The sequence below is a fragment of the Curtobacterium sp. USHLN213 genome (assembly GCF_037144815.1).
GTDB lineage: Bacteria > Actinomycetota > Actinomycetes > Actinomycetales > Microbacteriaceae > Curtobacterium.
Window position 1 is genome coordinate 1 of sequence record NZ_JBBCYQ010000006.1, and the last position, 225928, is coordinate 225928.

General features: G+C 72.0%; 222 protein-coding genes and 1 riboswitch (1 of these 223 cut by a window edge). Of the genes, 113 read left to right on the forward strand and 109 right to left on the reverse strand.

Annotated features, from left to right (window positions below):
• Positions 1 to 533: 533 nt before the first annotated feature.
• From WFH25_RS09465 to WFH25_RS09480, 4 genes are all read left to right on the forward strand, one after another.
• Positions 534 to 1304: a winged helix-turn-helix domain-containing protein gene (locus WFH25_RS09465; RefSeq protein ID WP_070418345.1), complete on the forward strand. Its 771-nt coding sequence runs from the start codon at positions 534 to 536 to the stop codon at positions 1302 to 1304.
• A 282-nt stretch (positions 1305 to 1586) separates the two neighbouring features.
• The gene (locus WFH25_RS09470; protein WP_229086351.1) at positions 1587 to 2099 is read left to right on the forward strand and encodes a MarR family winged helix-turn-helix transcriptional regulator; all 513 of its coding nucleotides are present in this window, start codon (positions 1587 to 1589) and stop codon (positions 2097 to 2099) included.
• Positions 2096 to 3445: a cryptochrome/photolyase family protein gene (locus tag WFH25_RS09475; RefSeq protein ID WP_229086349.1), complete on the forward strand. Its 1350-nt coding sequence runs from the start codon at positions 2096 to 2098 to the stop codon at positions 3443 to 3445. Before WFH25_RS09470 ends, WFH25_RS09475 begins: the two co-directional genes overlap by 4 nt.
• Positions 3442 to 4929 carry a serine hydrolase domain-containing protein gene (locus WFH25_RS09480; protein WP_336697504.1) on the forward strand — a complete coding sequence of 496 codons (1488 nt, stop codon included), beginning with the start codon at positions 3442 to 3444 and terminating at the stop codon, positions 4927 to 4929. Before WFH25_RS09475 ends, WFH25_RS09480 begins: the two co-directional genes overlap by 4 nt.
• Positions 4930 to 4980: 51 nt before the next feature.
• Here the strand turns inward: WFH25_RS09480 and WFH25_RS09485 are convergent, their stop codons facing one another.
• The gene (locus tag WFH25_RS09485; RefSeq protein WP_139202090.1) at positions 4981 to 5955 is read right to left on the reverse strand and encodes a carbohydrate kinase family protein; all 975 of its coding nucleotides are present in this window, start codon (positions 5953 to 5955) and stop codon (positions 4981 to 4983) included.
• A 160-nt stretch (positions 5956 to 6115) separates the two neighbouring features.
• Here WFH25_RS09485 and WFH25_RS09490 point away from each other — a divergent pair, with 160 nt between their 5' ends.
• The gene (locus tag WFH25_RS09490) at positions 6116 to 6691 is read left to right on the forward strand and encodes a TetR/AcrR family transcriptional regulator (RefSeq protein ID WP_336697505.1); all 576 of its coding nucleotides are present in this window, start codon (positions 6116 to 6118) and stop codon (positions 6689 to 6691) included.
• Between the two features lie 100 nt (positions 6692 to 6791).
• On the opposite strand, the gene WFH25_RS09495 is transcribed toward WFH25_RS09490, so the two are convergent.
• The 5 genes from WFH25_RS09495 to WFH25_RS09515 all read right to left on the reverse strand — a co-directional run bounded on the left by WFH25_RS09495 (position 6792) and on the right by WFH25_RS09515 (position 13016).
• The gene (locus WFH25_RS09495; RefSeq protein WP_070418340.1) at positions 6792 to 7406 is read right to left on the reverse strand and encodes a superoxide dismutase; all 615 of its coding nucleotides are present in this window, start codon (positions 7404 to 7406) and stop codon (positions 6792 to 6794) included.
• Positions 7407 to 7450: 44 nt separating this feature from the next.
• Positions 7451 to 7960 (reverse strand): flavin reductase family protein, encoded by a 510-nt coding sequence (locus tag WFH25_RS09500; protein ID WP_070418339.1) that lies wholly within the window; start codon positions 7958 to 7960, stop codon positions 7451 to 7453.
• A 250-nt stretch (positions 7961 to 8210) separates the two neighbouring features.
• Positions 8211 to 9734 (reverse strand): MFS transporter, encoded by a 1524-nt coding sequence (locus WFH25_RS09505; RefSeq protein WP_336697506.1) that lies wholly within the window; start codon positions 9732 to 9734, stop codon positions 8211 to 8213.
• A gap of 220 nt (positions 9735 to 9954) precedes the next feature.
• Positions 9955 to 10977 carry a LacI family DNA-binding transcriptional regulator gene (locus tag WFH25_RS09510; RefSeq protein WP_071296384.1) on the reverse strand — a complete coding sequence of 341 codons (1023 nt, stop codon included), beginning with the start codon at positions 10975 to 10977 and terminating at the stop codon, positions 9955 to 9957.
• Positions 10956 to 13016 (reverse strand): aldo/keto reductase, encoded by a 2061-nt coding sequence (locus tag WFH25_RS09515; protein ID WP_336697507.1) that lies wholly within the window; start codon positions 13014 to 13016, stop codon positions 10956 to 10958. The genes WFH25_RS09510 and WFH25_RS09515 overlap by 22 nt, the downstream gene beginning before the upstream one ends.
• A gap of 183 nt (positions 13017 to 13199) precedes the next feature.
• Here WFH25_RS09515 and WFH25_RS09520 point away from each other — a divergent pair, with 183 nt between their 5' ends.
• The 5 genes from WFH25_RS09520 to WFH25_RS09540 all read left to right on the forward strand — a co-directional run bounded on the left by WFH25_RS09520 (position 13200) and on the right by WFH25_RS09540 (position 17392).
• Entirely contained in the window at positions 13200 to 14501 is a 1302-nt protein-coding gene (locus WFH25_RS09520; RefSeq protein WP_336697508.1) for an ABC transporter substrate-binding protein, read from the forward strand.
• A complete protein-coding gene (locus WFH25_RS09525) occupies positions 14498 to 15538 on the forward strand; it encodes a carbohydrate ABC transporter permease (protein ID WP_336697509.1) in 1041 nt (346 codons plus the stop codon). The genes WFH25_RS09520 and WFH25_RS09525 overlap by 4 nt, the downstream gene beginning before the upstream one ends.
• Positions 15535 to 16458, forward strand: a complete 924-nt coding sequence (locus WFH25_RS09530) for a carbohydrate ABC transporter permease (protein ID WP_083295259.1) — start codon at positions 15535 to 15537, stop codon at positions 16456 to 16458. The genes WFH25_RS09525 and WFH25_RS09530 overlap by 4 nt, the downstream gene beginning before the upstream one ends.
• Positions 16459 to 16606: 148 nt before the next feature.
• The gene (locus tag WFH25_RS09535; protein WP_070418334.1) at positions 16607 to 17155 is read left to right on the forward strand and encodes a TetR/AcrR family transcriptional regulator; all 549 of its coding nucleotides are present in this window, start codon (positions 16607 to 16609) and stop codon (positions 17153 to 17155) included.
• A gap of 66 nt (positions 17156 to 17221) precedes the next feature.
• Complete coding sequence (locus WFH25_RS09540) at positions 17222 to 17392, forward strand: hypothetical protein (protein WP_156794867.1); 171 nt, start codon at positions 17222 to 17224, stop codon at positions 17390 to 17392.
• Positions 17393 to 17565: 173 nt separating this feature from the next.
• Here the strand turns inward: WFH25_RS09540 and ribH are convergent, their stop codons facing one another.
• The 7 genes from ribH to WFH25_RS09575 form a co-directional block, all read right to left on the reverse strand.
• Complete coding sequence (gene ribH / locus WFH25_RS09545; RefSeq protein WP_070418333.1) at positions 17566 to 18045, reverse strand: 6,7-dimethyl-8-ribityllumazine synthase; 480 nt, start codon at positions 18043 to 18045, stop codon at positions 17566 to 17568.
• On the reverse strand, positions 18042 to 18758 hold the full coding sequence (ribB, locus tag WFH25_RS09550) for a 3,4-dihydroxy-2-butanone-4-phosphate synthase (protein WP_092386299.1): 717 nt from the start codon (positions 18756 to 18758) through the stop codon (positions 18042 to 18044). Before ribB ends, ribH begins: the two co-directional genes overlap by 4 nt.
• Complete coding sequence (locus WFH25_RS09555) at positions 18758 to 19438, reverse strand: riboflavin synthase (RefSeq protein ID WP_336697510.1); 681 nt, start codon at positions 19436 to 19438, stop codon at positions 18758 to 18760. The genes ribB and WFH25_RS09555 overlap by 1 nt, the downstream gene beginning before the upstream one ends.
• Positions 19439 to 19529: 91 nt before the next feature.
• Positions 19530 to 19664, reverse strand: a riboswitch (FMN riboswitch).
• Positions 19665 to 19861: 197 nt separating this feature from the next.
• The gene (locus WFH25_RS09560) at positions 19862 to 22285 is read right to left on the reverse strand and encodes a bifunctional lysylphosphatidylglycerol flippase/synthetase MprF (protein ID WP_336697511.1); all 2424 of its coding nucleotides are present in this window, start codon (positions 22283 to 22285) and stop codon (positions 19862 to 19864) included.
• Positions 22282 to 23595: an alpha/beta hydrolase gene (locus WFH25_RS09565; protein WP_336697512.1), complete on the reverse strand. Its 1314-nt coding sequence runs from the start codon at positions 23593 to 23595 to the stop codon at positions 22282 to 22284. The genes WFH25_RS09560 and WFH25_RS09565 overlap by 4 nt, the downstream gene beginning before the upstream one ends.
• A gap of 180 nt (positions 23596 to 23775) precedes the next feature.
• Positions 23776 to 25572, reverse strand: a complete 1797-nt coding sequence (locus WFH25_RS09570; RefSeq protein ID WP_336697513.1) for a beta strand repeat-containing protein — start codon at positions 25570 to 25572, stop codon at positions 23776 to 23778.
• Between the two features lie 90 nt (positions 25573 to 25662).
• Positions 25663 to 26997, reverse strand: coding sequence for a hypothetical protein (locus tag WFH25_RS09575; protein ID WP_336697514.1), 1335 nt, complete (start codon positions 26995 to 26997; stop codon positions 25663 to 25665).
• A 111-nt stretch (positions 26998 to 27108) separates the two neighbouring features.
• Between WFH25_RS09575 and WFH25_RS09580 the strand changes: the two genes are divergently transcribed.
• Complete coding sequence (locus WFH25_RS09580; protein ID WP_070418328.1) at positions 27109 to 27540, forward strand: GNAT family N-acetyltransferase; 432 nt, start codon at positions 27109 to 27111, stop codon at positions 27538 to 27540.
• A gap of 1 nt (position 27541) precedes the next feature.
• Here the strand turns inward: WFH25_RS09580 and WFH25_RS09585 are convergent, their stop codons facing one another.
• Positions 27542 to 28069: an Lrp/AsnC family transcriptional regulator gene (locus WFH25_RS09585; protein ID WP_336697515.1), complete on the reverse strand. Its 528-nt coding sequence runs from the start codon at positions 28067 to 28069 to the stop codon at positions 27542 to 27544.
• A 9-nt stretch (positions 28070 to 28078) separates the two neighbouring features.
• Positions 28079 to 28645: a TetR/AcrR family transcriptional regulator gene (locus tag WFH25_RS09590; protein WP_071296392.1), complete on the reverse strand. Its 567-nt coding sequence runs from the start codon at positions 28643 to 28645 to the stop codon at positions 28079 to 28081.
• A 110-nt stretch (positions 28646 to 28755) separates the two neighbouring features.
• On the opposite strand from WFH25_RS09590, the gene WFH25_RS09595 reads away from it, so the two are divergent.
• On the forward strand, positions 28756 to 30231 hold the full coding sequence (locus WFH25_RS09595; RefSeq protein ID WP_336697516.1) for an MFS transporter: 1476 nt from the start codon (positions 28756 to 28758) through the stop codon (positions 30229 to 30231).
• Between the two features lie 316 nt (positions 30232 to 30547).
• Complete coding sequence (locus WFH25_RS09600; protein ID WP_336697517.1) at positions 30548 to 30958, forward strand: phage holin family protein; 411 nt, start codon at positions 30548 to 30550, stop codon at positions 30956 to 30958.
• Here WFH25_RS09600 and WFH25_RS09605 read toward each other — a convergent pair whose 3' ends face one another.
• Positions 30959 to 31465: a hypothetical protein gene (locus WFH25_RS09605; protein WP_071296394.1), complete on the reverse strand. Its 507-nt coding sequence runs from the start codon at positions 31463 to 31465 to the stop codon at positions 30959 to 30961.
• A gap of 37 nt (positions 31466 to 31502) precedes the next feature.
• Positions 31503 to 31892, reverse strand: coding sequence for a DUF5997 family protein (locus WFH25_RS09610; RefSeq protein ID WP_070418322.1), 390 nt, complete (start codon positions 31890 to 31892; stop codon positions 31503 to 31505).
• Positions 31893 to 31925: 33 nt separating this feature from the next.
• On the opposite strand from WFH25_RS09610, the gene WFH25_RS09615 reads away from it, so the two are divergent.
• Complete coding sequence (locus WFH25_RS09615; RefSeq protein WP_181015095.1) at positions 31926 to 32687, forward strand: LysR family transcriptional regulator substrate-binding protein; 762 nt, start codon at positions 31926 to 31928, stop codon at positions 32685 to 32687.
• On the forward strand, positions 32684 to 33154 hold the full coding sequence (locus tag WFH25_RS09620; RefSeq protein WP_083413920.1) for a GNAT family N-acetyltransferase: 471 nt from the start codon (positions 32684 to 32686) through the stop codon (positions 33152 to 33154). The genes WFH25_RS09615 and WFH25_RS09620 overlap by 4 nt, the downstream gene beginning before the upstream one ends.
• Position 33155: 1 nt before the next feature.
• On the opposite strand, the gene WFH25_RS09625 is transcribed toward WFH25_RS09620, so the two are convergent.
• Genes WFH25_RS09625 through WFH25_RS09635 form a run of 3 tightly spaced genes read right to left on the reverse strand, consistent with a single transcriptional unit; the run spans position 33156 to position 35090 of the window.
• A complete protein-coding gene (locus tag WFH25_RS09625) occupies positions 33156 to 33965 on the reverse strand; it encodes a DJ-1/PfpI family protein (RefSeq protein ID WP_336697518.1) in 810 nt (269 codons plus the stop codon).
• 38 nt (positions 33966 to 34003) lie between these two features.
• Complete coding sequence (locus tag WFH25_RS09630; protein ID WP_336697519.1) at positions 34004 to 34621, reverse strand: DNA-3-methyladenine glycosylase I; 618 nt, start codon at positions 34619 to 34621, stop codon at positions 34004 to 34006.
• A 52-nt stretch (positions 34622 to 34673) separates the two neighbouring features.
• Entirely contained in the window at positions 34674 to 35090 is a 417-nt protein-coding gene (locus WFH25_RS09635; RefSeq protein ID WP_336697520.1) for a VOC family protein, read from the reverse strand.
• 18 nt (positions 35091 to 35108) lie between these two features.
• Between WFH25_RS09635 and WFH25_RS09640 the strand changes: the two genes are divergently transcribed.
• Complete coding sequence (locus tag WFH25_RS09640; protein WP_336697521.1) at positions 35109 to 35717, forward strand: DUF3800 domain-containing protein; 609 nt, start codon at positions 35109 to 35111, stop codon at positions 35715 to 35717.
• Positions 35718 to 35913: 196 nt separating this feature from the next.
• On the opposite strand, the gene WFH25_RS09645 is transcribed toward WFH25_RS09640, so the two are convergent.
• The gene (locus tag WFH25_RS09645) at positions 35914 to 36243 is read right to left on the reverse strand and encodes a hypothetical protein (RefSeq protein WP_071294543.1); all 330 of its coding nucleotides are present in this window, start codon (positions 36241 to 36243) and stop codon (positions 35914 to 35916) included.
• 30 nt (positions 36244 to 36273) lie between these two features.
• Positions 36274 to 37944 carry a sodium:solute symporter family protein gene (locus WFH25_RS09650; RefSeq protein WP_071294544.1) on the reverse strand — a complete coding sequence of 557 codons (1671 nt, stop codon included), beginning with the start codon at positions 37942 to 37944 and terminating at the stop codon, positions 36274 to 36276.
• Between the two features lie 139 nt (positions 37945 to 38083).
• Here WFH25_RS09650 and aroQ point away from each other — a divergent pair, with 139 nt between their 5' ends.
• Both aroQ and WFH25_RS09660 read left to right on the forward strand, forming a co-directional pair.
• A complete protein-coding gene (aroQ, locus tag WFH25_RS09655; protein ID WP_336697522.1) occupies positions 38084 to 38527 on the forward strand; it encodes a type II 3-dehydroquinate dehydratase in 444 nt (147 codons plus the stop codon).
• A 95-nt stretch (positions 38528 to 38622) separates the two neighbouring features.
• Entirely contained in the window at positions 38623 to 39675 is a 1053-nt protein-coding gene (locus tag WFH25_RS09660; protein ID WP_336697523.1) for a Gfo/Idh/MocA family oxidoreductase, read from the forward strand.
• Between the two features lie 35 nt (positions 39676 to 39710).
• On the opposite strand, the gene WFH25_RS09665 is transcribed toward WFH25_RS09660, so the two are convergent.
• Positions 39711 to 40307: an NAD(P)H-dependent oxidoreductase gene (locus WFH25_RS09665; protein WP_309886340.1), complete on the reverse strand. Its 597-nt coding sequence runs from the start codon at positions 40305 to 40307 to the stop codon at positions 39711 to 39713.
• An 88-nt stretch (positions 40308 to 40395) separates the two neighbouring features.
• Here WFH25_RS09665 and WFH25_RS09670 point away from each other — a divergent pair, with 88 nt between their 5' ends.
• Positions 40396 to 40857, forward strand: a complete 462-nt coding sequence (locus WFH25_RS09670; protein WP_336697524.1) for an MSMEG_6728 family protein — start codon at positions 40396 to 40398, stop codon at positions 40855 to 40857.
• Positions 40858 to 40878: 21 nt separating this feature from the next.
• Here WFH25_RS09670 and WFH25_RS09675 read toward each other — a convergent pair whose 3' ends face one another.
• From WFH25_RS09675 to WFH25_RS09705, 7 genes are all read right to left on the reverse strand, one after another.
• Positions 40879 to 41169, reverse strand: coding sequence for a hypothetical protein (locus WFH25_RS09675; RefSeq protein WP_336697525.1), 291 nt, complete (start codon positions 41167 to 41169; stop codon positions 40879 to 40881).
• 263 nt (positions 41170 to 41432) lie between these two features.
• Positions 41433 to 41699: a hypothetical protein gene (locus WFH25_RS09680; RefSeq protein ID WP_070418313.1), complete on the reverse strand. Its 267-nt coding sequence runs from the start codon at positions 41697 to 41699 to the stop codon at positions 41433 to 41435.
• A 90-nt stretch (positions 41700 to 41789) separates the two neighbouring features.
• A complete protein-coding gene (locus WFH25_RS09685; RefSeq protein ID WP_336697526.1) occupies positions 41790 to 42929 on the reverse strand; it encodes a cysteine desulfurase family protein in 1140 nt (379 codons plus the stop codon).
• 1 nt (position 42930) lies between these two features.
• Entirely contained in the window at positions 42931 to 43815 is an 885-nt protein-coding gene (nadC, locus tag WFH25_RS09690; RefSeq protein WP_309780079.1) for a carboxylating nicotinate-nucleotide diphosphorylase, read from the reverse strand.
• Positions 43812 to 45431, reverse strand: coding sequence for an L-aspartate oxidase (gene nadB / locus WFH25_RS09695; RefSeq protein WP_071294551.1), 1620 nt, complete (start codon positions 45429 to 45431; stop codon positions 43812 to 43814). The genes nadC and nadB overlap by 4 nt, the downstream gene beginning before the upstream one ends.
• A gap of 2 nt (positions 45432 to 45433) precedes the next feature.
• Entirely contained in the window at positions 45434 to 46705 is a 1272-nt protein-coding gene (gene nadA, locus WFH25_RS09700) for a quinolinate synthase NadA (protein WP_071294552.1), read from the reverse strand.
• Between the two features lie 16 nt (positions 46706 to 46721).
• Positions 46722 to 47420, reverse strand: coding sequence for an NUDIX hydrolase (locus WFH25_RS09705; protein WP_070418308.1), 699 nt, complete (start codon positions 47418 to 47420; stop codon positions 46722 to 46724).
• A 122-nt stretch (positions 47421 to 47542) separates the two neighbouring features.
• On the opposite strand from WFH25_RS09705, the gene WFH25_RS09710 reads away from it, so the two are divergent.
• The 3 genes from WFH25_RS09710 to WFH25_RS09720 all read left to right on the forward strand — a co-directional run bounded on the left by WFH25_RS09710 (position 47543) and on the right by WFH25_RS09720 (position 50704).
• The gene (locus tag WFH25_RS09710; protein WP_083403155.1) at positions 47543 to 47806 is read left to right on the forward strand and encodes an acylphosphatase; all 264 of its coding nucleotides are present in this window, start codon (positions 47543 to 47545) and stop codon (positions 47804 to 47806) included.
• Between the two features lie 128 nt (positions 47807 to 47934).
• A complete protein-coding gene (locus WFH25_RS09715; protein ID WP_336697527.1) occupies positions 47935 to 49413 on the forward strand; it encodes an MDR family MFS transporter in 1479 nt (492 codons plus the stop codon).
• A gap of 43 nt (positions 49414 to 49456) precedes the next feature.
• A complete protein-coding gene (locus WFH25_RS09720; RefSeq protein ID WP_336697528.1) occupies positions 49457 to 50704 on the forward strand; it encodes a D-arabinono-1,4-lactone oxidase in 1248 nt (415 codons plus the stop codon).
• Between the two features lie 50 nt (positions 50705 to 50754).
• Here the strand turns inward: WFH25_RS09720 and WFH25_RS09725 are convergent, their stop codons facing one another.
• A complete protein-coding gene (locus tag WFH25_RS09725; RefSeq protein WP_336697529.1) occupies positions 50755 to 51243 on the reverse strand; it encodes a 2'-5' RNA ligase family protein in 489 nt (162 codons plus the stop codon).
• A 143-nt stretch (positions 51244 to 51386) separates the two neighbouring features.
• Between WFH25_RS09725 and WFH25_RS09730 the strand changes: the two genes are divergently transcribed.
• Genes WFH25_RS09730 through WFH25_RS09740 form a run of 3 tightly spaced genes read left to right on the forward strand, consistent with a single transcriptional unit; the run spans position 51387 to position 54045 of the window.
• Positions 51387 to 52337, forward strand: a complete 951-nt coding sequence (locus WFH25_RS09730; protein ID WP_071294556.1) for a MetQ/NlpA family ABC transporter substrate-binding protein — start codon at positions 51387 to 51389, stop codon at positions 52335 to 52337.
• Positions 52337 to 53377 carry a methionine ABC transporter ATP-binding protein gene (locus WFH25_RS09735; protein WP_071302673.1) on the forward strand — a complete coding sequence of 347 codons (1041 nt, stop codon included), beginning with the start codon at positions 52337 to 52339 and terminating at the stop codon, positions 53375 to 53377. Before WFH25_RS09730 ends, WFH25_RS09735 begins: the two co-directional genes overlap by 1 nt.
• Positions 53374 to 54045: a methionine ABC transporter permease gene (locus WFH25_RS09740; protein ID WP_217642545.1), complete on the forward strand. Its 672-nt coding sequence runs from the start codon at positions 53374 to 53376 to the stop codon at positions 54043 to 54045. The genes WFH25_RS09735 and WFH25_RS09740 overlap by 4 nt, the downstream gene beginning before the upstream one ends.
• 373 nt (positions 54046 to 54418) lie before the next feature.
• Here the strand turns inward: WFH25_RS09740 and WFH25_RS09745 are convergent, their stop codons facing one another.
• Both WFH25_RS09745 and WFH25_RS09750 read right to left on the reverse strand, forming a co-directional pair.
• A complete protein-coding gene (locus WFH25_RS09745) occupies positions 54419 to 55195 on the reverse strand; it encodes an endonuclease/exonuclease/phosphatase family protein (RefSeq protein ID WP_336697530.1) in 777 nt (258 codons plus the stop codon).
• A gap of 134 nt (positions 55196 to 55329) precedes the next feature.
• Positions 55330 to 56733 carry an MFS transporter gene (locus tag WFH25_RS09750; protein WP_071294558.1) on the reverse strand — a complete coding sequence of 468 codons (1404 nt, stop codon included), beginning with the start codon at positions 56731 to 56733 and terminating at the stop codon, positions 55330 to 55332.
• A gap of 156 nt (positions 56734 to 56889) precedes the next feature.
• Between WFH25_RS09750 and WFH25_RS09755 the strand changes: the two genes are divergently transcribed.
• From WFH25_RS09755 to WFH25_RS09775, 5 genes are read left to right on the forward strand one after another with little or no spacing between them, the layout of a single operon-like run.
• Positions 56890 to 58113 (forward strand): alanine racemase, encoded by a 1224-nt coding sequence (locus WFH25_RS09755; RefSeq protein WP_336697531.1) that lies wholly within the window; start codon positions 56890 to 56892, stop codon positions 58111 to 58113.
• Positions 58113 to 58955, forward strand: coding sequence for an IclR family transcriptional regulator (locus tag WFH25_RS09760; protein ID WP_071294560.1), 843 nt, complete (start codon positions 58113 to 58115; stop codon positions 58953 to 58955). The genes WFH25_RS09755 and WFH25_RS09760 overlap by 1 nt, the downstream gene beginning before the upstream one ends.
• Positions 58952 to 59929, forward strand: coding sequence for a sugar kinase (locus WFH25_RS09765; protein WP_336697532.1), 978 nt, complete (start codon positions 58952 to 58954; stop codon positions 59927 to 59929). The genes WFH25_RS09760 and WFH25_RS09765 overlap by 4 nt, the downstream gene beginning before the upstream one ends.
• A gap of 17 nt (positions 59930 to 59946) precedes the next feature.
• The gene (locus WFH25_RS09770; RefSeq protein WP_336697533.1) at positions 59947 to 60609 is read left to right on the forward strand and encodes a bifunctional 4-hydroxy-2-oxoglutarate aldolase/2-dehydro-3-deoxy-phosphogluconate aldolase; all 663 of its coding nucleotides are present in this window, start codon (positions 59947 to 59949) and stop codon (positions 60607 to 60609) included.
• Complete coding sequence (locus WFH25_RS09775; protein WP_336697534.1) at positions 60606 to 62219, forward strand: N-acyl-D-amino-acid deacylase family protein; 1614 nt, start codon at positions 60606 to 60608, stop codon at positions 62217 to 62219. The genes WFH25_RS09770 and WFH25_RS09775 overlap by 4 nt, the downstream gene beginning before the upstream one ends.
• A gap of 60 nt (positions 62220 to 62279) precedes the next feature.
• Here the strand turns inward: WFH25_RS09775 and WFH25_RS09780 are convergent, their stop codons facing one another.
• Complete coding sequence (locus WFH25_RS09780; protein ID WP_070418297.1) at positions 62280 to 62669, reverse strand: RidA family protein; 390 nt, start codon at positions 62667 to 62669, stop codon at positions 62280 to 62282.
• 249 nt (positions 62670 to 62918) lie between these two features.
• Between WFH25_RS09780 and WFH25_RS09785 the strand changes: the two genes are divergently transcribed.
• Positions 62919 to 64163 carry a hypothetical protein gene (locus tag WFH25_RS09785; RefSeq protein ID WP_336697535.1) on the forward strand — a complete coding sequence of 415 codons (1245 nt, stop codon included), beginning with the start codon at positions 62919 to 62921 and terminating at the stop codon, positions 64161 to 64163.
• A gap of 70 nt (positions 64164 to 64233) precedes the next feature.
• Here WFH25_RS09785 and WFH25_RS09790 read toward each other — a convergent pair whose 3' ends face one another.
• The 3 genes from WFH25_RS09790 to WFH25_RS09800 all read right to left on the reverse strand — a co-directional run bounded on the left by WFH25_RS09790 (position 64234) and on the right by WFH25_RS09800 (position 66882).
• On the reverse strand, positions 64234 to 64725 hold the full coding sequence (locus WFH25_RS09790; protein ID WP_070418296.1) for a pyridoxamine 5'-phosphate oxidase family protein: 492 nt from the start codon (positions 64723 to 64725) through the stop codon (positions 64234 to 64236).
• 290 nt (positions 64726 to 65015) lie between these two features.
• The gene (locus WFH25_RS09795; RefSeq protein WP_070418295.1) at positions 65016 to 65639 is read right to left on the reverse strand and encodes a hypothetical protein; all 624 of its coding nucleotides are present in this window, start codon (positions 65637 to 65639) and stop codon (positions 65016 to 65018) included.
• A gap of 133 nt (positions 65640 to 65772) precedes the next feature.
• Positions 65773 to 66882: an LLM class flavin-dependent oxidoreductase gene (locus WFH25_RS09800; RefSeq protein ID WP_336697536.1), complete on the reverse strand. Its 1110-nt coding sequence runs from the start codon at positions 66880 to 66882 to the stop codon at positions 65773 to 65775.
• 110 nt (positions 66883 to 66992) lie between these two features.
• Between WFH25_RS09800 and WFH25_RS09805 the strand changes: the two genes are divergently transcribed.
• Entirely contained in the window at positions 66993 to 67901 is a 909-nt protein-coding gene (locus WFH25_RS09805; protein ID WP_070418294.1) for an SDR family oxidoreductase, read from the forward strand.
• A gap of 48 nt (positions 67902 to 67949) precedes the next feature.
• Here WFH25_RS09805 and WFH25_RS09810 read toward each other — a convergent pair whose 3' ends face one another.
• Both WFH25_RS09810 and WFH25_RS09815 read right to left on the reverse strand, forming a co-directional pair.
• Positions 67950 to 68660, reverse strand: coding sequence for an SGNH/GDSL hydrolase family protein (locus tag WFH25_RS09810; protein ID WP_336697537.1), 711 nt, complete (start codon positions 68658 to 68660; stop codon positions 67950 to 67952).
• Positions 68661 to 68719: 59 nt separating this feature from the next.
• A complete protein-coding gene (locus WFH25_RS09815) occupies positions 68720 to 69508 on the reverse strand; it encodes an NRDE family protein (protein WP_336697538.1) in 789 nt (262 codons plus the stop codon).
• 65 nt (positions 69509 to 69573) lie between these two features.
• Between WFH25_RS09815 and WFH25_RS09820 the strand changes: the two genes are divergently transcribed.
• The 8 genes from WFH25_RS09820 (at position 69574) to WFH25_RS09855 (ending at position 76453) form a co-directional block, all read left to right on the forward strand.
• Positions 69574 to 70920 carry a bifunctional phosphopantothenoylcysteine decarboxylase/phosphopantothenate synthase gene (locus WFH25_RS09820; RefSeq protein WP_336697644.1) on the forward strand — a complete coding sequence of 449 codons (1347 nt, stop codon included), beginning with the start codon at positions 69574 to 69576 and terminating at the stop codon, positions 70918 to 70920.
• 64 nt (positions 70921 to 70984) lie between these two features.
• Complete coding sequence (locus WFH25_RS09825) at positions 70985 to 71383, forward strand: DoxX family protein (protein ID WP_071294565.1); 399 nt, start codon at positions 70985 to 70987, stop codon at positions 71381 to 71383.
• A complete protein-coding gene (locus WFH25_RS09830) occupies positions 71380 to 72225 on the forward strand; it encodes a DUF2071 domain-containing protein (protein ID WP_336697539.1) in 846 nt (281 codons plus the stop codon). Before WFH25_RS09825 ends, WFH25_RS09830 begins: the two co-directional genes overlap by 4 nt.
• Positions 72222 to 72686, forward strand: coding sequence for a DUF1810 domain-containing protein (locus WFH25_RS09835; protein ID WP_336697540.1), 465 nt, complete (start codon positions 72222 to 72224; stop codon positions 72684 to 72686). The genes WFH25_RS09830 and WFH25_RS09835 overlap by 4 nt, the downstream gene beginning before the upstream one ends.
• A 108-nt stretch (positions 72687 to 72794) precedes the next feature.
• Positions 72795 to 73445 carry a GntR family transcriptional regulator gene (locus tag WFH25_RS09840; protein WP_071294568.1) on the forward strand — a complete coding sequence of 217 codons (651 nt, stop codon included), beginning with the start codon at positions 72795 to 72797 and terminating at the stop codon, positions 73443 to 73445.
• A gap of 175 nt (positions 73446 to 73620) precedes the next feature.
• Positions 73621 to 74082, forward strand: a complete 462-nt coding sequence (locus tag WFH25_RS09845) for a MarR family winged helix-turn-helix transcriptional regulator (protein ID WP_070418288.1) — start codon at positions 73621 to 73623, stop codon at positions 74080 to 74082.
• A 284-nt stretch (positions 74083 to 74366) separates the two neighbouring features.
• Complete coding sequence (locus WFH25_RS09850; protein WP_336697541.1) at positions 74367 to 75230, forward strand: phospholipase; 864 nt, start codon at positions 74367 to 74369, stop codon at positions 75228 to 75230.
• A 74-nt stretch (positions 75231 to 75304) separates the two neighbouring features.
• Entirely contained in the window at positions 75305 to 76453 is a 1149-nt protein-coding gene (locus WFH25_RS09855; protein ID WP_229086900.1) for a low temperature requirement protein A, read from the forward strand.
• A gap of 101 nt (positions 76454 to 76554) precedes the next feature.
• On the opposite strand, the gene WFH25_RS09860 is transcribed toward WFH25_RS09855, so the two are convergent.
• From WFH25_RS09860 to WFH25_RS09875, 4 genes are read right to left on the reverse strand one after another with little or no spacing between them, the layout of a single operon-like run.
• Positions 76555 to 76863: a hypothetical protein gene (locus tag WFH25_RS09860; protein WP_336697542.1), complete on the reverse strand. Its 309-nt coding sequence runs from the start codon at positions 76861 to 76863 to the stop codon at positions 76555 to 76557.
• Positions 76860 to 77492 (reverse strand): hypothetical protein, encoded by a 633-nt coding sequence (locus tag WFH25_RS09865; RefSeq protein ID WP_071302884.1) that lies wholly within the window; start codon positions 77490 to 77492, stop codon positions 76860 to 76862. Before WFH25_RS09865 ends, WFH25_RS09860 begins: the two co-directional genes overlap by 4 nt.
• Positions 77489 to 78043 carry an RNA polymerase sigma factor gene (locus WFH25_RS09870; protein WP_070418286.1) on the reverse strand — a complete coding sequence of 185 codons (555 nt, stop codon included), beginning with the start codon at positions 78041 to 78043 and terminating at the stop codon, positions 77489 to 77491. The genes WFH25_RS09865 and WFH25_RS09870 overlap by 4 nt, the downstream gene beginning before the upstream one ends.
• A 56-nt stretch (positions 78044 to 78099) precedes the next feature.
• Complete coding sequence (locus WFH25_RS09875; RefSeq protein WP_336697543.1) at positions 78100 to 78261, reverse strand: hypothetical protein; 162 nt, start codon at positions 78259 to 78261, stop codon at positions 78100 to 78102.
• 96 nt (positions 78262 to 78357) lie between these two features.
• On the opposite strand from WFH25_RS09875, the gene WFH25_RS09880 reads away from it, so the two are divergent.
• Positions 78358 to 79023, forward strand: coding sequence for an MOSC domain-containing protein (locus WFH25_RS09880; RefSeq protein WP_083403161.1), 666 nt, complete (start codon positions 78358 to 78360; stop codon positions 79021 to 79023).
• A 25-nt stretch (positions 79024 to 79048) separates the two neighbouring features.
• Here the strand turns inward: WFH25_RS09880 and WFH25_RS09885 are convergent, their stop codons facing one another.
• A complete protein-coding gene (locus WFH25_RS09885) occupies positions 79049 to 79432 on the reverse strand; it encodes an MmcQ/YjbR family DNA-binding protein (RefSeq protein ID WP_071294602.1) in 384 nt (127 codons plus the stop codon).
• An 83-nt stretch (positions 79433 to 79515) separates the two neighbouring features.
• On the opposite strand from WFH25_RS09885, the gene WFH25_RS09890 reads away from it, so the two are divergent.
• Positions 79516 to 79815 (forward strand): excalibur calcium-binding domain-containing protein, encoded by a 300-nt coding sequence (locus WFH25_RS09890; RefSeq protein WP_139201839.1) that lies wholly within the window; start codon positions 79516 to 79518, stop codon positions 79813 to 79815.
• Between the two features lie 10 nt (positions 79816 to 79825).
• Here the strand turns inward: WFH25_RS09890 and epsC are convergent, their stop codons facing one another.
• Both epsC and cysK read right to left on the reverse strand, forming a co-directional pair.
• Positions 79826 to 80410, reverse strand: coding sequence for a serine O-acetyltransferase EpsC (gene epsC / locus WFH25_RS09895; RefSeq protein WP_229086908.1), 585 nt, complete (start codon positions 80408 to 80410; stop codon positions 79826 to 79828).
• Positions 80407 to 81345 carry a cysteine synthase A gene (gene cysK / locus WFH25_RS09900; RefSeq protein ID WP_071294571.1) on the reverse strand — a complete coding sequence of 313 codons (939 nt, stop codon included), beginning with the start codon at positions 81343 to 81345 and terminating at the stop codon, positions 80407 to 80409. Before cysK ends, epsC begins: the two co-directional genes overlap by 4 nt.
• A 194-nt stretch (positions 81346 to 81539) precedes the next feature.
• Between cysK and WFH25_RS09905 the strand changes: the two genes are divergently transcribed.
• Positions 81540 to 82211, forward strand: a complete 672-nt coding sequence (locus WFH25_RS09905) for a DUF899 family protein (protein WP_070419454.1) — start codon at positions 81540 to 81542, stop codon at positions 82209 to 82211.
• Between the two features lie 12 nt (positions 82212 to 82223).
• On the opposite strand, the gene WFH25_RS09910 is transcribed toward WFH25_RS09905, so the two are convergent.
• The gene (locus WFH25_RS09910) at positions 82224 to 83261 is read right to left on the reverse strand and encodes a dipeptidase (RefSeq protein ID WP_336697544.1); all 1038 of its coding nucleotides are present in this window, start codon (positions 83259 to 83261) and stop codon (positions 82224 to 82226) included.
• A 44-nt stretch (positions 83262 to 83305) separates the two neighbouring features.
• Here WFH25_RS09910 and WFH25_RS09915 point away from each other — a divergent pair, with 44 nt between their 5' ends.
• On the forward strand, positions 83306 to 83881 hold the full coding sequence (locus WFH25_RS09915) for a GNAT family N-acetyltransferase (protein ID WP_336697545.1): 576 nt from the start codon (positions 83306 to 83308) through the stop codon (positions 83879 to 83881).
• A complete protein-coding gene (locus WFH25_RS09920) occupies positions 83878 to 84405 on the forward strand; it encodes an SRPBCC family protein (RefSeq protein ID WP_336697546.1) in 528 nt (175 codons plus the stop codon). The genes WFH25_RS09915 and WFH25_RS09920 overlap by 4 nt, the downstream gene beginning before the upstream one ends.
• On the opposite strand, the gene WFH25_RS09925 is transcribed toward WFH25_RS09920, so the two are convergent.
• The 7 genes from WFH25_RS09925 to WFH25_RS09955 all read right to left on the reverse strand — a co-directional run bounded on the left by WFH25_RS09925 (position 84372) and on the right by WFH25_RS09955 (position 92408).
• Entirely contained in the window at positions 84372 to 85205 is an 834-nt protein-coding gene (locus tag WFH25_RS09925; RefSeq protein WP_071302686.1) for a MurR/RpiR family transcriptional regulator, read from the reverse strand. The two genes, WFH25_RS09920 and WFH25_RS09925, sit on opposite strands and share 34 nt — an antisense overlap.
• Positions 85202 to 86461, reverse strand: coding sequence for an allantoate amidohydrolase (locus tag WFH25_RS09930; protein WP_336697547.1), 1260 nt, complete (start codon positions 86459 to 86461; stop codon positions 85202 to 85204). The genes WFH25_RS09925 and WFH25_RS09930 overlap by 4 nt, the downstream gene beginning before the upstream one ends.
• Positions 86458 to 87711 (reverse strand): pyridoxal-phosphate-dependent aminotransferase family protein, encoded by a 1254-nt coding sequence (locus WFH25_RS09935; RefSeq protein ID WP_336697548.1) that lies wholly within the window; start codon positions 87709 to 87711, stop codon positions 86458 to 86460. The genes WFH25_RS09930 and WFH25_RS09935 overlap by 4 nt, the downstream gene beginning before the upstream one ends.
• Positions 87712 to 87754: 43 nt before the next feature.
• The gene (gene allB, locus WFH25_RS09940; RefSeq protein ID WP_336697549.1) at positions 87755 to 89152 is read right to left on the reverse strand and encodes an allantoinase AllB; all 1398 of its coding nucleotides are present in this window, start codon (positions 89150 to 89152) and stop codon (positions 87755 to 87757) included.
• Positions 89149 to 89913: an aspartate/glutamate racemase family protein gene (locus WFH25_RS09945; RefSeq protein WP_071294579.1), complete on the reverse strand. Its 765-nt coding sequence runs from the start codon at positions 89911 to 89913 to the stop codon at positions 89149 to 89151. Before WFH25_RS09945 ends, allB begins: the two co-directional genes overlap by 4 nt.
• 48 nt (positions 89914 to 89961) lie before the next feature.
• A complete protein-coding gene (locus tag WFH25_RS09950; RefSeq protein WP_336697550.1) occupies positions 89962 to 91521 on the reverse strand; it encodes an NCS1 family nucleobase:cation symporter-1 in 1560 nt (519 codons plus the stop codon).
• Positions 91522 to 91688: 167 nt separating this feature from the next.
• Positions 91689 to 92408 carry a VIT1/CCC1 transporter family protein gene (locus WFH25_RS09955; RefSeq protein WP_092386212.1) on the reverse strand — a complete coding sequence of 240 codons (720 nt, stop codon included), beginning with the start codon at positions 92406 to 92408 and terminating at the stop codon, positions 91689 to 91691.
• Positions 92409 to 92587: 179 nt separating this feature from the next.
• Between WFH25_RS09955 and WFH25_RS09960 the strand changes: the two genes are divergently transcribed.
• A complete protein-coding gene (locus WFH25_RS09960) occupies positions 92588 to 93163 on the forward strand; it encodes a VOC family protein (RefSeq protein ID WP_092386210.1) in 576 nt (191 codons plus the stop codon).
• A gap of 4 nt (positions 93164 to 93167) precedes the next feature.
• Here WFH25_RS09960 and WFH25_RS09965 read toward each other — a convergent pair whose 3' ends face one another.
• From WFH25_RS09965 to WFH25_RS10000, 8 genes are all read right to left on the reverse strand, one after another.
• Positions 93168 to 93686 (reverse strand): GNAT family N-acetyltransferase, encoded by a 519-nt coding sequence (locus tag WFH25_RS09965; RefSeq protein ID WP_175496040.1) that lies wholly within the window; start codon positions 93684 to 93686, stop codon positions 93168 to 93170.
• 4 nt (positions 93687 to 93690) lie between these two features.
• Positions 93691 to 95094 (reverse strand): LLM class flavin-dependent oxidoreductase, encoded by a 1404-nt coding sequence (locus WFH25_RS09970; protein WP_071302694.1) that lies wholly within the window; start codon positions 95092 to 95094, stop codon positions 93691 to 93693.
• 124 nt (positions 95095 to 95218) lie between these two features.
• Positions 95219 to 95668: a Fe-S cluster assembly sulfur transfer protein SufU gene (sufU, locus tag WFH25_RS09975; protein ID WP_336697551.1), complete on the reverse strand. Its 450-nt coding sequence runs from the start codon at positions 95666 to 95668 to the stop codon at positions 95219 to 95221.
• Positions 95665 to 96957 (reverse strand): SufS family cysteine desulfurase, encoded by a 1293-nt coding sequence (locus tag WFH25_RS09980; RefSeq protein ID WP_336697645.1) that lies wholly within the window; start codon positions 96955 to 96957, stop codon positions 95665 to 95667. Before WFH25_RS09980 ends, sufU begins: the two co-directional genes overlap by 4 nt.
• A 121-nt stretch (positions 96958 to 97078) precedes the next feature.
• The gene (locus WFH25_RS09985) at positions 97079 to 97291 is read right to left on the reverse strand and encodes an antitoxin (RefSeq protein WP_070418268.1); all 213 of its coding nucleotides are present in this window, start codon (positions 97289 to 97291) and stop codon (positions 97079 to 97081) included.
• A 97-nt stretch (positions 97292 to 97388) separates the two neighbouring features.
• Positions 97389 to 98681, reverse strand: a complete 1293-nt coding sequence (locus WFH25_RS09990; protein ID WP_336697552.1) for a chloride channel protein — start codon at positions 98679 to 98681, stop codon at positions 97389 to 97391.
• A 98-nt stretch (positions 98682 to 98779) separates the two neighbouring features.
• Positions 98780 to 100966 carry an alpha-galactosidase gene (locus WFH25_RS09995; RefSeq protein ID WP_336697553.1) on the reverse strand — a complete coding sequence of 729 codons (2187 nt, stop codon included), beginning with the start codon at positions 100964 to 100966 and terminating at the stop codon, positions 98780 to 98782.
• A 106-nt stretch (positions 100967 to 101072) separates the two neighbouring features.
• Positions 101073 to 102056, reverse strand: coding sequence for a magnesium and cobalt transport protein CorA (locus WFH25_RS10000; RefSeq protein ID WP_070418265.1), 984 nt, complete (start codon positions 102054 to 102056; stop codon positions 101073 to 101075).
• A 189-nt stretch (positions 102057 to 102245) separates the two neighbouring features.
• Here WFH25_RS10000 and WFH25_RS10005 point away from each other — a divergent pair, with 189 nt between their 5' ends.
• Positions 102246 to 103049, forward strand: coding sequence for a tryptophan-rich sensory protein (locus WFH25_RS10005; protein ID WP_070418264.1), 804 nt, complete (start codon positions 102246 to 102248; stop codon positions 103047 to 103049).
• A 206-nt stretch (positions 103050 to 103255) separates the two neighbouring features.
• Here the strand turns inward: WFH25_RS10005 and ald are convergent, their stop codons facing one another.
• From ald to WFH25_RS10025, 4 genes are all read right to left on the reverse strand, one after another.
• The gene (gene ald, locus WFH25_RS10010; protein WP_336697554.1) at positions 103256 to 104356 is read right to left on the reverse strand and encodes an alanine dehydrogenase; all 1101 of its coding nucleotides are present in this window, start codon (positions 104354 to 104356) and stop codon (positions 103256 to 103258) included.
• A gap of 120 nt (positions 104357 to 104476) precedes the next feature.
• Positions 104477 to 105865, reverse strand: a complete 1389-nt coding sequence (locus tag WFH25_RS10015; RefSeq protein ID WP_309780129.1) for an FAD-binding oxidoreductase — start codon at positions 105863 to 105865, stop codon at positions 104477 to 104479.
• Between the two features lie 9 nt (positions 105866 to 105874).
• The gene (locus tag WFH25_RS10020) at positions 105875 to 106861 is read right to left on the reverse strand and encodes an AraC family transcriptional regulator (protein WP_336697555.1); all 987 of its coding nucleotides are present in this window, start codon (positions 106859 to 106861) and stop codon (positions 105875 to 105877) included.
• A gap of 49 nt (positions 106862 to 106910) precedes the next feature.
• Complete coding sequence (locus tag WFH25_RS10025) at positions 106911 to 107873, reverse strand: sugar-binding transcriptional regulator (protein ID WP_022905765.1); 963 nt, start codon at positions 107871 to 107873, stop codon at positions 106911 to 106913.
• A 180-nt stretch (positions 107874 to 108053) separates the two neighbouring features.
• On the opposite strand from WFH25_RS10025, the gene WFH25_RS10030 reads away from it, so the two are divergent.
• Entirely contained in the window at positions 108054 to 109796 is a 1743-nt protein-coding gene (locus WFH25_RS10030; RefSeq protein WP_071294593.1) for a glycerol-3-phosphate dehydrogenase/oxidase, read from the forward strand.
• Between the two features lie 162 nt (positions 109797 to 109958).
• On the opposite strand, the gene WFH25_RS10035 is transcribed toward WFH25_RS10030, so the two are convergent.
• Positions 109959 to 110615: a histidine phosphatase family protein gene (locus WFH25_RS10035; protein WP_071302701.1), complete on the reverse strand. Its 657-nt coding sequence runs from the start codon at positions 110613 to 110615 to the stop codon at positions 109959 to 109961.
• A 28-nt stretch (positions 110616 to 110643) separates the two neighbouring features.
• Positions 110644 to 110766, reverse strand: a complete 123-nt coding sequence (gene ykgO, locus WFH25_RS10040) for a type B 50S ribosomal protein L36 (protein WP_022905672.1) — start codon at positions 110764 to 110766, stop codon at positions 110644 to 110646.
• A gap of 61 nt (positions 110767 to 110827) precedes the next feature.
• On the opposite strand from ykgO, the gene WFH25_RS10045 reads away from it, so the two are divergent.
• Positions 110828 to 111850, forward strand: coding sequence for a GTP-binding protein (locus WFH25_RS10045; protein WP_336697556.1), 1023 nt, complete (start codon positions 110828 to 110830; stop codon positions 111848 to 111850).
• 249 nt (positions 111851 to 112099) lie between these two features.
• Here WFH25_RS10045 and WFH25_RS10050 read toward each other — a convergent pair whose 3' ends face one another.
• Positions 112100 to 113620 (reverse strand): MFS transporter, encoded by a 1521-nt coding sequence (locus WFH25_RS10050; RefSeq protein WP_336697557.1) that lies wholly within the window; start codon positions 113618 to 113620, stop codon positions 112100 to 112102.
• Between the two features lie 189 nt (positions 113621 to 113809).
• Between WFH25_RS10050 and WFH25_RS10055 the strand changes: the two genes are divergently transcribed.
• A complete protein-coding gene (locus tag WFH25_RS10055; protein ID WP_336697558.1) occupies positions 113810 to 114334 on the forward strand; it encodes a DinB family protein in 525 nt (174 codons plus the stop codon).
• 72 nt (positions 114335 to 114406) lie between these two features.
• Here the strand turns inward: WFH25_RS10055 and WFH25_RS10060 are convergent, their stop codons facing one another.
• Both WFH25_RS10060 and WFH25_RS10065 read right to left on the reverse strand, forming a co-directional pair.
• The gene (locus tag WFH25_RS10060) at positions 114407 to 115369 is read right to left on the reverse strand and encodes a sugar-binding transcriptional regulator (protein WP_070418254.1); all 963 of its coding nucleotides are present in this window, start codon (positions 115367 to 115369) and stop codon (positions 114407 to 114409) included.
• A 25-nt stretch (positions 115370 to 115394) separates the two neighbouring features.
• Positions 115395 to 116201: a GolD/DthD family dehydrogenase gene (locus WFH25_RS10065; protein WP_336697559.1), complete on the reverse strand. Its 807-nt coding sequence runs from the start codon at positions 116199 to 116201 to the stop codon at positions 115395 to 115397.
• Between the two features lie 105 nt (positions 116202 to 116306).
• Here WFH25_RS10065 and WFH25_RS10070 point away from each other — a divergent pair, with 105 nt between their 5' ends.
• The 4 genes from WFH25_RS10070 (at position 116307) to WFH25_RS10085 (ending at position 121090) form a co-directional block, all read left to right on the forward strand.
• Complete coding sequence (locus tag WFH25_RS10070) at positions 116307 to 117443, forward strand: zinc-binding dehydrogenase (protein ID WP_336697560.1); 1137 nt, start codon at positions 116307 to 116309, stop codon at positions 117441 to 117443.
• A 28-nt stretch (positions 117444 to 117471) separates the two neighbouring features.
• Positions 117472 to 118785, forward strand: coding sequence for an RbtT/DalT/CsbX family MFS transporter (locus WFH25_RS10075; protein WP_336697561.1), 1314 nt, complete (start codon positions 117472 to 117474; stop codon positions 118783 to 118785).
• Between the two features lie 71 nt (positions 118786 to 118856).
• Positions 118857 to 120599: a dihydroxyacetone kinase family protein gene (locus WFH25_RS10080; protein WP_336697562.1), complete on the forward strand. Its 1743-nt coding sequence runs from the start codon at positions 118857 to 118859 to the stop codon at positions 120597 to 120599.
• Positions 120596 to 121090, forward strand: a complete 495-nt coding sequence (locus tag WFH25_RS10085) for a ribose-5-phosphate isomerase (protein WP_336697563.1) — start codon at positions 120596 to 120598, stop codon at positions 121088 to 121090. The genes WFH25_RS10080 and WFH25_RS10085 overlap by 4 nt, the downstream gene beginning before the upstream one ends.
• Before the next feature lie 83 nt (positions 121091 to 121173).
• Here the strand turns inward: WFH25_RS10085 and WFH25_RS10090 are convergent, their stop codons facing one another.
• On the reverse strand, positions 121174 to 122652 hold the full coding sequence (locus WFH25_RS10090) for an FGGY-family carbohydrate kinase (protein ID WP_336697564.1): 1479 nt from the start codon (positions 122650 to 122652) through the stop codon (positions 121174 to 121176).
• 122 nt (positions 122653 to 122774) lie between these two features.
• Here WFH25_RS10090 and WFH25_RS10095 point away from each other — a divergent pair, with 122 nt between their 5' ends.
• The 3 genes from WFH25_RS10095 to WFH25_RS10105 are packed head-to-tail and all read left to right on the forward strand — an operon-like array spanning position 122775 to position 125669.
• Entirely contained in the window at positions 122775 to 123845 is a 1071-nt protein-coding gene (locus WFH25_RS10095; protein WP_336697565.1) for a LolA family protein, read from the forward strand.
• Positions 123842 to 124792: an ABC transporter ATP-binding protein gene (locus tag WFH25_RS10100; protein ID WP_071295618.1), complete on the forward strand. Its 951-nt coding sequence runs from the start codon at positions 123842 to 123844 to the stop codon at positions 124790 to 124792. The genes WFH25_RS10095 and WFH25_RS10100 overlap by 4 nt, the downstream gene beginning before the upstream one ends.
• Entirely contained in the window at positions 124779 to 125669 is an 891-nt protein-coding gene (locus WFH25_RS10105; RefSeq protein ID WP_336697566.1) for an ABC transporter permease, read from the forward strand. Before WFH25_RS10100 ends, WFH25_RS10105 begins: the two co-directional genes overlap by 14 nt.
• Here WFH25_RS10105 and WFH25_RS10110 read toward each other — a convergent pair.
• From WFH25_RS10110 to WFH25_RS10125, 4 genes are all read right to left on the reverse strand, one after another.
• Positions 125666 to 126727, reverse strand: a complete 1062-nt coding sequence (locus WFH25_RS10110; protein ID WP_336697567.1) for an NADP-dependent oxidoreductase — start codon at positions 126725 to 126727, stop codon at positions 125666 to 125668. The two genes, WFH25_RS10105 and WFH25_RS10110, sit on opposite strands and share 4 nt — an antisense overlap.
• A 147-nt stretch (positions 126728 to 126874) precedes the next feature.
• On the reverse strand, positions 126875 to 127789 hold the full coding sequence (locus WFH25_RS10115; protein WP_336697568.1) for a metallophosphoesterase: 915 nt from the start codon (positions 127787 to 127789) through the stop codon (positions 126875 to 126877).
• 103 nt (positions 127790 to 127892) lie between these two features.
• A complete protein-coding gene (locus tag WFH25_RS10120) occupies positions 127893 to 128234 on the reverse strand; it encodes an L-rhamnose mutarotase (RefSeq protein ID WP_071295614.1) in 342 nt (113 codons plus the stop codon).
• A gap of 56 nt (positions 128235 to 128290) precedes the next feature.
• Complete coding sequence (locus WFH25_RS10125; RefSeq protein ID WP_309886291.1) at positions 128291 to 129652, reverse strand: MFS transporter; 1362 nt, start codon at positions 129650 to 129652, stop codon at positions 128291 to 128293.
• Between the two features lie 123 nt (positions 129653 to 129775).
• Here WFH25_RS10125 and WFH25_RS10130 point away from each other — a divergent pair, with 123 nt between their 5' ends.
• From WFH25_RS10130 to WFH25_RS10175, 10 genes are all read left to right on the forward strand, one after another.
• Positions 129776 to 130786, forward strand: a complete 1011-nt coding sequence (locus tag WFH25_RS10130; RefSeq protein ID WP_229087147.1) for a LacI family DNA-binding transcriptional regulator — start codon at positions 129776 to 129778, stop codon at positions 130784 to 130786.
• A 341-nt stretch (positions 130787 to 131127) separates the two neighbouring features.
• A complete protein-coding gene (locus WFH25_RS10135; protein ID WP_336697569.1) occupies positions 131128 to 132222 on the forward strand; it encodes a LacI family DNA-binding transcriptional regulator in 1095 nt (364 codons plus the stop codon).
• A 507-nt stretch (positions 132223 to 132729) separates the two neighbouring features.
• Complete coding sequence (locus WFH25_RS10140) at positions 132730 to 134052, forward strand: ABC transporter substrate-binding protein (RefSeq protein WP_336697570.1); 1323 nt, start codon at positions 132730 to 132732, stop codon at positions 134050 to 134052.
• 79 nt (positions 134053 to 134131) lie between these two features.
• Complete coding sequence (locus WFH25_RS10145; RefSeq protein ID WP_083295454.1) at positions 134132 to 134986, forward strand: carbohydrate ABC transporter permease; 855 nt, start codon at positions 134132 to 134134, stop codon at positions 134984 to 134986.
• An 86-nt stretch (positions 134987 to 135072) separates the two neighbouring features.
• Positions 135073 to 135876 (forward strand): carbohydrate ABC transporter permease, encoded by an 804-nt coding sequence (locus tag WFH25_RS10150; protein WP_071295632.1) that lies wholly within the window; start codon positions 135073 to 135075, stop codon positions 135874 to 135876.
• A 122-nt stretch (positions 135877 to 135998) separates the two neighbouring features.
• On the forward strand, positions 135999 to 138314 hold the full coding sequence (locus tag WFH25_RS10155; protein WP_336697571.1) for a family 78 glycoside hydrolase catalytic domain: 2316 nt from the start codon (positions 135999 to 136001) through the stop codon (positions 138312 to 138314).
• Between the two features lie 263 nt (positions 138315 to 138577).
• Positions 138578 to 139747 (forward strand): L-rhamnose isomerase, encoded by a 1170-nt coding sequence (gene rhaI, locus WFH25_RS10160; protein ID WP_336697572.1) that lies wholly within the window; start codon positions 138578 to 138580, stop codon positions 139745 to 139747.
• A gap of 32 nt (positions 139748 to 139779) precedes the next feature.
• Entirely contained in the window at positions 139780 to 141840 is a 2061-nt protein-coding gene (locus WFH25_RS10165; protein WP_336697573.1) for a bifunctional aldolase/short-chain dehydrogenase, read from the forward strand.
• A gap of 22 nt (positions 141841 to 141862) precedes the next feature.
• On the forward strand, positions 141863 to 143338 hold the full coding sequence (locus tag WFH25_RS10170; protein WP_336697574.1) for a rhamnulokinase: 1476 nt from the start codon (positions 141863 to 141865) through the stop codon (positions 143336 to 143338).
• A gap of 128 nt (positions 143339 to 143466) precedes the next feature.
• On the forward strand, positions 143467 to 144660 hold the full coding sequence (locus WFH25_RS10175; protein ID WP_336697646.1) for an alpha-hydroxy acid oxidase: 1194 nt from the start codon (positions 143467 to 143469) through the stop codon (positions 144658 to 144660).
• Between the two features lie 163 nt (positions 144661 to 144823).
• On the opposite strand, the gene WFH25_RS10180 is transcribed toward WFH25_RS10175, so the two are convergent.
• A complete protein-coding gene (locus WFH25_RS10180) occupies positions 144824 to 145357 on the reverse strand; it encodes a hypothetical protein (protein WP_336697575.1) in 534 nt (177 codons plus the stop codon).
• 57 nt (positions 145358 to 145414) lie between these two features.
• On the opposite strand from WFH25_RS10180, the gene WFH25_RS10185 reads away from it, so the two are divergent.
• A complete protein-coding gene (locus WFH25_RS10185; RefSeq protein WP_336697576.1) occupies positions 145415 to 145774 on the forward strand; it encodes a hypothetical protein in 360 nt (119 codons plus the stop codon).
• A gap of 56 nt (positions 145775 to 145830) precedes the next feature.
• Here the strand turns inward: WFH25_RS10185 and WFH25_RS10190 are convergent, their stop codons facing one another.
• From WFH25_RS10190 to WFH25_RS10200, 3 genes are read right to left on the reverse strand one after another with little or no spacing between them, the layout of a single operon-like run.
• Complete coding sequence (locus WFH25_RS10190) at positions 145831 to 146619, reverse strand: hypothetical protein (RefSeq protein WP_336697577.1); 789 nt, start codon at positions 146617 to 146619, stop codon at positions 145831 to 145833.
• On the reverse strand, positions 146609 to 147148 hold the full coding sequence (locus WFH25_RS10195) for an RNA polymerase sigma factor (RefSeq protein ID WP_083295452.1): 540 nt from the start codon (positions 147146 to 147148) through the stop codon (positions 146609 to 146611). Before WFH25_RS10195 ends, WFH25_RS10190 begins: the two co-directional genes overlap by 11 nt.
• 43 nt (positions 147149 to 147191) lie before the next feature.
• Entirely contained in the window at positions 147192 to 148367 is a 1176-nt protein-coding gene (locus tag WFH25_RS10200; RefSeq protein ID WP_336697578.1) for an ROK family protein, read from the reverse strand.
• A 133-nt stretch (positions 148368 to 148500) separates the two neighbouring features.
• On the opposite strand from WFH25_RS10200, the gene WFH25_RS10205 reads away from it, so the two are divergent.
• The 6 genes from WFH25_RS10205 (at position 148501) to WFH25_RS10230 (ending at position 155681) form a co-directional block, all read left to right on the forward strand.
• Positions 148501 to 149799, forward strand: coding sequence for an ABC transporter substrate-binding protein (locus WFH25_RS10205; protein ID WP_336697579.1), 1299 nt, complete (start codon positions 148501 to 148503; stop codon positions 149797 to 149799).
• A gap of 10 nt (positions 149800 to 149809) precedes the next feature.
• A complete protein-coding gene (locus WFH25_RS10210) occupies positions 149810 to 150778 on the forward strand; it encodes a carbohydrate ABC transporter permease (RefSeq protein ID WP_442892407.1) in 969 nt (322 codons plus the stop codon).
• On the forward strand, positions 150778 to 151683 hold the full coding sequence (locus WFH25_RS10215; RefSeq protein WP_070418228.1) for a carbohydrate ABC transporter permease: 906 nt from the start codon (positions 150778 to 150780) through the stop codon (positions 151681 to 151683). The genes WFH25_RS10210 and WFH25_RS10215 overlap by 1 nt, the downstream gene beginning before the upstream one ends.
• A gap of 35 nt (positions 151684 to 151718) precedes the next feature.
• Complete coding sequence (locus tag WFH25_RS10220; protein ID WP_336697580.1) at positions 151719 to 153389, forward strand: glycoside hydrolase family 13 protein; 1671 nt, start codon at positions 151719 to 151721, stop codon at positions 153387 to 153389.
• Positions 153390 to 153516: 127 nt separating this feature from the next.
• A complete protein-coding gene (locus tag WFH25_RS10225) occupies positions 153517 to 154464 on the forward strand; it encodes an ABC transporter ATP-binding protein (protein ID WP_070418226.1) in 948 nt (315 codons plus the stop codon).
• Positions 154461 to 155681, forward strand: a complete 1221-nt coding sequence (locus WFH25_RS10230; protein WP_070418225.1) for an ABC transporter permease — start codon at positions 154461 to 154463, stop codon at positions 155679 to 155681. The genes WFH25_RS10225 and WFH25_RS10230 overlap by 4 nt, the downstream gene beginning before the upstream one ends.
• Before the next feature lie 22 nt (positions 155682 to 155703).
• Here the strand turns inward: WFH25_RS10230 and WFH25_RS10235 are convergent, their stop codons facing one another.
• Together WFH25_RS10235 and pnuC are read right to left on the reverse strand one after the other, a co-directional pair.
• Positions 155704 to 156336: a TetR/AcrR family transcriptional regulator gene (locus tag WFH25_RS10235; RefSeq protein WP_070418224.1), complete on the reverse strand. Its 633-nt coding sequence runs from the start codon at positions 156334 to 156336 to the stop codon at positions 155704 to 155706.
• 56 nt (positions 156337 to 156392) lie between these two features.
• On the reverse strand, positions 156393 to 157058 hold the full coding sequence (pnuC, locus tag WFH25_RS10240; protein ID WP_070418223.1) for a nicotinamide riboside transporter PnuC: 666 nt from the start codon (positions 157056 to 157058) through the stop codon (positions 156393 to 156395).
• A 345-nt stretch (positions 157059 to 157403) separates the two neighbouring features.
• Between pnuC and WFH25_RS10245 the strand changes: the two genes are divergently transcribed.
• From WFH25_RS10245 to WFH25_RS10265, 5 genes are all read left to right on the forward strand, one after another.
• On the forward strand, positions 157404 to 157958 hold the full coding sequence (locus WFH25_RS10245; protein WP_070419449.1) for an alternate-type signal peptide domain-containing protein: 555 nt from the start codon (positions 157404 to 157406) through the stop codon (positions 157956 to 157958).
• A gap of 135 nt (positions 157959 to 158093) precedes the next feature.
• Positions 158094 to 158690 (forward strand): TasA family protein, encoded by a 597-nt coding sequence (locus WFH25_RS10250; RefSeq protein WP_092386151.1) that lies wholly within the window; start codon positions 158094 to 158096, stop codon positions 158688 to 158690.
• Complete coding sequence (locus WFH25_RS10255) at positions 158687 to 159580, forward strand: hypothetical protein (protein ID WP_071295597.1); 894 nt, start codon at positions 158687 to 158689, stop codon at positions 159578 to 159580. Before WFH25_RS10250 ends, WFH25_RS10255 begins: the two co-directional genes overlap by 4 nt.
• Positions 159577 to 160221, forward strand: coding sequence for a signal peptidase I (locus WFH25_RS10260; protein ID WP_092386607.1), 645 nt, complete (start codon positions 159577 to 159579; stop codon positions 160219 to 160221). The genes WFH25_RS10255 and WFH25_RS10260 overlap by 4 nt, the downstream gene beginning before the upstream one ends.
• A 1-nt stretch (position 160222) precedes the next feature.
• Positions 160223 to 160750 carry a hypothetical protein gene (locus tag WFH25_RS10265; RefSeq protein ID WP_336697581.1) on the forward strand — a complete coding sequence of 176 codons (528 nt, stop codon included), beginning with the start codon at positions 160223 to 160225 and terminating at the stop codon, positions 160748 to 160750.
• 159 nt (positions 160751 to 160909) lie between these two features.
• Here the strand turns inward: WFH25_RS10265 and WFH25_RS10270 are convergent, their stop codons facing one another.
• The gene (locus WFH25_RS10270) at positions 160910 to 161779 is read right to left on the reverse strand and encodes an SDR family oxidoreductase (protein WP_336697582.1); all 870 of its coding nucleotides are present in this window, start codon (positions 161777 to 161779) and stop codon (positions 160910 to 160912) included.
• Between the two features lie 164 nt (positions 161780 to 161943).
• On the opposite strand from WFH25_RS10270, the gene WFH25_RS10275 reads away from it, so the two are divergent.
• Entirely contained in the window at positions 161944 to 163467 is a 1524-nt protein-coding gene (locus WFH25_RS10275; protein ID WP_336697583.1) for a cryptochrome/photolyase family protein, read from the forward strand.
• A 51-nt stretch (positions 163468 to 163518) separates the two neighbouring features.
• Here the strand turns inward: WFH25_RS10275 and WFH25_RS10280 are convergent, their stop codons facing one another.
• On the reverse strand, positions 163519 to 164448 hold the full coding sequence (locus WFH25_RS10280; protein WP_336697584.1) for an NADP-dependent oxidoreductase: 930 nt from the start codon (positions 164446 to 164448) through the stop codon (positions 163519 to 163521).
• Between the two features lie 90 nt (positions 164449 to 164538).
• Here WFH25_RS10280 and WFH25_RS10285 point away from each other — a divergent pair, with 90 nt between their 5' ends.
• The 10 genes from WFH25_RS10285 (at position 164539) to WFH25_RS10330 (ending at position 172652) form a co-directional block, all read left to right on the forward strand.
• Entirely contained in the window at positions 164539 to 165033 is a 495-nt protein-coding gene (locus WFH25_RS10285) for a MarR family winged helix-turn-helix transcriptional regulator (RefSeq protein ID WP_336697585.1), read from the forward strand.
• Between the two features lie 119 nt (positions 165034 to 165152).
• Positions 165153 to 166472, forward strand: coding sequence for a GNAT family N-acetyltransferase (locus tag WFH25_RS10290; protein WP_336697586.1), 1320 nt, complete (start codon positions 165153 to 165155; stop codon positions 166470 to 166472).
• Positions 166472 to 166927: a DUF2087 domain-containing protein gene (locus WFH25_RS10295; RefSeq protein ID WP_336697587.1), complete on the forward strand. Its 456-nt coding sequence runs from the start codon at positions 166472 to 166474 to the stop codon at positions 166925 to 166927. The genes WFH25_RS10290 and WFH25_RS10295 overlap by 1 nt, the downstream gene beginning before the upstream one ends.
• A gap of 183 nt (positions 166928 to 167110) precedes the next feature.
• Positions 167111 to 168070 (forward strand): prenyltransferase/squalene oxidase repeat-containing protein, encoded by a 960-nt coding sequence (locus WFH25_RS10300; RefSeq protein ID WP_336697588.1) that lies wholly within the window; start codon positions 167111 to 167113, stop codon positions 168068 to 168070.
• A gap of 99 nt (positions 168071 to 168169) precedes the next feature.
• Positions 168170 to 168418, forward strand: coding sequence for a hypothetical protein (locus WFH25_RS10305; RefSeq protein WP_336697589.1), 249 nt, complete (start codon positions 168170 to 168172; stop codon positions 168416 to 168418).
• A gap of 29 nt (positions 168419 to 168447) precedes the next feature.
• Positions 168448 to 169236 (forward strand): DUF4129 domain-containing protein, encoded by a 789-nt coding sequence (locus WFH25_RS10310; protein ID WP_336697590.1) that lies wholly within the window; start codon positions 168448 to 168450, stop codon positions 169234 to 169236.
• On the forward strand, positions 169233 to 169769 hold the full coding sequence (locus WFH25_RS10315; protein WP_336697591.1) for a hypothetical protein: 537 nt from the start codon (positions 169233 to 169235) through the stop codon (positions 169767 to 169769). The genes WFH25_RS10310 and WFH25_RS10315 overlap by 4 nt, the downstream gene beginning before the upstream one ends.
• Positions 169766 to 170797, forward strand: a complete 1032-nt coding sequence (locus WFH25_RS10320) for an AAA family ATPase (protein ID WP_336697592.1) — start codon at positions 169766 to 169768, stop codon at positions 170795 to 170797. Before WFH25_RS10315 ends, WFH25_RS10320 begins: the two co-directional genes overlap by 4 nt.
• Positions 170794 to 172122, forward strand: coding sequence for a DUF58 domain-containing protein (locus WFH25_RS10325; protein ID WP_336697593.1), 1329 nt, complete (start codon positions 170794 to 170796; stop codon positions 172120 to 172122). The genes WFH25_RS10320 and WFH25_RS10325 overlap by 4 nt, the downstream gene beginning before the upstream one ends.
• Complete coding sequence (locus tag WFH25_RS10330; RefSeq protein ID WP_336697594.1) at positions 172119 to 172652, forward strand: hypothetical protein; 534 nt, start codon at positions 172119 to 172121, stop codon at positions 172650 to 172652. Before WFH25_RS10325 ends, WFH25_RS10330 begins: the two co-directional genes overlap by 4 nt.
• On the opposite strand, the gene WFH25_RS10335 is transcribed toward WFH25_RS10330, so the two are convergent.
• The 10 genes from WFH25_RS10335 to WFH25_RS10380 form a co-directional block, all read right to left on the reverse strand.
• Complete coding sequence (locus tag WFH25_RS10335) at positions 172649 to 173647, reverse strand: ABC transporter permease (RefSeq protein WP_071295586.1); 999 nt, start codon at positions 173645 to 173647, stop codon at positions 172649 to 172651. The two genes, WFH25_RS10330 and WFH25_RS10335, sit on opposite strands and share 4 nt — an antisense overlap.
• Complete coding sequence (locus WFH25_RS10340) at positions 173644 to 174582, reverse strand: ABC transporter permease (protein ID WP_229086871.1); 939 nt, start codon at positions 174580 to 174582, stop codon at positions 173644 to 173646. Before WFH25_RS10340 ends, WFH25_RS10335 begins: the two co-directional genes overlap by 4 nt.
• On the reverse strand, positions 174579 to 176267 hold the full coding sequence (locus tag WFH25_RS10345; protein ID WP_336697595.1) for an ABC transporter ATP-binding protein: 1689 nt from the start codon (positions 176265 to 176267) through the stop codon (positions 174579 to 174581). Before WFH25_RS10345 ends, WFH25_RS10340 begins: the two co-directional genes overlap by 4 nt.
• Entirely contained in the window at positions 176264 to 177931 is a 1668-nt protein-coding gene (locus WFH25_RS10350) for an ABC transporter substrate-binding protein (RefSeq protein ID WP_070418206.1), read from the reverse strand. Before WFH25_RS10350 ends, WFH25_RS10345 begins: the two co-directional genes overlap by 4 nt.
• A gap of 381 nt (positions 177932 to 178312) precedes the next feature.
• Positions 178313 to 179161, reverse strand: a complete 849-nt coding sequence (locus WFH25_RS10355) for a cation-transporting ATPase (RefSeq protein WP_336697596.1) — start codon at positions 179159 to 179161, stop codon at positions 178313 to 178315.
• A gap of 97 nt (positions 179162 to 179258) precedes the next feature.
• Positions 179259 to 180518 carry a D-arabinono-1,4-lactone oxidase gene (locus WFH25_RS10360; protein ID WP_336697597.1) on the reverse strand — a complete coding sequence of 420 codons (1260 nt, stop codon included), beginning with the start codon at positions 180516 to 180518 and terminating at the stop codon, positions 179259 to 179261.
• Between the two features lie 10 nt (positions 180519 to 180528).
• On the reverse strand, positions 180529 to 182070 hold the full coding sequence (gene araA / locus WFH25_RS10365) for an L-arabinose isomerase (protein WP_336697598.1): 1542 nt from the start codon (positions 182068 to 182070) through the stop codon (positions 180529 to 180531).
• Positions 182067 to 182765 (reverse strand): L-ribulose-5-phosphate 4-epimerase, encoded by a 699-nt coding sequence (locus WFH25_RS10370; RefSeq protein WP_071295581.1) that lies wholly within the window; start codon positions 182763 to 182765, stop codon positions 182067 to 182069. The genes araA and WFH25_RS10370 overlap by 4 nt, the downstream gene beginning before the upstream one ends.
• Positions 182762 to 184501 (reverse strand): xylulokinase, encoded by a 1740-nt coding sequence (locus WFH25_RS10375; RefSeq protein WP_336697599.1) that lies wholly within the window; start codon positions 184499 to 184501, stop codon positions 182762 to 182764. Before WFH25_RS10375 ends, WFH25_RS10370 begins: the two co-directional genes overlap by 4 nt.
• A gap of 268 nt (positions 184502 to 184769) precedes the next feature.
• Entirely contained in the window at positions 184770 to 185831 is a 1062-nt protein-coding gene (locus WFH25_RS10380; protein ID WP_336697600.1) for a LacI family DNA-binding transcriptional regulator, read from the reverse strand.
• A 165-nt stretch (positions 185832 to 185996) separates the two neighbouring features.
• On the opposite strand from WFH25_RS10380, the gene WFH25_RS10385 reads away from it, so the two are divergent.
• The 4 genes from WFH25_RS10385 (at position 185997) to WFH25_RS10400 (ending at position 191291) form a co-directional block, all read left to right on the forward strand.
• Positions 185997 to 187988 (forward strand): glycoside hydrolase family 127 protein, encoded by a 1992-nt coding sequence (locus WFH25_RS10385; RefSeq protein WP_336697601.1) that lies wholly within the window; start codon positions 185997 to 185999, stop codon positions 187986 to 187988.
• A gap of 4 nt (positions 187989 to 187992) precedes the next feature.
• Positions 187993 to 189300, forward strand: a complete 1308-nt coding sequence (locus WFH25_RS10390; protein ID WP_336697602.1) for an ABC transporter substrate-binding protein — start codon at positions 187993 to 187995, stop codon at positions 189298 to 189300.
• 83 nt (positions 189301 to 189383) lie between these two features.
• Positions 189384 to 190334, forward strand: a complete 951-nt coding sequence (locus tag WFH25_RS10395; RefSeq protein WP_070418198.1) for a carbohydrate ABC transporter permease — start codon at positions 189384 to 189386, stop codon at positions 190332 to 190334.
• Positions 190335 to 190337: 3 nt separating this feature from the next.
• Positions 190338 to 191291, forward strand: a complete 954-nt coding sequence (locus tag WFH25_RS10400; protein ID WP_071295577.1) for a carbohydrate ABC transporter permease — start codon at positions 190338 to 190340, stop codon at positions 191289 to 191291.
• A gap of 114 nt (positions 191292 to 191405) precedes the next feature.
• Here WFH25_RS10400 and WFH25_RS10405 read toward each other — a convergent pair whose 3' ends face one another.
• Positions 191406 to 192455, reverse strand: coding sequence for a LacI family DNA-binding transcriptional regulator (locus tag WFH25_RS10405; RefSeq protein ID WP_070418196.1), 1050 nt, complete (start codon positions 192453 to 192455; stop codon positions 191406 to 191408).
• Between the two features lie 179 nt (positions 192456 to 192634).
• On the opposite strand from WFH25_RS10405, the gene chvE reads away from it, so the two are divergent.
• The 3 genes from chvE (at position 192635) to mmsB (ending at position 196593) form a co-directional block, all read left to right on the forward strand.
• On the forward strand, positions 192635 to 193765 hold the full coding sequence (gene chvE, locus WFH25_RS10410; protein ID WP_083295236.1) for a multiple monosaccharide ABC transporter substrate-binding protein: 1131 nt from the start codon (positions 192635 to 192637) through the stop codon (positions 193763 to 193765).
• Positions 193766 to 193871: 106 nt separating this feature from the next.
• Entirely contained in the window at positions 193872 to 195425 is a 1554-nt protein-coding gene (gene mmsA, locus WFH25_RS10415; protein WP_336697603.1) for a multiple monosaccharide ABC transporter ATP-binding protein, read from the forward strand.
• A complete protein-coding gene (gene mmsB / locus WFH25_RS10420; protein WP_071295576.1) occupies positions 195412 to 196593 on the forward strand; it encodes a multiple monosaccharide ABC transporter permease in 1182 nt (393 codons plus the stop codon). Before mmsA ends, mmsB begins: the two co-directional genes overlap by 14 nt.
• Positions 196594 to 196672: 79 nt before the next feature.
• On the opposite strand, the gene WFH25_RS10425 is transcribed toward mmsB, so the two are convergent.
• Positions 196673 to 198013, reverse strand: a complete 1341-nt coding sequence (locus tag WFH25_RS10425) for an alpha-amylase family glycosyl hydrolase (RefSeq protein WP_336697604.1) — start codon at positions 198011 to 198013, stop codon at positions 196673 to 196675.
• Between the two features lie 66 nt (positions 198014 to 198079).
• On the opposite strand from WFH25_RS10425, the gene WFH25_RS10430 reads away from it, so the two are divergent.
• The 4 genes from WFH25_RS10430 (at position 198080) to WFH25_RS10445 (ending at position 200487) form a co-directional block, all read left to right on the forward strand.
• The gene (locus tag WFH25_RS10430) at positions 198080 to 198478 is read left to right on the forward strand and encodes a DUF3253 domain-containing protein (RefSeq protein WP_070418193.1); all 399 of its coding nucleotides are present in this window, start codon (positions 198080 to 198082) and stop codon (positions 198476 to 198478) included.
• Between the two features lies 1 nt (position 198479).
• Positions 198480 to 199070 carry a hypothetical protein gene (locus WFH25_RS10435; RefSeq protein WP_336697605.1) on the forward strand — a complete coding sequence of 197 codons (591 nt, stop codon included), beginning with the start codon at positions 198480 to 198482 and terminating at the stop codon, positions 199068 to 199070.
• Between the two features lie 8 nt (positions 199071 to 199078).
• Positions 199079 to 200179 (forward strand): SDR family oxidoreductase, encoded by a 1101-nt coding sequence (locus WFH25_RS10440; RefSeq protein WP_336697606.1) that lies wholly within the window; start codon positions 199079 to 199081, stop codon positions 200177 to 200179.
• A gap of 131 nt (positions 200180 to 200310) precedes the next feature.
• Positions 200311 to 200487 carry a CsbD family protein gene (locus WFH25_RS10445; protein WP_139199296.1) on the forward strand — a complete coding sequence of 59 codons (177 nt, stop codon included), beginning with the start codon at positions 200311 to 200313 and terminating at the stop codon, positions 200485 to 200487.
• 51 nt (positions 200488 to 200538) lie between these two features.
• Here WFH25_RS10445 and WFH25_RS10450 read toward each other — a convergent pair whose 3' ends face one another.
• Positions 200539 to 201612, reverse strand: a complete 1074-nt coding sequence (locus WFH25_RS10450) for a spore photoproduct lyase family protein (RefSeq protein ID WP_336697607.1) — start codon at positions 201610 to 201612, stop codon at positions 200539 to 200541.
• A gap of 140 nt (positions 201613 to 201752) precedes the next feature.
• On the opposite strand from WFH25_RS10450, the gene WFH25_RS10455 reads away from it, so the two are divergent.
• The gene (locus tag WFH25_RS10455) at positions 201753 to 202064 is read left to right on the forward strand and encodes a biopolymer transporter Tol (RefSeq protein WP_336697608.1); all 312 of its coding nucleotides are present in this window, start codon (positions 201753 to 201755) and stop codon (positions 202062 to 202064) included.
• A complete protein-coding gene (locus WFH25_RS10460) occupies positions 202061 to 202501 on the forward strand; it encodes a hypothetical protein (protein ID WP_336697609.1) in 441 nt (146 codons plus the stop codon). The genes WFH25_RS10455 and WFH25_RS10460 overlap by 4 nt, the downstream gene beginning before the upstream one ends.
• Before the next feature lie 12 nt (positions 202502 to 202513).
• Here the strand turns inward: WFH25_RS10460 and WFH25_RS10465 are convergent, their stop codons facing one another.
• From WFH25_RS10465 to WFH25_RS10485, 5 genes are all read right to left on the reverse strand, one after another.
• Positions 202514 to 202666, reverse strand: coding sequence for a hypothetical protein (locus WFH25_RS10465; protein WP_336697610.1), 153 nt, complete (start codon positions 202664 to 202666; stop codon positions 202514 to 202516).
• Positions 202667 to 202710: 44 nt separating this feature from the next.
• The gene (locus tag WFH25_RS10470; RefSeq protein WP_336697611.1) at positions 202711 to 204573 is read right to left on the reverse strand and encodes a glycoside hydrolase family 35 protein; all 1863 of its coding nucleotides are present in this window, start codon (positions 204571 to 204573) and stop codon (positions 202711 to 202713) included.
• 71 nt (positions 204574 to 204644) lie between these two features.
• On the reverse strand, positions 204645 to 205979 hold the full coding sequence (locus tag WFH25_RS10475) for an ABC transporter substrate-binding protein (protein WP_336697612.1): 1335 nt from the start codon (positions 205977 to 205979) through the stop codon (positions 204645 to 204647).
• A gap of 99 nt (positions 205980 to 206078) precedes the next feature.
• The gene (locus WFH25_RS10480) at positions 206079 to 207068 is read right to left on the reverse strand and encodes a carbohydrate ABC transporter permease (protein ID WP_175473685.1); all 990 of its coding nucleotides are present in this window, start codon (positions 207066 to 207068) and stop codon (positions 206079 to 206081) included.
• On the reverse strand, positions 207065 to 208000 hold the full coding sequence (locus tag WFH25_RS10485) for a carbohydrate ABC transporter permease (RefSeq protein WP_070418185.1): 936 nt from the start codon (positions 207998 to 208000) through the stop codon (positions 207065 to 207067). Before WFH25_RS10485 ends, WFH25_RS10480 begins: the two co-directional genes overlap by 4 nt.
• Before the next feature lie 185 nt (positions 208001 to 208185).
• Between WFH25_RS10485 and WFH25_RS10490 the strand changes: the two genes are divergently transcribed.
• Both WFH25_RS10490 and WFH25_RS10495 read left to right on the forward strand, forming a co-directional pair.
• Positions 208186 to 209172 carry a LacI family DNA-binding transcriptional regulator gene (locus WFH25_RS10490; RefSeq protein WP_442892408.1) on the forward strand — a complete coding sequence of 329 codons (987 nt, stop codon included), beginning with the start codon at positions 208186 to 208188 and terminating at the stop codon, positions 209170 to 209172.
• Between the two features lie 163 nt (positions 209173 to 209335).
• Positions 209336 to 209629 (forward strand): hypothetical protein, encoded by a 294-nt coding sequence (locus WFH25_RS10495; RefSeq protein ID WP_071295568.1) that lies wholly within the window; start codon positions 209336 to 209338, stop codon positions 209627 to 209629.
• 582 nt (positions 209630 to 210211) lie between these two features.
• On the opposite strand, the gene arfA is transcribed toward WFH25_RS10495, so the two are convergent.
• Positions 210212 to 211714, reverse strand: coding sequence for an arabinosylfuranosidase ArfA (gene arfA, locus WFH25_RS10500; RefSeq protein ID WP_336697614.1), 1503 nt, complete (start codon positions 211712 to 211714; stop codon positions 210212 to 210214).
• Between the two features lie 226 nt (positions 211715 to 211940).
• Between arfA and WFH25_RS10505 the strand changes: the two genes are divergently transcribed.
• The 4 genes from WFH25_RS10505 (at position 211941) to WFH25_RS10520 (ending at position 215853) form a co-directional block, all read left to right on the forward strand.
• A complete protein-coding gene (locus WFH25_RS10505; protein ID WP_070418181.1) occupies positions 211941 to 213308 on the forward strand; it encodes an extracellular solute-binding protein in 1368 nt (455 codons plus the stop codon).
• Between the two features lie 23 nt (positions 213309 to 213331).
• Positions 213332 to 214303 carry a carbohydrate ABC transporter permease gene (locus WFH25_RS10510; protein ID WP_070418180.1) on the forward strand — a complete coding sequence of 324 codons (972 nt, stop codon included), beginning with the start codon at positions 213332 to 213334 and terminating at the stop codon, positions 214301 to 214303.
• A gap of 1 nt (position 214304) precedes the next feature.
• The gene (locus tag WFH25_RS10515) at positions 214305 to 215219 is read left to right on the forward strand and encodes a carbohydrate ABC transporter permease (RefSeq protein ID WP_083295235.1); all 915 of its coding nucleotides are present in this window, start codon (positions 214305 to 214307) and stop codon (positions 215217 to 215219) included.
• A gap of 118 nt (positions 215220 to 215337) precedes the next feature.
• Positions 215338 to 215853, forward strand: a complete 516-nt coding sequence (locus WFH25_RS10520) for a hypothetical protein (protein WP_336697615.1) — start codon at positions 215338 to 215340, stop codon at positions 215851 to 215853.
• A gap of 16 nt (positions 215854 to 215869) precedes the next feature.
• Here the strand turns inward: WFH25_RS10520 and WFH25_RS10525 are convergent, their stop codons facing one another.
• On the reverse strand, positions 215870 to 216709 hold the full coding sequence (locus WFH25_RS10525) for a siderophore-interacting protein (protein WP_336697616.1): 840 nt from the start codon (positions 216707 to 216709) through the stop codon (positions 215870 to 215872).
• A 28-nt stretch (positions 216710 to 216737) separates the two neighbouring features.
• On the opposite strand from WFH25_RS10525, the gene WFH25_RS10530 reads away from it, so the two are divergent.
• Genes WFH25_RS10530 through WFH25_RS10545 form a run of 4 tightly spaced genes read left to right on the forward strand, consistent with a single transcriptional unit; the run spans position 216738 to position 220847 of the window.
• Positions 216738 to 217817, forward strand: coding sequence for a FecCD family ABC transporter permease (locus WFH25_RS10530; protein WP_336697617.1), 1080 nt, complete (start codon positions 216738 to 216740; stop codon positions 217815 to 217817).
• On the forward strand, positions 217814 to 218950 hold the full coding sequence (locus WFH25_RS10535) for a FecCD family ABC transporter permease (protein ID WP_336697618.1): 1137 nt from the start codon (positions 217814 to 217816) through the stop codon (positions 218948 to 218950). The genes WFH25_RS10530 and WFH25_RS10535 overlap by 4 nt, the downstream gene beginning before the upstream one ends.
• Complete coding sequence (locus tag WFH25_RS10540) at positions 218947 to 219813, forward strand: ABC transporter ATP-binding protein (protein ID WP_336697619.1); 867 nt, start codon at positions 218947 to 218949, stop codon at positions 219811 to 219813. The genes WFH25_RS10535 and WFH25_RS10540 overlap by 4 nt, the downstream gene beginning before the upstream one ends.
• A gap of 11 nt (positions 219814 to 219824) precedes the next feature.
• Entirely contained in the window at positions 219825 to 220847 is a 1023-nt protein-coding gene (locus WFH25_RS10545; RefSeq protein WP_336697620.1) for an ABC transporter substrate-binding protein, read from the forward strand.
• Positions 220848 to 220905: 58 nt separating this feature from the next.
• Here the strand turns inward: WFH25_RS10545 and WFH25_RS10550 are convergent, their stop codons facing one another.
• The 5 genes from WFH25_RS10550 to WFH25_RS10570 form a co-directional block, all read right to left on the reverse strand.
• Positions 220906 to 221334 carry a MarR family winged helix-turn-helix transcriptional regulator gene (locus WFH25_RS10550; RefSeq protein WP_336697621.1) on the reverse strand — a complete coding sequence of 143 codons (429 nt, stop codon included), beginning with the start codon at positions 221332 to 221334 and terminating at the stop codon, positions 220906 to 220908.
• Entirely contained in the window at positions 221331 to 222332 is a 1002-nt protein-coding gene (locus tag WFH25_RS10555) for a zinc-binding dehydrogenase (protein WP_336697622.1), read from the reverse strand. The genes WFH25_RS10550 and WFH25_RS10555 overlap by 4 nt, the downstream gene beginning before the upstream one ends.
• A 49-nt stretch (positions 222333 to 222381) precedes the next feature.
• A complete protein-coding gene (locus WFH25_RS10560; protein WP_336697623.1) occupies positions 222382 to 224433 on the reverse strand; it encodes a transglycosylase domain-containing protein in 2052 nt (683 codons plus the stop codon).
• Positions 224434 to 224569: 136 nt separating this feature from the next.
• Positions 224570 to 225217, reverse strand: coding sequence for a response regulator transcription factor (locus tag WFH25_RS10565; protein ID WP_336697624.1), 648 nt, complete (start codon positions 225215 to 225217; stop codon positions 224570 to 224572).
• Positions 225218 to 225928: the 3' portion of a sensor histidine kinase gene (locus WFH25_RS10570; RefSeq protein ID WP_139219792.1), read on the reverse strand. It continues 549 nt past the right edge of the window; the window shows 711 of its 1260 coding nt (coding positions 550-1260); its start codon lies off the right edge, out of view; its stop codon occupies positions 225218 to 225220.

Here is a 225928-nt window from a genome sequence, read left to right on the forward strand (position 1 = left end):
CCCTCTCCCCGGGCGGGGGCGCGGGGGGCCCCCCCCCCCGGGCCCCCCCCCCGCCCCCCCCCCCCCCCCCTCCGCGGCGGGCGGGCCCCCCGCCCCCCCCCGCCTCCTGTCCGTCATGACGGTGCGTTCGCAGAACGCACCGTCCGTGCGGACGGTTGACACGACGTTGGTATCCCACCGATACTCGTCCCATGACTGCAACCGTGTCCACCCGCGTCCTCTCCGAGGCCCAGGGGACCGCCGGCATGATGATGCCGGCCACGGCCGTCATGCGTTGTCGAATGTGTGCCTGATCGGCACCCGTTCCAGCCGGATCCCCCGCGACACCACCCCCGTCGCGCGAGCGTGATCCCCGGGTGACGACCACGTCGACGACGCGCACCACGTCACGAGGTCTGTCCCCCGTACCCCCGGGTCGGCCCCGGTCCGCAGCAGGACCGCAGGGCCCACGGCACTCGCCGTACCCGGACCGACGCATTCGACACGGCCGCGGCACACCTCGACACCGCAGCCACATCGCCCGGAGAACCGCCATGTCGCTCACCATCGCTCAGCCCCGCACCGCCCTCCGCACCGCCGCACCCGCGCCGACCGACCTCGGCACCGTGACCCCGATCCGTCCGCGTCGCGAGCCCGTCGCCCCGCCCGTCGCCACCGGCGTGCCGACCAGCCCGGTCGTCGCCCCGCAGCGCAACCGCGCCCTGCCCGAGGGCACCGAGGCACGCGGCTTCGCCCTCTACGTCGGCATCGACGAGGCGAAGGCAGCGGCGGCGGGCACCACCCTCGCTGCGGTCGTCGAGCAGCTCAAGGCCCTGACCGCGCAGCTCGTCCCGACCTCGGAGACCTACGCTGCCGTGGCCGTCGCCGCCGAGGGCTCCGGCGGCCGTGACGTCGACGTCGTCCGGCTCGCCCTGCAGGACCGCTCCGCCGTGGCCGCCCGCAAGCAGGCCGAGAAGCCCGAGCCGGAGGAGACCGGGGTCGTCATCGACATCTCCCGGAAGCGCGTCACGCTCGACGGCGAAGCCGCTCCCCTGACGTACAAGGAGTTCGAGCTCCTGCAGTTCCTCGTCCTCCGCGAGGGCCAGACCGTCGACCGCTCGGCGATCATCGACGGCCTGTGGTCGGACGGCGAGGACGAGACCCCGAACGAGCGTACGATCGACGTCCACGTCCGTCGCCTCCGCTCGAAGCTCGGCGCGTTCGAGGAGATCGTCCGCACCGTGCGCGGTGTCGGCTACCGCTTCGACCGCCACGCGGACGTCGCCGTGCGCTACGCCTCGACGCCGTCGCCGGACCTCTTCTGATCCTGATCGGTCGTTCTTGGTGAACTCGCAGCGAACGACCGCCGCGTCCGGTAGCGCGCCGTTACCCGTTCGTTATACAGTCGTGCGTGCAGACGGTGTTTGCTGTGGCACCGCCTGTGGAATGTGATTGCAGGACACTCTTGGTGCAAGGGAGAGGGCCGGTCACCCATCGGGTGGCCGGCCCTCGTTGCGTCCCGGGGGACACGGCTGCGCGTCAGCAGCATCGCGTGTCCGAGGCCGTCGGTAGTGTGGCATGACCGTACGACCAGAGGGAGCGCGACCGTGAACGAGCCACGCCGCAGCGAGAAGGCGACCGCCGTCGCTGCCTGGGAAGCGCTCTTCCGCGCCCAGGTCACGGTGATGCGCGCGCTCAACGCCGACTTCCCGGGCGGCGAGATCTCGTTCAACGAGTACGACGTCTGCTTCAACCTCTCCACGCAGCCCGGCCGCCGCTGCCGGATGCGCGAACTGACCGGCCACCTGCTCCTGACGCAGCCGAGCGTCAGCCGCCTGGTCGACCGGCTCACCGCGCGCGGCATCGTCGAGAAGCAGCCGGACCCCACCGACGCCCGCGGCGTGATCGTGGCCCTCACCGCGCACGGCTTCGACGTCTACCGCGCCGTCGCCGTCCAGCACGCGCAGACCATCGCCGACCAGGTCGGTGCCGGCCTCGACGACGCCGAGCTGCGCACGCTCACCGAACTCTGCACGAAGCTCCGGACCGCGGCAGGTGCGGCCTCACCCCGACGTGGCGCGACCCGGGCGGCGTCCGACGTCGACGCGGCAGCGGTGTGACCGGCGCCCTGGTCTGGCTCCGCGACGACCTCCGTCTCGCGGACAACCCGGCACTCCGAGCAGCGATCGACCACGGCGGCGACGTCACGGTCGCGTACGTCCTCGACGAGCAGTCCCCCGGCATCCGCCCGATCGGGGCTGCGGCACGGTGGTGGCTGCACCACTCGCTCGCCGCGCTCGACGGTGAACTCCGCGAGCGCGGGTCCCGACTGGTCCTCCGCCGTGGGCCCGCTGCCGAGGCCGTCGACGCGCTCGTGTCCGACACCGGCGCCGACGCGGTGTTCTGGAACCGCCGGTACGGCCGTGCCGAGCGGGACCTCGACGCCGGCATCAAGTCGACGCTCACCGACGGCGGGACCGAGGCGCACAGCTTCGCCGCGAGCCTGCTCTGGGAACCGTGGACCGTCCTCACCGGGCAGGGCGAGCCGTACAAGGTGTTCACGCCGTTCTGGCGTGCCGCCCAGGCGATGCCCGAGCCCCGCCACCCGCTGCCCAAGCCGCGTGACCTCCCCGCGGCGCCCCGGGTCGCGAGCGACGATCTCGACGACTGGGACCTGCTGCCGACGCACCCGGACTGGGCTGGCGGCCTCCGGAACGCCTGGGAACCCGGCGAGCAGGGCGCGCACCGGCGGCTCGAACACTTCGTGCACCACGCGCTCGAGGACTACGACCAGCGCGACGAACCCGCGATGGCCGCCACGAGCGACCTCTCCCCGCACCTGCGGTGGGGCGAGGTCAGTCCGTACCAGGTCTGGCACCGCCTGCACGGCCAGCTCGAGCCCGAGCAGCGCAAGAACGCCTCGGCGTTCCTCCGGCAGCTGGCCTGGCGCGAGTTCAACTGGAACGAGTACTTCCACTGCGAGGACATCACCACGGTGAACGTCCGGCGCGAGTTCGACGCCTTCCCCTGGCTCGACGTCCCCGACGCCGAGATCGACCGCTGGCGGACCGGGACGACCGGGTTCGACCTCGTCGACGCGGGCATGCGGGAGCTCTGGCAGTCGGGTGCGATGCACAACCGGGTCCGGCTCGCGACGGCCAGCTTCCTCGTGAAGAACATGCTCGTCGACTGGCGCGTGGGCGAGCAGTGGTTCTGGGACACCCTCGTCGACGCCGACTCCGCCAACAACGCGGCGAACTGGCAGTGGGTCGCCGGCTCCGGGTTCGACGCGGCGCCGTACTTCCGGGTGTTCAACCCGGACCGGCAGCTCGAGCGGTTCGACCCGCACCGCGAGTACGTGCACCGCTGGGTCCCCGCCGACGAAGACCGTCCGGAGCCCATGCTCGACCTCAAGGAGACCCGGCAGCGGGCGCTCGACGCGTACGACCGGATGCGCCGGTCGTGAGCGGCATCGATCCGCAGGTGATCGCGGACGTCGACGCGCTGTTCCGCGAACGTGTCGAACGCGGCGTCGCTCCGAGCAGCGTCTGGGGCGTCTTCGACCGCACCGGGCTCGTCGCCTCGGGCGGGCACGGCGACCGCGGCGACGGCGTCGCTCCCGACGCCGACACCGTGTACCGGATCGCCTCCTGCACGAAGAGCGTGACGGCGGCCACCCTGCTCGCGCTCGTGGCGGACGACCGTGTCCGGCTGGACGCCCCGATCACGGACTTCGTGCCCGCCTTCGCGGACGTCGTGCTGCCCACCGCCTACTCCCCCGTGCCGACGCTCCGCATGCTCCTCACCATGGCCGGCGGCTTCCCGACCGACGATCCGTGGGCCGACCGGCAGGAATCGATCTCGGACGCCGAGCTCGACGACGTCCTGCGCGCGGGGCTCCTGTTCGATTCGGTCCCGGGGACCCGGTTCGCCTACTCGAACACCGGGTACGCGTTGCTCGGCCGGGCGATCGGCGTCGTGGCCGGTCGTCCCTTCCCCGAGGTCGCGACCGAACTCGTCCTCGGCCCCCTCGGCCTGCGCGACACGGTCTTCCGCGCCGACGACGCCCGCGGTCACGTGGTCACGGGCGTGCGGCCCGCCACTGACGGGGCGGGCGCCGGCACGTGGGAGCCGCTGCCGATGTCGGGCCCCGGCGCGTTCTCGTCGATCGGCGGGCTCTTCTCGACGGTCACGGACCTCGCCCGCTGGGGTCGGCACCTCGCGTCGGCGTTCACCGGGGCGCCCGAGCCCGGACCGGTCTCCCCCGCCGACCGCCGACTCATGCAGCAGGCGATGCGGGTCGTGCCGGCAGCGGTGGTGCCGACCTCGAGCCGCGCGACGGCGTACGGCTTCGGGCTCTTCGTCGAGCAGGACCCGGCGTTCGGCGAGATCGTCTCGCACTCCGGCGGGTACCCGGGGTTCTCGGCGCACATGCGGTGGTCGGTCCGGGACGGCCTCGGCGTCGTCGCCTTCGAGAACGCCACGCAGGCGAAGGTCTCGGCGGCGGCGGACCGGGCGCTCGACCTCGTGCTGACCGCCCGCGCGACCGCCCGCGCGACCGCCGCCGCCGACCGTGCATCCGCGGGCGGCGCACTGGCGGACCGTGCACCCGGCACCGGGCCGACCGTCGACGCGACGCGGGCGGCGCAGGCTGCCGTGACGCGCCTCCTGGCCCACTGGGACGACGACCTCGCCGATGCGATCTGCACGCCGAACGTGGCGATGGACGTGCCGTACGAACGACGCCGCCGGGCCGTCGCGGAGGCGGTGGCGGCCGTCGGTGCCGACCTCGACGCGGAACCGGTGGCCGACGAGTCCCAGGCCCCGTCGCACCTGCGCTGGTGGCTGCCGGGGACGGCCGGTCGGCTGCGCGTCGAGATCCGCTTGGCGCCACTCGCGGCCGGCCTCGTGCAGACCCTGGTGGTCCGGGCCGAGCCCAGCGAGCGCTGACCCCGCGACCGGTGGTCCGGGCCGAGCCCAGCGAGCGCTGAAGCGCGAGCGTCAGACCGGCGGACGTCCGCCCACGAACCCGAGCGCCCGCGCCGCGACCCGCGTGCCCTCGCGCGCAGCCGCCGCGACCCGCACCGGATCGGTCGCCCACGCACGGAGGAACCCCGCGGCGAACGCGTCCCCGGCGCCGAGCGTGTCCACCACCGTCGCAGGCGTGATCGGCACCCGCTGCGGCGTCCGACCACGCCGCCCGAGCAGGACGCCCTCGGTCCCCATGGTCACCACGACGAGGGGCACGCGGTCGGCGAGCGACTCGATCGCCTCCGTGACGGTGGGTGCTCCGGTCAGCGCGAGTGCCTCGTCCTCGCTCGGGAAGAGGGCATCGAGGCCGGAGAGCGCCTCGAGGAACTCCGACGCACCGACCGCACGCACCACCGCGGCGGACGAGGGGTCGAGGGACACCCGGGCGGAACCGGACCGGGCCTGGGCGACGAGTGCCGCGATGCGGTCCGGACCGCCTCCGCCGAGCATCGCCGAGCCGGTCAGGTGCACGATGTCCGCACGCGCCACGAGGTCGACCGGCAGGTCCTCCGCCGACAGCACCCCGCTCGCTGCGGGATCGGACATCGCGGTCCGACCGTTCCCGTTCCGCACGGACACGACGGCGCCGGTCGCGGTCCGGGCGTCGTAGCGGATGTGTGCGCGGACGCCGGCGTCGGCGAGCGATCGCTCGTGCCGGTAGACGTCGTCGACGCCGACCCGCCCCACCAGGTCCACGTCGGCGCCGAGCCAGCCGAGCCACGTCGCGGTGTTGCCCGCGGCGCCGACCGGACGGTGCCGGATGACCGCCGCCGGGTCGTGTGCACCCATGCTCGCGGCCGTGGTGTGCACGAGCACCCCGTCCAGGACGTCGCCGACGACGAGGAAGCGCTTCCCCGCCCCGCGACGGCGTCCGGCGACCGCCCGCCCGGCACGGGGTGCCTCGGGGCGCGACGGGGCCACAGGGCGCTCTGGAGGCATGGACATCGGCCCCATCCTACGTGGAATCGAGTAAAACTCCGCTTCTCGCCACAAATCCCTTGCACTCGTTATGGATTCCCGGCTGTTTCCCGGCGATCGCCAGTAATATACTCTGTGATCGTATGTGAACGGTCGCGTACTGCCCATCACGCTCGTTGGAGACGCCATGCCCCGCAAGCCCGACCCGACACTCAAGCCGGCGATCATCGCGAAGGTGGCCGAGCACCTGCAGGACACCAAGCTCGAGGACGTCTCCGTCCGTAGCCTCGGCCGGGTGCTCGGGACGAGCGCGTACCCGATCGTGTACCACTTCGGCACGCGCGAAGCCCTGATCGACGCCGTGGTGGAGCACCTGGCGGAATCCGTCTGCGACGTCACGCTCGACCCCGGCGCCGACGACCTCGGGCTGACCGACTACCTCATCGCGGTGTTCGGCGGGCTCGACGACCCCGAGCGCTCCCTCGCCGCCCGGCTCACCTTCGAGCTCGGATCGGTCGAGTCGCTCGACGGCCGTGATCGCGAGCGCACCTTCCACCGCGCGCAGGTGAGCGCGATCGCCGCCTGGTGCGCCGAACACGGCTACGGCACAGTGGACGCCGAACGGGCGGCCCGCGGTGCCGTCCTCGCGGCTCGGGGCGTGCAGTGGGGCACGATCGTCGACCGCGAGCGGGCGGCGCCCGACGCCGCGCTGCGCGCGATCGCGCACAAGCTGGTCGCCGGGGCCCACTTCCAGTCGGCCTGAGCGGTCGACGCGCACCGACGAACGACGGGAGGCGCGGTGCCAGCCGGCCCCGCGCCTCCCGTCGTTCACCGGGTCACCACCGTGACCCGCTGCGCCCGTCTCAGAGGGTGACGAAGCTCTGCGACTTCGCGTTCGCGAAACGCGCGGCGACGTTCTCCCAGTCGACGATGTTCCACACGGCCTTGACGTAGTCCGCCTTGACGTTGAGGTAGTCGAGGTAGAAGGCGTGCTCCCACATGTCGAGCATGAAGATCGGCACGAGACCGAACGGCACGTTGGCCTGCTGGTCGAACAGCTGGAACGTGGTCAGCTTCTGGCCGACGGTGTCCCAGGCGAGGACGGACCAGCCGGAGCCCTGGATGCCCGTGGCGACGGCGGTGAACTGGGCCTGGAACTTCTCGAACGAGCCGAAGAACTCGTCGATCGCCGCGGCGAGCTCGCCCTCGGGGACCTTCGTGTCCGGGCCGAGGTTGGTCCAGAAGATCGAGTGGTTGACGTGGCCACCGAGGTTGAACGCGAGGTCCTTCTCGAGCTTGTTGACGTTCGCCAGGTTGCCGGACTCACGGGCCTCGGCGAGCTGCTCGAGCGCGGTGTTCGCACCCGTCACGTAGGTCTGGTGGTGCTTGTCGTGGTGCAGCTGCATGATCTTGCCGCTGATGTGCGGCTCGAGTGCGGCGTAGTCGTACGGCAGCTCCGGCAGGGTGTACTCAGCCATGTGAGTTCCTTTCGATCAGTGGTGTGCGGATGGTGCTCCGCGGCTCACGAGAGCCGGGAACGATCGGTGAGGGAGTGGAATTCCCGGTTGTGGTAGACCAGCGGCTCGCCCCGCTCGAGGCCGACGACGATGTCGAGGACCTCGGCGACGACGACGGTCGACGAGCCGATCGGCGTGGTCGAGAGGGGCCGGCAGCGCAGGGCGCTCGCGGCACTCGGCAGGTAGCGGTCACCCGACGGCAGGGTGCCCCAGATCGGGTCGTCCGCCGCGGGGCTGCCGGTGGAGGCGAAGCGACGGGCGAGTGCGACGCCGAGCGAGTCGACGAGGTGCACCACGAAGATCGGGGCGCCGAGCACGACCCCGGCGGACCCGGAGTTCGTGGACAGCGAGAACACGAGCACGGGCGGGTCGATCGCCACGCTCGCGACGCTCGATGCGGTGAGGCCGGTCGGACCGTCGGGGCCTTCGGCGGTGATGACGGCGACACCGGCCGGGTGTCCACGGAAGGCGGCCTTGTAGGCGTCCGCGATGTTCGCCGGTGCTGCGTCGGGCATGGGAGTCGTGGTCGTTCCTTCGATGGGGAGGGCCGCGGCTCCGCGGCCATGTCCCAACGTATGACCTGAACCATGGTTGAGGTCAACGATTCCCAGGTTCGGTCGATCCCGGGCGTGCCGTGTGACCCCGTGTGACGCGGGGTGCGGCGGTGCGAGCCCGACTTCGTGAGCAGAAATGGTCGGGTCGCTCGCGGCGACCCGACCATTTCTGCTCACCAAGCGCGGCGCGCGAGCGTGGCGCGGCGCGGCGCTACCGGCGCTTGAGCATGACGACGGCACCGGCGGCCGCGACCACCATCAGGAGCGCGGCCGCCCCCGCCGTCACCGTGACGCCGGAGTCGAACGCAGCCCGCGCCGACTCGAGCAGCGCCTGACCCGCCGACCCGCCGAGGGACGACGCCGCCGAGACCGCTCCGCCGAGGGTCTCCTGGGCAGCGGTGTGCGCCGACGAGGACAGCCCGTCCGGCACCACGACGTGCGCCCGGTAGGCCGTGGCCAGGATCGTCCCGAGCACCGCGGTCCCCAGCACGGCACCGATCTCGTACGCCGTCTCGGACATCGCCGACGCCGCACCGGCCTTGTCCGCCGGCGCCGTCGAGATGATGAGGTCGTTCGTCACCGTCTCCGAGGCACCGATCCCGATCCCGAGCAGCACGAACGCGAACGCCAGCGCGACGATCGAGGCGTGGTGCCCGAGGACCGCGACCATCGCGTAGGCGGCCGCCGAGAACAGCAGCGACACGGCGACGACCCAGCGCGGAGCGACCCGGGCGACGATCGGCACGACGACGAGCCCCGCCACGATCGTGAGGACCGACCCCGGCACCAGCACCATGCCGGACGCGAAGGGGTCGAGGCCGGCGACGAGCTGCAGGTGCTGTGCGATGAAGAACAGGAACCCGGTCAGCGAGAACATCGCCGCCATGTTCATGAGCACGCTGCCGGTGAAGGCCGTGCTCCGGAACAGCCGGAGGTCGAGCATCGGGGTCCGGGAGCGGAGCTGTCGACGGACGAACGCGATGCCGCACAGGACGCCGACGGCGAGCATCGCGATCGCGAAGCCGCGCTCCTCGGGGTGCACGACGGACTTGATCGCCCACGCGATCGGGGCGAGGGCGCCGAGCGACAGGAACATGCTCGGCACGTCGACCGGCCCCGGGTTCGGGTCACGGGACTCCGGAACGCAGAACGGCACGGCGACGAGCATCACGACGAGGATCGGCACCGCCACGAGGAACACCGCGCCCCAGTGGAAGTGCGCGAGCAGCACGCCGCCGACGAGCGGCCCGAGTGCGTTGCCCGCCGCGAACATGGTGGACCAGACGGCGAGCGCCATCCGCCGCTCCCCCGCGTGGACGAAGACGTTGCGGATGATCGAGAGGGTCGCCGGCATGAGCATCGCGCCGAACACGCCCATGACGATCCGTGCGGCGACGAGCATCCAGGCGTCGGTCGCGAAGGCCGCGGCGACGGAGAAGAGCGCGAAGCCGGTGGCGCCGACGACGAGGATCCGACGGCGGCCGATGCGGTCACCGATGCTGCCCATCACGACGAGGAGGCCGGCGAGGACGAGCGGGTACGCGTCGACGATCCAGAGCTGCGTGGTGGCGTCCGGGTTCAGCGCGCGCGAGATCGACGGCAGCGCGAAGCTCAGGACGGTGTTGTCCACCGAGATGAGGAGGACGGGCAGCATGAGCACCGCGAGGGCGGCGAACCGGCGGGCGCGGCTGCCCGTGGCGGCAGTGGGGATCGGGCTGGTGAGCAGGGCGGACACGGTGACTCCAGGGACTTCGAGCCGGACCAGGTCGACGGCGGAACTGACGAACGGACCGGACGGGACGCGGGGTGTGCACGCATCCCGTCAGGACTCCGTTAGTGTACCGTCTGGACGGTAATGGTTGCAAATGCAACTGAAGATGGACGGGAGGCGCGGAGCGGGCCCGCACCGCGCCTCCCGTCCGTCGTCCGGTCGCGCTCTCTCGTGGGCCGCGTCGTCAGGCCGACTCGCGCAGGAGCAGGCGGTGCCGCACCGTGCGCTGCACCGCGTCACCCTGCCGCGGCAGCTCGCCGGCGAGCATGCCGAGGGCGAGGTCGAGGGCCTCACGCGCGACCTCGTCGAGGTCCACCGCCAACGTGGTGAGCGTCGGCGAGACGAGCGAGCCGAGCGGCAGGCCGTCGACGCCGACGACCCGGAGCTCCCGCGGGACGTCGACGCCCGCCCGCCGACAGGCCTGCAGGACACCGAGCGCCATCACGTCGTTGAAGGCGAGGATCGCGTCCTGTCGTCGGCGTCGCCGGAGGATCCGTGTCGTCTCCTCGGCGCCGCACTCCGCCGTGCCGTGCTCCGCGTGCACGAGCTCGGGCAGGTACCCGCGCCGCTGGAGGGCGTCCATCATGAGGATGCCGCGGACACTCGTGTGCTCCGGCGAGGAGTTGTCGAGCACGACCGGGTGCCGGACCCCGGTGGCGACGAGGTGGTCGGCGAGGACCTCGATCGCGTCGGCAGGGTCGATCCAGACGGCTGCGGTCGGTGGCTCCGAGTACGGGTCGAGCTCGACCATCGGCACGGTGCCGAGGAGCTCGCGCCACCGGTCGCGACGGGAGCCGAGGTACCCGATGACGACGTCCGTCTGCGACCCGAGCGCCTGCACCATGCGGTCGGCGTCGCTCGCCAGGTCGACGTCGGCGAGCATGACGTTCCAGCCCTGTTCGGCGGCGAGCCGGAAGACGGCCGAGGCCAGCTGCGGCGTGTAGGGGTTGCGCAGGTCGTTCACGACGAGGCCGAGCTGGTGGTCGCCACCCGTGACGAGCCCGCGGCCGAAGCGCGACGGCCGGTAGTCGAGGCGCTCCGCGGCGGCGAGGACCCGTTCCTTCGTCGCCGCGCTGATGCCGGACATGCCGTTCATCGCCCGGGTGACGGTCTGCCGGGACACCCCGGCGGCCGCGGCGACGTCGATGATCGTCGCCCGGCCGCCGGGTGCGGGAACGGGTTCGGTCAGTCGCGGAGGTCCAGCCATGCCACCTGTTCCGGAGTGAGGTCGACGGAGAGGCCGGTCATGGACGACCGGGCTTCCGCGATCGTACGCGGTCCGAAGAGCGGGAACGTCGGGAACGGCTGGTGCAGCACGTAGGCCAGGGCGATCGCCGTCGCGGGGACGCCGAACCGCTCGCCGAGCTCCGACGCACGGCGCAGCCGCTCGAAGTTCTCGTCGCTGTAGTAGCAGCGCACGAGTTCGGCGTCGCTCGTGTCCTCCGGCTTGGCCCGGCCGGTGAAGAACCCACGCGCCTGTGAGGACCAGGGCAGCAGGGGCACCTGGCGCTCCTCGAGCCACTGCTTCGACGCCGCGTCGGTGGCGTGCTCGCAGCCGGCCCACGGCACGTCGTACGCCTCGGCCAGGCCGAAGTGGTTGCTCAGCACCTCGAACTCGTGCTTGCCGTTCGCGCGGGCGTACGCGTTCGCCTCGTCGAACCGGGCAGGGGTCCAGTTCGAGCCGCCGTACACGCGGATGCGGCCGGCACGACGGTGCTCGTCGAGGACGTCGACGAACTCCCCCACCGGGATGTCCGTGTTGTCGCGGTGCATCATGTAGATGTCCGCGTAGTCGGTGCCCTGGCGCTCGAGGCTCTCGAGCAGCTGCCGGGTGAGGGACTCCGGGTCGCAGTACGGCGTGTGCGCGCCCTTGGTGATCACGACCACGTCCTCGCGGACGCCGCGGTTCTGGATCCACTTGCCGAGCCGACCCTCGAGCACGCCCCCGCCGTAGATGTAGCCGGTGTCGAACACGTTGCCGCCCTGCTCCACGAACAGGTCGAAGATCGCGCTCGCGTGTGCGAGGTCGGGCTGGTTGTCGACACCCATCACCAGTCGGGACATGCGCTTGCCGACACCCGCGACCTCGCCGTAGCGCATCGGGTTGTCGGCGCGGTCGGGCTCGTGCGCGGCGACCGTGAGGGGTCGGCCGCTGACGGTCGGGATGTCGGCGGTCTCGGCCTCGAACGGGAAGCGCAGACCGATCGCGGCACGCCACTTGTCGAGCGTCCGGGCGGTGGCGAGCGACTCGTCGAGGGTGAACTCGGGAGCGTCGACACGACCGGCCGCGAGGGCCGCCGTGGTGGCGTCGGCCTCGAGGGCGTAGGGGTGCGCGCCGGCGAAGGACAGCGTGCGCGGGTCCTCGTCCACCGTGCTGATCTCGATCGTGGGGTCGTCGCCGAGGGTCCACGGGTCGGTGAGCGTGATCTTCCCCGTGGTGCCGTGGACGACCACGGCGTTGTCGTCCTGCACGCGGACGCCGGTCCGGAGGTTCGCGGTGATCCCGCCGGTGTAGCTGAGCTGTGCCACCGTCCACTCGTCGACGCCCGTGGGGCCGACGGTCCCGGTGGCGGTGAGCTCGGTGGGCTCGGCGACGGCCACGCCGGTCGCGGCCTGCACGATCGCGGCCGTCATCGTCACCGGGTAGCCGCCCACGTCGAGGATCCCGCCACCGGCCGTCTCGACGTCGAAGAGCCGCCCGGACCGGCTGCCCGCCCGGAACGCGAACGAGGCGTCGACGTGCGTGACGGTACCGACGGCGCCCTGACGGACGAGGTCGAGCAGGGCCGCGGTCTGCGGGTGGAAGCGGTACATGTACGCCTCGACGAGGGGCAGGCCGGCCTGGCGTGCGGCATCGGCGAGCGCCATGGACGTGCCGTGGTTCGGCGAGAGCGGCTTCTCGCAGAGGACCGCCTTGCCCGCCGCGAGCGCCGCGAGGACGAGCGCCGCGTGCCCGGTGTGGACCGTCGAGACGTAGACGGCGTCGACGCGCGGGTCGGCGAGCACCTCGTCGTAGGTGGCCGCGGCGACGTCGGCGAACCCGTGCTCGGCCGCCTCGGCAGCGAACGCTCCCGCTCGCTCCGCCGACGAGCTGCCGGCGGCGACGAGGGTCGCCCCGACGCCACTCGAGGGCAGCTGGGAGAGGAAGCGGCGGGCGATCCCACCGGGGCCGAGGACGGCCCAACCGGGGGTGTCGTGCCCCGTCGAGGAGGTGCTGCTGGCGGTGGTCGCGGTCTGCGCTGACATGCGGATCCCTATCGTGTCGTGAACCTTCACGGTCCCGACGACCGTACCCGTCCGTCTCCGCACCTGCAACGATGCAGATGCTTGACACGGCGTGTCGGCCGGGGCATGCTCTGACCACTTCGTGAGCGTTCACGGTCGAGCGCTCATCGGTTCCGCATCTCAACGACGAGAGCAGGCACTCCAGTGACAGCAGCAACGCACAGTCTCAGCCGGCGGGGGTTCCTCGCCGGCGCAGGCGCCCTCGGCGCACTCGCCACCACGGCCCTCCTCGCCGGGTGTTCCACCGGTACCGCGATCTCCAAGGACCCGGACGAACTCGTCCTCTGGTACTGGAACCGGTCCCTCGACCCGAAGTTCCTGAAGCAGGCGGCCGGAGGCATCAGCGGCCACGAACCGATGCGGCTGCGGCCGGACCTCATCGGCGGGGCGTCGTACGACACCAAGTTCCGGACCGCCCTCGCCGGGAACGCGTTCATCCCCGACGTCCTCATGGTGAACTCGAACTGCTGGCTCTACTTCCCCGACGAGGACCTCTTCACCGACTTCGATCCCTCCGCCACCGAGAAGTCCGCCTACTACGACTGGAAGCTCTCGCTCGGCCGGACCCCGTCCGGGCGGCAGTGCTTCTGGCCCGTCGACACCGGCCCCACCGGCTTCTTCTACAACCAGGACGTCCTGCAGAAGGCCGACCTCCCCACCGACCCGGACGAGGTGAGCGCGGCGATCCAGACCTGGGCGGACTTCCGGACCTTCGGCAAGCAGATCAAGCAGAAGACCGGTGCCGCGACGATCATCACCGCGACGCAGCTCTTCAACCAGTTCGTCTCCGCGAGCCCCACGCGGTACTTCGACCGTGACGACCAGCCGCTCTACCACGACCACGACAGCTCGATCCGGAAGGCCTGGGAGAACGCGGTCGAGTCGATCCACGCCGGCATCACCGGCAACCTGCAGTCCGGGACCGACCAGAACGCCGGGTGGGTCGCGGGTCGGGTCGCCGGGCAGATCGAGGGCGCGTGGTGGACGCAGATCATCCACGACACGGCTCCGGACCTGTCCGGGAAGTGGCGGATCGCCCGGCAGCCCGAGCGACCGGGCAACAGCGGCGGCTCGTTCCTGGCCGTGCCCAAGACGTCGAAGAACCCCGAGGCCGCGGTGGCGTTCGCCAAGTGGATCACCGGCGCGGACGTGCAGTCCCACACCTACAACGACATCCAGCTTTTCCCGTCGACACCCGCGTCGTTCGAGAACGGCATCATGCGCAACCCCGGCGACTTCTTCGGGGACCAGAACCCGCTCGACTTCTTCAGCAAGGCCGCACCGGAGGTCCCCGTGACGTACATCTCGAACTCGGAGCGGTTCATCGGCGCCTTCGCGACCGAGATCACGAACGTGGAGTCCGGCGGCAAGGACCCGGAGCGCGCCTGGCAGGACGCCATCGACCAGACCGACCGCGTCCTGGCGAAGCGCGGGGTGTCGGCATGAGCGCGCCGATCCGCGAGAAGACCGCCACCACCGCGAACCCCGTCGTCGGGGGCGCACCCACCGCCTCGATCTCCACCGCGGCGACCGGGCACCGCTTCAGCCTGCGCCGGTTCTGGCCGCAGTACGTGGCGATCGCGCCGTTCTACGTGCTGTTCCTCGTGTTCGGGCTGTTCCCGATCGTCTTCTCGATCGTGCTGTCGTTCACCGACTGGGACGGCGTCGGCTCCCCCGCGTTCGTCGGCCTCGCGCAGTACCAGTACCTGCTGACCGACCCGCGGTTCTGGAACGCCGTCTCGAACACCTTCATCATCTGGATCATCTCGACCGTCCCGATGCTGTTCCTCGCCCTCGTGCTCGCGTTCCTGCTGCACGGCAACATCCGGGCGAAGGGGTTCTACCGGGTCGCGTTCTTCATCCCGAACGTGACGAGCATGGTCGCGATGGCGATCGTGTTCGGCTCGGTGTTCTCGGACGGGTTCGGGCTCGTCAACGCCGCGCTCCGAGCCGTCGGTGCCGACCCGGTCGGCTGGCTCTCGTCGTACTGGGGCATCAAGGTCACGATCGCGGTCATGGTCATCTGGCGCTGGACCGGGTACAACGCGATCATCTACCTCGCCGGCCTGCAGTCGATCTCGACCGAGCTGTACGACGCGGCGAAGGTGGACGGCGCGAACACCTGGCAGATCTTCACGCGGATCACGATCCCGATGCTGCGGCCGGTCATCCTGTTCACCGTCATCACGTCGACCATCGGTGGCCTCGGGCTCTTCACCGAGCCGCAGATCCTGTTCAACGGGCAGGCGATCGGTGGCCCCGACGAGGCCGGCATGACGATCGTGCTCTACCAGTACGACCAGGCGTTCAACCAGTTCGACTTCGGGTACGGCTCGGCGATCGCCTGGGTGCTGTTCTTCTTCTCCGTGGTCTTCGCGATCATCAACTGGCGACTGCTCAGCGAGCGCGACGGGCTCAAGACCCCACGGCGACTGCGCGCCCCGCGCACCGTCACGACCAGCGCGAAGGGACCCCGCGGATGAGCGCCGACACTGCACCCCGCACCACGAACACCGCCGCCGCCCTCGGACGGCCGAACGCCGTCACCGACGGGCCCGACGACCACCGCCGGGGGTTCAGGCACGGCTGGGTCGGACGGCTCGTCACGCACCTGTGCCTCATCGTCGGCGTCGTGCTGTCGATCTTCCCGTTCTACTGGCTGCTCGTCATGTCGACGTCGTCGAACGCGCAGATCTTCGGCTACCCGCCGTCGCTGTGGTTCAGCGACCACACCATGCAGAACCTCGCCACGGTGTTCAGCAGCGTCGACATGCTGCGGGCGCTCGGCAACACCGTCATCGTCGCCGGCGGCACCGCGGTCCTGGTCATGCTGTTCGACTCGCTGGCCGCGTTCGCCTTCGCCAAGTACGAGTTCCCGTTCAAGCGCTCGCTGTTCACCGTCATGCTGGCGACGTTCCTCGTCCCCGGCAGCCTGTCGCTCGTGCCGAGCTTCGTGCTCATGGCGCACCTCGGGTGGATCGGTGGACTCCAGGCGCTCATCGTCCCCGGGGCGGCGAACGCGTTCGGCATCTTCCTCCTGCGGCAGTTCGCCACCGGGTCGATCCCGAACGAGGTCATCGACTCCGCGCGCGTGGACGGCGCCGGGTTCTTCCGCACCTGGTGGTCGATCGCGGTCCCGATGCTCCGCGGAGGACTCGCGTTCCTCGGCATCTTCACCTTCATCACGGCGTGGAACGACTACGTGTGGCCGTTGATCGTGCTGATCGACCCGAAGGGGCAGACGCTCCAGGTGGCACTCGCCTCGCTCAGCTCGGTGAACGCGACCGACCTCGGCTCGGTGATGGCCGGCGCGGTGATCAGCGTGTTCCCGCTCATCGGGGTGTTCATCATCGGCTCGAGGCACTTCATCGCGAACATCGCGGCGGGGGCGCTGAAGGGCTGACCGGACCCGCAGGCGCCGTGGAGGATGGCCCACGGCGCCTGCGCTACGCCCGCCGTGTCGTCGGCACAGCGCCCGCTCCGCGCCTGCGCTGCGCCTGCGCTGCGCCCGCCGGACGCGGCACGCCCGCGTCCCATGGCAGACTTCCGGCATGGCAAGCGCCCGCGATCGTGTCCTGGACAGCTTCGTCGCCATCGTGTGCGAGGAAGGAGAGCGTCCGGCGACCCTCGACGCCGTGGCCGCTCGGGCCGGGGTGTCCAAGGGCGGACTGCTCTACCACTTCGGCTCGAAGGCCGCCCTGGTCGAGGGACTCTGCGAACGCCTGTCCGACCTCTCCGCCATCGACGTCGAGCGCATGCGTGACGCCGAGGACGGCGCCGCCCGCTACTTCGTGCGGAACTGCCAGTTCGTGGGCAGCGAGCTCGACCTCGCCCTCCTCGCGGCGAGCCGGCTGCAGCAGGCCGGCTACGAAGAGGCGGGCCGCACCCTCGACGAGACCGAGAACGCCTGGCTGGCCACGCTCGTCGACTCGCTCGGGGACGTCCCCACGGCGCAGGCGATCAAGCTCATGGGTGACGGGCTGTACCACGCGGCGTCCCTGGGCGCCGCCAGCGAGGTCCGACCGGACCGCGCCTCGGTCGACATGGAACCGCTCCTCGCCGTGGTCGACCGGTTGATCGCCACCCGCCCCGGCGCGTGAACCGAGTTCGTCGCTCCTGGGGATAGACTGGATCCGATCCACCCGCCTGATTCCGGAGGTACCACTGTGGGCCGCGTCATCGCCGCTGTTTTCTCGATCCTGCTGCTGCTGGTTTCGATGTACCTGTTCGGCTTCGCGTTCCAGGTGAGCTCGGGTCAGGCGTTCATCTTCATGGGCGGTCTCGTGCTCATGTGCCTCTCCTTCTTCCTGCCGATCCACGTGTTCGGCAAGCGGTAGTCAGCACCACCGCACACGAACGGCCCCGCACCTGAAGAGGTGCGGGGCCGTTCGCACAACGAAAGCCACCCCGCACCACGTGATCGCGTGGCGCGGGGTGACTTCGGTTGTGCGAGCGCAGGAGCGACGCGCGGACGCGCTGACGCGCGGCGGCCCAGGAGGCGCGGGTCGCCCTACGCGAGTACGCGCAGCCGGCGCAGGGTCACCACGGTCGACACGGCGGCGTGCACGGCCTCGGCCCCCTTGTCCTCCTTCGAACCGGGCAGCCCGGCACGGTCGAGGCCCTGCTGCTCGTCGTCCAGGGTGAGCACGCCGAAGCCGACGGGCTTGCCGGCGTCGATCGCGACCCGGGTGAGGCCGCTCGTCGCCGCGTCCGAGACGTACTCGAAGTGCGGGGTCCCACCGCGGATGATCACGCCGAGGGCGACCGCCGCGTCGAACCCGGCCTCGAGCGCGGCCTTCGCGACCACGGGCAGCTCGAAGCTCCCGGGGACGGGGATGACCTCCGCCGTGGCCCCGAGCCGCTCGACCTCGCGCTGCGCCCCGGCGAGGAGGCCCCCGGCGATCTCGTCGTGCCACTGCCCGGCGACGATCGCCACCCGGATGCCGCTGCCGTCGACGTGGTCGCGGTCCGCCGCGCCTGCTCCGCTCATCGTGCCGTTCCTTCCGTGGGCGCGGACTCCGCCGCTGCCCGGTCTGCCGCGTCGAGCCACTCGGCGAGCGCGGCGATGGTGATGACGGGCACGCCGGCGCGTGCCCCGAGTCCGAGGAGTCCCGGCAGACGCATCATGCCGCCGTCCTCGTCGACGATCTCGCAGATCGCCGCGGCGGGCCGGAGCCCTGCGGCGGTGACCAGGTCGATCGCGGCTTCGGTGTGGCCCGCACGCTCGCGGACCCCGCCCGGACGGGCCCGCAGGGGCACGACGTGTCCGGGCCGGTGCAGGTCGTCGCGCACGGACGCCGGGTCGGCGAGGACCCGCAACGTGTGCGCTCGGTCGTGGGCGCTGATGCCGGTGGTGACCCCGACGGCGGCGTCGACGGTCACGGTGTAGGCCGTCCCGCGGACGTCCTCGTTGTGGGCGACCATCGGCGGGAGGTCGAGTGCGTCGGCGATCTCGACGCTCACCGGTGCGCAGATGAACCCCGACGAGTGCGCCACCGTCCAGGCGATCCACTCGGGGGTGGCGAGTTCGGCGGAGAGGATGACGTCGCCCTCGTTCTCGCGGTCCTCGTCGTCGGCGACGATCACCGGGCGGCCGGCGGCGATGGCGGCGATGGCCTCGTCGACGCTCGACAACCCGAGCGATCCCGGGACGACCGCACCGGAGGCACCCGCCTGCGCGGCGGGACGTGCCCCGGCGACCATCACCGTGCCTCCTGGCCGAGCGCGGCACCCTCGAGCGGACGCGCATCGCCCTCGAGCGGCCGCACCGCGGCGTCGAGCCGCAGCATCCGCCGGACGTGCCGGGCCAGGACGTCGGTCTCGATGTTCACCCGGTCCCCCGGCACGCGGTCGCCGAGCGTGGTGGCCTCGAGCGTCTCGGGGATGAGGCTCACCTCGAACCAGGCGTCCGCGGCCGGGGTCTCCTCGGAGGACACGGCGCTGACCGTCAGTGAGACGCCGTCGATCGCGATCGAGCCCTTGTCGACGACCAGGGGGCTGAGGTCCGGCGCGAGCGAGAACCGGACGCGCCGCCAGCCGTCGCCGTCCGCGGTCTCGAGCACGGTGGCGGTGCCGTCGACGTGGCCCTGGACGATGTGCCCGCCGAGCCGGTCGCCGACCGAGGCCGCGCGTTCGAGGTTGAGCCGGTCGCCGACCGCGAGCGACCCGTGCGCGCTCATGTCGAGCGTCTGCTTCATGACGAAGGCCGTGAAGGTCTCCGGGGTCTGCTCGACGACGGTCAGGCAGACGCCGCTCGTCGCGATGGAGTCGCCGTGCCGGGCGTCCTGCACGACGACGGGCCCGCGGACGGTGAGCGCGACGGAGTCGCCGTGCTGCTCGACGGCGGTGACGGTGCCGAGTTCCTCGATGATGCCGGTGAACACTGGTGTCCTCTCAACGGGACTCCGGGGGCGTTCGACGATCGTCGGCATCGACGGACGGGTCGCACCCACGGATCGTGGGACGTCTCGTCCGCCAGCGCGCCTCCCATCCGGACTTTCACCGTCGGTCCCGGAGTTCCACCGGGTCAACCTCTGCCGGGTTCGCACCCGTCATCAGTTCGTGGACTGTCACCACCGGTTCGGACTTGCACCGACCCCGGAGCGCTTGCGTACCGGGAACGATACCCCACGCAGGTGACGGACACGTTGCGCCGGTTCCGTGGGCGTAACCGGACGTCGCGTGACCGCGCTGCGGGCCAGGAGGCGCGGTACGGCCGACCCCGCGACCCACGTCCGCCACCCGGTCCCGCTGGCCGCGGGGCGGACGTGTGCCGCGCCTCCCGAACCGTCCGTCGGTCCGTCTGCTCAGCCGCGCCCGCGCGCCAACGCCACCGCCTGCCGGAGCGACAGGTCCGGCAGGTACGCGCGCACCACCGCGATCCCGATCGCCGGTAGCGCGACCGGGTCCGGGTAGGCGAGCACCAGCGGGTGCAGCTCGGGGCCGAACTTCTGCTTGAACCGCAGCAGCGACCGGAACCCGTACACCGGCTCGAGGACCCCGCCGACCAGGTCCAGCAGGCTCTGCACGCCGTCGTTCGCCTGCGGGCCCTCGGTGGCCTGCGCGAGCGGGGCCGCGGACAGGCTGAGTCGCTCGACGCCGTCCTCGCGCATCCGGTCGGCCGCACTCGCGACGAGGAACTCCATCACGCCGTTCGGTGCCGCGGGTGTGCGTCGCATGACGTCGAGCGTCCAGGCGACGACCCGGCCGTCCCGGTACCCCGGCAACCAGCTGGTGACCGCGAGCACCGTGCCCTCGGGGTCCTGCGCGACGAGGGTGCGCACCGCGGGGTCGCGCATCTCGTCGACCCCGCCCAGGGTGAACCCCATCTCGGGCAGCTCGCGCTCGGCGACCCACTCCTCGGAGATCGCCTCGATCTGCCGGGTGGTGGACGCGGGCAGCTGCTGCCAGCTCGACCAGGTCGCGGTGAGGCCCTCGCGCGCCGCCTTGTTCACCGAGGTCCGGACGTCCTGCTTCTTCTTCCCGCTCGTCGTCCACGTCCGGGGGTCGAAGTCGGCGTCCTCGGCCACCGGGAGCGTCGCCCAGCCCTGCGCGGTGAGCACCCCGGCGGTCTCCGCACCGATGCCGTAGAAGACCGCCGTCCAGCCGCTGTCGTCGCACCACCGGGCGAACGCGGTCATCGCCGCCGTGCGGGCGTCGGGCCAGCCGAAGGGCCCGCCGACCGTCACCGCGACGCGGCCGTTGCGGCGGAAGGCGACGCCGGCGCGACCGTCCTCGGCGAACCAGTAGGCGTTGCCCTGCCAGGTCGTCATCCAGCCGAACGCGTCCCCGCCACCGGCGACGAGCAGGGCGCGGGCGCGCTCGCGGTCGGCGTGTGCAGCGTCCGCGTCGGTGTCGGGTTCGACGGCCCCGGTCGGCCGGACGGCGGCGATCGCCACGACCAGCCAGAGCACCGGTCCGCTCAGCCCGAGCACGAGCCGGAGCGCGTGGTCGAGCGACGGGAGCCGGTCCCAGAAGCTCACCGGTGCGAGCGGGCCGAGGGCGGCGAGCGCCAGCCGCAGGGGGTCCTCGACGTGGTGTGCCGAGGACGCGGCGACGACCAGCACCACGACGACGATGCCGACCGCGGCCGCACCGACGGTGACCGCGAAGGCGACGACGCGGCGCCGGCTGGTGAGCACCGTGAAGGACCGCCGCAGCACGACGAGGACGACCGCGGTCCCGAGCGGGACGACGATCGACGCGACGATGGACACGTCGGTGACGAACTGGTCCTCGAGGCCGTGCTGCGCGACGACGCGCCCCGGGACGAGGCCGTAGGTGATCGCGGCGGCGATCGCCGTCACCGTGTCGACGACGACCACGAGCCACACCGCGAAGCGACTGCCGCGGAAGAGCCCGAGTCCGCCGACGACGAGCACGAGCAGGGGCGCGACGGCGAGCACGAGGGTCCACGGGTCGGTCGCACGGAAGGACAGGAGCCCGCGGAGGCACTCCCCCGCGACCGCGTCCGCACGGCAGCCCCGCACCGGGGTGACGGGGCCGGCGCCGACGACCGCGGCGATCGGTGCGAGCAGCCCCACCCGCGCGCGGGAGACCAGCGCGATGACGGGGCCGACGGCGGACACCAGCACCGCGGTGCCGAGCAGCACCCGGATCTCGCGGTGCGAGCTGCGCACCCAGCCCTGCCGCTTCGGCGTGCGGCGCAGGAGTTCGCCGAGCAGCCACCCGGCGGCCGCGGCGAGGACGGCGGACAGGTCGGAGACGTGCCCGGCGTAGAGCAGGAGGGCGGCGACCACGGCGAGGGCGTTCACCCGGATCCGCCGCCGCCACAGCGTCCCCGCGAAGGCGCTGGCGGTGACGACCGTGCCGACGATCGCGGTCCAGGGGTCGAAGCTCGTCGCCCGGCCGATCACCATCGGCACGGCGCCCTTGCCGTCGAGGTCGACGAGCACGGCGAACGCGGCGATGCCCGTGCCGACGACGGTCGTGACCACGAACGCCAGCGCCGTGCGCCAGGACCCCATGAGCCGCTCCGACGCCCCGACGAGCACGACCACCCCGGCGAGCGTCAGCAGCAGGGCGAGCACACCGGTCGACGCCGCGAAGACCCGGAACGGACCGAACACGGTCGCGTGCGCTCCGTGTTCCAGCCGGAGCACGAACGCGAGCGTCGAGGTCGCCAGCACGAGCAGGACGATCGCCGTGGTGACCGGGCGGGTGACGACGACCCGGCGGACCGTCGCCACTGCCGATGCGACGCCGCTCACAGCGGTCCGCTCGCGGGGAGCCCGAGGTGGTCGAGCACCGGTGGGAGGCCGTGTGCGAGCACGTAGCGGACGGTGTTCCAGTCGTGCGCCGACCCCGGGGAGACGACCAGCTGCGTGGCGATGCCCTCACGCTCGGCCGCCGCACGGAGCGTGGCGGTGGACGCCTTGTACGGGGCGTCGTCCCCGCCCACCCCGAACACGACGAGGTGGTCGGCGTACCGGCCGTGTGCGCGCATCTCGGCGACCGGCGTCGCGGCGTCGTAGGCCGAGCGGGAACCGCCGAAGCCGACGGCGATGGTGTGCTGCAGGCTGCCGTTCTTCGGGGCGATCTCGCTCGAGATCGCCAGCGCGGACCCGAAGACGTCGGGGTGGGCGGACGAGAACTGCATCGCGCAGGTGGCCCCCTCGGAGAAGCCGAGCACGCCCCAGCCCGTCGGTGCCGTGGCGACCGCGAGGTGCTTCCGGATCCAGTCGACGGTGTCCGTCATGACGTAGGTCTCGCTGCGCCCGAGCCGCCGGGAGTCCACGCACATCGGGTTGCGGTTCGGGGCGCCGAGCTGGTCCGGGGCGACGACGATCGGGGCGAGGCCGTCGTGCGCTGCTGCATACCGGTCAAGGTAGTGGCCGATGTCGCCGGTCTGGAAGAGGTCGGCCGGCTCGCCGGGTTGCCCGGAGAGTGCGACGAGCACGGGCAGCGCCGGGGCGTTCCGGACCTGCGCAGCCGGCGGGAGCCACACCACGGCCTTCCGGGCGTGGAAGTGCGAGATCGTGCCGGGGATCGTCACGCTGAACGTCTCCCCCTTCTTCGGCATGTCCGCCGGGGCGTGCCAGTCGTGCAGGTCGACGAGCCGCTCGACCGAGGGGTCCCGCTCCGCCAGGGTGCGCGTCTTGTAGGGGTTCGTGGCGATGGCCTGTTCGACGTTCTTGTAGAAGCCGAAGTCGACGTTGATGCCGAGTCCCGCTGCGAGCAGCAGGCTCGCGGCAGCGGCCCCGGCGACCACCCGACCCGTCCAGCCGCCCTGCACGAGCAGCACGACCAGCAGCAGGATCCCGGCGCACGCCAGGGCGACCCACATCCGGGTCACCGAGGTGAACGCGACACCGAACGCGTCCTGGACGTCGCCGAACCACCAGACGAGCGCCAGCCCGGCGACCGCACCGACGCCGAGGGCGGCGATCCGGACGAGCACGCGGCCGAGCGACCGCGGCCGGGCGAGGAGCGCCCACACGACGAGGACGGCGGCGAGCACGTCGACCGGTACGAGGACGGTCGAGCCCGTGATGGGGATGCGCAGGAGGTCGTGGAGCACGCTCTCATCGTGGCGCTGCCCTGCTGCCGGGCGGCCTCGGAGGCGCTTCTGCTCCGCACAGGTTCACCATGGTCGGCTCCCAGAGAGCCTTTGGCGTTCATCCAGCGGAAGGCGGACGGCGGACGGCGGGCACGGGTGCGAGGGGCACCGCGGCGCGGTGCCCCTCGAGCCCGTCGGACGTCAGTGCCGCTTGCGCAGCACCAGGGTCCCGGCTCCCGCGAGGAGCAGCAGCAGGGCGATGCCGGCAGGGACGACCGGCGAGGACGCTCCCGTGTAGGCGAGGGCCGGCTGGCTGCTCGACGCAGCCACCGTGCGGACGGCGGCCTGGACGACCGTCGAGGCACCGGCGGTCGTCGCGACGACCGTCGCGGGCCGGGAGGCGCTGGTCGCCACGGCCGCGCCGGCCCCGGTGGCCGGGGTGGTCACCGAGACGGGCGTGGTGCCGTCGCCAGCGCCGTTCCCGTCGCCGGGGTCGGTGCCGTCACCAGGGGTGGTGCCGTCACCGGGGTCCGTACCGTCGCCGGGGGTGGTGCCGTCGCCCGGGTCCGTGCCGTCGCCCGGGTCCGTGCCGTCGCCGGGAGTGCTGCCGCCTCCGGGCGTCGTCGTCGAGCTGGTGCCGTCGCCGACGATGCCGATCCCGTTGCCGCCGATGGTGATCGGGAGGCTGATCACGGGTGTGATCTGGCTGCCCGAGAGCAGTCCCCCGTCACCCGAGGTGGATCCGCCCGTGGTGGGCGTCGTGGTCCCGGTCGCCGGGGCGGTGGAACCCGTGCTCGTGCCGTCACCGACGAGGCCGATGCCGTTCCCACCGATCGTCACCGGAACCGACACCACCGGGGACACCTGCGTGCCCGAGGCCGTGCCGTCCGACCCGGAGGTCGAACCACCCGCGGCCGGCGTCGTGGTGCCCGTCGCCGGGGCAGCTGCCCCCGCCGAGGTGCCGTCACCGAGCAGCCCGATGCCGTTGCCCGACACCGTCACCGGAACCGACACCACCGGGGACACCTGCGTGCCCGAGGCCGTGCCGTCCGACCCGGAGGTCGAACCACCCGCGGCCGGCGTCGTGGCGCCGGTCGCCGCGGCCGTCGACCCCGAGCTGGCACCGTCACCGAGCAGCCCGATGCCGTTGCCCGACACCGTCACCGGGACGGACACCACGGGCACGACCTGCGTGCCCGAGCCCGTGCCGTCCGACCCCGAGGTCGAACCACCCGCGGCCGGCGTCGTGGTGCCGGTCGCCGGGGCTTTCGACCCCGAACTGGCACCGTCACCGAGCAGCCCGATGCCGTTGCCCGACACCGTCACCGGCACCGACACCACGGGCGCGACCTGCGTGCCCGAGGCCACGCCGTCCGACCCCGAGGTCGTCGGCGCCGCCGCCGGAGCAGCGGGCGTCGAGGCAGCGGGCGCCGTCGCGGCAGGAGTGGCGGCAGCGGACACGGCGTCGCCGCCGACCGCCACCGCGTTGCCCGTGGCGGACACCGGCGCGGTCACCGCACCGGCGACCTGGGTCCCCGAGGCGATGCCGTCCGACCCGGAGGTCGTCGGCGCCGCAGCGGGCGCAGCAGCAGGGGCCGCCGGAGCAGCCGGAGCGGATGCCGCGGCAGCGTCGCCACCGACCGCGATCGCGTTGCCCGAGACCTGCACGGGTGCCGCTACGTCCGGCACGACCTGCGTCCCCGAGGCGATGCCGTCGGCACCCGACGTGGACGGTGTCGCGGCCGGAGCCGAGGACGACGGTGCGGCCGGGGCCGCGGGCGCTGCGGGACGGGTGACCGACGACACCGCGTCGCCGAGGACCCCGAGTGCGTTGCCGGTCGCGGACACCGGCGCGTCGATCGACGGCGCCACCTGTGTGCCCGAGGCGGTGCCGTCCGCTCCGGAGGTCGTCGCCGCGTTCGCCGCGACCGCACCCCCGAGCGTGAGACCGCCGACGAAGAGGGCGAACCAGAGCCCTCTCGAGACGTACTTGTTCATGATCGTTGCTCCCTGATCGAGATGAGATGTGGACCGACCGCGATGGCGGTCGGTGGTGCGTGCCTGCCGTGTCGGACAGGCGCACCGATCTCAGTCAGGGGCGACGTCGTGCTCGCCGACGATCGACGCGGGAACGGCGTCGTCGGCGATGGTGCCGCGTGACCCCGCGGCGAGGGAGACCTGGTCGTCGGAACCGACGATGCCGACGGCTGCTGCCGACCCGGCGGAACCGGCAGCGCTGCCGCCGAGGGCACCGGTGGCGGAACCGTCCGCGGGGCCACCGAACGTGACGCCGTGGCCCTCGGGGACGAGGAGTGCCCGGCCGCCGAACGTCGCGTCCTGCACGCCCGGTGCAGCGGCGGCGCTCCCACCTCCGGCGAGCACGGAGGCCCGCTCGGTGGCGACGGCGTCCGTCCACTCGGCAGCGCTCCCCGGCGCCACGGTTGCCGGCGCGACAGCGCTGGCAGCGCCCGGGGACGTGAGCGACGGTGTCGACGCGACCGGGGCCGTGGACGTGCCGCCCACCGGAGCGGTGGGGAGGCCGACGACGGGATCCGTGCCTCCTGGCAGGACGCCGCCGACCGTCGGCGGCAGGCCGGTGAGCACGTCCGGCACCGATCCGACGACCGTGCCGACGCCGCCGAGGGTGTCGTCCACCAGCCCGCTGACCGGGTCGGTCACGGTGCCGAGGGTGTCGTCGCCGAGGACCGTGCCGACGACCGGGAGGCCGCCGACCACTTGGTCGAGCGAGTGCACGACGGTGGTCACGGGGCGAGCGTCGGTGAGGGTCTGGACGGCTCCGCTGACGGGACGGAGGACGGTCGCGACCGTGCCGGTGACGGGCCTGGAGGCGCTGCTCGCCTCCGCCGGTCCGGCCTGCGGTGCTGCGGGGGTCGCGCTGGTCGCTGCGGGTGCCGCCGCGGGCTGCGCTGCCGGTGCTGCGGGTGCAGCCGGGGCGGGCGCGGCGTGTGCCGGTGTGGACGGTGCCGGAGCGGCGCTCGACGGCTGCGTGTGGGCCGGAGCGGCGCTCGACGGGCGGGTCGGTGCCGGAGCCGCGGGGGCCGGCGCCGCCGGGGCCGCTGGTGCCGAGTGCGCTGCCGGGGCGCTCGGTGCGGGCGCGGCCGGGGCTGCCGGGGCGGCGGGGGCGACGGCTTTCCGGACCGGGGCGACGACGCCGTCGACGACGTGCCCGACCCCACCGGCGACGCCCTGGACGGTGTCGCCGAGGCCGTCGACGACCCCGCCGACCAGCCCGCGCTCCTGCGACGGGTGGGTCTGCAGCGTCTGCTGGGCGGGCGCGGGGGCCGCCGCGGCCGGACGAGCGCCGAGCACCAACGAGAGCAGCACGAGGGCAGCGGCGATGCCGACGCCGAACACGACGTACCGGATCATCGCGCGCCAGGGTGCGCGCAACGGCTGGTCCATGCGCTCACCTCCTGATCTCGGCTGCGCACGTAGAGTGGTTGTCCGGCAATGTACGCCGCACCGTTCCGGAACGCACCCTGTTTCGGAAGAAATCGTCAGGAAAGGCCGGCCTTGGTCTCGATCTTCAACGCCCCGACGCGCAACCTGGACGTCGTCACCCTGCACGAGATCCTGCGACTCCGGCAGGACGTGTTCGTGGTCGAGCAGGCAGCCGCCTACCCGGACATCGACGGGCGCGACCTCGAGCCCGGCACGCTGCAGTTCTGGGCGGGGCAGGGCTCGGTCGACGCCACGCTCCGGCTCCTCCGCGAGGACGACGGCACCGAGCGCATCGGCCGCGTCGCCACGGCGAAGGCCGCCAGGGGGCAGGGGCTGTCGTCGCTGCTGATGGAGGCCGCGATCGCCGAGGCACGCTCCCCGCGCATCGCGATCGACGCCCAGGCGCACCTCGAGCAGTGGTACGCCCGGTTCGGGTTCGTGCGCTCGGGCGAGGACTTCAACGAGGACGGGATCCCCCACCTCCCGATGACCCGCACGCGCTGAGTCAGGCCCGCCAGCGCCGGAGCTCGTCGAACGACCGCCCCTGCTCTGCACGGTCGGCGACGAGCCGTTCGAACACGATGTTCGTCTGCGTCGTCGCCACCGAGGGATCGCCGCTGAGCTCGTCGGCCACGAAGTCGCGGAGCTGCTCGGTGGACGTGCACGCGATGTGCACGAGGAAGTCCTTGTCGCCGGCCAGGAACGACACGTCCTGCACGACGGGCACCCGGAGCAGCCGCTTCGCAAAGTCGCGGAGCTCATGGCGTGCTGCGGCGTGCACCCGGACCGAGACCATCGCCTCGATCGCGAAGCCGAGCCGCGCGACGTCCACGTCGGCCCGGTAGCCACGGATGACCCCGGCGTCCTCGAGTGCGCGGACGCGCGTCAGGCACGTCGACGGGGCGATGCCGACCGCAGCGGCGAGGCGGTTGTTCGGGATCCGGGCATCGGCGGCGAGGGTCCAGAGGATCCGCTCGTCGACCTCGTCGAGGCGCGGCGCGGGATCGGGGCGACGGACGTGGCGATCGGACACGGCTCGACGCTACCGCGGCCCGGCGAGGAGCTGCCGCAGGACCCCGGTGAGCGCGTCCGAGACCGCCTGGTGGTCGGCCGACGCGAGCGGCTCCACCTTCGTGGACGTCCGGAGCATCGTCATGCCGAGCACCACCGCCAGGGCGATCTCGGCGCGGAGGAGCAGGTCGTCGGTGACCTCGTCGTGGACGGCCCCGGCGAGTCGTTCGGCGTAGCGGCGCAGTGTCTCGCGGCGGATGGCGTCCGCGCCGTCGTCTCCCGAGGAGCGCAGCAGCAGCATGAGCTGGAGCGAGTCGTCGTCGGTCGGGGACCGGACGGCGTGCTCGATCATGCCGGCGAGGGACCGCTCGAGGTCCGGCACGGGCCGCTCCTCGGCGCCGAGGTCGCGGGCGACGCGGTCGAGACACTCCCGGAAGAGCCCCTCCTTCGACACGAAGTACCGGTTGATCAGGGCGACGTTCACGCCGGCGTCCGCGGCGATGTCGCGCACGGTGGTGGCCCGGTAGCCGTCGAAGGCGAACCGACGTCGCGCGGCCTGCACGAGGAGTCGGCGGGTTGCCTCGGCGTCCTTGCTCATGCTCCGAGCGTAGCGGTTCGGGGACTGATGTAAGCAAGTGTTGACATCAGCCCGGAACCGCGTACCCTCGTCAAGTCAGCAACTGTTTACATCCGAGCGTACGGAGCACGATGACCGAGACCATGGAGACCCCGCGGACCGGGTCCCACCCCACCACCGGTGCGCGCCGGCCGAACAGCACGGCGATCATCGTCTACCTGTCGCTCGGCGGCCTGTCCTTCGCCGTCCTGCAGTCGCTCGTCGCACCGGCGCTGTCGACCATCGGACAGGACCTCGGCGCCTCCACGAGCGCGACGAGCTGGGTGCTCACGGCGTACCTGCTGTCGGCGTCGGTGCTCACGCCGATCCTCGGCCGGCTCGGGGACATGGTCGGCAAGCGCAAGGTGCTCATCGTCGTCCTGTCGATCCTCCTCGTCGGCGCCGTCCTCGCCGCCCTCGCGCCGAACCTCGGCACGCTGATCGTCGGTCGCGCGCTCCAGGGTGCCGCCGGTGCCGTGATGCCGCTGTCGATCGGCATCGTGCGCGACGAGCTCCCGAAGGAGAAGGTCAGCGTCACGATCGGCCTGCTGTCGGCGATCTTCGGCATCGGCGCGGGCGTCGGGATCGTCGCCGCGGGCCCGATCGTCGAACACTTCTCGTGGCACTGGCTGTTCTGGCTCCCCGCCGTGCTCGTCGTCATCGCTCTGCTCGGCGCGGTCTTCGGCATGCCCGAGTCCCCGGTCCGGAAGCCCGGTCGCCTGGACATGCTCGGCACCGGTGTGCTCGCGGTCTCCCTGGTCGCGATCCTGCTGGCGATCAGCGAGGGCGAGACCTGGGGCTGGGGCGACGGCAAGACCGTCGGTCTGCTGATCCTCGGCGCGGTCGCACTCGTCGCCTTCGTGCTCGTCGAGCTCCGCGTCGCCGAACCGCTCATCGACGTCCGGCTGTTCGCGGTCCGCGGCGTCTGGACGGCCCACGTGGTCGCGCTCGTCTTCGGTTTCGCGATGTTCGGCACGTTCGTCCTCGTCCCGACGCTCCTCCAGCTCCCGACCGCCGTCGGGTACGGGTTCGGCAAGGACGTGACCGAAGCAGGGCTCTTCCTGCTCCCGACCGTCGTCATGATGATCATCGCCGGGCCGATCGCCGGCATCCTGGTCCGCAAGGTCGGCCCGAAGCCGCCGATGCTGCTCGGTGGGGTCGCCATCGTCGCCGCGTTCCTCATCCCCGCGATCTCGCACGCCGCGATCGCCGAGGTCGTCGTGTCCGGCGTCCTGACGGGCATCGGCATCGGCCTCGCCCTCGCCGCGTGCTCGAACGCGATCATCGAGAGCGTCCCCGCGAACCAGACCGGCGAGGCCATCAGCGCCAACACCGTCGTCCGCACGATCGGCTCCAGCGTCGGCACCGCGGTCATCGCGGCACTGATCACGTCGCACACCACCGCGCAGGGGCTGCCGACCGACGACGCGTTCACGATCGGGTTCTGGGCGTGCACGGGCGTGGCCGTCCTCGCGGTCCTGGCCGCCGTCGCGGCGCCGTCGATGCGCGCGCGGCGGGCCGCTGCCGCCGCACGCGGGATCGACGACCTGGACGAGATCGCGTCCTAGCGCACGACGGCGGTCGAGACCCGACCGTCTCCGGAGGCCCGGCCAGCGTCGACGACGCGAGCCGGGCCTCCAGTCCGTGACTCGCTCCCGCGCGCGGCGGACGCACCGAAACCCGTGTTCTTCTCGGCGCGTGACCGTTCCGGTTCGCGATCCCCGGCATCCGCGAACCAGAACGGTCACGCGCCGGACGGAACCTGCTCGTCACCGCCGGTCCTGGGAACCCGCCGAGCATGCGCGTCGGACACGTGACGACTCCCGTCCCCGACGCGTCACCCTGGTGGGTGCGGACGACCGCGCCCGAGGAACAGGAGACACCATGAGCACCGACCACGACGACACCACGACCGGCAAGCCGTCCTTCCGTGACACCGTCACCGCCGGGCTCGTGCAGAAGGCGCTCGAGCCCGTGCTCCGCGCCGTCCGTGACGAGGTCGCATCGGCACGACGCGAGATCGGCGACCGCGTCAGCGGCGCGAAGACGGGCCTCGTCCTCACCGGTGTCGCGGTGGCGTTCGCGCTGACGACCCTCGTCCTGCTCGCCGGGTTCGTGGTGGTGCTGCTCGCGCTCGTGCTCCCGCTCTGGGCCGCGACCGGCATCACGCTCGTCGTGTTCGGCGTCGTCACCGCGGTCCTCGCGGCCGTCGGCATCGCCGGCATCCGTCGGGGTGTGCCGCCGGTGCCGTCCGACACGATCCACGAGGTGCAGGAGCGCGTGGCGAACCGCTGACTACATCGCGAGTGTCATGCCGACGACGGCGACCGTCATCGCGAAGACCTCGCCGCTCCGGACGGCACGCCGGTCCTCGCGCGCCCACTCGTGGCGGAGCAGCCACCCGCTGAACGCGGCGTAGCCGATCACTCCGGCGCCGAGCACCGCGGTCAGGGCGATGCCGTGGCCCGCGTGTCCGTCGGCGATGCCCGTGGCGTGCCCCATCAGGAGCATCCCGGACATCACGACCGCGGACAGCGCCCGGTGGACGTCCATCGGCTCGGCACGGCGGCCGTCGGCGCGGCGCCGCCGCATGACGGGCAGCGGCGCGAGGAGCAGGAGCACGGTGGCGGCGAGGAGCGTCCACACCGCTCCGGCGTGCACGACGGGCATGAGCATCGCGACGAGCATCACCGCCGCGGGGACGATCACGCCCGGGCGAGGCCGGTACCGGTCCCCCACGATGCAGCACACCGACGCGAACTGCGGCACGACGAGCATGGCGTCGGCGACGGTCTCGTGCACGGGGTGTCCTCGGGCGGCGGGGTGGTGCGGGTCGGGGTCAGTCCTCGGTGCGGCCAGCGGCCTTCGCGGCACGCTCCTGCTTCACGCGGGCGTTCTCGGCGTGCACCGCGGCCTGCGTCGCGCGCTCGCGGACGAGCCACTCGGGCTTCTGCTCGAGCAGCGTCTTGATCTCCGCCGTGGTGAGCGGTTCGTCGATGCCCGCACGGGTCAGCCCCGAGATCGACACGCCGAGCTTCTGCGCCACGACGGGTCGCGGGTGCGGTCCGTCGCGACGGAGGTCCTCGAGCCAGGTCGGGGGTTCCGTGCGGAGTTCGTCGAACGCGGTCCGGCTGATCGGCGCGTCCCGGAAGGTCTCCGGGGCAGCCGCCAGCAGGATGCCGAGCTTCTTCGCGGCCGTCTCGGGCTTCATGGTCTGTTCCTGCGCCATGGACACAAGGGTACGGCCCCTATGCTCGGTTGCATGACCGCGGCACTCACCATCGCCTTCGTGCCGGGGGTGTCCCCCGCGAAGTGGGCCCGCGTCTGGCGCGAGCGCTTCCCCACGACCGAGCTCCGACTCCGCCCGATCGGAGCGGACGAGGTCGACGACGCACTCGCCGGCGAGGCCGACATGGTGTTCGCCCGGGTCCCCGTCTCCGACGCGCACAACGCCATCCCGCTCTGGACCGAGACCGCCGTCGTCGCGATGCCGAAGGACTCCCCGCTCGCGGACCTCGCCGAGGTCGACCTCGCCGCGACCGACGTGCACGTCGTCGACCCCGGCCCGGTCCCGGAGGACGTCGACGCCACGCTCGACCTGGTCGAGGCGAACGTCGGCGTGGCCGTCCTCCCCCAGTCCCTCTTCCGTGCCGCGAGCCGCAAGGAGCTCGTCAGCCGCACGCTCGCGGGCTCGCCCGGCACCCGGATCGTGCTCGTCTGGCGTTCCGAGGACGCCACCGAGACCACCGAGGAGTTCATCGGCGTGGTCCGCGGGCGCACCGCGAACAGTTCGCGGGGTGACCAGGACCAGCCAGGAGGCGCGGCTCCCGACCCGAAGGACGGGTCGCGTCCGGCGAAGGGCGGCGGCAAGGCCGCACCGTCGAACGCGAAGACGGTCGCCAAGCGCGGCGCCACCAAGGGCACCGGTGGCAAGAGCGGCGGCGGGAAGAACTCGACCGGTCGCGGGCGTGTGCAGCGCGGCATGAAGGGCAAGCCGAAGCGCGGGTCGAAGGGCAACCGGTGACGGACACGCACCTCGTCGCGATGCCGGCCGAGCGACTGCCCGGGTGGCTCGACCGAACCATGGCGGAGTACGTCGAGTCACGCATCCGGGCGGGCGAGACGCGGGAGCGCGCCGAGGCGAACAAGCAGCAGTCCCTCGACAAGTGGTTCCCCGACGGCACCCCGCTGCCCGAGCACTTCGTCTGGGACGTCCTCGACGACGCCGACGCCGTGGTCGGGTACCTCTGGATCGGCCCGTTCGCACCGGGCAGCACCGACTGGTGGGTGTTCGACGTCGAGATCGACGAGCCGCACCGACGCAGGGGGCACGCCCGCCGAGCACTCGAGCAGGCGCACGAGGTCGCCCGCGCGAACGGCGCCCGGACCATCGGCCTGAACGTGTTCGGGTACAACACGGGCGCGCAGGACCTCTACGAGCGACTCGGCTACGGCGTCACCGCGACGCAGATGCAGCTCCCGCTCGACTGACTCAGCGCATCACGGCCGCGGCCGCCCGCGCCACCCGGTCACCACGTGCCGCTTCCGCTGCGGCGCGCGCCTCGGTCACGATCCGTGTGTCCGCCCGGACCGCCGAACCCGCGTCGAACGGGGGCTGCGGGTCGTACTCGATCTGGAGCTGGATCGCCTCGGCTGCAGGCTGCCCGGCCAGCTCGGCCGCGAGCCAGAGCGCCATGTCGATGCCGGCGCTCACCCCGGCCGCGGTGACGACGGCCCCGTCGTCCACGACTCGGTCGTCGACCGGCTGCGCGCCGAACGCCGCGAGCATCGGCTTCGACGCCCAGTGCGTCGTCGCGCGCTTGCCGGCGAGCAACCCCGCCGCGCCGATGACGAACGCGCCGGTGCACACCGAGGTCACCCACGTGGCGCGCTCGGCCTCGCGCCGGACGAACGCGACCACCGCGGGGTCGAGCATCGCGTCGAAGGCGCCGTCGCCGCCGGGGACGACGAGCACGTCGGCCGGGCTGGCATCACCGATGGTCGTGGTCGGTACGAGCGACAGCCCGCAGTCGCTCGGTACCGGGTCGAGCGTCGCCGCGACGTACTCGACGCGGGCTCCCGGGACGCGGCACAGCACCTGCGCCGGCCCGGTCAGGTCGAGCTGCGTCAGGCCGGGGAACAACAGGAACGCGATCCGGATCTCGGCCGGGTCGTGCTCGGGGGTGCCGGCACCGGGGTCGTCGGACGGCTCGGGCGTCGGCACCTCGGCGTCGAGGGGCACCTCCACCACCTCGACCTCGACCGGGTGGACGGGCCGGACGCGCGGGTTCTCGGAGCTCATGCCGCGACCCTAGCCCTGCACCGTCGGCACCGGCGGGATCAGCTCCAGACGCCGGAGGTCCCCCGGCGGTGGCTGCCGACGAGGTGCGTGTCGACGATGCCGAGCGCCTCCATCAGCGCGTACATCGTCGTCGGCCCGACGAAGGCGAAGCCCCGCTTCCGGAGCGCCTTCGACAGTGCGACGGACTCGTCCGACTTCGTCGGGACATCGGCGTACGTGAGCGGCTCGGGCGTCGTCGCCGGCCGGAACGACCACACGAAGTCGGCCAGTCCGCCGTCCTCGCGCAGGGCGATCGTGGCGTTCGCGTTGGTGATCGTCGCGAGGATCTTCGCCCGGTTCCGCACGATGCCGGCGTCGGCCATGAGCCGTGCGACGTCGTCCTCGCCGAACGCCTGGACCGTGTCGGCGTCGAAGTCCGCGAACGCTGCCCGGAACGCCGGACGCTTCGCGAGGATCGTCCGCCACGACAGCCCGGACTGGAACGCCTCGAGCGACAGGCGTTCGAACACTCCGCGCTCGTCGCGCACGGGCATGCCCCACTCGGTGTCGTAGTAGTCGCGCAACAGCTCGTCACTCGATGCCCACACGGGCCGGGCGAGGCCGTCGTCACCCACGACGAGGTCGGACGGGGCAGCGGCGACGGGCTCGGAGCTCATGGCACCATCCTGGCCGTCGCCGCCGACACCCGCCGCCGACACCCGTCGTCGCTCACTCGGCGGGCGGACCGTCCTGCGCTGCCTGCGGGTCCATCCACACGTACTCCCAGCGGTGCCCGTCGGGGTCGACGAAGCTCCGCTGGTACATGAACCCGAGGTCGATCTCGGGGCGGTCCTCGGAGCCACCGGCGGCGACCGCTGCGTCGACGATCCGGTGCACCTCGTCCTTGGAGTCGGCGCTGAGCGAGTTGATGACCTCGATCGTGTCGGCGTCGGCGATGGTCTTCGTGGTGAACTCCGCGAACTTGGCGTGGGTGAGCACCATGACGTAGATCGTGTCGCTCACCACGACGCACGCCGCGGTGTCGTCGCTGAACGCCGGGTTGATCGAGTAGCCGAGGGCCTCGTAGAACGCCTTCGAGCGCTCGAGGTCGGCGACGGGCAGGTTGATGAAGACCATCGTGTCCATGGGGAGGATCCTTTCGTCGTGCTCAACCTGGCGCGCGCGGGGACGGAGCGCAACCGTTTCATCGGCGAAGCAACCGGTACGCAATGTACTGGCTCGATGCACCGCGCGTACGTCGACGAGTCCGAACCCGGCGGCGGTCGCGACCACACCGCGTACGTGATGGCCGCGGTCGTCGTGCACGACCGGGAGCGCGACGACGTCCGCGCCGGGATCCGAGCCGCGACGCCCCGTCGGATGCGGAAGCTGCACTGGTACGAAGCGCTGCACGCGCAGCGGATCTCGTGGCTCGAACTCCTGCGTCGCGCGGTCGCGGTCGTCGTCGTCCGCTACGACGGGGCGGCCGCGCGCGTCGAACGCCGACGGCGCCACTGTCTCGAACGCCTGGTGTGGGAACTCGAACAACGCGGCGTCGGGGAGATCGTCATCGAGTCCCGCGGACGGGCCCACGACGACGCAGACCGATCGATGTTCGATGCGCTCCGACATCGAGGGGTCGGGCGCTCGGTCCGCCACGAGCACGTGCGCCCGGACGACGAGCCGCTGGTCGCGCTGGCCGACCTGGCGTGCGGCGCACACGTCGCCGCGCTCGACCACGAGTTCGACGGATCGGTCGTCCGCGTGCCGTGAACGCAGCCGGACAGCGCAAAACCCCGGTCCCGCGCTGGCTGCAGGATGCTCCGGGGCTCACTTCCGACCGAGCAGCACGCGGTCGACATATCAATACTACGACCGCCGCGGATCTGCCGTCAACCGGCACCGAGACGGACCGGAGGCGCGGTGCCAGCCGGCACCGCGCCTCCCGTCCGTCGGTCAGTTCAGCTGGTCACGCGAGCTCGCGGCCCTCGCCGGCCGCCTTCTGGTGCTCCTCGGCCTCGGCCTGGCCGATGATGTCCTCCGCCGGGACGGGGTTCAGCCGGTCCCAGAGGAAGAAGAGCAGCCCGCCGACGAGCATCGACAGCCCGACCCACAGGTTGATGTGGATGCCACCGGTCTTCTCGGGGTCGGTGTTCCAGTGCACGATGCCGACGATGGTCACGATGACGCCGTACAGGACGAACAGGCCACCGAGGATGCGACGCAGGTCGAGTCGGCGGGTGGAGCGGACGAGGGCGGCCTTCTGCTCCTCGGTCATGGCGGTGTTGGTGTCGCTCATGGGAGATCTCCTTCGCGGGTCTTCGCGGGCCTAGAGGAACGGGAGGTACAGGACGACGCACAGGATCAGTGCGACGGTGCCGAGCAGCGCCGGGGAGCGGTACCAGGCAGTGTCGGTCGCGACGGAGTCGCTGTGCAGGTCGATCTTGCCGACGCCGTACACCAGCCCGCCGAGCTCCTTCTCGTCCTTCGGCTTCGTGACCATCGACACGACGAACCCGACGACGAGCACGGTGACGAACGAGATGATCGCGCCGTAGAGGGTCTCGGCGGTCGCGGTGGCGAACAGGTCCGGGTTGACGAGGTACGCGATCCACGTGATCGTCGGCGTCACGATGCCGAGGATGTAGCCCCACAGCGCACCGGCGGTGGTCATCCGCTTCCAGAGCAGCCCGAGGATGAACACGGCGAACAGCGGCGCGTTGAAGAACGAGAACAGCGTCTGCATGTACGTCATGATGTTCGACGCCTGCGCGGCGATGAACGCGGTCGCGATGCCGACGAGCACGCCGACGACGGTGACCCAGCGCCCGGTCTTCAGGTAGTGCACGTCGGGCATGTTCGGCTTGATGTAGCGCTGCCAGATGTCGTACGTGAAGACGGTGTTGAACGACGACACGTTCGCCGCCATACCGGCCATGAACGAGGCGAGGAGACCCGTGACCGCGACGCCGAGCACACCGGTCGGCAGGTACATCTGGATGAGCTTCGGGATCGCGTCGTTGTAGTCCAGGGCACCCGAGGCGAACTGGTTGCCCACGACGGCCGCGGCGATGAGGCCGGGGATGACGACGATCGCCGGGATGAAGAGCTTCGGGATCGCGGCGATGAGCGGGGTACGGCGGGCGGCGGACATGTTCTTCGCCGAGAACGCGCGCTGCACCTCGGTGAAGTTCGTCGTCCAGTAGCCGAAGCCGAGGACGAACCCGAGACCGAGCACGATCGCGAGCCAGTTCGCACCGATCGGGTTCGTGACGTCGCCGAAGCCGGTGCCGGCCCACGCCTGCAGGTGCTGCACGCCCTGCGTCTCGGTGATGGCCTTCGAGAGGCCGCTCCAGCCACCGACGCGGTGCAGACCGACGATCGTCAGCGGGATGAGGCCGGCGATGATCACGAAGAACTGCATGACCTCGTTGTAGATCGCGCTGGAGAGCCCGCCGAGGGTGATGTAGACGAGCACGAAGCCCGCGGACACGATGATCGCGAGCCACTCCGGCCAGCCGAGCATCGCCTCGATGACGATGGCCATGGCGTAGAGGTTGATGCCGGCGATGAGCACGTTCGACACCGCGAACGCGATCGAGTTCACCAGGTGCGGGGCCTTGCCGAAGCGGCGGAGCATGAACTCCGGCACGCTGCGGACCTTGGACCCGTAGTAGAAGGGCATCATCACGAGCCCGAGGAACACCATGGCCGGCACGGCACCGACCAGGTAGTAGTGCAGGGTCGCCATGCCGATCTGGGCACCGTTGGCGGCCATGCCGAGGATCTCGGTCGCGCCGAGGTTCGCGGACACGAACGCGAGGCCCGTGATCCACGCGGGCATCGAGCGGCCCGACAGGAAGAAGTCCATGCTCGTCCGGACCTGCTTCCGGGCGGTGAAACCGATCCCGATGACGACCGCGAAGTACACGATGATCATCAGGTAGTCGACCCAGCCCAGATCGAGCCGGATCCCGTTGTTCGCTGCAGCGAGAACCATTCAAACTCCACGTCAGTGTGTTGCGATCGACAACTCCGCCGACCCGGACGGGAACGTTACACCGAATTGTGACCGTTCACATAGCCGAGGTATGCATCGCACCCGCAATGCGACTGCGGGCGCTCGGTAGGCTCCTGCCATGACCGAGCAGCCGCGCATCCTCGTCCTCAACGGCCCGAACCTCGACATCCTCGGACGGCGCGACCCGGACCAGTACGGCACGGTGACGCTCGCCGAGATCGAGGCGATCGTGCACACCGAGGCCGCGGTGCACGAGCTCGAGGCGGACTTCCGGCAGACGAACCGCGAGGGCGAGCTCGTCGAGTGGCTGCACGAGGCACTCGACGACTTCGTGGGCGTGGTGATCAACCCCGCCGCCTACGCGCACACCTCGGTCGCGTTGCACGACGCGGTCGAGGCGCTGTCGGTACCGGTCGTCGAGGTGCACCTCTCGAACACGTGGAAGCGGGAGCCGTTCCGGCACGTCGACCACGTCGCGACGGCAGCGACGGCCGTCATCGTCGGCGCCGGTGCGGACGGCTACCGCCTGGCGGTCGCGCACGTCGCGTCCCTGCTCGGCTGAGTCAGTTCCAGGAGGCGCGGGTCGGGCCTGCACCGCGCCTCCCGTCCGAGCGCTGGAACGTTCCGTCGTGCGCATCGCGCGCTATGTTCTTATGTATGGACAAAGTGCGCATCGGGCTCGTCGGCTACGGCATCGGCGGGCGGGCCTTCCACCGGCCGTTCCTGACGGACGCCGAGGGGACCGACCTGGTGGGCGTCGTGGCACGCTCGTCCGACAAGCGGGAACAGCTCGCGTCCGACCTGCCCGGCGTCCCCGTGCACGACTCGCTCGGCGACCTGCTGGCGGCCGGGGTCGACGCCGTCGTGATCACCACTCCCCCGTCGACCCGGCGCGACCTCGTGCTCGAAGCGGTCGCGGCCGGGGTCGCCGTGGTCGCGGACAAGCCGTTCGCACCCGATCCGTCGACCGCACGCGAGCTCCGCGACGCCGCCGCGCAGGCCGGGGTCGTCATCGCGCCCTTCCACAACCGCCGGTGGGACACCGACCTCGTGACGCTGCGCGGGGTCCTCGAGGACGGACGGGTCGGCACGCCGCTGCGGTTCTGGTCGCGGTTCGACCTGGTCGAACGCGAGGGCATCGCGACCGGCGTCGGGGGCGGCGTGCTCTCGGACATCGGGTCGCACCTGGTCGACCAGGCGGTGTCGCTGTTCGGATCGATCGTGCGGGTGTCGTGCACGCTCGACGTCCGGGACGCCCGCGCGCTCGGACGCGACCAGGACGGCAACATCGATGCCGGGTTCACCCTGACGGCGACGCACGGCTCCGGCGTGGAGTCCGTCCTGACGTCGAACAAGGCGGACTGGCTGGGCGCTCGTCGCCTGCGCGTGGACGGGGTCGACGGGACGTACGAGGCCTCGAGCACCGACGTGCAGGCGCAGGCCGCGGTCGCGGGGCACACACCGGCCGACGACCGTGCCGGGTGGGGCGTCGAGCCGGCCGGCGGGACGCTCACGACGGCGGCGGGGTCGGTCGAGGTCCCGTCGTCGCAGAGCTCGTACACGGACTACTACGAGCGGTTCGCGCGTGCGGTCCGGGGGCTCGGGCCGGTGCCGGTGCCCACGGATGACGCCGTGCACGTGGTGGACGTCCTCGACGCAGCGCGTCGCTCGGCGGCATCGGGCGAGACGATCGCGGTCCCCGCGCCCTGACGCGTGCGCTGCGCCGCCGCACGGCGGGCTCCGGGTCAGAAGTCGGCGGGGCGCCGGACCTCGGTGGTGGCGGCGGTGGCGAAGCCCCCGCGGATGATCGGGAGCGCCCGCTGCACGGCCTGGTCGATGCGGAGCTCGAGGTCGACGTTCGCGATGTCGTAGCCGCCCTCGCGCTTGGCGAAGTCCCGCTCGTTGCCGAACACGCCGATCGGCAGCGTCGTCGACTGGAAGAAGCCGAACAGCGGCCGCATCTGGTGCTCGACGAGCAGGGCGTGCCGATCGCTCCCGCCGGTCGCGGTGAGCAGCACCGGGGTGTCGACGAGGTCGTACTGCCCGATCCAGTCGAAGAAGAGCTTGAACGCACCGGAGTACGCGGCGCGGAACGCCGGGCTGCCGACGACGAGGACGTCCGCCGCCTCGACCGTCTCGAGCGCGCGTCGCGTGCGGTCCGACATCGCCTCGCGGGACGGTGCCGCGCCGAGGTCGGCGAGCAGCGGCCCGATCTCGACGGTCTCGGTGCGGGCGTCGTCGATCTCCTGCCCGAGGCGCGCCACCGTCGCAGCCACCAGGGTGGACGTCCGCGAGGGGTCCGAGGGGCTGCCACTGACGCCGACGACGAGTTCTCCGCTCATGTGCTCGATGCTCACACGCCGGGACTCCCGTCGGTCGGCGTGTGACGGCATGTGTCGGGTTCCGGCGCCACCGCGTACCGTCCGCGCCATGCAGACGTTCTTGCCGTACCCGGACTTCCGCGCCTCGGCCGAGGTGCTCGACGACCGGCGGCTCGGCAAGCAACGGGTCGAGACGCTGCAGGTGATGCGGGCACTGACGCTGCCGGACTACGGCTGGCAGCACCACCCCGTCGTGGCGATGTGGCGTGGGTACCGACCGGCGCTGATGGCGTACCAGCAGGCCACGTGCCGCGCGTGGACCGACCGCGGGTACGCCGACACCTGTCTGGAGAAGACGCTCGCCGACCTCGCGCTCGTCCCCGAGGACCTCGACGCGTACGAGCGGGCCGACTACCCGGTGCCGCCGTGGAACGCGGACCCCGCCGTGCACCGCTCGCACCGGTCGAAGCTCGTGCAGAAGGCGCCGGAGCACTACCGGCCGCTGTTCCCCGACGTGCCGGACGACCTCGACTACGTCTGGCCGGGGACGGTCGCGCCGGTGCCGCGCTGACGACGCGTCCTCCTCGTCGCCTCAGGCGATCGGGGTCCATCGACCGCCGTCACGGCGGGTGACGACGACGGACCGCACCTCGGCCGTGGCTCGCAGCCCGGTGGCCGCGTGCTCGGCGACGGCATCGGCCACGTCGTCCGACGGCGACTCGAACCGGACCACTGCGCACGGGACACCGCCCAGCAGCCGGACGTCCCGCGCCTCGACCACCACGAGCTCGGCGACGAGCCGGGCGGCCTCGGGGAGCACGGCGTCCGGGGCGGTGCCGGGTGCGAGCGCTCCGACGGCGAGGGTCACACGGTAGGAGGGCACGGTCCCACGCTAGTGCGAGCGCCCGGGCTAGTGCGAGCGCCCGGGCTCGTGGGCGCGGAGCAGCGCACCGGGACCCGCCGTGGGCACAGGGGGTTCGGGCATCGCACAGGGGAAGCGACGCCCGCGCCCACGACGGGTCACAGGTGCTGCGGAGCACGACGAATCAGGGGGTGTCGTGCCCCGCGCCGGACGCAGGTCAGGGAACCTGGTCCGGCTCGTCGCACCGGCGAGTCCGCAGGGGTCGGACTCGACGGTGCTGGTCCTCAAGGGTGTTCGGTGTCCTCTCGGTACCGGTCCGTCTCGGTCGGTGCGGGCATCGACCGTCGGGCCGCGGCGGGTCGGACCATGGGGAGCAGGGCACTCCCGATGGTCGCCAGTGCTCCGACGACGGCGATGAGCCCGAGCGGGGCGGTGCCGAGGTCGTGCTGCGCGGCCAGGACGAGCGCGAGGACGGTCGCGGGTGCGGGGAGGAGCTGGACCGCCCGGAAGTGGTCCTCCTGCCGGACCCGAGTCGTCATCGCGTTTGCCATGTGAACACTCTGGCGCACTTCGCCGGTCCGCAAAAGGGGGGACACGACCCCACTCATGGAGTAGAACGTCTAGTACACCCTTGCCGGGCGTCAGGCGAGGGTGCGGACGGTCGCGACGGCTGCGGCGACGGCATCGACGACCACCGGGACGTCCGCCGCGGTCAGGCCGGCGTCGAACGTCAGGCGCAGCGCCGTCCGGGCGACCTCGTCGGACAGGCCGAGCGCCGTGAGCACGTGCGAGGCCTCGGTGCTGTCGGCGGCGCAGGCGCTCCCGGACGACGACACGACGTCGCGCTCCTCGAGCTCGAGCAGGACCGTCTCGCCGTTCACCCCGGGGAAGCAGAACGACGCGTGGCCGGGCAGCCGCGACGTCCGCGACCCGGTGACGAACGCCCCGGGCACCGACCGGAGCACCCCGTCGAGCACGGCGTCCCGGGTGGCGGTCGCGGTCCGGGCCGCGTCGTCCCGGTCCGCGGCGACGAGCGCGAAGGCCGTGGCGACGCCGACGGCACCCGCGACGTCCTCGGTGCCGGAGCGTCTCCCCCGCTCCTGTCCCCCACCGTGCAGCAGCGGTTCGAGCGCCACGCCGGACCGGACGGCGAGCACGCCGGTGCCCTTCGGTGCGCCGAGCTTGTGCCCGGACACCGACACCGCGTCGACGCCGAGCACGTCGAGTCCGACCGGGAGCCACGGCGCCGACTGGACGGCGTCGGTGTGGAACCGGGCCCCGACGGCGTGGGCGACCGCGGCGAGCGCCGGCACGTCCTGCACCGTGCCGATCTCGTTGTCGGCGTGCGCGATCGAGACGAGGGTGGTGTGGGGGCGGAGCGCTGCCGCGAGGACGTGCGGGTCGACGACCCCGTCGCGGTCGACCGGCAGGACCGTGACGTCGAACCCGTGGAACCGTTCGAGGTACCGGCAGCTCTCGAGCACCGCCTCGTGCTCGATCGCGCTGGTGACGACGTGGCGACCGCGGGGGGACGCCAGGGCGATGCCCTTCACCGCGGTGTTCGCACCCTCGGTCCCGCCGGTGGTGAACACGATCTCGGCCGGGCGGCACCCGAGGACCGCGGCGACGGTGGCGCGGGCGTCGGCGAGGCCCCGGGCTGCGGCGTCGCCGACTCCGTGCGTGGAGGACGGGTTGCCGAACGTCCCGGTGAGGTACGGCCACATCGCCTCGAGCACCTCGCGGCGCACGGGCGTCGTGGCCGCGCGGTCCAGGTAGAACACGTCAGACGCCGGTGCCGACGGCCACGTCGACGTCGAGCCCGAGGTCGAGTGCCCGCGCCGAGTGGGTGAGCGCCCCGACGGAGATCACGTCGACCCCGGTGGCGGCGATCGCGGCGACGGTGTCGAGGGACACCCCGCCGGAGGCCTCGACGAGGGCTCGCCCGGCGACGACCTGGATGCCGGCCTCGAGCTGGTCGGTGGTGAAGTTGTCGAGCATGATCGTGTCGACGCCGGCCGCCACGACGGGCTCGATCTGGTCGATGCGGTCCACCTCGACCTCGAGGTGGACGGTGTGCCCGAGCCGCTCGCGGGCCGCGGCGATCGCGTCCCCGATGCCGATCCCGCCGGCGAGGAGCACGGCGAGGTGGTTGTCCTTCGCGAGCACGGCGTCGGACAGCGAGGTCCGGTGGTTGTGCCCGCCGCCGCACCGCACGGCGTACCGCTCCAGGGCCCGCAGGCCGGGCGTGGTCTTGCGGGTGTCGACGATCCGGGCACGGGTGCCGGCGACGGCCGCCACGTAGGTCGCGGTCGCCGTGGCGATGCCGGACATCCGCTGGGCGAGGTTCAGTGCGACCCGCTCGGCACGGAGGACCGACCGGGCGGGACCGCTCACTGTTGCGAGGACGTCGCCCGCGGTGAACCGGCTGCCGTCCGGCACGTGCAGGACCGCGTCGATCGTCGGGTCGACCGCGTGCATCACGGCGACGAACACGTCGCCCCCGCTGAGGACGCCGGGCTCGCGCGCCGCCAGGGTCGCGGTCGCCGTGGCGTCTGCGGGGATGAGCGTCTCGCTCGTGACGTCGCCCCAGGGGGCGTCCTCCTCGAGCGCGGTGTCGATGACGCGTCGGAGGGCGTGCGGGGGGATCGTTCCGGGGTCGACGGTCATGCGGGTACCTCCTGCGGGACGGCGGTGTGCTGGGCGACCCACGCGGTCGACGCGGGGGCTGCTGGATCGGTGTCGGGGTGGTCGGTGCGGGCGTGGGCCCCACGGGACTCGGTCCGGGCCTCGGCGGCGAGCACCGTGACCCGGGCGAGGTCGAGCAGTGCCCGGTCCTCGAGGTCACGGACGCCGGTCGGCTCGGGCGCGACGAGGGCTGCCAGGTCGCGTCGTGCGCTCGCGAGACCGCTCGCGTCGCGGAGGAGCCCGACCCGGTCCGTCATGACGGACTGGACCGCCTGGCGGACGTCGGCGGCGTCGGTGGGTCGAGCCGCGCCTCCTGGCAGCAGGGGACGGGAGGCGCGGATCACGTCGGTCGCACTCGGCACGCTGGTGACGGGGAGACCCGCGTCGCCGCGCAGGCGGAGTCTGCCGGGTCGCGGCACGTCGAGCGCGTCCGCTGCGCGGACCGCGAAGACGAGTCCTTCGAGCAGCGAGTTCGACGCGAGCCGGTTGGCGCCGTGGACGCCCGTGCAGGCGACCTCGCCGATCGCGAGGAGGCCGGGCAGGCTCGTCCGTCCCTCGGCGTCGGTGGCGACCCCGCCCATCGAGTAGTGCGCGGCCGGGGAGACGGGGACGCCCTCGCGGGTCCAGTCGAAGCCGGCGGACCGGGTCGCACGGGTGAGCCCGGGGAAGCGCCGGACGAGGAAGGCGGGGTCGAGGCCGGTCGCGTCGAGGAGCACGGGCCCTCCGTCCTGCTCCCGGACGGCGGCCGCGATGCCCCGGGCGACGACGTCGCGGGGGGCGAGCTCGGCGTCGGGGTGGACGTCCACCATGAAGCGGTGCCCTCGTGCGTCACGGAGCACCGCTCCCTCGCCGCGGACCGCCTCGGAGACGAGCCCGCCGCCGGGGACCGCGAGGCGGGTCGGGTGGAACTGCACGAACTCGAGGTCGGCCAGCACGGCACCGGCACGCCAGGCGGCTGCCTGCCCGTCGCCCGTCGCGACGAGCGGGTTGGTGGTCTCGCGGAACAGGTGTCCGGCGCCACCGGACGCGAGCACGACGGCGTCCGCGTCGATCCGCCGGGGCTCGCCGAGGAGGTCGAGGACGTCGACCCCGACGACCGAGCCGTCCCGGACCACGAGGTCGACGAGGCAGGTCCGTTCGAGGATGGTGACGTGCCGGCGGTGCAGGGCGGCGATGAGGGTGCGCTCGATGGCGGCCCCGGTCGCGTCGCCGTCCGCGTGCACGACGCGCCACCGGCCGTGCGCTGCCTCGCGCCCGCGGGCCAGGTCGTCGCCGTACCGGTCGAGGCTCGTCGGGTCGGTGGTGCGGTCGAAGGGGACGCCGAGCGACAGCAGATCCCGCACCCGCGCAGGGCCGTCGGTGCAGAGCACCTCGACGGCGCGGGCGTCGGCGCTGCCCGCTGCCGCCACGTGGGTGTCCGCCTGGTGGAGCGACGCGGAGTCGTCGGCGCCGAGCGCGACGGCGACGCCTCCCTGCGCGTACGCCGTCGCGCCGTCGGCGAGCGCGCCCTTCGTCACCAGGGTGACGTCGTGACGGGCACTCGCGCGGATCGCTGCGGTGAGTCCGGCGATGCCGGAGCCGACGATGACGACGTGCACGGTCAGACCGTGGGTCGGGCGGCGAGCATGCGCTCGAGTGCGACCTTGGCGTCGGCCTGGACGTCGGCCGGCACGACGATCTCGTTGAGGACCTCGCCGCGCACGAGCGCCTCGAGGACCCAGGCGAGGTAGCCGGGGTGGATCCGGTACATCGTCGAGCAGGGGCACACCACCGGGTCGAGGCAGAAGATCGTGTGCTGCGGGTACTCGGCGGCGAGCCGGTTCACCATGTTGATCTCGGTGCCGATCGCGAACGTGGTCGGTTCGGTGGCGGCTGCGACGGTCTTCCGGATGAGGTCGGTGCTGCCGGCGTGGTCGGCGGCGTCGACGACGGCCATCGGGCACTCGGGGTGCACGATGACCTGCACGCCGGGGTGCTCGCGACGGGCCTGGTCGATCTGGTCGACGGTGAAGCGGCGGTGCACCGAGCAGAAGCCGTGCCAGAGGACGACCCTGGCGTCCTGCAGGGTCTGCTCGTCGTTGCCGCCGAGGGGCTTCCGCGGGTTCCACATCGGCATGAGGTCGGTGCTGATGCCCATCGCCTTGGCGGTGTTCCGGCCGAGGTGCTGGTCGGGGAAGAAGAGCACGCGCTGCCCGCGCTCGAACGCCCACTCGAGGACGGTCGCGGCGTTCGACGACGTGCACACGATGCCGCCGTGCCGCCCGCAGAACGCCTTGAGGTCGGCGGCGGAGTTCATGTACGTGACGGGGATGACCGGCACGCGGCCGTCGGCGTCGGGCTCGGTGCCGTAGACCTGCTCGAGCTCGGCCCACGCCGCCTCGACGCTGTCGATGTCGGCCATGTCGGCCATCGAGCAGCCCGCGGCGAGGTTCGGCAGGATCACGCGCTGGTCGTCGCGGGCGAGGATGTCCGCGGTCTCGGCCATGAAGTGCACGCCGCAGAACACGATGGCCTCGGCGTCGGGCTTCGTCAGCGCGGCGTTCGCGAGCTGGAACGAGTCGCCGAGGAAGTCCGCGTGCCGCACGACCTCGTCGCGCTGGTAGAAGTGCCCGAGGACCACGACACGGTCGCCGAGGGTGGCCTTCGCCCGCTCGATGCGTTCGTGCAGCTCGTCGTCCGGGGCGTTCCGGTACTCGTCCGGGATGACGCCCTGCCGGGGCGCCGAGGTCGGGATGACGTCCGACATCGACGAGCCGGGGCCGTAGCCGGGCCGGGAGTCGAAGTCCCACGTCGGCATCGCCAGGTCGGGCGTGCAGGTGCTGCCGGCGGCCTGACCGTTGGAGATCAGTTCGATGGTGGTGGCGATGGACACGGGTGTTCCTTCGGTTCTACGGCTTCTTGCCCTGCTGCAGCGGACCGTTGTCCGCGTAGGCCAGGTCGGGGTTCGAGCGGTACAGCCGGGCCGGCCGGTGCCGGTCCCCGCTCGTGGTCTCGTCCGTCGGCAGGATCGCGTCGGTCTTCTCGACCTGGCGACGGAAGTTCGCGGGGTCGAGCGCACGCCCGAGCACCGCCTCGTACACCCCGCGGAGTTCGGCGAGGGTGAACCGGTCCCCCAGGAACGCCTGGGCGATCCGGGAGTACGACATCTTGTTGCGGAGCCGCCAGAGCGCGTACGCGACGATCCGGTCGTGGTCGAAGGCGAGCGGCGGGTGTTCGTCGGCGAGGAACCACCGCACGTTCCAGTCGTCCGGGACCGAACTCGCCTCGTCCGGGTGGACGAGGGCCCAGTACACGATCGACACGACGCGGCTCGGCGAGCGGTCGACGTCACCGAAGGCGTAGAGCTGCTCGAGGTAGCGCGGCTGCACGTTCGTGGTCTCGCGGAGACGGGCCGCGGCGGAGTCCTCGAGCCCCTCGTCCGGCCGCACCCAACCGCCCGGGAGCGCCCACGCGCCCTCGTACGGCTCGGCCACCCGACGCACGAGCGGCATCCACAGCGCCGGCGCCCCGGTGTCCGGGTGCGGGCGCAGCGCCACGATCACGGTGGAGACCGCGACGCGGATGGGGAGCTCGGGAGTAAGTGTCATGATGACTCGAAGTGTTCGGGTTGGGATGACACTATCACCGGGTTTCACGAGACGGAAACAGCGTCGAAAACTCCTGGTCGGACCGCGCGCCTACATTGAGCCGCATGACTACGGTGACGAGGATGCACGCCGTCGTGTCGGGGACGGTCCAGGGGGTCGGTTTCCGGTACTGGACCGCACGGAAGGCCGACGGGCTCGAACTCGCCGGGTACGCCCGGAACCTGTTCGACGGCACGGTGGAGGTCGAGGCCGAGGGTCCGGCCCCCGCGGTCGACGCCCTGATGACGTTCATCCGGACCGGCCCGCCGTCCGCCGAGGTCACCGACGTGACCTGCCGCGCGGTGGTGCCGCACGGCGACGTCGACGGCTTCGCGATCCTGCACTGACCCGGTCGCCGCCCGACGTCGACGGATGTCGGACCGAAGCGGAATAATCGAATCCACTCAGGCGGTTGCCCTGTCTGCGCCCATGGCGCCCCCTCGTTCCACCAGTCGTGATCCACCAGGAGCCCCGCATGACCCAGGCCGTCGATTCCGCACCCCGCACCGGGAGCGTCGCGCAGCCCTCCGCCGGCGAGACCCGACTCGTGATCGGGCTGCTGCTCGTCTCGGCGTTCGTCGTGATCCTCAACGAGACGATCATGGGTGTCGCGCTCCCGCGGCTCATGGACGACCTCGACATCAGCGCCGCGACCGGGCAGTGGCTCACCACGGGCTTCCTGCTCACCATGGCGGTCGTCATCCCGATCACCGGGTTCCTGCTGCAGCGCTTCAACACCCGGCCGGTGTTCGTCTGGGCGATGAGTCTGTTCTCGGCCGGCACCCTGATCGCGCTGCTCGCGCCCGGGTTCTCGATGCTGCTGCTCGGGCGCATCGTGCAGGCCAGCGGGACCGCGATCATGATGCCGCTGCTCATGACGACGGTCCTCACGCTCATCGAACCGGCGCACCGCGGCCGCGTGATGGGCAACATCTCGATCGTCATCTCCGTCGCCCCGGCGATCGGCCCGACCATCTCCGGGCTCATCCTCAACGCCTTCTCGTGGCGCTGGCTCTTCGGCTTCGTGCTGCCCATCGCCATCGCCGCGCTGATCCTCGGCATGGTCAAGGTCCGCAACGTGTCGACGCCCCGCAAGGCCCCGCTCGACGTGCTCTCCGTCGTCCTGTCCGCCTTCGCGTTCGGCGGCATCGTCTACGGTCTCTCGAGCATCGGCGAGGCCGGCACCACCGGGCCGCTCGTGCCGATCGTCTCCCTCGTCGTCGGCGCCGTCACCCTCGCCCTGTTCGTGTTCCGGCAGACCCGGCTGCAGCGTGGGGACCGCGCCCTGCTCGACCTCCGCACCTTCCAGACGAAGGGCTTCACCGTCCCGATCGTCGCGATGGGCCTGAGCTTCATGGCGATGTTCGGCACGCTGATCCTGCTGCCGATCTACCTCGAGCGGGTCCTCGGGCTCGACGTCCTGAACGTCGGCCTGCTCCTGCTGCCCGGCGGCCTCATCATGGGGCTGCTGTCCCCGATCGTCGGTCGCGTCTACGACCGCCGTGGTCCGCGGGTCCTGCTCATCCCGGGCTCGATCATCGTCAGTGCCGTCCTCTGGGCGCTCTCGACCGTCGGCGTCGACACCAGCGTGTGGTTCGTCCTCGGCGCCCACGTCGTCCTGAGCATCGGGCTCGCCCTCACCTTCACGCCGCTGTTCACCGCGGCGCTCGGCGGGCTGCCCCCGAAGCTCTACTCGCACGGCAGCGCGGTCCTCGGCACGGCGCAGCAGCTGGCCGGAGCCGCCGGCACGGCGCTGTTCGTCACGCTCCTCACCATCGGTGCCTCGGGTGCGGCGGCCGGCAGCGGCGCCGCGGGCCTCGCCGAGGCCACGGCCTCCGGCGTGCGGACGGCGTTCCTCGTCGGCGCGGTGATCTCGCTGTTCGGGATCGTGATGTGCTCCCTCGTGCGTCGCCCGGCGACCCCGGACGGTGCCCCCGCCCCGTCGATGCACTGACCGGAACCGCACGCGCCGGGGTGCGCGTGGCATCGTGGGCGTCATGCGGTCGACGACGAGCGAGCTGAACTGGTCCGGCACGGTCACCTACACGGCCGAACGGGTCCTCCGCCCGACGTCGATCGACGAGGCCGCCGAGATCGTCGCCCGGTCGCCCCGGGTGCACGGCCTCGGCACCCGGCACTCGTTCAACGACGCCCCGGACGCCCCCGGCGTGCTGCTCGACCTCACCGGGATCCCGACCGACCTCGCAGTCGACGCCGAGCGACGGACGGTCACGATGGGCGCCGGCACCCGCTACGGCGTCGTCGCGCCCGAGATCGACCGCGCCGGGTTCGCGCTGCACAACACGGGGTCGCTCCCCCACATCTCGATCGCCGGCGCGATCGCGACCGGGACACACGGTTCCGGCACCGCACTCGGGTCGCTGAGCACCGCGGTCCGGTCGTTCGAGGCGCTCGGGCCCGACGGGTCCGCACGGACGATCGGCCGCGACGACCCGGCGTTCGACGGCGCCGTGCTCCACCTCGGCCTGCTCGGTGTCCTCACCCGGGTCACGCTCGACGTCCAGCCGAGCTACCGGATGCGCCAGGACACCTACGGACCGATCCCGTGGGACACCTTCACCGCCCACGTCGCCGAGGTCCACGCCGCCGCGACGTCCGTCTGCTCGTACACGGTGTTCGGCGACACGGTGAGCGAGGTCCTGCTGAAGTCGCGCGTGCCGGACGTCGACGACGACGTGGCCGTCCCGGACGAGCTGTTCGGCGCGCCCCGGCTGCCCGGCTCGCCCGGCGACGGACACCACACCGCCCGGGACGGCTCGGTCGGGCCGTGGTGGGACCGGCTGCCGCACTTCCCGATCGACTCCGTGCCGAGCCACGGCTCCGAGGTGCAGAGCGAGCACTTCGTCCCGCTCCGGCACGCGGGTGCGGCGCTCGACGCCGTCCGGACCATGGCCGCCCGCATCCAGCCGCACCTGCACGTCTGCGAGCTCCGCACGATGGCGGCGGACCCGTTCTGGTTGAGCCCGACGCAGGGCGAGGACGTGCTCTGCATCGCGTTCACGTGGCAGAAGCACCCGGCCGAGGTGGCCGCGTTGCTGCCGGACCTCGAGGCGCTCCTCGCACCGTTCGACGGACGACCGCACTGGGGCAAGATGAGCTCCCTCGACGCGGCCGCCATCGCCGGGCTGTACCCGCGGCTGGCCGACTTCCGCGACCTCGTCGCGGCGGCCGACCCGGAGCGGACGTTCGCGTCGTCGTTCGGCGAGCGGGTCCTGGGGACGTGAGCCGCGCCTCCTGGGCCATCGTCACGACGCGGACGTGAGCCGTGCCCGCGTCACCCGATCGACGTGACGGTCCTGGACTCTCCGTCCCAGAACCGCACGCCCTCGACCATGAGCTCGGGGAGCGGGGTCGCGCGGAGCGCCGCGACAGCCGCACCGAGGTCCTCGTCCCGGACCCGTCGCGCGAACGTCAGGTGCGGCGACCACGCCCCCGGCGACGTGGTGTCGATCCCTCCCGGGGACGCCCGGTGCACCGCCTCGTGGAACGCGGCGAGCGCTGGGTCGACGACCACCGCCCGGGCGAGCACCGAGCGCCCGGGTCCCGCGGGGAACAGCAGGACGCCACCGAGCCGGAGCCGCGACGGCACCGGCACGTCGAACCCGCTCGGGATCCGGAGGTCGTCGCCGGCGACCAGCGTGACGTGGGGGCTGTTGGTGTCCGACCGTCCGAGGCTCGGCAGGTCCGCACGGACCAGCGCGTCCCACGCGGCGCGCACGGCGGCGTCCGACGACGGGTCGAGGACGAGTTCGAGACTGCGCACGTACCGAGTGAACCAATGAACCGTGTGACAGCGATGTAACACGGCGGAACGGAACTCGCACCGTGCCGGGCGGCCCGTCACACTCGACTGCACGCCGCGGACCACCGCGGACCCCCACAGCACTGCCCACGAGGAGCTCCGACATGTCCGCTGCACCCGCTCTGCCCGAGAAGCCGAAGGGCAAGCGCCCGATCGGCTGGATCATCGCCGCCGCGGTGGTCGTCGTCGCGATCGTCGTCGCCCTCATCGTCGGCGCCGTCCGCTCCGGCGGGTCCGACGACGGCGCTGCCGCCGGTGGTTCGCCGAAGACCGTCACGATCGGCGTCGCGGACAAGTCGCTCTCGTACTGGAGCACCTACACGAAGCTCGCGAAGTCGAAGCTCAACGTGACGGTCAAGCTGACGAACTTCTCGGACTACTCGCTGCCGAACCCGGCGCTCAAGGACAAGCAGCTGGACCTCAACCAGTTCCAGCACATCCAGTACCTGGCCGACTACAACGTCACCTCGAACGACGACCTGCAGCCGATCGGCTCGACGGCCGTCTACCCGCTGCCGCTCTACGCGACGAAGTACGACGACGTCGCCGACCTGCCCGAGGGCGCCAAGGTCGCGATCCCGGACGACTCGATCAACCAGGCCCGCGCGCTGCTCATCCTGCAGGCGGCGAAGCTCGTCACGCTCAAGGACGGCGGGTCGGCCTTCTCGACGACCACCGACATCGAGTCGTCGAAGGTCGACGTCCAGCCGCTGAACGCCTCGCAGACGGCGAACGCCCTGCAGCAGGGCTCGGTCGCGGCCGCCGTGGTGAACAACAACTACGCCACCGCCGCCGGCCTGCCGATCTCCGACGCGATCTACCAGGACGACCCCTCGAGCGCGAGCGCGGCACCGTACGTCAACGTCTTCGCCGTGCGCAACGCCGACAAGGACAACACGACCTACCTCGACCTCGCGAAGCTCTTCCAGGACGAGTCCGTGCAGAAGGTCTTCAAGAAGGACCTGCCCGAGGCGGTCAGCCGCGACGAGAGCGCCTCCTCCTTGCAAGAGGAACTCGCGAAGGTCGAGCAGGACGCGAAGGCGGCCAAGCAGTAGTGCCGGTCCTCGTCGAACTCCGCGGCGTCTCGAAGCACTACCGCCGCGCCGACACCGGCGAGACCGTGGTGGCCGTCGAGGACGTCTCCCTGGACGTGCACCAGGGAGAGGTCCTCGGCGTCATCGGGTACTCCGGTGCCGGCAAGTCCACGCTCGTCCGGCTCGTCAACGCACTCGAGCTGCCCTCGTCCGGGTCGGTGACGGTCGCCGGCAACGAGCTCACGGCGCTGCCCGAGCGGGACCGCCGGACGGCACGGCGCAACATCGGGATGATCTTCCAGCAGTTCAACCTCTTCCGGTCCCGCACCATCGCCGGCAACGTCGCGTACCCGCTCAAGGTCGCGGGCGTGCCGAAGGAGGAACGGGACCGCCGGGTCGCCGAGCTGCTCGACTTCGTCGGGCTGCTCGACCGCGCGTACGCCTACCCCGAACAGCTCTCCGGCGGGCAGAAGCAGCGCGTCGGGATCGCCCGGGCGCTCGCGGCGTCGCCCGACCTGCTCCTCGCCGACGAGGCGACCAGCGCGCTCGACCCCGAGACCACGTCCGAGGTCCTCGGGCTCCTCCGCCGGGTGAACAAGGAGCTCGGCGTCACGATCATCGTCATCACGCACGAGATGGACGCCGTCCGACAGATCGCCGACCGCGTCGCCGTCATGGAGCAGGGGCGCGTCGTCGAGGTCGGGGACGTCTACGACGTGTTCGCGAACCCGCAGACCGGCGCCGCCCAGCGCTTCGTCCGGACCGCCCTGCACGACCGGCCCTCGGCGGAGACCGTCGCGCGGCTGCGCGAACGGCACCCCGGTCGCCTCGTCACGGTCCAGATCACCGACGAGGCCGGGCTGCAGAACCGCATCGACCAGGTCTTCCGCTCCGCCGGGGTGACCGCCGAGCTCGTCTACGGCGGGGTCGGCGAGATACGCGAGCGCCGGATCGGGTCGCTCACCTACGAGCTGACCGCGGCCGGTCCGTCCGAGATCGACGCGGCCGTCGCGGCCCTCCGTGCCGCGCGCATCACCACCGACGAGGAGGGCGCAGCGTGAACAACTCGTTCCAGAGCGTGATCGACACGTTCGACGTCTTCGTCGCGTCCATCCGCGACACGATCGTGATGTCCCTGGTGTCGCTCGTCATCGCCGGCATCATCGGCCTGGCGCTCGGCCTCGCGCTGTACGCCACCCGCCCGGGCAACCTGCTCGGGAACCGGGCCGCGTACACGATCATCAACGTGGTCGTGAACCTCGTCCGGCCGATCCCGTTCGTGATCTTCCTGGCGGCGATCGCCCCGCTCTCCCGCGTGGTCGTGCAGACCACGATCGGCGTCCCCGCGGTGACCTTCGCGATCTCGCTCGCGGCGTCGTTCGCGGTGTCCCGGATCGTCGAGCAGAACCTGCTGTCGGTGGACCCCGGCGTCGTCGAGGCGGCACGAGCGTCGGGAGCGCACCCGCTGTCGATCCTGCTCACGGTCCTCATCCCCGAGGGCCTCGGACCGCTCATCCTCGGCTACACGTTCATCTACATCGGCATCGTCGACATGACGGCGCAGGGGGCGTTGATCGGTGGCGGTGGGCTCGGCGAGTACGCGATCACGTACGGGTCGCAGCGGTACGACTGGTGGATCGTGTACGTGTCGGTGGCGGCGATCGTCATCATCGTGCAGCTCGGCCAGTTCATCGGCAACCGGCTGGCGCGGGCGACCCTGCGTCGCTGACGCGCGGGCGCCCGCGCGCCCGGAAGGCGACCGCCTGGAGGCGGGGGGGGGGGGGGGGGGGCGGGGGGCGCCGGCCGCCGGGGGCGCGCGGCGGCCCCGGGGGGGGGGGGGGGGGCCCGCCCCCCCCCCCCCCCCCCCCGCCTCCTGTGCGTCGCCTGCTGGGCGCGGGGAGCTCCCCGAGCGGGCACTTTTCGTCACCCTCACCGCGCTGACACGGCGCGTTCCGCCCACTCGGCGGGACGCACGCGGCGCGTTCCGCCCGCTCGGCCGACGACCACGCGCGCGGCACGCGGCGCGTTCCGCCCGCTCGGCGGACGACCACGCGCGCGGCACGCGGCGCGTTCTGCCCGCTCGGCCGACGACCGCGGGCGCGTCAGGCGGCCGGGGACTCCACGGTGGCGACGGTGCCCGTCGCGCCCGGGTGCTCGTAGTGCGCACGCACCAGGATCGGCCGGTGGTCGGAGATGCCCGCGGGCAGCGTCTCCACGCCGGCGATGTGCAGCCCCACGCTCGTGGCGAAGTCGAAGTGCCCCGTGAACTTGCGGTAGCGCAGGTACGTCGGCTGGTCGGAGAGCGACAGCGCGAACCCGTGCTGCTCGATCTTCCGGCGCAGGTTCGTCTGGAACCAGGGGTAGTTGAAGTCGCCGACCATGATCGCCGGGACGTCGTTCGAGAGCTCGCGGACGAACTGGTGCGCGGCCTCGATCTGCTTGCGGCGCAGCGAGTTCGTGGCGGTGAGGGGTGAGGCGTGGAAGGACGCGACGATGACCTCGGCGTCGACCTCCTTGTCGCGCAGGTGCATCGCGATCAGGCGCTCGTGCGCGGGCGCGAGGACCCGGTCGTGCAGCGACTTCTGCAGGGAGTGGATGCTGAAGTCCTCGACCTCGAACCGGTCGTCGCGCTTGTAGATCGCGAGGCCGAGCCGGTTCGCCTTTGTCGACGCGGCGAGGGAGAGGCCGGCGATCGAGGGGGCGAGGTCGTTGCTGTCGCACTCCTGCACGCAGATGACGTCGGCCTGGGACGCTTCAGCCAGGGAGGCGAGCTCGCCGTTCGCGGTGTGCTCGCGGAGGTTGTAGCTGACGACGCGCAACCCGGTCGGTTCCACGGCCGTCTCGGCTGTGATCGTCCCCTGCTGCTCTGGCGCGGCCATGCTGCCTTCCTGTTCCGGGCGTTTCCGGTCGCCCTGCCGCGGCAACCGTACTCGGCGTTCGCGGACTGTTGCTGAGACTGTAGCGCGGCCTCGGTTTCGTGCGTGTGACCGCGGGGAAAACGGACGATGCGCGCTCAGGCCCGGACGCGACGGGCGGGGCGGACGGTCTCGCCGGCTGTACGGCTCATCAGGACGCCCTCGACGCAGGCGACGACGAGCAGGGCGGCGATGACCCAGAACGCGGCGTCGTACGGACCGGACCCGCCGAGGCCCGACGCGGCCCGGATGACCACGGCGCCGACCGCGACACCGAACCCGGCGGCGGTCTGCTGCAGGGTCGACGAGAGCGTGTTCGCCGGGGTCATGTCCGCCTGCTCGACGTCGGCGAACGCGATGGTGTTGTAGGCCGTGAAGCCCACCGACCGCGCCGCACCACTGACGACGAGGAGCACGGCGAGGAGCCAGAACGGGGTGTCCTCGGTCATGAACACCATCGCGACGACGCTCAGCGCCGCGACCGCGCTCGACACGATGATCACCGGCCGGTACCCGAACCAGCGGAGGAACGGCGTCGTCATGGGCTTGATGCCGAGGTTGCCGACGAAGACCCACAGCACGGCGGACCCGGCGAGCACGGCGCTCCACCCCCACGCGTCCTGGAACAGCAGCGGCAGGACGAACGGCACGGCGGAGACGGCCAGGCGGAACAGGCTGCCGCCGGCGTGCGACACCCGGAAGGTCTCGAGCCGGAACGAGTCGAGCCCCATGATCGGGTGCGGCGCCCGGCGGAAGTGCCAGATCGCCAGCCAGCAGCCGACCGCCCCGACGACGCCGGAGAGCACGACCGCCAGGACGGGCACGCGGTCCAGGGCGAGCAGGGACGCCATGACCACGAGCGACCCGAGGCCGAAGCAGGCGAGCAGCGACCCGAACCAGTCGAACGGCACCCGCTCGGACGCCCGCTCCTGCGGCACGAGGACGAGCGCGGCGACGAACGCGATGACCCCGAGCGGGATGTTGATGAGGAAGATCCAGTGCCACGTCAGGGTGTCGACGAGCACGCCGCCCACGAACGGCGCGATGATCGGCGCGGCGAGGGCCGGCCAGGTCAGGATCGCGATGGCCGTGACGAGCTGCTCGCGTCCGGCGCTCCGCAGGACGACGAGCCGCCCGACGGGGACCATCAGCGCGCCGCCGAGCCCCTGCACGATGCGCCAGATCGTCAGGTCGACGAGCCCGGTGGAGAGGGCGCACAGCCCCGACGCCACGGTGAACAGGACGATCGCGCCGGCGAACACCGTCCGCGAGCCGATCCGGTCGGTCAACCATCCGCTCACGGGGATGAACACCGCGAGGGTGACCAGGTACGCCGTGATCGCCACGCCGATGGCCGCCGAGTCGACGCCGAGGTCCCGGCCCATCGCGGGAGCGGCCGTGGCCAGGATGGTGCCGTCGAGGAGCTCCATGAAGAAGGTCCCTGCGACGAGCACGGCCACCGCGGTGCTCCCCCGTCGTCGTGTCGTCATCGTCGTCGTCATGGCAGGACAAATGCTATGCCCGATCGGTTTCCGTGACGTCCGGGGACGGCGCTGACGGGATGGTGTTCTGCACCGCAGAATGAGGAGGACGAGCGCGTTGCCCCGGACACCCGGCCACCGGGAGCGTGGAGGCACCGCAGACGCACAGGAGGATCGATGACGACCACACCCGGCACGGTCACCACGAAGGGCGCGCCCGACCCGGCAGCACCGGCGCGCCAGCACGTCCTCGAGCACGCGTACCTGCCGGTGATGACCCTCCGCGAGTCGGCCCTGGCGAACAACACCGCGGTGATGCAGGCGTACGTCGAGCGGCACGGTCTGCTCTTCGCGCCGCACATGAAGACGCACATGGCACCGGCGCTCGCCGCACGACAGATCACCGCCGGCGCCTGGGGCGTCACGGTCGCCTCGGTCCAGCAGGCGATGGTCGCGTGGGAGCACGGCATCCACCGGATCGTCGTCGCGAACGAGGTCCTCGACCCCACCGGTCTCGCCTGGCTCGCCTCCCGCCGCGCCGCCGACCCGGACGCCGACGTCCTCTGCTGGATCGACTCCCCCGCCGGGGTCGAGGCCGGCCGCGCGGCACAGGACGCGGTCGACGGCGACCTGCACGTGGTCGTCGAGGTCGGGTTCCCCGGCGGTCGCACCGGCGTCCGCACCGCACAGCAGGCACGGGACCTCGCACAGCTCGCCCACGACCGGGGGCTCTCGCTCCGAGGCGTCGCCGGGTACGAGGGCGGCCTGCCCGACGTGCGCGCCGCCCGCGCCTACGTCGAGGGGGTGCTCGCCGTCGCGGCAGCCGTCCGCCCGCTGGTCGAGGCCCCGCGCGCCCTGCTCAGCATGGGCGGCAGCGCCTGGTTCGACGGCGTGGTCGACGCGGTCGCCACCCGCCCCGACGACCTCGACGTGCTGCTCCGGTCCGGCGCGTCCCTCACCCACGACGACGGCTTCTACGCCGAGCGCACCCCCTTCGGCCGCCACCCCGACGAGGGCTCGCTCCTGGCCGCGATCGAGGTCTGGGGACGCGTCACGTCGTGCCCCGAGCCCGGGCTCGCGCTCGTCGCGGTCGGCAAGCGGGACATCTCGTTCGACGAGGGGCTGCCGGTGGTCCGTTCCGTCCGTTCCGTCCGGCACGTCGGCCCAGGAGGCGCGGCTGGCGTCGTCCCCGTGGCGCCCGACCCCGGGGCGGTCACCGTCACCCGCCTCGACGACCAGCACTGCTACCTCGCGCTGGCGGACGGGGCACCCGGGCTCACGCCCGGCGACGTCGTCGTGTTCGGCATCTCGCACCCGTGCACCGTCTTCGACAAGTGGCGCCAGGTGACCGTCATCGACGACGACGAGACCGTCCTCGACACGATCGCGACGTGGTTCTGATGCGCGCCACCACCCCCGTCGCCCCCTCCACCGAGGACGCTCCGGCACGGAACGCCGCCCTGTCGCTCCGACGCGGGCTGCGGCTGCTCGACCGCATCGCCGACCGCACCCGGAACGGCGAGCCGTCGGTGTCGCTGACGGTGCTCGCCGCGGAGCTCGGCACCTCGAAGTCGACCGTGCTCCGGCTGACCGCCCCGATGCTCGAGAACGACCTGCTGCGCCGCACCCCGGACGCCGGCTTCACCCTCGGGCTCGGAGCGCTGCTGCTCGGGCAGAGCTACCTCGAGGGCATCGACCTCCGCGCCGCCGCAGCCCCGTTCCTCCGGCGGACCGCGGAACGCACGGGTCTCACCTGCCACCTCGTCGTCCCGGACGGCACCGACATCGTCTACGTCGACAAGGTCGAGACGCGGGGCACGGTCCGGATGGGGTCGCGGATCGGCAACCGACTGCCGATGCGGAACACGGCCTCGGGCAAGGCGATGGTGGCGTTCGGCGAGCCGGAGCTGCTCGACCGGGTGCTCGCGGAACCGGCCACGGCGATGACCGAGCACTCCATCGTGGACGACGACCGCTGGCGCGCCGAGATCGACCGGACGCACGGCCGCGGCTACGGCATCGACGACCGCGAGAACGAGCCCGACATCCGCTGCGTCGCCGCGCCCGTGCTCGACCACGCGAACCAGGTCGTCGGCGCGATGAGCATCTCGGGGCTCGCCTCCCGGTTCCCCGCCGCGGCCGTCCGTGAACTCGGCGACGGCGTCGTCCGGACCGCGCTCGAGATCTCGGTCGCGCTCGGCTCCTCCTCCGCCCAGCTCGCCCTGGCGAAGGGCACCCGGTGACCGGCCGCGTCCTGACCTTCGGGGAGACGATGCTGCTCCTCACCGGCGGGGACACGGGTGCGGTCCCCGACCTCGAGCACATGCGGGTCGACACCGGCGGAGCCGAGAGCAACGTCGCGATCGGCCTCGTGCGCGCCGGTGTCCCGACGACGTGGATCGGCCGCGTCGGCACCGACCCCGCCGGGGACCGCGTGACGCGCGACGTCCGGAGCGCGGGCGTCGACATCGTCGCGGTGCCGGACCCGGACCGCTCGACGGGCATCATGATGAAGGAGCGCCTGGCCGACGGACGCACGCGGGTGACCTACCACCGCCGGGGTTCGGCGGGGTCGGCGCTGCGGGCGAGCGACCTGCCGGCGAGCGCCGTCGAACGCGCCGCGCTCCTGCACGTCACGGGCATCACCCTCGCCCTCTCCGAGGACGCCAGGGCCACGGTCGAGGCCGCGCTCGACCGCGCGGACGCCGCCGGGGTCCCGGTGTCCTTCGACGTGAACCACCGGCCCAAGCTCATCGATGCCGAGACCGCCCGCGCCCGCTACCGGGCCGTCGCCGCACGGTCGTCGATCGTGTTCGCCGGCGACGACGAGGCCCGACTCGTGCTCGGACTCGGCGACGACGAGGGCGACGACGAGACGCTCGCGCACGAGCTCGCCGCCCTCGGCCGGGGTCGTGCCGTCGTCAAGCTCGGCTCCCGGGGCGCGGTGGCGTCGGTGGACGGTGCGTTCCTGCGGCGCCCGGCGACCCCGGTGCGCGTCGTCGACCCCGTCGGTGCCGGTGACGCCTTCGTCGCGGGCTGGCTCGCGGCGACCCTCGGCGGAGCCACGACGGCCGAGGCGCTCGACCGTGCCGCCGACGCCGGTGCGCTCGCCTGCACGGTCGAGAGCGACTGGCGCCGCCCGGACCCGGCCGCGCTGCACGACCCGACCACCCCCACGGACGTCGACCACGCCGTCCACGACCGCGTCGACCGCTGAGGCGAGGAACGAAGACCATGACGAACACCACCAGCACCGACCCGTCCGCCGCTCCCCGCGTCCGCCACCGGCACGCCGCCGGCCCCGCGATCGCGATCCTGCGCGGCGGGACGGGTGACCACGTCGAGGACGTCGTCGCGACACTGGTCGACGCCGGGGTCCGGGCGATCGAGATCACGACCAACACGCCCCGCTGGCGGGAGGGCATCGCCTGGGCCGCCGAGCGCTACGGCACGGGCGCGTCGATCGGCGTCGGCACGGTCCTCGAACCACGACAGCTCGACGAGGCCGCCGCCGCGGGTGCCGTGTTCGCGGTGAGCCCGCACCTCGACGCGGACATCGGGGAACGGGCGCACGAGCGTGGTCTGGGCTGGTACCCGGGCGCCGCCACCCCGACCGAGATCGTCCGCGCATGGCAGCTCGGGGCGCGCGCGGTCAAGGTGTTCCCGGCCGCACAGCTCGGCGGCCCCGCGTTCCTCAAGCAGGTCCTCGCCCCGCTCGACTTCGTCGACGTCATCCCCACGGGCGGCATCGGCGTCGAGGACGCGTCCGAGTACCTGGCGGCCGGCGCCGTCGCCGTGGGCCTGGGTTCGCCGCTCGTCGGTGACGCCCTGACGACCGGCGACCTGGACGGCCTCCGCACCCGCGCCGAGCGACTCGTCGCGGGGCTCGCACGGTGACGTCCGAGGTCCTGCTCACCGGCGGCTCCGTCGTCGACGCCGACGGCACGACCCACCGGTCGGACGTCCTCGTCCGCGACGGACTGGTCGCCGAGCGAGGCGGCCCGGGCGAGCGCCTCCGGGCCGGGGCCGACGCCACGGTGGTCGACTGCACCGGCCGGCTCGTCATGCCCGGGTTCGTCGATGCGCACTCCCACGCCGGGTCCCTCGTGTTCGACGAGCCCGTGCAGCTCGCCCTCCTCCGGCAGGGCGTCACGACGATCGTCACCGGACAGGACGGCGTCGGGCCGGCACCGGGCGACGGCTCCTACGCCGCACGGTACTTCGCGGCGATCGACGGCCCCCACCCGACGTACCGCGGCGGCGGCATCGCGGGGCTCCTCGCGACGTACGACGGCACGACCGCGCTGAACGTCGCCACCCTCGTGCCGGCCGGCACCGTCCGGCACGAGGTCACGGGCGACGACCCGGCCCCGGCCGACCCGGGCCAGCTCGACGCCATGCGCGCCCTCGTGCGGCAGGGCATGACGGACGGCGCCGTGGGGCTCGCGACCGGCCTCGACTACGTCCCCGGACTCCACGCCGGCACCGCGGAGATCGCCGCCCTCGCCGCCGAGTCCGCGGCCGCCGGCGGCACCTACGTGACCCACATGCGCGGCGGCTACGAGACGAACGCCGGCGCCGGCATCGAGGAGGTCGTCCGGATCGTGCGCGCCGGCGGCGGCCGCGCCCACGTCTCGCACCTCCATGCTCCCGTCGACCTCGCGCTGGCGGAGCTCGCCCACGCCGAGGCCCAGGGCGCCCCGCTGTCGTTCGACGCCTACCCGTACTCGCGCGGCTGCACGATCCTGTCGATGCTGCTCTTGCCCGCGGGCCTGGCCCGGCCGGGCACCGACGACCTCGCCCGGGCGCTCGCAGTGGACGGCGGGCGCGCTGCCGTCCGCGCCGCGGTGCTCGACCGGGTCCTCGGGCGCGCCGACCTCGGACCGGGCTGGGCCGAGCAGATCACGCTGTCGCACGTCCCCGCGCCCGAGTTCCACGCGCTGCAGGGCCGCACCCTCGCCGAGGCCGCCACGGCCACCGGGACGGACGCGGTCGACCTCGCGCTCGACGTCCTGGTCGACTCGGACCTGCAGGTCACGGTCGTGATGCAGGTGCCGCACCCGCGGACGCCCGAGCAGCTGGCGGAGCTGTTCCGGTCCGGCGGCCACACCGGCGGGTCCGACGGCATCTTCGTCGGGACGCACCCGCACCCACGTGCGTACGGCACCTTCGCGCGGTACCTCGGGGACTACGCACGGCCCGGGCTGCTCACGTGGTGGGAGGTCCAGCAGCACCTGTCGACCCTGCCCGCCGAGCGCTTCGGACTCGGGCACCGCGGCGCCGTCGCGCCCGGGTGGATCGCCGACCTCGTCGTCGTCGACCCCGAGCGCGTCCGAGCCCGATCGACGTACGCCGAGCCGATGCTGCCGGCCGAGGGCGTCGACGACGTCCTGGTCAAGGGCGTGCCGGTGCTCACCGACGGCGCCCTGACGCACGCGACCCCCGGTGCCGGCATCCGCCGGACGACGTGGAGCCGTCCAGGCGGTGCGCGCACCGGAGGTCGATGAGGCTTCGCTCAGCGAGCACGCCGAGCGATCACGCCGAGCGATCACGCCGGGCCGGCCGGGTCACTCCGCCGTCGGGAGCACCGCCACGACGTCGATCTCGACGAGGATGTTCGCCAGGTGCGACTGCACCGTGGTGCGGACCGGGTACGGCTGCGAGAAGTGCTTGGCGTACTCCTCGTTGAAGGCGGGGAAGTCGCGGTCGGAGTGCTCGAGGTGGACGGTCGACTTCACGACGTCGTCGAGCGTGGCGCCGTGCTCGGCCAGGACGGCGGCGACGTTCGCGAGCACCTGGGCGGTCTGACCGGCGACGTCGTCGGCGATCTCGCCCGTGGCCGGGTCCTGCGGGCCGAAGCCGGCGGTGTAGAGGAAGCCGTTCGCGACGATCCCCTGGCTGTACGGGCCGGCGGGCTTCGGCGCGTTGTCGGTCACGATGGCGGTCTTGTTCGGCACGGTGCTCCTCGGTGTCGATCGGGGTCGGTCGGACGTCGCCCACGGCACCGACCGCGCCGTCGCGGCCGGAGGACGACGCTCCCAGGCTAGGTGAGCGCCCCGCGCCGGACCCGGCCGGCCGTCGGGCTCGTTCCGGTCTGCAGAACGCGAGTCGCGCCTCCCGAGCCGAGCCGTGAGGAACACCCAGGCAATCGCCGTCTACGCTCGTACCGTGCCCTCTGCCATGCCCGAACACCGCGGAGCGCCGCGGTGAGCCGCCTGGACGGGACCCTGACGGAGTCGATCGCGAGCGGACGCCGCCGTGTCCTCGACCTCGCGACCGCCCTGCCGGCGTGGGCCGCCGTGCTCCTGGTGTGGACCGGCGGGCGCATCGTGTCGACGTTCTGGTTGGCGCTCGCGTTCCCGCTCATCGGGCGCGCCCTGCCGGAGAACGCGATCTGGGGCAACGACCACGGCTTCCTCAACTTCCTGACGGCGTGGGACGGGCAGTACTACGAGCAGATCTCGGTGCACGGGTACCCGACGACCCTGCCGCTCGACGCCGCGGGCCACGTCGCGCAGAACGCGTGGGCGTTCCTCCCGGCGTTCCCCTTCACGATCCGGATGCTGACCGCGTCGACCGGTGTGCCGTTCGACGTCGGCGCACCGGCGATCGCACTCCTCGCCGGACTCCTCGCCACCTACCTGCTGCACCGGCTCGTCCGCGACCGTGCGGGGTCGGCGGCGGCCATGTGGGCGGTCTTCTTCTTCACGTGCGGTCCGCTGTCGTTCCTGCTGCAGGTCGGGTACGCCGAGAGCATGTTCCTCGCCCTCGTGTTCGGGGCGCTCCTCGCGCTCGACCGTCGGCGGTACGGGCTCCTCACGGTGCTCGGGGTCGTCGCCGCGTTCACCCGGCCCGGAGCCCTGGCGATCCCGCTCGTCCTCGGGATCATCGCGCTGGTGCGGTGGATCCGGGCGCGTCGGACCGAGGGGGTCCGGTCCCTCGACGCGTTCCCCGTGGCGGAGCGCGTGCGGGTCGTGGCCGCCGGCGTCGTGATGGTGGTCGCCGGGTTCGCGTGGCCGCTCATCGCCGCGCACGTGACCGGGTCGCCGAACGCCTACCTCGAGACCGAGATGTCCTGGTGGGTGAACTTCATCGGGCGGGTGGACTTCATGCCGCTCACGCCGTGGTTCCTCATCGCCGGCCGGTGGTTGGGCGTGGGCGGGATCCTCATCGTGGTGTTCCTGCTCGTGTCGTACCCGGTCTGGCTGCTGCGTCGGTCGACCCGGCGCCTCGGGTTCACGACCGTGGTCTTCTCGGCCTCGTACGCGCTCTACGTCTTCGCGGTGTCGCTGCCGATGGCCTCGACGCCCCGGCTCCTGATGCCGCTCGCGCCGCTGTTCGGGTCGCCGGAGCTCGTGGCGAAGCCGTGGATGCGGTGGACCCTGGTGGTCTGCGCGGTGCTCGGGCAGCCGGTGCTCGTCGCCGTGCTGTGGCTGCTCGGCCCGCCGTGACCGAACGGACGACGCCCGGCCCCCGCGGGGTGCGGGGACCGGGCGTGGTGCCGGGCGTGCGTCTTCGGCGCTAGAGCTCGATCGTGCCGTGGTCGCCGGTGTCCGGCTGACTCTGCTTGCCGATGGCGGCCTTGAGGGTCTGCACGAGGCTGCCGACCGGGCCGGTGTCCTGCGTCCAGTACTCGACCGAGTCGCCCTCGACGGTGAGGAGTCGGATCGAGGGGTCCTCGCGGCCGTCCGGGAACCAGGCCTCGGCGAACGGGGACCACAGCTCGTCGATGACGGAGTCGTCCTGGCTGACCGTCGCGGTGCCGGCGATCGACAGGTACCCGCCCTGCGACTCGATCGCGACGTTGACGTGTGGGTTCCGGGCGATGTCCTCGACCTTCTCGCTCCCGTCCTGCACGAGGAAGCGGAGCGTGCCGTGGAACGCCTTGTCCTGCACGGCGAGCGGCCGTGCGTGGAGCTGGCCGTCCTCGCTCACGGTCGTCAGGAGTGCCGTGTGGGCTCCGTGGACGATGTCCGAGATGGCTGCGCGCTGGTCTGCCTCTGTGTCGGTCATGGTGCTCCTCTCGCGTCGTGCGCCCCGTTGTGCTCGACGTGCGGCCGGCCCTCGGGGCGCTGTCCGTTCCGGCCAGTCTGCCCCTCGACGCTGAGCGCGTCCGGCGGACGGGGCTGCGGGGCCGTGCGGGCGCGGTCGCGGGCGGGGTTCGACGTTCCGCACGTCGATCGACGGATGGGATGTCGGAGCATGCACGAGCATCGGATGCGTGCGCAACGAGCGACAGCACGCGAGTGGATCGACTGGCGGAACGTCGGAAACGCGGTGGGACCCGGACGCCCGCCCGCGCCTCAGACCGGCTCGCGGATGGTCGTCTCGACGTCGACGACCTGCGGGATCCGCGGCATCGAGGCGAACCCGAACGCCACCGGCGGGTCGAGCGGCGCCAACGACCCGAGCGACTCCCCCGCCCAGGTCCCCCGCACGCCCGTGACGTCGTGCGCCCCGGTCACGCCGTAGTACTCGCGACGCCCGTTGCCCGCCGACCCCGCGGTCCCCGACCCGGGAGCGACGAGCCGTGCGACCGGGTCGATCGCGGCGAGCCACCGGGGGTCGCGGGCGATCTGCTTGGGGACGATGCGGAGCACCCTCCCGAGCGGGGAGATCGTGCCGACGTCGATGGAGGCCTCGAGGGCGCCCGCCGACAGCTCGAGTCCCCTGGCGGTCCGGCGAGCCGAGACGTCGACGACCGAGACCGTGTCGAACCGGTAGGTCCCGGAGACGTACGCGGCCACGATCTCGTCGGGCGCGAGGAGCACCGAGGAGCCGTCCGGCAGCTCGAGGAAGACGTCCGTGAAGGCTCCGAACGGCGAGCGCTCCCACATGCCGACCACGATGCGGATGCCCGAGGTCGTGCCGACGCCCATGATCCGACCACGGAACCGACGTTCGAGTGCAGCGGGGCGTGACGACATGCCCTGGACCGTACCCGGCGACCCCGTGAGCGGCGCGGACGGGCCGAGCCGCGCCTCCAGACCCGCCGGACGGACCCCGACGGACCCGGCCGACCCGACCGACCCGGCCGCACCGCCGCGGTCGACCCGGCGCCTACGCGACCGGCACCGGCGCCGCGAGCAGCTCGCGCACCCGCGGCGCGACCTGCGTGCCGTAGAGCTCGATCGACCGCATCATGTCCTCGTGCGGCAGACGCCCCGTCGCGTACCGCATGTCGAACCGCGAGACGCCGAGGATCCGCATGTTCCGCGCGATCTTCCGGGCGACCGTCTCCGGCGACCCGACGTAGAGCGACCCGCCCGCGGACAGCCCGGCACGGTAGCCGGCGACGTCCAGGGGCGGCCAGCCGCGCTCCCGACCGAGCTGGTCGGTGACGGCCTTGTGGTACGGCCAGTAGCGCTCGGCCGCCTCTTCGTCGGTGGCGGCGACGAACCCGGGCGAGTGCATCGCGATCGGCTGCTGCGGCAGGTCGAGCTGCGTGAGCGCCTGGCGGTACAGGCGAGAGAACGGCGCGAACTGCGCCGGCTGCCCGCCGATGATCGCGAGGAACAGCGGCAGACCGTACGACGCCGCACGGATGACGGACTGCGGGGACCCGCCGACGCCGATCCAGGTCGGGATGGGGCCGTGCTCGAGCTTCGGGTAGACGTCCTGGTCGACGAGCGAGGCGCGCTTCGTGCCGGACCAGGTGACCGCGTCGCCGCCGCGGAGGGCTGCCCAGAGCTGGAGCTTCTCCTCGAAGAGGACCTCGTAGTCGGAGAGCTCGTACCCGAAGAGCGGGAAGGACTCGGTGAAGGACCCGCGGCCGAGGATGACCTCGGCACGGCCGTTCGAGATTGCGTCGACGGTGGCGAAGCGCTCGTACACGCGCACGGGGTCGTCGGACGAGAGCACGGTGACGGCGGACCCGATCCGGATCGAGGAGGTCCGGGCGGCGATCGCGGCGAGGACGACCTCGGGGGCGCTCACGATGAAGTCGGCACGGTGGTGCTCGCCGACGCCGATGAAGTCGAGGCCGGTCTGGTCGGCGAGGACTGCCTGGTCGACGACGTCGCGGATGCTCTGGGCGTCCGACTTGACGCTGCCGTCGGGGAGCTCGGTGACGTCGCCGAAGGTGTCGAGGCCGAGCTGGACGGGGCCGATCCGTTCGGGTGCGGGCGGTGGCACGTCCGAGGGGCGGTCGGTGCCGAATGCGTTGCTCATGGTGTCCTGTCCTCCCGACCGCACGTCCATGCATCTGCATGTTCATGCGTTCGCATCAATCTAGCACCCTCGCACCGGATCCGCACCCCCGGCGGAGTACGGTCACGCCCATGCCGCAGATCCCCGACCAGACCGGCCGCCGCATCGTCGTCACCGGCGCGAACAGCGGAACCGGCAAGGAGACCGCCACCCGCCTCGCCGCAGCCGGCGCGTCCGTCGTCCTCGCCGTCCGCACGACCGCGAAGGGCGACCAGGCCGCAGCCGACATCCGTGCCGCGCACCCCGGCGCCGACGTCGAGGTGCGGGAGCTCGACCTCGCCGACCTCGCGAGTGTCCGACGGTTCGCCGCGGGCATCGCTGCGGACGACCGGACGCTCGACGTCCTCGTCAACAACGCCGGGGTGATGGCGCCCCCGAAGCGGTTCGAGACGGTCGACGGCTTCGAGCTGCAGTTCGGCACGAACTTCCTCGGCCCGTTCGCCCTGACGAACCTGCTGCTCCCGACGCTGCTGCGCTCGCCGGACGCCCGGGTCGCCACGATGTCGAGCCTCGCGGCGATCCCCGGCCGGATCCGCTTCGACGACCTGCAGTGGGAGCGCGGCTACAACGGCTGGCGGGCGTACGCGCAGTCGAAGCTCGCCGACCTGCTGCTGGCGCTGCACCTGCACCGGCTGTCGGTCGAGCTCGACTGGCCGCTCGTGAGCACCGCCGCGCACCCCGGCTACACCCGGACGAACCTGCAGTCGGCGGGGCGGTCGCTCGGTCGGTCGAAGCCGGTCCGGTCCTCGAACCGCGCGCTGCCCTTCACGCAGGACGTCGAGCAGGGCTCCGAGCCGCTGCTGTACGCCGCGGTCGGGCCGAACGCGGTCGGCGGGGCGTACTACGGACCGTCGGGGCCGTTCGGGCTCGTCGGGCCGACCACGACCGTGTCGATCCCCGGTTCGGCACGGAAGGCCGACCTGGCGCGTTCCCTCTGGGCGGTCGCCGAGGACCTCACCGGGACCACCCCGCCCGTCTGAGTCGTCCGGACGGTCCAGGAGGCGCGGCTCGTCCCCGCCCGTCCGCCGTCAGAACCGCACGTGGTCGCGTTCGAACGCGGCCGTCACCGCCGCCGCGATGGCCCGCTGTCCGCGCACGGTCGGGTGCACGTCGTCGGACTGCATCCACGTCGGGTGCCCCCGCAGCGGCTCGCCGATGTCGACGTAGGTGCCGCCCTCGCGGGCGAGGGCGTGCCGGAGCGCCCCCGAGACGGACGCGAGCTGCGCGGGCGGGGCGTCCTGGTTCCAGATGGCGCTGAGGCCGATGAGCCGCGCGTGCGGCAGCCGACGGTGCACCTCGTCGACGACCTGGTCGGTGGCGCTCCGGACCTCGGCGGTGTCGAGTCCGAGGTCGTTCGAGCTCGCCTGCACGAGGACGACCTCGGGACGGAGGTCGACCGCACGCCCGACGATGGTCGCGTAGTCGCTCGCGCAGTCGTCGTCGTCACCGAGGGCAGCCACACCGGCACCGTCGCACGACAGGTTCGTGAGCGACCAGCCCTGGGCGTCCGCGACGACGGCCGGCCATGCCTCGGCGGTGGTGAGGCCGTGCCCGCCGCTGATCGAGTCGCCGACGACCACCACGCCGACACCCGCGGCGTCGTCCCAGGGGCGGGTCGTCGCCGTCGGGTGGGACGTCGCGTCGGCAGCGGCCGGCGGGCTCGAGGCGCACGCCCCGAGGGAGACGGCCACGACGACCGCCGTGAGGACGGCGAGCACGCTCCGGGTTGCGGTGGTCACGAACGGTGAAGGTACGCGCTCCGGCCATGCCCGGCCGCGGGTGCGCGCTGCGGGTGCGCTCAGGCGCGGTGCAGCTCGACCGAACCGTCCAACCGGCCGGGCTCGGTCAGCCGCGCGTGCTGCAGGACGGTGCGTCCGGGGCCGACCGCCGCGGCGACGATCGACAGCGTCGCGAAGTGCCCGTCCGGCTCGTGCGCGTCCCGGAGGATCGCGTCCGGGTCGTCGGCCGGCAGCGACGCCGACCCGGCGAGCAGTCCGAACCAGCCGCCCCACCCGTCGCCGGCGTCGGCACCGGCGTCGGCCGCCCGCAGTTCGTCGAAGGGGCCGAGCACCGGCGGCCCGACCGGAGCGTCCACGGCACGGAAGGCGTCGAGCCACCGCCCGATGCGCGGCGCCGCGGGGTCGTCCGGCTCGCCGTGCGTGACCATGTGCACGCCGGGGCCGAGCGCGGTCGTCCGGACCTCGGTGCCGTCCCAGGTCGTGACCTCGGCGCCGTCGGCCGTCGCCCGCACGAGGTTGAACGCGCGCGTCGTGGGCAGGGTGCCGTCGTGGCCGGGGAGCGCCCCGGTGACCGCGTCGAGCGGGACGACCCCGCGGGTGGTCCACGTGCCGTCGTCGCTCGGCACCGGTTCGCCCCGGTTGAGCACGACCGCGAGCCCGGCGCCGTCGGACGCCGCGAGCCACGCCCCGCCCGCCGAACGGTCGCGGACGCCGCGGATCGACGGGTCGCGCTCGGGCCACCAGGCTGCCGGCGGGTCCCACGGCCGCTCCGGCGACTCGTCGCGCATGGCGAGCATCGTGACGGGCCACTCGGACCCGGGGTCGACGCGGACGACGACGGTGCACATGGGATCGATCCTCGCACGACGTGCCGGGTAGCGTGACCGGTGTGAACGCAGCAACAGAGCGCCGTCTGACCGTCGTCGTCGGGATCACCGGGGGCATCGCCGCGTACAAGGCCGTCGGCGTGGTCCGCGACCTCGTCAAGCGGGGACACGACGTGCACGTCGTCCCGACCGAGGGCGCGCTCCGCTTCGTCGGGCTGCCGACCCTCGAGGCGCTCAGCCGCAACCCGGTCACCACGAGCGTGTTCGAGGACGTCGCCGAGGTGCGCCACGTCTCGCTCGGGCGCCGGGCGGACCTCGTGGTCGTCGCCCCCGCCACCGCGGACGCGCTCGCCCGGATGACCGCGGGGCTCGCCGGGGACCTGCTCGGCACGACACTGCTCGCGACCGAGGCGCCCGTCGTCGTGGCTCCCGCGATGCACCCGCAGATGTGGGAGCACCCAGCGACCCGGGCGAACGTCCAGACCCTGCGGGAGCGCGGCGTCCGGTTCGTCGGCCCCGTGGTCGGGGCCCTGACGGGCGACGACGCGGGGATCGGCCGGATGGCGGAGCCCGAGGACATCGTCGCCGGGGCACTCGCGGTGCTGGACGACCCGGCACCGGCCGGCCGGACCGGCGCGGACCACCCGACGGACGCGGGTCGCGGCGACGGGGACGACCCGCGCCTCCCGACCGACACCGCCCTCCCGCCGACCGCAGCCGCCGCCGAGAAGGCGGGGACCACCGGCGCCCGCGGCGAGCTCGGCGACCTCGCCGGTGTCCGCGTCGTCGTGAGCGCCGGCGGCACGCGCGAGCCCTTCGACCCGGTCCGGTTCGTCGGCAACCGTTCGAGCGGTCGTCAGGGCGTCGCGATCGCCGCCGACGCGGCCCGACGCGGCGCAGCCGTGACGCTCGTGAGCGCGAACGTGGACGCGTCGCTGACCGCCGGACTCGACGCGACCGTCGTGCCGGTGGGATCCGCCCTGGAGCTCGCCGACGCCGTCCACGCCGCAGCAGCCGATGCCGACGTCGTCGTGATGACCGCGGCCGTGGCCGACTACCGGCCCGCCGAGGTGCGAGCCGACAAGCTCAAGAAGGAGGCGCAGGGCGACACCATGACGCTGGAGCTGGTGCGGAACCCCGACGTCCTCGCCGACCTCGTCGCGTCCCGCCGGACCGGCCAGATCATCGTCGGCTTCGCGGCGGAGACCGAACCCGACCGTGCCGCGCGCATCGAGCTCGGCCGCGCCAAGATCGCCCGCAAGCCGGCGGACATGCTCGTCGTGAACCACGTCGGCTGGTCCGCGGGGTTCGAACGCGAGGAGAACGCCGTCGAGGTGCTCGTCCCCGGCGGCGAGGTGGTCCGCGAGGCCTCCGGCAGCAAGGCCGACGTCGCGACGGTCGTCCTTGACCTGGTCGCGACCGCACTGACCTGAGCTGACCTGAGCCGACCTGGGGACTCTCCGTGCGTCCCGAGCGCGCCGCGGGCACCATGGACGCATGCGACGACGCGAGCGCGCACGACGCGCCACCCGGACCGCCACCCTCCTCGCCGTCGTGCTGGGCGGGGCCGGCGTCACCCACTTCCTGCGACCGAGGGGCTACGACCGGATCGTCCCGGACGCCCTCCCGCCGCGCCTGACCACCCTGGCGTCCGGCGCCGCCGAGCTCGGCATCGCGACCGGCCTGGCGATCCCGGCCACCCGCCGTGCCGCGGGCTGGGCGGCCGCCGCGCTGTTCCTCGCCGTCTTCCCCGCGAACGTGAAGATGGCGAACGACCTGCTCGACAGCCCGCGGTCGACGCGGGCGATGCGGCTCGTGTCGGTGCTCCGCCTGCCGCTGCAGGCACCCCTCGTCGCCTGGGCCGTGCGCGTCGGCCGGCACGCGCCACGACGGTGACCGAGCCCGCGCGGGACCGAGCAGCGGTCCCCCTGCTGCACCGACCGGTGACGGTGCACGCTTGGGAGGACGTCGTCTTCGCGCACTGGCGTCACGACCCCGAGTCGCTCGCGCGTCTGGTGCCGCGCGGCACCCGCCCCGACGTCGTCGACGGCAGCGCGTGGGCCGGCCTGACGGCGTACGTCTTCCGCGAGACCCGGGTGCCGCCGTTCCCGCCCTCCGGACGCCTCGGTTCGATGACCGAGGTGACGATCGAGGTGCTCACCGTCGACGACCGCGGTCGCCGCGGGGTCGCCTACCGCACGGTCGACACCGCGAACGTGCCCGCGATCGTGGCGGCGCACGCCCTGCTCGGGGTGCCGTACACGTTCGCGCACGCGCGGGCGCGACGTCGTGGGGACACGCTGTCCTACCGGTCGGTGCGGCACCCGGCACGCTCCCTCCACCCGGTCCGCTGGCTCCGCGGACGCCGGGGCGGACCAGGGTCCGGCGCGGCGTGGCCCGGCGGTCCGGTCTGGCCGGGCAACACGGGTGGGCCAGGAGGCGCGGTACGACCCCGCCACGACGCCACCGTCCGGGTCGTGGCCGGTGACGTCGTCGACGACCGGCTGGCGACGGACCTCACCACCCGACAGGGCATCCACGCCCGGCACCTCGCGCAGACGCTGTTCTGGCAGCGCCAGCACCCGCCGCTGACGATCCGGTCGGCACGGCTCGAGCGGCTCGGCGGCGACCTGCCCGACGCCGTCGGGATGCCCGGGCTCCTCGACCGCGAACCCGACTCGCTGCTCGTCGTGGACGGCACGACCGTCCGCTACGCCTGGGGGGACGTGGTCCGGTGAGCGACGATCCGCACGACACCGACCAGCACGGCACGGACCGGTTCGACCTCGACCGGTTCGTCCGCGCGCAGCACGGTGTGCACGACACCGCGCTCGCCGAGCTGCGGCGCGGCCGGAAGTCGTCGCACTGGATGTGGTTCGTGTTCCCCCAGCTCGCCGGGCTCGGCCGCTCGCCCACCGCGCAGCGGTACGCACTCGACGGCCTCGACGAGACCCGGGCGTACCTCGACCACCCCGTCCTCGGCCCGCGGCTGCTCGAGGCGACCCGTGCGGCGGAGTCCGCCCCGGCCCGGACCGCCGACGACCTGCTCGGGGGCATCGACGCGCTGAAGCTCCGGTCGTCCATGACCCTGTTCGCCGCGGCCGCCGCCGACCCGGAGCCGTTCCGGGCCGTCCTCGACCGCTGGTACGACGGCACCGAGGACCCGGTGACCCTCCGGCTGCTCCACCCCCACGACTGACACGCTCCGAGCCGACAGGGACACCGTTCACATATCAGGTACGGTGAACCGTGCGTCCGCACCGACCGGTGGGACGCCCGCCGACGCCACGATCCCGGAGGAACCCGCATGCCGGTCCCCAGCAGTGCACCGACCGAGCACCAGCTGCTCCGCGACACCGTCCGGCTCAAGATCCACGCCGCGATCATGGACGGCACGCTCGAGCCCGGCGAGCGGCTCAACGACGACGAGCTCATCGCCTGGCTCGGTGTCTCCCGCACCCCGATCCGCGAAGCACTGAGCCAGCTCGCACGCGCCGGCCTGATCGAGATGGCGCCGAACCGCTACACCCGCGTCACCACGCCGGACCCGACCGAGGTGGTCGAGGCGCTGCAGACCCTGGGCGTCCTGTTCGGCGGGGTCGTGCGGCTGGCGGTCCCGCGCCTCGGTGCGAGCGCGAAGAAGAAGATCCTCGCCCAGCTCGACGCCACGATCGCGGACTACGAGTCGCACGACGTCGCCGCGGTGAACCGTGACGCCCTCGCGGTGTTCGCCCGCTACGTCGAGGAGTGCGGCAACGAGAACCTCCAGCGCGTCTGCCGGGACACCATGGACGGCCTCGCGTTCCGCCTGCGGCTGCCGAACCTCGACGAACTCGTCGACTGGGACCAGATGACGGCCGACTTCCGCCGTCTGCGTGAGGCCACCGCGTCCGGGGACAACATCGAGGCCGAGCTCGCGACCGAGGCGATCCACCTGCTCCCCGGCGAGAAACGCTGACACCGCCTGAACTCCCGTACAGGAACACGCCCGTCTCGCCCTCGCGAGGCGGGCGTGCTCCGTCCGCCACGGCGGTCGGCGACAGCGCGGCGACCCGCGCGACGCTCCCAGTCACACCGTCCGACGAGCCGGTAGCATCGCCCCGACCACCCCGTCGAGCGACCCGGAGCACCGTATGAGCCACCGCCAGCCGGACCGTACCGAGATCGCCGCGCGCCTCGCCGCGGCGGTCGGCCGGATCAACCGGCGGGCCCGCACGGACTCGGCCTCGCTCGGGTACGGCATCGTCTCGGCGCTGGCGACGATCCAGCGCGAGGGACCCCTGCGCCCGGGCGACCTGTCGCGGATCGAGGTCGTCACGAAGCCGACGATGACCCGCATCCTGACCGAGCTCGAGCAGCGCGGGTTCATCGAGCGCGAGGCGGACCCCCGAGACGGTCGGGCGTTCATGGTGACGGCCACCCCCGAGGGCATCGCAGCGGTCGAGCGAGCCCGTTCCACCCGCACCGGCATCGTCGCCGAGCTCATCGCCGAACTGCCCGACACCGACGTCGACGCCATCGCCGCCGCGCTCGACGCCCTCGAACGCGTGGCACAGGGCGAGCGCACCCAGGAAGCTCACACCTCCCGGGCCTGATCGGGCCGTTACCGAACCGTTACCAACGGGTGGACGGACGGTTCTGCCAGACAAACTGGACGGTGCATCCAGCAACACCGGTCATCGTGGCGGCTTCGCCCAGCGGCGGCCACCCCACGGTCGCCCGTCGGCGGACGGACGGGCCCCACACCACCGTCCGGTCCTCCCCCGGCTCGCGAACTCCTGACGACGGACGTCTCGTTCATCCGCACCCCTGCGCGCTCCCCCACCCCGCGTGCAGCGTCACGAGTCACGCACCACGAGCCGGCCGACCACCGGAATCGATGACAGGACGCAACACCGACCTCCCCACCACCACCGCCTCGACCCGACGTGAGGCCCTGAACTCCCCCAACCGGCGCCTCCGCCGCGCGCTCCGCCGCCCCACCACGCTCATCGTGGGCGGGGCCGCCGTCCTCGCGGTCGCCGGAGGCATCGCCACCGTCGGCACGCAGCCCGCGATCGGCGAGGCCCTCGGCATGCCGACCGCCAGCGCGACCGCGGCACCGGCACTCGCCGGGACCGCGCTCGACCGGGCCCAGGCCGCGGCGACCATCGCCACGGCCGAGACGATCGCCGACTCGGCGAACGAGAAGACCGACACCGGCGTCCTCGAGCGCCGCATCGACGCGCTCGACGACTACCGGAAGCTCTTCGGCGCGGCACTGACCTCGCGGATCTCCTCGACGGTCGACGCCACGACGGCGGTCGCGGACGCCAGCGCCGCGCAGGACAAGCAGGACGCCGACGCGAAGGCCGCCGCTGCCGCCGCAGCGAAGCGCGCCGCGGCCGAACGGGCAGCAGCCGCCGAGGCCGCGCGCAAGCAGGCCGCCGCGAACACGGTCGAGGGCGCCAAGGCGACCGCGAGCTCGCTCGCCTCGTCGAAGTACGGCTGGGGTTCCGACCAGTTCCAGTGCCTCGACAACCTGTGGACCAAGGAGTCCGGCTGGAACTACCAGGCCGTCAACGCGAACGGCGGCGCGACCGGCATCCCGCAGGCGCTCCCCGGGTCGAAGATGGCCACGATCGCGTCCGACTGGCGGACGAACGCGACCACCCAGATCACCTGGGGCCTGCAGTACATCAGCGACGCGTACGGCACCCCGTGCGCCGCGTGGTCGCACTCGCAGGCGTCGAACTTCTACTGAGCCGACGCCAGGCACGCGCGACGAACGACCCCGGGTCCTGCACCCGGGGTCGTTCGTCGTGTAGGCATACGCAGGTGACCACCATCGGACTCCGCCGCATGGCTCCCCGCGACCCCACCGAGGCACACCGCGCGGCCAGCCCCCTCGAGCTCCTCTTCGACCTCGTCTTCGTGGTCGCCGTCGGGTTCGCCGCGACGAACCTGCACGAGATCGAGGTCGAGGGGCACGTCTCGTCGGCCGTCCTCGCGTACGCCTTCGTCTTCTTCGCGATCTGGTGGGCGTGGCTCAACTTCACCTGGTTCGCCACCTCGTTCGACACCGACGACTGGCTCTACCGCGTGATGACCTTCGTGCAGATGGCGGGGGTGCTCGTGCTCGCCGCCGGGGTGCACGCCGCGATGGTCGAGGGGTCGACCACGGTCGTCGTGCTCGGCTACGTCATCATGCGGCTCGCCCTCGTCGGGCAGTGGCTCCGGGTCGCCGCGTCGTCGTCGGAGTACCGGCGGACCGCACTCCGGTACGCCGGCGGCATCGTCGTCGTGCAGGTGCTCTGGGTGCTCGCGCTCCTGCTGCCGGACGGCGTCTCGTGGGGTGTGATCCCGGTGCTCATCCTGCTCGAGGTCCTCGTCCCGCCGTTCGCGGAGGCCGGCACGCAGACCACCCCGTGGCACACCCGGCACATCGCGGAGCGGTACTCCCTCTTCACGCTGATCGTCCTCGGCGAGGGGCTCGTGGCCTCGGCGAACGCAGTCATCGACGGCATCGCGCACGCCGACCACCTCGGGTCGCTCCTCGTGCTGGCGGCGTGCGGGCTCGTGATCGTCGCCGGACTGTGGTGGATCTACTTCTCCCGCGAGCAGCACGACCACATCCGGTCCCTGCCGACCGCGCTCCTGTTCGGCTACGGTCATTACCTGGTCTTCGCCGCCGCCGGGGCACTCCCGGCGGGGATCGAGGTCGCGGTGAGCGCCGACGCGGGCGAGGCCGACCTGTCGCACGCGACCGTCGCGGCCACGATCGCCGTGCCGGTCGCGTTGTTCGTGCTGTCGATCTGGGCGCTGGCGCTCCGGCCGTCGCTCAGCCTCGGCTGGAACGTCGTCGTCGTGGCACTCGCGCTCGCGGTGCTCGCGAGCACCGCCGTGCCGTCGGTGTCCCTCGTGGCGACGGCACTGCTCGTCGCCGCCGTGGTCGTCGTGCTGGAGGTCGCCGACCGGCGACCGTGACCCGCGGGCGGACGAGAGCGGGGCCCGTGACGGTGACCGGCTGACGGACGGGAGGCGCGGCGCGGGCCCACGTCGTCCCTCCCGAACCGCAGGCGGGTGCGTCAGCCGACGCGCGCGATCCGCACGTCGACCCGGCTGAGCGGCAGACCGTGCTCGGTCGCGGCGGCGAGCGCCGCGAGGTGTGCCGCGCGTGCCGTCTCGGGTGCCGGGACGGAACCGTCGGTGCCGATCACGATGCGGAGCACGTCGTCGTCGAGCACCACGCGCGCGACCGTGGTGCGGGTCGCGAGGCTCTTTGCGGCACCGACCGCGCTGCCGAGCGTCGGGCGTGCCCGGTAGAGCTCCGCGACCCCGGGGACCGCGACGACCGCTGCCTCGATCGCGGCGAAGGTCTCGTCGTGGCTGCTCATGCTCGTTCCTCCTCGGCGTCGGGGTCCGGCTCGTCGTCGGACGGTGGCAGCAGGTCGCGCACCACGACGTCCACGGACTCGACGAGCAGGTCGGTCTCGGTCGCGAGGACCTCGGCGACGGTCTCGCGGATGTCCGACGCCACGCGCTGGATCGTCGACCCGGCGCGGACGGCGATCTCGACGACGATGCGCACTGGGGCACCGAGCTCGGTGACGTCGCCCTCGAGCGTGCACCGCGCGATGAGGGCGTCGGGCACCGCGTCGCCGGCGGTCCGGACGAGCGAGCGGATGGCGCCCTCGGTCATGACCGGGCGTTCGGTGGGCGCCGCCGGGCGGAGCGGGACGTCACGGCCGGCGCGTGCCTCGAGCGAGATGTTCGCGAGCACGCCGCTGATCCACGACTCGTCGGCGGGTGCTTCCTGTTCGGCAGCGGCCTCGAGCGAGCCGAGCGAGGACTGCCGGAGCCGCACGATGGCGGCGAGGGCGTTCTGGCACGCGGCGGAGTGGTCGATGCTCGGGTCGGCCGGCTGCATGCCGGCGTCGAGGTAGTCGGCCAGCTCGTCGATCGTGTGGCCGTCGAGGTCGTCGGGTTCGAGGGAGTCGAGCCGGACGGGATCGGGTTCGGTCATCGCCATCCCTCCATGAGACGGATCATGTTCTTGCGCGCCCGGGACAGCAGTCCCCGGACGGTCGAGGTCGGGAGGTCCAGTTCCTCCGCGATGGCCTCGTACGAGTACTCGAGCACTTCCTTCATCACCCACGTGCGGCGCTGCGCCTCGGGGAGTTCGGCGAGCGCCGTCTCGACCGCTTCCTCGCGGGAGCGGGCCTCGGCGACGCGTTCGGGTGCGTCGTCCGCCGGTGCCTCGACCTCGAGCTCGGTGACGTCGTCGTGGAACCGCCGGGCCCGGATGCGGTCGATGCACTTCCGGCTGAGGATGCGCATGAGCCACGCCTTGACGCGGGCGCCGTCCTGGAGCGTGTCGAGCTGGTTCCAGGCGGTGATGAACGTCTCCTGCACGACGTCGTCGAGTTCGTCGGTCGAGCCGAGGGTCCGGCGCGCGTAGGCACGGAGCAGGGGGGTGTGGCGCCGGATGAGGACCTCGAACGCCCGGACGTCGCCGTCGGACGATCGACCAGCGAGGACGGCGTCGTCGAGGTCGGTGAGGGGCTGGTGGTGCACGCTTTCCTTCTACTGGTGTGGGGTCGGGGGTTCCTGAGTGCGGTGCCGTCGTGCCGCTAGGCCGCGTGGGCCGGGTGTCCGTGCGTGCGGCGGACCTTCATCGGGCCGACGGGCCGCGCGGACAGCGACCGGACGCGTGCCTGCGCCAGGAGGTGCTCGTGCCCGACGCGGACGAGCGCGGTGGTCGCGAGGTGTGCTGCGGGTGCGGTGTCGGTCATGACGGGGTCCTCCATCGGGGTGCTCACCGATGGGACGGAACGAACAGCCGGATCGTCACACTTCTGCGTTCGCGGGTTCTGCGGCAGGCTGGGGGCATGTCCCTCGTCACCGCCGTCTGCCGCGTCGACCGCCTGCTGCCCGACTCCGGCACCATCGGGGTCACCGCGATCGACAAGCGCCCCGTCGACGGCCCCGTCCGGGTCCGTCCGCTCGGGCTGTACGCCGACGTGCAGGCGGACCGGAAGCACCACGGTGGCGAGGACCAGGCGGTGTACGCCTACGCGGACGAGGACGCGGCGTACTTCGCGGACCTGCTCGACCGGGACGTCCCGCCGGGGCTGTTCGGCGAGAACCTGCGCACGACGGGCGTCGACGTCACCGGGGCCGTGACGGGGGAACGCTGGCGGATCGGCGAGACCCTCGAGCTCGAGGTCACGATCCCGCGGATCCCCTGCGGCACCTTCGCCCGCCGGATGCGGGTGGACAAGTGGGTCAAGCGGTTCACGGAGGAGGGCCGCCCCGGCGCCTACCTCCGCGTGGTGCGGTCCGGGCCCGTGTCCGCCGGCGACCCGGTCGTCGTCACCCACCGACCGGACCACGGCGTCACGATCGGCCAGCTCTTCACGGGCCTGACGCCCGAGCAGGCACAGGCCGTGCTGTCGTCGGGGCGCGGGACGGGTCCCGGTGGCCCGGGGACGGGTGGGCTCGCGCCGAAGGTCGTCCGGGACGTGTCGAAGGTCCTGGCGCGCGCGACCGCCTGAGTGCGGGCGGTCCGCCGTGCCGCGGTCAGTCCTGCTGCGTCCGGCGCACGGGGTCGATCGGGCGCTTCGCCTGCGGCAGCTTCGCGACGACGAGGTCGTACGCGTTGCCGACGAGGTCCTCGACCAGGGTCTCGTCGATGCCGTCCCCGGGTGACAGCGTGATCCAGTGCTGCTTGTTCATGTGCCAGCCCGGGGTGATCTCGGCGTGGTCGCGCACCAGGGCGGCACCGTGGGGCGGCGCGCACTTGAGGTTCACGATCGGCACGCCGCGGAGCTCAGAGGTCATCACGAACATCTTGCCGACGACCTTGTAGACGAACGCGCCTTCGCCGAAGGGCTGGGTCTCCGCCACCGCGGGCAGGGCCATCGCGGTGCGGATCGCGACCTCGTGCAGCGTCTCGCCGTCCATGTGCTCCAGCATGCACCGGACCGCCGACGGTGCACCTCGTTCTGGGGTGCGTGCGGACCCCGGTCCCGAACTATCCTCAGGCCGTGCACATCACCCGAACCCTCAGCATCGCCGCCGCCACCGCCGTGCTCGCTGCGACCGCCGTCGTCGGCGGCGCCTCGACCGCGCAGGCCGCCCCCACCGTCTACAAGAACTGCACCGCCGTGCAGAAGGTGTACTCGGGCGGGATCGCGAAGAAGTCCGTCACGAAGAACCGCGTCACCTCGAAGGGCAAGGTCACGTACCGGGCGCTCAAGGGCACGGTGAAGAAGGACGACGCGCTGTACGCGGCGAACAAGAAGATGGACGCCGACGGCGACGGGATCGCCTGCGAGAAGAGCTGACCCCGACTGGTCAGAGGGGCGGGACGCCCTCGTGTCCCGAGCGCGGGCGCGCCGTCCCGGCGACACCCGTCACGACCGACCCCGGTGGGACGTCCTTCGTCACCACCGTGTTCGCGCCGACGACGGAGTCCGCGCCGACCGTGATCGCGCCGATGAGCGACGACCCGGCACCGAGCACGACGCGGTCCCCCACCGCCGGGTGCCGACGGGCTCCGGGCCCGTGGTCGCCCCCGCGGCCGCCGAGGGTCACCCCGTGGAAGAGCACGACGTCGTCGCCGACCACCGCGGTCTCCCCGATGACGACCCCCATGCCGTGGTCGATGAAGAACCGGCGGCCGATGCGGGCACCGGGGTGGATCTCGATGCCGGTGACCGACCGGGCGACCTGCGCGAGGACCCGGGCCGCGAACCGCGACCCCGGCAGGCCCTCGGCGATCCAGAGCCGGTGCGTCAGTCGGTGGGTCCAGACGGCGTGCAGTCCCGAGTAGACGATCGCGTTCTCGAGGTCGCCACGGGACGCGGGGTCACCGCGGCGTGCTGCGGCCAGGTCCTCCCGGACGGTCCGCAGCACGCCTCGTCGGGCGGGACGACTCACGCAGTGAGCCCCTCGAAGAGGACCGTCGACAGGTAGCGCTCACCGGTGTCGCACACGATCGCGACGACCCGCTTGCCCGCGTTCTCCGGGCGTGCGGCGATCTCGATCGCGGCGTGGATGATCGCGCCGGACGAGATGCCCGCGAGGATGCCCTCCTGCGTGCCGAGGTCGCGGGCGACCCGGAGCGCGTCGTCCAGCTCGACGTCGAACACCTCGTCGATGACCGACTGGTCGAGGACCTCGGGGATGAAGTTCGCGCCGATGCCCTGGATCTTGTGCGGACCCGCCTTGCCCTCGGTCAGCAGCGGCGAGTCCTTCGGCTCCACCGCGACGATCTGCACACCGGGCACGCGCTCCTTGAGGACCTGGCCGACACCGGTGATCGTGCCGCCCGTGCCGACGCCCGCGACGAACACGTCGACGTGCTCCTCGGTGTCGCGGAGGATCTCCTCCGCCGTCGTCTTCCGGTGGATGGCCGCGTTCGCCGGCGTCTCGAACTGGTGGGCGAGGATCGCGCCGGGCGTCTCGGCGACGATCTGCTCCGCCTTCGACACCGCGCCCTTCATGCCCTCCGGCCCCGGGGTGAGGACGATCTCGGCACCGTACGCGCGGATGAGGGCGCGACGCTCGACGCTCATCGTCTCGGGCATCGTGATGACGACCCGGTACCCGCGAGCAGCGCCGACCAGAGCGAGCGCGATGCCCGTGTTGCCGGAGGACCCCTCGACGATCGTCCCGCCGGCCTGCAGCTCGCCGGACTCCTCGGCCGCGTCGATGATCGCGACGCCGAGCCGGTCCTTCACGCTCGCACCCGGGTTGTAGAACTCGAGCTTCGCCAGGACCTCGGCGCCGCCCTCCTTCGGGAGGCGGTTCAGCCGGACCAGCGGCGTGTTCCCGAACGCCTGCGAGATGTTGTCGTGGATCGTGCCGCTCATCGGTACCGTCCTCTTCGGGTCAGGTCGCGTGCCTCCGCCCTGGAGGCACGGCGTGCGCTGCGATCCTAGCGATCGGACCCCGGATGGTGCTGCCTCGTGACGCGTGCTCCGCATCGGGCGCACGCCGCGCCTCCTGTCCGTCACGTCGCGACCGCGACGCGCGTACCGTGCGCCGCAACGACGAGGAGGTCGCCATGTCCAAGGAGCAGCAACCCGACGCCACGCCACCCGTCGTCGACCGCGCAGCGTTCGACACGGCGCTCGCCGCGCAGGTGCGCGACGAGAAGGAACTCACCCGCCACGGCGACCGCGTCTCGGCCGCGCGCCGACGGCTCCCGATGGTCCGCGTCGACGACTACGAGTTCACGGGTCCCGACGGTCCCGTGCGACTGACGGAGCTGTTCGCCGGGAAGTACCTGCTCCTCGTGCAGAACGTCATGTACGGACGGGACTGGGACGCCGGCTGCCCGAGCTGCACGTGGGCCGTCGACAACCTGCCCGCCGACATGGGCCGGCTCGACGACGAGGGGATCGCGTTCGCGATGGTCTCCGAGGGGCCGATCGAGCGGCTCGAGGCCTGGCGGCAGCAGCACGGGTGGCCGCACACGTGGGTGTCGTCCGGCGCGACGAGCTACCACGACGACTGGGGCTGGACCGTGCACAGCGACGACTGGGACGGCCCGGTGCCCGGGTACTCGTACTACCTGCTGCGCGACGGTGTGCCGTACCTGACCTACGCGACCGGTGCGCGCGGGACGGAGGCGATCCTGCCGGTGCCGCACATCATGGACCGCACGGTGTACGGGCGGCAGCAGGACTGGGAGGACAGTCCCGAGGGGTGGCCGCAGTACCCCACCTACGGCTGACCGGGCCGCCGGTCAGCGCACGTGCGCCGTCCGCGCGAACCGCTCGTCCGTCGCCGCGAGCACCCGCAGCACGTTGCCCCCGGCCAGGGCACGCAGGTCCTCCGGGCCCCAGCCACGACGCTGCAGTTCCGCCGCCAGCACCGGGTACCGCGACACGTCCCGCAGGTCCGGCGGCAGCACGGGCGTCCCGTCGTAGTCGCCGCCGAGCCCGATGTGCGCCGCGCCGGCGACCTCGCGCGCGTGCTCGACGTGGTCCGCCACGTCCGACACCGTGACGAGCGGGGGCTCCCCCACCGAACCGGCGTCTTCCCAGTCGGCCCACGCCCGGGACACGAACTTCGGCACGAAGGTGATCATCACCACACCGCCGTTGTCGCGCAGGCGGGCGAGCACGTCGTCCGGGACGTTCCGCGGGTGGTCGTTCACCGCGATCGTCGACGAGTGGCTGAACACCACGGGCTGCGTGGCGACGTCGAGGGTGTCGCGCATGGTCTCCGGCGACGTGTGCGACAGGTCGACGAGCATCCCGATCCGCTCCATCTCTGCCACGACCTCGCGCCCGCGGTCGGTCAGGCCGCCGTGCGGGTGGGAGCCGGTGGCCGAGTCGGCCCAGGGTGTGTCGTCGTTGTGCGTGAGGGTCATGTACCGGACCCCGAGCCGGGCGAGGTCGCGGAGCACCGCCAGGTCGTCACCGATCGAGTGGCCGCCCTCGGCGCCGAGCAGCGACGCGGTGCGCCCGGCGTCGACGGCCGCGACGACCTCGGCCGCGGTCCGGGCGAGGGTGAGCGACTCCGGGTACCGCTCGATGATCCGGTGTGCGAGGTCGACCTGCTGCAGCGTCGCGCGGACGGGATCGGGGACGTCGGTGGGGACGAACACCGACCAGAACTGCCCGACGACCCCGCCGGCACGGAGCTTCGGCAGGTCGGTGTGCAGGGACCCCTGCTCGGAGTCGATGCCCTCGACCCCGGAGTCGTGGGTCTCGCGCCGCTCCCAGGGCAGGTCGTTGTGTCCGTCGATGACCGGGAACGGGAGCGCGTCGAACGTCATGGCCACGACGCTACCGCGACGACCGCCGTCGCTAGGCTCGCCCCATGGACCCCGTCACGCTGCGGACCGAGCGGCTGGTCCTCTCGGTCCCCGAGCTCACCGATGCCGACGACGTCGTCGCCTACGCGACCGATCCCGACGTGGTGGCGTTCATCCCGATGCCCGAACCGTACGGTCATGCCGAGGCCCGCCACTGGCTCACGGCCGTGGTGCAGGACGGCTGGGCGTCGGACACCCGCTACGAGTTCGCCCTCCGCCGTGCCGACGACCCACGGCTGCTCGGTACCGTCGGGCTCTTCGGGTTCGCCGGCGGCGGCGCGGAGATCGGGTACGCGACCCGCCCGGACGCCCGCGGGCACGGCTTCGTGACCGAGGCGGCGGACCGCGTGCTGCAGTGGGCGTTCGCGCCGGCTCCCGACGGGCTCGGGCTCGCGCGCGTGCAGTGGCGGGCGATGGCGGAGAACCTCGCGTCGATCGCCGTCGCGCAGCGGCTCGGCATGCGGTACGAAGGGCGTCAGCGGTCCGCGGTGCTCCAGCACGGCCGGCGCCACGACCAACTGCTGGCAGCCGTCCTGCGCGACGACGACCGATCCGTCCGACCGGACTGGCCGACGTCGTGACCGTCGCGTTCCGGGTCGTCACCGACCTCGCTGTCCCGCCGGAGCGCGCGTTCGCGCTGTCGCTCGACATCGGCGCGCACGAGCGGTCCATGGCCGCCACGGACGAGCGCGCGGTCGCGGGCACCACGGCCGGCACGATCGGGCTCGGTGAGTCCGTCACGTGGCGCGCGCGGCACTTCGGGATCGTGTGGCGGATGACGAGTCGGATCACGGCTCTGGAGGCGCCCCACCGGTTCGTCGACGAGCAGGTGCGTGGACCGTTCGCCCGGTTCCGGCACGAGCACCGGTTCGAGCCGTCGGCCGGCGGCACGCGGATGGTCGACGAGATCGAGTTCCGCGCACCGCTCGGGGTGCTCGGGGTCGTCGCCGAGCGGCTCGCGCTGGCCCGGTACCTGCCGCGGCTGATCCGGGAGCGCAACGCCTCGCTGGCGGCCGAACTCGTCGACGAGCGCGGCGGTGCCGGCGACGACGAGCGCGGCGACGGCACGGGTCAGGGCGCGGCGAGCTCCCCCAGCGCGTCGTAGGCCTGCGCCACCGCGTCCACCCGTGCACGCCCGCCCGGGCCGGATGCCTCGTACACGTCGTTCGCGACCGCGGCGACGACGGCGAACAGCGCCGCCATCGAGTCGAACGCCGACGGGGAGTCCACCGGGCAGAGGATCGCCGTGGCCGCCGGGGCCGCGATGACCGCCGCGGTCGGGTCGCCCATCACGACGACGTCCGCGCCGCTGGCGACGCAGTGCCGCACGAGTTTGCCGATGCCGGCGGCGTGCCGGCGCACCGTGACGATGATGACGAGGTCGCGTCGGTCGAGGTCGGCCACCTCTTCGCCGAGGCGCTGCCCCGGGGCCGGGCCGATGCGGACGTCCGGTCGGACCTGCGCGAGCTGGGCGCGCAGCTGGAGGGCGATCGGGTACGCCCCGCGCTCCCCCGCCACGAGTACCCGGCGCGCGCGGACGATCCGACGGGCGAGACGGGGACGGTCGGCCCGCGCGAGCGAGGCGAACGCGGCGTCGAGGTTGCGCGACTCGACGGCGCGCTGGTCGACGTGCGCCGCGTCCTCGGCGGCCCACGGCAGGCCGGAGCCCCGTGCCGACATCAGGTTCTGCCGGACCTCGGCGGCGTCCTGGAAGCCGAGCGACCGGACGAGCCGGGAGACCGTGGCCTTCGAGGTGCCCGACTCGGCGGCGAGCTCGGCCGAGGTCCCGACGAGCAGGAGTTCGGGGTCGTGGCGCACCATCGCGGCGACGCGGCGCTCGGCCGGGGACAGCTGCTCCCACACCGAGTCGATGCGCGCCCGGACGTCGGGGCCCGCGGTGCTCACGCTGCGGCCACCCGTCCGACCGCGACCGCGAGCGCGTCGAGCCCGAGGGCGATGTCCTCGGTGGAGACGAACTCGTCGGGGTGGTGGCTGATGCCGTCCGGGTTGCGGAGGAAGAGCATCGCGACGTCGGTCACGAGCCCGAGCGACATGGCGTCGTGTCCCGCGCGGGAGAACAGCTCGATCGGACGGGGCTCCCCCGTCGACTCGATGCCCGCCCGGACGGCGTCCATCAGCCGCGGTGCGCAGAACACCGCCGGCGCACGGTGGACCTCGGTCGGCTCGACGCTGACGCCACGGCGCTCCCCGATGAGCGCGAACGCCTTCGTGATCTCCTCCCACACGGCGTCGCGTCCCTCGTCGAACTCCCCGCGCAGGTCGACCGAGAACCGTGCCAGCCCCGGGACGACGTTCACGGCTCCGGGCTCGACGGTCATGGTGCCGACCGTGCCGACGTGCTGCGACGCCCGGCAGATCCGCTCGACGGCGAGGGCGGCCTCGGCGGCGGCGAGCAGCGCGTCGTGCCGTCGGTCGTAGGGGGTGCCGCCGGCGTGCCGGGCCTCGCCGACGGCCTCGACGGTGAACCGCCGCGCGCTCGCGATGCTCGTGACGACGCCGAGCGCCTGACCGGCCTGTTCGAGGTACGGTCCCTGCTCGATGTGCGCCTCGAGGTAGCCGGCGAGCACCGACGGTTCGACCGCGGCCTCGTGCACACGCGATGGGTCGAGCCCGAAGCGGGTGAAGGCGTCGCGGAGGGTGACCCCGTCGCCGTCGGTGAGGTCCCACCAGGACTCGTCCCAGACACCGGCGACCGCGGAGGACCCGAGCAGCGCCTTGCCGAAACGGGTGCCCTCCTCGTCGGAGAACGCGATGACCTCGAGCGCGACGGGGAGCGGGCCGTCGGCGGTCACCCGTGCCACCGTCCGGATGGCCATGAGGACCCCGACGATCCCGTCGTACCGGCCGGCGTCCACCACGGTGTCGAGGTGCGATCCGAGCAGCAGCACGGGGGCGTCGGGGGTCGCACCGTCGACGCGGCCGTGCAGGTTGCCCGCCGCGTCCTGCCAGGTGCTGAGGCCGGCGTCGCGCATCCAGCCGGCGACGATCGCGTTGACCCGTGCGTGCTCCGGCGAGAGGTAGACGCGGGTGATCCGGCCGGGCTCCTCGGTGACGGCCGCGAGTTCGTCGCACCACCCGGCGATCAGCGCCGCGTCGGCGGTGGCGGTCGCGGAGGCCCGGACCACGGACGGCGCGCTCACGCCGACACCCCGGCAGCGACGACGCCGGCGACGACGCCGGCGCCGGCGTAGACGTCGAGCGCCGCGTCCACGCCACCGCCGGACGGCACCGCGTGCCCGGCCCGGCGCAGGGCGTGCTCGAGCGCGGCGAGGGTCGTCACGACGGTGTCCTTGCGCGCGTTGTAGCCCATGGTGCCGATCCGCCAGACCCGTCCGTGCAGCGGCCCGAACGACGTGCCGATCTCGATGCCGTGGTCGTCGAGCATCGCGGCACGGACCTGGTCGCCGACGACGTCCGACGGGATCTCGACCGCGACGACGTTGTGCATCTTGTGCCCGAGGTCGCCGAAGACGCCGAGCCCGAGTGCCTGCACCCCGGCGGTCATCGCGCGACCCGCAGTCTCGTGGCGTGCGACCACGGCGTCGCGGCCCTCCTCGAGCAGGATCCGGGCGCACTCGTTCGCGGCGTAGAGCATCGACGCGGCCTCGGTGTGGTGGTTGAGCCGTCGCGGGCCCCAGTAGTCGAGGATCATCGCGAGGTCGAGGTAGTTCGACCGGATGGGTTCGTCGGCGACCTCGTCCCCGGGTTCGCGGATGCCCGCCTCGACGCTGCGACGCTGGTCGAGCACGGCGACGGCCCGCGGCGAGACGGTGAGCGGCGCGCTGCCGGACGGTCCGCCCAGGCACTTCTGCAGTCCCGCGCTCACGGCGTCGATGCCCCAGGCGTCGACCTCGAGCGGGTTGCCCCCGACGGTGGCGGTCGCGTCGGTGTAGAACAGCACGCCGTACCGTTCGCAGATCGCTCCGAGCTCGTCGAGCGGCTGGTTCATCGTGGTCGAGGTGTCGCCCTGCACGATCGCCAGGACCTTCGGGCGCACCCGCGCGATCGCGTCCTCGATCGCCGACGGGGTGAACACCTGCCCCCACTCGGTCTCGATCGTGTGGACCTCGGCCCCGGCACGCCCGGCGATCTCAGCGAGCAGGTGCCCGAAGCGCCCGAACACCGGCACGAGCACGCGGTCCCCCGGGGCGAGCAGGGAGACGAGCGCCGCCTCGATGCCGGCGCGGGAGGTGCCGTCGACGAGGACGGTCGCCTCGTTGGTGGTGCCGAACACCCGCCGGTACAGCTCCTGCGTCTCGTTCATCGTGGTGGTCATCCACGGGTCGTACTGCCCGACGAGCGGTGTCGACAGGGCACGGAGCACCCGCGGGTCGGCGGTGATCGGCCCCGGTCCCATGAGCAGACGGGCGGGCGGGTTCACAGGGAGCATGTTCGGTCCTCTCGTTCCGGTGGAGATCGTATCGGAACGATCGTTACAGCGGTGTTCCAGCGAGCACGGGTCGGTCGACGAGCGCTCCGCTGACGGACGTGACGCCGCCGTCCGCGGTGGCGACCAGCCGCCCGCGCAACCAGGTCTCGGTGACGCTGCCCCGTGCCTCCAGGCCGGAGAACGCCGAGACGGGGTTGCGGTGTGCGAGCCCGGCCGCGTCGACGACCGCCGAGGCGGACGGGTCGAACACCGCGAAGTGCGCGAGTGCGCCCGGCGCGAGGCGTCCGCGGTCGGCGAAGCCGGCGAGCGCCGCCGGGCCGGTCGTGAAGTGCGGCAGCAGCTGCTCGAGCGCGACACCGCGGCGCAGGGCCTCCGTCCACACGGCACGGAAGCCGACCTGCAGCCCGGCGATCCCGCCCCAGGCGGTCCCCCAGTCGTCGGTCTTGAGGTCCGCGGTGGAGGGCGAGTGGTCGGACACGATCATGTCGATCGTCCCGTCCAGGACCCCGGCCCAGAGCGCGTCGCGGTTGGCGTCGTCGCGGATCGGCGGGCAGCACTTGAACTCGGTCGCCCCGTCGGGGATCGTGCCGGCCTCGAAGGCGAGGTAGTGCGGGCAGGTCTCGACCGTGATCCGCACGCCGTCGTCCTTCGCGGCGCGGATCATCGGCAGCGCACCGGCGTCCGACAGGTGCAGGACGTGCACGCGCGCGCCCGTCTCGCGGGCACCCTCGACCACTCGGGCGATCGCGGAACGCTCGGCGTCGACCGGGCGGGTGGCGAGGAAGTCCTCGTAGTGTCCGCCGAGCGCCGCGTGGTCGACCAGGAACTCGGGGTCCTCGGCGTGCACGATGAGCAGGGCGTCGATGCGGGCGACCTCCTCGATCGCCGCGCGCAGCTGCGGTGCGTCGAGGTGCGGGAACTCGTCGACCCCGGACGGCGCGGTGAAGCACTTGAAGCCGAACACGCCGGCGTCGTGCAGACCGTCGAGCGACCCGAGGTTCACCGGGACGGCACCGCCCCAGAATCCGACGTCGACGGCGACGCGGCCCGCGGCGCTCGCGCGCTTCACCTCGAGCGCCTCGACGGTCGTCGTCGCGGGGATCGAGTTGAGCGGCATGTCGATGATCGTGGTGACGCCACCGAGTGCGGCTGCACGGGTCGCCGAGGCGAATCCCTCCCACTCGGTGCGGCCGGGCTCGTTCACGTGCACGTGCGTGTCGACCAGGCCCGGGAGCAGGACGTGCGCGTCGGGCACGGTGCGGTCCTCGACGGCGTCGACGGGTTCGTCCACGGCCACGACGGCGTCGACCCGCCCGTCGCGGACGACGACGGCTGCCGGCCGCAAGACGCCGTCGATCCAGGCGCGGCCGGCGCGCAGGACCAGGTCAGCGAGTGCGGGTGCGGCCGTCGTGTCCCCGGCGGGGCCCTGGAGGCGCGTCATGCGCCCGCCCCGACCGTCGCGCCCGCCATCGGCCGGCGTTCGAACCCCGCGAGCAGTCCCGCCATCGGCTTGGCCGGGGGTGGCGCGTACTCGCCGCGGCGCCCGGTCGTGAGCCCGAGGCGCACGAGGGACTCGGCGAGCACCGTGGCCGCCGCGACACCGTCCACGACCGGCGCCCCGACGGCCCGGGACACCTCGGCGCAGAAGTCCGCCATGCCGGCGCAGCCGAGCACCACGGCGTCGGCGCCGCCGGCGAGCACGGCCCGGCACTCCTCGACGACGAGCGCCCGGGCGTCGGAGTCCGGGTCCTCCAGGCGGAGCACGGGGACCTCGCACGCCCGGACCTCGGTCACGAGCGACGCGAACCCGTACCGTTCGGCGAGCTCGTGCGCCCGGCCGGTGGTCCGGCTCAGGGTGGTCACCACGCCGAACCGGCGCCCGAGCATCGCGGCGGCGTGGAAGGCCGCCTCCGCGATGCCGATGACGGGTCCGGACGCGACTTCGCGTGCCGCGTCGAGCCCGGGGTCCCCGAAGCATGCGACCACGTACGCGTCGACACCGTCCTGCTCGCCGAGCGCGATCTGCTCGAGGAGCCCGGGGACGGCCAGCGCCTCCTCGTAGTGGCTCTCGATCGACGCCGGCCCCATGGTGGGGTTGACGGCTTCGACGATCGTCCCGGGCCCGGCGACCGCGGCGGCGGCGCTGCCGATCGCCGCGGTCATCGAGGAGGTGGTGTTGGGGTTGACGACGCGGATGCGCATCGAGTTCCTTCCGGTGGTGCGGTGGTGCGGGTGGGACGGCTCGGTCGGTCAGGCCCGGCCGACCGCGGCGCCGTCGTCGACGGACGGGTCGTCGGCGGCCAGCACGGGCATGCTCGGACGGAGGCGCTCCATCCCGACGAAGACGACGAGGCCGAGGGCGCACCCGATGAACCAGCTGTAGTTCGACAGCCACGGGACGACGCCGAGCGCCGACGGCAGGACCGCACTGGCGACCGACACCGCACCGGTGACGACGAGCGTCCAGATCGCGTTCGGGTTGCAGCCCTTGACGTACCAGTACCGGGCCGCGGGGTCCTTCGTGTACATGTCGTCGACGGCGATGCGCTGCTTCGCGACGATGTAGTAGCCGGCGATGAGGATCCCGAACAGCGGGCCGATCAGGGCGCCGAGGACCCCCAGCGTGTACAGGATCGCTTGGTCGTTGCCGTACCAGTTCCACGGGGTGAGGAGGACGGACCCGACGGCCGCGATCATGCCGCCCGCCCGCCAGCTGATCTTGCGCGGGGCCACGTTCGAGAAGTCGAACGCGGGGCTGATGAAGTTCGCGACGATGTTGATGCCCACGGTCGCGGTGACGAAGGTCAGCCCGCCGAGGAGGATCGCGAACGGCGCCCCGATCGCCTGCACGGTCTCGATCGGGTCGGTGATGAGCTTGCCGAACACCGGCACCGTGGCACTGGCGCAGAGGACGGTGAGCACCGAGAAGAACAGGAAGTTGATCGGCAGGCCCCAGAGGTTGCCACGCTTCACCGCGTCGAACGACTTCGCGTAGCGGGAGAAGTCGCCGAAGTTCAGCATCGGGCCGGAGAAGTAGCTCACCACGAGGGCGATCGCGGACAGCATCACCGGGATGCTCGCGCCGAACGACAGCGGCGCACCGGCGGACAGCGTGAACGAGATGTTCCCGATGCCGGCACGGCTGACGAGGTAGATCGCGAGGGCGATCATGATGACGTACACCGCCGGGCCGGCCCAGTCGATGAACCGCCGGATCGCGTCCATGCCCATCCAGAAGAGGGCGCCCTGTGCGACCCAGAGGATGGCGTACGAGATCCAACCGAGCGCGGAGAGCCCGAGGAACGAGTGCTCGAGGAGTCCCGCCGAGGCCGGGATGAACTTGAGGAAGACGATGTTGAGCGACTGGGCGGCGAGGAAGGTCTGCACGCCGTACCAGGCCATCGCGATGAGCCCACGGATGATGGCGGGGACGTTCGCCCCGAGCACGCCGAACACCGCACGGTTGATGACCGGGTACGGCACCCCGGTGCGCTGGGACGGCTTGGCGACGAGGTTCGCGAACACCTGCACGATGAGGATGCCGACCACCAGGGCGATGAGCACCTGCCAGCTGGCGATGCCCAGGGCGAAGAGCGACCCGGCGGTGACGTAGCCGCCGACCGAGTGCACGTCCGACATCCAGAACGCGAAGATGTTGTAGCTCGTCCAGGTCTGCTTGCGGAGCGGAGCGAGGTCCTCGTTGGTGAGCGCCGGGTCGTACCCGGGGCGGACGACGCCGGCACCGGCGGGTGCTGCCGTCGTGCGGGGGGCGTGGGGCGCGGCGACCGGGGGCTGGATCTCTGTTGCCATGGCGTCCTCCGAAGGAGTGGGAAGGGCGAGCGGTGCCCGCCTCTGCCACGACGCTACGGAGACACTGCGCCCGGACCGTTACCTCCGTGTAACGGTCGTGTGTCGTGACGCCCGTCCTGGAACGATCGTTCCGACACGGACACCGACACCGATCGCCGTCCGCCCGCTCAGAGCGCGTGCGCCCCGAGGACCGCCCCGGCCGCGTACGTCGCGGCCAGGGCCAGCGCTCCCCCGGTCACGACACGGATCGTCGCCCGCGTGCGCGGCGCACCACCGAGCGTGGCACCGGTCGTCCCGGTGGCGGCGAGCGCGACGAGGACCGCGACGACCGTCACCGCCACGCGGGCGGGCTCGGGGCTGAGGAGCATCGCGAGGAAGGGCAGCGCGGCACCGGTCGTGAAGGTCGCCGCCGACACCCACGCGGCACGCCACGGGCTGACCACCTCGTCCTCGGCATCGCGGAGCGCGACCGCTGCCCGTCGACGGCGCACCTCGGGTCGGACGAGCTCGTCGGCGACGGCGCTCGCGACGGCCGGGTCGACGCCGAGGCTCCGGTAGTGGGCGGCGATCGTGCCGGCGTCCTCCGACTCCGCCTCGAGCTCGGCCTGGTGGGCGGCCTGGCCGGTGCGCTGGGCGTCACGGGCACCACTGACGGACACGTACTCGCCGAGGGCCATCGAGACCGCTCCGCCGACGAGGGCTGCGGTGCCCGCCGCGATGACCGGACCGGTCCCCGCGCCGGCTCCCGCGACGCCGACGAGCACCGCCGCGACCGAGACGATGCCGTCGTTGGCCCCGAGCAGGCCGGCGCGCAGCCAGTTGAGCCGGGCGGCGCTCGTGGCGTCGCGGTCCGTGGAGGGCAGGACGAGGTCCGCAGCGGTCGACATGCGAGTCAGGATGCCACTCGTCGCGGGTCGGCGCCAGCATGGTGAGGCCACCCTGATCAGGGGTTTTCCGATGAGGGCAGCCTCACCTCACCGGTCTGTGGCGTGCGGGAAGCCGCATCGGCACCGCACCCTCGGCACCCGGGCGGAACGTGCGGGCGCCCGGGTGTCAGGATCGGCCCATGAGCGCGGGAATCAGGATCGACCACGTGGGCGTCACGGTGCCGGACATCGATGCCGCCACGGCGTTCTTCGAGGCGGCGTTCGACGCCGTCGTGCTGTACGACATGCGCTGCCGCACCGAGGAGCCGAACGCGACGGCCGAGGCGCACCGCTACCTGGGGATCCCGTCGACGATGGCACAGGGCGCGATGCGGATGCTCGCACTGCCGGACGGACCGGGGCTCGAGCTGTTCGAGTACCACGGACCGGACCAGCACCGTCCCGTGCACCCCGCGGACCTCGGGTGGCAGCACCTCGCGATGTACACGGACGACCTCGACGGCACGCTCGCCCGCATCGAGGCAGCCGGGGGCACCCGCAACTCGGACCCTCGGGACCTCCGCGGCCTCGAGGTCGGCGAGGGGAACCGGTTCGTGTACACCCGGACCCCGTGGGGCTCGACGCTCGAACTCGTCAGCTACCCGACGCCGCAGCCGTACCTGCTCGTCGCACCACGGGCGAAGTGGGCGCCGTGGCCGAGCGCGGCCGACGCGCTCCCCGCACCGCAGCCGGAGCCGGAGCCCCAACCGTCCTGACGGCTCAGTCGTCGACGCCGTCGGTGGCCCAGACCCGGGTCGGCCGACCGCTCAGTGCGTGCGCGAAGGGGTCGCCCACGGGACGGAACCCCGCGCTGCGGTACAGCCGGAGCGCCGGCGCGTTGTCGTCCAGCGCGTGCAGCAGGGCTCGGCGGTGGCCCGCGGCTCCGGCCTCGGCGACGGCTCCCAGCAGCAGGGACCGTCCGAGTCCGTGCCCCTGGGCCCGCGGGTCGACGGCGAGGAGCGAGAGGTAGGCCGCGTCCTCCGGGTCCCCCGGACGCCCCGTCCCCGGAGCGGTGACGAGCGCGAACCCGGCGATCGCCGCGGCCGCACCACGGTCCGGCTCCGTCGACGCCACGACGAGCGCGACGCGGGGCACCGCGAACTTCGACCGGGCGCGTTCCCGCACCGCGTCCGACTCGGGCACGCCGTCACGGGTGGCGACGGCGCGCGTCCACAGGTCGACGCACGCGGTGACCTCGTCCTCGACGGCGGCACGCACGACGAACGAGGACCCGATCACCCGTTCAGCGTACGGCTGCGGACTGCCCCACCCGGAACGACGCCCCGCGGTGCTCCGCCGGCAGCCGGTCACCGCGGCCGTGCAGCTTGTGCCGCAGCGATCCGGGCTCGTAGCCGTCGGGGTAGACGCCGCGGGCACGGAGCTCCGGCACGACGAACTCGATGACGTCCTCCCACGTCCCCGGGGTCACCGCGTAGGCGAGGTTGAACCCGTCGACGTCCGTCTGCTCCTGGATCTCGACGAGCCGGTCGGCGATGGTCGCCCCGCCGCCGACCGCGACCGGGCCGAGGCCGCCGATCGCCGTGTGCCGCGCGAGGTCCCGGATCGTCCACTTCGACCCGTCGGACCCGGTGGCCGCCGCGATGTTCGCCGCCGCGGACTGGATCGCGTTCGACTCGACGTCGCCGAGCGGCTCGTCGAGGTCCCACTGCGACAGGTCGACGCCCATCCAGCCGGAGTTGAGTACGAGCGCCCCGAGCTCCGAGGCGTAGGACAGGTAGTCCTCGTACTTGGCCTGGGCGAGCTCGTCGGTGGCGTCGGTGATGACGGTGAGCAACGTGTAGACGCGGGCGGCGTACCGGTCGCGACCAGCAGCCTCCAGGGCGTCACGGACCTTCCGCACGGTCGACGCGAGCTGCTCGACGGTCGGTGCGCCCACGAACACCGCCTCGGCGTTCTCGGCCGCGAACCGGATGCCGCGCGGTGAGGCCCCGGCCTGGTAGATCACGGGCGACCGCTGGACCGACGGCTCGGACAGGTGGATGCCCGGGACGTCGAAGTGCGTGCCGTGGTGCTCGATCGGGTGGACCTTCGCGGGGTCGGTGAAGACGCCGGTCTCGCGGTCCTCGACCACGGCGTCGTCCTCCCACGAGCCCTCCCACAGCTTGTAGAGGACCTCGAGGTACTCGTCGGCGACGTCGTACCGGTCGTCGTGCGAGAGCTGGTCGGTCTGCCCCATGTTCCGCGCCGCACTCGGCAGGTACCCGGTCACGACGTTCCAGCCGATGCGGCCCTTCGTGAGGTGGTCGAGCGTCGAGATGCGCCGGGCGAACGGGTACGGGTGCTCGTACGCGGTCCCCGCCGTGATCCCGAAGCCGAGGTGCTCGGTCACCGACGCCATCGCCGACACGAGCAGGATCGGGTCGTTCACGGGGACCTGCGACCCGGTGCGGAGCGCGGCCTCGTTCGAGTCGCCGTAGACGTCGTACGTCCCGAGCACGTCAGCGATGAAGATCCCGTCGAAGTTGCCCCGCTCGAGCAGCTGCGCGAGGTCGGTCCAGTACGACAGGTCGTTGTAGTGCCGGGACCGGTCCCGCGGGTGCCGCCAGAGCCCGGAGGACTGGTGCGCCACGCAGTTCATGTCGAAGGCGTTGAACCGGATCTGACGGTGCTCGCTGCTCGTGCTCACGGGCGTGACGGTACGTGCCGACCCGGGGCGGACGGCGGAAGGTGACGAACCGTGACGTGGGACTGCGGTCCAGGAGGGACGGTGCGGGCCCGCACCGTGCCTCCTGGACCGCAGACCGGTCGCGTCAGGAGCGCGTGGTCGCCTCGCGCGCGGCGGCCTCGGCCGCGACCCACGCGAGCATCCCGCACTTGACCCGCATGACGAACTTCGAGACGCCGTGGAACGCGACGAGGTCCTCGAGCACGTCCTCGTCGGGCTCGCCGGCACCGCGGGACCGCATCATCGTGCGGAACTCCTCGGTGAGCGTGAGCAGTTCGGGCACCGTGCGACCGACCGCCATGTCCGTGAGGACCGACGCCGACGCCATCGAGATCGAGCAGCCGTCGCCCTGCCACGCGAGACCGGCGATGCGGTCGGTGCCGGGCTCGAGGCGCACGCGCACGGTGATCTCGTCGCCGCAGGTGGGGTTGCGCTCGAAGTGCTCGGCGTCGGCGTCGGGTAGCTCGCCGTCGCCGTGTCGGGCCTTCGCGTGGTCGAGGATGACCTGCTGGTAGAGGGAGTCGAGGGCGCTCATGCGGTCGCTCCGAAGTAGTCGCGGACCTCGCCGACGGCCGTGAGGAACCGGTCGACGTCCTGCTCGGTCGTGTAGATGTACGTGCTCGCACGGCTGGTGGCGACGAGGCCGAGCCGACGGTGCAGCGGTTGGGCGCAGTGGTGGCCGGAGCGCACCGCGATGCCCTGCGCGTCGAGGTACTGCGAGACGTCGTGTGCGTGCACGCCGTCGACGTCGAACGACACGAGACCGGACCGCGGCACCCCGGCGGGCGGACCGACGACGTGGATGCCCGGGATCGCGGCGAGTCCGGTGAGCATGCGCTCGGCGAGGTGCTCCTCGTGCGCGCGGACCCGCTCCATGCCGATGCCCTGCAGGTAGCGGACCGCCTCGGCGAGCGCCACGGCCTGCGACACGGGCTGGGTGCCGGCCTCGAACCGCTCGGGTGCCGGCATGAAGTCGGTGTGCTCCATCGTCACCGTGGTGATCATCGATCCGCCGGTCCGGAACGGGGGCAGGGCGTCGAGCAGCTCGTGGCGGCCCCAGAGCACGCCGATGCCGTTCGGCCCGAGCATCTTGTGCCCGGAGAACGCCGCGAAGTCGACGCCGAGCGCCTGCACGTCGAGCGGCCGGTGCGGTGCGGACTGGCAGGCGTCGAGGACGACGAGGGCACCGTGCGCGTGGGCGGCTGCGACGACGGCCGACACCGGGGCGACCATGCCGGTGACGTTCGAGACGTGGGCGAAGGCGACGACCTTCGTGCGGTCGGAGACCAGGGCGACGGCGTCCTCGGCCGTCCAGGTGCCGTCGTCCGCGACGGGGACCCAGCGGAGCGTCGCACCGGTCAGCGCGGCGAGCTCCTGCCACGGGACGAGGTTGGCGTGGTGCTCGGCCTCGGTGACGAGGACCTCGTCGCCGGGTCCGATGCGGAAGCGCTCGGCGTCCGGTCCCCCACGGCCGCGGCTGGCGTTCGCGATGCCGTACGCCACGAGGTTGAGGGCGTCGGTGGCGTTCGCGGTCCACACGACCTCGGACGGTGACGCCGCCCCGACGAACCCGGCGACGGTGGCCCGGGCGTCCTCGTACGCGTCGGTGCTCAGCGCGGCGAGGGTGTGCGCGCCGCGGTGCACGGCGGCGTTGTCGTGCTCGAGGAAACGTCGTTCGGCGTCGAGCACCTGGCGGGGTCGTTCGGCGGTGGCCCCGGAGTCGAGGTAGGCGAGGGGGAACCCGTTCACCTCCTGCTGGAGGATCGGGAAGTCCCGTTTGATCGCCTCGACCTCGGACTCGGTGAGCGGTTGGTTGGGCGCCACGACAGTCACCACACAATGGTGGTCTGCTCGCGGCCCGGAGTCCAGTCGGACGGGTACCGCTGACGGCGAACGGCCCCGGACACGTGGTCCGGGGCCGTCCGTACGGTGCGCGGGAACCGCGTCACTCGTTGCCGATCTGCTTGTCCGCCGCGTCACGGGCGCCGTCGATCTTGTCGTCGTACTTGCCACCCGTGGCCTTCTTGACCGCGTCGGCGACACCGCCGAGCACCTTGTCGCTGATGTCCTCGGCCTTCTCGCTCTTCAGGGCGTCCTGGACCTTGTTGTCCTGCAGGAAGTCCTGGGCCTTCTTCGTGATGTCGTCGAACCCCGCCATCGGTTGCTCCTCGTCGCCGGTACGGAGCCCGGTGCCCCGTCGTGCGGCCGATCGTAGGCCCGTGGCCCGTCGGGTGTGCCGGATCGTGACGAAGTGTTCACACCATCTGCGCGCTGCGTCGGCGGGCGAGCACGTAGCCGACGGCGACCGACCCGGACACCGCCAGGAGCGAGGGGATGAGGATGTCGGTCCCCTGCTGGGTGAACTCGACGACGAGCACGAGGGCCGTGAAGGGCGCCCGCATCGTCGTCGCGAGGAAGGCCGCGGCGCCGATGAACGCGAACGCCGTGAGGCTCGGCCCGTCGGTCGGCCAGAGCAGCAGCCAGAGGCCACCGAGTCCGCCGCCGACCGCGGAGCCGATCGCGATCGACGGGGTGAGCGTGCCGCCGACGGCCCCCGCACCGATCGTGGCCGAGGTCGTGATCGTGCGGATGACCCCGAGCGCGAGCAGGAACAGGATCGGCGAGAGCCCGGCGACGGAGCCGTCCTCGAGCGAGGCGTTCATCGCGAGGACACCGAGCGCCCGCCCGTTGCCGAGGATCTCGGGGAAGGGCACGGCGATGAGTCCGACCATGGCGAAGACGACCGGCAGCACGACGATGAGCCGCCACCCCTTCGGCGCGAGGCCCTGCAGCCGGTTCGTGAGCTTCACGAAGCCGACGCCCGCGAACCCGAGGACGGGCCCGACGATCACCGCCCAGACGAGCAGCGACGGCGAGAGGTGCATCGCCGGCACGTGGTAGAGCACCTCGTCCGGGATCACGAGGCGTGCCACGAACGCCGCGACCGCGCTCGTCGCGAAGGCCGGCAGCGCGGTCGCGAAGGTGAGCTCGCCGAGCAGCACCTCGACCGCGAACAGGGCGCCCCCGAGCGGGACGTCGTAGACCGCGGCGAGGCCGGCGGCGGCACCGCAGGCGACGAGGATCTTCGTCTCGCGAGCGGTGAGCCCGGCCCGTGCGGTCACGAGCTGGGACAGCCACGCCCCGATCTCGCGCGGAGCCACTTCCTTGCCGATCGAGGCGCCGAGCCCCACGGCCAGGATCTGCACGCCCGCGTTCGCCACCGTCGCGAAGGCGGGCATCCGCTTCCCGCCGACGGCCGCGGGCACGGAGACGACCGGGCGGCCCCAGCGTCGGAGCGCCCACCAGGCGACGCCGGTCAGGAGGCCGGCGGCGACGAGGGCGAGGAAGCGGTTCAGGGCACTCGGTGCGTCTGCGGCCTCGAGGTGACCGCCGAACGGGTACCCGAACGCGACGAACTGGATGAGCTGCAGCGCGAGCCACACCGAGATGCCGGCGATGCCGCCTGCCACCCCCACCAGTCCGGTGACGACCGCGAGCTTGAGTGCCCAGACCGGGGTCGCACGTGTCGCGTGTCCAGGGTGCGGCATGACCGGAAGCCTAGCGGCACGTCGGCACCGCCCCCGCGACCGGGCGGACGCTGCCGGGCCGAGCCGCGCCTCCTGGGCGGTGGCCGCACCCGCTGCCGTCAGACGGCCGTGAGCCGGTACGGCACCACGCAGTCGGCCGGTACGAGCGGCGGCTGCAGGCCGACCGTCTCGAGCGCGCGCCCACGGAACACCCGGTCCCCCGACCACCACGGCGGCGGCACGATGCCGTGCCCGTCGCCGACCACGACCGGGTCGACCCGGTACGCGGTGTCCGGGTCGAGGTCGCGGAAGGTGACGCGGCCGGTACCCGACACCTCGGACCGGCCGGTGCTGACGAAGAAGAACAGCGCCTGCCGCTTGTCGGCGGCGACCGTGCCGGACACGAGCCGGGTCTCGTCGACCTCGTCGACGCGCACGAGGTCGCCGCCGTGCAGCAAGCCCCGCCACTCCTTGTGGAGCGCGATCCACTCGGCGAGCGCCGTCTCCTCGGCGTCCGTCGCCTGCGCGAGGTCCCACTCGATGCCGAAGTGCCCGACGATCGCGGTCCCGGCACGGAACGCCAGGTCGTGCACCCGGCCGGTCGTGTGGTTCCGGCCGCTCGCGACGTGGGAGCCGAGCAGCTCCGGGGGCAGGAGCTGCTGCGTCCACCGGTGCATCTGCTGCCGCTCGAGCGGATCGATGTCGTCCGACACCCAGACGCGGTCGGTGTGCTCGATCACGCCGAGGTCGACGCGGGCACCACCCGACGAGCACGACTCGATCTCGAGTGCCGGGAACCGCTCCTTCAGCGTCGCCATGAGCCGGTACGCCGCCAGGGTCTGCTCGTGGACCGCTGCGCCGCCGCCGGGGTGGCCCGCCTCGACGAGGTCGCGGTTGTGGTCCCACTTGACGTAGTCGACGCCGTACTCGCCGATGATCGCGGTCATCCGCTCGAGCAGGTACGCGAACGCCTCGGGGATCGCGAGGTTCAGCGCCTGCTGGTCCCGGGACCGGACCGGCAGGCGACCGTCCGCCTGCAGGATCCACTCCGGGTGGGCTCGGGCGAGGTCGCTGTCCTCGTTGACCATCTCGGGCTCGAACCACAGCCCGAACTGCATGCCGAGCGCCCGCACCCGGTCGACGATCGGACCGAGGCCGTCCGGCCAGACGTCCTCGTCCACGTACCAGTCGCCGAGGCCAGCGTGGTCGTCGCGACGGTGCCGGAACCACCCGTCGTCGAGCACGTACCGCTCGACCCCGAGCCGCGCGGCGCGCTCGGCGAGGTCGGTCAGCCGGGCGAGGTCGTGGTCGAAGTAGACCGCCTCCCAGACGTTGAGCGTCACCGGGCGTGGCGTCCTCGGGTGCTGCGGGCGGCTGCGGAGCCACCGGTGGAAGCGGCGGGCCTGGTCGTCGAGGCCGTCCCCGTACGCGGCGTACACCCACGGCCCCTCGTAGCTGTCCCCGGTGCCGAGGCGCACCTCGCCGGGGAGCAGGAGTTCGCCGCCCCCGACGACCTGGCGGCCGGTGGCGAGGCGTTCCGCGAGGTGCCGGTGGTTGCCGCTCCACGCCGTGTGCACGCCCCAGACCTCGCCGTGGGCGAAGCCGAACCCGGGGACGCCGACGCTCAGGACCGTGGCGGCGTCGGCGCCCGTCCGGCCCTTCCGGCCCTCGCGCTCGTGGGTGCCGACGACGAGCTCGCGGCGCTGCGGGGTGCGTTCCTTGCCCCAGCGGCCGGCGAAGTCGAGGACCTCGCGGGCGTGCGACGGGACCGGGAGGGCCAGGGTGAGGTCGTCGACGGCGTAGGTGCCGGCGGCCGTGTTGGTGACGGCGGCGCGGGTGCGGACGAGGCCGGAGGGGAGCATCTCGACGGTGAGGCGGAGGGCGAGGCCGGCGGTGGCGTCCACGGCGTGGGCGGTGACGGTGGCGGTGGCGGGGGCGGGGGTGCCCGCGGTGCGGGTGCGGGGGCCCGCGGCGTCGGCGGCGCCGGCGGTGTCGGCGGCGCCGGTCACCTCGAGCTCGGTGACCGTGAACGCCGGGGACCAGTCGCGGCCGTCCCGGTGCCCGGACAGCCCCGGTCGCCCGGTCCACCCCCGGTGCGGCTCGGGCAGGATCGCCAACCGGACCGGCACGTCCGCCTCGTTCGGCGCGACCGGTGCCACGTCCGCCTCGGCCAGGGCGGCCAGCTCCGCGTCGTCGAGCGGACCGAGCGCCGCGCCCCAGTGCACCACCGCGGGCAGGGCTCGGTCGCGGCAGTCGAGGACGAGGGAGACGCCCCCGGCGGTCAGGTGGACGAGGTCGTGCGGCATGAGTGCTCCAGTCGGCGACGATGACGGCTCGACGAGTCTTGCGCTCTGGGAGCGCTCCCAGCAAGTCGACGCGCGCACGGCGTGTGCGGATGCACACGGATCCGGGTCAGAACCAGCGCTTGACCTTGAACACCACCCACAGGACCGCGGCGAACGCCACCATCGCGACGATCGCCAGCGGGTACCCCCACGTCCAGGAGAGCTCGGGCATGTGCGTGAAGTTCATGCCGTAGATCGCCGCGATGAGCGTCGGGGCGAAGAGGATCGCCGCCCAGCCCGAGATCTTCTTCGTGTCGTCGTTCTGCTTCTGCGCCGCGAGGGTCGAGTCGACCGTCAGCGCGTTCTGCAGCAGCTGCCGGAAGGTGTCCAGGCGCTCCACCGTGCGGATCGCGTGGTCGAGCACGTCGCGGAACCGGCGCTGCATCTCCACCGGGAGGTGGTACTTTTCCGCCCCGCGGTGCAGGTTCTCGATGATGTGGATGAGCGGTCGGGCCGCGCGCTGGAAGTCCACGACCTCGCCGAACAGCTCGTAGATGCGACGGGAGACCCCGGCCTCGCCCGCGAAGAGCTGGTCCTCGATCTGGTTGATGTCCTCCTCGAGGCCGTCGATCACCGGCACGTACCCGTCGACGATCGAGTCCATCAGCGCCCAGAGCTGCGCCTGCGGGCCCACGGTCACGAGTCCCGGTTTGCCGCTCATCCGTTGGAGTGCCCGCGGGACGGTCTGCTTGCCACGGGGGTCGGCCTTCACGACGACGAGGAAGAAGTCCTCCCCGACGAAGGCGTGCACCTCGCCGAACGCGACCTCCTCCTGCTGGTCGTTGTACAGCGCGGGCTTGAGGACGACGAAGAGCGTCGAGCCGTAGCGCTCGAGCTTCGGGCGCTGGTGCCCCTCGGCGGAGTCCTCGACCGCGAGTTCGTGCAGGCCGAGGGCGACCGCGACGTCGCCGAGCTCCTCGGCGTCGGGCTGGTGCAGCACGATGCACGCGCTCGCTCCCTGATCCTCGAGCATGCGGAAGGTGTCGTCGAGCGAGGGACTCGGGATCGGGGCGATCCGGTCGACGTAGACGGTGTTCAGTTCGACAGACACGTCACCACCGTACGCAGGGCGAGCGTGCGGGGGTCGGACGCGACCGACGTGCGGGCCAGGAGGCGCGGGTCGGGCCCGCACCGCGCCTCCAGTCCGGCCCGTCCCCCGTCTGCTGGACGTGCGCTGCGCGCCGGGCCCGGCCACGCGCCTACGGTGCAGGTCATCAGCATGCTGACGAAAGGGGCTGACATGAAGAGGATCTGGAAGCGGATCGCAGTCGCGGTGAGCGCGGTCGTCGCGGTGGTCGGCGCGTTCGTCGGCTCGGGAGCCGCTGGCGGGACGCCGATCCAGGACGCTGCCGGCGGAGCACTGTCGGCCTCGTCGACGGCGATCGCGCCGGACGGGCCGGCGTTCTCGATCTGGAGCGTCATCTACGTCGGGCTGCTCGCCTACGCGATCCGCCAGTGCTTCCGCACCGCCGACGACGACCGGCACGCGCGGCTGACCGTGCCTGCGGTGCTCTCGCTCCTGCTCAACGCGGCGTGGATCCTGAGCGTGCAGTTCGGGTTCCTGTGGCTGAGCGAGCCGATCATCGTCGCGCTGCTCGCCGTGCTGGTGTGGACGTTCGTGCTGCTGCGGCGGTCGGGGCCCTCCGGGATCGTCGAGGCGATCGTCACCGACGGCACGTTCGGGCTCTACCTGGGGTGGGTGTGCGTCGCGACGGCGGCGAACACGGCCGCGGTGCTGACGGCCGCGGGCTTCCGGGGCTTCGGGCTGTCGCTGGACGTCTGGGGCGTGGTGATCGCGCTCGTGGCCGGGCTCGTCGGGGTGCTCCTCGCGGTGTGGGGCCGGGGGCGCCTGGCGCCGACGGCGTCGCTCGCGTGGGGGTTGGCGTGGGTCGCGGTCGCTCGGCTCGACGGGCCGCTCGTGTCGACGCCGACCGCCGTCGCGGCGGTGGTGGCCGCGGCTGCGGCGGTCGTCGTGACGCTCGTGGTGCGGGCTCGCGCGGGGTGGCGCGGCGCGGCTGCGCCGGCGCGCGTCGCGGCCGCCTGAGCGGCGGCGCTGGCGGCCGCGCTGGCGGCCGCGCTGGCGGCGCCTCGCCGCGCTTGGTGGCGGCAAAGCGACACCGCCCACGCATCCGGCACCGTCTAGCCCGCGAAAGCGACAGATTCCCGCCGGCATCCGGCGGGAATCTGTCGCTTTCGCGGGACGGCGTGCGGCCGCGCGCGCCCGCGCCGCGGCGCGGCGCGCGGCCGCGCTCAGCGCGCGGCGGCCGCCAGGCCGTGCGCCGCCGCCACGGCGACGTTCACGACCTGGCCCGCGTGCACGTTCACCCCGAGCGCCAGGGCCGGGTCGGCAGCGGTCGCCGCCTCCCACCCCTGGTTCGCGATCGCCACGGCGTAGGGCAGCGTCGCGTTCGTCAGCGAGATCGTCGAGGTGCGCGGCACCGCTCCCGGCATGTTCGCCACGCAGTAGAAGACGGTGTCGTGCACGGCGAACGTCGGGTCGTCGTGGGTGGTCGGGTGCGATCCCTCGAAGCACCCGCCCTGGTCGATCGCGATGTCGACGAGCACCGACCCGGGCTGCATGTCCGCCACCATGGCGTCGGTCACGAGCTTCGGCGCCGAGGCCCCGGGGATCAGCACCGACCCGATGACGAGGTCGGCCTCGCGCAGGGCCGAGGCGATCGCGTGCGCCGAGGACCGCAGCGTCGTGATGCGTCCGTCGAACCGGGCGTCCAGCGCACGCAGGCGCGGCAGGCTGATGTCGAACACGGTGACCTCGGCGCCGAGACCGAGCGCCATCGTCGCCGCGTGCTCGCCCGCGACCCCGCCGCCGATCACGACGACGCGGCCCTTCGGGGTGCCGGGCACGCCGCCGAGCAGGAGCCCGCGCCCGCCGTTCGCCCGCATCAGGTGGTTCGCGCCGACCTGCGCCGACAACCGCCCGGCGATCTCGGACATCGGCGACAGCAGGGGCAGCGACCGGTCCGGCAGCTGCACGGTCTCGTACGCGATGGCCGTCGCCCCGGACTCGACCAGCGCGTCGGTCAGCGGCCGGTCCGCGGCGAGGTGCAGGTAGGTGAACAGGACCTGCCCTGGTCGGATCGAGGCGTACTCGGCGGCGACCGGCTCCTTGACCTTCAGGATCATCTCGGCGCGCGCCCACACCTCGGCGGCCGTCGGGACGATGGTGGCCCCGGCCGCGGCGTACTCGGCGTCCGGGAAGGACGACCCGTCACCGGCTCCGGACTGCACGAGCACCTCGTGTCCGTGCAGCGCCAGCTCGGCGACACCGGCGGGTGTCGCGGCGACGCGGAACTCGTTGTTCTTGACTTCGGTGGGGACGCCGATCAGCATCACTGACTCCTTCGTGGGCGGTGCGCGTTCGACACCCACGATGCGCCGAGGTTCGTTACAGGACTGTTTCGGCCGAACATCTGAGCAATGTGGCCCAGTTCCGTGTGCCGAGATTCGGCGTCAGAACACCTTGCCCGGGTTGAGGATCCCCGCGGGGTCGAACACCCGTCGGATCCCCCGCTGCAGCTCGAGCACGTCGTCGCCGAGCTCGTCGCCGATCCACCGCCGCTTGAGCACCCCCACGCCGTGCTCCCCCGTCAGCGTCCCGCCGAGCTCGATCGCCGCCCGGAACATCGCGTCGGCCGCGTCCCACACGTGCTGCGGCACCTCGTCGCCCTCGAACACGAAGTTCGGGTGCAGGTTGCCGTCCCCGGCGTGCGCGACGGTGGGGATCGCGATGCCGTACTGCTGCCCGATGGCCTCGACGCGCGCGAACATCTCGGCGAGCCGACTGCGCGGCACCGCGACGTCCTCGATGAGGACCCGACCACGCGCCTCCATGGCGGGGTGGAACGACCGGCGGATCGTCAGCAGGCGGTCGCGTTCCGCCGCCGACCCGGCCAGGTGCACGGTCCCGCCCTCGGCCTGGAGGCGCGGCACGGCTCCCAGCGCCGCCTCCGTCGCACCCGGCCCGTCGTACTCCACGAGGAGGAATACCCCGCCCGCCGCGGTGCTCCCCACCGTCTCGGCGATCACCTGCGGCCCGAGGTGGGCCGCGATCCCCTCGAGTGCGGCGGCGTCGAGCAGCTCGACTGTCGACGGACGCTCCGCCCCGGCGACGACGGACGCCGCGGCGCGGGCGGCGGCCTCGACGGTCGGGTAGACGGCACCGAGGGTGGCCGGCTCCCCCGCCGGGATCGGCACGAGCCGGACGGTCGCGCCGACGATCACCCCGAGCGTGCCCTCCGACCCGACGAGCAGCGCCGTGAGGTCGAGGCCGGTGACGCCCTTGACGGTGCGGTGCCCGGTGGCGACGAGCCGCCCGTCCGCGAGCACGACGTCGAGGCCGAGCACCGCTTCTCTGGTGACGCCGTACTTCACGCACCGCAGGCCGCCGGCGTTCGTGGCGATGTTCCCGCCGACGCTCGCGATGGCCGCACTCGCCGGGTCCGGCGCGAACCGCAGGCCGTGTTCGGCGACGGCCGCGTTCAGGTCGCCGTTCAGCACGCCGGGCTCCACCACCGCGTACTCGTCCTCCGTCGAGACCGAGACGATGCGGTCCATGCGCGCCACGCTCAGGACGACGGTGCCCTCGGTGCCGTTCGCCCCGCCCGCGAGCCCGGTGCCCGCGCCACGCGGGACGACCGGGACGCCGAGCCCGGAGCACGTCCGGAGGGTCGCCTGCACGTGCTCGACCGTCCGGGCCTCGACCACGGCGACGGGCCCACCCGGGGCGATCCAGCCGGACTTGTCCGTCCGTGCCGCGTCGAGCACACCGCGCTCCGTCCGGACGACCACGCCGTCCGGGTCGGCGAGCGCGGAACGGAGGGCGGTGACGACGGTGTCCATCCCGCCACGCTACCGAGCGCGGAGGGACTCGCTCGGCAGTTCCCCGAACCGTGCCCGGTACGTGGCCGAGAAGCGCCCGAGGTGCCCGAAGCCCCACGCCCGGGCGATGTCGGCGACCGAGGTGTCGTCACGGTCGCCGCGCAGCAGGTCGGCACGGGCACCGTCGAGCCGAACGCCGCGGAGCAGGTCGCCCGGCGTCTGGTCGAGGTGTCGGCGGAGGGACTGCTGCAGGCCGCGCGGGCTGAGCCCCGCCGCCGCGGCGATCTCCGGCGTCCCGATCGCGTCGCGCGCGTGCTCGTGGACGTACTCGAGCGCACGGCGGACCCGCTCGTGCTCGGGCCCGCTGCCGGTGACCGTCGTGCGCCAGCGGCTCCGCTCGGGGAAGGCCGCGACCGCCGCGGTGGCGAACGCCTCGGCGATGTCACGCCGGGCGACCGCGGTGAGCTCGTGCCCGACGTCCAGCCAGGTCGACGAGTACGCCCGCACGACCGACTGCCACGCCCGCATGCCGTCGGCGGTCGGGCGGCGGAGCGCTTCGAACGCGAAGTCGTCCTCACCGACGACCGAGCGGAGGAAGCCCGCGTCGAGGTGCACGAGGTTGAGGCCGATGTCGCGGTGGTGCAGCTCGTACGTGTCGGCGAAGGGCAGCACGACCGGGACGCCCGGTTCGAGCTCGACGCTCGTGCCGCCGTACGTGATCGTGCTCGACCCGCTGCGCATCCAGGCGATCAGGAACGCGTCGTCGACCCGGCTGTCGCTCCGCAGGTCGACCAGGAAGCGCGAGGACCGGAGCGACAACAGCTCGTCGCCCACGCCGGCGAAGTCCCAGCGGGTGTCGCGGTGGGTCCGCCGGACCGCGGGCGAGCGGAAGTCGTAGTCCCCGGTGAAGAAGGCGAGCGCCTGGTCGACGTCGGTGCCCGCGATCCGCCGCGAGTACCGCGTGTCCCCGACGCTGCAGGCGCCACTGGAGTGGCGGGTGTCCATCGTGGCAACCATGGTCGAGAACCTACGGGGCACCACCGACAATCGGGACCGAACCCCGGGGTCAGGGCTGCAGGATCGCCTGCCCGACGCTCTCGTCGAGGATGAGGTCGGTGATCAACCCGGCGGCGAGGGCACCCTTCAGCGACGCGGCCTTCGAGCGTCCGGCCACGACGCAGACCCGGCGCGGCGCACGCTTGATCGTGTCGAGGTCCGGAGCCCCGGCTCGGGCGTTCACCCCGATGTCCTTCCACGAGCCGTCCGCGCGGTAGAACACCGTCGAGACGTCACCGACGACCTGGGCCTTGGTCAGCTCGTCGCGGTCGGACGGGTCGAGGTACCCGCCGGAGTACACGTGCGAGGGCACCGGGGCCTGGGGTGCTCCGACACCGAAGACGACGAGGTCCATCCGCTCGTGCAGGTCGAGTACCCGGCGGATCGAACGCTCCCGGAAGAGCGCCTGCTTCGTGGCCGGGTCGTCGAAGAACGCCGGGACCGGGAACTGCTGCACGAACGCGCCGTACGCCTCGCCGAACCGCCGCAGGATCTCGGACGCGTAGACGATGCCCGTCGTCCGGGTGTTCGCGGCGCCGTTGATCTGCACCACCGTGGAGCCGTGCGTGGTCTTCGGCACGAGGTAGCGGCTCACCGCGCTGACGGTCGAGCCCCACGAGATCCCGATCACCATGTTCGACTCGACGTACTGCGTCAGGATGCGCGCAGCGGACAGGGCGACGCGTTCGAGTCGGTCGACGTCGCTCGTGTGGTCCGGCACCGGCACGACGTGTGCGTGCACCCCGAAGCGCGATCGGATGCTCCGGCTGAGCGCCGCGGCCTGGTCGAGGGGCGAGCGGATCTGGATGTCGACGAGTCCGGTGTCCCGCGCGTACTTCAGCAGGCGGGAGACCGACGACCGCGAGGTGCCGAGCTCGTCGGCGATCGCGTCCATCGTCAGGTCCTGCAGGTAGTACAGATGCGCGGCGCGCAGCGCCTGCTGCGTGCGCATGGGCTGCGCTGCGTCACTCATGGGAACCGAGCATGCACGGACGTGCACGGCCTCTGCAACCCCTGTCGTGCCTCCCGACCCTCGATCGCCCCGTCCGGACACGTGTGCTGCACGTTCGTGCACGCGAGTTGCCCGCCTTCTCACGGAGGCGCACGATCGATGTCGAACCACCACGGAACCCACGAAGGAAGCGACGCAGCAATGTCGAAGAAGACGCAGCCCCGGAACACGGTGAACGCGCTCACGGAGCGCCCGAACGCACAGGTCCTCGTGGTCGGTGGCGGCATCAACGGCATCGCCACCTTCCGCGACCTCGCCCTGCAGGGGGTCGACGTGGCCCTCGTCGAGCGCGGCGACTACGCCTCGGGCGCGTCCGCCGCGTCGAGCCACATGATCCACGGCGGCATCCGGTACCTCGAGAACGGCGAGTTCCGCCTCGTCCGCGAGAGCGTGCAGGAGCGCAACGGCCTCATCCGCATCGCCCCGCACTACGTCAAGCCGCTGCAGACCACGATGCCGATCTTCTCGACCTTCTCGGGCATCATGAACGCCCCGCTGCGGATGCTCACGCACAAGCAGCGCTCGACGAAGGAGCGCGGTGCCGCGCTCATCAAGATCGGCATGACGATCTACGACTCCTTCTCGCGCGACGGCGGTTCGGTCCCGAAGCACCGCTTCCTCACGAAGAAGGCCGCGCTCGCGGACATGCCGGCGCTCAACAAGGACCTCAAGTACACGGGCACCTACTACGACGCCTCGGTGCACGAGCCGGAGCGCCTCGCGCTCGACGTGCTCAAGGACGGCCTCGCCGCGGGGACGGGCGAGGGCTCGGCGTCGACCGCCCGTGCGGTGAACTACGTCGAGGCCGCCGGGACCCGCGACGGTGGCGTCCTGCTCCGCGACCGTGAGACCGGCGAGGAGTTCGTCTTCACAGCGGACGTCGTCGTGAACGCGTCCGGCCCCTGGACCGACCTCACGAACCAGGCGTTCGGCGGCGAGACGAAGTTCATGGGCGGCACGAAGGGCTCCCACATCGTCGTCGACAACCCCGAGCTGCTCGAGGCGACGAAGGGCCGCGAGCTCTTCTTCGAGAACAACGACGGCCGCATCGTGCTCATCTACCCGCTCAAGGGCCGGGTGCTCATCGGCACGACCGACATCGACGCCGACCCGGCGAAGCCCGTCACCACCACCGACGAGGAGATCGACTACTTCTTCGGCCTGGTGGAGCACGTCTTCCCGCAGATCGCGCTCACCCGCGACCACATCGTCTACAGCTACTCCGGCATCCGCCCGCTCCCCCGTCACGAGGACACCGCCCCCGGCTTCGTCTCGCGTGACTACCGGATCGTGGACACCCCGATCGCCGGGCTGCCGCGGACCACGGTGCTGTCGCTCGTCGGCGGCAAGTGGACCACGTTCCGCGCCCTCGCCGCGCACCTCTCCACCGACGTCACGACGAAGCTCGGCATCACCCGGACGGTCGACACGACCGGCATGGCGATCGGCGGCGGCAAGGACTTCCCGACCACGGACGCCCAGCGCGCCCTGTGGATCAAGTCGCACCGCGACGGTCTCGACGCATCCGTCGTCGAGGGGCTGCTCGAGCGCTACGGCACCCGTGCCGCCGAGGTCGTCGACGTCCTGGTCGACGGACCGGTCGAGCCCCTCGAGTCGGACCCGGCGCTGACCCGCGCCGAGGTCGCGTACTTCGCGGAGCACGAGCAGGCCGTGCACCTGGTCGACGTGGTGCTGCGCCGCACGAACCTCGCGTTCGTGGGCGGCGTCACGATCGACCTGCTCGACGAGCTGGCCGACGTGCTCGCCGGGTCGCTCGGCTGGACGCCCGAGGAGCGTGCGGACGAGGTCCAGCAGACGCTCGACGTCCTGCGCGAAGCGCACCGGGTGATCGTGCCGCTGACGTCCGCCTCGCAGCTCGCGTAACGGTCGTCGCTTCGGACTGGAGGCGCGGGGGGGGGGGGGGGGCGCCCCCCCCCCCGCGGGGGGGGTGGGGGCGGGGCGCCAGCGCCGGGGGGGGGGGGGGGGGCGGGGGGGGGGGGCGGGCCCCCCGCCCCCCCCCCGCCTCCCGTCTGTCTGCTGGTCGCGTCAGAACCGCTCGCCGGTCGGGTCCTGCGCCGTCCGGTCGATGAGCTGCTCGCCGCCGACGGGCTCGCCCTCCCAGTCGACGAGGCGCCAGCCGTCGTCGAACGACCCCTCGAGCTCGACGATCCCGGTGTTCTCGAGGTGGCGCTTCGTGCCGAAGTGGTCCGGCGTGTTGTCGGCCGCGGCACTCGCCCACGTCCGGATGGCCGCTCCGTGGCTGACCGCGGCCGCCACGTCGACGCCGGTCTCGAGGATCTGCCGGACCGCGTCGTCGTAGCGCGCGAAGAACTCGACGCCGCTCTCGGCACCGGGCATCCGGGTGGTGCGGTCCCCGAGCGACCAGCCGTGCACGGTCGAGATGTACGTCTGCACGGACACCTGGTCGCGCTTGCCCTGGGTGTCGCCGGCCTCGATCTCGCGGAGGCCCGGCAGCACCACCGGCTCGAGGCCGAGCGACGTGGCGAGGGGCGCCGCGGTGATCTGCGTGCGGACCATCGTCGAGACGAACAGCCGCTCGATCCCCCGGTCGGCGAGCGCTGCCGGCAGGGCGTCGGCCTGCTGCTGCCCGAGTTCGGTCAGGCCCGGTCCGGGGACGACGGCGTCGAGCACGCCGTTCACGTTCGCTGGGGTCTGGCCGTGGCGGATGAGCAGCAGTCGCATGGAGCCACCCTACGGAACGCCGGTGACGTCACCCCTGCCGGGTGTTCCACCGGGGGTTCTGCTTGTTGATGACGTAGACACGGCCGCGGCGGCGGACCACCTGCGACCCCGGGATCTTCTTGAGCGCCTTGAGCGAGTTGCGGACCTTCACGAGCGACCTCCTCCGTCGGTGTCCTCATTGTTGAGAACGATGATCATGTACATTAGCCGACATGCGTCCCGCCGCCATCACCCTCGTCTCCGCCCTGCACGACGTCGACGCCGACCGCGTGGCCGTCCGGCTCGCGACCGGTCACCGGATGCACGCGCCCGCGAACGCCGTCGCCGCGGTCCGAGCCGTCGCCGACCGGGCCGAGCACCTCGATCGCGTCTGCGGCCCGGATGCCGACCACGGACTCGTCGTCACGCTCCCGCCGGGTGCCGACACGCGTGCGGTGGGGATGATGCTCGCCAACGCCGCACGCGCGGAGACCGGCGACGACCGGGTGCTCCGCCACGTGGTGAGCGTGCTGCGCGCCGACGACGTGGCGCACCTGCTCTGGTCCGAGGTCGACGACGCGTTCGTCGCGGCCGACCGCGTGGCGTCGCTCGTCGAGTACGCCACGGTGATCGTCCTCGACCGGGTCGGCCCGGTGCCGCTGGAGCGCCGCCGCGGACTGCTCGCGCTGCTCCACCGGTTGGCCCCGCAGGCGGTCGTCGTGGCGCTCTCGGCGATCCGGAGCGCGGCCGACCTGCCCGCGTCGAACGGCGGGGCGGCGCGGGTCCTCGCCCAGGGAGCGGGGTGGATGCGGGCGCTCTCGGGCTCGGGCGGACGGGACCCGCGGGACGGCCTGGTCGCGCTGCGCTACCGGGAGCCGCTGCCGTTCCACCCCGGCCGCCTGGCGTCGGTGATCGAACGGGAGCTGGCCGCGGGGCGGAACGGCCGGGTGCTGCGGTCCCGGGGGTTCTTCCGGCTCGCCTCCCGGCCGGACCACGTCGGGTCGTGGTCGAGCCTCGGGGCGATGCTGGCACTCGACCCGACCGCGAACCCGTCGTGGGACGCGGACGCGCCGATCGGGCAGGCGCTCTGGTTCGTCGGCGAGCGGTTGGACGTGCCGGCGATCGAGCGGGCGCTGGACGGGGCGCTCCTCACCTCGGTCGAGCTGCTCGCGGGGCCGGAGGTGTGGCGCACCTGGGCCGACCCGTTCCCGGTGTGGCCGGCGCTCGACCCGTCGGAGGAGCACCGGCGCGAGTGACGCCCGCGGCGGGTGCGGGTGCGCGCTCGGTCAGTGCGCGCGCATCTTCCGACGAGACACGCGTCGATCGACTGGTGGAACGTCGCACCATGCGCAGGCATCAGGTGCATGCGCATCTTCCGACGAGACACGCGTCGATCGACTGGTGGAACGTCGCACCATGCGCACAGACAGACGCACGCACGGGAGGCGCGGCGCGGGTCGGACCCGCACCGCGCCTCCCGTCCGTGGTCGCGTCAGCGGGCCACGTCAGCGCACCGCGCTCATCTCCCGCTCGCGCGCACGGCGGGCAGCGTCCTCGGCGGCGAACGGCAGGTCCCCCAGGTCGAGGTTCGGGTTCGTGTCCTGCGTGAGGACGAGCTCGCGGGCTTCCTCAGCGGTCTCCACCGCCGGCATCGACCCCGGCAGCGGGCGCCGCGAGGACTCCTTCATGCAGAACACCCCGATCGCCCCGACGACGCTCATCGCCATCAGGAAGTACGCCGGCGCGAGCTCGTCGCCCGTCGCTGTGAGCAGGGCCTGCACGATGAGAGGCGTCGTCCCGCCGAACACCGCGATCGCGATGTTGTAGGCGAACCCCATGCCGCCGTACCGGGTCGACGTCGGGAACAGCGCCGGCAGCGAGGCCGCCTGGTTCGAGACCCACAGCGCCGTCATGAGCGCGAGGAGCCCGAGCCCGGCGAGCGTCGACCACTGCGCGCCGTGCCCGATCAGCAGGAACGCCGGCACGACGAGCACGACGGTGGTCGCGGCACCGATCCACATCACGACGCGACGGCCGAGCCTGTCGGACAGCTTGCCCGTGAGCGGGAGCATCACCGCGAGCAGCACGAGCACCGGGATGGTGAGCAGCGTGCCGTCGAGCGCCGAGTAGCCGAGCGAGTCGGTGAGGTACGTCGGCATGTACGAGGTCAGCGCGTACCCGACGGTGTTCGACGCGGCGACGAGCATCACGGCGATGACGATCGGGCGCCAGTGGTCGCGGACCATGACGAACACGTTCGCCGGGCGCTCCCCGGACAGCGAGGCACGGGTCTCGGACGCGGCCTCCTGCGCGGCCTGGGTGGCCTGGAACACCGGCGACTCCTCGATGCGCAGGCGGAAGTAGATCGCGACGACGCCGATCACCCCGGCGGCGAGGAACGGGAAGCGCCAGCCGTAGGCGGTCATCGCCTCCTCGCCCAGGGTGAGCTGCAGCACCGACACGACGGTGGCCCCGAGCGCGAAGCCCAGGTAGCTGCCGAAGTCGAGGATGCTGGCGAAGAAGCCGCGGCGGCGGTCCGGCGCGTACTCGGTCACGAACGTCGTCGCGCCGGCGTACTCACCGCCGGTCGAGAAGCCCTGCGCGAGCTTGAGCACGACGAGGACGATCGGCGCGAACACCCCGATCGTGGCGTAGGCGGGCAGCGCCCCGATGAGGAACGTGGACGCCGCCATCATGATGAGCGTCGTCGCGAGGACCTTCTGCCGCCCGATGCGGTCGCCGAGACGACCGAACACGATGCCGCCGAGCGGCCGGGCGATGTACGTCGCCGCGAAGACACCGAGGCTGAACAGGATCTGGACCGAGGGTTCGGCCGTGGGGAGGAAGACCTTCCCCATCGTGACGGCCAGGTAGCCGTAGACGCCGACGTCGTACCACTCCATGGTGTTGCCGACGACCATGCCGCTGACGGCACGGCGCATCATGCTCTTGTCGACCACGGTGACGTCGCTCTCGCGCAGGCGTCGGTGCGGTCGGGTGGGGGTACTGCTGGGATCGGAGCCCATGCATCTCTCCTCGAGGATCGGCGGGCCGACGGGTACCGGCCCGGGAACAGCGGACGACGTTACCGAGCAACCGAAATGTCATTGGCCGGTGATTCACAGGAACCGGCGTGTCACCCGAACGGGGGTCAGCGCCGATCGCCTCGGGCACGCGGATCGGGACGGACGGTAACGAGCACATAACATCCACTCATGGCGATCGAACCCGAGACGAAGAACTGGACGTGGGTCATCGAGTCCGCGTGCCCCGAGTGCGGCTACGACGGCAGTGCGGTCACGATCCGCGACGTCCCGGGGATCATCGACGCGAACACCTCGGCGTGGCCGGCGGTCCTCGACCGTGCGGACGTGCGCGACCGCCCCGACGACCACACCTGGTCGCCGCTCGAGTACGCCGCGCACGTGCGTGACGTCCACCGGAAGATGGCGGAGCGGCTGACGCTCATGCTCACCGAGGACGCCCCGACCTTCCCGAACTGGGACCAGGACGCCACGGCCGTCGAGGACCGCTACGGCGAGCAGGACCCCGCCACCGTCGTGCGGGAGCTCGGGGAGGCGGCGCACCGTGCTGCCCGGGCCTTCGACGACGTCCGGGAGGACCAGCTGGGACGCACCGGCCTCCGGTCCGACGGCAGCGCGTTCACCGTCGCCACGCTCGCCACCTACTACGCCCACGACCCGGTGCACCACCTGTGGGACGTGCGGCGCACGCAGTAGACGTACCGCCCGACGGCCTGGAGGCGCGGTGCGGGCCCGCACCGCGCCTCCGGGCCCACAGGTGGGGACCGCTCAGGCGAGCGCGTCCAGCAGGGCGCGCGCCGTGGCCGCGTCGGTGACCAGCTCGTTGACGAGTCGCCCGCGGACGGCGCCGACGATGCTCGACACCTTCGCGGCACCGACCGCGACGCCGATCGCGTGCGGGACGGCGGAGAGGACCTCGCGGGAGGTGCGCACCATCCGGTCGCTGCCCGGGAACTCGATCGCCGAGCCGTCCGCGGCGTAGAAGTTGAGGCAGACGTCGCCCGCCGCCTGGTCGAAGACGGCGTCCTCGACCGGGACACCCCGCGCGAGTGCGTCCCGGGTCGGGGTCGGCGCGCCGATGCCAAGGATGGCGCCCTTCGCCCGACCCCACAGGCCGACGACGTGCTGGAACGCGGGGTCCTCGTCCAGCGAGGACCGCATCGCCGGTGACGGCAGGGCCTGCGCGAACAGGAACGCCGGGATCGCGCCGGAGTGCTCGGCGGCGGCGCGGGTGATCTCGTTCGTCTGGAACCACGGCATCGGGTCGGCCTGCCCGCCGACCGTCGGGACGAGCTGCACGCCCGGCAGCTGCGGCATGCCGGCGTGTGCGACGTCGTACACCGTCCGACCCGACGACATGAGCACGGCGTCGCCCGGCACGAGCCCCATCCCCTCGACCGCGGCGGCGAGCGGGGCGGCGAGGTCGGCGCCGAGCGTGGCGGTGTGCGTCACGGCGGCGAGGTGCACGGCACGGAGTCCGAGCACCACCTGCAGCCGCTCGGCGAGCGCGACGGTCTCGTCCTGGAACGGGTCGACGACCTCGATCCGGACCAGGCCGGCCTTCCGTGCCTCGGCGACGAGCCGGCTGACCGTCGGACGGGACACCCCGAGGCGCGAGGCGATCTCCACCTGGGTGGCGTCCTCGAGGTAGTACATCCGCGCGGCCTGGTAGACGGTGTCGAGCGGGAAGCGGGTCCGGGCACCCTCGGCGGCGGGGTTCTCGGCGGACATGGGGCGATCGTAGCCCTGGCACGCGTCAGCGGATCGTGAACCCGCCGTCCACGCGGAGGTCGGCGCCGTTCACCATGGCGCTCGACTCCCCGGCGAGGAACAGGACGGCGGCGGCGATCTCGTCGGGTGTCGCGAACCGTCCGGTGGGGATCTCGTCCTGGTGGCGCACACCCTTCTCGTTCGCCCACGCCCCGCGGCCGAGGTCGGTCAGCACGACGGTCGGCGACACGGTGTTGACGGTGACGCCGCGTCCTCCCCACTCGAGCGCGAGCACGCGGGTGAGCCCGATGACGCCGGCCTTCGACGCGCAGTACGCCGCGTGGCCGTCGATGCCGACGTGCGCTGCCTGCGAGGCGATGTTCACGATCCGGCCGTACCCGGCGGCGAGCATGTGGCGCCCGACGGCCTGGGCGACCCGGTAGGTGCCGGTGAGGTTGACGTCGATGGTCGTGGCCCAGGCGCCGGGCTCGAGGTCCTCGGCGGGGGCGAGCAGCGCGACGCCGGCACAGTTCACGAGGACGTCGATCCGGCCGGCGGCACCGGTGACGGCGGCGACCGCGCGGGCCACCGACGTCTCGTCCGTGACGTCGCAGCCGAGGCCGAGGTGGACCGGTTCGCCGGCGGTCGGCAGCGCTGCCGCGGCGGCTGCTGCGCCGTCCGCCCGCACGTCGACGATGGCGACCCGAGCGCCGCGGGACGCGAGGGCAACGGCGATCGCGTTGCCGATGCCGGACGCCCCGCCCGTGACCACCGCCGTGCGGCCGCTGAAGTCGTTCGTCAGGTCGATCGTGTCCGGGCCCGGTCGGAGGGCTGCGGCGAAGTCGGTGGTCATGTTCGCTCCCTTGCGTTGCGCCGACCGTGCCAGAAATTGTGTTCTGGACAAACGTTCCGCGGGGTGTACAGTCGTCGCCGAAGCACCCCGACGAAGGAGCAGCTCATGTCGACGACGACCGAGAACGCGACCACCACGGCCGCGACGCCCACCGAGATCCCGACCACGATGCGCGCCGTCGTGGTCCACGGTCCCGAGGACTACCGCCTCGAGACCCGCCCCGTCCCGACCCCCGGACCCGGCGAACTCCTGCTCCGCACCGACGCCGTCGGCATCTGCGCGAGCGACCTGAAGTGCTACCACGGCGCCGCGAAGTTCTGGGGCGACGAGAACCGCCCCGCCTGGGCCGAGAAGGACCGGATCCCCGGACACGAGTTCGTCGGCACGATCGTCGCCGGTGACGACGCGGCCCTCACCAAGCGCGGGGTGTCCGTGGGTGACCGGATCGCCTGCGAGCAGATCGTGCCGTGCTGGGAGTGCCGCTACTGCCTCGAGGGCGCGTACTGGATGTGCAACGTGCACGACATGTTCGGCTTCAAGGGCTTCGACGGCGCGATGGCCGAGTACGTCCTGGTGCCGGCGAAGGCCCTGACCCACCCGGTGTCGAGCGCTCTCCCCGGGCAGGTCGCCGCGTTCGCCGAACCGCTCTCGTGCGCGTTCCACGCCGTCGAGCGGGGCGACATCAAGTTCGGCGACACGGTGGTGATCGCGGGCGCCGGGCCGATCGGGCTCTCCGCGATCGCCGGTGCCCGCCAGAAGAACCCGCTGCGGATCGTGGCGCTCGACGTCGTCGAGGACAAGCTCGAACTCGCCCGCAAGGTCGGTGCCGACATCACGATCAACATCGCCCAGGACGACGCGGTCGCCCGGGTCAAGGAACTCACCGACGGGTACGGCGCCGACGTCTACATCGAGGCGACCGGGCACCCGTCCGCGGTCCCGCAGGGACTCAACCTGCTCCGCAAGCTCGGCACGTTCGTCGAGTACTCGGTCTTCAAGGACAACGTGTCCGTCGACTGGTCGATCATCTCGGACGACAAGGAGCTCGACGTCCGCGGTGCCCACCTCGGCCCGCACACCTGGCCGGCGGCGATCAAGCTGCTCGAGGCCGAGACCCTGCCGATGTCGGAGATCTGCACGCACCAGTTCCCGCTCGAGCGCTTCCAGGAGGCCCTCGACCTCGTCGGCGACTCCGCGGGCGCGAGCGTCAAGGTCTCGATCATCCCGTCCCTGCAGGCCTGAGCCGCAGCCACCACAGGAGTCAGCAAGCATGTCAACGACGACACAGCGCGCCACCGGTGCGCCGACGATGCCCCGCACCGAGGGCCGGCTCGACAAGATGGGCATCCCCCGCCCGCTCGCCCTCGGCTTCCTCGCCGTCCTGGTCTTCATGACCGGCAACGGCGTCGAGTCGAACTTCATCACGCCGCACATGGTCGCGGTCCTCGGCTCCCCCGAGGCCACGGTCGCGACGATCGTCACGTTCTACAGCCTCGCCGCCCTGGTGGGGAGCTACGTCTCCGGCGCCCTCGCCGACCTGATCGGTCCGCGACGGGTGATGATCCTCGGGTTCGCCGTCTGGGTCGTGTTCGAGGTCCTGTTCCTCATCGCCCTCGGACTCGGCAGCGTGCCGTTCGCCGCCGTCGCCTACGCCATCCGCGGCTTCGGGTACCCGCTGTTCGCCTTCGCGTTCCTGGTCTGGGTGAACATCACGACGCCCGTGGAGCGCAACGGCTCGGCCGTCGGCTGGTTCTACGTCGCCTTCACCGGCGGCCTGCCCACGCTCGGCTCGCTCTTCGCGATCGGCGCCATCCCGGTGTTCGGCGGTGGCACGGCCGGTGAGACCGGCGCGATGATCGCCTCGATCGGCCTCGTCGTGATCGGGTTCCTCATCCTGCTGTTCGGGGTGCGCCTGCCGAACGGGTTCTCCCGTATCGCGCCGGGGGGCGAGAGCGCCTGGCGCGTGCTGACGAGCGGCATCCGCCTGACGGCCACGCGACCGAAGATCCTGATGGGCTTCCTCGTCCGTCTGATCAACACCGCGCCGGAGTTCGGCATGTTCGTCATCCTCCCGGCGGTGATCGCGAACGAGCGCGGTTGGGGCCAGAGCCGGTGGCTGCTCATGACGGTGTGCGTCTACGCGACGAACATCCTCGTGAACGCCCTGTTCGGCTGGGTCGGCGACAAGATCGGCTGGCAGCGCACCGTCAAGTGGTTCGGCATCGTCGGGTCCGCGCTCGGGCTCATCGCCTGGTGGTACGTCCCGCAGCTCGTCCCCGCCGGGTCCGACTGGGGCTACGTGCTCTCCGTCGTCGCCGGCTGCGTGTTCGGCTGCCTGCTCGCGGGCTTCGTCCCGATGGGCGCGATCATGCCGGCGCTCGCCCCCGAGCACAAGGGTGCCGCGATGGCGATGTACACCACCGCCGCCGGCGGAGCCGCGTTCCTCGGCACGGGCGTCGTCGCCGCGGTGCTCGCCCTGGGCGGTGGCGGCCAGGCCGTGACCTGGACGTTCGTCGGCCTGTACGCCTGCGCGTTCGTGATGATCCACTTCCTCAAGGTCCCGCAGGGAGACCGAGGACACTGAACCCCGGGCGACGGCGGCCGTCCCGCCGTCGCCCGGTGCACCACCCCCACTCGATGCGAAGGACAAGCACCATGACCACGATCCACGACGACCCGGAGGAGTTCGCCGAGGACCAGCTCGCGGGCTGGCTCGCCCTCTACGCCGACCGGGTCCGCGGCGTCCACGGCGGCGTCGTCGCCCTGCCGACCGAGGGCGCCGAGCCGCAGGTCGCGGTCGTCGTCGGCGGCGGTTCCGGCCACTACCCCGCGTTCTGCGGCGTGGTCGGGCCGGGGTTCGCCACCGGGGCCGTCGTCGGCAACATCTTCACCTCGCCGTCCACGGCGCAGGTCTACTCGGTCGCCAAGGCGGCGGACCAGGGGAAGGGCGTCGTGCTGTCGTTCGGCAACTACGCCGGCGACACGATGAACTTCGGGCTCGCGGCCGAGCGGCTGAACGCCGAGGGCATCGACACCCGCATCGTGGTCGTCACCGACGACATCGCCAGCGCCGAAGAGGCTTCGAAGCGCCGCGGCATCGCCGGTGACTTCTCGGTCTTCAAGGCCATGGGTGCCGCGGCGGCCGCCGGAGCCGACCTCGACGAGGTCGAGCGCATCGGCACCGCGTCCAACCGGGCGACGCGCACCATCGGCGTCGCGTTCTCCGGCTGCACGATGCCCGGCGCGACCGAGCCGCTGTTCACCGTCCCCGAGGGCCACCTCGGCCTCGGGCTCGGCATCCACGGCGAGCCGGGCATCGAGGACGTCCCGCTCCTCCGTGCGACCGAACTCGCGTCGCTCCTCGTCGAGCGGCTGCTCGCGGACCGCCCGGACGCCGCCGGCACCCGGGTCGCGCCGATCCTGAACGGTCTCGGCGACACCAAGTACGAGGAGCTCTTCCTGCTCTGGGGCCGTGTGCTCCCGCTCCTGCAGGACGCCGGGATCGAGGTCGTCGAACCCGAGGTCGGTGAACTCGTCACGAGCCTCGACATGGGCGGCTGCTCGCTCACCCTGCAGTGGCTCGACGACGAGCTCGAGACGCTGTGGAGGGCCGACGCGTACACGCCCGCGTACCGCAAGGTGGCGGCGCCGGTCGCGGCGCTCGTGCCGGCCGACGCCGTGGACGCAGCCGAGGACGAGGCGACGGTCGTGCCGGACGCGAGTGGCGCCTCCAGGCAGGCCGCGCAGACGGCGCGCGCCGCGATCGAGGCGATCGACGCGCTCCTGCGGGAGCACGAGGAGGAGCTCGGCCGCATCGACGCGGTCGCCGGGGACGGCGACCACGGACGCGGCATGGTGAAGGGGATCGGTGCGGCCCGCAAGGCGGTCGACCGGGCGGGCCAGGAGGCAGGGGTCGCCTTCGTCCTCGGACGCGCCGGTGACGCGTGGGCCGAGTTCGCGGGCGGCACCTCCGGGGTCCTGTGGGGTGCGGCGCTCGAGGCGTTCGGCCGGTCGCTCCGCGACGACCGCTCCGCGTACGAGGCGTCCGACGTCGTCGAGGCGGCGCAGGCGTTCGCGGACTCGATCGTGCACCTCGGCGGAGCGTCCCGCGGGGACAAGACGCTGCTCGACGCGCTGCTCCCGTTCGTCGACGAGCTGCGGAGCGGCGTCGAGGCTGGCACGCCGCTCACCGAGGCGTGGCAGGCTGCCGCGCAGGTCGCGGTCACGGAAGCCGCTGCGACCGCAGACCTCAAGCCGAAGGTCGGGCGTGCCCGGCCGCTGGCGGAGAAGAGCCTGGGGACACCCGACGCGGGTGCCACCTCGATGGGGATGATCCTCACGCGGGTCGGCGAGGTCCTCGCCACCCGTGCAGCAGACAAGGAAGGGACACACGCATGACGTACCGTCTCGTGGTCGGTTCGGACGACGCAGGGTTCGACTACAAGGAGATCATCAAGGCCGACCTGCTCGCCGATCCGCGGGTGGAGTCCGTGGTGGACGTGGGGGTCGACGCGGACGGGCACACCGCCTACCCGCACGTCGCCGTCGACGCCGCACGGCTCGTCGCGAACGGCGAGGCGGACCGGGCGATCCTGATCTGCGGCACCGGACTCGGCGTCGCGATCAGCGCGAACAAGGTCCCCGGCATCCGGGCCGTCACCGCGCACGACTCGTTCAGCGTCGAGCGCTCGATCCTGTCGAACGACGCCCAGGTCCTCTGCATGGGCCAGCGCGTCGTCGGCGTCGAGGTCGCCCGGCGCATGGCGAAGGAGTGGCTCGGCTACGAGTTCGACCGCTCGTCCGCGAGCGCGTCGAAGGTCGCGGCGATCTGCGAGTACGACGGCAGCGCGCCGGCGGGCGTGGACGCGTCCGCGTCCGCTTCCGCGTAGGGCGCTCGCGTAGGGCGCTCCGAACCACGAATCCGACATCGAACCGGCCGCCGAGCCTGGTTCGATGTCGGATTCGTGGTTCGTCAGTGCGTGCGACCGCGCGCCGCCAACCGGTGCACGACGGCCCTCGTCGCCTCGTACAGCTCGCGGTAGTCGCGGTAGCCCGGCTCGTACGCCGCCGTCGCCGCGGGATCGGGCTCGATGCGCGCGGCCGGCGGGTTCCACGCGGTGACGTCCACGTCCTCGACGAGCCCGGCCGCGAGGAACGCCGACCCGTAGCACGCACCGATCGTCACGCTCGGGACCGTCTGCGGCAGCCCGGTGACGTCCGAGACGATCGTCGGCCAGAGCCGTCCGAGCAGTCCGCCGCCGGCGCCGACGAGCTCGTGGACCTCGACCCCGGCCTCGCGCAGCACCTCGACGTTGTGCCGCACCGCGTAGGCCGTCGCCTCGAGCGTCGCCCGGTACAGGTCACCGCGGGTGTGCCGCACCGTGAGGCCCGCGATCACCCCGCGTGCGTCCGGGTCCGCGATCGGGGTCCGCTCGCCCGCGAAGTACGGCAGCATCAGCAGGCCGTTCGCCCCGATGCCGGCGCAGCGGGCCTCCTCGAGCATCGTCGACCACTCGCCGTCGACGAGCCGCCGGAGCCAGTCGGTGATCGCCCCGGAGGTCGCCATCCCACCGGCGACGCTCGGCTGCCCCGGACGGGTCCCGACGGTGGTCCACATCCCGGGCACCGAGACCGGCTCGTCGGTCGGCGCGATCATGAACATCGTCGTGCCGTACTGCAGGAACATCCGCCCGGGCACGGCGGCACCGACGCTCACGCCCTCGGCCCACGCGTCGATGGTCCCGGCCGTCACGGGGATGCCGACCGGGAGGCCCGTGGCCGCAGCCGCCGCGGCCGTCACGGTGCCGGCCCGGTCACCCGACCAGACCAGTCGCGGCATGGCGAGCCCCGGCGCGAGCCGTTCGCACCACGCGTCGATCCACGTGTCCTCGCGCACGTCGTAGAGCGGTGTGCACTGGCTCGCCGAGTGGTGGTCGAGGACGTACTCCCCCGTCAGCAGCTCCACCACGCGTGACGACGGCATCGTGAACCGCGCCGCACGCGCCCACACGTCGGGTTCGTGCCGGGCGACCCAGGCGAGCTTGACCCCGGCCGCCTGCGTGCTGAGGGCGGAGCCGCACCGGGAACGGATCGCCTCCTCGCCGCCGAGCTCTGCCGTCACGGCGGGGAGCATCTCGGCCGTCCGGGTGTCGACGCCGTACAGGATCGCGGGCCGCAGCGGTTCCCCGTCGTCGTCGGTGAGGAGCACGCACGGGCCGATGCCGCTCACGCCGACGGCCTCGACCTCGGCGTCCGGCACCCGCTCGAGCAGCTCACGGGTCAGGGCGGTGAACTCGTCCCACCACACCGCGGCGTCCATCTCGACGAGCCCCTGCTCCGGCCGGTCGACCTCGTGCCGTCGTCCGACCTCGGCGATCACGGTGCCGTCGAACCGCGTGAGCAGCGCCTTCGTGCTCGACGTCCCGATGTCCAGACCGAGCACCGCCCGCATGCCGCCTCCTTCGCCGCCACCGACCCGCGTCGGTCGCCCCCGAGTCTACGAACGCCCAGCCCACTGTCGGCGGGCCGACGTACCGTACTGCCGACTCCGAATGCTCCACCGAGGGGAAACCGATGAAGAAGTCAGCCTGGCTGCCCGCCGTCATCGCACCGGTCGTCGTCGCCGGCGCCGTCGCTGCGCCGATGATCGCGAACGCGTCGAGCGACCCGGTCGCGGGGACGAACCCGAGCGCGGCGGACGTCATCGCCAGCATCGCGGGGTCGTCCGACGCGAAGTACTCCGGCAAGCTCGTGCAGACGAGCGACCTCGGCCTGCCGGAGCTCCCGACCGGGTCCGGCGGCTCCTCGCTCGAGGGCGACGCCTCGGACGCGCTCGGCCTCCTCACCTCGTCGCACACCGCCCGCGTCTACGTCGACGGCTCCGACAAGCAGCGCGTCCAGCTGACGCAGCAGCTCGCCGAGCAGGACCTCGTCCGGAACGGGTCCGACGTCTGGACCTGGGACTCGAAGGAGCGCACGGCGACGCACGTCACCCTCCCGAAGGACGCCCGGACGCCGGAGTACGGCGCCGCGACGCCGTCCGACATCGCCAAGCAGGCGATCGACGCGATCACGCCGAGCACCACGGTGTCGAAGCCGAAGGACGTCCGGGTCGCCGGCCACGACGCCTGGCAGATCACCCTCACGCCGAAGTCGACGGGCACGCTCGTCGGGTCCGTGCGCCTGGCGGTCGACCAGCAGACCGGCCTCCCGCTGCGCGCCACGATCGAGGCGAAGGGCCAGTCCGACCCCGCCGTCGAGGTCGGCTTCACGAGCCTGCAGTACGGCGCGCCGGCCGCACGCCTGTTCGACTTCACGCCGCCCACGGGCGCGACGGTCGAGACGAAGGACCTCTCCGACGCGGCAGCCCACGGCACGGGCGACGCGCAGCACCGACACGGACGCACCGGCGACGAGCCGACGGTCACGGGGACGGGCTGGAGCACCATCGCCGAACTGCCGAAGGGCTCGGTCGACCAGACCGCGCTCGGCGACGACGCCAGCGGGCTGCTCGACCAGCTGACCCGTTCGGTCGACGGCGGTCGCGCGGTGCAGACCTCGCTCGTCTCGGTCTACCTCACCGACGACGGCCGGGTCCTCGCGGGCGCGGTCCCGGTGTCGGCGCTGGTCGCCGCAGCCGAGTGAGCACGCCCGACGCAGCCCTCGCGATCCGCACCACCGGCTTGGCGAAGGTCTTCCGCAAGCAGCGCGCGGTCGACGGGATCGACCTCGCCGTCCCGCGCGGCGCGGTGTTCGGCTTCCTCGGGCCGAACGGCTCCGGCAAGACGACGACGATCCGCATGCTCCTCGGGCTCTCCAGCGCGACGGGCGGCACGATCGAGGTGCTCGGCGAACCGATGCCGAAGGCCCTCCACGACGTCCTGCCGCGCGTCGGTGCCCTCGTCGAGGGTCCGGCGTTCTACCCGTACCTCTCCGGCCGCGCGAACCTGTTCCGGTTCGACGCCGCCGACCCCACCTCCGACCCACGGACCCGCAAGACCCGGGTGGCGAGCGCCCTCGATCGCGTCGGGCTCTCGCACGCGGCCGACAAGAAGGCGCACGCGTACTCGCTCGGCATGAAGCAGCGGCTCGGGCTCGCGAACGCTCTGCTCGCCCCGCGGGACCTCCTCGTGCTCGACGAACCGACGAACGGCCTCGACCCCCAGGGCACGCGCGAGGTCCGCAACCTCATCCGCTCCCTCGCCGACGACGGCACGACCGTGTTCGTCTCGAGCCACCTGCTCGCCGAGATCGAGCAGGTGTGCACGCACGCCGCCGTGATGCGGACCGGCAAGCTCGTCGCGCAGGGGCCGCTCGACGAGCTCCGCGCCGCCGGTGCCCGGACGGTCACGGTCCGGACGCCCGACCTCGGGCAGGCCGGCACCGTGCTGAGCCGTCTCGGCCTGACCCCGCGGCACGAGGGCGGTGCCGACGTCCTCGTGGCCGACCTGCCACCAGAGGTCCTGCCCGAGACCATCACGACCGAGCTCGTCCGCGCCGACGTCCGGGTGCGCGGGCTCACCGTCGGCGGCGGCACCCTCGAAGACCTCTTCGTCGCCCTCACCGGAGAGGGCTTCGATGTCGCAGCCTGACGCCGCCACCGTGCCGACGGACGACCCGCAGTCGCACGACGTCCGCGCCTCCCCGCGTCCCCGCCAGCGCCCCTTCGCACTCCTCGGCTCCGAGCTCGCCCTCGTCTTCCGACGCCGCCGCACGTGGGCGATGCTCGGGGCGCTCGCCCTCGTGCCGATCCTCATCGCCGTCGCCGTCCGGCTCACGACCGGCGACGACTCCGGCGGTCCCGCGTTCCTCGGCGACATCACGAACAACGGGCTGTTCGTGGCGTTCACCGCGCTGACCGTGTCGATCCCGCTGTTCCTGCCGCTCACCGTGGGCGTGGTCGCGGGTGACACCGTCGCGGGCGAGGCCAGCCACGGCACCATCCGCTACCTGCTCGTCGCGCCGACCGGCCGCGTGCGGTTCATCCTCGTCAAGTACGCGGGGACGGTGGCGTTCTGCCTCGCCGCGACGCTCCTCATCGTCCTGGTCGGGGCCGCGATCGGTGCCGTACTGTTCCCGATCGGCCCGGTGACCCTCCTCTCGGGCACGCAGGTCGACGGTTGGTCCTACGCCGGCCGAGCCGTGCTGCTCGCGCTCTACGTGACGCTGTCGATGCTCGGGCTGTCGGCGATCGGGCTGTTCGCCTCGACCCTGACGAGCGTGCCGGTCGGTGCGATGGCCGCGACGGTGGTGCTCGCCGGGGCGTCCCAGGTGCTCGACCAGCTCCCGCAGCTCGACTGGTTGCACCCGTACCTACTCTCGCACCAGTGGCTCGGGTTCGGCGACCTGCTCCGCGACCCGATCGCGTTCGACTCGTTCGGGTCGAACGCCGTGCTCCAGCTCGGCTACGTCGTCGTCTTCGGCGCGCTGGCGTACAGCCGGTTCACCACGAAGGACGTCCTGAGCTAGGCACTCGGGCTCGCCGACCCGCCCGCCATCGTCTCGGAGTCGCTCCCCCGCGCGTCCGCGTACCGGTCGCGCAGGTCCCGGGCCTTCTCCGAGCGGTACCAGTCCATGCGTGCACCGGTCTCGACGGTCTGCATCCCGATCACGACCTTGCCGCGGGACTTCATCTCGGCGAGGTCCTCGTACGCCTCGACGATGTACTCGAACGGGTAGAACCCGGAGATGAGCACCTGCACGCGACGGTCCTGCACGGCCTTCGCCAGGAGGGTCAGGAGTTCCCGGGTCTCCTCGTCCTCGGCCGGTGCCCGCAGGAACCGGATCTCGATGTCGCGTCGTGCCTCGGACGACACGAACCGCCCCGGTGCGACGCCGAGGCGTTCCGCGAGTTCCTCGGCCCGGCTCTCGCCGTGGTTGTCGATGAACGCGGTGATCGGGCGACCGTCCGCGATCGCACGGATGCGTTCTTCCTCGCCCTCGCCGTACACGACGGGCAGGGTGCCGATCTGGCGGAGGTAGTCGTGGTTGCGCGCACTGCCGAGCGCGATGACGGTCGCCCCGGCGTCGTGCGCGAGCTGGCACTCGATGTGCCCGACGCCGCCGGCCGCGGCGGTGATGACGACGGTGTCCTCCGGTCCGAGCTTGAGGCTGCGGACGACCGACACCGCGGTGCACCCGGCCAGGTAGAGGCCGCCGGCGACCTCCCAGCCGACGTGCTCCGGCTTCTTGATGACGGCAGCGCGCGGCACGACGAGCCAGGTGGCGTGCGACCCGCCGGTCGGCGCGTGCCCCATCACCTCGTCGCCGACGCGCAGGTCCTTGACCCCGTCGCCGCGCGCCCGGACGATGCCGGCGAAGTCGACGCCCTGACGAGCCGGGAACGTGAGCTCGATGTGGTCCTGGAGCTTGCCCTCCCGCAGGAACCGTTCGATGTGGTTGAGCCCCGCCGCGACGATCTCGACGACGATCTCGCCGGGACCCGCCTCCGGGCGTTCCTGCGGGACGAGCTCGACGACGTCGAAGTCGCCGTACCGGTCGTACTGCACTGCACTGCCGATCCGCATGGGGTGCTCCTTCGCTCCAGGTGTGCCACCGGCCTACTCGGAGTTCCCGACTGCAACCCGAACGCGCGGGGTACCGGCGTCCGCACACGACGGACGGGAGGGACGGTGCGGGCCCGCACCGTCCCTCCCGTCCGACGAACGGTGCGTCTACTGCCCGGTGGACGCCTCGATGACGCGCTCCACGGTGTCCGCGTCGAGCGCGAACGCGAGCGGGTCCGCGTCCGGCCGCGGCACGCGGACCGGGGTCGACCAGACCGAGCCGTCCTCGGCGACGTCGACGACGAGCGCTCCGGAGTCGACGTACGCGGACTCCTCGTCGTAGGCGCCGGTGACGTCGGTGTCGTTCGCGACACCGGGCGCGACGAGCACGGGCACGCCCGCGAGGGTCCCGGCGAAGTGGTGGTGGTAGTGCCCCGCGAGCACGACCCGGACGTCGGAGCCGCGGATCGCGTCGGCGAGCGCCTCCGGGTTGCGGAGTCGCAGGGCCTCGTGCAGCGCTGTCGGTGCCGGCAGCGGCGGGTGGTGCAGCACGACGACGGTGCCGTGCGGCGCGTGGTCGCCGGCGAGCGCGGCGCGGAGTCGTTCGAGCGACGCCTCGGCGATCTCGCCGTAGCCGACCCCGGGGACGCTCGTGTCGACCGTGACGATCCGCCGACCCGCGACGAGGGACTGCCCCCAGACCGGCACGGTCGGAGGGTGGTACTCCATGGTGTGCATGAGCGGCCGGCCGCCCTCGCCGAGGACGTGGCCGTTCGCGAGGACCTGTCGGAACCCCTCGCGGAGGTCGTGGTTGCCCGGGACGGTGACGAGCGCCGCACCGTGGCGTTCCGCCCAGCCGCCGACGCGCTCGAGCACCGCGGCGTACGACTCCGGAGTGCCGTCCTCGGAGACGTCGCCGGACACCACCACGAGCCCGATCCCCGGGACGCCGTCGACCCGGGCGAGCACACCCTCGAGGGCGGCGGTCGTGTCGACGGACCCCTGGTGCAGGGCACCGTCGCCCGTGAGGTGGGTGTCGGACAGGTGGAGGACGCGGAGGGTCCCGGCTGCGGGCTGCTGCATGGCCCCACGGTAGCGAGGGTGCCTTGCAGTCCCCGGTGCCCCGCGGACGTCGTTCAGTGAGCAGGAATGGTCGGGTCCGGCGACGGGACCCGACCATTCCTGCTCACGATGCGCCCGAAGCGAGCTGGTCCTCGAGGTTGAAGACCTCCGGCAGCACGCGTGCCGCCTGGTCCGCCCGCCCGGTCGCGCCGTCGAACAGGTCCTGCATGTGCGCCTCCCACGCGGCGGCCACCTCGGACGCGGCGAGCGACGCGTCGGCATCCGCCACCGAGTCCGTCTCGTAGTACCCGATGAGCAGGCCGTCGTCGTCGAGGAACAGCGAGTAGTTCCGACGTCCCGCGGCCGCGATCGCCCGCAGCATCGCCGGCCAGACCGCGGCGTGCCGCTCGCGGTAGGCGTCGAGGTGCTCGGTCCCCACCTGCAGGCGGAAGCAGACGCGGGTCACGTGATCCGCGCCTCCAGTGCCGTCCGGGAGGCGCGGATCACGCCGGTCCGCGTCGCTCACCGTGGCGTCCGCTCGTCTCGCGCACCCCGCAGCGTCTGCTGGCGCGCGGCGTGCTCCTCGGGCGTGCGGACCGTGCCGGTCGCGCTGGTGACGGTGCCGTAGCGTTCGGCCTCGATCTCCTCGAGGGTCTTGCCCTGCGTCCGCGGCGCCCAGATCGTCCCGACCAGGAACGACAGCGCGAGCAGGCCGAGGATGAGCCCGCCGAGTGCACGGAGCCCGATGTCGGAGAGCAGGAGCGGGAACCAGATGCTCAGCAGGCCGACCATGACCCGCGCGGCGAGGAACAGGACGCCCTGCGCGCTCGCGCGGTACCGGGTGGCGAACAGCTCGCTCGTCCAGAGCCCGTAGAAGGCCTGCGCGCCGATGCCCGACGAGATGCCCCACGCGATCGCGAAGAACAGCAGCGTGCCGAGGTTCGCGGGCGCGTAGATGAGGACGGCCCAGGCGACGACCGCGAGCGCGGCGCCGATCGCGTAGAGCAGCCTCCGGCTCATCCGGTCGGCGAAGCGCATGAACCCGAAGTACGTCGCGGCGACGGTGCAGCCCCACACGAGGATCTGCAGCCCGTACTGCTCGGTGACGCTCGTCACGCCGGTGGCGGAGTAGACGCGGGGCTGGAAGATGCCGGCCTGCCCGGCCACGGTGTTCCAGAGCGCGTAGACGCCGAACAGGAACAGCATCGCGGTGAGGTTCTTGCGGCGGCTGAACAGCTGGGTGAAGCCGTGGAAGAAGTTCGCGGAGCCGGTGGCCGCGCGCTCGTCCTTCCAGATCGTGGACTCGGGCAGGCCGCGTCGCAGCCACCACACGATCGCGGCGACGACGAACAGGTGCGCGAAGATCAGGCGGCTGCCGAGGAGCCCGAGCGGCGCGGCGGCGATGGCCAGGGCGAAGCCGACCATGGGGCCGATCGACCAGGCGAGCTGCGCGGTGCCGACGTGGGCCGCGCGCTTGTCGGCCGGGGCCTGCTCGGCGATGTAGGTCCAGCTCGCGGGGACGCCCGCGCCGACCGCGATGCCGGTGAGGATGAACCCGACGAGGAGCATGCCGTAGCTGCCGGCGAACACCGCGAGCAGGATCCCGAGCATGTACAGCAGCAGGTCGTAGGTGTAGATGAACTTCCGTCCGTAGCGGTCGCACAGGGGTCCGCCGATGATGGCGCCGGCCGCTGCGCCGAACGCGTTCGCGGACAGGCTGGCGAGGAGCCCGACCTGCAGGTCCCCGACGTGGAACTGCGCTTGCCAGAGGCTGAGGCTCGTGGCGATCGCGATGATCGACCCCGACTCGATGTAGTTCGACATGGCGACCGAGATCGTCGCCTTCCAGCCCGTGGTGTTGCGGGCTCCGATACGGACCGCCATTGGTCCTCCGTTCGCGTGTTCGTCAGTGAATCGTTTCAACGGTGCTGCGGAGACGGTACTCGTCGTTCGGCCGGAGGGCAAGTCGCTCCACCGGAACGCCCGCCCCGATGCCAGGATGACCCCATGGCAGTGAGCGTTCGGGACGTCGCAGCGCTCGCCGGCGTGTCACTCGGCACCGTCTCGAACGTGCTGAACCGTCCCGACAAGGTGGCACCGGGGACCGTCGAACGCGTGCAGTCCGCGATCGCCGAACTCGGGTTCGTCCGCAACGACTCCGCCCGCCAGCTCCGCGCCGGCCGCAGCTCGACCGTCGGGCTCATCGTGCTCGACGGCGGCAACCCGTTTTTCACCGACGTCGCCCGCGGCGCCGAGGACGCGGCCATGCAGAAGGGCCTGGCCGTCCTCGTCGGGAACTCCGACGAGTCGGTCGACCGCGAGCACACCTACGTCGACCTCTTCGAGGAGCGCCGCGTCGCCGGGCTCCTCATCTCCCCCGCCGGGGACGACCTCGGCCGCCTCGAGCGCCTGCGCGACCAGGGCACCGCCGTGGTCCTCGTGGACCGCCGTGCCGACGACGAGCACTTCGCGTCCGTCTCCGTCGACGACGTCGCCGGGGGCCGCATCGCCGTCACGCACCTCACCGCGATCGGGCGCCGGCGGATCGCCTTCGTCGGCGGCCCGTTCGGCATCCGGCAGGTCACCGACCGCCACTCCGGCGCGGTCGCCGCGGCCGAGGCGGCGGGTGCGGCACTCGAGGTGATCCCGACCACGTCGCTCTCCGTCCTCGAGGGTCGGCGCGTCGGCGAGGAGATCCAGGCCCGCCCGGCCGCCGACCGCCCGGACGCGGTGTTCGCGGCGAACGACCTGCTCGCCGTCGGCCTCGAACAGGCGTTCATCATGCGCGGGTCGATCCGGGTTCCGGAGGAGATCGCGATCGTCGGGTACGACGACATCGCGTTCGCCGAGGCCGCGGTCGTCCCGCTCACCTCGGTGCGGCAGCCGGCGCAGGACCTCGGGCGGCGGGCGATCGAACTGCTGCTCGCCCAGGTGGACCAGGGGCAGGGCACGGACCAGCTGCACGTGGAGTTCACGCCCGAGCTCGTCGTGCGGCAGTCCACCGTCGCCGAGCGCTGAGGTGCGCTGCGCGCTTCGCCGCGCGCCCGTGATCGTGCCGCCGGAGCGACAGGACACAGGCATGCCGTGGCGTCCGTGCCGGCAGAGCGACAAACCCCCGGCGACCGTTCGCGGCACACCGTCGCGTTCGCGGACCGGGCGGCGAGCCGCGTCGGACGGGAGGCGCGGGTCGGCGCCGCACCGCGCCTCCCGTCACGGCCGTCGCCGCGCTGGCGCGGTGCGCCGGGACCGGCTGGTGGGGCCCACCTCCCCGTCCGACGGATGGCCGGGAGGGAGCGCCGGTCCGCCGTCCTGTCCGGCGGATGGCCGGGAGGGCGCGCCGGTCCGCCTACGATCGGAGCATGGTGCATGTCCCCCGGCGCGACGGACCGCCGAGCGTGCACCACGTCGCCGCTCGGGCGGGCGTCTCGCTCGCGACGGTCTCGAACGTGCTGAACCACCCGGAACGCGTGGCGGACGCGACGGCTGCGCGGGTCCGTGCCGCGATCACCGACCTCGGGTACACGCCGAACCGCAACGCGCGGGCACTCGTCTCGGGGAGCACGCGGGCGATCGGGCTCGTCGTGATGTCCCTCCGCAACTCCCTGTTCAGCGACATGGTGAACGGTGCGCAGCTCGCCGCGCGCGAGCGTGGGCTGACCCTGCTCATCACGAGCAGCGAGGACGACCTGCAGGCGCAGGGTGAGCACCTCGCGTTCCTCGAGAGCGCACGTGTGTCGGGGATCCTGCTCGCCCCGATGACCCAGTCCCGCGAGCAGGTCGAGACCACGCGGCGGCACGGGCGACCGGTGGTCTACGTGAACTTCGAGCCGACCGAGGTCGATGCGTGCTCGGTGGTGGTGGACAACGAGCAAGCGGCGTTCCTCGCGACGGAGCACCTCATCGAACGCGGCTGCCGACGCATCGGGTTCGTCAGCGCCCGCGCGGAGCTGCAGCCCGTCGAACGTCGGCGGGCGGGGGTGCTCCGTGCGGTCGCCGCCCACCCCGAGGTCACGCTCGTCGACATCGACGCGGGGGACATCGATCCTCCCGGCGGGACCGACGCCGGTGCACGCATCGCCGCGATGCCGGCGGACGAGCGGCCGGACGGCATCCTCGGCGTGACGGACCTGCTGGCCATGGCGGTCGTGTCCGAACTGCGCGCGGCGGGGATCCGGGTGCCGGAGGACATCCCGGTGTCGGGCTGCGACCACAACTCCGTCGCGTGGGGTGGTGCCGTGCCGCTGACCTCGGTGACGATGCACGGGTCGGAGATGGGCGCGGCGGCGGTCGAGCTCATGCTGGCCGAGCTCGACGAGGACCCCGCGGAGCACGTGCACCGGACGGTCGTGCTCGGGAGCGAGCTCGTGCCGCGCGAGAGCACCCTCGGGCGGGCGGGGGCGGCCGAGGCGGCTGCCCGGACGGCGCCGAGCGACCCGAGGCGCACCGAGGCCTGACGGGCGCGCGAGGCGCTCGGCGCTCCCGAGTCTCGCGGTGGCGGACAGTTTCGCGGGCGCGGAGCCGCGAAAGTGTCCGCCGAGGCGAGTCTCGCGCGGCGGCCCGCGCGCGCGAAACCTCGGGACCGCCCGCCCGCCGCGCCCCGAACGCGCCGCCAAAGCGACAGTTCACAGGACGGCTCCGCGCTCGACCCCGCCGAAGCGACACATTCCCACGCGGGTTCGGCGGCACGGTGTCGCTTTGCCGCCAGCGCAGCCGCGCCCGCACCGCCCGCCCGCCCAGCGCGCCCCGCCCGCCGGGGCCGCCCCGCGCCTCCCGGCTCCCACGGCCGGCGGGACCGCCCACTTGCGTAACGAATCAGGATCGGTGATTGACACGCTTCAATCCGCATGGTTCCATTCCGATTGAAACGTTCTAAACAGCACCACCGGGAACCGCATCGGCGCGGTGACCGGGTCCGTTTCACCCGGGTTCCCCCAGTCCCGGGCCTTACGAGGAGGTAAGGAATGTCAGCTCGTCCCCTGACCACCAGGTTGCTCGCCATCGGCGGCGCCGCGGTCCTCATCGGCAGCCTGGCCGCGTGCTCGTCGGGCGGCTCCGCCGACACCGGCAGCGGCGGCGGCAAGGTCACGATCACGTACCTCGCCGACAACGCCGAGGCCACCGCCGCCACCGCGAAGCCGCTCATCGCCGCGTTCGAGAAGGCGAACCCCGACATCACCGTCAAGTTCGACACGAAGCCGCAGGGCACCGACGGCGACAACCTGGTGAAGACCCGGCTGTCGACCGGCGAGATGGCCGACGTCTTCAACTACAACTCCGGCTCGCTCATGCAGGCGCTCAACCCGGACAACACCCTCGTCGACCTCTCGAAGGAGAGCTGGGCGAAGGACGTCGACCCGCAGTTCACCAAGGTCGTCAGCACCGACAAGGGCATGTACGGCGCACCGTTCGGCACCAGCTTCGGCGGCGCCGTCCTCTACAACAAGAAGGTCTACGCGGACCTCGGCCTGAGCGTCCCGACCACGTGGTCGGACTTCATCAGCAACAGCGAGAAGATCAAGGACGCCGGCATCGCGCCGATCATCCAGACCTACGGCGACACCTGGACCAGCCAGCTGTTCGTCCTCGGCGACTTCGCGAACATCACCGCGCAGCAGAAGAACTGGGCGACGCAGTACACGAAGCACAAGGAGTCCTACGCGGAGCAGCCGGCACTGGCCGGGTTCCAGCACCTCCAGGAGGGCAAGGACAAGGACCTCTACAACGAGGACTACGCGTCCGCCACGCAGGCGAACGGCCTGAAGATGCTCGCCGAGGGCAAGGGCGCCCAGTACCCGATGCTGACCAACGCGATCTCGGCGATCCAGCAGGACTCGCCCGACGCGGTGAACGACATCGGTGCCTTCGCCCTCCCGGCGGAGAACGCGGACGACACGAACCTCACCATCTGGGAGCCGAACGGCCTCTACATCCCGAAGACGACCACGGGTGACGAGCTCGCGGCCGCCAAGAAGTTCGTCGCCTTCGCGAACTCGTCCGAGGGCTGCAAGGTGCAGAACGACACCGGCACCCCCGGTGGCCCGTACGTCATCTCGACCTGCACCCTGCCCGACTCCGTCCCGCCGATGATCGGCGACCTGCAGAAGTACCTCGACGACGGCAAGGCGAGCCCGGCACTCGAGTTCCTCTCCCCGATCAAGGGCCCGAACCTCGAGAAGATCTGCGTGCAGGTCGGCTCGGGCATCACGAACGCGGCGAAGGGCGCTGACCAGTACGACGACGACGTCGTCCAGCAGGCCCAGCAGCTCGGCATCAAGGGCTGGTGATCCGGTGACCGCGACCCTCACGACGGCGGTGGCCCCGCCGCAGACCACGAAGGCAGGCCCCGGGCCGGCACGGCGCCGCATGCGCTCGTTCTACCCGGCCTGGTTCTTCATCCCGGCGATCGCGCTCTACGTCGTGTTCTTCGCGGTCCCGACCTTCGCGGGGTTCTACTTCTCGCTCACCCGCTGGACGCTGTTCGACCAGACCTTCATCGGCTTCGACAACTTCGTCCGGTTCTTCCAGGACCCGCAGCTCGTCTCCGGGTTCGTGCACACGTTCGAGTACGGGTTCGTGACGAGCGCGGCGAAGGTGGTCCTCGGACTCGCCCTCGCCCTGCTCCTCACGAGCCCCGTGCTCGGGCGCGGGTACCTCCGAGCGGTGGTGTTCTTCCCCGTGCTGGTGTCGACCATCGGCATCGGCATCACGTTCAAGGCGCTGATGGACCCCTTCCACGGGATCATCAACGGCGCCCTCGGGGCGGTCGGCCTCCCCACTCCGGGGTGGCTGACCGACCCGGCCCTCGCCCTCTGGAGCGTCGCCGCGGTGGACGTCTGGAAGGGCGTCGGCATCGCGACGCTCATCTTCATCGCCGGCATCGTGGCGATCCCGCAGGAGTACTTCGAGGCCGCCCGGGTCGACGGCGCCAGCGCGTGGACGATCTTCAAGAACATCACGCTGCCGCTGTCCCGCCCGGCGATGGGGACGGTCATCATCCTGTCGCTCATCGGCGGCCTGCGGTCGTTCGACCTCATCTGGGCGATGACCGGCGGCGGCCCCGGCTTCACGAGCGACGTCATCGCGAGCGTGATCTACAAGCAGTACCAGGCCGGGTTCTACGGGCTGTCGACCGCCGGCAACGTCGTGTTGTTCATCGTGGTCACGGCGATCATGGTCCCGATCTCCTGGCTCATCAACCGCAAGGAGGCGGACCTGTGACCGCGATCACCACCGGCCGACGCGCCGGCGCCGCGAAGACGCCCACCCCGCGCCGACGGAGCCCGCACACCGCACGCAAGTGGGTCATCGGCATCGTCGCGATCGTCGTCAGCTTCGTGGTCTTCCTCGTGCCGTTCGTCTTCGTCCTGCTGCAGGCCGCGAAGAGCCCGGCCGAGGCCAACCAGCTCGGCTTCAGCCTGCCGACCCAGTGGCAGCTGTGGCAGAACCTCGTGGCGGTCATGCAGACCGGCGACGGCGGGATCCTGCGATCGTTCCTGAACAGCGCCGTGCTCACCGTGGGGAGCGTCATCATCATGGTGGTGTTCTCCGCGATGGTCGGCTACGTCCTGCAACGGCGGCCGAGCAAGTGGAACGGTCTGATCAACTTCTTCGTCCTGGCCGGCCTCATCGTCCCGCCCGCGATCGTCCCGACGATCTGGGTGCTGCAGGGGCTCAACCTGTTCAAGACCATGGGCGGGATGATCCTCATCGAGGCGACCTTCGGCCTCTCGTTCTGCATCCTGCTCTTCCGGGCGTTCGTCGCGACGATCCCCAAGGAGCTCGACGAGGCAGCCGTGCTCGACGGCGCCGGTCCGATCCGCCTGTTCTTCGGGGTCGTCCTGCCGCTGCTCAAGCCGGTCATCATCACGGTCGTGCTCGTGCAGTCGGTGACCGTGTTCAACGACTTCACGAACCCGCTGTACTTCCTGCCGGGTTCCGAGAACGCGACGGTGCAGCAGACGCTGTACACGTTCCAGAGCCAGTCGGTCAGCCAGCTGAACCTGCTGTTCACGGACGTGCTGCTCATCACGATCCCGCCCCTGATCCTCTACATCTTCTTCAACCGTCAGATCGTCGCCGGCATGACGAGCGGCGCCGTCAAGGGCTGACGCCCGATCCACGGCCTGGAGGCGCGACCCGCCTCCACCACCCCGCCCCCCGCGGGCGGGTGGCCGGGCCCACGACCCCCGCACCGGTCGACGACGACCGGTCGCGTGAAAGGACACACCACATGACCGCCTGGACAGCACCGTTCATCGCCAGCGACGCCGACCTCGGGAGCGCACCGATCCTGCGCCGGGAGTTCACCCTCGACGACGGCCACGGCGCCGTGACGAGCGCGACCCTCGACGTCAGCGCCCTCGGCGTCGTCGAGGCCTGGCTCGGCGGGCAGCGCGTCTCCGACCACCTGCTCGAACCGGGGTGGACGAGCTACGAGTGGCGCGTCCGCGTCGTCTCGCGCGACGTCACGGCACACCTCACCGATGCCGAGCCGGGTGGCGCGGCCGTCCTCGCGCTCGTCCTCGGCAAGGGCTGGGCCGCCGGACGCCTCGCCTGGGGCGGCGGTGGCGGCTGGTACGCCGACGAGGTCGCCGGGTTCGCCGAACTCCGCGTCACCTTCGCCGACGGCCACGAGCAGCTCGTCGCGACCGACACCGACTGGCAGGCGCTGTCGAGTGCGATCACGGCCGACCAGCTCTACGACGGCGAGGACGTCGACGCCCGCCTGCGCGACGGCTCCTTCCTCACGCCCGGCGACGTGACGGTGCCGAGCGTGGACGGACACGAGGGCCGCACGAGCACGGTGCACACGGTGGACCTCGGGGAGCGCGAGCTCGTCGCCGACACCGTGCCGCCCGTCCGACCGCTCGCCGAGATCGCCCCGGTCGAGGTCTGGACGAGCCCCGCCGGCGCCACGCTGGTCGACTTCGGCGTGAACCTCGTCGGCTGGATCCGGGTGACCGCGTCCGGCCCGGCGGGGACGGTCCTGACCCTGCAGCACGCCGAGGTCCTCGAGCACGACGAGCTCGGCACGCGCCCCCTGCGCACCGCGAAGGCCACCGACCACTTCACCCTCAGCGGGGACGGCCAGGACGTCTTCGAGCCGCGCTTCACGTTCCACGGCTTCCGGTACGCCCAGGTCGACGGGTGGCCCGGCACGCTCGACGAGCTCCGCACCGCCCTCACCGCGGTGCAGGTCGGGTCGGACCTCCCCCGCACCGGCACGTTCGAGTCGAGCCACGAGCTGCTGAACACCTTCCACGACAACGTGGTGCGGGGCATGCAGGGGAACTTCCTCAGCGTGCCGACCGACTGCCCGCAGCGCGACGAACGACTCGGGTGGACCGGCGACATCGCCGCGTTCGCACCGACGGCCTCGTACCTCTTCGACACGCGGGCGTTCCTCGGCGACTGGCTCCGCGACGTGTGGCTCGAGCAGCAGCACGCCGACGGCATCATCCCCTTCGTCGTGCCGGACGTGCTGAAGTACTCGCCCGCCGAGGACTTCGGCAAGCCCGACGCCACCGCTGTCTGGTCGGACGCCGGGGTGTGGGTGCCCTGGACGCTCTACCAGGCGTACGGCGACACCGCGGTGCTCGAGGAGCAGTTCCCGTCCATGGCCGCGCACCTCCGGCGGATCCGCGACCACCTCTCCCCCGAGGACCTGTGGGACACCGTGTTCCAGTTCGGCGACTGGCTGGACCCGGACGCCCCGCCGGAGGACCCCGCGGCGGCGAAGGCCGACAAGGGCGTCGTCGCGACGATCTGCGCGTACCGGTCCGCCACCATCGCTGCGGACGCGGCCGAGCTGTTGGGCGGCCACGAGGCGGAAGCGAGCGAGTTCCGGGAACTCGCGTCGCGCCTCCAGGCCGGCTTCCGGACCCACTACCTGCAGGACGACGGTCGGATCCTGTCCGACTGCACGACCGTGTACACGCTCGCGATCGTGTTCGGGATCCTGTCCGAGGCGGAGCAGGCCACGGCCGGCGACCGTCTGGCGGAGCTCGTCGAGCAGTCCGGGTACCGGATCTCGACGGGCTTCGCCGGGACGCCGTTCATCACGGATGCGCTGACGCAGACCGGACACCTCGAGGACGCGTACCGGCTGCTGCTGCAGACCGAGTGCCCGTCGTGGCTGTACCCGGTGACGATGGGCGCGACGACGGTGTGGGAGCGGTGGGACTCGATGCTGCCGGACGGCACCATCAACCCGGGCCAGATGACGTCGTTCAACCACTACGCGCTCGGTGCCGTGGCGGACTGGATGCACCGCGTGGTCGGTGGTCTCGCGCCGTTGACGCCCGGGTACGAGTCGGTGCTCGTGGCGCCGCAGCCCGGAGGCGGTCTCACGTGGGCGTCGACCTCGCTCGACACCGTGCACGGGCACGTCGCCGTGCGGTGGGAGCTCGTCGACGGGGAGCTGCTCGTGCGGGTGACCGTGCCCGAGGGCGTCACCGCGGTGGTGCGGCTGCCTGGTGCTGCGGAGCAGCGCGTGTCGGGAGGCACGCACGAGCTGCGCGCGCCGGCCGCGGTCCCCGCGGGGTAGCGGCGGCCGCGGCGGCGGCGCGGCCCGCGGCCCGCCGCCCACCGCGCCGCCCGGCGCCCGCCGCGCGGCCGCCGCGGCGGCCGCGGGGCGGCGCACAACCAAAGGCACGTTGCGCCGCGCGATCGCGCGGTTCGAACGCACTGTGGTTGTGCAGCACCGCCCCGAACCGCCACCACGGAGCGCGCGACCACACCCCGGCTTGCGTGAACCTCGCGCAGCACGTACCGTATGAAACGATTCAATCGACACGAGGAAGTGACACGATGACATCAGCGAGCTTCAGCTCCGTCGCCGACCAGCTGGCCCGGCAGGCGATCGAGCTCCCGAGCTGGGCGTTCGGCAACTCCGGCACCCGCTTCAAGGTGTTCGGGACCCCCGGCACCCCGCGCGACCCCTACGAGAAGATCGCCGACGCCGCCCAGGTCCACCGGTACACCGGGCTCGCACCGACCGTCGCGCTCCACATCCCGTGGGACCTCGTCGACGACTTCGCCGACCTGAAGCGCCACGCGGAGGAGCACGGCGTCTCCCTCGGCACCGTCAACTCGAACACCTTCCAGGACGACGACTACAAGTTCGGCGCCCTGACCCACGTCGACGAGACGATCCGGCAGAAGGCGATCGACCACCACCTGCGCTGCATCGACGTGATGGACGCCACGGGTTCCCGCGACCTGAAGATCTGGCTCGCCGAGGGTTCGAACTACCCCGGCCAGGAGGACATGCGCTCCCGCCAGGACCGCCTCCACGACTCGCTGACCACGATCTACGACCGCCTCGGCCCGGACCAGCGCCTGGTGCTCGAGTACAAGTTCTTCGAGCCGTCGTTCTACCACACGGACGTCCCGGACTGGGGCACGAGCTACGTGCAGACGGCCGCGCTCGGCGACAAGGCGATGGTCTGCCTCGACACCGGCCACCACGCCCCCGGCACGAACATCGAGTTCATCGTCATGCAGCTCCTCCGCCTCGGCAAGCTCGGCAGCTTCGACTTCAACTCGCGCTTCTACGCCGACGACGACCTGATCGTGGGCGCCGCCGACCCGTTCCAGCTGTTCCGCATCCTCGTCGAGGTCATCCGCGGCGGCGGCTACGACAGCCCCGACGTCGCGTTCATGCTCGACCAGTGCCACAACATCGAGGACAAGATCCCCGGGCAGATCCGCTCGGTGCTCAACGTCCAGGAGATGACGGCCCGAGCACTGCTCCTCGACCGCGTCGCACTGACCGCCGCACAGGAAGCGCACGACGTCCTCGGCGCGAACGAGATCTTCATGGACGCGTACCAGACCGACGTCCGGGCCGACCTCGCCGCCTGGCGCGAGTCCCGCGGGCTCCCCGCGAACCCGATGCGCGCCTACCTCGACTCCGGCTACCAGCGGCAGATCGCCGAGGACCGGGTCGGCGGCGTGCAGGCCGGCTGGGGCGCGTAGACACCATGACAAGCACAGGACTGGAGGCACGGGTGGACCCCGCAACGCACGGCACCGACGCAGACACGACGATCAGTGCGCTCGTCGCCCGTTCGAACGCGCTCGGCTCGGATCCGCGGATCACGAACTACGCGGGCGGGAACACCTCCGCCAAGGGCACCGACACCGACCCGGTCACGGGCGAACCGGTGGAGCTGCTCTGGGTGAAGGGCTCCGGGGGCGACCTCGGCACCCTCACCCCGGCGGGCCTCGCTGTCCTGCGCGTCGACCGCGTCCGCGCCCTGCAGGACGTCTACCCCGGCGTGGAGCGCGAGGACGAGATGGTCGCCGCGTTCGACCACACCCTGTTCGGTCGCGGTGGGGCAGCACCCTCCATCGACACCGCGATGCACGCCCTCGTCGACGCCGCGCACGTCGACCACCTGCACCCCGACGCCGGCATCGCCATCGCGACCGCCGCCGACGGCCCGGCCCTGACCGAGCAGGTCTTCGGCGACAAGGTGGTCTGGGTGCCGTGGCGCCGACCGGGGTTCCAGCTCGGGCTCGACATCGCAGCGGTCAAGCGGGACCACCCCGCGGCGATCGGCACGATCCTCGGCGGCCACGGCATCACCGCCTGGGGCGACACCAGCGCCGAGGCCGAGGCGAACTCCCGCTGGATCATCGACACGGCAGAGGCCTTCATCGCCGAACACGGGAAGGACCAGCCGTTCGGTCCCGTCCGCCCCGGCTTCGAGGCGCTGCCGACGGACGAACGCCGCGAGCGCGCCGCAGCCCTCGCCCCGACGATCCGGGGCATCGCCGGGCACGACAAGCCGGTGGTGGGTCACTTCACCGACAGCGACGTCGTGCTCGACTTCCTCGCGTCGTCACGGGCCGAGGAGCTCGCGGCCCTCGGGACGAGCTGCCCGGACCACTTCCTCCGCACCAAGGTGAAGCCGCTCATCCTCGACCTGCCCGCCACGGCGACGGTCGAGGAGCAGACCGCCCGCCTGCACGAGCTCCACGAGCAGTACCGCGTCGACTACCAGGCCTACTACGACCGGCACGCCGACGAGACGAGCCCGGCGATCCGCGGCGCCGACCCGCTCATCGTGCTCGTCCCGGGCATCGGCATGTTCTCCTACGGCAAGGACGCCCAGACCGCCCGCGTCGCCGGCGAGTTCTACGTGAACGCGATCAACGTCATGCGCGGCGCGGAGTCCCTCAGCACGTACGCCCCCATCGACGAGGCCGAGAAGTTCCGCATCGAGTACTGGGCCCTCGAGGAGGCGAAGCTCCAGCGGATGCCCGCACCGAAGAAGCTCGCCACGCGCATCGCCCTCGTCACCGGAGCCGCGAGCGGCATCGGCAAGGCCATCGCGAAGCGCCTGGCGGCCGAGGGTGCCGCGGTCGTCATCGCGGACCTCGACCTCGCCAAGGCGCAGGAGGCCGCGGCCGAGATCGGGAACACCGACACGGCGATCGGCGTCGCCGCGAACGTGACGGACGCCGGCGCGATCGACCACGCGATCCAGCAGACGCTCCTGCACTTCGGCGGCCTCGACCTCGTCGTGAACAACGCCGGGCTGAGCCTCAGCAAGAGCCTGCTCGAGACCACCGAGCAGGACTGGGACCTGCAGCACGACGTCATGGCGAAGGGCTCCTTCCTGGTGTCGAAGGCGGCCGCGAAGGTCCTCATCGAGCAGGGCCTCGGCGGCGACATCGTGTACATCTCGTCGAAGAACTCGGTGTTCGCCGGTCCGAACAACATCGCCTACTCGGCGACCAAGGCCGACCAGGCGCACCAGGTCCGGCTGCTGGCGGCCGAACTCGGTGAGCACGGGGTGCGCGTCAACGGCATCAACCCCGACGGCGTCGTCCGTGGCTCGGGCATCTTCGCGTCCGGCTGGGGTGCGAACCGGGCGAAGACGTACGGCATCGAGGAACAGGACCTCGGCAAGTTCTACGCCCAGCGCACGATCCTCAAGCGCGAGGTCGTGCCCGAGAACGTCGCCAACGCCGTGTACGCCATCTGCACGGACGACTTCTCGCATACGACCGGCCTGCACGTCCCCGTGGACGCCGGTGTCGCGGCAGCGTTCCTGCGCTGATGTCCGGGACAGAGGGAGCAGCGTGACGAACAGCGGCAGCGTCGCCGCGGTCGACCTCGGCGCCACGAGCGGGCGGGTGATCGTCGGCCACGTCGACACCGACGGCGTCCGGATGGAGCACGTCGCCCGGTTCCCCAACGGCCCGGTCGCACTCCACGAGGGCGACCGCGAAGCCCTGCACTGGGACGTCGTCGAGCTGTACCGGCAGGTCACCGTGGGCCTCGGCGACGCCTTCGCCCGGAACCCGGACATCGCCAGCATCGGCATCGACTCGTGGGCGGTCGACTACGGGCTGCTCCGCGGCGGGCGGCTGCTCGGGCTGCCGTCCCACTACCGCGACGCACGACACGAAGGCGGCGTCGCGACCGTGCACGAGCGGCTCTCCGCCGCCGAGCTGTACGCCCGGAACGGCCTGCAGCACCTGCCGTTCAACACCCTGTTCCAGTTCGCCGCCGACCCGTCCCTGCAGCTCGCGCAACGGGCGCTGCTCGTGCCCGACCTGCTCGGCTACTGGCTGACCGGCGTCGAGGCGGCCGAGCGCACGAACGCCTCGACGACCGGGGTCCTGAACGCGACCACCCGCGGGTGGGACCCGGCGTTGCGGGCTGCTGCGCGCCTCCCGAGCGGACTCCTGCCCACCCTGCGCGACCCGGGCGACCGACTCGGTCCCCTGCTGCCCGCCGTCGCCGAGGCGGTCGGCGGCACCGCGCCGGTCACGCTCGTCGGCTCCCACGACACGGCCTCGGCCGTGGTGGCGGTACCGGCCACCGACCCGGACTTCGCGTACATCTCGTCCGGCACCTGGTCGCTCGTCGGCGTCGAGCTCGACGCACCCGTCCTGTCGGACGCGGCTCGCGAGGCCAACTGCACCAACGAGGGAGGCGTCGACGGACGCGTCCGGTTCCTGAAGAACGTGTCCGGGCTGTGGCTGCTCTCCGAGAGCGTGCGCACCTGGGAGCGCGGTGGCGAGCGCGTCGACCTGGAGGCGCTGCTCGCCTCCGCAGCGGACGTCACCGCCCCGGTCCCCGTCTTCGACGTCGCGGACGACACGTTCACCGCGCCGGGTGACATGCCGGCACGGATCGCCGCCTGGTGCGGTGCACACGGACTCGCCGCCCCGGCATCGCGGGCCGAGACCGTGCGGTCGATCCTCGAGTCGCTCGCCTCGGCGTACGCCTCGACCCTCGAGACGATCGTCGCCGTCACGGGCCGAGACGTCCGACAGGTGCACGTCGTCGGCGGGGGATCGCAGAACCGGCTCCTCTGCCAGCTCACCGCCGACCGCACCGGGCTCCCCGTGCTCGCCGGACCGGTCGAGGCGACCGCGCTCGGCAACGTCCTCGTGCAGGCGCGGGCCGTCGGGCTCGGCGGCCTCGGTGGCGCCTCACTCGAGGCCCTGCGCTCGACGATCGCCCGTTCCGTCGAACCCGTGCGCTACACCCCGCGAGCCGACCACTCCACCCACCGATCCGCCCCGAGACGTAGGATGTCTGTATGACCTCGACCGATGACCAGCACCGCGTCGACCCCGCGACGGGCGCTCCGGCAGCGACCCCCGGGGCGCCGTCGGCCCGGCGTACTCCGATCAAGCGGCAGCTGCCGACCGTGCGCGACCTCGCGCCGCTCATGCAGTTCAAGAAGCCGTCGCTGCCGGGTCGGCGACAGCGTCTGGAGTCGGCGCTGACGATCTGGGACCTGCGCGACATCGCCGCCCGGCGCACGCCGAAGGCCGCGTTCGACTACACCGAGGGCGCCGCCGAGGCCGAGATCTCCCTCGCCCGTGCCCGCCAGGCGTTCGAGGACATCGAGTTCACCCCCGCGATCCTGCGCGACGTCTCGAAGGTCGACACGTCGCGCGACGTGCTCGGTGCGCCCGTCGCATACCCGTTCGGCATCGCCCCGACCGGTTTCACGCGCATGATGCAGACCGAGGGCGAGCGCGCCGGAGCCCAGGCAGCGGGCCGTGCCGGCATCCCGTTCTCGCTCTCCACGATGGGGACCACCGCGATCGAGGACGTCCGCGACGCCAACCCGGCGGGCCGCAACTGGTTCCAGCTCTACATGTGGAAGGACCGCGAGAAGTCGATGGCGCTCGTCTCCCGCGCCGAGAAGGCCGGGTTCGACACGCTGCTCGTCACCGTGGACGTGCCCGTCGCCGGTGCCCGGCTGCGGGACAAGCGCAACGGGTTCTCCATCCCGCCGCAGCTGAGCGCCCGCACCGTGCTGAACGCGATCCCGCGGCCCTGGTGGTGGTTCGACTTCCTCACCACCGAGCCGTTGGCGTTCGCGTCGCTCGACCGCTGGTCCGGCACCGTCGGCGAGCTCCTCGACCACATGTTCGACCCGACCGTCACCTACGAGGACCTCGAGTGGATCCGGTCGCAGTGGAAGGGCAAGGTCGTCGTCAAGGGCGTGCAGTCACTGGCGGACGCGAAGCGCCTGGCGGACATGGGCGTCGACGGGATCACGCTGTCGAACCACGGCGGCCGGCAGCTCGACCGCGCTCCCGTCCCGTTCCACCTGCTCCCCTCCGTCGTCCGCGAGGTCGGCAAGGACACCGAGGTGCACCTCGACACGGGCATCATGTCCGGCGCCGACATCGTCGCCGCGGTGGCCCTCGGTGCGAAGTTCACGATGGTCGGTCGGGCGTACCTGTACGGCCTGATGGCGGGTGGCGAGGCCGGGGTCGACCGGATGATCCAGATCCTGTCCGAGCAGATCGAGCGGACGATGCGGCTGCTCGGGGTGGCCTCGCTCGACGAGCTCGAGCCGGGGCACGTGACGCAGTTGCAGCGGTTGACGCCGGTCGCGCGGGGCTGACCGGCGCGGCGGTCACGCCGGCGGTCCGTCGCGGCCGACGTGGCCGACCTGGCCGACGTGGGTGTCGAACCACGAATCCGACTTCGAACCAGGCAGCGCCGCTGGTTCGATGTCGGATTCGTGGTTCGGCGCCGACGAGGCGCCGACGAGGCGGCGGCGCGGGTCAGCGGGGGTCGGGCGAGCGGCGGCGCACGACGAGGGTCCCGATGCCCTGGACGACGAAGTACGCGCCACCGCCGACCAGGACGATCGTCCGGATCACGGTGAGGACCGACATGCTCCCGAGCCCGAGCGTGCCGACGGCGAGCGCGATGAAGATCCCGCCCATCACGATCAGGATGACCGGGTTCGGGGCGACGAAGAAGCGTCGGCCGCCGTTCGCGTCGGCGATCGCACGGTCGCGGGCACGGGCGACGGCGCCGGGCGCGCGGCCTTCACTTCGGTCGCGGCGACGTTGTCGAGCGCGCAGCAGCAGCCACGTCGTCACACCGACGGCGATGGCTCCCGCCCACACGACCCATTCGGGCGCTTGGAAGAAGCCGAGCACCCAGGACGTGACGAGGCCGACGCCCGCGCCGACCGCCGCCGCAGTCGTGACCCGGTCGGTCCGGCCGTCGATGGCGGTGACGTAGCCCGGGCGCCGGGCGTACGGGTCGTGCTCCGGCTCGGTCTGTTCAGCTGATCGTTCGTTCCCCACACCCCGAACGTACCGAGATCGTGACCCGATGGACCGCCCGGAGGTGGGGGTTGTGGCGTGCAGAGCGGAGCCGCCGCATCCTGCGCCGGGACGTCGATCGACCTCGGCGACTCGGACCTGCGCCCCGGCGGCACGGTCGACCTGCACGCCGACTGGCTCTCCCGCGACTGCGAGGACGGCGGCGGCACGTTCCGTGCGTCCGACGACGTCACGGTGACCATCACGCCCGCGTCCACCGGCGACCCGGTGCTGCTCGGGCGGCCGACCCCGCAGGGCGAGCAGTTCACGGTCGCCGGGCGCTTCGACCTGCCCGACGCCCTGCCGGTGGGCGACGCCGTCCTCGACGTGAGCAGCCACGACGGCGACGGGTCCGGCGCGAGCCTGCCGGTGACGATCAGCGCGGACGGCGCCAGGTGACCGAGGAGCGCCCGTGGAAGTGCGTGTCGTGGTTCCAGTGCCCCGTCACCTCCGTCTCACCGCCACGTCTGCCGGACCAGCACCTCGAGCAGCCCGTCCGTGGGCGTGTTGGTCTGCGTCACCGAGATCCACGTGTCCCCCCGGACGAAGAACGTGTGGTTGGTCTCCAGCGGGTCGCCGTAGTAGTCCGACGACTCGCTGTGCTGACAGGCCCGCCCACCGAGCCGATCGGAGCACGACCAACCCGCCTGCTCGTGTGCGCTGAGTCGCTCGTCGAGGGTCCCTTCCGCGGTCGACCCCATCGCGAGGAAGAGGTTGTCCGATTCTTCCGGGCTCCCGGTCTGGGACCACCGGCAGACGAGGGCCGCGTCGGCGACGAACGGCTCGTCCGGGTCGACCCAGTAGTCCGATCCGACTCCGCCGGGTGCGACGGGTCGGATCTGCTCGACCTTCCGCTGGCCGAACAGCCGCGCGGAATCGGCTGACGGCACCGCCGCCGCGCACGAGTCCGGGATCGATGCCGCGACACCACCGGACGTCGGCGAGGACGGCCGGGTGGTCGGACGGATGGGAGCCGACGAGGCCGTCCGGTCCGACCGCGGCACGGCTGCGGGACTCGAGGCGCTCGGAGCCGGCGGCGCGGCGATCGGACTCGGGATCATCCCGAGCGCGACCGCTCCACTCGCGGTGCCGACACCGAGCAGCGCCACGATCGCGACGGCGATCCCGACACGCTTGCGGACGGAGACCCGACGGGGTTCGGCGTCGAGGTGTGCGACGAAGCGCTGGCGCATGCCGACGATCATCTGCTGCAGGTCGTCTCCGACGGGAGGTTCAGAGCTCATCGTGCGTCACCGCCTTCTTGATCCGGGCCCGCGATCGCGCGACCCGCTGTCTGACCGCTCCGACGCTCAACCCGAGCGCAGTCGCGGCTTCGGCGTACGAACGGCCGTCGATGAGGCACAGCTCGCACACCTGCCGGTCGATCGGCGAGAGCGCGTCGATCTCGGCTCTGACCCAGCGCAGCCGGTCGCGGGCGTCGTCGTCCTCGACCGGTGCCGGCAGGTCGTCCGGCAGTTCGTCGCCCTGGTGCCGCTGGTGCGTGCGCCGGAGGTTCGCCGCGTGGTTGCGGCTGACCACCAGCAGCCACGGCAGGATCGACTCGTCGGGGAGCTCGATGGAAGCCGCCCGTCGCCAGAGCGTCACGAACGTGTCCTGGACGACCTCCTCGACGTCCTGGCGCGACGGGACGAGCGCCCAGGCGTACCGGGTCACCGTCGCCACGTAGCGGTCGAAGAGCGCGACGCCCGCTGCCCGGTCGCCGTTCCCCGCCGCCCGGACCAGTGCTGTGTCCGGTTCTCGTGATCGGTCCATGACCACCCCCTTCACCCCAGCAGTGTCCGGACCGGTCCGATCGTCACAGCGCGGGGACAGCCGGGCGTGTCGTGAGGGCGAAGGACAACGGCGCCGCCCGGACCGCGTCGACCGCGTGCGCGACCGCACCGAGCACGACGACGTCGGCACCCAGCGTCGACGCGACGATCTCGGGGACCGGGTCGAACCCCGCGCCGTCGAGCCAGGCCCGCGCCCGGTCGATCACGGCACCGGCGGGCTCGGCGATGGCCCCCGCGACGACCACGCGGTCGATGTCGAGCAGGCTGACGAGCAGGACGCAGACGCGGGCCAACCGGTCCCCGAGGCGGTCGACGATGCCGAGGGCGACCGGGTCCCCGTCGTGCGCCGCGCGGAACAGGACGGAGGCGTCGGCGTCCGCGGCGAGGGGGCTGTCCGGCGGGACGTCGCCCGCGGCGAGCGCTTCGGCGACGAGCCGGCGAGCGGTGGCACCGATGCCGTCGGGCGACCCGACACCCTCGACGAGGTCGAGCACGCGCATCTCCCCCGCGCCGCCGTGGGCACCCCGGAGCAGGACCCCGTCGACGACGAGTCCGCTGCCGAACCGCTCGCCGGACAGCAGCGCTGCGAACGAGGCGTCGCCCGAGGACGGCCGTTCGGCGAGCGCGGCGAGGTTGGCGTCGTTCTCGACCACGACCCGGTGCCCCGGGACGGCATCGGCGAAGCCCGGGTTCATCCGGTCCCAGAACCCGCCGTCGCCCGGTGACGCGCCGCCGGCGTCCACGGGGGCGGGTATGCCGACGACGGACACGAGCACCCGCAGCGGGTCGACCCCGGCGTCGAGGAGTGCGGCGGCGACGGTCTCGCCGACGACCCCGAGCCGGACCGGGACGTCGAGACCGGAGTCGCCGAGGGCCCCTTCGGCACGGCCGAGCACGGTGCCGCGCAGATCGGCGACGAGCACGGTCACCCGGTGCTGCCCGGCGTCGATGCCGACGACCACGCCGCCGGCGGTGTCGAGCTCGTACCGGCGCGCCGGACGGCCGATGCGGTACTCCCCCGCGGCCCGGGCGTCGTCGAGTTCGCGGACCCAACCGAGGCGGACGAGCTCCTCGCACGCGGCGAGGACGGTGGAACGGGTCAGACCGGTCGTGTCGATCGCCTCGGTCGCGGTGAACGCGCGCACGGAGAAGGCGTACGCGAGCAGCGTCTCTGCGCTCGTTCCACGGGGCGGCGGCATGCCCGCACACTACCGCGGAAACAGTTCCTTGCAGAATTAGATTTTGTCGCTAGATTTAGTTCTGCGGGCGGCAGTGGAGCCGGACCGCGAACCGGAACGGCAGGGACGCCGGGTCCGGACGGACGGAGACGACGTGCAGACACACGCCACCACCAGGAACGCCGCCGCGCTCAGCCGCCGCGGGTTCCTGCTCGGGGCGGGCGGCATCGGAGCGGGCCTGGCCCTCGCCGGGTGTGCCCCGCTCGGTTCCTCGAGCAGCCGCCCCGAGACGATCACGTTCTACGTGTCGAAGCCCGAGGTCATCGGCTACTTCGACGAGGTCATCGCGAAGTTCCACGACAGCCAGTCGAGGATCCGCGTCATCCGCGACTCGACGTCCAACATGTCCGCCAACTTCGTCCGGAACCGACCGCCGGACCTCGGCTGCCTGAACTACAACTACGCGATGGTCTCGTTCGTCGAGCACGGCGCCCTCTCCGACCTGTCGGACCTGCCGGAGAGGGACACGATCAACCCCGACCTGTGGCCGCTCATGAAGCAGACCGCGGACTACCCGGGTCGGACGAGCGTGCTGCCGTACTCGGTGACCGCAGCGTCGGTGATCTACAACAAGCAGATCTTCGCCGACCAGGGCATCGACGTGCCGACCACGTGGAGCGAGTTCCGCGACGTCTGCGAACGACTCACCAAGGCCGGCATCACGCCGATGTACGGCACGTACAAGGACAACTGGACGATCGCCCAGGGCATGTTCGACTACTCGGTGGGCGGGATGCTCGACCTGCAGCAGACGTTCGCGGCACTCGACCGCGAGGGCACGAAGGTGGGCACGAGCTCGAGCGTCTCGTTCGAGAAGGACTTCGCCGCCCCCGTCGACCGCATGGTGGACCTCCTGCAGTGGCACCAGAAGGGCGCGGCGAGCCGCGGGTACGGCGACGGCAACCTCGCGTTCGCGCAGGGGAAGGCCGCGATGTACCTGCAGGGGCCGTGGGCGCTCGGTGAGATCGCGAAGTCGAACAAGGACATCGACCTCGGCACGTTCCCGTTCCCGGCGACCGACGACGCCGCCGACAACAAGGTGCGCGTGAACGTCGACCTCGGCCTCTGGATCCCGGAGGCGTCCCGCAAGAAGGAGGCGGCGCGCGAGTTCCTGTCGTTCCTGATGAGCCCCGCCGTGAACGACAAGTACAACGCCGACAACAACGGTTTCGGCGTCCGGAAGGACTCGCCACCCGCGTCGAACCCCGCGCTCCGCGGCATGCAGGCCTCCTACGACCAGGCGAAGTTCTCCCTGGGCGCCTCGCAGCTCATCCCCGCCGAGATCCCGGTGGCGAACTACCTGCAGTCCATCGCCTTCGGCGGTGCCCCCGCTCCCCAACTCCGCACCCTCGACGGCGACTGGGCGCGTCTCGCGCTCCGTACGGCCGCGTAAGGAGACGACCTTGGCCACCACGACCACAGAATCCGTCACGACGGCGGGCAGCCGCCGACGGGGCGGAGCCGCACCGCGCCTCCAGTCCGGACGACGAAGCGGAGCCGGACTGCGCACGAAGCGCAGCCGGACCGACCCGCTCTTCCTGGTCTTCCTGATCCCCACCCTCCTGCTCTTCACCCTGGCGATCACGCTCCCCGCCGTGATGGGCATCGTGTTGAGCTTCACCGACTCCGTCGGCTTCGGTGACTTCCGGTTCATCGGCCTGACGAACTACGTCGCCGTGTTCAGCGACCCGGCGATCCTGCAGGCGTACCTGTTCACGATCGGGTTCTCGCTCGTCACGGTCCTCGTCGTGAACGCGGTCGCGTTCCTGCTCGCCATCGCCCTGACCTCGAAGGTCCGCGGCAAGATCACCCTCCGCGCCGTGTTCGTGCTGCCCATGGTGATCTCGGGCATCGTCATCGCCTACGTGTTCTCGTTCCTGTTCGCGAACAGCCTGCCGGCGCTCGCGACCACGCTCGGCTTCGCGCCGCTCGAGCAGAGCATCCTCGCGAACCCGGACCTGGCGTGGATCGCGATCGTGGTCGTGACCGCGTGGCAGGCGATCCCGTCGACACTGCTCATCTACATCGCCGGCGTGCTCTCGATCCCGGCCGAGGTGTACGAGGCGTCGGCGCTCGACGGCGCGAGCGCCTGGCGGCAGCTCGTGTCGATCACGGCACCGCTCACGGCGGGCTACATCCTCATCAACCTCGTGATCGGGTTCAAGAACTTCCTGAACTCGTACGACATCATCGTCGGCCTCACCGACGGCGGCCCCGGCACCTCGACCACCAGCGTCGCGATGTCGATCTTCAAGGGCTTCAACGGCGGCGACTACGCCTACCAGATGGCGAACGCCACGATCTTCTTCGTCATCGCGGTCGTCATCGCCGTGATCCAGCTGCGGGCGACCCGCGGGAAGGCAGCGCTCTGATGACCATCCAGGCACCCCTCCAGCCGGGGACCACCGCGACCGGCACCATCCGCTCCGTCGACGCCGATCGGAACGCCGGCCGTCGTGGCGAGCGCTTCAACTGGCCGGTCACGGTCGTCCTCGTCCTCTGCACCCTGTCCGTCCTCGTCCCGCTGTACGTGACGATCACGATGGCGTTCAAGACGACGAGCCAGGCGGTCGACGGCAACGCGTTCTCCCTCCCGGCTCCGTTCAGCGTCGACGGCTTCGTGCAGGCCTGGCAGCTGACGGACTTCCCGCGCGCGTTCGGCGTCTCGGTGCTCGTCGCCGCGATCACCGTCGTCGGCACGATCCTGCTCGCCTCGTTCACGGCGTACGCGATCGCCCGGAACTGGGACCGCCGGCTCTTCCGCTGGTCGTTCTTCTACCTGCTCGCCGCGATGTTCCTGCCGTTCCCGGTGCTCGCGCTGTCGCAGGTGAAGCTCACCGGCTTGGCGCACCTCGACAACCCGTTCGGCGTCGCGATCCTGCACGTCATGTTCCAGCTGTCGTTCAGCGTGCTGCTCTTCACCGCGTTCCTGCGGTCGATCCCGGCCGAACTGGAGGAGAGTGCCCGCATCGACGGTGCGAGCACGGGGCAGGTGTTCTGGCGACTCGTGTTCCCGCTGCTGGCACCGATGAGCGCCACCGTCGGCATCTTCGCGTTCCTCGCGTCCTGGAACGACTTCGTGATGCCGTCGCTGATCACCTCGAACCCGGCGCTGCAGACCCTGCCGGTGCTGCAGCAGATGTTCCAGACGCAGTTCAGCAACAACTACAACGTGTCGTTCGCCTCGTACCTGATGGCGATGGCGCCGGCGATCATCGTCTACCTGTTCACGCAGCGCTGGGTGATGGCCGGGGTCACGCAGGGCGCGATCAAGTGACGACCACCGACTCCGCAACCGAGAGGACCCCCACCATGACCGACGTCGTCGAGACCGCCGCCGCACCCGCGACCGAGGACGGGAGCAGCACCTGGTGGCGCCAGGCCAGCGTCTACCAGATCTACCCGCGGTCCTTCGCCGACGCGAACGGCGACGGCGTCGGCGACCTGCCCGGTGTCACCGCGAAGGTGCCGTACCTGGCGTCCCTCGGGGTCGAGGCCGTCTGGCTCAGCCCGTTCTACCCGTCCGCCCTCGCCGACGGCGGCTACGACGTGGACGACTACCGTGACGTCGACCCGCGCCTCGGCACGCTCGAGGACTTCGACGAGATGGTCGCGGCGCTGCACGGTGCCGGGATCCGCGTGATCGTCGACGTCGTCCCGAACCACACGAGCGACCGGCACGAGTGGTTCCGCGAGGCCCTGGCGTCCCCGAAGGGCAGCCCGGCACGCGACCGCTACGTGTTCCGCGACGGCACGGGGCCGTCCGGCGAGGGCGCCCCTGCCGACTGGGTGTCGATCTTCGGCGGCCCGGCCTGGACCGCGGTCGGCGACGGCCAGTGGTACCTGCACAACTTCGCGAAGGAACAGCCCGACCTCAACTGGGCGAACCGCGAGGTCCGCGACGACTTCCTGCACACCCTCCGCTTCTGGTCCGACCGCGGCGTGGACGGCTTCCGCATCGACGTCGCGCACGGCCTGGCGAAGGACCTGCCGTCGGGACCGCTCCCGACGTGGGCCGAGGTCCTCGCGTCGCCGAAGGACGGCTCGCACATCCTCTGGGACCGCGACGACGTCCACGAGATCTACGCCGAGTGGCGGAAGGTCTTCGACGAGTACACGCCCGCACGCACGGCCGTCGCCGAGGCGTGGGTCGCCGCCGACCGCCGCGCCCGGTACGCCAGCGCCGAGGGGCTCGGGCAGGCGTTCAACTTCGACCTGCTCGAGGCCGACTTCGACGCCGGGCAGTTCCGGAGCATCATCGAGTTCAACCTCGGGCTCGCCGAGGAGTCCGGCTCGTCGACCACGTGGGTCTTCTCGAACCACGACGTCGTCCGGCACGCCACCCGCTACGCACTGCCGGCACGCAACGGCGCCGAGGAGAAGCAGGGCAGCGCGTGGCTGCTCGCCGGCGGCTCGCAGGACGCGCTCGACCGCTCGCTCGGACTGCGCCGTGCCACCGCGGCGACGCTGCTCGAACTCGCGCTGCCCGGCTCGGCCTACCTCTACCAGGGCGAGGAGCTCGGCCTGCAGGAGGTCGGCGACATCCCCGAAGCCGACCGCCAGGACCCGGCGTTCTTCCGGAACCCGGGAGTCGACGTCGGCCGTGACGGCTGCCGCGTGCCGCTCCCCTGGACCCGGAACGGCAGGAGCTTCGGGTTCGGCGACGGCGGTGCGCACCTGCCGCAGCCGGCGTGGTTCGCCGATGTGTCGGTCGAGGCCGAGGACGCCGACCCCGACTCGACGCTGAACCTGTACCGGAGGGCGCTCGGCCTGCGCGGCCAGCTGCAGTCCGAGGAACACCTCGAGTGGCTCGAGACCGGCCGCGACGACGTGCTCGCGTTCCGCCGGCCGAACGGCTGGACGAGCGTGACGGTGTTCGGCGACGAGCCGTACGACCTCCCTGCGGGCGAGCTGCTGCTCGCCTCCGCGCCGGTGGCAGACGGCGCACTGTCGGGTGTGGGGACGGCCTGGTTGCGTTCCTGACGGAAGGTGCGCGTCGTGGACGCGACCAGGTGACGGACGGGAGGCGCGGTGCGGGCAGGCACCGCGCCTCCCGTCCGTCAGGCGGTCACGCCCGAGCGCCGTCAGGCGCTGCCGGTAGGGTCGCGGCATGAGCGGGGCGACCATCAGCGTGCAGGACTTCGTGATGCGGTTCGGGGACCGGAACGTGGTCGACGGGCTGTCGTTCGACATCGCCCCCGGCGAGACCTTCGGCCTGCTCGGCAGCAACGGCTCGGGCAAGACCACGACCATCCGTGCGCTGCTCGGCATCACCACCCCGACCGCCGGCACCCTCACGATCGACGGGCAGCCCTACCGACCGGCCACCGGCGGGATCGGCTACCTGCCCGAGGAACGCGGCCTGTACCGCAAGGAGTCGGTCATCGACGTGATGACGTACTTCGGGCGGCTCCGCGGCCTGCGCGGGCCCGAGGCGACGGCGTGGAGCATGGACTACCTCGCCCGCGTCGGCCTGGCGGACCGGGCGAAGCTCCGGGTGGACAAGCTCTCCGGCGGGCAGCAGCAGAAGGTCCAGCTCGGCATCACGATCATGGACCGGCCCCGCCTGCTCATCCTCGACGAGCCGACGAAGGGCCTCGACCCGGTCAACCGTCGGTTGCTGCTGGACCTCGTCGACGAGCGGAAGGCCGACGGTGCCACGGTCGTCCTCGTCACCCACCACATGGACGAGGTCGAGCGGCTCTGCGACCGCATCCTGCTCCTGAAGGACGGCACCGCGGCCGCGTACGGCACCATCCCCGACGTGCAGGACGCCTTCGGGGGCGCGGTCGCCCGGGTCGGCCTCGACGGGCCGGTGCCGCCGTCGCCGCTCTACCGCCTCGCCCGGCACGAGGGGCACGTCGCCTACCTCGTGCCGATGCCCGCGGCCGCGGCCGACGGGTCGGACATCCTCGCGTCGCTCGTCTCGGCCGGCGTGCACGTCACCGGGTTCGAGATGCGGCGCATCCCGCTCGACGAGATCTTCGTCCAGGTGTACGGCCACGACGCCGGAGCCGACGCGGCCGCCGACACCGCTCGGGCCGGAGCCGCCGCGTGAGCCGCCTCGGGACCGTCATCCGGTTCGAGTTCGTGCGTGCGGTGAAGAAGCCCGCGTTCTGGATCGGCACGCTGGCGCTGCCGGTCGTCATCGTGGTGGTGTCGCTCCTCGTCGGGGTCGGGCAGTCCGCCGGGACCGACTCGGTGGTGTCCAGCTCGTCCGCGACGAAGACGCCCTTCCGGTACGTGGACGACTCCGGCCTGGTGTCCGAGAGCGTCGCCGCGAAGTGGGGCGGGTCGCCGTCGACCGACCCCGCGGCGGACCGGGCCGCGGTGCGCTCCGGGACCCTCGACGCGTTCATCACCTTCCCCGAGTCGCCGTCGACGTCGCCGATCCGGGTCGAGGCAGCCGACCGCGGGCTCTTCGGGAACGGCGGGTACTCCTCGCTGGCGGAGCGGGTCCTCGAGCAGAGCGTCGCCGCGACCGTCGACGACCCGGAGTCCGTCGAACTCCTCCGGAACCCGCCGGACACCGACCTGACGACCTACGCGGACGGCCGGGTGGCGCCGGGCTGGTTGTCGATCGTGCCGCCGTTCCTCTACGTCGCCGCGTTCTTCGGGCTCGTCATCCTGCTCGCCACCCGCATGGTCACGGTGGTGGTCGAGGAGAAGGAGAACCGCATCTCCGAGATGATCCTCACGACCGTCACGGCCGGCGACCTCATCCGCGGCAAGGTCATCGCGATGCTGCTCGTCGGGTTCGTCCAGGTCGGGGTGTTCGTCGTCCCGGGGCTGATCGGGCTGCTCGCCGCGCTCCCCCTCGTGGCGTCACGACTCGGCGGGCTGACCATCGACCCCTGGCGGATGGTGGTCGGTGCGCTGCTCCTCGTCGGCGGGGTCCTGCTGGCGTCGGCGCTGTTCGTCGCGGTCGGGGCTGCTGTGCCCTCGATCAAGGACGCCTCGGCGCTGCAGTCGGTGGCGATCTTCTCGCTCATCATCCCGCTCTACGCGGCGTTCTTCGTGATGACGACGCCGACCTCGCCGGTGGCGTCGTTCTTCACGTACTTCCCGACGTTCACACCGATCACCGCGATGGTCCGGAACGCGGTCGGGTCGCTCACCGTCACCGAGTCGGTGGTCTGCATCGTCGAGGTGTTCGTGGTCGCGGCCGTGCTGCTGTGGTTCGCCGAGTACCTGTTCCGGCACTCCGTCGCGCAGTACGGCTCGAAGGTGACGCTCCGGCAGATCGTGTCGTGGCGGCGTCGGTCGCGGGCCTGACCGGCCTGACCGGCCCGACGGGCTAGCTGGTGAGGACGACCTCGTCGAGGTCCCACGCCCGCACCTCGCGTTCGCGCCACCCCTGACGGAGGGTGCGGACGGCACGGTCGAACTCCACGAGCACGTCGATGTGCGGGCGCACGAGCATCTGGATCTGCAGCCCCTCGTACACCGCGAGCAGCTGCGTCGCGGCCTGGTACGCGGGGATCGCCAGGCGCTCGGACCCGGACTCGACGTCGCGCTCGAGCCCGGACGAGAGCTGCTCGGCGTACTCCTCGAAGCGCTTGCGGAAGAGCTCGGCGAAGCCGGTGTCGGCCGCCGCGATCGTGATGGCACCGGCGAGCACCCGGACGAGGCCGGGGTCGGCGACGTCCTCGGCGAGGGTCATCCGGACGTGCTCGATCGTGCACGTCGGCGGGTTCCTCCGACGCGTCCCGCGCAGCTGCGTCCACCGGTCGTAGGTCACGAGCAGCAGCGCGTCCCACGTCGGGAAGAGCCGCTCCACCGTGGTCACCTCGATGCCGGCGACCTCGGCGACCACCTCGGCGTCGACGCTGTCGAACGGGTGCAGTCGGTAGGCGCGGATCGCGGCGCGGACGATCCGTTCGGCCAGGGACTGTTCGTCCTCGAAGGCCGCGTCGTGGTGGTGTGCCATCCGACCATCACACACTGTTCCCGAGGGTTTGTCTCGTCCCAGAGCGGGGGCCTCGGTCAGCCGACCGTGACCGGGGCCGCCGAGGGCTTCGTGCGCTGGCGCATCCAGACGAAGAACCCGGTCAGGGTGAAGACGCCGTAGAACACGTACATGAGCCCGGAGGCGTAGTACCCGGCCGAGAACAGCAGCGGCACACCGACCAGGTCGACCGCGACCCAGATCAGCCAGAACTCCACCCAGCCCTTGGCCATGCCGTAGGTGGCGAGCAGCGAGCCGACGAAGATCCAGGCGTCGCTCCACACCGGCTCGTACGAGCCGAGGGCGCGGAACACCGGGGTCAGGACGGCGGTGCCGCCCACCATGACGAGGACCATCAGTCCACGGGCCTTCCAGGAGGCCCAGCGCGGCTCGATCACGGTCGTCGCGTCGTCGGGACGGTGCGTCCAGCGGTACCAGCCGTAGACGCTCACGATGATGAACATCACCTGGCGTCCGGCCTGACCGAGCAGGTTCACCGGGTTGGGGGTGTCGAAGAGCGCTCCCATGAAGACCGTGAAGAGCAGGGCGTTGCCGACGATGCCGACCGGCCAGGCCCACACCTTGCGGCGCATCCCACCGAGGGCGCTGAGCAGGCCGAACACGTTGCCGATCACCTCGCGCCAGAGCACGGTCTGGTCGCCGATGACGAGCTGCGCGTCGAACAGCCACCGCACGATGCCCATGGGCCCTCCTCGTTTCCGGACGGTGCAACGGTACGGGGGCGGTCGGCATTCCTTGCACGACCGAGACCGATCGGGGTACAAACCGTGTCGGCACTCTTGGGGACGAAAATGACCCCTGTACTGGGTCCATTCAGACGCATGTTCCCACTTGTCCGCACTTTGGGGGACCGGTAGCGTCGACACCAGAGCGAGTCCAGCCCGCCCGAGACGTGTCACGTCGCGGAGCCCGGCGACAGCTCTCCGGCACAGGTCAGCCGCGACCCGCACGAACCACGGGTCGATGACATCGTCCCGTCGGCACTGCCGATGGTCGCAGCGCGCCCGAACGCGCAGAACGGACCCCTCATGCACAAGATCGTGACCGGTGCCATCGCCGGCGCCGCCGGTGTCGCCCTCCTCCTCGGCGGCGCGGGCACCTTCGCCCTGTGGAACGCCAGCGCCAGTACGGCGGCCTCCTCGGTGAGCTCGGGATCGCTGACCCTCAGCGCGAACAACGACGGCGTCTGGACGGACATCACGAACGGCCGCTCGGCGACGATCAACCCGGCGAGCGCCCTCATGGTGCCGGGCAACTCGTACCAGTTCACGCAGACCCTGACGATCGGTGCGACCGGCCAGGACCTCAAGGCGAACCTCACCTACGCGAGCCAGAGCATCACCGGTGACAGCGCCCTGCTCGCCGCGACGACGAAGACCCTCGCGGTGACCTCGTCGAGCGCCTCGGTCGTGCAGTCGACCGCGAACGCGAACACCTTCGTGGTCTCCCCCTCGGCCGCGACCTCGACCGTCAAGGTCGTCTTCACGATCACCCTGCCGTCGTCGGCCACCACGGGCCAGGGCGGCACGCTCAACGTCGGCGCGCTCGCGTTCACGCTGACCCAGACCGCGATCGGTTCCTGACCCGCGGAAGCAACCCGGGCCGTGGAGTCCGTGGTCTCGATGGGTCCCTGATCCGCCGATCGCGACCACGCGCCTCCTGGCCCACCCACACCGCCGGACGGCGGTGCACACCACCACGACGACCAGGGGACGGACATGACCAGCACACCGAGGACGAGCGGACGCCACGCGGCGCCGCGTCGTCACCGGTGGATCTGGCCCACTGCCCTCGCCCTGGTCGTCGCGGTCGTGACGGCGCTGCTCGGCACGGGCGGCACCTACGCGCTCTGGAACGGCACCGCCAGCACCTCGGCCTCGACGGTGCGGTCCGCGACCGCCACCATCACCACCGGCCCGCTCTCCGCGATGAACACGTCCGTCCTCGGTCCTGGTGGCGGCGTCACCGGCACGTTCACGGTCCGCAACACCGGCTCGATCCCGCTCACCATGCGGGTCGCCACCACCTCGACGAACGTCGCCTACGCCACGAACGCGACCCCGGCTGCGGTGCTCGGTGAGCTGAGCCTGCGCCTCGCGGTGGTCGGCAGCACCGCCGACTGCCGCACCGGCCTGTCCGGCGCGAGCGGACGGCTCGCTGCCTTCGACACCGGCAGCGGCTCGTTCACCCTCGCGGCCGGCGCGAGCGCGGTCGGGTGCGTCGAGATGGACCTCGACGCCGACGCACCGCAGACCGTCGCCGGGGCCGTCACCGACTTCACCCTGACCGTGACCGGGACGCAGGTCAGCGCATGAGCCGCCGACTCCGCACCGTGCTCGCCGGGCTGCTCGCGCTGGCGTTCGTCGTCGGCGGGTCGTCCGCCGCGTGGGCGCTCTGGAGTGCGACCGGGACGACCGCCTCGAGCGTGACCATCGGAAAGACCGGGGCGTCCCTCACCGGCACGAGCGACATGACGACCACGTTCTCCTCGAGCGTGACGAGCACGACGAAGCCGCTCACCCTGACCAACGCGGGGTCGCTCGCCGGCACCGCCACCACCACCGTCTCCGTCGTGTCCGGCAGCTCGACCGCCCTCGCACAGGCCGTGAGCGTCGTCGCGTGGCCCGTGACCGGGACCGCGGCCTGCACGGCGTCGACCTCGGTCGGCACCGGCTCCGTCTCCGGCACCTGGGCGTCGCTGCCGAGCCTCACCACGAAGCTCGCCGCCGGGGCGAGTGCCGTCTGGTGCACCCGCAGCACGCCGTCCTCGTCCGCGCCGGCGTCGAGCACCGCGAACGTGAACGTGAACCTCACGGTGACGGCCGGCACGTGGAGCTCGGGCGTCGTGTCCGGCGGCTTCTACCTCAACACCTCCGCCGCCACGCCCGCCCTCACGTGCACGGACCACAGCGGCAACTACGTCGAGGTGGCCTGGGCCACCTCGTCCCGTCCGAAGGACACCTGGTACGGCGCCTACGCCGGGCGCGACGCGTCCACGATGGTCGCCCCGAAGCAGCAGGACTACTACGGCCGCTTCACCATCGCGCCGAGCCAGATCCCCGCGAGCGTCGCCACGAGCGGCCCGGTGCTGATCACCGTGAAGATCCTCGACAGCGCAGGCAACCCCACGAGCACCGTGGTCGGGACCGGGCAGATCACCCTCTTCACCCAGAACGACGGGGCAGCCGTCCGGTGCGGCGCATGAGCGCGGCCACCGACGGCGCTGCCCGGCGCGCCCGGCGCCCGCCGCGCACCGGCTGGCGTGCGGTCGTCCACGCCCTCGCGCTCGGGCTGAGCACCGGGCTGCTCGTCATCGTCGCCGGGCTCGCCGTCGTGCTCATCGTCGTGCCGAAGGCGACCGGGTCCACACCACTCACCGTGCTCACGCAGTCGATGGACCCGACGCTGCCGCCCGGCACGCTCCTCGTCGTCCGGCCGACGCCCGTCGAGGACATCCGCATCGGCGACGTCGTGACCTACCAGATCACCTCCGGGCAGCCGGCGGTCATCAGCCACCGGGTGGTCTCGGTCGCGTCGTCGTCGGACGGGTCCCGGACGTTCACGCTCAAGGGCGACAACAACGCGCTCGCCGATCCCGCACCGGTGACGGCTGCCCAGGTGCGCGGCGTCGTCTGGTACAGCCTGCCGGACATCGGCCTGGTGAACCAGCTCGTCAACGGGTCGCGCTCGTGGCTCGTGCCCGCGATCGCCGGGGTCCTGCTGGCGTACGGCGCCGTCATGGTCACGATCGGAACGGTGTCGGCCGTGCGTCGCCGACGCGCCGCGGGCGACGCCGACGGACGGGGGCCACGCGGTCGCGGCGCCCACCGGGCTACGCTCGGGTGACGTGACGGACGGCGTGGAACGGGCGAGGGCGCTGCTCGACGACGCGGCGCGACGGCTCCGCGACGCCGACGTCCCGGACGAGGCCCTCGGCGAGTACGTCGAGCCGAAGGCCGTGCTCGGCATCCGGCGCGAGCCCACCATCCGATCGCTCGGCCGGGTGTGGCGGGTCGGCGCGCTGCTGCTCGGGTCCTCCCCCGAGACCGACGGCCGGGTCTGGGCGACCGGGCGGATCACGCGCGTCACCGAACCCGGGCGGTCGCAGTTCGTGTCCGTCTCCGCCGAAGTCCGTCGGGCCTACCGGGCAGCGGCGCAGAAGGGGCACTTCGAGCCCGGGGACACCGTGAACCACGGCGCGACGCCGATCCCGGTCGACGGGTCACTCGTCGGCTCGGACGGCGTGCTCTTCGTCGCGGACGGGGGCCCGTTCGTCCGGTGGTCCCCCACCGCGGGTGCTGCAGTCCCGCTCGAGGCGTACCTGGCGGACCGCGTCGGGCTGCTGGTCGATCCCCCACGCGGCGCGACCGACTGACCACGGCACGACCACGCGGCGTCACCACGCGTCCGCCCGCGCCGTCGCGGTGGACGAGACCCGTCGCGGTGGACAGGACCCGCCGTCGGACGGGAGGCGCGGTGCCGGCCCGCACCGCGCCTCCCGTCCGACCGTGGCCGGGTCAGGACCGTGGCCACGTCACAGACTGAAGCCGCCGTCCGACGTGAGGACCTGCCCGACGACCCAACTGCCCGCGGACGACGCGAGCCACCCGATGAGCTCGGCCGGGTCCTGCGGCGTCCCGACGCGACCGAACGGCGTGCTCGCCAGGTACTCGTCGAGGCCGTCGAGCGACCGGTCCGTGGTCTCCGGGTCCATGTAGCCCGTGTTCACCGGCCCGGGGTTGACGGTGTTGAGCACGATGCCGAGCTCGAGCAGCTCCTTGGCGACCGTGGCGGTCACCCCGGCGAGCGCGGCCTTGCTCGCGGCGTACGCGACCTCGCCGATCATCGCCCCGTGGATCTGCCCGGAGGTCATCCAGAACACGTGCCCCTGTGCCTCGGCGTACGGGCCGGTCCCCACGATCCGGTCCCCCGGCCGTCGTGGCTCGTCCGTCCGTGGTGCGCGGCGCCGGGCGAACTCGGCGGTCAGCAGCATCGTCGCGCGGGTGTTGACCTCCCAGAAGGCAGTGAGCCGCTCCGGCGTCATGTCGAGGATGCTGCCGTCGTCCCCGCTCTTTGCGTGGTTGCAGACAAGGACGTCGAGGCGGCCGGTGAGTGCCGTCGCGGTGTCGATCAGCTCCGGGATCACGGAGGGATCGGACAGGTCGCCGGGGACGTCCGCGAACCGGGCGCCCTCGGTGAGGTGTGCGCGCAGTCCGTCGCGGACGGCGTCCAGGTCGTCGCCGCCCCACGGCAGGTCGAGGTCGTGCGGGCGGTGGTGGTGCACGACGATGCTCGCGCCGAGGTCGGCGAGCTTCGACGCGACGGCGAACCCGATGCCACGGCGTCGTGAGACACCGGTGACGAGGGCGGTCTTGCCGGCGAGGGGCAGGGTGGATGCGGGCATGCTGAACCTTTCGACGGCCCCGACGGGGCACTGGAGGGAGTCGGAAGCGGGTTCAGCGGCACTGCATGTCCGCCACCCTACACAGGAGGGCGCGCCCGCGGAACCGCCGTGGAGTCGGGGGACGTGCCGGGCCCGCACCCGCGTGCTCGCGTACCGTCCGCCGCATGACGGACGCGCGCACCGCCCCGGCCGACCGACGCTCCGAGCGGCGCCGGCGCCTCATCCTGCCGGGACAGTACGGCCCGGACTTCGACGACGGCGGCCCGCTCCTCGTGGTCGAGGCCCGCGAGTTCTTCACCGCGCGTCCCGTGCACCGTGCGAAGGCGCACCTGTGGCTGAGTGCGCTCCGGCACCTGGTCCGCGACCTCCGCGACCGGGGCGAGGGCGACCGCGTCGAGCACGTGCAGGTCGACACGCTCCGGCAGGCGCTGGTCGGCCGGGACGACCTCGAGGTCGTCGACCCGCCGTCGCGGACGCTCCGCGCACAGGTGCGGCACTGGGGCAGGGGCACCGAGGTGCTGCCGAGCCGCGGTTTCGTGACCGACGAGGACGAGTTCGCCGAGTGGGCCGCGCAGGGCACCGGCCGCTTCCGGATGGAGACGTTCTACGAGCGGGTCCGCCGTCGCGAGGGCTGGCTGATGCGCTCGGACGCGCCCGTCGGCGGGAAGTTCAGCCTCGACGAGCAGAACCGGGAGTCGCCGCCGAAGGGTGCGACCACGCTCGGACTCCCGGAGCCGTGGTGGCCCGAGGAGGACGAGGTCGACGAGGAGGTCCGACGCGACCTGGACCGCTGGGAGCGGGACGGCATCGCCCGCTTCGTCGGTGCGGACGACCGTCGGCGCTTCGCGGTCACGCCCGACGAGGCCCAGAGCGCCCTCGACGACTTCGTGCGCACCCGGCTGAACGACTTCGGCCCGTTCGAGGACGCCACGCTCACGAACGACTGGACGATGGCGCACTCGTTGCTCAGCGTCCCGATGAACCTCGGTGTCCTCGACCCGCGCGATGCGATCGAGGCGGCACTCGTGGCCCACCGCGACGACGACGCCCCGCTCGCGAGCGTCGAGGGGTTCGTCCGGCAGATCGCCGGGTGGCGCGACTACGTCTGGCACCTCTACTGGTGGTTCGGCGACGACTACGGGGCGTCGGAGAACGCCCTCGGAGCGCACGAGCGGCTCCCCCCGTGGTGGCGGGAGCTCGATGCGTCCCGGGTCGAGGCCGCCTGCCTCGGCACCGCGATCGAGGGCCTGCACGACCACGGCTGGCTGCACCACATCCAGCGGCTCATGGTGCTGGGCAACTGGGCGCTGCAGCGCGGGTACGACCCCGTGCACCTCACCGAGTGGTTCACGGACGTGTTCGTCGACGGGACCGACTGGGTGATGCCCGCGAACATCATCGGGATGTCGCAGCACGCCGACGGCGGGTTGGTCGCGACGAAGCCGTACGCGTCCGGTGGTCGGTACATCGACCGGATGTCGGACCACTGCGGCGGGTGCCGCTACGACCCGACGAAGCGGCTCGGCGAGGACGCCTGCCCGTTCACCGCCGGCTACTGGGCCTTCCTCGCGCGGACGGAGCCCGCCCTGCGGGACAACAACCGGATGGCCCGTCCGCTCCAGCAGATGCGGAAGCTGGCGGACCTCGACGAGGTGGTGGCCCAGGAGGCGCGGCGCGGCTCCCCCTGACCCGCCCGGCCCGGTGGTGGGTCACGATCCCCCCACCGGGTCGCCGGTCGCTCAGACGAGGACGACGACCTTGCCGGCGATCCGTCCGGCGGCGCCCTCGGTGTGCAGCGCCTGCAGCTCGCTCAGCGGGATGCGCCGCGTCACCTCGACCGTGAGCTCCCCGGCGTCGACGAGCCGGACGAGCTCGGCCAGCCGTTCGCGGTTCCGGAGCACGAACACCGTCGCAGCACGGACCCCGCGGGACTCGTCCCCCGGGGTCGCCATGAACGCCGTCGTGCTCACGACCGCACCCCCGTCGCGGACGGCGGCCACGAACGAGGCGAACTGCTCGGGCTCGATCGGGGCGAGGTTGAGCAGGACGTCGACCTGCCCGTCGACCGCCTGCAGCACGTCAGTCGTGGTGTGGTCGACGACCTGGTCGGCACCGGCGGCACGGACGGCGTCAGCGCTGCGCGGGCTGGCCGTGGCGATGACCTCGACACCGGCGCGCTTCGCGAGCTGGATCGCGTACTTCCCGACCACACCGCCCGCGCCGACGACGAGCACGCGCTGCCCGGCCTCGAGCCGACCGTCGTCGAAGAGCGCCTGCCATGCCGTGAGCGCCACCGACGGCAGCGCAGCCGCGTCCGCCAGCGGGATGCTCGTCGGGGCGGCGACGAGCGCGTCCGCCGGAGCGACGACGTACTCGGCCGCTCCGCCGTCGCGTTCCATCGGCAGGAAGCCGATCACCGCGTCGCCGACCGCCAGGTCCGTGACGTCGTCCCCGAGGGACGCGACCGTGCCGGAGACGTCGTACCCGGGGACGTGGGGCAGGGCGACCGGGATGGGCAGGAAGCCGGCGCGCATGCCGTTGTCCGCCGCGTTGTACGCCGAAGCCGTGACCCGGACGAGGACCTCGCCCGGGCCGGGGGTGGGCTGGTCGACGTCGCCGTAGGTGAGGACCTCGGGACCGCCGACCTCGTGGAACTGCACTGCCTTCATGATGACTCCTCCGTCATTTGCTTCGAATTCGAAGCGATTGATGGAACCGTAGCACTGCTTCGAACTCGAAGCAACAGGTAGGATCGGATCATGTCCGAAACCCCCTCGTCCCTGACGCCGACGCAGCTGCGCGCCTACCTGTCGTTCACCGAGGTCAGTGCGCTCCTGCGCCCCTCGGTCGAGCAGCAGCTCAAGGACGTGGGCGGGCTGTCGTACGTGCAGTTCCGGCTGCTGGCACGACTCGGGGACTCCCCCGACGGGCACCTGCGGATGACGGACCTCGCCGACGGGGTGGTCTACAGCCGCAGTGGGCTGACCTACCAGGCGCAGTTGCTCGAGCAGCGCGGACTCGTCACGCGCGGCCCCTCTCCGGACGACGAGCGCAGCACCGTGGTGTCGCTGACCGACGACGGGAGAGCCGTCCTCGCATCAGTGTTCCCGGGGCACATCGGCACGGTGCACGGCCTGCTGTTCGCACCGATCACGGACGAGGACGCCGCGGAGCTCGACCGGATCCTCGGGCGGATCAGCGAGCACCTCCGGAAGAACCCGCCCCGATCGGCGTCCCGCCGCGCCACGAGGTGAGCCGACGCGCGACGGCGTGACCCGAGCCCGCGTGCGGCGCGTGGCGGGGCCGACCCGCGCCTCCTGGCCCGCTCGTCGCACCTGTCGTTCCGTCACCGGACCCCGATAGGGTCGGAAACGTGAGCAACGAGGCATTCGACGACCGCTACGAGCTGCGCGCCTTCGCGCCCGGGACGGACGAGCAGGGGGCACCGAACGCCGAGACCGAGGCCTGGATGCAGGCCGTCGGACTCGGGTTCCACGAACCGCACCCCGGCGACGAGGCGGCCGCGCGCATGGTCGCGCACTTCATGGAGGAAGACCAGACCTGGCTCGGCGCGTACGTCCGCCGACCCGCGCCGGGCTCCGTCGACGAGACCTGGCCGGCCGGCACCTTCGCCTGGTTCGGCAAGGAGCTGAGCTGGGGCGACGGTTCGTCGATCGACACCCAGGCGATCTCCGCCGTGACCGTCCGACCGACCGAGCGCCGCCGCGGGATCCTCCGCGCGATGATGACGCACGCCCTCGCGCGCGGTGTCGCCGAGGGCTACGCCGTGGCCTCGCTGACCGCGTCCGAGGGCACCATCTACCGCCGCTTCGGCTTCGGCAGCGCGATCCGCGAGCGGGCCGTCCGGGTCCGCCGCGAGCGTGCGCTCCCGCTCCTCGCACCGACCACCGGTGTCGTCAGCGTCGTCACGCCCGAGTGGCTCGCCGGCGGCCCCGGCCGTGCCGTCTTCGACCGGTTCAACGCGCGGACGCCGGGCTCCATGGTGCGCAACGCCGGCACCTGGCCCGTCGTGTTCGGGCTGCGCAACGGCGACGGCGAGAAGGCGAAGGACGTCCGCGCAGCCGTGCACCGCCCGGACGACTCCGACGAGCTCGACGGCTACGTGACCTGGCGCGTCAAGGAGAGCCGCGACGGCGACACCACGCTCGAGGTCGTCGACCTGGTCTACGCGACCGACGACGCCTACCTGTCGCTCTGGGAGTTCCTGCTCTCGATCGACCTCAACGACGTCGTCACGTACAACCGGTCGCGGCTCGACGACCCGATCGTCGCCGCGCTCGGCGACAACCGCGCGTACGACGTCGACCACGAGGAGGACCACGTCTGGCTGCGCGTCCTCGACGTCGAGCGGGTGCTCGCGTCGCGTCCGTACGCCGTCGACGGTTCGCTGACGCTCGCCGTGACGGATGCGCTCGGGTTCGCCTCCGGCACGTACCGGCTGGACGTCCAGGAGGCGCGGGGCACCGTGACGAAGACCGCCGACGACGCCGACACGGCCGGGTCCGACCTCCAGCTCGACGTCGCGGACCTCGGTGCGTTGCTCATCGGGTCGGTGTCGCCGACGACGCTCGCGGCGGCCGGGCTCCTCCGCGCGGCGGACCCGGCGGCGCCGGCACTCCTGCGGGCGATGCTGACCCCGCCGCGGACGCCGCACGGCATCACGTACTTCTGATGCCCCTTCGCGAGTCGGTCGCACGGGCTCGCCAGGCCGTCGCGGTGCTGGCGAGCCCGTCGCTCCGGTCCGCGATCGTCGGCGGCGCAGCCCTCGACGACCGGACAAGGGCTGCGGTCGCGGCCTTCGACTGGGTCGGCGACGACGGACCCGACACGCCGCTCCTCGGGCGGACGGCGCAGGACCTCCAGCGGCTGCAGGGGCCGGCGGCGCTGCTCGAGTTCGACCGGATCGCCCGGATGCCGGTGCCGGACGACCAGCGTCATCCGCTCTCCGTGCGCATCGTGGAGCTCGTGTTCGAGCGGCTCGGCACGGGCAGGCCGGTCCCCGAGCCGGTGCTCAACGCCGCGATCGCCATGTTCGCCGAGGACGTCGCGATCGTGCGGCGGGACGCGGTGGACCTCGGCGTGCTCGTGCGGACGGACGACGGGGCGTCGTACCGCTACGTCGGCTGACGCGCGGGCGGGGCGGGCCTGGCGCCCGGCGCGGCGCTGGCGCGGTTCGGCGCGGTTCGGCGCGGTGGCGCACAACCGAAGTGCGCGCGAACCACAGGAACGCACGGCTCCGATCGACTCCCGTTGTGCGGACCCGGCCGCGCGCAGGCGCCCGCGCGCCGTGGTCGGCGTAGTCTCCGCGCCATGGACGACACGGTGGTCGACTGGCTCCTCGACTCGGACCCGGCCCTGCGGTGGCAGGTGGAACGGGACATCGTCGGCGCGCCGGCACCGACCTGGCAGGCCACGCGTGCCCGGGTCGCGACCGAGGGCCTCGGCGCCGCACTCCTCGCCCACCAGGACCCCGACGGACAGTGGGCAGGCGGCGCGTACTTCCCCGCCGAACCCGAGCCTGAGGGACCCGGGCAGCCGTACACCGCGACGACCTGGTCCCTCAACGCCCTGCGCGAGTGGGGGTTGGACGCCGCGGTCCTCGGCGACACTGCCGCACGACTCGACGCGAACAGCCGGTGGGAGTACGACGACCTGCCGTACTGGGGCGGCGAGGTCGACTGCTGCATCAACGCCTTCACCCTCGCGAACGGCGCGTGGCTCGGCGCCGACGTCGACGGCATCGCCGACTGGGTGCTCGAACGCCAGCAGCCCGACGGCGGGTGGAACTGCGAGTGGGTCGAGGGCTCGACGGTCTCGTCGTTCCACTCGACCCTCAACGTGCTCGAGGGGCTCCTGCAGCACGAGGTCCTGACCGACGGACGGCATCCCCGCGCGGCCGAGCTCCGGGACGCCCGCCACCGAGGCGCCGACTACCTCCTCGACCGACGGCTGCTCCACCGGAAGTCCGACGGCGCGCTCGTCGGCCCCTGGGCCACGGAGTTCGCGTACCCGTTCCGCTGGAAGTACAGCGTGCTCCGCGCGACCGACCACCTCCGGGCCGCGGCGCTCCGGGACGAGGCGGCGCCGGACCCCCGCGCCGCTGAGGCGATCGAGGTGGTCCGCGCTGCCCGTGGTGCTGACGGACGGTGGCTCCAGGGCGTCCGCCCGCCGGGCCGGCAGTGGTTCGAGGTGGACGTGCCGGCCGGTGAGCCGTCCCGCTGGCTCACGCTCGTGGGCACGCGCGTGCTGCGGTGGTGGGACGGCGACTGAGCCCTCGACGGCCGCGTCCTGTTGCACGATCGAGACCGACGGGCCGCCCGGACCGTGCGAGCCTGGTCGTCACTGATGACGTCGGGGACGGAGCGGGTCGTGGAGCGAGTGGTGGGGTGGAGCACGGTCGCCGTCATCGTGGCCGTGACGGTGCTGTGGTTGGTCCTGGTCCAGGTGACCAGCTGCTCCGATGCCGCGCCCAGCCAGGGCACGAGTTCCTGCGAGACCGAACCCGTGCTCGGGGTCGCCGGATCGTGGATCGCCGGGGCAGCTGGGGCCGCCGTCGTCGCCCTCGCGGTGTGGCAGGTCGTCCGGGCTGCACGGTCCGCCGAGCCGGTCGACGGCTGAGCCCGCTCGACCCGGGGTAGCGTGACGGCATGGCGAACGACGACGGTCCGCACCGCGGCGGCTTCCCGTTCGTCCCCGTCGCTGCCTTCACCCTCGGCGCGCTGGTCGTCATCGCCGCCGGACTCGGAGCGCGCCCCGTCCTGACCGGCGCCCGCTGGTCCCCCGCGGTCGCCCCGGCCCGAGCACCGGTCGTCGAGCCGACCGCCTCGCCGCCCACCACCGACGAGCCGCAGACGCTCGGAGCGCCGGCAGCCCAGCACGTCGACACATCGTGGGTCCTCGTCGTCCTGGGGGTGATCGGCACCGCCCTCCTCGTGCTCGTGGTCCTGCACCTCGTGAGGAAGCGACGCCGTCGCACGCGCCCGGGTGCGATCGAGGTGGCCGGCCTCGCGGTCGAGGTGCCCGCCGATCCCTCGACCGAGGTCGGACGCCAGCACCTGCGTCGCGGGATCGGTCGTGCCCTCGAGGTGCTGTCCGGACCCCGCGACCCGTCCGACGCCGTCACCGCGGCGTGGCTCGGCCTGCAGGAGTCGGCAGAGGACGCCGGGTTCCGTCGGGAGGCCGCGGAGACGCCGACCGAGTTCACGACGCGGATCCTGCGACGGCTCGACGTCGACGAGACCGCCCTCGGCACCCTTCGTCGCTGCTACCTCGCAGTGCGTTTCGGCGGGACCCCGGCGACCGATGCCGACGTCGCCGACGTCCGTGCCGCGCTGCGAACGCTCGACGGGCAGTGGGCCGAGGCACCGACCGACACCCGGGCGGACACGCCAGTCGCCACCCCGGCGGACGCCGACACGGCGACGGGCCGGCCGTGACACGCCGCCGCACCGCTGGGGTGCTCGTGCTCGCCGTCGTGGCTGCGGCGATCACGTGGTTCTTCGGCGTCGGCGTCGTGCAGTCGCTCGCCGTGGGCGGCGTCGTCGCCGCGGTGGGTCTGACGTGGAGCGCGGTCCGTGAGGACGTCCCGTTGACCTGGCCCGTGCCTCCCGTCCGGTCCGAACCCGGTGCCCGACGCGACCTGTCCGAGACGGCGTGGGCGCTGCGCGCCCGGGGCGGCGTGCCGGAGCGGACGCTCGCCCGAGCGCGTGTGGTGGCCCGACACCGCCTGTGGACGCGCCACCGACTCGACCTCGACGACCCGCGCGACCGGACGGCGATCGATGCCGTCCTGCCGTCGGGCGTGGTCGCCGTCCTCGTGCGCGAGCGGCGGTCCGAGATCGACCTCGTCGCGTTCGGGAGCGTCCTCACCGCGCTCGAGACGTTGGGACCCGCGACCGGGCAACACGGCACCGGGCGTGCCACCGAGCAGCGCACCACCGACCACACCACGATCGAGAGGCACCCGTGACCGACCCCCAGACGCCGAGCGCACCGTCCCTGCCCATCGCCGACGTCGCCGCGCGCGCCCGCGACGTCCTCGACACGGTCAGCGCGGTCGTCGTCGGGATGCGGGAGCCGCTCGAGCTGGCGTTCGCGAGCATCCTCGCGGGCGGCCACGTCCTGTTCGAGGACGTCCCCGGCCTCGGCAAGACGCTCGCGGCGCGGAGCCTCGCGGCCGCGTGTGGTCTCGACTTCCGCCGTCTGCAGTGCACCCCGGACCTCCTGCCCGCCGACATCACCGGATCGTTCGTCTACGCCCCGTCGACCGCGGACTTCGTCTTCCGCCCGGGCCCCGTCTTCACCGGGATGTTCCTCGCCGACGAGATCAACCGAACGTCGCCGAAGACCCAGTCGGCGCTCCTCGAGGCGATGGCCGAGGGACAGGTCACGGTCGAGGGCGAGGGCTTCCCGCTCCCCCGGCCGTTCCACGTCCTTGCGACGTCGAACCCGATCGAGTACGAGGGCACGTACGCCCTCCCGGAGGCCCAGCTCGACCGCTTCATGGTGCGCCTCTCGGTCGGGTACCCGACGCGCGAGGGGGAACAGCAGGTGCTCCTCAACCGGATCGGCCGGCGGCAGGAGGTCGCGACGGTCTCCGCCGTGGTCGACGCGACCGACGTGCTGCGCATGCAGGCGACGGTCGAGGGGGTGCACGTCGACGAGGACATCGCGCTGTACTGCGTCGACCTCGCGGCCGCGACGCGCACCCACCGCGACGTGCAGGTCGGGTCGTCGCCGCGCGGCGCACAGGCGCTCATGCTCGTCGGCCGTGCGCGAGCCGTCATGGACGGGCGGGACTTCGTCACCCCGGAGGACGTCAAGACCGCCGCCGTCGCGGTGCTCGCGCACCGGATCTCGCTGACGCCGCAGGCGTGGGCGAACGGGGTGGACCCCGCGGTGATCGTGCGGGGCATCGTCGCGCAGGTGCCGGGGCCGCCGGTGGTCGGGTCGGGAGCGACCGGCGGGCGGCCGGTGTCCGGCCTGGAGGCACGGTGAGCGTTCCCGACGAGCCGTCGGTCCGACCCGCCTCCGGGTCAGGGACCGCGCCGCTCTGGGTCCGGAACCCGGCGCTGGTCTCGGGGCTCGCCGTCGGCGTGCTGCTCGCAGGGCTCGCTCTCCTCACCGGACGTCCCGAGCTCGCGCTGGTGGCGCTGCCGGCACTCGTGACTGCCGCCTTCGGCGTCCGCCCCCGACTCGACACGACGCCCGTCCGCACCACGACCACGCTCGCGCCGTCCGACTCCGGCGAGGGCGTGGCGTTCCGGACGGAGGTCGCCCTGCCGTCCGCCGCGGAGGCCGTCGCCGTCGAGTTCCGTGTCGCCGGCGACCGACGGCACGTCGTCGTGGTCGACCCTCGCCGCGCGAGGCGGCTCACCGGTACCGTCCCGGTCACGCACTCCGGCCCCCAGGAGATCCTGCGGACGCACCTGTCGCTCCTCGGCCGGGGCGGCACCGCCGTCTCCGTGCCGGCGGCGGGCCCGGTGCGATCCGCGGTCGTCCCGCCACCGCACCTGCGCGTGCAGCACCTGCCGATGCCGAGCCGGGTGACGGGCATCACCGGTCCGCACGACTCCGCCCGCCCCGGTGACGGCGGCGAGTTCCGCGACGTCGCGCTCTTCGCCCCGGGCGACCGGCTCCGGCGCATCGACTGGCGGCGCACCGCACGGCGAGCCGAGCGCCCGGGAGAGCTCTACGTGCGCCGGACCTTCGCCACGGCGGACGCCCTCGTCGTGCTCGTCCTCGACAGCCGGGACGACCTCGGCGCCGACGTCACGGAGTGGAGCGGCGCCCGGCACGGCAGACAGCAGGCGACGTCGCTCGACCTCGCACGCGAAGCCGCCGTCTCCCTCGCCACCGCGTACATCAGCGCCGGAGACCGGGTCGGCTTCCGAGACCTCGCCGGCACCGCGCGGTCGGTCGAACCCGGCGGCGGGACCCGGCACCTCGAGCGGCTCCGGACGACCATCGCCGCGGCGACGCCGCACCAGGACGCGACGACCACGGCACGCATGCCGCTCGTACCGGCGGCGTCCCTCGTGGTGGTCCTGTCGACGTTCCTCGACGACCAGGCATCGACGATGGCGGTGACCTGGGCCGCGACCGGCCACCGGGTCGTGGCCGTCGACGTGCTCCCGTCGCCCGACGTCCGGCGAGCGACCCGTCACGAACGCGCGGCGTCCCGGCTCATCGCCCTCGAACGATCCGACCGGCTCACGGAGATGACGGCAACCGGCGTCGAGCTGATCCACTGGCGCACCGGTGACGAGGACGCCCCTGCCGTGCAACTCCGCCTGCTCAGCCGCGCTCGGCGGACCGGATGACCGCCGGGTCGCGCGCGGAGCGCAGCGGAGCACCGTCGATCGGTCCGGCGGTCCCGGCGTGGACGATCGGTGCGCTCGGCCTGGTCGCGGGTGTCGTCGGGTCGGTCGTCGTGATCGGGGCGAGCGGCTGGCTCGTCGTCGCGGTCGTCCTCGCGGCGGCGGCAGCGGTCCTGCCCCGCGGCCCGTTCGCGGCGCTGCTCGTGGGACAGCTCGCCCTGGCCGGGATCGGCGGGACGGACCTCCCGGTCCTCCTCCTGACGACGCACCTCGTCCTCGCCACGAGCCTGCTCTGGGCCTGGACGCCGCGCACCGCCAGGGTGCAGCTCCGCGCACTCCTGCCGTCGGCACTGCGGTTCGTCGCCGTGCAGGTCGGGAGCCAGGCGGTCGCGTTCGTGGTCGTCGCCCTCCTCGGTGGCTCCGGCCCGGTCGGCGGCGTGTGGCTGGCGATGGCCGGGACGGCCGCGCTCCTGGCGCTCGCGATCGGCCTGTTCGTGCCGACGCTGCTGCGCGCCGGAGACGCGGAGCGCTAGGCCCGGCGGCGCACCCGCGGGTCGACGAACGCGTACACGACGTCGACGATCACGTTCGCGGTCACGATCAGCAGCGCCGAGAACAGCGTGAACCCCACGACGACCTGCAGGTCGAGCGTGTGCACCGCGTCGATGAGCAGCGCACCGAGCCCCTGCATCGAGAACACCTTCTCGGTGATGACGGCACCGCCGAGCAGCGACCCGAGGTCCAGTCCGAACAGCGTCACCACGGGGAGGATCGCCGTCCGCAGCCCGTGGCGCACGACGACCTGGCGTTCGCGGAGGCCCTTCGCGCGGGCGGTCCGGACGAAGTCCTGCGACATCGACTCGAGCATCTCGCCCCGGGTCAGCCGGGCGTAGATCGCCGCACTGATGAAGGCGAGCACGCACCACGGCAGGACGAGGTGCGTGAACCACCCGACGGGATCGTCCCCGAACGCGACGTAGCCGCTGGTGGGCAGGACGCCGAGCACGAACCCGAACAGCAGGATCGCCAGCAGCCCGACGAGGTACGACGGCGCGGACACCCCGGCGACGGCGATCGTCATGACCGTGCGGTCGACGTACGTCCCTCGGCGCAGCGCCGACAGCGCGCCGCCGGCCACCCCGGCGACGAGCCAGAGCACGGCTGCGCCGACGGCGATCGACGCGGTGACGGGCAGGCGCGTGAGGATGAGGTTCGTGACGCTGTCGTGGAGCTGGAACGAGTAGCCGAAGCAGGGCGCCGCGCAGTGGATGACGGAGGCGCCGGACCCGAACGTCCGCCCGGTGAAGATGCCCGCGAGGTAGGCCCCGAACTGGGCGATCCACGGCTTGTCCGTCCCGAGGAACGCCTGCACCTCGCGCAGCCGGTCGGGCGTGCAGGGCTTGTCGCAGATCGCGCGCGCCGGGTTCGTCGGCAGCAGCATGAACAGGGCGTAGGTGATCGCGGCCACGACGAGCAGGACGACTGCGGCGCCGAGCACGCGGATCGCGATGAAGCGGAAGGTGGTCACCGGTTGCTCCTCCGCGGGTCGAGGGCGTCGCGCAGGGCGTCGCCGAGCACGTTGAACGCCAGGGTGATGAGGAACAGCGCCAGGCCCGGGAACACGAGGTACATCGGGTCGGTCTGCACCCAACCGATCGCGTCGCCGATGCTGCGACCCCACGACGGCGTCGGCGGGGTGACGCCGACGGCGAGGAACGACAGCGCGGCCTCGGCGCCGATCATCGACGGGATCGAGATCGTCGCGTAGACGGTGATCGTCGCGGCGAGGTTCGGCAGCAGCTGCGTCCGGATGACGTGCCAACGCCCGGCGCCCATCGCGGTGGAGGCGACGACGTAGTTCCGGGTGACGAGCGACAGCGTCTGCCCGCGCACGACACGGGCGACCGAGGGCCACCCGAAGAACCCGATGACGAGGACGACGAGCACGGGCTTCGGGAACGACGTCGGGACGATCGCGGTCAGGGCGATCATGAAGACGAGCGACGGGAAGCCGAAGATGACGTCGACGACGCGGGAGAGCACCCGGTCGTACCAGCCGCCGAAGAACCCGGTCGTCACGCCGACGAGCACGCCGATGACGATCGAGACGATCGTCGCGGCGATCCCGATGCCGAGCGAGGTGCGGGCACCGTAGGTGACGATCGCGAACAGGTCGCGCCCGGTCAGGGGCTCGACCCCGAACCAGTGCTCGCCGCTGATCCCGCCGCCGACCCCGCGCGGGGCGCCGAACGAGTTGAGCGCGTCGATGTGGTACCCGTACGGGTCCTGGCCGGTGACGGCGGCGATGAGGGGCGCCGCGAGCGCGACGACGACGAACACCACGATGACGACCGCGGACGCGACCGCCCAGCGGTCCTGACGCACGCGGCGGACGACGGCGCGGAAGCCGGTGCTCCGGTTCGCGGATGCCGCGACCGGACGGTCGACGACGTTGGCGGTCACGAGGCCACCCCTTCCCACGCACGCCAGGCCTCGCGGCGGGCGGCCTGTCGCGCCGGGTCGGCGACGGGCGCTGCCGCGAGGAGCATGCGCGTGTAGTCCTGCTGCGGATCGTCCAGCACGGCGTCGGTCGTGCCGCGCTCGACCACGCGGCCGTCGTGCAGCACGACCACCTCGTCGGCGAGCTGCCGCACCACGGCGAGGTCGTGGCTGATGAGGAGCATGCCGAAGCCGAAGTCTTGCTGCAGCGCGGCGAGGAGGTCGAGCACGGCGGCCTGCACGGTGACGTCCAGCGCCGAGGTCGGTTCGTCGGCGATCACGAGCGCGGGCCGGAGCGCGAGGGCCCGGGCGACCGCCACGCGCTGCCGCTGCCCGCCGGAGAGCTGGTGCGGGAAGCGCTCGGCCCACGACGGGTCGAGCTGGACCGCCACGAGCAGCTCGCGGACCCGTTCGGCACGGTCCGCCGTCGAGGCCGTGCCGTGCACGAGGAGGGGCTCGGCGATGCTCCACCCGATGGTCTGTCGCGGGTTGAGCGAGGACGCGGGGTCCTGGAAGACGATGCCCACCCGGCTGCGGAGCTCGCGCAGGCGTGCACCACGAGCGGTGCGGAGGTCGCTGCCGTCCACCTCGACGGACCCCGCGACGACCGGCACGAGACCGGCGAGCGCACGCCCGATGGTGGACTTGCCGGACCCCGACTCCCCCACGAGTCCGAGCGTCTCGCCCGCGCGGAGCGTCAGGTCGATGCCGGAGACGGTCGGGTCACCGCGGCGCGCGTAGCGCACGGCGACGTCGCGCAGCTGCGCGACGAGGGGCCGGGAGGCGCGGCTCGTCTCCGTCTCGTCGGCCGGCGCGGTGGACGCGACCGTCCCACCGTCCGCAGCGTGCGGTGCGGAGGCGGGTCGCGCCTCCAGGGCCGGTACCGCCGCGAGGAGTGCCCGCGTGTACTCGGCATCCGGGTGCGCGAACACCTCGGCGACGGTCCCGTGCTCGACCGGGTCGCCGCGCCGCATCACGAGCACCTCGTCGGCGACGTCCGCCACCACGCCCATGTCGTGCGTGATGAGCAGCACGGCGAGGTCGCGCTCGCGACCCAGCGTGCGGAGCAGGTCGAGGATGCCCGCCTGCACCGTGACGTCGAGCGCGGTGGTCGGCTCGTCCGCGATGAGGGCGACCGGGTCACCGGCGAGGGCCATCGCGATCATCGCGCGCTGGAGCTGGCCGCCGGAGAGCTCGTGCGGGTAGGCCTTCCGGATCCGCTGCGGGTCCGGGAGCCCGGCGGCGCGGAGGAGTTCGTCGGTCCGCGCGGACACACCGCGTCGGTCGAGGTCCGTCGGGTGCGCCGTGATCGCCTCGGCGATCTGGGTGCCGATCGAGAGCACGGGGGTGAAGGAGTTCATCGGCTCCTGGAACACGACGCCGATGCCGGCACCGCGGACCGCTCGGAGCTCGTCGTCCGACGCCCCGACGAGCTCGGTGCCGCGGAAGCGGATGCTGCCGGTGACGCGGGCCTCCGGCGGGAGCAGGCCGAGCACGCTCATCGCGCTGACGGACTTGCCCGACCCGGACTCGCCGACGAGGGCGAGCACGCGGCCGGGCGTCAGGGTGAAGGAGACGTCACGGACGACGGGCTCCGCATCGCCGAACGCGACGCGGAGCCCCTCGACCTCGAGCAGCGGTGCACTCACTTGGCGAGCGAGACCTTGAGGTAGTTCGGGTACGCCGGGAAGTCCGCGATCTGGAAGTTCTGCACGTTCGAACCGGCGAGGAAGGACTGCTTCGCGTAGGTGAGCGGGACGATCGGGGCGTCGGCCATGATCTTCTTGTCCGCCTCGGCCCAGAGCTTCTGCGCATCCTGCTGGTCGATGGTGCCCGTCGCCTGCTTGATCAGGGCGTCGACCTCGGGGTTGCTGTACTTCGAGACGTTGTAGCCGCCCCCACCGATCTGCGACGAGTCGTACAGCGGCTGGATGTTGGCGTTCGCGCTCGGGAAGTCCGGCTGCCAGCTGAACATCGCGAGGTCGAAGTCGTCGCCGTCCGTCGTCGCCGTGTAGAACGAGTCGATGTCGAGCGGCTTGAGCGTGACGGTGATGCCCGCGCGCTTGAGGCCGGCCTGGATCGCCTGCGCCTCGGCCAGGTTCGCCGAGTCGTTCTGCGTGACCAGGGTCAGCTTGAGGTCCGAGACACCCGCTTCCTGCAGGAGCTTCTTCGCCTTCGCCACGTCACCGGTGGCACCGGGCTCGTACAGGTCGTACTGCTGGCGCCCCGCGATGCCGGGCGTGATGAGGGTCGTCGCGTAGGAGCCGGCGAGGGCACCACCGGCGGCGATCCGGTACGACTTCTTGTCGACGGCGTACTGCAGCGCCTGCCGGACCTTGAGCTCCTTGAGCGAGCCCTTCTGCGTGTTGATCGCGAGGTAGTTGATCGGGCCGGCCTTCGAGGTGGCGAGGCGGTCCTGGGCGGCCGGGTTCGAGCGCACCTGGTTCAGCTCGGCAGCACCGAGGTACGTCGCGCCGAACGAGTCCTTCGCGTCACCGTTGTCGGCGATCAGCGTCTGGGTGACGGTCGACGGGTCCTGGCTCTCCTTGAACACGACCTTCGACGGGCCGGCGGTGCGGACGTCGTCGGTCTTCGCGCTCCACTCCTCGTTCCGCACGAGGGTGATCTGCGAGCCCTGCGTGTTGGACTGCACCTCGTAGGGGCCGGAAGCGACGGGCTTGGCGTCGTACGCACCGGTGTCGGTGCCGTCGCCCTCGGGGACCGGGGCGAACGCGGGCATCGACACGATCCACGGCCAGTCGCCGTACGCCGCGTTGAGCTTGAAGACGATCGTCGAGTCGTCCGGGGTCTCGATGCTGTCGAGGGTCTTGCCGTCGAACGGACCCTTGTAGCTGTCACCGCCGACGAGGAGCGACTTGTGGTAGCTCAGGCCACCGGTGAGCGTCGGCGCGAACGAGCGCTCGATGCCCCACTTGATGTCCTTCGTGGTGATCTCGGTGCCGTCCTGGAACTTCAGCCCCTTCTTGAGGTGGTAGGTCCAGGTCTTGCCGCCGTCGCTCGAGTCGCCGGTGTTCGTCGCGAGGTCGGGGACGACCTTGGCCGTCTTGCCGGGCTCGACGTCCCACGCGGTGAGGCGACGGAGCACGAGGCCGAGCGTCGTGATGTTGAGGTTCTGGCTGGTCGCCGGGTCGAGATGCACCGCGGTGGCCGTCGTCAGGATGTTGAGCGTGCCGCCCTTGGAGGTTCCGCCCGAGGCGTCGTCCGAGGCGCCCCCGCCCGAGCAGCCGGTGAGGACCAGGGCTGCAGCTGCGGCGACCGCAGCGGTGATGGTCAGGCGGTTCGGGCGTCTCATGACGGTGGTGCTCCTCGTGGGGAAGTGGTGGTGCGCAGCCGTGGGGTGGCCGTGACGTGTCGCCGTGCTCCGGAGCCGGTGCGGGCTCCCGGTGTCGGGGCGTCGAGCTGTCGGGGCGTCGTCCATCCTGACACCGCGATCGGACGGTGTCCGAATCCCGGGCACGGCCGACGTCGCACGGCGTAACGGTCCAATCGCCGTGCGACCACGGTCTATTCCCGATGCGTCGTCCTGCGGGCAGCCGACCCGGGAGGACCCGCCTCGGGCATCACCGATCGAGCCACTGACCAACCGGGGCCGCGCGGTCTTCTGAGCGAGTGACCGTTCTGGTTCGCGATCCCCGGGGATCGCGAACCAGAACGGTCACCACTCACCACCCGATCAGCGGTCGAAGAGCCCACCGAGGAAGTCGTTGCCGAGGTTCGACGCCTGCTCACCGAGCCCACCGAGGAGCTGCTCGCCCTCGCCCGCGAGCCCCTCGACACCACCGCCGAGGTCCCCGAGTCCGAGGTCGCCGATCCCGGCGGCGATGCCCTCGAAGTCGACGCCGAGGTTCGCGGCCTCGGCCAGCACCGGCCCCGCGGCCGCGCTGAGCACGGCGCCACCGGCGACCGCTGCGCCCAGACCGCCGAGCGCCATCGCACCGGCGCCGACCGCTGCCCCGCCGGCGAACGCTCCACCGCGGCCGCGCCCCGCCGATCCGCCGCCGCCCAGGACACGTCGGACGAGTCCGGGCCGAGCGACCTCGCCGCGGGTCATCGCGCGGGCCATCCCACCGGCGGAATCGTCGCGGAGGTGCTCGTGCGGCGGCAACTCGGAGTTCAGGCGGTTGCGGATCTGCTGGCGCTGCGCGGGGGTGAGCCGGGCGAAGGCGTCGTGGTGGACCTGCTCGAGCTGCTCCGGCGGGGCGGTCCGCAGCAGGTAGTCGTACTTGGCGATCGCGACCTGGTCGGAGTCGACCGACCCGTGCTGTTGCTGGCCGTGCTGCTGCTGGCCGGGCGCCTGGCCGTACGGATGCTGCTGGCCGTACGGCTGCTGCTGCCCGTGCTGCGCCTGCTGGTTCCGGTCGTCCCCGGTCAGCTTGTCCGCCGCGCTCCGGACGATGCCGCGCCAGTCCGTCCCGCCCTGCTGCTGCCCGGCGCCGGCCGCGGGTCCCGCCTGCCCGCGCTTCTGGAGCTGCTTGTCGATGACCTTGCCGGCCATGCCGATGATGCGGTTGAGGTTCGCCATGCCCCAACCTTTGTGATCGCACATGTGAGCACTCAGGAACGCCCCGGTGGATCGGCCGGAGATGTCATCCGAAGCCCCTGGGAGCGCTGACCCCCGGTCAGGTCAGGATGCGCGCGAGGAACGCGTTCCGGAACCGTCCGGTCGGGTCGAGGTCACGGGCGAGCGCGGCGAAGTCGGACAGCCGCGGGTACACCTCGTGCAGCCGTTCGGCACTCGCCGCCGACACCTTCCCCCAATGCGGGCGGGCGTCGAACGGCGCGAGGACCTCCTCGATCCGCTCCACCGCGGCTGCCACCGCGCTCGCGTCCCGCCGGAACGTGAAGTGGATGCCGACCGACTGCCGCTCCGAGGACGGTGCGAGCCAGGCGGTGTCGGCGGCGATCGTCCGGACCTCGGCCGCGATGAGGATCGGCGCGAACAGCGACTCCAAGGGTCGGAGCGCCTGCAGTGCGTCGACCGCGGAACCAGCCGGCAGCAGGTACTCCGCCTGGATCTCCGCCCCGGTCGACGGCGTGAACGAGGACCGGAAGTGCGGGAGCCGCTCGGACCACGGCCCCGGCACGCCGCCCTGCTCGGTGACGCCGGCGGGGTCGTTCTCCCCCGGGTGCACCGGGCCGTCGGCGGGACGGGCGCCGAGCGCGACGAGGTCGACGGCCGGTGCCGGTTCGCCCACGCGGTGCTTGACCCAGACCTGCCGGGCTCCGCGGTCGTCGAACGAGGTGAACAGCGACACCGAGTACGCGTCCGACACGACCTCGTCGAAGTGCTCCGCGACGGCGCCCCACGGCAGGTCGAGGTGCACGGTCGTGGCGACCTGGAAGGTGGGCTCGATCGCGAGCTCCACCGCGGTGACGACACCGAGCGCGCCGAGCGCCACCCGGTGCGCGTCGAGGGAACCGTCCGGTGTCGACGCATCGACGAACGCCAGGTCTCCGGAAGCGCGGACGACCTCGAGACCGACGACCGCCTGCGCGAGCGACGGGTTGCGCACGCCGGAGCCGTGCGTGCCGGTGGCGACCGCTCCGGCGGTGGAGATGTGCGGCAGGGAGGCGAGGTTCGCGAGTGCCCAGCCCCGCGCCTCCAGGCCCGCGGCCACCTGGCTGTGGATCATGCCGGCGGCGACGCGCACGACCCGCCGGTCCTCGTCGATGTCGAGCACCGGCGGCAGGTCCGCCAGCGACACCTGGAGCGCGTCCGTGTCGGCGATCGTGTTGAACGAGTGCCGTGACCCGAGCGCCGTCAGGCGCGGCGTCGACGCGACGAGCTGCTGCAGCTCGTCGACCGACGTCGGGCGCGCCAGGCCGGACGCCCGGTAGGTGACGTTGCCCGCCCAGTTCGTCCGCGTCGTCGCGCTCACGGTCACGAGCCTAGAACCCCCGGTCGAGACGGTGCCACGTCTGCTGGAGGCGCAGCTCGTCGCGGAACCCGCGCTCGGTGGTGTGCTCGTCGATGACGAGGAACTCCGTGCCGACCATGGTCGCGAAGTCCTCGACCACCTGCAGGCCGACGGCCGTCGTCATGACGGTGTGGTGGGCGGCGCCGGCGGTGAGCCAGGCCTCGGCGGCGACGGGGAACGACGGGCGCGGCTCCCAGACGGCGCGTCCGACGGGCAGCTTCGGCAACGCGGCGGTCGGCGGGACGACGTCCACGACGTTCGCCGTGAGGCGGAAGCCGTCGCGGGTGTCGGAGAGCGCGACCACGACGGCCTCGCCGGCGTCGGCGGTGAAGACCAGGCGCACCGGGTCGTCCTTGCCGCCGATGCCGAGCGGGTGGATCTCGAGCGTCGGCTTCGTGGTGGTGAGGGTCGGCGAGACCTCGAGCATGTGCGCGCCGAGGATCTTCTCGGCACCCGGCGTGAGGTCGTACGTGTAGTCCTCCATGAGCGACGCGCCCCCGGGGAGGCCGGCGCCGGCGACGTTCATCGCACGGACGAGGACGGCGGTCTTCCAGTCGCCCTCGGCACCGAAGCCGTACCCGTCGGCCATCAGTCGCTGCACGGCGAGGCCGGGCAGCTGCTTGAGCGTGCCGAGGTCCTCGAAGTTGGTGGTGAAGGCGGCGGACCCGTTCTGCGCGAGCAGGGTGCGGAGGCCGATCTCGATCGCGGCGCCGTCGCGGAGGGACTGGTGGCGGTCACCACCGTCACGGAGCGACGGGTCGACGTCGTAGTCCTGCTGGTAGGTCGCGACGAGCGCATCGACCGCTGCCGTGTCGGCTTCCGCCGAGGCGACCGCCTCGGCCAGCTCGTTGACGGCCCAGGTGTTCACCTGCACGCCGAGCTCGATCTCCGCCTCGGTCTTGTCACCCTCGGTGACCGCGACGTACCGCATGTTGTCGCCGAACCGGGTGAGCTTGAGCTCCCGCACGGCCGCGGCACCGGCGGCGGCGCGGGTCCAGTTCGCGACCCGCTGCTGGACGCGGGGGTCCGAGACGTGCCCGACGGCGGTGGCGTGCCGGACGCCGAGGCGCGCCAGGGCGTACCCGAACTCGCGGTCACCGTGCGCCGCCTGGTTGAGGTTCATGAAGTCGAAGTCGATGTCCGCCCAGGGCAGCGTGACGTTCGCCTGGGTGTGCAGGTGCAGCAGCGGCTTCGTGAGCGCCTGCAGGCCGCCGATCCACATCTTCGCGGGGCTGAACGTGTGCATCCACGTCGTCACACCGATGACCCTGTCGTCCGCGCTGGCCTCGATGAGGGCGCGCCGGATGCCGTCGGCGTCCTTCAGCACGGGCTTCCAGACGAGCTTCACCGGCACGTGCGGCGCAAGCGTCTCGTGCACGTGCTTGCTCTGCGACTCCACCTGGCGCAGGGTCTCCTCGCCGTACAGCCCCTGGGACCCGGTGAGGAACCAGACCTCGTAGCCCGCCAACGTCTCGGCGGGGTCGACGACGTGCGTCGCTGTGTCGTGGGTCACTGGAGTGCTCCTTCGGGGGTCTGTCCGTAGACGTTCTGGTAGCGATCGAAGAGTCGGTCGATGTCTGCTTCGGCGATCGGGACGACGTCCCCGCCCTGCTTCGCGATGTGCACGGTCCGGGCGACGTCCTCGCACATCACGGCGGCCTTCACGGCGTCCTTCGCGTCGCGGCCGATCGTGAAGACGCCGTGGTTCTGCATGAGCACCGCACGCGAGCGGTGGCCGGCGAGGGTCTCGACGATGCCGTGTCCGATCGAGTCGTCGCCGATGATCGCGAACGGCCCGACCGGGATCGGTCCGCCGAACTCGTCCGCCATCGCGGTGATCACGCACGGGATGGGCTCCGCCCGTGCCGCCCACGCCGTCGCGTACGTCGAGTGGGTGTGCACGACGCCGCCGACCTCCGGCATGTTCCGGTAGACGTAGGCGTGCGCGGCGGTGTCGGAGCTCGGCCCGTGGCTGTTCTCCCAGCCGTCGGCCGGCACCCCGTCGAGCGTGCAGACGACCTGGTTCCCGGGGGTCAGGTCGTCGCTGGACACGCCGCTCGGCTTGATGACGAAGAGGTCCGTGCCCGGCACCCGCTCGGAGACGTTGCCACCGGTCCAGATCACGAGGCCGTAGCGGACGAGTTCGCCGTGCAGCCGGGCGACGCGTTCGCGGGTGGCGGCGACGGCCTGCTGGGTGTCGGTGGTCATCGGGTCGGCTCCTTCTCGGCCTGGAGGCGCGGCTCGCCTGCCGTCGTCGGCTCGGCTCCGGGGGTGGTCGCGCTGGCGCTGGCGCTGGTGTCGGTGCTTGCGGGGGTCGCTTCGGGGCGGGTCGCGGCGGCGGCGACGTCCTGGACGGGCAGGGCCCGCCGGTAGCGCTCGAGGTACGTCTGGAACCCGTCGACGTCGGCCGGCTCGGGCTCGGCCACGTGCACGGCGTCACCCCCGAACACCGTGTCGGCGAGGAAGTCCGCCAGGTGCTGGTCGGTGTGCTCGAGGTAGGCGGCGAGCACCGCGATCCCCCACGCACCGCCCTCGCCCGCGGTCTCCTCGAGCGCGACGGGCACGCGGAGGGCGGCTGCGAGCAGGCGTTGCGGTGCGCCGGGCGTCCGGAAGAGCCCGCCGTGGGCAGTCATCCGGTCGACCTGGACCTCCTCGCCGTGCAGAACGTCCATGCCGATCGCGAGGGTGGCGAAGGCACCGTGCACCTCGGAGCGCACGAGGTTGCCGAGCGTGAAGCGTGCGTCCGGGGTCCGGAGCAGCAGGGGTCGGCCGTCCTCGACGTGCGTGACGGGCTCCCCGGCGAGGTAGTTGAAGGAGAGCAGGCCGCCGGCGTCGGGGTCCGCGTGCTCGGCTTCGGCCAGCAGTGTCGCGTAGACGGTGTCCATGTCCGGTGCCGTGCTGCCGGTGCGCTCGCTCGCGGCCTCGGCGAACCGGCCGAACACGCGCGCCCAGCTCGCGATCTCGCTCGCACCGTTGTTGCAGTGCACCATCGCGACGGCGTCCCCGGAGGGCGTGGTGACGACGTCGAGCTCCTCGTGCGGGGTCGCGAGCGGGTGCTCCAGCACGACCATCGCGAAGATGCTCGTGCCGACGCTGACGTTGCCCGTGCGCGGTGCGACGGCGTTCGTCGCGACCATGCCCGTGCCGGCGTCGCCCTCGGGCGGGCAGAGGGGAACACCAGGGAGCAGGGTGCCGGACGGGTCGAGCCATGCAGCGCCCTCGGGGGTGAGGGCTCCCGCGTCGTCCCCGGCGACGAGCACCTCGGGCAGGAGCGCCCGGAGGTCCCCGACCCCGATCAGGTCCTCGGCCGTCCGGAGCATCGCGCCGTCGTAGTCGCGCGTGCCGGGGTCGCCCGGACCGCTGTCCGTCGGGGTGCTGTCGATCGGGAAGACACCGCTCGCATCGCCGACGCCGAGCACGTCCCGCCCCGTGAGCCGTCGGTGCACGTACCCGGCGAGGGTCGTGACGCTCGCGAGGTCGGCGACGTGCGGCTCGTCGTCGAGGACGGCCTGGTACAGGTGCGCGATGGACCAGCGCAGCGGGATGTTGAACCCGAGGGCGTCGCTGAGTCGTTCGGCGGCGGGGCCGGTCGAGGTGTTGCGCCAGGTGCGGAACGGCACGAGCAGCTCGCCCGCGGCGTCGAACGCGAGGTAGCCGTGCATCATCGCGCTCACGCCGGCGGCGCGGAAGGTCGTCGGGGTGACGCCGTACTGGGCCTCCACATCGGCCACGAGGGCGGCGTAGGCCGCGCGGAGTCCGGTCTCGACGGCCTCGAGCGAGTACGTCCAGCGCCCGTCGACGAACTCGTTCTCCCACTCGTGGGCGCCCGCGGCGATGGGGACGAGGTCCTCGTCCACGAGGCACGCCTTGATGCGGGTGGAGCCGAGCTCGATCCCGAGCGTGGTGCGGCCGTCCACGACCTGCTGCCTGCGGTCGTCGCCCATGCGTTCCTCCAGAACCTCGTCGTCCTCCGTGAGCGCTCACATCCTGGCACGTGAGCGCTCACTCCCGCAACGCCGCCACGCCCGCGCCCGCCCAGGTCGCACGAACCGCCGCTCGCCGCCGCACGCCGCCGCCCGCCCGCGCTCGGCGAGGTCGCACGAACTGCCGCTCGCCGCCGCCCCGAACGGCACGTCGTGCGACCTGACCGACCAGGCCACGGCGAGTCGTGCGACCTCGGCCCGCCCGCCGGCTGGCGCCCCGCGCGGGGCCCTACGCGCCGACGGTGCTCTCGCGGACGACCAGGGACGGAGTCACGGTCGCGGACTCCGCAGCGCCCCCGTCGATGAGATCGAGCAGCGCCCGACCCGCAACGCGCCCGAGCTCCTCGAGGCGCAGGTCCACCGTGGTCAGCGGCGGCCGGCTCGCGAGCGCCATCACGTCCCAGTCGTCGAACCCGGCGACCGCGACGTCGTCCGGCACGGACAGCCCGAGCTCCCGCAGCCGATCGCACACGCCCCGCGCGATCTGGTCGCTCCCGCAGACGATCGCATCCACGCCGAGCGCACCCGACCCGGACGCCGCCCCGGCCGCGGCCCCGGTCCCGGTCCCCGCCGACGCGAGCCCCACGCCCCGCGCCAGCACGTCCACCGCCTGCCGCCCCCACCGCTCCGACCACTCGCCGTACAGCGGTTCGGCCACAAGGCTCGCGCCGAGCACCTCGGTGGCGCCGGACACACGCCGGACCGCCGACCGGTGCCGCTCGGGCCCCGTGACGATCGCCACACGCCGTCGCCCGGTCGACAGCACGTGCGCGGCGACGGCCGCCGACCCGGCGGCGTCGTCGAGCGTGACCGACACGTCGTCCGGGTCGGTCGAGGGCGTGAACGCGTACACGACCGGGATCGGCACGTCGATCGGCGGCCGGGCGTCGGCGGAACGGCCGGTCACGATGATGCCGTCGACCCCGCGGGCGGCGAGCGAGCGGAGGTAGTGGGCCTCGCGGACGTGGTCGTCGCGGGTGTCGCACAGCAGCACGGCCATCTGCCCGGCGGAGAGGGCGTCCTCAGCGCCGAGGAGCACCGGGATCGAGAACCGGCCGAACGAGTCCGTCGTGATCATGCCCACCGTGTAGGTCCGTCCCGAGGAGAGCGCGCGGGCCCGGGCGTCGCCGACGAACCCGAGCTTCTCGGCGGCGTCCTTCACCCGGGCGCGCGTCGACTCGCGGAGCTGCCCGGTGCCGTTCAGGGCCTTCGAGGCGGTGCCGATCGACACGCCGGCGAGCGCCGCGACGTCGGTGATCCGGACGGTCCGCCCAGCGCGCTCCAGTGTCACGGCAAACCCCTTTCCGGATGCGGGAAACTGACCATGACTATACGCACGATGTGAGAAGACGCCCTTGCGCGCCTCCAGGTCGTGTCGTAACGTCCTCCGCAGAAACCGTTTTCCGGAACCAGCACGGAACCGGACCCGGCCTGAGTCACATCGCAAGGAGGCGACATGACCACCACGCTCGCGACCGACAGCCGCGCGCACACCGCGACCCCGGTCCTCCCGACCGCGGACGCGCACCTGACGCTCCGTCCGCTGCCCACGGGTGACGCCCGGATCACCGGCGGCTTCTGGGCCCTCCGACAGGAGCGGAACGGCCGCGACGCGGTCCGCGGCGGGTACGCCCTGCTCGAGGCGGCCGGGAACTTCCGGAACCTCCGCATCGCCGCCGGTCTCGAGGAGGGCGACGCGACCGGCCCGATCTTCATGGACTCCGACGTCACGAAGTGGCTCGAGGCGGTGGCGTGGGAGTACGGCCGAGCCCCTGCCGAGGACCTGCTGGAACTCCAGCGCGAGGTCACCGCCCTGTACGCCCAGGCGCAGGCCGACGACGGCTACCTCGACTCCGTGCAGCAGATCCGCGGGAAGGGCGAGCGGTACACGGACCTCAAGTGGAGCCACGAGATGTACTGCGCCGGACACCTGTACCAGGCGGCCGTGGCACAGCACCGCGCGACGGGCGACACCGGGCTGCTCGACGTCGCGATCAAGAACGCGGACCACCTCGTCCGCACGTTCGGCGACGGGACCGCACCGGACGGCACGCCGAAGGTCCGCGACGTCGACGGCCACCCGGTGGTCGAGATGGGCCTCGTGGAGCTCTACCGCGAGACCGGCAACCGCGAGTACCTCGACCTCGCGCACTGGTTCGTCGACGCCCGGGGCACCGGCATCATCGAGCGCGCCGGCGGCGAGCCGACGTACTTCTCCGACCGGGTCCCGAGCCGGCAGGCGACGACCGTCGAGGGCCACGCGGTCCGCGCCGTGTACCTCGCGGCCGGCGCCGTGGACGTCGCGATCGAGACCGGCGACACCGAGCTCCTGACCGCGAGCGAGACGCAGTTCGCGGACATGATGGCCACGAAGGCGTTCATCACCGGCGGTCTCGGCGCGCGCTGGGACTGGGAGGCGTTCGGCGACCCGTACGAACTCCCCACCGACCGCGGGTACGCCGAGACCTGTGCGGCCATCGGCGGGATCCAGTGGGCCTGGCGCCTGCTCCTCGCGACCGGGAAGCCCGTGTACGCCGACGCGATCGAGCGACTGCTGTACAACGCGTTCCTCGCGGGCGTGAGCCTCGCCGGCACCGAGTACTTCTACGTGAACCCGCTGCAGCAGCGTGACCACGCGCACCAGGACGAGAACCGCTCCCCCGCGCACGGCCGCCGCGGCTGGTTCGACTGCGCCTGCTGCCCGCCGAACATCATGCGGACGTTCGCGAGCCTCGACGGCTACCTCGCCACCGCGACCGACGGCGGCCTCCAGCTGCACCAGTACGCCACGGCCTCGCTCGGCCGCGTCGACGTCGAGACCGGGTACCCGCACGACGGCCGCGTGGTGGTCACCGTCACCGCGGACGGCCCGCTCGCCCTCGGCCTGCGGATCCCGTCGTGGTCGGACACCACGACGGTGCAGGGTCCGGACGGCACGGCCAGCCCCGCCGCGGGCACGCTGCACGTCATCGACCGCGAGTGGACGGCCGGCGACACCGTCGAGCTCGTCTTCGACACGACGCCGCACCGGTACGTCGCCGACGCCCGGATCGACGCCGCACGCGGGCAGGTCGCCATCGAGCGCGGGCCGCTCGTGTACGCGGTCGAGCAGGCGGACCAGCAGGGCTTCACGGTCGACGACCTGACGGTCGACGCCGACGCGCCGATCACCGAGGAGCGCCAGGACGGGCTCCTCGACGGCGTCGTCACGCTGCGCGTCGCCGGACACGCCCCGGCCGAGCACGCGCAGGCAGCGTGGCCGTACCGCCGACTGGACGGTCCAGGAGGAACGGATCACGCAGGTGCGGCGACCAGCGTCGACGACGCGGCCGGGTCCACGGCGGCCGCCACGCGCCTCCAGGACGTCACCGCCACCGCGGTCCCGTACTACGCCTGGGCGAACCGCGGAGCCGCGCCGATGCGCGTCTGGCTCCCGCTGGCGCGGTGACACGATGGACCGCAGAGCGTTCCTCGCCGGCGGTCTCGCCGGCGGGGCGGCCCTCGCCCTGGCGGGGTGCTCCGGCACCCTGCCGAAGGTCGACGCGCGCGTCGCGAGCTTCGGCCGGAACGCGACCGGCACCGTGCACGTCTGGTGCCGCTCCGCGACGCAGGCCGGACTGACGGCGGCGGTCGCCGGGTTCAACAAGGCGAACCCGAAGCTGCAGGTCGAGCTGACGCCGGTGCCGGACGGGCAGTACGTGACGAAGCTCGCGACCGCGATCCGTGGTGGTGAGCCGCCGGACGTCGTGGACATCGACGACATCAACTCGCAGCTGTTCATCTTCCGCGAGGCGTTCGCCGACCTCACCGACGTCGTGAAGGGGCTCGACTACTTCGACGCGATCTCGCCCGGCCACCTCCGGCTGCTCGAGTACCGCGACCGGTACTACGGGCTGCCGTACCTGGCGGACAACTCGCAGTTGTTCGTCAACACCGAGCTGTTCGACCGGGCCGGCCTCGACGTCGAGGACGCGACGAAGGACCTCGACTCGCTGCTCGCCGCCGCGAAGGCGATCCGGAAGCCCGGCGCCGACGTGTACGGGTGGTCGATCTCGGGCAACGCCGCCGGCATCATCGGGTTCGTCACGCAGCCGCACGTCTGGGCCACCGGCGTCGACATGATGTCCGGTGAGGTCGGCAAGCAGACGGCGAACATCACCGGCAACGAGGCGCTCGAACGCATGCTCGAGTTCTACCGGCAGCTGTGGAAGGACGGCGTGCTGTCGAAGGCGACCTACGCGGACGCCGGGACCACGTGGGGTGCCGACTTCCGGGCCGGCAAGGTCGGCATCTTCCCGACCTCGTACGGTGCGACCGTGCCCGCCGCGACGAAGGCGATGCGCGCGAAGATGCAGACGGTGCTCATCCCGTCGTGGGACGGCAAGCGCTCGTTCTTCGACGGGGGCGACAACATGTGCATCCCGAACGGGGCGGCGAACCCGTCCGGGGGCTGGGCGTTCATGCAGTACGCGAACGGTCTGCAGCAACAGCAGGCGCTGCCGGACGGCGGGTACTTCCCGACCCGGTCCGACGCCGCGACACCCGCGTACCGGAAGAAGTACCCGCTCGCGTTCGGCCCGCTCGACGCGATCGAGAAGGGGTACGCGCCGCAGACGCTCGCGTACAACCTGCTCGTCAACCAGCCCTCGTCGCCCTACTTCGCGATGTTCCGCGAGGCGGTGTTCGGCTCGGGGGCCGCTGCGGCCATGAAGACGGCGCAGTCGGACTACACCCGCATCCTCGACCAGGTCCAGGCCTGAGCGACCGTTCGTTCGTTCGCTCGCTCGCTCGTTCGCTCGCTCGCTCGTTCGCTCGTTCGCTCGTTGCACAGAGAGGTGCAGACATGACCACCGTCTCCAACCGACGGACCGGCGCCGGCCGTCCGACCGTCGGCCGTGGCGTCAGCCGCCCGGGTCCGTCCCGGAACTCGCTCACGCACCCGCCGCGCACCGGCGCCGTGCTCGTCACCCCGGCGATCGTGTTCGTCGCGGTGTTCGTCCTCGCGCCGCTGGTGTTCGCGCTCTACATCTCGTTCACGAACTGGCCCCTGATCGGCCCGTACCGGTTCATCGGACTGCAGAACTACCTGACGCTGTTCCAGGACCCGACGTTCGTGCACGCCATCGGGTACACGCTGCTCTACACGGCGATCGTGACGGTGCCGATCCTGGCGCTCGGGTACTTCCTCGCCGTGCTCATCCGGGCCCGACGGCGCGGGTCGACCTTCCTGCGCACGGTGTTCTTCCTGCCGTACGTCGTCGGGCTGACGACGCTGTCGTTCATGCTCGTGCTCGAGGCACAACCGAACTCCGGCGCGGTGAACATGGTGCTGCGCTGGCTCGGGATCACCGACGGCAGCACGGCGTGGCTCGTGAACGGCCCGCTCGCGACGCTGCTCATCTGCGTGCTCGTCGTCTGGGCGGTGTCCGGGCTGACCATGGTGCTCGTGATGTCCGCCATGCAGGGCATCCCCGACGAGGTGTACGAGTCCGCCCAGCTCGAAGGGGCCTCGTGGTGGCAGACCGAACGCCTCATCACGATGCCGATGATCCGCTCCACGCTCGCCCTCAGCGCGATCATCTCGGTCATCGGGTCACTGCTCGCGTTCAACCAGTTCTACATCCTGACCCAGGGCGGGCCGGGCACGGAGACCACGACGATCGTCAACGCGATCTACAACCGCGGCTTCGTGAACCTGCAGCTCGGCGCGGCGACCGCCGAGTCGATCGCCCTCGTCGTCGTCATCGCCGCCGTCACCGTGTTCCAGTTCTGGGCACTGCGAGAGAAGGACTGAGCCATGAGCACCACCGCTTCCCGTGCGGGCCTCGCGGCCCCGGACCTGTCCACCCGCACGCTCACCACCTCCGGCGACGGAGGCCGCCGTCGCCGCCACCAGGGCAGCGTGCGCCACCCGCGCGACACCGCCGTGAAGCGCACGCTGTACGTCATCGCCGGGGTCGGCGCGACGCTGGTGTTCGGCGTCCCGCTCATCTGGTCGATCCTGCGGGCCTTCCAGTCCGAGGCCGTCATCACGCAGGCGGCCGACCCGGCGACGTTCTTCCAGCTCGGGTGGCAGAACTTCGCCGCGGTCTTCAGCCCCTCGTCGCACCTCCTCACCGGCGTGGTGAACTCGCTCGTCGTGTCGATCGCCACGGCCGTCCTGACCGCCGTGATCGCGACGATGGCCGGGTACGGGTTCGCCCGGTTCCGGTTCCGCGGTTCCGGCGTGGTCTTCGGGCTGGTGCTGCTGACGATGATGGTGCCGTTCCAGGCGATCCTCACGCCGCTGTACCTCGAGATGAACGCGATGAAGCTCACGAACTCCCTGCTCGGGCTCGTGCTCTTCTACACGACGGTGAACCTGCCGTTCGGGGTGTTCGTGATGCGGAACGCGTTCGAGTCGATCCCGACGGAGCTCGAGGACTCGGCGTTCGTCGACGGGGCCTCGCGCTTCCGGGTCGTCGTGTCGGTGCTGCGGCCGCTGCTCCTACCGGGTGCCGCGACGGCCGCGCTGTACGCGTTCCTGGCGTCGTGGACGGAGTTCCTCGGGGCGCTGACGTTCCTCACGAAGGACTCGCTCTACACGCTGCCCGTCGCGCTGCTCAACCTGCAGACCGGGGCGTACGGGCAGGTGTCGTACGGGAACCTCGTGGCCGGGTCCGTCGTGGCGATGATCCCGTGCATCGCGCTCTACGTCGGGCTGCAGCGGTTCTACGTCGCCGGGCTGTCGTCCGGCGCGCTGAAGGGCTGACGGTCGGCGCTGCCGCGCTCTGCTGTGTGCGAGGTTCCGCGCTCCGTGGGACGGCGCGAGCCTCGCACCGCGCGCGGAACCTCGCACACTGCGGCCCGCGCGGTGCCCCGCGCCCTACGCGCTCCGGCGCACCACGAGCTCGGGCACGAGCAACGTCTCGTCCCGCGGCTCCCCCTCGACGAGGGCCCGCACGGTGTCGAGCACCCGCTCCCCCATCGCCCGGAAGTCCTGCCGCACGGTGGTGAGCGGCGGCGTGAAGTGCGCCGCCTCGGGAACGTCGTCGAAGCCCACCACGGCGATGTCGTCCGGCACCCGCAGTCCCTCGTCGGCGAAGGCGTGCAGGACCCCGAGCGCCATCTGGTCGTTCCCGGCGAAGACCGCGTCGACCGTGTGCACGTCGATCGTCCGGGCCGCCGCGAACCCGCTCGCCGGGGTCCAGTCGCCGTCGAGCACCACGGGCTCGAGTCCGGCGTCGCGCATGATCCGCTCGTAGGTCACCCGGCGGACCTCGGACTCCTGCGAGACCGCGGGGCCGGCGATGTGCACGATCCGGCGGTGCCCGCGGGCGAACAGGTGCTCCATCACGAGCGAGGTCCCCGCCGCCTGGTCGATCGCGACCGCCGCGACGCTCGGTGCCACCGGGGCCCTTGCCGCGTCCCGCTGCACGGCGTTCGCGACGACGACGGGCACCGAGACCGGGACGGTCAGCGAGGCGAGGGCGTCGAGCACCCGGTTGTCGGCGGCGACGAGCACGATGGCGGCGACGTCCTGGGCGAGCAGCGTCACGAGGGCGTTCGACAGGTCGACGGGGCGCGGGTCGTCGGGCAGCGTGGAGAGCAGGACGTGGTAGCCGGCGGACCGGGCTGCCCGCTCGAACCCGATGGCAGTGCTCGACGGTCCGTACAGCGCGTCCCCGGCGGTGATGATGCCGAGCGCCCGACTGCGCCCCCCGGCGAGCGCCCGGGCGGCGGCACGGGGCCGGTACCCGAGTTCGGTGACCGCGTCGGACACCTGGGCGCGGAACTGCTCGCGGACCGTCGGGTCGCCGTTGATCACCCGCGAGACGGTCTGGTGGGAGACGCCCGCGCGCTCGGCGACGTCGAAGATCGTGGGTGCCTTGCGACGTTTGCCGCCGGCGTCCCCGAGCGCGGTCGTGGTCGTCACGTCGCCAACCGTACCGCGCAGTCCGGCCGACGCGACAAGATCGCGAAACGGTCACGGTGAGTTGACACCCCGTCACGGAACCCCCAGTATGTGAGCGCTCACACGAGCAAATCCCTCGGGGCACAGCAGCCCCGGCACCGAGCGCGTCGACGTGGACGCGCAGGAACAGAGGTACTTCGATGATGAAGCGCAAGATCGTCGCGGGCGTCGCCGCCCTCGGCATCGCCATCGCACTCGCCGGCTGCTCCGCCGGCGGACGCGCGTCCACCGACGGTGGGAGCAGCAGCGGCGACAACAAGGGCGCCCTGGTGGGCGTCGCGATGCCGACCAAGGTCTCGGAACGCTGGATCAAGGACGGCAACGCCGTCAAGAGCGACCTCGAGAAGGCCGGCTACAAGGTCGACCTCGAGTACGGCGACAACAAGGTCCAGCAGCAGGCGCAGCAGGTCAGCAACATGATCACGAAGGGCGCGAAGGTCCTCATCATCGCGTCGATCGACGGCGGAGCGCTCTCCGACCAGCTCGACGCCGCCGCCAAGGCCGGCATCAAGGTGATCTCCTACGACCGCCTGCTCACGGGCAACAAGAACGTCGACTACTACGTGTCGTTCGACAACGAGAAGGTCGGCGTCGACCAGGCGACGAGCCTGCTCACCGGCCTCGGCGTGCTCGACGCGGACGGCAAGAAGACCGGCGAGAAGGGCCCCTTCAACATCGAGGTCTTCGCCGGCTCGCTCGACGACAACAACGCGGGCTTCTTCTTCGACGGTGCGATGAAGACCCTCAAGCCGTACCTCGAAGACGGCACCCTGAAGATCCAGTCCGGCCAGGACCAGCTCTCGCAGGCCGCGACGCAGCAGTGGGACCCGGCGACCGCCAAGGCCCGCATGCAGAACCTCATCGCGAAGTCGTACTCCGGCGGCACCACGCTGAACGGCGTGCTCTCGCCCTACGACGGCATGTCGATCGGCATCATCTCGGCGCTGCAGGGCGCCGGGTACGGCTCGAGCGACCGCCCGCTCCCGACCATCACGGGGCAGGACGCCGAGCAGGCCAGCGTGAAGTCGATCATCGCCGGTCAGCAGTACTCGACCATCTACAAGGACACGCGCAAGCTCGCCAAGCAGTCGGTCACCATGGCCGAGGACCTGCTCACCGGCAAGAAGCCCGAGGTCAACGACACGAAGAGCTACGACAACAAGGTCAAGGTCGTCCCGACCTACCTGTTCCAGCCGACCGTCGTGACGAAGGACAACTACAAGGAAGTCCTCGTCGACTCGGGCTACTACACCGAGGCCGACCTCAAGTAGGACGCAACCCATCTGTCGGACTGGAGGCGCGGGTCGACCCCGCCCCGCGCCTCCAGTCCGTCACCACCCGCGCGCCCACGCGCGGACGACGAAAAGGCGGTCCCACATGGCGGACACCATCCTCGAGATGCGTGACATCACCAAGACGTTCCCCGGGGTCAAGGCGCTGCAGGGGGTCTCGATCGAGGTCGAGCGCGGCCAGGTCCACGCGATCTGCGGCGAGAACGGCGCCGGCAAGTCCACCCTGATGAAGGTGCTGTCCGGGGTCTACCCGCACGGCTCCTTCGACGGCGAGATCCTCATCGACGGATCCCCCGTCGAGTTCGGCGACATCAACGGCTCGGAAGCGGCCGGGGTCGTGATCATCCACCAGGAGCTCGCGCTCAGCCCGTTCCTGTCGATCGCCGAGAACATCTTCCTCGGCAACGAACAGTCGAAGGCCGGGTTCATCGACTGGAACAAGACGAACCTCGCGGCCGCCGAGCTCCTGCAGCGCGTCGGCCTCAAGGACAACCCGGTCACGAAGATCGTCGACATCGGCGTCGGCAAGCAGCAGCTCGTCGAGATCGCGAAGGCCCTGTCGAAGCGGGTGAAGCTCCTCATCCTCGACGAGCCGACGGCAGCGCTGAACGACGACGACTCGGCGCACCTTCTCGACCTCATCCGGTCGCTGCAGGCCGAGGGGATGACGGCGATCATCATCAGTCACAAGCTCAACGAGATCAAGGCGATCGCGGACAAGGTCACGATCATCCGCGACGGCAAGACCATCGAGACGCTCGACATGCACGCCGACGACGTCTCCGAGGACCGGATCATCCGCGGCATGGTCGGTCGCGACCTGTCGAACCGGTACCCGGAGCGCGAGGACCCGCAGATCGGCGAGGAACTCCTCCGCATCGAGGACTGGACCGTCCACCACCAGCTCGACGCCTCGCGCGAGATCATCCACCAGGCGAACCTCTCCGTCCGCGCGGGCGAGGTCGTCGGCATCGCCGGGCTCATGGGCGCCGGACGGACCGAACTCGCGATGAGCGTGTTCGGCCAGTCCTACGGCACCGGGATCAGCGGCACCGTGTACAAGCGCGGCGTCCCGATCAAGACCCACACGGTGTCGCAGGCGATCGACAACGGCATCGCCTACGTCACCGAGGACCGGAAGCGCTACGGACTCAACCTCATCGACGACATCAAGCGGAACATCTCCGGGTCGGCGCTCGGGAAGCTCGCGAACTGGGGCTTCGTCAACGCGTCCGAGGAGACCACCATCGCCGGGCAGTTCCTCCGGAGCCTCAACATCAAGGCACCGAACGTCGACGTCGTCACCGGGAAGCTCTCCGGCGGCAACCAGCAGAAGGTCGTCCTGTCGAAGTGGATGTACGCCGACCCCGACGTGCTGATCCTCGACGAGCCCACGCGGGGCATCGACGTCGGCGCGAAGTACGAGATCTACACGATCATCAACCAGCTCGCGGACCAGGGGAAGGGGATCATCGTGATCTCCTCCGAACTCCCCGAGCTCCTCGGCATCTGCGACCGCATCTACACGCTCTCCGAGGGCACGATCACCGCCGACGTGCCCCGCTCCGAGGCCACGCCCGAGGCCCTCATGCAGTACATGACCCAGGAACGGGAGACCCCTGTCAATGAACGCGCTTAAGTCCGCCGCCGGCTACCTCACCGGGCAGCTCCGACAGATCGGCCTGTTCATCGCGCTGATCGTCATCGTCATCTTCTTCCAGGTGACGACGAACGGCATCACCCTCGCCCCGATCAACGTCTCGAACCTGATCGTCCAGAACAGCTACATCCTCATCCTCGCCATCGGCATGGTGATGGTCATCATCGCCGGGCACATCGACCTCTCGGTCGGCTCGGTCGTGGCCTTCACCGGCGCCATGGCCGGTGTCATGATCACGCAGTGGGGCCTGCCCTGGCCGATCGCGGTCGTGCTCTGCCTGGTGGTCGGCGCCCTCGTCGGTGCCTGGCAGGGGTTCTGGATCGCCTACTTCGGGATCCCCGCGTTCATCGTCACGCTCGCGGGCATGCTCGCGTTCCGCGGCGCCGCGCAGATCGTCCTGCACAACCAGCAGATCTCGCCGTTCCCGGAGGGCTTCCGCTCCCTCGGCTCCGGCTTCCTGCCGTCGTTCGGCACCACCGGGTACGAGCCCCTCACGATGATCCTCGGCTTCGCGGCCGCGATCGTCCTCGTGGTCACGGCGTTCCGCGGTCGTGCCACACGGCGCAAGTACCAGCTCGAGAGCGAGCCGTTCGCCTGGTTCATCACGAAGCTCGCCTTCACGGTGGCGCTCGTCATCTACGTGGCGCTCCTGCTCGCGAGCTACAACGGCACCCCGATCGTGCTCGTCGTGCTGGGTGCCCTCGTGGTGATCTACTCGGTCGTCATGCGGAGCGCGGTGTTCGGCCGCCACATCTACGCGATCGGCGGGAACGCCCTCGCCGCCCAGCTCTCCGGTGTGAAGACGAAGCGGGTCACGTTCCTGCTCTTCGTCAACATGGGCGTCATCTCGGCCCTGGCCGGCGTGGTCTTCACCGGGCAGCTCAACCTCGCGGCTCCGGGTGCCGGCAACGGCTTCGAGCTCGACGCCATCGCCGCGGTGTTCATCGGCGGCGCGGCCGTCACCGGTGGCATCGGGACGGTGCCGGGAGCGATCGTCGGTGGTCTCATCATCGGCATCCTGAACAACGGCATGTCGATCCTCGGCATCGGGACCGAGTACCAGTCGCTCATCAAGGGCCTGGTGCTGCTCGCGGCCGTCGCGTTCGACGTGTTCAACAAGCGCCGGGCGGCGTCCGCGCGCAAGTAGCGCGGGCGCGCGGGCGCGCGGGCGTTCGTTTCGTGAGCAGAAATGGTCGGGTCCTGTCCGGGGACCCGACCATTTCTGCTCACGATCCGGAGAGCACTGCCCAGGCGGCGGCCTGGAGGCGCAGGGTCCCGTCCCCGACGTCGGCTCCGCCCGCCTCGACGCGCGTCGCACCCGCTGTGGGCAGGTCGACGGGATCGGGCGACAGGTTCAGGGCGGTCACCACCGCCCGCTCCGCGGTCGCGGTCCGCAGCACGATCGCGGTGTTCGTCAGGTGGACGACGTCGGTGTGGGCGCGGTGCAGCCAGGGCTCGCGGCGACGGAGGGCGATGAGCGCCTCGTACGCGTGTGTGAGCGCCACGGACTCGGGCGGAGCGGCCGGGAACTCCGGGCGGACGGCGTCGTCCCCGCCGACGCGCTCCTCCTTCACCCCGGTCCAGCCGTACTCGTCACCGGCCCAGACGCTCGGGGTCCCGGCGACCGTGAAGAGGACGGCGGCGGCGTGCCCGGCGAACCGCTCCCCCACGGCGCTCGCGATGCGCGTCACGTCGTGGTTGCCGACGAACGTGCTCGGCGCCTGTGCGGCCAGCAGTTCGTCGTGGCGTTCGACGGCGTGGGCGAGCTCGAAGCAGTTCCGGTCGGCGATGCCGTGCCATATGCCCTGCCAGAGCTCGTACTGCGTGGTGGAGTCGACCGTCGAGGCGCGGACGAACGCCGCCGTGTCCCCGTGGATGACCTCGCCCGTGAACCAGGCGTCCGGGAAGCGCTCCCGGACGCGCGGCAGCACCCGTGCCCAGAACGCCGTCGGTACCGCGTAGGCCGCGTCGAGTCGCCAGCCGTCGACGCCCCGTGCGAGCCAGTGCGTCATCACCTCGACGACGAGGTCCTCGGTGGCCTGGCTGCCGTGGTCGAGCGCGACGAGGATGTCGTGCCCCTCGAACAGTCCCACCGGCACGTCGTCGCCGGGCGACCAGCCTGCCCAGTCGATCGCGAACAGATCCGCCGTCGGCGCGTCCGGGCCCTGCTCCTCGACGGCGCGGAAGGCCGGGTGCTCCCGTCCGACGTGGTTGAACACCCCGTCGAGCAGGACCCGGATCCCCCGGCCGTGCGCGGCCGTGACGAGCCGGTCGAAGTCGTCGTCGTCACCGAGCCGCGGGTCGATCCGGAAGTGGTCGACCGTGTCGTAGCCGTGCGTCGAGCTCGTGAAGACGGGGCCCAGCAGCAGCCCGTTCAGCCCGAGGTCCACGACGTGGTCGAGCCAGGGCTCGATGCGGCCGAGCCGGTGGTCGACGGGGCGTCCGTCCACGGGGGTGTCCGGCCGGACGTCGGCACCGACGAACCCGAGCGGGTAGACGTGCCACCACATGACGTGCTCGACCCAGGCGGGCTCGGCGGGACGCTCGGGTGCGGTGTCGGTGTTCACCGACCCGATGCTGCCAGCCGTGCCTGGGCTGGGTGCGAGACCGGACAGCGGGGACAGGATGGTCGCATGGGACGAGCGATCAGGACCGAGGCGGACGCCGCCGCGAACGAGGCGGAACACGCCGATCGGACGTGTGCCTCGTGCGGCCGCCGGATGCCCGGTTCCGCCGCCCCGGATGCGAAGTACTGCTCGGCCGCGTGCCGGAAGCACGGCGTGGACGAGACCGACCTCGCGCTCGAACAGCGCATCGACGAACTCCTCGCCGCACGGGCCCGCACGTCCAGCATCTGCCCGTCCGACGCCGCCCGGGCCCTCGACCCCGACGGCTGGCGTGACCTGATGGAACCCGCCCGGCGTGCGGCGCGGCGGATGATGTCCAGAGGCGAGGTCGAGATCACCCAGCACGGCAGCGTCGTCGACCCGTCCACCGCCAAGGGCCCGATCCGTATCCGCCGACCGCGCTGACATGGACGACCGCCTCATCACGGCCACTCGCCGCGCCGATCACCTCGCTGCCGTCGGCGGCACCGTCGTCGGCATCTCGCAACAGGCCGCCCTCGCCGGACTCTCCGTGTTCTGGACCGCACTCGGCGCCGTCGGGATCACCCGGCCCGCGGGACTCGTCTGGACGATCATCGCAGCGATCGGTGCAGTGCTCACCGTCACCGTGTGGATCCGCGCCCGCCGGACCAGGGTCCTGCTGCCGTTCTTCCTCACCGCTCCCGAGCGGCCGCTCGCGGTCCTCACCCCGGCGCAACGTCGCGAACTCCGACGGCAGTTGCGGCGACCGGGCACCGTCACGGAACCGTACGCAGGACTCGTCCGGAGCATGATCGACTGGCAGCGCCGCTCGTCGCGTGCCGCCGTCCCGGTGCTCGTCGGGATGTTCCTCAGTCTGGTCGGGCTCTCCGGTTCGGTCGCGATGACCAACGGGACGGCTGGATGGTCCTTGATGGTCGGCCTCCTCGCCGTCGCCGTGTTCATCACTGTGGTCAGTCGCCTCGAATCGCGGCGTCAACTGCTCGTCCGGGAACAAGCACAGCACGACACGTGTTGAGCACCGGGATGACCCTCGACGACACCGCCGCACAGTCCCCCGACCGTCTCCGAGCCCTCGTGGTGGGTGCCAGCGGCATCACCGGATCGGCACTCGTCTCGCACCTGCTCGACCTCGGGTGGGAGGTCACCGCACTCTCCCGCCGGCCCCTCGCCCGCGACGGTGTCCGCACCGTGGCCGCGGACCTGCGCGACCCGGAGTCGCTGGGCACCGCCCTCGCCGACGAGCGCCCGACCCACGTCTTCTTCACCGCCTGGCAGCGGCAAGACACCGAGGCCGAGAACATCCGCGTGAACGGCGGCATGGTGCGCGACCTCCTCGCCGCCCTCGCCCACGCGCCGCTCGAGCACGTCGCCCTCGTCACCGGGCTGAAGCACTACCTCGGCCCATTCGAGGCGTACGCCGCCGGCGAGATGCCCGACACCCCGTTCCACGAGGAAGAACCGCGCCTCGACACCCCGAACTTCTACTACGCCCAGGAGGACGAGCTCTTCGCCGCCGCCGACCGCCAGGGCTTCACCTGGTCGGTGCACCGCTCGCACACGGTGATCGGCCACGCGGTGGGCAACGCGATGAACATGGGGCTGACGATCGCGGTGCAGGCGACCCTGGCGAATGAGCTCGGTCTGGACTTCGTGTTCCCGGGCAGTGAGGCGCAGTGGAACGGCCTCACCGACATGACCGACGCCGGCATCCTGGCCGAGCACATGGTCTGGGCGTCGACCACGCCCGAGGGTGCCGACGAGGCGTTCAACATCGTGAACGGCGACGTGTTCCGCTGGCGCTGGATGTGGCTCCGGCTCGCGGCCCACCTCGGTGTCGACCCGGCGCGGGTCGTGGGGTACGAGGATGCGCCGCGTCCGCTCGAGGAGCAGATGGCGCCGCACGAGGCTGCGTGGGCCGACATCGCTGAGCGCCACGGCCTCGTCGAACCCGACATCACCCGGCTCGCCTCGTGGTGGCACACCGACGCCGACCTCGGTCGTGCGATGGAGGTCGTCACCGACATGGGCAAGAGCCGCGACGCCGGGTTCACCGCCTTCCGTCGCACCGAACGTGCCTTCGCCGAGCTCTTCGACCGCTACCGCGCTGACCGGCTGATCCCCTGATCCGTACCCCGGTGGAAGCAATCGGGGGACACGAACCTGCGGCCCGGCCGCGAGCCGCGCTGCTGCCCCTGGTTGTCTTCGTGGCACAGGCCCCGAGGACCCTCGGCGGTCCCCGGAGGAAGGAAGACAGCATGTCGCTCGGAGACAAGGCGAAGGACGTCACCCAGAAGGTCGTCGGCAAGGTCGAGGAAGCGGTCGGCAAGCACACCGACGACGACGAGCTCAAGCACCAGGGCCAGAAGGACCAGGTCATGGGCGAGGGCCGTCTCGAGACCGAGAAGGCGAAGGACCACCTCGACGGTCACTGAGCCCGTCGCACCACGCAACGCCCGCGCCCGACGGCGCGGGCGTTCGTCGTCTCAGAAGGCGTAGCGGATGCGGCAGCTCGGCAGGTGCTCCGCGACGAGTTCCCGGAACCGCTCGACCAGCTGCCCCTTCATCCCGGAGCGGTAGCGGACGTTGACCGCGCCGTTCTGCGACACCTTCTGCTCCTGCAGGTCCGGGCGCCACAGCAGGTCCTCGGCCTTCGGGTGCCAGCCGAGGTTGACCTCGTGCAGGGGCTCGTTGTGGGTGAGGAAGATGACCTCGGCCGCGAGCTGCGCCTTCGCCGCCGGGGACAGGACGTCGTCCACCTGACGCAGGAGGTCGGCCCAGTCGGACTCCCACGTCGGGGTCAGGATGACGGGCGAGAAGTTGAGGTGGACCTCGTACCCGGCGTCGACGAAGTCGTTCACTGCGGCGATCCGCTCGGCGATCGGGCTGGTGCGGATGTCGGTGACCTTCGCGGTCTCGTGCGGCATGAGCGAGAACCGGATGCGCGTGCGGCCCATCGGGTCCCAGTCGAGCAGGTCGCGGTTGACGTACTTCGTCGCGAAGGAGGCCTTGGCGGTCGGTGACATCCGGAACAGGTCGCAGAGGTCCCGCACGTTGTCGCTGAGCATCGCGTCCACCGAGCAGTCGCTGTTCTCGCCGATGTCGTAGACCCACGCGTGCGGGTCGCACTGGTTCGGCTCGGTCTTCGGTCCCTGCTTCGCGATGTTGCGGGCGACGTGCTTCGTGATCTGGTCGATGTTCGCGAAGACCGTCACCGGGTTGCTGTAGCCCTTGCGCCGCGGGACGTAGCAGTAGGCGCACGCCATGGCGCAGCCGTTCGCCGTCGACGGGGCGATGAAGTCCGCGGAGCGTCCGTTCGGCCGGGTCACGAGCGACTTCTTCACGCCGAGGACGAGCGCCTCGGTCTTGATGCGCACCCACCGCTGGACGTTCCGTTCGTCGCCGTGCACCTCGGGGATGTTCCAGTGCGACTCGACGGGGACGATCTCGGCGTCCGGCCACTGCCCGACGACCTCCTGCCCGCGCTGGAGCTCGAGGGCTGCCGGCTCGGCGTAGATCCGGCGGACGTCGAGCAGGGCGCGGGTGCGGGGTTCGGGCATCACCGCCGTTCTACCGCCCACCCCTGACACCGTGCACCGGATCCGCGCGGTGACCGTTCTGGTTCGCGATCCCCGGACTCCACGAACCAGAACGGTCATCCCTCCGGACGAACCCGGTGTCCGCTGCAAGACTCGGGTGCATGACCGCGACACCCGACGACCACTTCTTCGTGGTCGAGGGTCGGCGGTGGCGACGGACCGACCCGGCGCTCCCCGAGGACGTCGCCGCAGCGCTCCGGTCGCACCTCGGTCGGGGTCGCAACGCCGTCAAGCAGGCCAAGCGCTCCGGCGACGAGGACGCCCTCGCCGCAGCACGGCACCGCAACGGCCTGGCGAAGCACGGCCTCGGCGAGCGCGGACCCGAGTGGTGGACCCGCCCGGAAGCCGACCGGATCGCCGACGCCCGGCGAGCGCTCCACGACCTCGACGCCCTCGACGAGCACGCCGGATGACCACCATTCGTCCGCCACGGTGGGAAGCCGTCGCGACGACGTGCTCGCTCTGGTTGCTCGCAGCGACCTGCACAGGGATGGCGCTCGCCGGCATCGTCGAGGGCACCGTGCTGATCACCGTCATCGGCTCCATCGGCGCTGTCCCCAGCACCTGGGCTGCTTTCCGAGCACCCCGCGTGGGCGTCCGACTCGACGTGGATCGTCTTCGCTACCGAGGCTGGGTCGTCTGGTGGACCGTGCCCCGTGAGGCGATCACCGCGGTGCTCGACGATGCGTTCGTCGAGTGGCGTGATGACAGCGGCACGGAACACCGGCGGCAGATCTGGATGCTCACGCAGGCGTGGGAGGACGACGGCACCAAGTTCGCCCCACTGTGGCGGTGGCGACGTGCGGCGCTGCTCGAGGTGCGGGAGTGGGCCGGGGCTCGAGCAGTCTGACTCCCGGAACGGTCAGGGGCGGTAGTCGTCGGGCTTGTTCGGGGTCGGGGTCGGCGGCGCTCCCGCACCGACGATCCCGCCGGAACCGAACGAGGTGAGCACCCCCGCCAGGACGTGGATCACGGAGACGACCACGCGCCACACCCACTGCACCACCCGCACCATCGCATCCCCCTCGGCTGCTCGGACTCCAGCGAAGCCTAACCCGGTCAGCCCTCCGTGTGCCCGAGGTCCGGCTCGACCCGCAGGCACACCGACCGGGATGCGGCGGCGTGCAGTTCGAGGACGACGACGTCGTTCCTCCCGGCGCGGAGCACCGGTCCGGGGACGGCCAGGGTGCGCTGCGGTCCGCGGGACCAGTACCGGCCGAGGCAGAACCCGTTCACCCAGGCGACGCCCTTCCGGAACCCGTCGAGGGCGAGGTAGCGGTCCCCCGCCTCGGCGAGGTCGAACGACCCCGTGGCGAACACCGGTCCGGCCAGCACGTCGCCGTCGGTGGGCAGTGCGTCGGCGAGGATCGTCAGCGCGGCCTCGGGCATCGGGTCGAGGGCCAGGGGCGACGCGGTCCAGCGGGCGAGCGGGACCCCGTCGACGGCGATCCCGCCGATCAGGCCCTTCGGCTCGCCGATGCGAGGACCGTAGTCGACGCGGCCCTGGTCCTCGACGAGGAGCTCGAGTGTCCCGGCGACCGGGGGCAGGGCGATGGCGCGGTCGTGGTGCTCCCGTTCGAGCACACCGACGACGATCCCGTCCACGGAGACGACGGCGCGGTCGCGGACCTCCTCGCCGACGGTGAGCACGCCGCCGGACGGCAGGTCCACCTCGGTCCGGTACAGCACGAAGCCGCTCGCAGCGCCGAGGGCGTCGAACGTCGGCGGGGTGTCGTGCGCGGACCACGACGTGAGGGACGGCAGCAAGGCGCGGAGGGGTGTGACGCGGTCGAGACGGACGGCGACGTCCGAGGCGGGGGCGAGCCGCGCCTCCTGGCCCGGAGCCGACCCGACGGGACCGACGGGTCCGACGGGACCGACAGGACCGACGGATGCGAGCCGACCCGACCCACCGGGCTGCATCGCAGCGGGCAGCGGCGGCACGGGCGCGTAGCGCTCGATGACCGAGCGGAACGCGTGGAACTTCTCCGTCGGACGGCCGGCCTCGTCGAGCGGGGCGTCGTAGTCGTACGACGTCGCGATCGGCCGGTACACGCCCTTGTCGTTCGCGCCGTTCGTGAAGCCGAAGTTCGTGCCGCCGTGGAACATGTAGATGTTGACCGAGCCGCCCGCGGCCAGCAGGTCGTCGAGGTCCGATGCCGAAGCAGCGGCCGGCGTGGTGTGGTGGTGCTCGCCCCAGCTGTCGAACCAGCCGTCCCAGAACTCCGAGCACATCAGGGGGCCGGTCGGCTGGGCCTGTCGGAGCCGTGCGAGCCGTTCGACGGAACGCGAGCCGAACGACCCGGTCTTGTGCAGCGAGGGCAGCGAACCGTCCTCGAGCATCGTGCCCATCGGCTGGTCGACGCTCGTGAAGGGGACGGTGAGCCCGATCGCGCGGTGCATCGCCTCGAGCTTCCGCAGGTACACGGGGTCGGAGCCGTACGCGCCGTACTCGTTCTCGACCTGCACGAGCACGATCGGCCCGCCGTGGTCGATCTGCCTCGGGACCAGCACCGGCGCGAGATGCTCCAAGTACCCCTGCACGGCGGCGAGGAACCCCGGCTCGTCGCGGCGGACCCCGACGGTGCCGTCGGCGAAGAGCCAGTACGGCAGGCCGCCGTTCGTCCACTCCGCGCAGATGTAGGGGCCGGGACGGACGATGGCGTGCATGCCCTCGGCGGCGACGAGGTCCAGGAAGCGGCCGAGGTCGAGACCGTCCTCGAAACTGAACGAAGAAGGCGACGGCGCGTGCGCGTTCCAGGCGACGTACGTCTCGATGGTGTTGAGCCCCATCAGCTTCGCCTTGCGGATCCGGTCGGCCCACAGGTCGGGGTGGACACGGAAGTAGTGGATCGCGCCGGACAGGATCCGGTGCGGCTCGCCGTCGAGCAGGAAGTCGGTGTCGCCGATGGCGAAGCGCATGGGGGAACTCTTTCAGGAGACGGGGCCGTGCGGAAGGTTCCGCACGGCCCCGGGTCGAACTGGTGTGGTGACTACTTGGACGAGACCGTGAAGCCCTGGTCCTTGCCGTACTTCGCGAGGGCCTTCTGCCAGGCGGCGAGACCGCTCTCGAGCGAGGTGCCGTTCTCGTACGACTGGCCGACGGTGTCCGCGTACACGCTGTTCGCGTACACCTGGTAGGGCAGGTAGGTGAAGTCGTTGTCGGACGACTTCGACGCGTCGACGAGCACCTTGTTGATCTGCTGGCCGCCGAAGTACTCCGGCTTCTCGTCGAGGAACGCCGAGGACTCGAGGTCGGCGGTGGTCGACGGGAACCCACCGGACTTCATGAAGATCCCGGTCGACTCCTTCGAGGAGTTCAGCCACTTGAGGAAGCCCGCCGCGAGCGCCGGGTTCTTCGACTGCTTCATGACCGCCTCGGCGCTGCCGCCGTTGTTCGCGGTCTGCGCGGTGCCGCCGTCGTAGGTCGGCATCGGCGCGACGCGCCATTCACCGCTGGCGTCGGCGACGCTCGCCTCGAGGTTGCCGGGCATCCAGGCGCCGGTGATGAGCGTGGCGATCTGGCCGTTGCCGAGCTGCTTGTACCAGTCGTCGCTCCAGCCGACGGTCTTCGACAGCAGACCCTGCTCGACGAGCTGGTCCCAGGTCTTGGTCCACTTCTTCGTGCCGGCGTCCTCGAGGTTGATCGTGACCTCGTCGCCCTTCGTGGTGAAGGGCGTGCCGCCGGCCTGGGCGATCATGCTCGTGGTGAAGCCGGCGTCGCCGGAGTCGGCCGCGATGTAGGCGTCCGGGTCGGCCTCGTGCAGCTTCTTGGCCGCTGCGACGTACTCGTCCCACGTCGTCGGCACGGCGATGCCGTACTTGTCGAAGACCTTCTTGTTGTAGAACAGCGCCATGGGGCCGGAGTCCTGGGGCAGACCGTAGATCTTGCCGTCCATGTCGACCGAGTTCCACGTGCTCGTCGCGAACTTGTCCTTGAGGTCGCCGAACCCGTACGAGGACAGGTCGAGCAGCGAGTCGGACAGCGCGAACTGCGGGAGCGCGTAGTACTCGACCTGGGCGACGTCGGGGGCGCCCGAGCCGGCCTTGATCGTGTTCTGGAGCTTCGTGTACTGGTCGGCGCCGGTGCCGGCGTTCACGAGCTTGACCTTCACCTTGGGGTAGGCCTTCTCGAACGCGGCGACCTGGTCCTTCGCGGACGGGGTCCACGACCAGTAGGTCAGCGTGCCGCCGTCCTTGAGGGCCTTCGAGATGTCGTCGGACGAACCGCCGGACGAGGAGCCGCCGGAGGCGCAGGCGGCGAGGGCGACGGCTGCGGTGACGCCGATGGCGACGGCGCTGAGGCCGCGCCGGAGACGCTTGTTCATGGAGGTGCCTTTCACTTCTTCGTGGAGAGGGGGTGGAGCTGCTGTGTGTCGGGCCGGGAGGCGCGTGGCGAGGCCGCTGCGTGCCTCCCGTCCGACGGATCAGGCCTTGACGGACCCGGCCGCGAGGCCGGACTGCCAGAAGCGCTGGAGGAAGAGGAACGCGACCACGATCGGGATGATCGTGAGGAGCGATCCCGTGACGACGAGGTTGTAGATCGGCTCGGCACCGGACCCGGTGGCCTGCGCGTTCCACTGGTTGAGGCCGACCGTCAGCGGGTACCACTTCGGGTCGCTCAGCATGATGAGCGGCAGGAAGTAGTTGTTCCAAGTGGCCACGACCGCGAAGAGCAGGACCGTGACGACACCGGGCGCGAGCAGGCGGAGCGCGATCGTGAAGAAGATCCGGAACTCGCCGGCGCCGTCCATGCGGGCGGCCTCGAGGAGTTCGGCGGGGATCGCGTCCACCGCGTAGGTCCAGATCAGGTACATGCCGAACGGGCTGATGAGCGACGGCAGGATGATCGCCCACGGGGTGTTCGTCAGACCGAACTGCGAGAAGAGCAGGAAGGTCGGGACGGCGAGCGCGGTGCCGGGGACGGCGATCGCTCCGAGGACGACGGCGAAGACCGCGCGACGGCCGGGGAACTGGAACTTCGCCATGCCGTAGCCGGCGATCGTGGCGAGGAGGGTCGCGCCACCGGCGCCGACGACCACGTAGAGCAGCGTGTTGCCGAGCCACTGCACGAAGATGCCGTCGTTGTACGTCAGCGTGTCGACGATGTTCTGCCAGAGGTTGAACTTCCCGCCGAACCACAGGCCGAAGGTCGACAGGAGCGAGGCCTGCGTCTTCGTGCTGTTCACGAGCAGGTAGAAGAGCGGCGCGAACGAGTAGACGACGAAGACGATCATCACGGCCGTGAGGAGGCCGGAACGCTTCGGCTTGCGTCCGTCGACGTGCTGCTCGGCCTTCCGCTCGGCACGCCTGGAGGCGCGGCTCGACCGGGCCTGCGGGTCGCGCAGCGTCGTGGTCGCCTCGGTGACGGTGGCCGGGCCGGACGCGCCGGTCGCCGGGTGCTGCAGGGTGCTCATCGGTTCTCCTCGCGGGTGCCGCGGACCTGGACGACGTAGGCGATCACCGCGGTGATCACGCCCATGACGATCGCGACGGTGGCGGAGTAGTTGAACTGCTGGCCGCTGAAGGACAGCGAGTAGGCGTACATGTTCGGCGTGAAGGCACTGCCGATGACGTTCGGGGCGAGCGTCTTGAGCAGGTTCGGCTCGTTGAAGAGCTGGAAGCTGCCGATGATCGAGAAGATCGTGGCGATGACCATCGGGCCGCGCAGGGCCGGGAGCTTGATCGAGAAGACCGTGCGCATCGGGCCGGCGCCGTCGAGCTCGGCCGCCTCGTACAGCTCGCCGGGCACGGTGCGGAGCGCGGCGTAGAAGATCAGCATGTTGTAGCCGAGGAACTCCCACGTGACCACGTTGCCGATCGACGTGAGCACCCAGTCCGGGCTGAACGGCTGCAGCAGGTCGATGCCGAGCGCGTGGTTCGCGGTACCGGTGAGGCCGAACTGGTTGCCGTAGATGAAGCCCCAGATCAGCGCGGCGACGACACCGGGGACCGCGTAGGGCAGGAACACCGCGATGCGGAAGAAGCTCGTTCCCCAGAGCCGGGCGCTGTCGAGCGCGAGGGCGGCGACCAGCGCGAGGCCGAGCATGATCGGGACCTGCACGACGAGGAACACCGCGACCCGGCCGAGGCCCGACCAGAACTTCGCGTCCTGGAAGAGCTGCACGTAGTTGGCGAACCAGACGAACTGGTTGCCGCCGATGAGCTGGTCGCGGAACAGGCTGAGCCAGAGCGCGTAGCCGATCGGGACGATGAGCATCGCGACGAGGACGACGACGAACGGGCCGACGAAGAGCCATCCCGTGTACCGGCCGCGCGGTCTGGCGCGGCGCCGCGGTGGCACGGCCGGGGCGGTGGCTCCGGCTGCGCGCGCTTCCAGCGTGCTCATGTGACTCCCTTGTCGTGCTGTGTTCGGGTCCGTCGATGTTGACGTCAACATCGAACGGCGCGACGATAGCATGGCAACGTCAACATGCGCTAGCGTCCGGTGCAGGCCGTCGCGCTCGACGTCCACTCGCACCGATGGGAGACCCCGTGACGACCGACATGTCCGCCACGCGCCGGTCCCCCTCGATGGCCGCCGTGGCCGAGGCCGCCGGGGTCTCGATGCAGACCGTGTCCCGCGTCGCCCGCGGCTTCGACAACGTCTCGCCGGACACCCGTGACCGGGTCCAGCGTGTGATGGACGACCTCGGCTACCGGCCGAACCGCGCTGCCCGGGCCCTCCGCTCCGGGCGCTTCCGGACGATCGGCGTGATCATGTTCACCCTCGCGTCGTACGGCAACATGCGGACGCTCGAGGCGATCGCCGACGCGGCCGGTGTCGCCGACTTCACGATCACGCTGCTGCCGATGGCCTCCCGCACCGAGGAAGGCGTCCGCTCGGCCTTCTCCCGCCTGCACGAACAGGCCGTCGACGGCGTCGTCATCATCATCGAGTCGCACATCATCGACACGGCCGAGGTCGTCCTGCCCGACGGCGTCCCGATGGTCGTCGTCGACTCGACCGGCACCACGCAGCACCCGGCGATCGACACCGACCAGGCCGACGGCGCCCGCCGGGCCACGCAGCACCTCCTCGACCTCGGGCACGAGACCGTCTGGCACGTCGCCGGCCCCGAGTCGTCGTACTCGGCCGCCCGACGTCTCGCCGCCTGGCAGGCCACGCTCGAGGCCGCCGGGCGCACCGTCCCGCCGGTGTTCCGCGGCGGCTGGGGCGCCGAGTCCGGGTACCGCGCCGGGCAGGAGATCGCCCGCCGCCCCGAGATCACGGCCGTGTTCGCCGCGAACGACCAGACGGCCCTCGGGGTGCTCCGCGCCGCCCACGAACTCGGGCGGCGCGTGCCGGAGACCCTCAGCGTGGTGGGCTTCGACGACTCCCCCGAGTCCGACTCCTTCTGGCCGCCGCTGACCACCGTGCACCAGTCCTTCGACGAGGTCGGGCGCCGGGCGGTCCGGAACCTCCTCGCCCAGATCGACGGGCAGCCGGTGCGCGCCGAGGCCGACCTCGTGCCGGTCCGCCTGGTGGTCCGGGCGAGCACGGCGCCGCCGCCGGCCTGACCGACCCCGCGGCCACGGCGTCCGTCACACGGTCAGCGCGCGGGGCGTACCGTGCACACGGAGCCGGTCTGCTGTCCCGGCCCCGGGTGTGCGCCACTTCCGTGTGTCCGGAGGACGAGCCACCGCTGCGGTCCTCATCTCCCCACCTCGGCGCGTTCGGATCATGAAGAACATCGTGTACGGCCTGACCGCCGTCCTGACCTCCGACGAGGCCGCGGACGCCGTGCTGGACTACGCCGCAGCACTCGCGCACGCCGGACTGGCGGACACCGTCGCCGTCCCCACCGTCGACGCGTTCGGGAGCACCACGACGACGTCGTTCCTGCTCGCCCCGGCGCTCGGGCTCCTCATCGAGGACGCCGCCGACGATCCGCTCGGCCCCGACACGGCCGCCTTCGTCGAGGAGATCTCGTGGCGGGCGCGCGCCGTGCGCTGCACGCCGCCGCCGCACGCCTGACGAGCCCGACGGACGGGAGGCGCGGCGCCAGTCCGCACCGTGCCTCCCGTCCGCCGTCGCGAAAGCGACACGTCACAGCGAACCTCCGGCGCACATCTGTCGCCCTGGCGACACGGACGCGCGCCGCGCGCGGCACGCTGTCGCTTCCGCAGCACGGACCGCGCAGCGATCGCCCGACGGACGGGAGGCGCGGCGCCAGTCCGCACCGTGCCTCCCGTCCGCCGTCGCGAAAGCGACAGGTCACAGCGAACCTCCGGCGCACATCTGTCGCCATGGCGACACGGACGCGCGCCGCACGCGGCAGGCTGTCGCTTCCGCAGCACGGACTGCGCTGCGACTGACCGACGGACGGGAGGCGCGGCGCCAGGCCGCACCGCGCCTCCCGTCCGCCGTCGCGCACCGCACGCGCCCAGCGACACCTCACGCGCCAGCAGCCCCGTGAACTGTCGCCCACCCCGTGAAGTCGCGACCGCCCCGCCCCGCCCCGCGGCCGCGCCGCACGGCAGAAGGCGCCGGCACCGCGAAGCGGTCCGACGCCCTCTGTGCTCACTCGACGCCCGCCGCAGCGTGCGCCGAGGCGTCTCAGCCGATCGACACGGCGGTCCAGGAGACCGGCGGGAGCTCGATCGTGATGGTGTCACCCTCGCGGCGGACGGACTCGTTGGTGCGGAGCCCGACGCGCTCGGTGTTCGCCAGGTCGTTCACGGCGTGCAGGTCGTCGTCCCAGACGCCCTCGGCACGGACGTCACCGTCGACGGACAGGCCGGCGAGGTCGATCGTGACCGTGGTCGACTCCGACGGGTGCCGGTTCACGAGGAACACCGCGGCACCGTCGTCCGAGACCGTGGCGGCCGAGTCGACGACCGGGACCTCGCCGTACTTGCCGCCGTCGACCGTGTCACCCGAGGCCTTGACCTGCAGCGACGTGCCGTTGGCGAGCTTCGACGTCAGCGAGAACGGGAAGAACGTCGTCTGGCGCCAGGCCGGGCCGCCGGGCTCGGTCATGATCGGGCCGATGACGTTGACGAGCTGCGCGAGCGAGGCCGAGGCGACGCGGTCGGCGTGCCGCAGCAGCGAGATGAGCAGGCCACCGACGACGACGGCGTCGGCGACCGTGTAGACGTCCTCGAGCAGGCGCGGGGCGACCGGCCAGTCCTGCAGCTCGAAGGTCTTCTGCTGCTCGTTCCACTTCGAGATGGACCAGACGTTCCACTCGTCGAAGGAGATGTCGATCCGCTTGTCGGACTTCTTCCGCGCCTGCACGTGGTCGGCGGCGGTCGTGACCGTCTTGATGAAGTGGTCCATGTTCACGCCGGAGGCGAGGAAGGAGGCGAGGTCGTCGCCCTCCTCGTAGTAGGCGTGGGCGGAGATGTAGTCGACGTCGTCGTAGGTGTGCTCGAGGACGGTGCGCTCCCACTCACCGAACGTCGGCATCGACGCCCCGGAGGAACCGCAGGCCACGAGCTCGAGGTCGGGCTGGATCTGCCGCATTGCCTTGGCGGTCATGGCGGCGAGCTTGCCGTAGTCCTCGGCGTTCTTGTGACCGAGCTGCCACGGGCCGTCCATCTCGTTGCCGAGGCACCACATCTTGATGGCGAAGGGCTCCTGGCGACCGTTCGACTTGCGGTACTCGCTGAGGGCGGTGCCGGCGTCGATGTTCGCGTACTCGAGGAGCTCGATGGCCTCCTGCGTGCCGCGCGTGCCGAGGTTGACGGCGAGCATGAGCTCCGAGCCGACCTGGTCGAGCCAGTGCTGGAACTCGTGCAGGCCGACCTCGTTCGTCTCGCTCGAGTGCCAGGCGAGGTCGAGTCGGCGGGGGCGCTGCTCGACCGGGCCGACGCCGTCCTCCCACTTGTAGCCGGAGACGAAGTTGCCGCCGGGGTAGCGGATCGCGGACACGTTGAGTTCCTTGACGAGCTCGACGACGTCCTTGCGGAAGCCGTGCTCGTCGGCGGTCTCGTGCGACGGCTCGTGGATGCCGTCGTAGACGTGGCGTCCGAGGTGTTCGACGAACCCGCCGAACAGGCGACGTCGCACCGGCCCCACGGTGAACGCGGCGTCGAGGACGAGGTGTGTGCGGGGCATGGATCTCCTTCGATCGTGGGGCTGCCTGCGCTCGGCGAAAGTGAGCGCTCACGTTCCCGAAACGCTAGCGGCTTTCCGCGCGACACGAAAGGGGGCGGCCACGAACATCACGGATCGGTCGTCACCCGCGCCGAAAGGGTGGCGGCACGCCGGGACGCGCGCTAATGTGAGCGCTCACGGAGCACCGACCCTGCTCCGACTCGGCCCGTCCCGATGGAGTGATGCCATGCCGAACCGAATCCCCGTACCCACCCCGCACCCACGAGGCGGCGCCTTCACACGGCGGAGCCTCCTCGCCGCGGGCGCAGCCGCCGCGACGGTCCTGCCGCTCGCCGCCTGCTCCAGCCCCCTCGCCGCCGGCATCGCCGGTGCACCGCTCAACCCGGAGACGCTCGTCTTCTGGAACCTGTTCGGTGGCGGTGACGGTCTGCGCATGCAGGAGATGGAGGCCGGCTACGCCAAGCAGCACGGCGGCTCGTCCTCGCTGCAGGCGACCACGTTCGCGTGGGGCAACCCGTACTACTCCAAGGTCACACTGGCCACCGTCGGGAACAAGCCGCCGGACGTCGCGATCGCCCACCTGACCCGTGCGAAGCCGCTCTGGGACGGCGACCTGCTCGACCCGATCACGAACGACGACCTGGCGAGCGTCGGCCTGAGTGCCAGCGACTTCAACCAGAAGGCGTGGACGGCGCAGAAGACCGACGGCAAGAACATCTGCATCCCGCTCGACACCCACCCGTTCGTGCTCTTCTACAACGTTGATGTCTGCCAGAAGGCCGGCCTCATCGACAGCGACGGCAACCTCAAGGACCTGACCGGGATCGACGCCTTCGAGAGCGCCCTCGCCGCGGTCGCGAAGGTCACCGGCGGCACGGCCCTCAACGTCGCGAACGTCAGCGAGATCGCGACCCCGTGGCGGTTCTTCTGGACGATGTACAACCAGATCGACGGTGCGACGCCGTTCATCAGCGACGGTGGCGCGAAGCTCACCGTCAACGAGGACGCGTACACGAAGGTCACCGACATGACCCAGAAGTGGGTGAAGAACGGCTGGCTCAACAAGGGCCTCGACTACGCCACCGCGCAGACGCTGATGTTCACCGGCAAGGCGGGCTTCTTCATGCAGGGCGAGTGGGAGATCAGCACGGCGCAGTCCATCAAGGGCCTGAAGTTCGGCATGGCGCCGATCCCGCAGCTCTTCGACAAGCCGGCGACGCAGGCCGACTCGCACACGTTCATCCTCCCGAGGAAGGACCGCACGCCCGAGCAGCGCAAGGCGCACATGCTCTTCATCAAGCAGATGCTCGAGCAGAGCCTCACGTGGGCGCAGGGCGGTCACGTCCCGGCCTACATGCCGACCTACGACAGCACCGCGTACAAGAAGCTCACGCCGCAGTCGAACTACGCCTCGGCCGCCGAGAGCGCCGTGTTCGACGACCCGGCCTGGTACGGCGGATCGGGGTCGACCTTCGAGAACACGGTCGGTGCCCAGCTCGCCCTCGTCCAGCAGGGCAGCAGCTCCCCCGCGCAGGCCATGTCCGCGATCAAGTCCCAGCTGTCCACCTACCTCAACACCCCGAGCCCGCTGTAAGCCCGCGCGAAAGGCACGATGACGTGACCACAGCACCTGTCCTCGACCGGCCCACCGACGCCACCACGGCGCCGCGTGCTCGCCGGGCCGGCTCCTTCCGAACCAGCCTCACGCGCGGCCAGGGCCGCACGGGGTGGCTCTTCCTCGCCCCCTTCGGCCTGTTCTACCTGGCCTTCCTGCTCGGCCCCACGGTGTGGATGATCGTGTCGAGCTTCTTCAACACCTCGACGGTCCGCACCGGCCTCGGCAGCTTCGCCGGGTTCGCGAACTACGCCGAGATGCTCGGCCGTGACGACTTCTGGTCGTCGCTCTGGCACACCCTGCAGTTCACGCTCTACACGACACCGCCGCTCGTCATCCTGGCGTTCCTCTTCGCCGTGCTGACGAACCGGATGAACCGCGGCCAGTGGTTCTTCCGACTGGCGTTCTTCCTGCCGTTCATCCTGCCGTCGGCGACGATCTCGCTGATCTGGGTGTTCATCTTCACCCCCGCGACCGGTCTGTTCGCGTCGATCCAGTCGGCGCTCGGGCTGACCCCTGGCGCCGGTGTCCTGGCGAGCCCGAACACCGCGATGATCGGTGTCGCGATCGCCACGGTCTGGTGGACCCTCGGCTTCAACTTCGTGCTCTACCTGGCCGGCCTGCAGGAGATCCCGCGCGAACTGTACGAGGCGGCGGCCGTCGACGGCGCGTCGAACTGGCAGCAGATCAAGTCGATCACGCTCCCGCTGCTCGGCCGCACCACGACGCTGGTCATCCTGCTGCAGATCATCGCCAGCCTGAAGATCTTCGACCAGGTGTACCTGATGACGAACGGCGGACCGGGCATCTCGACCCAGGTCTCGCTGCAGCTCATCACCGGCGTCGGCTTCACCGACAACCGACTCGGCGCAGCATCGGCCGCATCGGTGCTCCTGTTCATCGTGATCGTCGCGATCGCGATCATCCGGCAGATCGTCGAGCGCGCTGCCGCCAAGCGAGAGATGGGTGCCTGACGTGACCACCACCGAGAGCATCACGACCGACCGCCCGAAGCTCCGCACCGGGGTCTCCGCCGCGGCACCGGCGAACGCCGCGAAGATCGGTGTCTCCGGCAAGGGCTTCAACCTCGTCGCCGGCATCGTCCTCGGCGTCTTCGCGGTGATCTGGCTCATCCCGAGCCTGTTCGCCCTGAAGACGTCCCTGTCCGACAACGGCGTCGCGGCCCTCGGCGCCAACTCGATCCTGTCGAACTGGAACCCGACGCTGCACTCCTACGCGGCACTGTTCCAGGCCGGCGACATCTGGAACTGGTACCTGGCGAGCGGCATCACGAGCCTCGTGACGACCGCCCTGACGGTGCTGTTCGCGTCGATGGCGGCGTTCGCGCTGTCCCGGCTCGCGTTCCGCGGGCGGAACGTCGCGTTCCTGCTCATCATCCTGGGCATCATGATCCCGACGCAGGTCCTGATCATCCCGATCTTCCAGGAGCTCAACTCGGTCGGCCTGCTGAACACCTACTGGTCGGTCATCTTCCCGCAGGTGCCCGCCGTGATCGCGGTGTTCATCTTCAAGCAGTTCTTCGACGGCATCCCCCGGGAGCTCGAGGAGGCGGCGCGCATCGACGGCGCCGGCATGTGGAAGATCTACTGGTCGGTGATCCTGCCGCTCTCCCGTCCGGTCATCGCCGCGGTGGCGATCCTGACGTTCGTCGGGGTCTGGAACAACCTGCTGCTGCCGTTGTTCGTGCTGTCGAACCCGGACCTCATGACGATCCCGGTCGGGCTCGCCACGGTCCAGGGCAGCTTCGGTCAGCGCTACGCGGACATCCAGGCCGGGGCGATCCTGGCGGCGCTGCCGCTGATCATCCTGTACCTGATCTTCCAGCGGCAGATCGTCGAGGGCGTGACGGGTTCCGGCCTCAAGGGCTGACGCGACCACAGGACGGACGGGAGGGACGGTGCCAGCTGGCACCGTTCCTCCCGTCCTGCGTGTGGGGACCCCGGACGCGGGGTGGCCGGCCCGCCGCGTCGTCCGGCATGATCGCGGGGTGCCGAAGACCCACCGGCGGCTGCTCGCCGCCATCGCCGCCACGGGCGTCGTCCTGTCCCTGACCGGATGCACGCACCACGACGCATTCCCGAAGGACTACGGGCACGCCTGGCTCGACCGCATGACGACCCTCCTCGGCGGCGGCGAGGACGGGCAGGGCGGAGCGGGTGGGCAGCTCCTCGCGGGCGACGACGACGACCTCGGACCGGTCACCGGGTCAGCCGCGCTCCAGTACGAGCTCTCGGGACCGTACGACGTCCTCGCGGTGTGCCGCTCGACGGCGACCGTGCACCTGACGATCCGCGACTTCACCGCGCGGAAGGAGCACGGCGGCGAGTCGACGGATCCCCGCATGGTCCTCGACGAGGGCGACATCGTCTGCGGCGCCACCACCCGCCTGTCCATCACGGTGCCCGCCGACGCCGACGGCATCATGCTCGACGTCAGCACCGCCGATCGGTCGGGGCGGGCGCTGTGGGACGCGGCCATCGTGCCGCGGGGCTGGACGCCCTGACGCGACGGGGTGTGGGTCAGGCGGAGACGGACTCGCGGGCCTGGTGCTTCCAGAAGCCGGAGAACGTGATCCGGGACTTCGGCAGCCCGGCACGGTGCAGGTGTCGACGTCCCTCCGTCGCGAGCGTCGACTCGCCCACCACGAAGGCGTACCCGCGGTCGTCGGCCGGGACGTGCCGCTGGAGCTCGGCGAGCGCCGCCCGACCGGGGACCGCGTGCGGGGCGACCTCGTCGCGGACGATCCACGTGACGGTGACACCCGTGGGTGCGTCGAGAGGACGGACGTCGCCTCTGGACGGGACCTCCTGGATGATGCGGCCGACCGCGTCGCGCTGGAGCGAGGCGGCGATGCCGACGACCCCGGGGAGCCCGGTCTCCTCGGCGGCGACCAGCACCTCGCTCGTGTCGGGCGGGCAGTCGAAGATGCAGCCCTGGTCGAGCATCGCGAGCTCGTCACCGGGGCGGGCGTCGCAGGCCCAGATGGCTGCGCGGCCCTCTGGGGTGCCGTCCGCGTCGGTGTGCACGACGAAGTCGACGTCGAGTTCGGGTGTGCCGTCGGCGAGCCGGCGGAAGGCCGCGACGGTGTAGTTCGCGCAGTGCGGGCGGACGTCCTCGGGGATGGCGAGGTAGGTCGGCCACCACTTCGTGCCGTCGAGGTCGGGCATCCGGAAGGCGTCCTGGTCCGGGCGCTGCACGAACAGGCGGAACCAGTGGTCGAACCCGAGGTACCGGAACTCGTGCAGGTCGTCGCCGGTGACCGTGACGCGGTGCATCGACGGGGTGACCCGTTCGGTGCGGACGACGCGCGCGCGGAAGAGCCGGGGGTTCTCGGGCAGGAGCCGCGGGATCTTCGCCATGAGGCAAGGCTAACCTAAGATGATCTCCGTGCCAGCCCCCATCCCCACCCTGGCTCCCGTCCGGGAGGCCCCCTCCACGCGTCCGACCGACGCGCTCGGCGTGCACCGAACCGCCGTCCGACGCCGGGCCCTGGTGATCGTCGCGCTCGTCGTGGTGCTCGCCCTGGTGGCGGTCGCGAGCCTGCTCCTCGGCAGCAACCGGATCGGCGCCGACCGCGTCCTCGACGGGCTCATGCGCACCGGCAGCAGCACGGACGAGGCGATCGTCTGGGGCTCCCGCATCCCCCGCACCCTCATCGGTGCCGCGGTCGGAGCGGCGCTCGGGATCGCGGGCCTGCTCATGCAGGGGCACACCCGGAACCCCCTCGCCGACCCCGGCCTGTTCGGCGTCTCGTCCGGTGCCGGCCTCGCGGTCGTGATCGGCGTCTACGTGTTCGGCATCACGAGCACGGGCGCCACGGTGTGGTTCGCGCTCGTCGGGGCCCTCGTGGCGAGCGTGGTCGTGTTCTCGGTGACGATCGCGGGCAGCGGGACCGCGAGCCCGGTGCCCCTCGCCCTCGCCGGAGCCGCGGTCTCGGCGCTGCTCGGTGCCCTGACGTCGTTCGTGGTGCTCACCGACCAGGACTCGCTCGACGCGTACCGGCTGTGGGTCGTCGGGTCGCTCGCGGCACGGCAGCTCGACGTCCTCGGAGCCGTCTGGCCGTTCCTCGTCGCCGGACTCGTGCTCGCCGTGCTGAACGTGCGGGCGCTCGACGCACTCGGGCTCGGGACGGACCTGGCGAAGGGCCTCGGCGAGAACGTGCTCGTCGCGCGGCTCGTCGGACTCGGCGGCATCACGCTCCTCGCCGCCGGGGCGACCGCCGCCGCGGGCCCGATCGGGTTCGTCGGCCTCACGGTGCCGCACGTCGCCCGGGCACTCGTCGGCACGGGGCACCGCTGGACCCTGCCGGTGTCCGCGCTGGTGGGTGCGGCGCTCGTCGTGCTCGCGGACGTGGTCGGTCGCCTGATCGGCGGCTTCGCCGAGGTGGAGGTCGGCATCGTCCTGGCCGTCATCGGCGGGCCCGTGTTCGTCGCCGTCGCACGTCGCCGATCGCTGGTGTCGCTGTGAGCGCGGCGGAGCAGGCGCGCACGCGCACGGAGGCGCAGGCGCAGGCGCGCACGGGAGCACCCCCCCGCGCGCAGGCCGCTGCCGGTCGTCGCGGCGTCGTGGTCGGTCCCGTCGGGCTCGCCTGGCGCCCCCGCGTCTTCTGGTACACGGTCGCAGCGCTCGGTACCGTCGGCGTCCTGATCGTCCTCGGTGTCGCGATCGGCTCGACCTGGATCGCCCCGGTCACGGTCCTCCGCTCGCTGTTCGGGCTCGAGACGGGGCCGGACGCCTTCATCGTCTCCACCCTGCGCCTCCCCCGTGTCCTCACCGGCGCACTCGTCGGCCTGACCCTCGGCGTCGCCGGCGCCCTCACCCAGACCTTCACGCGGAACCCCCTCGGGACGCCCGACATCATCGGGGTGACCTCCGGCGCGAGCGTCGGAGCGGTGGCCGCGATCGTGCTTGGCGGCGGGTCGTACTCGGTCTCGGCGATCGTCCTCGGCGGGGGCATCCCGGTGGCCGCGACGATCGGTGCGCTCCTCGCGGCCGCGGCGGTGTACGGGTTCGGGTGGCGCGGCGGCGTGCAGAGCTACCGGCTGATCCTCGTCGGCATCGGGGTGAGCGCCACGCTCGACGCCGTCACGAGCTACCTGCTCGTCCGCGCGAAGATCACGGCGGCAGCAGCGGCCTCGCAGTGGCTCGTCGGCAGCCTGTCGAGCACCTCGTGGTCGAGCGTCTGGCCGCTGCTCGTGGTCGCCGCGATCGCCGTCCCCCTGGCCTTGGCCACGAGCGCCGCCCTCGGCATCGGGCAGCTCGGCGACGAGGTCGCGACCGGCGTCGGCCTGGCCGTGCAGCGACACCGACTCGTCGTGATCGCGCTCGCGGTCGTCCTGACCGCCGCCGCCGTCGCCGCGGCCGGCCCGGTCGGCTTCGTCGCGTTCGTCGTCCCGCAGGTCGGGCTCCGGCTCGCCGGCACGAACCGTCCACCCCTGCTGCTCGCCGGAGCGCTCGGTGCCGCCCTCGTCCTCGCCGCGGACCTGCTCGCCCGGTCGGCGTTCCCCTGGCAGGTGCCGGTCGGCATCATCACGACCGTGATCGGCGCCCCGTACCTGATCTGGCTCCTCATCCGTCACCGCAAGGAGATGTCCCGATGACCCCCACCCCGGACACCACGACCGACGCCACCGTCCCCGTGCTCGAGGCGCGCGGGCTCGCGGTCGGCTACGACCGGCACCCCGTCCTCTCCGACCTCGACCTGCGGATCGAGCGGGGTACCGTCACGACGTTCCTCGGCGCGAACGGCTGCGGGAAGTCCACGCTCCTCAAGGCCTTCGGCCGGGTGCTCAAGCCCCAGGCCGGCGAGGTCCACCTCGACGGGACCCCGATCCGCCGGGAGTCGAACCGAGCGGTCGCGAAGAAGCTCGCGATCCTGCCGCAGTCCCCCGTGGCCCCGGCCGGCACGAGCGTCCTCGACCTGGTGATGCGCGGCCGGAACCCGCACCAGTCGTGGGCGAAGCCGTGGACCGCCGACGACGCCGACGTCGCCGAGCAGGCCATCGCGGCGACCGGTCTGACCGAGGTCGCCCACCGGGACGTCGCGAGCCTGTCGGGCGGGCAGCGGCAGCGCGCCTGGATCGCGCTCGTGGTCGCGCAGCAGGCCGAGACGCTCCTGCTGGACGAACCGACGACCTACCTCGACCTGGCGCACCAGCTCGAGGTCCTCCGGCTCGTCCGGCGCCTCAACCGCGAACAGGGCTCGACCGTCGTCATGGTCCTGCACGACCTGACGCTGGCGGCCCGGTACTCGGACCGGCTCGTGGTCCTGCACGAGGGCGGTGTCGCAGCGGACGGCACCCCGGCGGACGTCCTCACGCCGGAGCTGCTGGAACGCGCGTTCGGGCTGCACGCCCGCGTCGTCGCCGACCCGGTGACCGGGGCCCCGATGATCGTCCCCGAGGCCGACGAGCACGATGTGGTCCGTCGCGACGAACTGGCGGGCGCGCTCAACTTAGGTTAGCCTCTCCTAACGTGAAGACCTTCCGCCGCGGCTCCTTCCGCGCCGCCCTCGTGACCTCCGTGGCCGTCTCGGCCCTCCTCCTCGCCGGCTGCTCCAGCACGAACAGCTCCGACGACAGCGCCGGCAGCGGCAGCAGCGCCGCAGCCGACGGCGCCTGGTCGTACAAGGACGCCACCGGCACGACCGTCAAGGTCGACCACACCCCGAAGCGCATCGTCGTGCTCAACGACATCGCGATCTCGTTCATCGAGTACGGGCTCAAGCCTGTAGGCACCTTCGGGCAGCTCACCATGGCGAAGGACGCCCGCTTCGACGACCTCGACACCGACGGCATCACGCAGCTCGGCGAGGCCTACGGCGACATCGACCTCGAGCAGCTCGCCGCGCTGAAGCCCGACCTCGTCGTCACCTCGGTCTACCCGACGGACGAGAAGGGCACGCTCGACACCACCCAGCCGGGCTACGGCTTCAAGGACAAGGAACAGCAGAAGCAGGTCCAGGCGATCGCTCCGGTCGCCCAGGTCAAGTGGGGCGGCAAGGGCGAGGACGTCATCAAGACGATCGCCGACCTCGCCGAGTCGCTCGGTGCGAAGGAGTCCACGGTCGACGAGGCCGAGGACCGCTTCGAGACCGCAGCGGACGACCTCGAGAAGGCCGCGAAGGAGTCCGACCTCTCGGTCGTCTCGATGTACGCCGACGGCGACGGCGCCTACGTCACCCGCCCGAGCGACGAGCCGACGCTGCAGATGTACACGTCCTTCGGCGTCGACTTCGTGAACCCGAAGCCCAAGGGCTTCTACTGGGGCATCTACTCGTGGGAGAACGCCGGGCAGATCTCCGGTGACGTGATCCTGCTGTCGCAGCAGGGCTACCAGGTCGCCGACCTCGAGAAGCAGCCGACGTTCGCCGACAACGCGGCGCTCGAGGCCGGCCAGGTGCACAGCTGGACCTTCCCGGCGCTCGACTACGCGTCGCAGGCCGGCTACATGCAGCAGCTCGCGGGCTGGCTCGAGGACAGCAAGAAGCTGTCGTAGTCGCCACCATGTGGATGACGGGAGGCGCGGGGCCCCCTGGCACCCCGCCTCCCGTCCGTCACGGGTCGGCCCGGATACGACCGAGCACCGCGCCCGCCGCCACCAGACGCTCGTCGTCCACGCCCGCCGTCGCGCGCGCGAGCGCCTCGCGCTGCGCGTCGAGCGCCAGCGCGAGTGCTCCCGCCCCCCGCGGGGTGACCTCGATCAGCGACGAGCGCCGGTCGTCCGGGTTGGGGACCCGACGGACGAACCCCTCGCGCTCCAGTCGGTCGACGACCTTGCTCGCCGCGCCGACGGTGATGACCACGGTGTCCGCGACGTCCTGCACCCGCGCCGTCCCAGCATGCGCGTCGAGCACCCGGAGGGCCGTCGCGAGCCCGAGCGACATGCTGCTCGCCGAGGTGACGGCACGGTCCACGGCGTTCCACAGCTCGATCTGGCTCCGCACCAGGGTGTCGAAGAAGTCGAGGCGGTCCGCCGGGGTCATCGCTGTGCTCCGTCGACGCGGACGACCAGCTTGCCGCGGACGGCTCCGGTCTCCATGTCGCGGTGCGCCTGGACGACGCCGTCCTCGGTGAAGTCGTGGACGCGCCCGATCGGGAACGACAGGGTCCCCACGGCCACGGCGTCCACCACACGCTGCAGGACGGCCGCCGGCAGGTCCGCCGCGTCGCCCGAGTACGCCGTGAGCCGGACGCCGTTCGGGATGAAGTCGTTCGGGTAGAAGTCCGGAACGGTCCACTCGTCCGAGAGCATGCCCGTGAAGCACACCGTGCCGTGCACGGCGACGGCTCGCAGCGTGTCCCGGAGCGCACCGGTGCCGACGAGTTCGACCGCGCCGTCCACACCGCCAGGCAGCACCGCTCGGACCTGGTCGGCCACGCTGCCATCGTCGATGAGCACGTGGTCGACGCCGGCGGCGTGCAGGACGTCCGCGTTGGCCGCCGACCGCGTCGTCGAGAAGACCGTCGCACCGCGCTCCTTCGCGAGCACCGCGACCGCGAGCCCGACGGACGACGTGCCACCCCGGACGAGGAGCGACCCGCCGTCACGCAGGTCGACGCCCGTGGTGAGGGACCCGTACGCGGTCTGCACCATCTCGGGCAGCGCACCGAGCACCGCGGGGTCGAGGTCGCTGCGGAACGGGACGACGCTCGACACCGGGACGCAGGTGTACTCCGCGTAGCCGCCGTCGATCGTGCGCCCCATGCCGCCCATGAGCGCGGCGACCTGCTGCCCCTCGGCGAACTCGCCACCGGGTGCCCGGACGACCCGACCGACGGCTTCGATGCCGGGCACCCGCGGGAAGGAGCCGAACGATCCGAGGCCCTGCCGGAAGTGCTGCTCCGACCGGTTCAGGCCGAACGCCTCGACCCGGACGAGGACCCAGCCCGGCTCGGGGTCGGGGATCGGCAGGGTCCGCATCCGCAGTGCCTCGGGCAAGCCGGGGCCATCGAGGACGATCGCACGCATCGTGTCTTCCATGGTCCGAGAATAGCATTCCATGGAAGATACTTCTAGCGATTCCTTCTGATCACCCCACGGACACCGCCGCGTTGACCGCCGTCTGCGCCTGCCGCCACACGGCGGCACGGGTGCTCGCGTACGTCCCCTCGACGTTGTCGAAGTGGCGCAGGTTCGCCTTCCCGCCGTCGGTGTTCCCCTGCCAGTAGGCCGTCACCGCGCGGGACGTCCCGCCGATGAGCCAGATCTGGTCGGCGTCGTCGGTCGTGCCGGTCTTGCCGAACACCGTCGCACCGTCCGGGGTCTGCCCGCCGTTCGCGGTACCGCCGCGGAACGCGCCCTGCATGACCTCGAACGCGGTGGTCGCGACGGCGGTCGGGACGGCCTGCCGGCACGAGCGCTGCTCGCCGCCGAGCTGCTCGCCGTCCCGCGAGGTCACCTGGTCGATGACGACCGGCGCGCAGTACACGCCGCCGTTCGCGACGCCGGCGTACGCGGCCGCCATGGTGAGCGGCGCGATGCTCGTCGTGCCGAGCACGGCCGCGGGGTTCGCCGGCAGGGCTCCCCCGGTCGCCGGGTGCACGCCGAGCGCCGCCGCGGTGTCGCGGATGTCGCACAGGTCGAGCTGCTCGGCCATCGACGCGTAGGCGGCGTTCACCGACTGCGCCGTCGCCGCGCGGACCGTGAAGCGGCCGGTCTGCCCCGGCGAGTCGTTCTTCGGGTTCCAGTACGAGTCGATCGTCTGCCCGCACTGCGTCCACGAGCTCCGCCCGTGCCGGGTGCCGTCGACGACCGCGTCGGGGCTCTTGCCGGCGGCCAGCCACTGGAGGAGCGTGAACATCTTGTAGGTCGAGCCGACCTGGAACCCGGTCGAGTCGCCGTTCGCCTCGTCGGTCGCGTAGTTCAGCGAGGTCGCGCTCGCGGGGGCGTTCGACGAGCGGTCGTAGTCCTTGTTCTGCGCCATCGTCAGGACCCGACCGGTCCCGGCCTCGACCGTGTCCAGCGTGGCGCCGAGGGCGAACCGGGACTCGGTGGCCGGGTCGTAGCGGTCGAGCAGCGCCTTCTGCTGCCCGTTCAGGTCGAGGTCGAGGGTCGTCTGCACGCGGTACCCGCCCTTCCGCCAGGCGTCGTCGCGGCGGTCCTGCGTCGGGCCGAGCTGCGGCAGTTCCCGAGCGGCCTCGACCGCGTACTGGCAGAAGAACTCCGCGCCGCGGGCGACGGCCTCGCACCCCTGCTGCGGGGGCGTCAGGCGGACGTACTCGGCCGGCTTCGACGCCAGTGCCTCGGTGAGCTCGGCACGGCTCAGGTGCCCCTGGTCGTGCATCGACCGGAGGATGACGTCGCGACGGGCGACGTTGTCGGCGTAGTGGCTCGGGCGCGACAGGTCCCGCCGCTCCGGCCACTGCACGATCGCGATGAGCGACGCGGCCTCGGCCGGGGACAGGTCGGTGGCGTCCTTGCCGTAGTAGCGCTGCGCGGCGGCCTGCACCCCGTACGTCTGGTCGCCGAAGTACGCGATGTTGAGGTACGCCGACAGGATCTCTTGCTTCGAGTACTCCTTCGCGAGGCCGATCGCCAGCTTCATCTCGGCGAGCTTGCGCTGCGCGGAACGCTTCGTCGCCTCCTTGTAGGCGGCGTCGCGCTCCTCGGCCGTCGGGAGCTCGCTCGCCTGCTGGATCTTGATGTTCCGCACCAGCTGCATCGTGATGGTCGACCCGCCGGAGCCGCCCTTGCCGCCCGCGGCGACCACGCTCACGAGGGACCGGACCATGCTCGTCGCGTCGACGCCGCCGGTCTCGTAGAAGCGCTTGTCCTCGCCGTCGACGGCCGCGTGCTCGAGGGTGTCGCTGATCTGGTCGAGGCTGAGCTCCTGCCGGTTCTGCGCCCAGACGTTCGCGAGGTGCACCGGCTTCCCGCCGCGGTACGCCCAGACCTCGTTGCGCTGCGGCAGCTCACCGATCTCGATGTACTCCGGCATCGAGTCGAAGACCCCGATCGCCGAGGTCGTCCCCACCCCTGCCACCGCCAGTACCGGCGTCACGCCGACCCCGACCAGCAACCCGGCGAGCACACTCCCGCCGACGAAGCCGAGCGCGGCTCCTCCTGCACGTCTGAACGTCATCCCCTGGGCCTCCCCCTCGTGTGGATCACCGCTGCTGCGGTTCCCGGAGCGTCCCAGCCGAGGTCGGACGACAGCCGGGACTTCCCCGGGGAAGTCCGTCACGGCGGCTGGGAAGGTCCCGAGGCGGTACGGATCGTTACAGGAGGCCGTGCTCGTAGGCGAAGATGACCGCGTGCACGCGGTCCCGCAGGCCGAGCTTCGCAAGGACCCGGCCGACGTGCGTCTTCACCGTCGACTCGCTCGTGTGCAGCGACGACGCGATCTCCTGGTTCGACAGTCCCCGCGCCATCGCGAGCAGCACGTCCCGTTCCCGGGGTGTGAGCGCGGCCGCTGGGTCCGGGCCGCCGTCCCCCGTATCCGGCAGCCGGGTGCCGAACAGGTCGAGCATCCGCTGGGTGACGCGGGGTGAGACGACCGCCTCACCCGAGGCCACGGCACGGATCGCGTCGAGCAGCTGCGCGGAGCTGATGTCCTTCAGGAGGAACCCGCTCGCCCCCGCTCGCAACCCGCCGAACGCGTACTCGTCGAGGTCGAACGTCGTGAGCACGAGCACGCGGGTGTCGGGGAGCTGCTCGACGATCGCGGCGGTCGCGGTGACCCCGTCGACGCGGGGCATGCGGACGTCCATGAGCACGACGTCCGGGTGGTGGGCGCGTGCCAGCTGGACGCCGGCGGCGCCGTCCTCGGCCTCGCCGACCACCTCGATGTCGGGCTGGGCGTCGAGCAGGAGCCGGAACCCCGTGCGGATGAGCTGCTGGTCGTCGACGATCGCGACGCGGATCACTCAGGCCTCCTTCCGGACCGGGATCGTCGCCCGGACCTCCCAGCCGTCCGCGGGGCGCGGACCGGCGTGGACGCTGCCGCCGAGGGCGTGCACGCGCTCGCGGATGCCCACGAGCCCACGCCCGGCACCGATCTGCGGTGCGGGGGCGGTCCGTCGAGCGTCGTCCGTCACGGTGACGACGACCTCGTCGGACGAAGTGGTCACGGTGGCGGTCACCGCGCGGGCACGGGGGGCGTACCGCACGACGTTCGTGAGGGCCTCCTGGACGATGCGGTAGACCGCCAGCTGCAGGGCGTCGTCGTCCGGCGGACCACCGGCGACCTCGAGCGTGACGGGGGTGCCGAGCGCGCGGAAGCCGTCGACGAGTTGCGGGAGGTCACGGACGGCCGGCTGCGGGGCGAGGGAGTCCGCAGCGTCGGCGCCGCCGCTGCCGGCACCCGGCTCGGACAGCACACCGAGCATGCGCCGCATGTCGGTCATCGCGCTCCGGCCGACGTCCGCGACGCCGCGCATCGCCGTCGCGGACGGGTCGTCGTCCGGCAGCCCCGCCGCGGCGCCCTCGGCCAGTCGGACCATGACCGTGACCGAGTGCGACACGATGTCGTGCATCTCGCGGGCGATCCGTGCGCGTTCGGCTGCCGCAGCGAGCCGGGCCTGCTGATCGCGCTCGCGGGCGAGCTGGCGTGCCCGGTCGATGAGCGCCTCGGTGTA

Bases quoted from the DNA above. Each gene is read 5' to 3' on its own strand.
- WFH25_RS09790 (WP_070418296.1), bottom strand. From the start codon at position 64,725: ATGACCGACACAGAGGCAGACCAGCGCGCAGCCATCTCGGACATCGTC.
- WFH25_RS10285 (WP_336697585.1), top strand. From the start codon at position 164,539: ATGTCCGAAACCCCCTCGTCCCTGACGCCGACGCAGCTGCGCGCCTAC.
- WFH25_RS10280 (WP_336697584.1), bottom strand. From the start codon at position 164,448: ATGAAGGCAGTGCAGTTCCACGAGGTCGGCGGTCCCGAGGTCCTCACC.
- WFH25_RS09610 (WP_070418322.1), bottom strand. From the start codon at position 31,892: ATGGCGCAGGAACAGACCATGAAGCCCGAGACGGCCGCGAAGAAGCTC.
- WFH25_RS09715 (WP_336697527.1), top strand. From the start codon at position 47,935: ATGACCCAGGCCGTCGATTCCGCACCCCGCACCGGGAGCGTCGCGCAG.
- WFH25_RS10220 (WP_336697580.1), top strand. From the start codon at position 151,719: ATGACCGACGTCGTCGAGACCGCCGCCGCACCCGCGACCGAGGACGGG.
- arfA (WP_336697614.1), bottom strand. From the start codon at position 211,714: ATGCCCCGCACACACCTCGTCCTCGACGCCGCGTTCACCGTGGGGCCG.
- WFH25_RS10090 (WP_336697564.1), bottom strand. From the start codon at position 122,652: ATGCGGGCGGTGCTCGGTCTGGACATCGGGACGTCGAGCACGAAGGCG.
- chvE (WP_083295236.1), top strand. From the start codon at position 192,635: ATGATGAAGCGCAAGATCGTCGCGGGCGTCGCCGCCCTCGGCATCGCC.
- cysK (WP_071294571.1), bottom strand. From the start codon at position 81,345: ATGAGCGGCACGATCCACGACAACATCTCGCAGGCGTTCGGGAACACG.
- WFH25_RS10145 (WP_083295454.1), top strand. From the start codon at position 134,132: ATGCGCTCGTTCTACCCGGCCTGGTTCTTCATCCCGGCGATCGCGCTC.
- WFH25_RS10435 (WP_336697605.1), top strand. From the start codon at position 198,480: ATGGACGACCGCCTCATCACGGCCACTCGCCGCGCCGATCACCTCGCT.
- WFH25_RS10155 (WP_336697571.1), top strand. From the start codon at position 135,999: ATGACCGCCTGGACAGCACCGTTCATCGCCAGCGACGCCGACCTCGGG.
- WFH25_RS10300 (WP_336697588.1), top strand. From the start codon at position 167,111: ATGGACGACACGGTGGTCGACTGGCTCCTCGACTCGGACCCGGCCCTG.
- mmsA (WP_336697603.1), top strand. From the start codon at position 193,872: ATGGCGGACACCATCCTCGAGATGCGTGACATCACCAAGACGTTCCCC.
- WFH25_RS10475 (WP_336697612.1), bottom strand. From the start codon at position 205,979: ATGAACAAGCGTCTCCGGCGCGGCCTCAGCGCCGTCGCCATCGGCGTC.
- WFH25_RS10215 (WP_070418228.1), top strand. From the start codon at position 150,778: ATGACCATCCAGGCACCCCTCCAGCCGGGGACCACCGCGACCGGCACC.
- WFH25_RS09825 (WP_071294565.1), top strand. From the start codon at position 70,985: ATGCGACGACGCGAGCGCGCACGACGCGCCACCCGGACCGCCACCCTC.
- WFH25_RS09800 (WP_336697536.1), bottom strand. From the start codon at position 66,882: ATGAGCAACGCATTCGGCACCGACCGCCCCTCGGACGTGCCACCGCCC.
- WFH25_RS09500 (WP_070418339.1), bottom strand. From the start codon at position 7,960: ATGCCCGACGCAGCACCGGCGAACATCGCGGACGCCTACAAGGCCGCC.
- WFH25_RS10245 (WP_070419449.1), top strand. From the start codon at position 157,404: ATGCACAAGATCGTGACCGGTGCCATCGCCGGCGCCGCCGGTGTCGCC.
- WFH25_RS09595 (WP_336697516.1), top strand. From the start codon at position 28,756: ATGACCGAGACCATGGAGACCCCGCGGACCGGGTCCCACCCCACCACC.
- WFH25_RS10350 (WP_070418206.1), bottom strand. From the start codon at position 177,931: ATGAGACGCCCGAACCGCCTGACCATCACCGCTGCGGTCGCCGCAGCT.
- WFH25_RS10395 (WP_070418198.1), top strand. From the start codon at position 189,384: ATGACCACCGTCTCCAACCGACGGACCGGCGCCGGCCGTCCGACCGTC.
- WFH25_RS09525 (WP_336697509.1), top strand. From the start codon at position 14,498: ATGAGCGCGCCGATCCGCGAGAAGACCGCCACCACCGCGAACCCCGTC.
- WFH25_RS09935 (WP_336697548.1), bottom strand. From the start codon at position 87,711: ATGCTCCCTGTGAACCCGCCCGCCCGTCTGCTCATGGGACCGGGGCCG.
- WFH25_RS09670 (WP_336697524.1), top strand. From the start codon at position 40,396: ATGCAGACGTTCTTGCCGTACCCGGACTTCCGCGCCTCGGCCGAGGTG.
- WFH25_RS09960 (WP_092386210.1), top strand. From the start codon at position 92,588: ATGAGCGCGGGAATCAGGATCGACCACGTGGGCGTCACGGTGCCGGAC.
- WFH25_RS09755 (WP_336697531.1), top strand. From the start codon at position 56,890: ATGACGACCACACCCGGCACGGTCACCACGAAGGGCGCGCCCGACCCG.
- WFH25_RS10045 (WP_336697556.1), top strand. From the start codon at position 110,828: ATGCGTCCCGCCGCCATCACCCTCGTCTCCGCCCTGCACGACGTCGAC.
- WFH25_RS10260 (WP_092386607.1), top strand. From the start codon at position 159,577: ATGAGCGCGGCCACCGACGGCGCTGCCCGGCGCGCCCGGCGCCCGCCG.
- WFH25_RS09915 (WP_336697545.1), top strand. From the start codon at position 83,306: ATGGACCCCGTCACGCTGCGGACCGAGCGGCTGGTCCTCTCGGTCCCC.
- WFH25_RS09860 (WP_336697542.1), bottom strand. From the start codon at position 76,863: ATGAGCAGCCACGACGAGACCTTCGCCGCGATCGAGGCAGCGGTCGTC.
- WFH25_RS09515 (WP_336697507.1), bottom strand. From the start codon at position 13,016: ATGTCAGCGCAGACCGCGACCACCGCCAGCAGCACCTCCTCGACGGGG.
- WFH25_RS10020 (WP_336697555.1), bottom strand. From the start codon at position 106,861: ATGGTTGCCACGATGGACACCCGCCACTCCAGTGGCGCCTGCAGCGTC.
- WFH25_RS09840 (WP_071294568.1), top strand. From the start codon at position 72,795: ATGCCGGTCCCCAGCAGTGCACCGACCGAGCACCAGCTGCTCCGCGAC.
- WFH25_RS09720 (WP_336697528.1), top strand. From the start codon at position 49,457: ATGCGGTCGACGACGAGCGAGCTGAACTGGTCCGGCACGGTCACCTAC.
- WFH25_RS10075 (WP_336697561.1), top strand. From the start codon at position 117,472: ATGTCAACGACGACACAGCGCGCCACCGGTGCGCCGACGATGCCCCGC.
- WFH25_RS10390 (WP_336697602.1), top strand. From the start codon at position 187,993: ATGGACCGCAGAGCGTTCCTCGCCGGCGGTCTCGCCGGCGGGGCGGCC.
- WFH25_RS10255 (WP_071295597.1), top strand. From the start codon at position 158,687: ATGAGCCGCCGACTCCGCACCGTGCTCGCCGGGCTGCTCGCGCTGGCG.
- WFH25_RS10085 (WP_336697563.1), top strand. From the start codon at position 120,596: ATGACGTACCGTCTCGTGGTCGGTTCGGACGACGCAGGGTTCGACTAC.
- WFH25_RS10505 (WP_070418181.1), top strand. From the start codon at position 211,941: ATGCCGAACCGAATCCCCGTACCCACCCCGCACCCACGAGGCGGCGCC.
- WFH25_RS09995 (WP_336697553.1), bottom strand. From the start codon at position 100,966: ATGCCGCACGACCTCGTCCACCTGACCGCCGGGGGCGTCTCCCTCGTC.
- WFH25_RS10310 (WP_336697590.1), top strand. From the start codon at position 168,448: ATGGCGAACGACGACGGTCCGCACCGCGGCGGCTTCCCGTTCGTCCCC.
- aroQ (WP_336697522.1), top strand. From the start codon at position 38,084: ATGACCGAGCAGCCGCGCATCCTCGTCCTCAACGGCCCGAACCTCGAC.
- WFH25_RS10125 (WP_309886291.1), bottom strand. From the start codon at position 129,652: ATGGCGGTCCGTATCGGAGCCCGCAACACCACGGGCTGGAAGGCGACG.
- WFH25_RS09815 (WP_336697538.1), bottom strand. From the start codon at position 69,508: ATGTGCACCGTCGTCGTCCGCGTCGACCCCGGGTCCGAGTGGCCCGTC.
- WFH25_RS10195 (WP_083295452.1), bottom strand. From the start codon at position 147,148: ATGGACCGATCACGAGAACCGGACACAGCACTGGTCCGGGCGGCGGGG.
- WFH25_RS09680 (WP_070418313.1), bottom strand. From the start codon at position 41,699: ATGGCAAACGCGATGACGACTCGGGTCCGGCAGGAGGACCACTTCCGG.
- mmsB (WP_071295576.1), top strand. From the start codon at position 195,412: ATGAACGCGCTTAAGTCCGCCGCCGGCTACCTCACCGGGCAGCTCCGA.
- WFH25_RS10130 (WP_229087147.1), top strand. From the start codon at position 129,776: ATGGCAGTGAGCGTTCGGGACGTCGCAGCGCTCGCCGGCGTGTCACTC.
- WFH25_RS10225 (WP_070418226.1), top strand. From the start codon at position 153,517: ATGAGCGGGGCGACCATCAGCGTGCAGGACTTCGTGATGCGGTTCGGG.
- WFH25_RS09760 (WP_071294560.1), top strand. From the start codon at position 58,113: ATGCGCGCCACCACCCCCGTCGCCCCCTCCACCGAGGACGCTCCGGCA.
- WFH25_RS09805 (WP_070418294.1), top strand. From the start codon at position 66,993: ATGCCGCAGATCCCCGACCAGACCGGCCGCCGCATCGTCGTCACCGGC.
- WFH25_RS09590 (WP_071296392.1), bottom strand. From the start codon at position 28,645: ATGAGCAAGGACGCCGAGGCAACCCGCCGACTCCTCGTGCAGGCCGCG.
- WFH25_RS10200 (WP_336697578.1), bottom strand. From the start codon at position 148,367: ATGCCGCCGCCCCGTGGAACGAGCGCAGAGACGCTGCTCGCGTACGCC.
- WFH25_RS10400 (WP_071295577.1), top strand. From the start codon at position 190,338: ATGAGCACCACCGCTTCCCGTGCGGGCCTCGCGGCCCCGGACCTGTCC.
- WFH25_RS09510 (WP_071296384.1), bottom strand. From the start codon at position 10,977: ATGGCTGGACCTCCGCGACTGACCGAACCCGTTCCCGCACCCGGCGGC.
- WFH25_RS10540 (WP_336697619.1), top strand. From the start codon at position 218,947: ATGACCCCCACCCCGGACACCACGACCGACGCCACCGTCCCCGTGCTC.
- WFH25_RS09770 (WP_336697533.1), top strand. From the start codon at position 59,947: ATGACGAACACCACCAGCACCGACCCGTCCGCCGCTCCCCGCGTCCGC.
- WFH25_RS09635 (WP_336697520.1), bottom strand. From the start codon at position 35,090: ATGGACACGATGGTCTTCATCAACCTGCCCGTCGCCGACCTCGAGCGC.
- WFH25_RS09645 (WP_071294543.1), bottom strand. From the start codon at position 36,243: ATGAGCGACACCAACACCGCCATGACCGAGGAGCAGAAGGCCGCCCTC.
- WFH25_RS09950 (WP_336697550.1), bottom strand. From the start codon at position 91,521: ATGGCAACAGAGATCCAGCCCCCGGTCGCCGCGCCCCACGCCCCCCGC.
- WFH25_RS09575 (WP_336697514.1), bottom strand. From the start codon at position 26,997: ATGGACCAGCCGTTGCGCGCACCCTGGCGCGCGATGATCCGGTACGTC.
- WFH25_RS10055 (WP_336697558.1), top strand. From the start codon at position 113,810: ATGGCGATCGAACCCGAGACGAAGAACTGGACGTGGGTCATCGAGTCC.
- WFH25_RS09485 (WP_139202090.1), bottom strand. From the start codon at position 5,955: ATGTCCATGCCTCCAGAGCGCCCTGTGGCCCCGTCGCGCCCCGAGGCA.
- WFH25_RS10485 (WP_070418185.1), bottom strand. From the start codon at position 208,000: ATGAGCACGCTGGAAGCGCGCGCAGCCGGAGCCACCGCCCCGGCCGTG.
- WFH25_RS09615 (WP_181015095.1), top strand. From the start codon at position 31,926: ATGACCGCGGCACTCACCATCGCCTTCGTGCCGGGGGTGTCCCCCGCG.
- WFH25_RS10095 (WP_336697565.1), top strand. From the start codon at position 122,775: ATGAAGAAGTCAGCCTGGCTGCCCGCCGTCATCGCACCGGTCGTCGTC.
- WFH25_RS10385 (WP_336697601.1), top strand. From the start codon at position 185,997: ATGACCACCACGCTCGCGACCGACAGCCGCGCGCACACCGCGACCCCG.
- WFH25_RS09600 (WP_336697517.1), top strand. From the start codon at position 30,548: ATGAGCACCGACCACGACGACACCACGACCGGCAAGCCGTCCTTCCGT.
- WFH25_RS09875 (WP_336697543.1), bottom strand. From the start codon at position 78,261: ATGACCGACACCGCACCCGCAGCACACCTCGCGACCACCGCGCTCGTC.
- WFH25_RS10560 (WP_336697623.1), bottom strand. From the start codon at position 224,433: ATGACGTTCAGACGTGCAGGAGGAGCCGCGCTCGGCTTCGTCGGCGGG.
- WFH25_RS10495 (WP_071295568.1), top strand. From the start codon at position 209,336: ATGAAGAACATCGTGTACGGCCTGACCGCCGTCCTGACCTCCGACGAG.
- WFH25_RS10115 (WP_336697568.1), bottom strand. From the start codon at position 127,789: ATGCAGCAGCCCGCAGCCGGGACCCTCCGCGTCCTCCACCTGTCCGAC.
- WFH25_RS09490 (WP_336697505.1), top strand. From the start codon at position 6,116: ATGCCCCGCAAGCCCGACCCGACACTCAAGCCGGCGATCATCGCGAAG.
- WFH25_RS10440 (WP_336697606.1), top strand. From the start codon at position 199,079: ATGACCCTCGACGACACCGCCGCACAGTCCCCCGACCGTCTCCGAGCC.
- WFH25_RS10065 (WP_336697559.1), bottom strand. From the start codon at position 116,201: ATGACCACCGACTTCGCCGCAGCCCTCCGACCGGGCCCGGACACGATC.
- WFH25_RS09665 (WP_309886340.1), bottom strand. From the start codon at position 40,307: ATGAGCGGAGAACTCGTCGTCGGCGTCAGTGGCAGCCCCTCGGACCCC.
- WFH25_RS10190 (WP_336697577.1), bottom strand. From the start codon at position 146,619: ATGAGCTCTGAACCTCCCGTCGGAGACGACCTGCAGCAGATGATCGTC.
- WFH25_RS09990 (WP_336697552.1), bottom strand. From the start codon at position 98,681: ATGCCGCACCCTGGACACGCGACACGTGCGACCCCGGTCTGGGCACTC.
- WFH25_RS10135 (WP_336697569.1), top strand. From the start codon at position 131,128: ATGGTGCATGTCCCCCGGCGCGACGGACCGCCGAGCGTGCACCACGTC.
- WFH25_RS10465 (WP_336697610.1), bottom strand. From the start codon at position 202,666: ATGGTGCGGGTGGTGCAGTGGGTGTGGCGCGTGGTCGTCTCCGTGATC.
- WFH25_RS09660 (WP_336697523.1), top strand. From the start codon at position 38,623: ATGGACAAAGTGCGCATCGGGCTCGTCGGCTACGGCATCGGCGGGCGG.
- WFH25_RS09850 (WP_336697541.1), top strand. From the start codon at position 74,367: ATGACAGGACGCAACACCGACCTCCCCACCACCACCGCCTCGACCCGA.
- WFH25_RS09985 (WP_070418268.1), bottom strand. From the start codon at position 97,291: ATGGCGGGGTTCGACGACATCACGAAGAAGGCCCAGGACTTCCTGCAG.
- WFH25_RS09880 (WP_083403161.1), top strand. From the start codon at position 78,358: ATGTCCCTCGTCACCGCCGTCTGCCGCGTCGACCGCCTGCTGCCCGAC.
- WFH25_RS09465 (WP_070418345.1), top strand. From the start codon at position 534: ATGTCGCTCACCATCGCTCAGCCCCGCACCGCCCTCCGCACCGCCGCA.
- WFH25_RS10330 (WP_336697594.1), top strand. From the start codon at position 172,119: ATGACCGCCGGGTCGCGCGCGGAGCGCAGCGGAGCACCGTCGATCGGT.
- ribH (WP_070418333.1), bottom strand. From the start codon at position 18,045: ATGAGCGGAGCAGGCGCGGCGGACCGCGACCACGTCGACGGCAGCGGC.
- rhaI (WP_336697572.1), top strand. From the start codon at position 138,578: ATGACATCAGCGAGCTTCAGCTCCGTCGCCGACCAGCTGGCCCGGCAG.
- WFH25_RS10110 (WP_336697567.1), bottom strand. From the start codon at position 126,727: ATGCGGATCGGCAGTGCAGTGCAGTACGACCGGTACGGCGACTTCGAC.
- WFH25_RS09705 (WP_070418308.1), bottom strand. From the start codon at position 47,420: ATGACACTTACTCCCGAGCTCCCCATCCGCGTCGCGGTCTCCACCGTG.
- WFH25_RS10030 (WP_071294593.1), top strand. From the start codon at position 108,054: ATGTCGAAGAAGACGCAGCCCCGGAACACGGTGAACGCGCTCACGGAG.
- WFH25_RS09495 (WP_070418340.1), bottom strand. From the start codon at position 7,406: ATGGCTGAGTACACCCTGCCGGAGCTGCCGTACGACTACGCCGCACTC.
- WFH25_RS10025 (WP_022905765.1), bottom strand. From the start codon at position 107,873: ATGAGTGACGCAGCGCAGCCCATGCGCACGCAGCAGGCGCTGCGCGCC.
- WFH25_RS10105 (WP_336697566.1), top strand. From the start codon at position 124,779: ATGTCGCAGCCTGACGCCGCCACCGTGCCGACGGACGACCCGCAGTCG.
- WFH25_RS10275 (WP_336697583.1), top strand. From the start codon at position 161,944: ATGACGGACGCGCGCACCGCCCCGGCCGACCGACGCTCCGAGCGGCGC.
- ald (WP_336697554.1), bottom strand. From the start codon at position 104,356: ATGCTGATCGGCGTCCCCACCGAAGTCAAGAACAACGAGTTCCGCGTC.
- WFH25_RS10480 (WP_175473685.1), bottom strand. From the start codon at position 207,068: ATGAGCACCCTGCAGCACCCGGCGACCGGCGCGTCCGGCCCGGCCACC.
- WFH25_RS10270 (WP_336697582.1), bottom strand. From the start codon at position 161,779: ATGCCCGCATCCACCCTGCCCCTCGCCGGCAAGACCGCCCTCGTCACC.
- WFH25_RS10355 (WP_336697596.1), bottom strand. From the start codon at position 179,161: ATGGCGAACCTCAACCGCATCATCGGCATGGCCGGCAAGGTCATCGAC.
- WFH25_RS09625 (WP_336697518.1), bottom strand. From the start codon at position 33,965: ATGAGCTCCGAGAACCCGCGCGTCCGGCCCGTCCACCCGGTCGAGGTC.
- WFH25_RS10450 (WP_336697607.1), bottom strand. From the start codon at position 201,612: ATGCCCGAACCCCGCACCCGCGCCCTGCTCGACGTCCGCCGGATCTAC.
- WFH25_RS09630 (WP_336697519.1), bottom strand. From the start codon at position 34,621: ATGAGCTCCGAGCCCGTCGCCGCTGCCCCGTCCGACCTCGTCGTGGGT.
- WFH25_RS10445 (WP_139199296.1), top strand. From the start codon at position 200,311: ATGTCGCTCGGAGACAAGGCGAAGGACGTCACCCAGAAGGTCGTCGGC.
- WFH25_RS09650 (WP_071294544.1), bottom strand. From the start codon at position 37,944: ATGGTTCTCGCTGCAGCGAACAACGGGATCCGGCTCGATCTGGGCTGG.
- WFH25_RS10175 (WP_336697646.1), top strand. From the start codon at position 143,467: ATGCAGTTCAAGAAGCCGTCGCTGCCGGGTCGGCGACAGCGTCTGGAG.
- sufU (WP_336697551.1), bottom strand. From the start codon at position 95,668: ATGAGCGCCCTCGACTCCCTCTACCAGCAGGTCATCCTCGACCACGCG.
- WFH25_RS10250 (WP_092386151.1), top strand. From the start codon at position 158,094: ATGACCAGCACACCGAGGACGAGCGGACGCCACGCGGCGCCGCGTCGT.
- WFH25_RS10035 (WP_071302701.1), bottom strand. From the start codon at position 110,615: ATGCGACTGCTGCTCATCCGCCACGGCCAGACCCCAGCGAACGTGAAC.
- WFH25_RS10050 (WP_336697557.1), bottom strand. From the start codon at position 113,620: ATGGGCTCCGATCCCAGCAGTACCCCCACCCGACCGCACCGACGCCTG.
- ribB (WP_092386299.1), bottom strand. From the start codon at position 18,758: ATGGTCGCCGGGGCACGTCCCGCCGCGCAGGCGGGTGCCTCCGGTGCG.
- WFH25_RS09730 (WP_071294556.1), top strand. From the start codon at position 51,387: ATGTCCGCTGCACCCGCTCTGCCCGAGAAGCCGAAGGGCAAGCGCCCG.
- WFH25_RS10235 (WP_070418224.1), bottom strand. From the start codon at position 156,336: ATGGCACACCACCACGACGCGGCCTTCGAGGACGAACAGTCCCTGGCC.
- WFH25_RS09750 (WP_071294558.1), bottom strand. From the start codon at position 56,733: ATGACGACGACGATGACGACACGACGACGGGGGAGCACCGCGGTGGCC.
- WFH25_RS10295 (WP_336697587.1), top strand. From the start codon at position 166,472: ATGCCCCTTCGCGAGTCGGTCGCACGGGCTCGCCAGGCCGTCGCGGTG.
- WFH25_RS09885 (WP_071294602.1), bottom strand. From the start codon at position 79,432: ATGGACGGCGAGACGCTGCACGAGGTCGCGATCCGCACCGCGATGGCC.
- WFH25_RS09865 (WP_071302884.1), bottom strand. From the start codon at position 77,492: ATGACCGAACCCGATCCCGTCCGGCTCGACTCCCTCGAACCCGACGAC.
- WFH25_RS10375 (WP_336697599.1), bottom strand. From the start codon at position 184,501: ATGGGCGACGACCGCAGGCAGCAGGTCGTGGACGGCCGCACCACGCTC.
- WFH25_RS10005 (WP_070418264.1), top strand. From the start codon at position 102,246: ATGAAGAGGATCTGGAAGCGGATCGCAGTCGCGGTGAGCGCGGTCGTC.
- WFH25_RS10070 (WP_336697560.1), top strand. From the start codon at position 116,307: ATGTCGACGACGACCGAGAACGCGACCACCACGGCCGCGACGCCCACC.
- WFH25_RS10370 (WP_071295581.1), bottom strand. From the start codon at position 182,765: ATGACCACCGACACCCAGCAGGCCGTCGCCGCCACCCGCGAACGCGTC.
- WFH25_RS09945 (WP_071294579.1), bottom strand. From the start codon at position 89,913: ATGCGCATCCGCGTCGTCAACCCCAACACCACCTCCTCGATGACCGCG.
- WFH25_RS09955 (WP_092386212.1), bottom strand. From the start codon at position 92,408: ATGTCGACCGCTGCGGACCTCGTCCTGCCCTCCACGGACCGCGACGCC.
- WFH25_RS10080 (WP_336697562.1), top strand. From the start codon at position 118,857: ATGACCACGATCCACGACGACCCGGAGGAGTTCGCCGAGGACCAGCTC.
- WFH25_RS10490 (WP_442892408.1), top strand. From the start codon at position 208,186: ATGGCCGCCGTGGCCGAGGCCGCCGGGGTCTCGATGCAGACCGTGTCC.
- WFH25_RS09745 (WP_336697530.1), bottom strand. From the start codon at position 55,195: ATGGCCGCGCCAGAGCAGCAGGGGACGATCACAGCCGAGACGGCCGTG.
- WFH25_RS10430 (WP_070418193.1), top strand. From the start codon at position 198,080: ATGGGACGAGCGATCAGGACCGAGGCGGACGCCGCCGCGAACGAGGCG.
- WFH25_RS09910 (WP_336697544.1), bottom strand. From the start codon at position 83,261: ATGACGTTCGACGCGCTCCCGTTCCCGGTCATCGACGGACACAACGAC.
- WFH25_RS09570 (WP_336697513.1), bottom strand. From the start codon at position 25,572: ATGAACAAGTACGTCTCGAGAGGGCTCTGGTTCGCCCTCTTCGTCGGC.
- nadC (WP_309780079.1), bottom strand. From the start codon at position 43,815: ATGACCGTCGACCCCGGAACGATCCCCCCGCACGCCCTCCGACGCGTC.
- WFH25_RS10015 (WP_309780129.1), bottom strand. From the start codon at position 105,865: ATGGACACCGTCGTCACCGCCCTCCGTTCCGCGCTCGCCGACCCGGAC.
- pnuC (WP_070418223.1), bottom strand. From the start codon at position 157,058: ATGGGCATCGTGCGGTGGCTGTTCGACGCGCAGCTCGTCATCGGCGAC.
- WFH25_RS09530 (WP_083295259.1), top strand. From the start codon at position 15,535: ATGAGCGCCGACACTGCACCCCGCACCACGAACACCGCCGCCGCCCTC.
- WFH25_RS10555 (WP_336697622.1), bottom strand. From the start codon at position 222,332: ATGGAAGACACGATGCGTGCGATCGTCCTCGATGGCCCCGGCTTGCCC.
- WFH25_RS09535 (WP_070418334.1), top strand. From the start codon at position 16,607: ATGGCAAGCGCCCGCGATCGTGTCCTGGACAGCTTCGTCGCCATCGTG.
- allB (WP_336697549.1), bottom strand. From the start codon at position 89,152: ATGACGCGCCTCCAGGGCCCCGCCGGGGACACGACGGCCGCACCCGCA.
- WFH25_RS10460 (WP_336697609.1), top strand. From the start codon at position 202,061: ATGACCACCATTCGTCCGCCACGGTGGGAAGCCGTCGCGACGACGTGC.
- WFH25_RS10140 (WP_336697570.1), top strand. From the start codon at position 132,730: ATGTCAGCTCGTCCCCTGACCACCAGGTTGCTCGCCATCGGCGGCGCC.
- WFH25_RS09795 (WP_070418295.1), bottom strand. From the start codon at position 65,639: ATGTCGTCACGCCCCGCTGCACTCGAACGTCGGTTCCGTGGTCGGATC.
- WFH25_RS09905 (WP_070419454.1), top strand. From the start codon at position 81,540: ATGTCCAAGGAGCAGCAACCCGACGCCACGCCACCCGTCGTCGACCGC.
- WFH25_RS10470 (WP_336697611.1), bottom strand. From the start codon at position 204,573: ATGCGCTTCGCCATCGGCGACACCGACTTCCTGCTCGACGGCGAGCCG.
- WFH25_RS10060 (WP_070418254.1), bottom strand. From the start codon at position 115,369: ATGTCCGCCGAGAACCCCGCCGCCGAGGGTGCCCGGACCCGCTTCCCG.
- WFH25_RS10525 (WP_336697616.1), bottom strand. From the start codon at position 216,709: ATGGCGAAGATCCCGCGGCTCCTGCCCGAGAACCCCCGGCTCTTCCGC.
- WFH25_RS09845 (WP_070418288.1), top strand. From the start codon at position 73,621: ATGAGCCACCGCCAGCCGGACCGTACCGAGATCGCCGCGCGCCTCGCC.
- WFH25_RS09710 (WP_083403155.1), top strand. From the start codon at position 47,543: ATGCACGCCGTCGTGTCGGGGACGGTCCAGGGGGTCGGTTTCCGGTAC.
- WFH25_RS10550 (WP_336697621.1), bottom strand. From the start codon at position 221,334: ATGACCCCGGCGGACCGCCTCGACTTCTTCGACACCCTGGTGCGGAGC.
- WFH25_RS10455 (WP_336697608.1), top strand. From the start codon at position 201,753: ATGACCGCGACACCCGACGACCACTTCTTCGTGGTCGAGGGTCGGCGG.